Source organism: Sphingomonas sp. SUN039 (assembly GCF_024758725.1).
GTDB lineage: Bacteria > Pseudomonadota > Alphaproteobacteria > Sphingomonadales > Sphingomonadaceae > Sphingomonas_O.
The window spans coordinates 1,202,134-1,431,764 of the sequence record NZ_CP096972.1 but is presented as its reverse complement, the minus strand read 5'-3'; the positions used below and the strand labels follow the sequence as shown (position 1 = coordinate 1,431,764).

Annotated in this window: 217 protein-coding genes, 2 other RNA genes and 1 pseudogene (2 of these 220 only partly in view); 139 read left to right on the top strand and 81 right to left on the bottom strand. The window is 62.6% G+C overall.

Features of this window, described 5'->3' with window-relative positions:
- A protein-coding gene (locus M0209_RS06955) for a threonine/serine dehydratase (RefSeq protein WP_258887559.1) crosses the window boundary here: on the top strand, positions 1-18 show its end. The gene continues 942 nt to the left of window position 1, outside the view; only the last 18 of its 960 coding nucleotides appear in the window; its start codon lies beyond the left edge, outside the window; the stop codon is at positions 16-18.
- On the top strand, positions 15-173 hold the full coding sequence (locus M0209_RS06950) for a hypothetical protein (RefSeq protein ID WP_258887558.1): 159 nt from the start codon (positions 15-17) through the stop codon (positions 171-173). Before M0209_RS06955 ends, M0209_RS06950 begins: the two co-directional genes overlap by 4 nt.
- Here the strand turns inward: M0209_RS06950 and glpK are convergent.
- Positions 170-1,630, bottom strand: coding sequence for a glycerol kinase GlpK (gene glpK / locus M0209_RS06945; RefSeq protein WP_258887557.1), 1,461 nt, complete (start codon positions 1,628-1,630; stop codon positions 170-172). The two genes, M0209_RS06950 and glpK, sit on opposite strands and share 4 nt — an antisense overlap.
- On the bottom strand, positions 1,627-2,772 hold the full coding sequence (glpD, locus tag M0209_RS06940; RefSeq protein WP_258887556.1) for a glycerol-3-phosphate dehydrogenase: 1,146 nt from the start codon (positions 2,770-2,772) through the stop codon (positions 1,627-1,629). The genes glpK and glpD overlap by 4 nt, the downstream gene beginning before the upstream one ends.
- A gap of 147 nt (positions 2,773-2,919) precedes the next feature.
- On the opposite strand from glpD, the gene rnr reads away from it, so the two are divergent.
- Positions 2,920-5,112 carry a ribonuclease R gene (rnr, locus tag M0209_RS06935; protein ID WP_258887555.1) on the top strand — a complete coding sequence of 731 codons (2,193 nt, stop codon included), beginning with the start codon at positions 2,920-2,922 and terminating at the stop codon, positions 5,110-5,112.
- Here the strand turns inward: rnr and M0209_RS06930 are convergent.
- Positions 5,109-6,266 carry a trans-acting enoyl reductase family protein gene (locus M0209_RS06930; RefSeq protein WP_258887554.1) on the bottom strand — a complete coding sequence of 386 codons (1,158 nt, stop codon included), beginning with the start codon at positions 6,264-6,266 and terminating at the stop codon, positions 5,109-5,111. The genes rnr and M0209_RS06930 overlap by 4 nt on opposite strands.
- Before the next feature lie 164 nt (positions 6,267-6,430).
- Here M0209_RS06930 and M0209_RS06925 point away from each other — a divergent pair, with 164 nt between their 5' ends.
- The gene (locus M0209_RS06925) at positions 6,431-6,781 is read left to right on the top strand and encodes a tetratricopeptide repeat protein (protein WP_258887553.1); all 351 of its coding nucleotides are present in this window, start codon (positions 6,431-6,433) and stop codon (positions 6,779-6,781) included.
- Positions 6,782-6,784: 3 nt separating this feature from the next.
- On the opposite strand, the gene dcd is transcribed toward M0209_RS06925, so the two are convergent.
- Genes dcd through M0209_RS06910 form a run of 3 tightly spaced genes read right to left on the bottom strand, consistent with a single transcriptional unit; the run spans position 6,785 to position 8,260 of the window.
- Positions 6,785-7,339 (bottom strand): dCTP deaminase, encoded by a 555-nt coding sequence (gene dcd / locus M0209_RS06920; RefSeq protein ID WP_258887552.1) that lies wholly within the window; start codon positions 7,337-7,339, stop codon positions 6,785-6,787.
- Between the two features lie 10 nt (positions 7,340-7,349).
- Positions 7,350-7,769, bottom strand: a complete 420-nt coding sequence (locus tag M0209_RS06915; RefSeq protein ID WP_408988186.1) for a cytidine deaminase — start codon at positions 7,767-7,769, stop codon at positions 7,350-7,352.
- Positions 7,766-8,260, bottom strand: coding sequence for a UPF0262 family protein (locus M0209_RS06910; protein WP_258887550.1), 495 nt, complete (start codon positions 8,258-8,260; stop codon positions 7,766-7,768). Before M0209_RS06910 ends, M0209_RS06915 begins: the two co-directional genes overlap by 4 nt.
- Positions 8,261-8,388: 128 nt before the next feature.
- Here M0209_RS06910 and M0209_RS06905 point away from each other — a divergent pair, with 128 nt between their 5' ends.
- Complete coding sequence (locus M0209_RS06905) at positions 8,389-9,876, top strand: replicative DNA helicase (RefSeq protein ID WP_258887549.1); 1,488 nt, start codon at positions 8,389-8,391, stop codon at positions 9,874-9,876.
- A gap of 32 nt (positions 9,877-9,908) precedes the next feature.
- Here M0209_RS06905 and M0209_RS06900 read toward each other — a convergent pair whose 3' ends face one another.
- Both M0209_RS06900 and M0209_RS06895 read right to left on the bottom strand, forming a co-directional pair.
- Entirely contained in the window at positions 9,909-10,370 is a 462-nt protein-coding gene (locus M0209_RS06900; protein WP_258887548.1) for a hypothetical protein, read from the bottom strand.
- A gap of 8 nt (positions 10,371-10,378) precedes the next feature.
- The gene (locus M0209_RS06895; RefSeq protein WP_258887547.1) at positions 10,379-11,035 is read right to left on the bottom strand and encodes an alpha/beta hydrolase; all 657 of its coding nucleotides are present in this window, start codon (positions 11,033-11,035) and stop codon (positions 10,379-10,381) included.
- A 129-nt stretch (positions 11,036-11,164) separates the two neighbouring features.
- Here M0209_RS06895 and M0209_RS06890 point away from each other — a divergent pair, with 129 nt between their 5' ends.
- The 6 genes from M0209_RS06890 (at position 11,165) to M0209_RS06865 (ending at position 15,799) form a co-directional block, all read left to right on the top strand.
- On the top strand, positions 11,165-12,241 hold the full coding sequence (locus tag M0209_RS06890; protein WP_258889587.1) for a cysteine desulfurase family protein: 1,077 nt from the start codon (positions 11,165-11,167) through the stop codon (positions 12,239-12,241).
- On the top strand, positions 12,238-13,320 hold the full coding sequence (locus M0209_RS06885) for a cysteine desulfurase family protein (RefSeq protein ID WP_258887546.1): 1,083 nt from the start codon (positions 12,238-12,240) through the stop codon (positions 13,318-13,320). The genes M0209_RS06890 and M0209_RS06885 overlap by 4 nt, the downstream gene beginning before the upstream one ends.
- Positions 13,317-13,652, top strand: coding sequence for a 2Fe-2S iron-sulfur cluster-binding protein (locus M0209_RS06880; RefSeq protein WP_258887545.1), 336 nt, complete (start codon positions 13,317-13,319; stop codon positions 13,650-13,652). The genes M0209_RS06885 and M0209_RS06880 overlap by 4 nt, the downstream gene beginning before the upstream one ends.
- Before the next feature lie 30 nt (positions 13,653-13,682).
- Positions 13,683-13,777: signal recognition particle sRNA small type (gene ffs / locus M0209_RS06875), an RNA gene on the top strand.
- 118 nt (positions 13,778-13,895) lie between these two features.
- Complete coding sequence (locus tag M0209_RS06870) at positions 13,896-15,479, top strand: DNA polymerase III subunit gamma/tau (protein WP_258887544.1); 1,584 nt, start codon at positions 13,896-13,898, stop codon at positions 15,477-15,479.
- Entirely contained in the window at positions 15,476-15,799 is a 324-nt protein-coding gene (locus M0209_RS06865; protein WP_258887543.1) for a YbaB/EbfC family nucleoid-associated protein, read from the top strand. Before M0209_RS06870 ends, M0209_RS06865 begins: the two co-directional genes overlap by 4 nt.
- Here M0209_RS06865 and mtgA read toward each other — a convergent pair.
- A complete protein-coding gene (gene mtgA, locus M0209_RS06860; RefSeq protein ID WP_258887542.1) occupies positions 15,792-16,496 on the bottom strand; it encodes a monofunctional biosynthetic peptidoglycan transglycosylase in 705 nt (234 codons plus the stop codon). The two genes, M0209_RS06865 and mtgA, sit on opposite strands and share 8 nt — an antisense overlap.
- A 53-nt stretch (positions 16,497-16,549) precedes the next feature.
- On the opposite strand from mtgA, the gene M0209_RS06855 reads away from it, so the two are divergent.
- Positions 16,550-17,335, top strand: a complete 786-nt coding sequence (locus M0209_RS06855; protein ID WP_258887541.1) for a transporter — start codon at positions 16,550-16,552, stop codon at positions 17,333-17,335.
- Positions 17,336-17,350: 15 nt separating this feature from the next.
- Here M0209_RS06855 and rpoH read toward each other — a convergent pair whose 3' ends face one another.
- Both rpoH and M0209_RS06845 read right to left on the bottom strand, forming a co-directional pair.
- Complete coding sequence (gene rpoH, locus M0209_RS06850; protein ID WP_258887540.1) at positions 17,351-18,256, bottom strand: RNA polymerase sigma factor RpoH; 906 nt, start codon at positions 18,254-18,256, stop codon at positions 17,351-17,353.
- A gap of 54 nt (positions 18,257-18,310) precedes the next feature.
- Positions 18,311-19,255, bottom strand: coding sequence for an RluA family pseudouridine synthase (locus M0209_RS06845; RefSeq protein WP_258887539.1), 945 nt, complete (start codon positions 19,253-19,255; stop codon positions 18,311-18,313).
- Between the two features lie 12 nt (positions 19,256-19,267).
- Between M0209_RS06845 and M0209_RS06840 the strand changes: the two genes are divergently transcribed.
- From M0209_RS06840 to M0209_RS06785, 12 genes are all read left to right on the top strand, one after another.
- Positions 19,268-20,140, top strand: coding sequence for a DUF5071 domain-containing protein (locus tag M0209_RS06840; RefSeq protein ID WP_258887538.1), 873 nt, complete (start codon positions 19,268-19,270; stop codon positions 20,138-20,140).
- A gap of 69 nt (positions 20,141-20,209) precedes the next feature.
- Positions 20,210-20,854 (top strand): histidine phosphotransferase family protein, encoded by a 645-nt coding sequence (locus tag M0209_RS06835; protein ID WP_258887537.1) that lies wholly within the window; start codon positions 20,210-20,212, stop codon positions 20,852-20,854.
- Between the two features lie 67 nt (positions 20,855-20,921).
- Positions 20,922-23,195: a chemotaxis protein CheA gene (locus M0209_RS06830; RefSeq protein ID WP_258887536.1), complete on the top strand. Its 2,274-nt coding sequence runs from the start codon at positions 20,922-20,924 to the stop codon at positions 23,193-23,195.
- Positions 23,192-23,620: a chemotaxis protein CheW gene (locus M0209_RS06825; protein ID WP_258887535.1), complete on the top strand. Its 429-nt coding sequence runs from the start codon at positions 23,192-23,194 to the stop codon at positions 23,618-23,620. Before M0209_RS06830 ends, M0209_RS06825 begins: the two co-directional genes overlap by 4 nt.
- Positions 23,621-23,682: 62 nt before the next feature.
- The gene (locus tag M0209_RS06820; protein ID WP_258887534.1) at positions 23,683-24,051 is read left to right on the top strand and encodes a response regulator; all 369 of its coding nucleotides are present in this window, start codon (positions 23,683-23,685) and stop codon (positions 24,049-24,051) included.
- A gap of 4 nt (positions 24,052-24,055) precedes the next feature.
- A complete protein-coding gene (locus tag M0209_RS06815; protein WP_258887533.1) occupies positions 24,056-25,123 on the top strand; it encodes a chemotaxis protein CheB in 1,068 nt (355 codons plus the stop codon).
- Entirely contained in the window at positions 25,120-25,977 is an 858-nt protein-coding gene (locus M0209_RS06810; RefSeq protein ID WP_258887532.1) for a protein-glutamate O-methyltransferase CheR, read from the top strand. The genes M0209_RS06815 and M0209_RS06810 overlap by 4 nt, the downstream gene beginning before the upstream one ends.
- Positions 25,978-25,986: 9 nt before the next feature.
- Positions 25,987-26,874 carry a DMT family transporter gene (locus M0209_RS06805; RefSeq protein ID WP_258887531.1) on the top strand — a complete coding sequence of 296 codons (888 nt, stop codon included), beginning with the start codon at positions 25,987-25,989 and terminating at the stop codon, positions 26,872-26,874.
- Positions 26,874-27,569, top strand: a complete 696-nt coding sequence (locus tag M0209_RS06800; RefSeq protein ID WP_258889586.1) for an N-acetylmuramoyl-L-alanine amidase — start codon at positions 26,874-26,876, stop codon at positions 27,567-27,569. The genes M0209_RS06805 and M0209_RS06800 overlap by 1 nt, the downstream gene beginning before the upstream one ends.
- Positions 27,570-27,581: 12 nt before the next feature.
- An RNA gene (gene rnpB, locus M0209_RS06795) (RNase P RNA component class A) lies at positions 27,582-27,954 on the top strand.
- A 28-nt stretch (positions 27,955-27,982) separates the two neighbouring features.
- Complete coding sequence (locus tag M0209_RS06790) at positions 27,983-28,528, top strand: J domain-containing protein (protein WP_258887530.1); 546 nt, start codon at positions 27,983-27,985, stop codon at positions 28,526-28,528.
- Entirely contained in the window at positions 28,525-28,797 is a 273-nt protein-coding gene (locus M0209_RS06785) for a (2Fe-2S) ferredoxin domain-containing protein (protein WP_258887529.1), read from the top strand. Before M0209_RS06790 ends, M0209_RS06785 begins: the two co-directional genes overlap by 4 nt.
- On the opposite strand, the gene M0209_RS06780 is transcribed toward M0209_RS06785, so the two are convergent.
- The 10 genes from M0209_RS06780 to M0209_RS06735 form a co-directional block, all read right to left on the bottom strand.
- Positions 28,774-29,097 carry a hypothetical protein gene (locus M0209_RS06780; RefSeq protein WP_258887528.1) on the bottom strand — a complete coding sequence of 108 codons (324 nt, stop codon included), beginning with the start codon at positions 29,095-29,097 and terminating at the stop codon, positions 28,774-28,776. The two genes, M0209_RS06785 and M0209_RS06780, sit on opposite strands and share 24 nt — an antisense overlap.
- Entirely contained in the window at positions 29,094-29,516 is a 423-nt protein-coding gene (locus M0209_RS06775) for a SufE family protein (protein ID WP_258887527.1), read from the bottom strand. Before M0209_RS06775 ends, M0209_RS06780 begins: the two co-directional genes overlap by 4 nt.
- 133 nt (positions 29,517-29,649) lie before the next feature.
- Positions 29,650-29,892 carry a hypothetical protein gene (locus M0209_RS06770; RefSeq protein ID WP_408988185.1) on the bottom strand — a complete coding sequence of 81 codons (243 nt, stop codon included), beginning with the start codon at positions 29,890-29,892 and terminating at the stop codon, positions 29,650-29,652.
- Between the two features lie 14 nt (positions 29,893-29,906).
- Entirely contained in the window at positions 29,907-30,152 is a 246-nt protein-coding gene (locus M0209_RS06765; protein WP_258887526.1) for a hypothetical protein, read from the bottom strand.
- 27 nt (positions 30,153-30,179) lie between these two features.
- Positions 30,180-30,428 (bottom strand): hypothetical protein, encoded by a 249-nt coding sequence (locus M0209_RS06760; RefSeq protein ID WP_258887525.1) that lies wholly within the window; start codon positions 30,426-30,428, stop codon positions 30,180-30,182.
- 26 nt (positions 30,429-30,454) lie between these two features.
- Positions 30,455-30,745 (bottom strand): hypothetical protein, encoded by a 291-nt coding sequence (locus M0209_RS06755; RefSeq protein WP_258887524.1) that lies wholly within the window; start codon positions 30,743-30,745, stop codon positions 30,455-30,457.
- A gap of 27 nt (positions 30,746-30,772) precedes the next feature.
- Positions 30,773-31,150, bottom strand: coding sequence for an envelope stress response membrane protein PspC (gene pspC / locus M0209_RS06750; RefSeq protein WP_258887523.1), 378 nt, complete (start codon positions 31,148-31,150; stop codon positions 30,773-30,775).
- 22 nt (positions 31,151-31,172) lie between these two features.
- Positions 31,173-31,397 carry an envelope stress response membrane protein PspB gene (pspB, locus tag M0209_RS06745; protein ID WP_258887522.1) on the bottom strand — a complete coding sequence of 75 codons (225 nt, stop codon included), beginning with the start codon at positions 31,395-31,397 and terminating at the stop codon, positions 31,173-31,175.
- A gap of 1 nt (position 31,398) precedes the next feature.
- Complete coding sequence (gene pspA / locus M0209_RS06740; protein ID WP_258887521.1) at positions 31,399-32,067, bottom strand: phage shock protein PspA; 669 nt, start codon at positions 32,065-32,067, stop codon at positions 31,399-31,401.
- Between the two features lie 85 nt (positions 32,068-32,152).
- Positions 32,153-32,608, bottom strand: coding sequence for an energy transducer TonB (locus tag M0209_RS06735; RefSeq protein ID WP_258887520.1), 456 nt, complete (start codon positions 32,606-32,608; stop codon positions 32,153-32,155).
- Between the two features lie 166 nt (positions 32,609-32,774).
- Here M0209_RS06735 and pspF point away from each other — a divergent pair, with 166 nt between their 5' ends.
- Positions 32,775-33,827, top strand: coding sequence for a phage shock protein operon transcriptional activator (gene pspF / locus M0209_RS06730; RefSeq protein ID WP_258887519.1), 1,053 nt, complete (start codon positions 32,775-32,777; stop codon positions 33,825-33,827).
- Between the two features lie 64 nt (positions 33,828-33,891).
- The gene (locus M0209_RS06725; protein ID WP_258887518.1) at positions 33,892-34,512 is read left to right on the top strand and encodes a superoxide dismutase; all 621 of its coding nucleotides are present in this window, start codon (positions 33,892-33,894) and stop codon (positions 34,510-34,512) included.
- Here M0209_RS06725 and ispZ read toward each other — a convergent pair whose 3' ends face one another.
- The 5 genes from ispZ to M0209_RS06700 are packed head-to-tail and all read right to left on the bottom strand — an operon-like array spanning position 34,513 to position 39,671.
- Positions 34,513-35,100 (bottom strand): septation protein IspZ, encoded by a 588-nt coding sequence (ispZ, locus tag M0209_RS06720; RefSeq protein WP_258887517.1) that lies wholly within the window; start codon positions 35,098-35,100, stop codon positions 34,513-34,515. It abuts the gene before it with no gap.
- Positions 35,097-36,023: a signal recognition particle-docking protein FtsY gene (gene ftsY, locus M0209_RS06715; protein ID WP_258887516.1), complete on the bottom strand. Its 927-nt coding sequence runs from the start codon at positions 36,021-36,023 to the stop codon at positions 35,097-35,099. Before ftsY ends, ispZ begins: the two co-directional genes overlap by 4 nt.
- Positions 36,020-37,168 carry a MiaB/RimO family radical SAM methylthiotransferase gene (locus tag M0209_RS06710; RefSeq protein WP_258887515.1) on the bottom strand — a complete coding sequence of 383 codons (1,149 nt, stop codon included), beginning with the start codon at positions 37,166-37,168 and terminating at the stop codon, positions 36,020-36,022. The genes ftsY and M0209_RS06710 overlap by 4 nt, the downstream gene beginning before the upstream one ends.
- Complete coding sequence (gene dapF / locus M0209_RS06705; protein WP_258887514.1) at positions 37,165-37,971, bottom strand: diaminopimelate epimerase; 807 nt, start codon at positions 37,969-37,971, stop codon at positions 37,165-37,167. Before dapF ends, M0209_RS06710 begins: the two co-directional genes overlap by 4 nt.
- Before the next feature lie 38 nt (positions 37,972-38,009).
- Positions 38,010-39,671, bottom strand: a complete 1,662-nt coding sequence (locus tag M0209_RS06700; protein WP_258887513.1) for a bifunctional diguanylate cyclase/phosphodiesterase — start codon at positions 39,669-39,671, stop codon at positions 38,010-38,012.
- A 234-nt stretch (positions 39,672-39,905) separates the two neighbouring features.
- On the opposite strand from M0209_RS06700, the gene ffh reads away from it, so the two are divergent.
- From ffh to M0209_RS06625, 15 genes are all read left to right on the top strand, one after another.
- Positions 39,906-41,315 (top strand): signal recognition particle protein, encoded by a 1,410-nt coding sequence (gene ffh / locus M0209_RS06695; RefSeq protein ID WP_258887512.1) that lies wholly within the window; start codon positions 39,906-39,908, stop codon positions 41,313-41,315.
- Between the two features lie 39 nt (positions 41,316-41,354).
- Positions 41,355-41,951, top strand: coding sequence for a 30S ribosomal protein S16 (rpsP, locus tag M0209_RS06690; RefSeq protein ID WP_258887511.1), 597 nt, complete (start codon positions 41,355-41,357; stop codon positions 41,949-41,951).
- A gap of 3 nt (positions 41,952-41,954) precedes the next feature.
- The gene (rimM, locus tag M0209_RS06685; protein WP_258887510.1) at positions 41,955-42,416 is read left to right on the top strand and encodes a ribosome maturation factor RimM; all 462 of its coding nucleotides are present in this window, start codon (positions 41,955-41,957) and stop codon (positions 42,414-42,416) included.
- A gap of 30 nt (positions 42,417-42,446) precedes the next feature.
- Positions 42,447-42,737, top strand: coding sequence for an AbrB/MazE/SpoVT family DNA-binding domain-containing protein (locus M0209_RS06680; RefSeq protein WP_258887509.1), 291 nt, complete (start codon positions 42,447-42,449; stop codon positions 42,735-42,737).
- Complete coding sequence (locus M0209_RS06675; protein WP_258887508.1) at positions 42,734-43,114, top strand: type II toxin-antitoxin system VapC family toxin; 381 nt, start codon at positions 42,734-42,736, stop codon at positions 43,112-43,114. Before M0209_RS06680 ends, M0209_RS06675 begins: the two co-directional genes overlap by 4 nt.
- 8 nt (positions 43,115-43,122) lie before the next feature.
- Positions 43,123-43,398 (top strand): hypothetical protein, encoded by a 276-nt coding sequence (locus M0209_RS06670; RefSeq protein WP_258887507.1) that lies wholly within the window; start codon positions 43,123-43,125, stop codon positions 43,396-43,398.
- Positions 43,395-44,135, top strand: coding sequence for a tRNA (guanosine(37)-N1)-methyltransferase TrmD (gene trmD / locus M0209_RS06665; protein WP_258887506.1), 741 nt, complete (start codon positions 43,395-43,397; stop codon positions 44,133-44,135). Before M0209_RS06670 ends, trmD begins: the two co-directional genes overlap by 4 nt.
- A 7-nt stretch (positions 44,136-44,142) precedes the next feature.
- The gene (gene rplS, locus M0209_RS06660) at positions 44,143-44,520 is read left to right on the top strand and encodes a 50S ribosomal protein L19 (protein ID WP_258887505.1); all 378 of its coding nucleotides are present in this window, start codon (positions 44,143-44,145) and stop codon (positions 44,518-44,520) included.
- Between the two features lie 142 nt (positions 44,521-44,662).
- A complete protein-coding gene (locus tag M0209_RS06655) occupies positions 44,663-46,885 on the top strand; it encodes a S9 family peptidase (protein WP_258887504.1) in 2,223 nt (740 codons plus the stop codon).
- Positions 46,886-46,889: 4 nt separating this feature from the next.
- Positions 46,890-48,239 (top strand): putative 2OG-Fe(II) oxygenase, encoded by a 1,350-nt coding sequence (locus M0209_RS06650; RefSeq protein ID WP_258887503.1) that lies wholly within the window; start codon positions 46,890-46,892, stop codon positions 48,237-48,239.
- Between the two features lie 26 nt (positions 48,240-48,265).
- Positions 48,266-49,606, top strand: a complete 1,341-nt coding sequence (locus tag M0209_RS06645) for a DUF418 domain-containing protein (RefSeq protein WP_258887502.1) — start codon at positions 48,266-48,268, stop codon at positions 49,604-49,606.
- A gap of 61 nt (positions 49,607-49,667) precedes the next feature.
- Positions 49,668-50,696 carry an aspartate-semialdehyde dehydrogenase gene (locus M0209_RS06640; protein WP_258887501.1) on the top strand — a complete coding sequence of 343 codons (1,029 nt, stop codon included), beginning with the start codon at positions 49,668-49,670 and terminating at the stop codon, positions 50,694-50,696.
- Positions 50,693-51,124 (top strand): GFA family protein, encoded by a 432-nt coding sequence (locus M0209_RS06635; RefSeq protein WP_258887500.1) that lies wholly within the window; start codon positions 50,693-50,695, stop codon positions 51,122-51,124. The genes M0209_RS06640 and M0209_RS06635 overlap by 4 nt, the downstream gene beginning before the upstream one ends.
- Complete coding sequence (locus M0209_RS06630) at positions 51,121-51,564, top strand: GFA family protein (RefSeq protein ID WP_258887499.1); 444 nt, start codon at positions 51,121-51,123, stop codon at positions 51,562-51,564. The genes M0209_RS06635 and M0209_RS06630 overlap by 4 nt, the downstream gene beginning before the upstream one ends.
- Positions 51,565-51,850: 286 nt before the next feature.
- Positions 51,851-53,116 carry a site-specific integrase gene (locus M0209_RS06625; protein WP_258887498.1) on the top strand — a complete coding sequence of 422 codons (1,266 nt, stop codon included), beginning with the start codon at positions 51,851-51,853 and terminating at the stop codon, positions 53,114-53,116.
- 475 nt (positions 53,117-53,591) lie between these two features.
- Here the strand turns inward: M0209_RS06625 and M0209_RS06620 are convergent, their stop codons facing one another.
- The 3 genes from M0209_RS06620 to M0209_RS06610 all read right to left on the bottom strand — a co-directional run bounded on the left by M0209_RS06620 (position 53,592) and on the right by M0209_RS06610 (position 55,903).
- Positions 53,592-53,918 (bottom strand): helix-turn-helix domain-containing protein, encoded by a 327-nt coding sequence (locus M0209_RS06620; RefSeq protein ID WP_258887497.1) that lies wholly within the window; start codon positions 53,916-53,918, stop codon positions 53,592-53,594.
- A gap of 101 nt (positions 53,919-54,019) precedes the next feature.
- On the bottom strand, positions 54,020-55,180 hold the full coding sequence (locus M0209_RS06615; RefSeq protein WP_258887496.1) for a hypothetical protein: 1,161 nt from the start codon (positions 55,178-55,180) through the stop codon (positions 54,020-54,022).
- Between the two features lie 237 nt (positions 55,181-55,417).
- Positions 55,418-55,903 carry a helix-turn-helix transcriptional regulator gene (locus M0209_RS06610; protein WP_258887495.1) on the bottom strand — a complete coding sequence of 162 codons (486 nt, stop codon included), beginning with the start codon at positions 55,901-55,903 and terminating at the stop codon, positions 55,418-55,420.
- Between the two features lie 756 nt (positions 55,904-56,659).
- Between M0209_RS06610 and M0209_RS06605 the strand changes: the two genes are divergently transcribed.
- The 24 genes from M0209_RS06605 to M0209_RS06490 all read left to right on the top strand — a co-directional run bounded on the left by M0209_RS06605 (position 56,660) and on the right by M0209_RS06490 (position 79,607).
- Positions 56,660-56,974 carry a hypothetical protein gene (locus M0209_RS06605; RefSeq protein WP_408988228.1) on the top strand — a complete coding sequence of 105 codons (315 nt, stop codon included), beginning with the start codon at positions 56,660-56,662 and terminating at the stop codon, positions 56,972-56,974.
- Between the two features lie 56 nt (positions 56,975-57,030).
- Positions 57,031-57,318: a type IV conjugative transfer system protein TraL gene (gene traL, locus M0209_RS06600; protein WP_258887493.1), complete on the top strand. Its 288-nt coding sequence runs from the start codon at positions 57,031-57,033 to the stop codon at positions 57,316-57,318.
- Positions 57,319-57,322: 4 nt separating this feature from the next.
- On the top strand, positions 57,323-57,898 hold the full coding sequence (locus M0209_RS06595) for a type IV conjugative transfer system protein TraE (RefSeq protein WP_258887492.1): 576 nt from the start codon (positions 57,323-57,325) through the stop codon (positions 57,896-57,898).
- Positions 57,895-58,701, top strand: coding sequence for a type-F conjugative transfer system secretin TraK (locus tag M0209_RS06590; protein WP_258887491.1), 807 nt, complete (start codon positions 57,895-57,897; stop codon positions 58,699-58,701). The genes M0209_RS06595 and M0209_RS06590 overlap by 4 nt, the downstream gene beginning before the upstream one ends.
- The gene (locus M0209_RS06585; RefSeq protein ID WP_258887490.1) at positions 58,698-60,044 is read left to right on the top strand and encodes a TraB/VirB10 family protein; all 1,347 of its coding nucleotides are present in this window, start codon (positions 58,698-58,700) and stop codon (positions 60,042-60,044) included. The genes M0209_RS06590 and M0209_RS06585 overlap by 4 nt, the downstream gene beginning before the upstream one ends.
- A gap of 13 nt (positions 60,045-60,057) precedes the next feature.
- Positions 60,058-60,930, top strand: coding sequence for a DsbC family protein (locus M0209_RS06580; RefSeq protein WP_258887489.1), 873 nt, complete (start codon positions 60,058-60,060; stop codon positions 60,928-60,930).
- On the top strand, positions 60,927-62,003 hold the full coding sequence (locus M0209_RS06575) for a conjugal transfer protein (protein WP_258887488.1): 1,077 nt from the start codon (positions 60,927-60,929) through the stop codon (positions 62,001-62,003). The genes M0209_RS06580 and M0209_RS06575 overlap by 4 nt, the downstream gene beginning before the upstream one ends.
- On the top strand, positions 62,000-64,579 hold the full coding sequence (traC, locus tag M0209_RS06570) for a type IV secretion system protein TraC (RefSeq protein WP_258887487.1): 2,580 nt from the start codon (positions 62,000-62,002) through the stop codon (positions 64,577-64,579). The genes M0209_RS06575 and traC overlap by 4 nt, the downstream gene beginning before the upstream one ends.
- The gene (locus tag M0209_RS06565) at positions 64,579-64,944 is read left to right on the top strand and encodes a hypothetical protein (protein WP_258887486.1); all 366 of its coding nucleotides are present in this window, start codon (positions 64,579-64,581) and stop codon (positions 64,942-64,944) included. The genes traC and M0209_RS06565 overlap by 1 nt, the downstream gene beginning before the upstream one ends.
- Before the next feature lie 67 nt (positions 64,945-65,011).
- Positions 65,012-65,545, top strand: coding sequence for a type-F conjugative transfer system protein TrbI (locus M0209_RS06560; protein WP_258887485.1), 534 nt, complete (start codon positions 65,012-65,014; stop codon positions 65,543-65,545).
- Complete coding sequence (locus M0209_RS06555) at positions 65,542-66,081, top strand: S26 family signal peptidase (RefSeq protein WP_258887484.1); 540 nt, start codon at positions 65,542-65,544, stop codon at positions 66,079-66,081. The genes M0209_RS06560 and M0209_RS06555 overlap by 4 nt, the downstream gene beginning before the upstream one ends.
- The gene (gene traW, locus M0209_RS06550; RefSeq protein WP_258887483.1) at positions 66,039-66,713 is read left to right on the top strand and encodes a type-F conjugative transfer system protein TraW; all 675 of its coding nucleotides are present in this window, start codon (positions 66,039-66,041) and stop codon (positions 66,711-66,713) included. Before M0209_RS06555 ends, traW begins: the two co-directional genes overlap by 43 nt.
- Entirely contained in the window at positions 66,710-66,934 is a 225-nt protein-coding gene (locus M0209_RS06545; protein ID WP_258887482.1) for a hypothetical protein, read from the top strand. Before traW ends, M0209_RS06545 begins: the two co-directional genes overlap by 4 nt.
- Before the next feature lie 41 nt (positions 66,935-66,975).
- A complete protein-coding gene (locus M0209_RS06540) occupies positions 66,976-67,230 on the top strand; it encodes a hypothetical protein (RefSeq protein WP_258887481.1) in 255 nt (84 codons plus the stop codon).
- A gap of 20 nt (positions 67,231-67,250) precedes the next feature.
- Positions 67,251-68,270 carry a conjugal transfer pilus assembly protein TraU gene (gene traU, locus M0209_RS06535; RefSeq protein WP_258889584.1) on the top strand — a complete coding sequence of 340 codons (1,020 nt, stop codon included), beginning with the start codon at positions 67,251-67,253 and terminating at the stop codon, positions 68,268-68,270.
- Complete coding sequence (gene trbC / locus M0209_RS06530) at positions 68,267-69,013, top strand: type-F conjugative transfer system pilin assembly protein TrbC (protein WP_258887480.1); 747 nt, start codon at positions 68,267-68,269, stop codon at positions 69,011-69,013. Before traU ends, trbC begins: the two co-directional genes overlap by 4 nt.
- A complete protein-coding gene (locus tag M0209_RS06525) occupies positions 69,013-70,881 on the top strand; it encodes a conjugal transfer protein TraN (RefSeq protein ID WP_258889583.1) in 1,869 nt (622 codons plus the stop codon). The genes trbC and M0209_RS06525 overlap by 1 nt, the downstream gene beginning before the upstream one ends.
- Positions 70,881-71,255 carry a hypothetical protein gene (locus tag M0209_RS06520; RefSeq protein WP_258887479.1) on the top strand — a complete coding sequence of 125 codons (375 nt, stop codon included), beginning with the start codon at positions 70,881-70,883 and terminating at the stop codon, positions 71,253-71,255. Before M0209_RS06525 ends, M0209_RS06520 begins: the two co-directional genes overlap by 1 nt.
- A gap of 115 nt (positions 71,256-71,370) precedes the next feature.
- Entirely contained in the window at positions 71,371-72,129 is a 759-nt protein-coding gene (locus tag M0209_RS06515; RefSeq protein WP_258889582.1) for a conjugal transfer protein TraF, read from the top strand.
- Positions 72,129-73,595 (top strand): conjugal transfer protein TraH, encoded by a 1,467-nt coding sequence (locus tag M0209_RS06510; protein ID WP_258887478.1) that lies wholly within the window; start codon positions 72,129-72,131, stop codon positions 73,593-73,595. Before M0209_RS06515 ends, M0209_RS06510 begins: the two co-directional genes overlap by 1 nt.
- Positions 73,596-73,632: 37 nt before the next feature.
- Positions 73,633-76,830, top strand: a complete 3,198-nt coding sequence (locus tag M0209_RS06505) for a conjugal transfer protein TraG N-terminal domain-containing protein (RefSeq protein WP_258887477.1) — start codon at positions 73,633-73,635, stop codon at positions 76,828-76,830.
- Between the two features lie 28 nt (positions 76,831-76,858).
- Positions 76,859-77,947 carry a lytic transglycosylase domain-containing protein gene (locus M0209_RS06500; RefSeq protein WP_258887476.1) on the top strand — a complete coding sequence of 363 codons (1,089 nt, stop codon included), beginning with the start codon at positions 76,859-76,861 and terminating at the stop codon, positions 77,945-77,947.
- Positions 77,948-78,019: 72 nt separating this feature from the next.
- Positions 78,020-78,232 (top strand): DUF5818 domain-containing protein, encoded by a 213-nt coding sequence (locus tag M0209_RS06495; protein WP_258887475.1) that lies wholly within the window; start codon positions 78,020-78,022, stop codon positions 78,230-78,232.
- A gap of 64 nt (positions 78,233-78,296) precedes the next feature.
- On the top strand, positions 78,297-79,607 hold the full coding sequence (locus M0209_RS06490; RefSeq protein WP_258887474.1) for a hypothetical protein: 1,311 nt from the start codon (positions 78,297-78,299) through the stop codon (positions 79,605-79,607).
- A gap of 445 nt (positions 79,608-80,052) precedes the next feature.
- Here M0209_RS06490 and M0209_RS06485 read toward each other — a convergent pair whose 3' ends face one another.
- The 6 genes and pseudogenes from M0209_RS06485 to M0209_RS06460 all read right to left on the bottom strand — a co-directional run bounded on the left by M0209_RS06485 (position 80,053) and on the right by M0209_RS06460 (position 86,583).
- Positions 80,053-80,748: a FadR/GntR family transcriptional regulator gene (locus M0209_RS06485; RefSeq protein ID WP_258887473.1), complete on the bottom strand. Its 696-nt coding sequence runs from the start codon at positions 80,746-80,748 to the stop codon at positions 80,053-80,055.
- A gap of 23 nt (positions 80,749-80,771) precedes the next feature.
- A complete protein-coding gene (locus M0209_RS06480; RefSeq protein WP_258887472.1) occupies positions 80,772-81,698 on the bottom strand; it encodes a Gfo/Idh/MocA family protein in 927 nt (308 codons plus the stop codon).
- The gene (araD1, locus tag M0209_RS06475) at positions 81,695-82,675 is read right to left on the bottom strand and encodes an AraD1 family protein (protein WP_309547052.1); all 981 of its coding nucleotides are present in this window, start codon (positions 82,673-82,675) and stop codon (positions 81,695-81,697) included. The genes M0209_RS06480 and araD1 overlap by 4 nt, the downstream gene beginning before the upstream one ends.
- The gene (locus M0209_RS06470) at positions 82,672-84,213 is read right to left on the bottom strand and encodes an aldehyde dehydrogenase (NADP(+)) (protein ID WP_258887471.1); all 1,542 of its coding nucleotides are present in this window, start codon (positions 84,211-84,213) and stop codon (positions 82,672-82,674) included. The genes araD1 and M0209_RS06470 overlap by 4 nt, the downstream gene beginning before the upstream one ends.
- Positions 84,214-84,228: 15 nt before the next feature.
- Positions 84,229-86,010, bottom strand: coding sequence for an IlvD/Edd family dehydratase (locus tag M0209_RS06465; RefSeq protein ID WP_258887470.1), 1,782 nt, complete (start codon positions 86,008-86,010; stop codon positions 84,229-84,231).
- A pseudogene (locus M0209_RS06460) lies at positions 86,010-86,583 on the bottom strand (hypothetical protein). The gene M0209_RS06465 and the pseudogene M0209_RS06460 overlap by 1 nt, the downstream one beginning before the upstream one ends.
- An 84-nt stretch (positions 86,584-86,667) precedes the next feature.
- Between M0209_RS06460 and M0209_RS06455 the strand changes: the two are divergent.
- Genes M0209_RS06455 through xylA form a run of 6 tightly spaced genes read left to right on the top strand, consistent with a single transcriptional unit; the run spans position 86,668 to position 93,270 of the window.
- Positions 86,668-88,047, top strand: a complete 1,380-nt coding sequence (locus M0209_RS06455) for a sugar MFS transporter (RefSeq protein ID WP_258887469.1) — start codon at positions 86,668-86,670, stop codon at positions 88,045-88,047.
- 21 nt (positions 88,048-88,068) lie between these two features.
- Complete coding sequence (locus tag M0209_RS06450) at positions 88,069-88,941, top strand: SMP-30/gluconolactonase/LRE family protein (protein ID WP_258887468.1); 873 nt, start codon at positions 88,069-88,071, stop codon at positions 88,939-88,941.
- Positions 88,938-89,840 (top strand): 2-dehydro-3-deoxygalactonokinase, encoded by a 903-nt coding sequence (locus M0209_RS06445; protein WP_258887467.1) that lies wholly within the window; start codon positions 88,938-88,940, stop codon positions 89,838-89,840. The genes M0209_RS06450 and M0209_RS06445 overlap by 4 nt, the downstream gene beginning before the upstream one ends.
- Entirely contained in the window at positions 89,827-90,489 is a 663-nt protein-coding gene (locus M0209_RS06440; RefSeq protein WP_258887466.1) for a 2-dehydro-3-deoxy-6-phosphogalactonate aldolase, read from the top strand. The genes M0209_RS06445 and M0209_RS06440 overlap by 14 nt, the downstream gene beginning before the upstream one ends.
- Before the next feature lie 7 nt (positions 90,490-90,496).
- Positions 90,497-91,954 (top strand): xylulokinase, encoded by a 1,458-nt coding sequence (xylB, locus tag M0209_RS06435; RefSeq protein WP_258887465.1) that lies wholly within the window; start codon positions 90,497-90,499, stop codon positions 91,952-91,954.
- Positions 91,954-93,270 (top strand): xylose isomerase, encoded by a 1,317-nt coding sequence (xylA, locus tag M0209_RS06430; protein WP_258887464.1) that lies wholly within the window; start codon positions 91,954-91,956, stop codon positions 93,268-93,270. The genes xylB and xylA overlap by 1 nt, the downstream gene beginning before the upstream one ends.
- Positions 93,271-93,646: 376 nt before the next feature.
- Here xylA and M0209_RS06425 read toward each other — a convergent pair whose 3' ends face one another.
- A complete protein-coding gene (locus tag M0209_RS06425; protein ID WP_258887463.1) occupies positions 93,647-94,792 on the bottom strand; it encodes an aldose epimerase family protein in 1,146 nt (381 codons plus the stop codon).
- Between the two features lie 53 nt (positions 94,793-94,845).
- Positions 94,846-96,099, bottom strand: coding sequence for a glycoside hydrolase family 1 protein (locus M0209_RS06420; RefSeq protein WP_258887462.1), 1,254 nt, complete (start codon positions 96,097-96,099; stop codon positions 94,846-94,848).
- A 283-nt stretch (positions 96,100-96,382) separates the two neighbouring features.
- On the opposite strand from M0209_RS06420, the gene M0209_RS06415 reads away from it, so the two are divergent.
- Together M0209_RS06415 and M0209_RS06410 are read left to right on the top strand one after the other, a co-directional pair.
- The gene (locus M0209_RS06415; RefSeq protein ID WP_258887461.1) at positions 96,383-97,510 is read left to right on the top strand and encodes a VOC family protein; all 1,128 of its coding nucleotides are present in this window, start codon (positions 96,383-96,385) and stop codon (positions 97,508-97,510) included.
- A gap of 19 nt (positions 97,511-97,529) precedes the next feature.
- Positions 97,530-98,843 carry a hypothetical protein gene (locus tag M0209_RS06410; protein ID WP_258887460.1) on the top strand — a complete coding sequence of 438 codons (1,314 nt, stop codon included), beginning with the start codon at positions 97,530-97,532 and terminating at the stop codon, positions 98,841-98,843.
- Positions 98,844-98,932: 89 nt separating this feature from the next.
- Here the strand turns inward: M0209_RS06410 and M0209_RS06405 are convergent, their stop codons facing one another.
- Complete coding sequence (locus tag M0209_RS06405; protein WP_258887459.1) at positions 98,933-101,257, bottom strand: TonB-dependent receptor; 2,325 nt, start codon at positions 101,255-101,257, stop codon at positions 98,933-98,935.
- Positions 101,258-101,402: 145 nt separating this feature from the next.
- Here M0209_RS06405 and M0209_RS06400 point away from each other — a divergent pair, with 145 nt between their 5' ends.
- The 4 genes from M0209_RS06400 to M0209_RS06385 all read left to right on the top strand — a co-directional run bounded on the left by M0209_RS06400 (position 101,403) and on the right by M0209_RS06385 (position 106,735).
- Positions 101,403-102,938 carry an amidohydrolase family protein gene (locus M0209_RS06400; RefSeq protein WP_258887458.1) on the top strand — a complete coding sequence of 512 codons (1,536 nt, stop codon included), beginning with the start codon at positions 101,403-101,405 and terminating at the stop codon, positions 102,936-102,938.
- A 95-nt stretch (positions 102,939-103,033) separates the two neighbouring features.
- On the top strand, positions 103,034-104,659 hold the full coding sequence (locus tag M0209_RS06395; RefSeq protein WP_258887457.1) for an FAD-dependent monooxygenase: 1,626 nt from the start codon (positions 103,034-103,036) through the stop codon (positions 104,657-104,659).
- A 2-nt stretch (positions 104,660-104,661) separates the two neighbouring features.
- Complete coding sequence (locus tag M0209_RS06390) at positions 104,662-105,993, top strand: MFS transporter (RefSeq protein WP_258887456.1); 1,332 nt, start codon at positions 104,662-104,664, stop codon at positions 105,991-105,993.
- Between the two features lie 37 nt (positions 105,994-106,030).
- Complete coding sequence (locus M0209_RS06385) at positions 106,031-106,735, top strand: GntR family transcriptional regulator (RefSeq protein ID WP_258887455.1); 705 nt, start codon at positions 106,031-106,033, stop codon at positions 106,733-106,735.
- A 28-nt stretch (positions 106,736-106,763) separates the two neighbouring features.
- On the opposite strand, the gene M0209_RS06380 is transcribed toward M0209_RS06385, so the two are convergent.
- Together M0209_RS06380 and M0209_RS06375 are read right to left on the bottom strand one after the other, a co-directional pair.
- Positions 106,764-108,290 carry an AMP-binding protein gene (locus tag M0209_RS06380; protein ID WP_258887454.1) on the bottom strand — a complete coding sequence of 509 codons (1,527 nt, stop codon included), beginning with the start codon at positions 108,288-108,290 and terminating at the stop codon, positions 106,764-106,766.
- A 19-nt stretch (positions 108,291-108,309) separates the two neighbouring features.
- Complete coding sequence (locus tag M0209_RS06375; RefSeq protein ID WP_258887453.1) at positions 108,310-109,059, bottom strand: fumarylacetoacetate hydrolase family protein; 750 nt, start codon at positions 109,057-109,059, stop codon at positions 108,310-108,312.
- Between the two features lie 489 nt (positions 109,060-109,548).
- Here M0209_RS06375 and M0209_RS06370 point away from each other — a divergent pair, with 489 nt between their 5' ends.
- The 5 genes from M0209_RS06370 (at position 109,549) to M0209_RS06350 (ending at position 119,718) form a co-directional block, all read left to right on the top strand.
- Complete coding sequence (locus tag M0209_RS06370; RefSeq protein WP_258887452.1) at positions 109,549-109,773, top strand: hypothetical protein; 225 nt, start codon at positions 109,549-109,551, stop codon at positions 109,771-109,773.
- Between the two features lie 152 nt (positions 109,774-109,925).
- Positions 109,926-110,696, top strand: coding sequence for a DUF805 domain-containing protein (locus M0209_RS06365; RefSeq protein WP_258887451.1), 771 nt, complete (start codon positions 109,926-109,928; stop codon positions 110,694-110,696).
- Entirely contained in the window at positions 110,696-112,024 is a 1,329-nt protein-coding gene (locus M0209_RS06360; RefSeq protein ID WP_258887450.1) for a hypothetical protein, read from the top strand. The genes M0209_RS06365 and M0209_RS06360 overlap by 1 nt, the downstream gene beginning before the upstream one ends.
- Before the next feature lie 23 nt (positions 112,025-112,047).
- Positions 112,048-115,455 (top strand): ATP-binding protein, encoded by a 3,408-nt coding sequence (locus M0209_RS06355; RefSeq protein WP_258887449.1) that lies wholly within the window; start codon positions 112,048-112,050, stop codon positions 115,453-115,455.
- Between the two features lie 6 nt (positions 115,456-115,461).
- A complete protein-coding gene (locus tag M0209_RS06350; RefSeq protein ID WP_258887448.1) occupies positions 115,462-119,718 on the top strand; it encodes a hypothetical protein in 4,257 nt (1,418 codons plus the stop codon).
- A 412-nt stretch (positions 119,719-120,130) separates the two neighbouring features.
- Here M0209_RS06350 and M0209_RS06345 read toward each other — a convergent pair whose 3' ends face one another.
- Together M0209_RS06345 and M0209_RS06340 are read right to left on the bottom strand one after the other, a co-directional pair.
- The gene (locus tag M0209_RS06345) at positions 120,131-121,504 is read right to left on the bottom strand and encodes an ATP-binding protein (RefSeq protein ID WP_258887447.1); all 1,374 of its coding nucleotides are present in this window, start codon (positions 121,502-121,504) and stop codon (positions 120,131-120,133) included.
- A complete protein-coding gene (locus M0209_RS06340) occupies positions 121,491-122,168 on the bottom strand; it encodes a response regulator transcription factor (RefSeq protein WP_258887446.1) in 678 nt (225 codons plus the stop codon). The genes M0209_RS06345 and M0209_RS06340 overlap by 14 nt, the downstream gene beginning before the upstream one ends.
- A 167-nt stretch (positions 122,169-122,335) precedes the next feature.
- Here M0209_RS06340 and M0209_RS06335 point away from each other — a divergent pair, with 167 nt between their 5' ends.
- Positions 122,336-122,653, top strand: coding sequence for a PepSY domain-containing protein (locus M0209_RS06335; protein ID WP_258887445.1), 318 nt, complete (start codon positions 122,336-122,338; stop codon positions 122,651-122,653).
- 116 nt (positions 122,654-122,769) lie between these two features.
- Positions 122,770-123,495 carry a hypothetical protein gene (locus M0209_RS06330; RefSeq protein ID WP_258887444.1) on the top strand — a complete coding sequence of 242 codons (726 nt, stop codon included), beginning with the start codon at positions 122,770-122,772 and terminating at the stop codon, positions 123,493-123,495.
- Between the two features lie 108 nt (positions 123,496-123,603).
- Here M0209_RS06330 and M0209_RS06325 read toward each other — a convergent pair whose 3' ends face one another.
- Positions 123,604-124,803, bottom strand: coding sequence for a metallophosphoesterase (locus tag M0209_RS06325; protein ID WP_258887443.1), 1,200 nt, complete (start codon positions 124,801-124,803; stop codon positions 123,604-123,606).
- 164 nt (positions 124,804-124,967) lie between these two features.
- Positions 124,968-127,253, bottom strand: coding sequence for a TonB-dependent receptor (locus M0209_RS06320; RefSeq protein ID WP_258887442.1), 2,286 nt, complete (start codon positions 127,251-127,253; stop codon positions 124,968-124,970).
- Between the two features lie 308 nt (positions 127,254-127,561).
- Here M0209_RS06320 and M0209_RS06315 point away from each other — a divergent pair, with 308 nt between their 5' ends.
- From M0209_RS06315 to M0209_RS06290, 6 genes are all read left to right on the top strand, one after another.
- Positions 127,562-128,896, top strand: a complete 1,335-nt coding sequence (locus M0209_RS06315; protein WP_258887441.1) for a TolC family protein — start codon at positions 127,562-127,564, stop codon at positions 128,894-128,896.
- A complete protein-coding gene (locus M0209_RS06310; RefSeq protein ID WP_258887440.1) occupies positions 128,893-129,873 on the top strand; it encodes a hypothetical protein in 981 nt (326 codons plus the stop codon). Before M0209_RS06315 ends, M0209_RS06310 begins: the two co-directional genes overlap by 4 nt.
- A gap of 7 nt (positions 129,874-129,880) precedes the next feature.
- Positions 129,881-132,961: an efflux RND transporter permease subunit gene (locus tag M0209_RS06305; protein ID WP_258887439.1), complete on the top strand. Its 3,081-nt coding sequence runs from the start codon at positions 129,881-129,883 to the stop codon at positions 132,959-132,961.
- A gap of 4 nt (positions 132,962-132,965) precedes the next feature.
- Entirely contained in the window at positions 132,966-133,637 is a 672-nt protein-coding gene (locus tag M0209_RS06300; RefSeq protein WP_258887438.1) for a response regulator transcription factor, read from the top strand.
- On the top strand, positions 133,618-134,976 hold the full coding sequence (locus M0209_RS06295; protein WP_258887437.1) for a HAMP domain-containing sensor histidine kinase: 1,359 nt from the start codon (positions 133,618-133,620) through the stop codon (positions 134,974-134,976). Before M0209_RS06300 ends, M0209_RS06295 begins: the two co-directional genes overlap by 20 nt.
- A 62-nt stretch (positions 134,977-135,038) precedes the next feature.
- On the top strand, positions 135,039-136,160 hold the full coding sequence (locus tag M0209_RS06290) for an MFS transporter (RefSeq protein WP_258887436.1): 1,122 nt from the start codon (positions 135,039-135,041) through the stop codon (positions 136,158-136,160).
- Between the two features lie 23 nt (positions 136,161-136,183).
- Here the strand turns inward: M0209_RS06290 and M0209_RS06285 are convergent, their stop codons facing one another.
- From M0209_RS06285 to M0209_RS06255, 7 genes are all read right to left on the bottom strand, one after another.
- Positions 136,184-136,573, bottom strand: coding sequence for a hypothetical protein (locus M0209_RS06285; protein ID WP_258887435.1), 390 nt, complete (start codon positions 136,571-136,573; stop codon positions 136,184-136,186).
- Positions 136,574-136,654: 81 nt separating this feature from the next.
- Complete coding sequence (locus tag M0209_RS06280) at positions 136,655-137,698, bottom strand: YncE family protein (RefSeq protein WP_258887434.1); 1,044 nt, start codon at positions 137,696-137,698, stop codon at positions 136,655-136,657.
- Positions 137,699-138,210: 512 nt separating this feature from the next.
- A complete protein-coding gene (locus M0209_RS06275; protein WP_258887433.1) occupies positions 138,211-139,875 on the bottom strand; it encodes an MFS transporter in 1,665 nt (554 codons plus the stop codon).
- 76 nt (positions 139,876-139,951) lie between these two features.
- On the bottom strand, positions 139,952-140,890 hold the full coding sequence (locus tag M0209_RS06270) for a S1/P1 nuclease (RefSeq protein ID WP_258887432.1): 939 nt from the start codon (positions 140,888-140,890) through the stop codon (positions 139,952-139,954).
- Positions 140,891-141,033: 143 nt separating this feature from the next.
- Positions 141,034-141,615, bottom strand: a complete 582-nt coding sequence (locus M0209_RS06265) for an SOS response-associated peptidase (RefSeq protein ID WP_258887431.1) — start codon at positions 141,613-141,615, stop codon at positions 141,034-141,036.
- 33 nt (positions 141,616-141,648) lie between these two features.
- Positions 141,649-141,978: a hypothetical protein gene (locus tag M0209_RS06260; protein ID WP_258887430.1), complete on the bottom strand. Its 330-nt coding sequence runs from the start codon at positions 141,976-141,978 to the stop codon at positions 141,649-141,651.
- Positions 141,979-141,986: 8 nt separating this feature from the next.
- Positions 141,987-142,223 (bottom strand): hypothetical protein, encoded by a 237-nt coding sequence (locus M0209_RS06255; RefSeq protein WP_258887429.1) that lies wholly within the window; start codon positions 142,221-142,223, stop codon positions 141,987-141,989.
- A gap of 140 nt (positions 142,224-142,363) precedes the next feature.
- On the opposite strand from M0209_RS06255, the gene M0209_RS06250 reads away from it, so the two are divergent.
- Complete coding sequence (locus tag M0209_RS06250; RefSeq protein ID WP_258887428.1) at positions 142,364-142,552, top strand: hypothetical protein; 189 nt, start codon at positions 142,364-142,366, stop codon at positions 142,550-142,552.
- Positions 142,553-142,590: 38 nt separating this feature from the next.
- Here the strand turns inward: M0209_RS06250 and M0209_RS06245 are convergent, their stop codons facing one another.
- Both M0209_RS06245 and M0209_RS06240 read right to left on the bottom strand, forming a co-directional pair.
- The gene (locus M0209_RS06245) at positions 142,591-142,794 is read right to left on the bottom strand and encodes a DUF5818 domain-containing protein (protein WP_258887427.1); all 204 of its coding nucleotides are present in this window, start codon (positions 142,792-142,794) and stop codon (positions 142,591-142,593) included.
- Between the two features lie 64 nt (positions 142,795-142,858).
- Positions 142,859-143,056 (bottom strand): DUF6961 family protein, encoded by a 198-nt coding sequence (locus M0209_RS06240; RefSeq protein WP_258887426.1) that lies wholly within the window; start codon positions 143,054-143,056, stop codon positions 142,859-142,861.
- A 359-nt stretch (positions 143,057-143,415) separates the two neighbouring features.
- Between M0209_RS06240 and M0209_RS06235 the strand changes: the two genes are divergently transcribed.
- The 19 genes from M0209_RS06235 (at position 143,416) to M0209_RS06145 (ending at position 167,133) form a co-directional block, all read left to right on the top strand.
- Positions 143,416-144,264, top strand: coding sequence for a toprim domain-containing protein (locus tag M0209_RS06235; protein ID WP_258887425.1), 849 nt, complete (start codon positions 143,416-143,418; stop codon positions 144,262-144,264).
- 76 nt (positions 144,265-144,340) lie between these two features.
- On the top strand, positions 144,341-148,561 hold the full coding sequence (locus tag M0209_RS06230; RefSeq protein ID WP_258887424.1) for a strawberry notch family protein: 4,221 nt from the start codon (positions 144,341-144,343) through the stop codon (positions 148,559-148,561).
- A 176-nt stretch (positions 148,562-148,737) separates the two neighbouring features.
- Positions 148,738-150,828 carry a ParB/RepB/Spo0J family partition protein gene (locus M0209_RS06225; RefSeq protein ID WP_258887423.1) on the top strand — a complete coding sequence of 697 codons (2,091 nt, stop codon included), beginning with the start codon at positions 148,738-148,740 and terminating at the stop codon, positions 150,826-150,828.
- Between the two features lie 76 nt (positions 150,829-150,904).
- Positions 150,905-151,834, top strand: coding sequence for an ArdC family protein (locus M0209_RS06220; protein ID WP_258887422.1), 930 nt, complete (start codon positions 150,905-150,907; stop codon positions 151,832-151,834).
- Positions 151,835-151,947: 113 nt separating this feature from the next.
- The gene (locus M0209_RS06215) at positions 151,948-152,697 is read left to right on the top strand and encodes a hypothetical protein (protein WP_258887421.1); all 750 of its coding nucleotides are present in this window, start codon (positions 151,948-151,950) and stop codon (positions 152,695-152,697) included.
- Positions 152,630-153,241 (top strand): DUF6927 domain-containing protein, encoded by a 612-nt coding sequence (locus tag M0209_RS06210; RefSeq protein WP_258887420.1) that lies wholly within the window; start codon positions 152,630-152,632, stop codon positions 153,239-153,241. Before M0209_RS06215 ends, M0209_RS06210 begins: the two co-directional genes overlap by 68 nt.
- Positions 153,242-153,263: 22 nt before the next feature.
- Positions 153,264-153,473, top strand: a complete 210-nt coding sequence (locus tag M0209_RS06205; RefSeq protein WP_258887419.1) for a hypothetical protein — start codon at positions 153,264-153,266, stop codon at positions 153,471-153,473.
- A 374-nt stretch (positions 153,474-153,847) separates the two neighbouring features.
- Complete coding sequence (locus tag M0209_RS06200; RefSeq protein WP_258887418.1) at positions 153,848-154,201, top strand: antitoxin Xre-like helix-turn-helix domain-containing protein; 354 nt, start codon at positions 153,848-153,850, stop codon at positions 154,199-154,201.
- Between the two features lie 10 nt (positions 154,202-154,211).
- Complete coding sequence (locus M0209_RS06195; protein ID WP_258887417.1) at positions 154,212-154,895, top strand: RES family NAD+ phosphorylase; 684 nt, start codon at positions 154,212-154,214, stop codon at positions 154,893-154,895.
- Positions 154,896-154,975: 80 nt separating this feature from the next.
- The gene (locus M0209_RS06190) at positions 154,976-155,296 is read left to right on the top strand and encodes a hypothetical protein (RefSeq protein ID WP_258887416.1); all 321 of its coding nucleotides are present in this window, start codon (positions 154,976-154,978) and stop codon (positions 155,294-155,296) included.
- Between the two features lie 113 nt (positions 155,297-155,409).
- Positions 155,410-156,003 (top strand): hypothetical protein, encoded by a 594-nt coding sequence (locus tag M0209_RS06185; RefSeq protein WP_258887415.1) that lies wholly within the window; start codon positions 155,410-155,412, stop codon positions 156,001-156,003.
- An 855-nt stretch (positions 156,004-156,858) separates the two neighbouring features.
- Positions 156,859-157,836, top strand: a complete 978-nt coding sequence (locus tag M0209_RS06180; RefSeq protein WP_258887414.1) for a DUF2493 domain-containing protein — start codon at positions 156,859-156,861, stop codon at positions 157,834-157,836.
- A gap of 571 nt (positions 157,837-158,407) precedes the next feature.
- Positions 158,408-158,932: a DUF736 domain-containing protein gene (locus M0209_RS06175; RefSeq protein ID WP_258887413.1), complete on the top strand. Its 525-nt coding sequence runs from the start codon at positions 158,408-158,410 to the stop codon at positions 158,930-158,932.
- Positions 158,933-159,023: 91 nt separating this feature from the next.
- On the top strand, positions 159,024-159,593 hold the full coding sequence (locus M0209_RS06170; RefSeq protein WP_258887412.1) for a hypothetical protein: 570 nt from the start codon (positions 159,024-159,026) through the stop codon (positions 159,591-159,593).
- 330 nt (positions 159,594-159,923) lie between these two features.
- The gene (locus M0209_RS06165; protein ID WP_258887411.1) at positions 159,924-160,145 is read left to right on the top strand and encodes a hypothetical protein; all 222 of its coding nucleotides are present in this window, start codon (positions 159,924-159,926) and stop codon (positions 160,143-160,145) included.
- Between the two features lie 534 nt (positions 160,146-160,679).
- Positions 160,680-160,970, top strand: a complete 291-nt coding sequence (locus M0209_RS06160; protein WP_258887410.1) for a ribbon-helix-helix domain-containing protein — start codon at positions 160,680-160,682, stop codon at positions 160,968-160,970.
- Positions 160,957-163,284, top strand: coding sequence for a type IV secretion system DNA-binding domain-containing protein (locus tag M0209_RS06155; RefSeq protein WP_258887409.1), 2,328 nt, complete (start codon positions 160,957-160,959; stop codon positions 163,282-163,284). The genes M0209_RS06160 and M0209_RS06155 overlap by 14 nt, the downstream gene beginning before the upstream one ends.
- 45 nt (positions 163,285-163,329) lie before the next feature.
- Complete coding sequence (mobF, locus tag M0209_RS06150; protein WP_408988184.1) at positions 163,330-166,731, top strand: MobF family relaxase; 3,402 nt, start codon at positions 163,330-163,332, stop codon at positions 166,729-166,731.
- 192 nt (positions 166,732-166,923) lie between these two features.
- Positions 166,924-167,133 carry a hypothetical protein gene (locus M0209_RS06145; protein WP_258887407.1) on the top strand — a complete coding sequence of 70 codons (210 nt, stop codon included), beginning with the start codon at positions 166,924-166,926 and terminating at the stop codon, positions 167,131-167,133.
- A gap of 101 nt (positions 167,134-167,234) precedes the next feature.
- Here the strand turns inward: M0209_RS06145 and M0209_RS06140 are convergent, their stop codons facing one another.
- Genes M0209_RS06140 through M0209_RS06125 form a run of 4 tightly spaced genes read right to left on the bottom strand, consistent with a single transcriptional unit; the run spans position 167,235 to position 172,922 of the window.
- The gene (locus M0209_RS06140) at positions 167,235-169,196 is read right to left on the bottom strand and encodes an NAD(P)/FAD-dependent oxidoreductase (RefSeq protein ID WP_258887406.1); all 1,962 of its coding nucleotides are present in this window, start codon (positions 169,194-169,196) and stop codon (positions 167,235-167,237) included.
- Between the two features lie 27 nt (positions 169,197-169,223).
- Positions 169,224-169,961 carry an SDR family NAD(P)-dependent oxidoreductase gene (locus tag M0209_RS06135; RefSeq protein WP_258887405.1) on the bottom strand — a complete coding sequence of 246 codons (738 nt, stop codon included), beginning with the start codon at positions 169,959-169,961 and terminating at the stop codon, positions 169,224-169,226.
- A 2-nt stretch (positions 169,962-169,963) separates the two neighbouring features.
- On the bottom strand, positions 169,964-171,436 hold the full coding sequence (locus tag M0209_RS06130; RefSeq protein WP_258887404.1) for an NAD(P)/FAD-dependent oxidoreductase: 1,473 nt from the start codon (positions 171,434-171,436) through the stop codon (positions 169,964-169,966).
- A gap of 1 nt (position 171,437) precedes the next feature.
- Positions 171,438-172,922, bottom strand: a complete 1,485-nt coding sequence (locus tag M0209_RS06125) for an aldehyde dehydrogenase (protein ID WP_258887403.1) — start codon at positions 172,920-172,922, stop codon at positions 171,438-171,440.
- Between the two features lie 159 nt (positions 172,923-173,081).
- Here M0209_RS06125 and M0209_RS06120 point away from each other — a divergent pair, with 159 nt between their 5' ends.
- Entirely contained in the window at positions 173,082-174,887 is a 1,806-nt protein-coding gene (locus tag M0209_RS06120; protein WP_258887402.1) for an acyclic terpene utilization AtuA family protein, read from the top strand.
- Between the two features lie 150 nt (positions 174,888-175,037).
- Positions 175,038-175,301: a hypothetical protein gene (locus M0209_RS06115; protein ID WP_258887401.1), complete on the top strand. Its 264-nt coding sequence runs from the start codon at positions 175,038-175,040 to the stop codon at positions 175,299-175,301.
- A gap of 81 nt (positions 175,302-175,382) precedes the next feature.
- Here the strand turns inward: M0209_RS06115 and M0209_RS06110 are convergent, their stop codons facing one another.
- On the bottom strand, positions 175,383-175,835 hold the full coding sequence (locus M0209_RS06110) for a MarR family winged helix-turn-helix transcriptional regulator (protein ID WP_258887400.1): 453 nt from the start codon (positions 175,833-175,835) through the stop codon (positions 175,383-175,385).
- Positions 175,836-176,078: 243 nt separating this feature from the next.
- Between M0209_RS06110 and M0209_RS06105 the strand changes: the two genes are divergently transcribed.
- The 3 genes from M0209_RS06105 to M0209_RS06095 all read left to right on the top strand — a co-directional run bounded on the left by M0209_RS06105 (position 176,079) and on the right by M0209_RS06095 (position 178,442).
- Positions 176,079-177,620 (top strand): DHA2 family efflux MFS transporter permease subunit, encoded by a 1,542-nt coding sequence (locus tag M0209_RS06105; protein ID WP_258887399.1) that lies wholly within the window; start codon positions 176,079-176,081, stop codon positions 177,618-177,620.
- Positions 177,621-177,641: 21 nt separating this feature from the next.
- Positions 177,642-177,839: a hypothetical protein gene (locus M0209_RS06100; protein ID WP_258887398.1), complete on the top strand. Its 198-nt coding sequence runs from the start codon at positions 177,642-177,644 to the stop codon at positions 177,837-177,839.
- A gap of 378 nt (positions 177,840-178,217) precedes the next feature.
- The gene (locus M0209_RS06095; RefSeq protein WP_258887397.1) at positions 178,218-178,442 is read left to right on the top strand and encodes a hypothetical protein; all 225 of its coding nucleotides are present in this window, start codon (positions 178,218-178,220) and stop codon (positions 178,440-178,442) included.
- Between the two features lie 3 nt (positions 178,443-178,445).
- On the opposite strand, the gene M0209_RS06090 is transcribed toward M0209_RS06095, so the two are convergent.
- The 5 genes from M0209_RS06090 to M0209_RS06070 all read right to left on the bottom strand — a co-directional run bounded on the left by M0209_RS06090 (position 178,446) and on the right by M0209_RS06070 (position 184,551).
- Complete coding sequence (locus M0209_RS06090; protein ID WP_258887396.1) at positions 178,446-179,192, bottom strand: TetR/AcrR family transcriptional regulator; 747 nt, start codon at positions 179,190-179,192, stop codon at positions 178,446-178,448.
- A 109-nt stretch (positions 179,193-179,301) separates the two neighbouring features.
- Entirely contained in the window at positions 179,302-179,853 is a 552-nt protein-coding gene (locus M0209_RS06085) for a nuclear transport factor 2 family protein (RefSeq protein WP_258887395.1), read from the bottom strand.
- Between the two features lie 14 nt (positions 179,854-179,867).
- Positions 179,868-182,525 carry a glycoside hydrolase family 3 C-terminal domain-containing protein gene (locus M0209_RS06080; RefSeq protein ID WP_258887394.1) on the bottom strand — a complete coding sequence of 886 codons (2,658 nt, stop codon included), beginning with the start codon at positions 182,523-182,525 and terminating at the stop codon, positions 179,868-179,870.
- A 13-nt stretch (positions 182,526-182,538) separates the two neighbouring features.
- Positions 182,539-183,357 carry a glycoside hydrolase family 3 C-terminal domain-containing protein gene (locus M0209_RS06075; protein WP_258889580.1) on the bottom strand — a complete coding sequence of 273 codons (819 nt, stop codon included), beginning with the start codon at positions 183,355-183,357 and terminating at the stop codon, positions 182,539-182,541.
- Between the two features lie 102 nt (positions 183,358-183,459).
- A complete protein-coding gene (locus M0209_RS06070; RefSeq protein ID WP_258889579.1) occupies positions 183,460-184,551 on the bottom strand; it encodes an aldose epimerase family protein in 1,092 nt (363 codons plus the stop codon).
- A 234-nt stretch (positions 184,552-184,785) separates the two neighbouring features.
- Between M0209_RS06070 and M0209_RS06065 the strand changes: the two genes are divergently transcribed.
- A complete protein-coding gene (locus M0209_RS06065; RefSeq protein WP_258887393.1) occupies positions 184,786-186,420 on the top strand; it encodes an alpha-N-arabinofuranosidase in 1,635 nt (544 codons plus the stop codon).
- Positions 186,421-186,423: 3 nt separating this feature from the next.
- Here the strand turns inward: M0209_RS06065 and M0209_RS06060 are convergent, their stop codons facing one another.
- Positions 186,424-187,593 carry an epoxide hydrolase family protein gene (locus M0209_RS06060; protein WP_258887392.1) on the bottom strand — a complete coding sequence of 390 codons (1,170 nt, stop codon included), beginning with the start codon at positions 187,591-187,593 and terminating at the stop codon, positions 186,424-186,426.
- Between the two features lie 323 nt (positions 187,594-187,916).
- Between M0209_RS06060 and M0209_RS06055 the strand changes: the two genes are divergently transcribed.
- Both M0209_RS06055 and M0209_RS06050 read left to right on the top strand, forming a co-directional pair.
- Positions 187,917-189,428, top strand: coding sequence for a CoA-acylating methylmalonate-semialdehyde dehydrogenase (locus M0209_RS06055; RefSeq protein ID WP_258887391.1), 1,512 nt, complete (start codon positions 187,917-187,919; stop codon positions 189,426-189,428).
- 38 nt (positions 189,429-189,466) lie between these two features.
- Positions 189,467-189,697 (top strand): biotin/lipoyl-containing protein, encoded by a 231-nt coding sequence (locus M0209_RS06050; protein ID WP_188445217.1) that lies wholly within the window; start codon positions 189,467-189,469, stop codon positions 189,695-189,697.
- Here the strand turns inward: M0209_RS06050 and cofC are convergent.
- The 5 genes from cofC to cofH are packed head-to-tail and all read right to left on the bottom strand — an operon-like array spanning position 189,685 to position 194,907.
- Positions 189,685-190,248, bottom strand: coding sequence for a 2-phospho-L-lactate guanylyltransferase (gene cofC, locus M0209_RS06045; protein WP_258887390.1), 564 nt, complete (start codon positions 190,246-190,248; stop codon positions 189,685-189,687). The genes M0209_RS06050 and cofC overlap by 13 nt on opposite strands.
- Positions 190,248-191,171, bottom strand: a complete 924-nt coding sequence (cofD, locus tag M0209_RS06040; protein ID WP_258887389.1) for a 2-phospho-L-lactate transferase — start codon at positions 191,169-191,171, stop codon at positions 190,248-190,250. The genes cofC and cofD overlap by 1 nt, the downstream gene beginning before the upstream one ends.
- Positions 191,168-191,926, bottom strand: coding sequence for a coenzyme F420-0:L-glutamate ligase (gene cofE, locus M0209_RS06035; RefSeq protein WP_258887388.1), 759 nt, complete (start codon positions 191,924-191,926; stop codon positions 191,168-191,170). The genes cofD and cofE overlap by 4 nt, the downstream gene beginning before the upstream one ends.
- Positions 191,927-191,935: 9 nt before the next feature.
- Positions 191,936-192,589 carry an NADPH-dependent F420 reductase gene (npdG, locus tag M0209_RS06030; RefSeq protein ID WP_258887387.1) on the bottom strand — a complete coding sequence of 218 codons (654 nt, stop codon included), beginning with the start codon at positions 192,587-192,589 and terminating at the stop codon, positions 191,936-191,938.
- Positions 192,586-194,907, bottom strand: coding sequence for a 5-amino-6-(D-ribitylamino)uracil--L-tyrosine 4-hydroxyphenyl transferase CofH (gene cofH / locus M0209_RS06025; protein ID WP_258887386.1), 2,322 nt, complete (start codon positions 194,905-194,907; stop codon positions 192,586-192,588). The genes npdG and cofH overlap by 4 nt, the downstream gene beginning before the upstream one ends.
- Positions 194,908-195,068: 161 nt before the next feature.
- Here cofH and M0209_RS06020 point away from each other — a divergent pair, with 161 nt between their 5' ends.
- The 6 genes from M0209_RS06020 to M0209_RS05995 are packed head-to-tail and all read left to right on the top strand — an operon-like array spanning position 195,069 to position 199,923.
- Positions 195,069-195,860, top strand: coding sequence for an SDR family NAD(P)-dependent oxidoreductase (locus M0209_RS06020; RefSeq protein ID WP_258887385.1), 792 nt, complete (start codon positions 195,069-195,071; stop codon positions 195,858-195,860).
- Positions 195,857-196,342 (top strand): nuclear transport factor 2 family protein, encoded by a 486-nt coding sequence (locus M0209_RS06015; protein WP_258887384.1) that lies wholly within the window; start codon positions 195,857-195,859, stop codon positions 196,340-196,342. The genes M0209_RS06020 and M0209_RS06015 overlap by 4 nt, the downstream gene beginning before the upstream one ends.
- Before the next feature lie 30 nt (positions 196,343-196,372).
- On the top strand, positions 196,373-197,284 hold the full coding sequence (locus M0209_RS06010) for a TIGR03619 family F420-dependent LLM class oxidoreductase (protein ID WP_258887383.1): 912 nt from the start codon (positions 196,373-196,375) through the stop codon (positions 197,282-197,284).
- A gap of 9 nt (positions 197,285-197,293) precedes the next feature.
- Complete coding sequence (locus M0209_RS06005; RefSeq protein ID WP_258887382.1) at positions 197,294-197,755, top strand: nuclear transport factor 2 family protein; 462 nt, start codon at positions 197,294-197,296, stop codon at positions 197,753-197,755.
- 32 nt (positions 197,756-197,787) lie between these two features.
- Positions 197,788-198,225 (top strand): nuclear transport factor 2 family protein, encoded by a 438-nt coding sequence (locus M0209_RS06000; protein ID WP_258887381.1) that lies wholly within the window; start codon positions 197,788-197,790, stop codon positions 198,223-198,225.
- A 27-nt stretch (positions 198,226-198,252) separates the two neighbouring features.
- Complete coding sequence (locus M0209_RS05995; protein WP_258887380.1) at positions 198,253-199,923, top strand: FAD-dependent oxidoreductase; 1,671 nt, start codon at positions 198,253-198,255, stop codon at positions 199,921-199,923.
- Here M0209_RS05995 and M0209_RS05990 read toward each other — a convergent pair.
- Together M0209_RS05990 and M0209_RS05985 are read right to left on the bottom strand one after the other, a co-directional pair.
- Positions 199,920-200,723, bottom strand: coding sequence for an enoyl-CoA hydratase/isomerase family protein (locus M0209_RS05990; RefSeq protein ID WP_258887379.1), 804 nt, complete (start codon positions 200,721-200,723; stop codon positions 199,920-199,922). The genes M0209_RS05995 and M0209_RS05990 overlap by 4 nt on opposite strands.
- 30 nt (positions 200,724-200,753) lie before the next feature.
- Entirely contained in the window at positions 200,754-202,961 is a 2,208-nt protein-coding gene (locus M0209_RS05985) for an acyl-CoA dehydrogenase (RefSeq protein WP_258887378.1), read from the bottom strand.
- A gap of 292 nt (positions 202,962-203,253) precedes the next feature.
- Here M0209_RS05985 and M0209_RS05980 point away from each other — a divergent pair, with 292 nt between their 5' ends.
- The 6 genes from M0209_RS05980 to M0209_RS05955 are packed head-to-tail and all read left to right on the top strand — an operon-like array spanning position 203,254 to position 208,132.
- Entirely contained in the window at positions 203,254-204,033 is a 780-nt protein-coding gene (locus M0209_RS05980; RefSeq protein WP_258887377.1) for an SDR family NAD(P)-dependent oxidoreductase, read from the top strand.
- 25 nt (positions 204,034-204,058) lie between these two features.
- On the top strand, positions 204,059-205,147 hold the full coding sequence (locus tag M0209_RS05975) for a Zn-dependent alcohol dehydrogenase (RefSeq protein WP_258887376.1): 1,089 nt from the start codon (positions 204,059-204,061) through the stop codon (positions 205,145-205,147).
- Positions 205,148-205,158: 11 nt separating this feature from the next.
- Positions 205,159-205,587: a DUF3237 domain-containing protein gene (locus tag M0209_RS05970; RefSeq protein WP_258887375.1), complete on the top strand. Its 429-nt coding sequence runs from the start codon at positions 205,159-205,161 to the stop codon at positions 205,585-205,587.
- A 12-nt stretch (positions 205,588-205,599) separates the two neighbouring features.
- The gene (locus M0209_RS05965; RefSeq protein WP_258887374.1) at positions 205,600-206,694 is read left to right on the top strand and encodes a hypothetical protein; all 1,095 of its coding nucleotides are present in this window, start codon (positions 205,600-205,602) and stop codon (positions 206,692-206,694) included.
- Positions 206,694-207,701, top strand: a complete 1,008-nt coding sequence (locus M0209_RS05960; RefSeq protein ID WP_258887373.1) for a phosphotransferase family protein — start codon at positions 206,694-206,696, stop codon at positions 207,699-207,701. The genes M0209_RS05965 and M0209_RS05960 overlap by 1 nt, the downstream gene beginning before the upstream one ends.
- Positions 207,698-208,132 carry a hypothetical protein gene (locus M0209_RS05955; protein ID WP_258887372.1) on the top strand — a complete coding sequence of 145 codons (435 nt, stop codon included), beginning with the start codon at positions 207,698-207,700 and terminating at the stop codon, positions 208,130-208,132. Before M0209_RS05960 ends, M0209_RS05955 begins: the two co-directional genes overlap by 4 nt.
- Before the next feature lie 204 nt (positions 208,133-208,336).
- On the opposite strand, the gene M0209_RS05950 is transcribed toward M0209_RS05955, so the two are convergent.
- Entirely contained in the window at positions 208,337-209,875 is a 1,539-nt protein-coding gene (locus tag M0209_RS05950; protein ID WP_258887371.1) for an acyl-CoA synthetase, read from the bottom strand.
- 182 nt (positions 209,876-210,057) lie between these two features.
- Here M0209_RS05950 and M0209_RS05945 point away from each other — a divergent pair, with 182 nt between their 5' ends.
- The 8 genes from M0209_RS05945 (at position 210,058) to M0209_RS05910 (ending at position 219,292) form a co-directional block, all read left to right on the top strand.
- Entirely contained in the window at positions 210,058-210,819 is a 762-nt protein-coding gene (locus M0209_RS05945) for an enoyl-CoA hydratase-related protein (RefSeq protein WP_258887370.1), read from the top strand.
- 101 nt (positions 210,820-210,920) lie between these two features.
- The gene (locus M0209_RS05940) at positions 210,921-211,367 is read left to right on the top strand and encodes a hypothetical protein (RefSeq protein WP_258887369.1); all 447 of its coding nucleotides are present in this window, start codon (positions 210,921-210,923) and stop codon (positions 211,365-211,367) included.
- Positions 211,367-212,788 (top strand): sialidase family protein, encoded by a 1,422-nt coding sequence (locus M0209_RS05935; RefSeq protein WP_258887368.1) that lies wholly within the window; start codon positions 211,367-211,369, stop codon positions 212,786-212,788. The genes M0209_RS05940 and M0209_RS05935 overlap by 1 nt, the downstream gene beginning before the upstream one ends.
- A complete protein-coding gene (locus tag M0209_RS05930; RefSeq protein ID WP_258887367.1) occupies positions 212,789-214,201 on the top strand; it encodes a sialidase family protein in 1,413 nt (470 codons plus the stop codon).
- Positions 214,202-214,296: 95 nt separating this feature from the next.
- Entirely contained in the window at positions 214,297-216,903 is a 2,607-nt protein-coding gene (locus tag M0209_RS05925; protein ID WP_258887366.1) for a TonB-dependent receptor, read from the top strand.
- Positions 216,904-217,059: 156 nt separating this feature from the next.
- Complete coding sequence (locus tag M0209_RS05920) at positions 217,060-217,752, top strand: TetR/AcrR family transcriptional regulator (RefSeq protein ID WP_258887365.1); 693 nt, start codon at positions 217,060-217,062, stop codon at positions 217,750-217,752.
- A gap of 137 nt (positions 217,753-217,889) precedes the next feature.
- The gene (locus M0209_RS05915; protein WP_258887364.1) at positions 217,890-218,189 is read left to right on the top strand and encodes a hypothetical protein; all 300 of its coding nucleotides are present in this window, start codon (positions 217,890-217,892) and stop codon (positions 218,187-218,189) included.
- 173 nt (positions 218,190-218,362) lie between these two features.
- The gene (locus tag M0209_RS05910) at positions 218,363-219,292 is read left to right on the top strand and encodes a glutathione S-transferase family protein (protein ID WP_258887363.1); all 930 of its coding nucleotides are present in this window, start codon (positions 218,363-218,365) and stop codon (positions 219,290-219,292) included.
- A gap of 6 nt (positions 219,293-219,298) precedes the next feature.
- Here the strand turns inward: M0209_RS05910 and M0209_RS05905 are convergent, their stop codons facing one another.
- Positions 219,299-220,546 (bottom strand): cytochrome P450, encoded by a 1,248-nt coding sequence (locus M0209_RS05905; RefSeq protein WP_258887362.1) that lies wholly within the window; start codon positions 220,544-220,546, stop codon positions 219,299-219,301.
- 114 nt (positions 220,547-220,660) lie between these two features.
- Here M0209_RS05905 and M0209_RS05900 point away from each other — a divergent pair, with 114 nt between their 5' ends.
- Positions 220,661-221,425: a hypothetical protein gene (locus tag M0209_RS05900; protein ID WP_258887361.1), complete on the top strand. Its 765-nt coding sequence runs from the start codon at positions 220,661-220,663 to the stop codon at positions 221,423-221,425.
- A gap of 5 nt (positions 221,426-221,430) precedes the next feature.
- On the opposite strand, the gene M0209_RS05895 is transcribed toward M0209_RS05900, so the two are convergent.
- From M0209_RS05895 to M0209_RS05860, 8 genes are all read right to left on the bottom strand, one after another.
- Positions 221,431-222,741 carry an MFS transporter gene (locus M0209_RS05895; RefSeq protein WP_258887360.1) on the bottom strand — a complete coding sequence of 437 codons (1,311 nt, stop codon included), beginning with the start codon at positions 222,739-222,741 and terminating at the stop codon, positions 221,431-221,433.
- Between the two features lie 32 nt (positions 222,742-222,773).
- Positions 222,774-223,631, bottom strand: coding sequence for an enoyl-CoA hydratase (locus tag M0209_RS05890; RefSeq protein ID WP_258887359.1), 858 nt, complete (start codon positions 223,629-223,631; stop codon positions 222,774-222,776).
- A complete protein-coding gene (locus tag M0209_RS05885; protein ID WP_258887358.1) occupies positions 223,628-225,295 on the bottom strand; it encodes an AMP-binding protein in 1,668 nt (555 codons plus the stop codon). Before M0209_RS05885 ends, M0209_RS05890 begins: the two co-directional genes overlap by 4 nt.
- Entirely contained in the window at positions 225,292-225,987 is a 696-nt protein-coding gene (locus M0209_RS05880; RefSeq protein ID WP_258887357.1) for a hypothetical protein, read from the bottom strand. The genes M0209_RS05885 and M0209_RS05880 overlap by 4 nt, the downstream gene beginning before the upstream one ends.
- A 2-nt stretch (positions 225,988-225,989) precedes the next feature.
- Positions 225,990-227,066: a Gfo/Idh/MocA family protein gene (locus tag M0209_RS05875; protein WP_258887356.1), complete on the bottom strand. Its 1,077-nt coding sequence runs from the start codon at positions 227,064-227,066 to the stop codon at positions 225,990-225,992.
- Positions 227,067-227,068: 2 nt separating this feature from the next.
- On the bottom strand, positions 227,069-228,247 hold the full coding sequence (locus tag M0209_RS05870) for an acyl-CoA dehydrogenase family protein (protein WP_258887355.1): 1,179 nt from the start codon (positions 228,245-228,247) through the stop codon (positions 227,069-227,071).
- 1 nt (position 228,248) lies between these two features.
- Positions 228,249-229,220: an acyl-CoA dehydrogenase family protein gene (locus tag M0209_RS05865; RefSeq protein ID WP_258887354.1), complete on the bottom strand. Its 972-nt coding sequence runs from the start codon at positions 229,218-229,220 to the stop codon at positions 228,249-228,251.
- Positions 229,221-229,375: 155 nt separating this feature from the next.
- A protein-coding gene (locus M0209_RS05860; RefSeq protein ID WP_258889578.1) for an SMP-30/gluconolactonase/LRE family protein crosses the window boundary here: on the bottom strand, positions 229,376-229,631 show its end. The gene runs 620 nt beyond the window's last position; 256 of the gene's 876 nt are visible here — the last part of the coding sequence; its start codon lies off the right edge, out of view; it ends in the stop codon at positions 229,376-229,378.

The following is a 229,631-nucleotide window of genomic DNA, read 5'->3' as shown; positions in this document are numbered from 1 at the left end:
TTGGGTCGCGGGCAATGACCGGCCTCGTTCCGGGCCTTTTGATGCTGGCGGTGTTCGCGTTGGTCGCAGGCGGCATTTACCTGATTCGCAAGGGCCGGGATCGCAAGCGCGGCATGCTGATGCTCGTTGCAGCCGCCGTTTTCCTCGGCAATGTGTTGATCCTGACACTTTAGCTTGCCAGCGCCTGTTGCAGGACGCGGTGCCATCGATCGAGTCGTGCCTGCTGGTTGGTCCCTTGTGGCGTCCAGCGCGATGCCGCCTGCCACCGCGCCCCGAACGCAGCAGCGTCGGCGAACAGGCCAGCCCCGACCCCGGCAAGAGCTGCCGCGCCAAGCGCCGTGGTCTCGTGGCTCGCAGGCATTTCGACGGGCGTGTCGAGAATGTCGGACAGGAATTGCGCGAACCAGGCGTTCTGCGCCATCCCGCCATCGATGCGGAGCGCGGCGGGTTTGCTGGCACCGTCCGCTGCCATCGCATCGGTCAGGTCGCGGGTCTGGAACGCAATGCTTTCCAAGGTCGCCCCGACCAGATCGGCAGCGGTGGTATCGAGCGTCAGCCCGTGCACCGACCCGCGTACGTCCGCCCGCCAGTGCGGCGCGCCAAGTCCGACAAAGGCAGGGATGACGGTTACGCCGTGGTCTTCCTTCGCGGCGCAGGCTAGCGTTTCAGTCTCCTGCGCGCTGTCAACAAGGCACAGCTTGTCGCGCAGCCATTTGACGGCGGCTCCGGCGACGAAAATCGACCCTTCCAGTGCATAGGCGCGATCTTGGCCGACCTCGTAAGCGGGCGTTGTCAGCAGCCGGTGGGTCGAGGCGAGTGCTTGCGCGCCGGTGTTCATCAGCATGAAGCAGCCGGTGCCATAGGTCGATTTGACCATGCCGGGGCTGAAACAGGCTTGCCCGATCAGCGCGGCCTGCTGATCGCCTGCCATGCCGAGAATGGGGATGCTCCGCCCGAACAGCGCGGGGTCGGTGTCGCCAAAATGATGGGCGTTGGGGTGAACTTCTGGAAGCAGGTTTTCCGGAATGTCGAACAGTCGCAGCAACTCGGCGTCCCACCGCCGCCGATGGATGTCGTACAGCATCGTGCGACCCGCATTGGTCCAGTCGGTTGCGTGAACGCGGCCCCCGGTCAACCGCCACAAAAGGAAACTGTCGATGGTCCCCGCCGCAAGCTCACCCTTGGCCGCACGGTCGCGCGCGGCGGGAACAGCGTCGAGCAGCCATTTCAGCTTGGTCGCCGAGAAATAGGGGTCGAGCAGCAACCCCGTCTTCGCTTGAACGCTGGACTCGATTCCGTCTGCCTTCATCGCGTCGCACAGGTCTGCCGTGCGGCGATCCTGCCAGACGATGGCATTATGGATCGGCTTCCCCGTCGCGCGGTCCCAGACAACGATTGTCTCGCGCTGGTTGGTAATGCCAATGGCTTCCACCGGACCCGACATCGCCTCGCGCGTCACCGCCAGCGTGGTGGCCCAGATCGTCTCGGCGTCGTGTTCGACCCAGCCGGGCTGTGGATAAATCTGGGAAAAATCTTGTTGGGCGGTCTGTAACGGAACGCCGTCGCCCGAAAAACGGATCGCGCGCGACGAGGTGGTGCCCTGATCGATAGCAAGCAACTGGCGCTTCATGGCGCAAATCCTTCAGGCGCGGGGTGAAGTGGTCGGTCGCGCGTTTTGGTCGAAGGATAGCCGAGCTTGCCCAGCACGTCTTCTCCCAGACGCCGCGCAGTCGTGATCTTGCCGCCGAATACGCTCAGCAGCGGCGGACCGCTTTCGTCAAGTTCGAGGACATATTCGCGCGTCACTGCCTTCGCCTCGCTCGCACCGTCGTCGTAGAGCGGACGGACGCCGGACCAGGTGCCGGTGACGTCGCCGGGCGTGATCGACCGGGTGAAGTAGCGGTCCACCGCCGCGCACAGATAGGCGATTTCGTCGGTGTCGGCGGGCGTCGCTTCGGGGCTTTCCACGGCGATGTCGGTTGTGCCGATCGCGGTTTCGCCATGCCAGGGAAACGCGAAGACGATGCGCTTGTCGGGCTGTTGCAGCATATAGGCGTGGTCGCCCTCGTACAGGCGCGGCACGGTGATATGGCTGCCCTTGACCAGCCGGACATGCGCCCGGGTGTTGATGCCCAGCCGACCGAGCATTTCGCCCACCCACGGACCCGCTGCATTGACCATGATCCGCGACACGACCTCACGCCCTCCGGTCAGCACCGCGCGCCAGACGTCGCCATCCCGTCGTGCGGACACGAGTTCGGTTTGCGTCGCAATCTCCGCCCCGTTGGCGACCGCGTCTGCGGCAATCGCGCGCGTCAGGGCCGCATCGTCGGTCGCAGCGTCGAAATAGACGAAGCCCGCACCCTTGCGTCTGAGCGGGGCTTGATAGGCGGCGTCGTCGGCGCGCAGCCCGCGCGAATGCGGCACACTGATCCGTCCCCCGAGCCGGTCGTAGATCGCCAGGCCCAGCCGCACCATCCACCACGGGCGGACCGCATTTTCATGCGGCAGAACGGTCGCCAGAGGGCGGATCAGTTCGGGCGCGAGGCGCAGCAGCCGCTCGCGTTCCTGCAACGCCTCGCGTACCAGCTTGAACTCGTAATATTCGAGGTAGCGCAGGCCCCCGTGGATCAGCTTCGTCGATGCCGATGAGGTGTGTGCCGCCAGATCGTCCTTTTCGACGAGCAAAACCGACAAGCCATTAAGCGCGGCCTCGCGGGCAATCGAGGCACCGTTGATGCCGCCACCGATGATAAGCAGGTCGTATGTCATGCGTTCTGATAGCGTTGTCATTTAGCTCCGTCATGCTGAACTTGTTTCAGCATCCACTCTTCCGCAAGTATGGCTGTTGCAGCGGAGGGGTGGACCCTGAAACAAGTTCAGGGTGACGGCGCTCTGGTTGATGCGTATCGCCTCCAAATGTCCAAACGCCTGCCTGTCGGCCTCCCCACCCGCGACCAGATCCTCGATTTCATCACGACGTCGGACGTGCCAACGGGAAAGCGCGAGATCGCCAAGGCGTTCGGGCTGCACGGCGCAGACAAGATTGTGCTGAAAACCCTGTTGAAGGACATGGCCGACGAAGGCCTGATCGACAGCGCGCCGGGCAGGGCGTTTCACAAAATGGGCGGGGTGCCGAAGGTTACGGTCATGCGCGTCGTCGATATCGACGGCGACACCGTCATCGCCACGCCTGAGAACTGGCAGGCCGAAGGTGTGACCGCGCCGCGCCTGCGCGTCATCGAGCGCGGCAAGCGGAGCGCGATGGGCGTCGGCGACCGTTTCCTCGGGCGGACCGAAGAACGTGGGGCAGGGCATGTCGTCCACCCGATGAAAAAGCTGGCGCGCGGCGAGGAAATGCTGCTCGGCGTGGTGCGGCGCGAGGGCGACCGGCATTATCTGACGCCCGTGGACAAGCGCGAACGCCGCGACACGCTGATCGCCGATCTGGGCGACGCGCAGGATGGCGACCTCGTACTCGCCGAGAAGTCGGGCCGCCCGCCGCGAATCGTCGCGCGGGTGACGCAGGTTCTGGGCGATCCGTTCGCCCCGCGCGCGTTCAGCCTGATCGCGATCCACAAACACGGCATTCCCGACCGGTTCAACGACGAGACGATCACCGAGGCGCACAAGGTGGCAAAAACGCCGCTCGGTGACCGGGAAGACCTTCGCCACCTGCCGATCGTCGCCATCGACCCCGCCGATGCGCGCGATCATGACGATGCGGTCTGGGCTGCGCCGAACGATGATGGCGGTTTCGATGCCATTGTCGCGATTGCCGATGTGTCGTTCTATGTCCGCCCCGGCTCCGACCTCGACCGCGAGGCGAAGAAGCGCGGGAACAGCGTCTATTTCCCCGACCGCGTGGTGCCGATGCTGCCCGAGGAACTGTCCGTGAACATCTGCTCATTGAAAGAAGGGCAGGACCGCGCGGCACTCGCCTGCCACATGAAGATCGATGCGAAGGGCCGCGTGAGCGACTGGCGGTTCACCCGGGCAGTGATCCGCGTGGCAGCGAATATTGCCTATGAGGACGCGCAGGCGGCCATCGACGGCGGCTCGGCGCCCGATCATTTGAAGCATCTCTGGGCCGCCTGGGCGCTGCTCGCCAAAGCCCGCGATGCCCGCGAACCGCTGGCGCTCGACCTGCCGGAACGTCGCGTCGTACTCGACGAGGCAGGTCGCATCATGAGCGTCGCCGTCCGTGAACGGCTCGACGCGCACCGGCTGATCGAGGATTTCATGATCGCGGCCAATGTCGCGGCAGCGAAGGCGCTTGAGGCCAAGAAATCGCCGGTCATGTACCGCGTCCACGAAGTGCCGGGCCGCGAGAAGCTGGTTGCGCTCAAGGATTATCTCAAAACCTTCGGCGTCGAATTCGCGCTGGGGCAGGTCATCACGCCCGCGACCTTCAATCGCCTGATCGCGCTGACCGGCGACCCCGAGCACAAGATGCAGGTGATGGAGCAAATCCTCCGCACCCAAACGCAGGCATATTACGGTCCGGCGAACGCGGGACATTTCGGGCTTTCACTCGGCAGCTACGCTCATTTCACCTCACCGATCCGCCGCTATGCCGACCTGATCGTCCACCGCGCGCTGGTGCGGTCGTTCGGGCTGGGAGAGGGAGGTCTGACCGAGGACGAGGCAAGCCGCATGTCGGTGTTGGGCGAGGCAATCAGCCAGGCCGAACGCCGCGCGATGGAAGCAGAGCGCGAGACCATCGACCGCTATGTCGCCGCGTTCCTGTCGACCCGGGTCGGGGAAGTGTTGGAGACGCGGATTACGGGTGTGGCGAGCTTTGGGTTCTTTGCCACGGTCGAAGGAATCGGCGGCGACGGGCTGGTGCCAGTGTCCACCTTAGGTGACGACTATTACCGCTTCGACGAAGGCGCGCGGACGCTTACTGGCGATGCGACCGGCACCGTCTATGCGGCAGGGAAGACGATGCAGCTGAGGCTAGCCGAAGCGAGCCCGATCAGTGGGGCACTACGGTTCGAACTGCTCGAGGGCGGCTCGAATGGTGGCGCGCGTCCCCAACGGCCCCGGAGCAACACGATGGGGCGGCGCGGGCGACCGGGGAATATCCGCCATCAGGGGCGGCGGCGTTAATCCTCGCGCTCGAACGTGAGCCCCGCATGTTCGACTAACCGCTCGATCAGCGTACGGCCCATGATCGCACTCGGTGTCCAGAATCCGCCTGCCGCCTCAGTTTCGCTTAACAGCATCGCCGCCTCGGCAATCATCTTGCTGGTCGACCCATAGCCGGGATCGCGATCACCCTTGACCACGGCTTTGCGCGTCTTGCCGTCTGGCCCTTCCGCGATGAATACGATCTCGTAGAACCCGTTGTCGCGCTCTTCCTTGGACGGACCCTCGCCGGGTTTCGGACCCTTCGAATCGCTCATCGGGTTCATCTTCGCGATGCCCTCGGCCATCGCTTTTCCCGCATCGCCGATGGTCGTGAACAGCATCTCGTCGTACTTGAAATCCTCGCCATAGGAATGGCCGAGCAGCGCGTTGGTGCGGTGGACGTTCTTGGTGTTGATCGGCGCCATGATGAACGGTGCGGCCCACATGCCGGTGGCCTTGTCGTACTCGGGGATCAGCCCCATCGGCTGCGACGGCCCCTCGAATCCCGGCGTCAGCGCGAACGGGTTTTTGAGCAGGCCGACGACCGAGAGGTCCTTGGCCGCAGCGGCCATCGTGGCCTTCATGCTGGCAGCAGTCCCGCCCGAAAAAGTGCCCTGCATCTTGCGGACACGGCCCTTGATGCGCGGGGCGGGCCCACCGGCTTCGGCGGTCACGATATCCTGCAGGTACAGCACGCCCAGATCGAACGGGATCGAATCGAATCCGCAGCTGAACACGATCTTCGCGCCGCTCGCTTTTGCCATCTCGGCATGGGCGTCGATCATGTGGCGCATCCAGGCGGGCTCGCCGCACAGGTCGACATAGCCGGTGCCCGCCTTGGCGCATGCCGCGACCAGCTCGTTTCCATAGAGCTGATACGGCCCGACGGTCGTCAGCACGACCTCGGTCCGCGCGCACATTGCGGCGAGCGAGGCGTCGTCCGACGCATCGGCGACGATCAGCGGCGTGTCGGCAGGTGCGCCGATCAGGTCGCGCACCTCGGCCAGCTTGTCGGCGCTCCGCCCCGCCATCGCCCAGCGTTTCCCGCGCGCGTTGCCGATCAGATATTCGGCAACCAGCCGTCCGGTGAAGCCCGTCGCGCCATAGACGGCGATGTCGAAATCCTTGGTCATAGCTGCGTCCCTCTCGTTTGTTTCGACCGTCGATGCCCTGCCGCCACCGGTGCCGCAAGGGGCACGCCAAAGGCACTCCGTCGAACGTGCACATTATTCACTTCACAAAACTGAAACTTTGGTGTCATTTAAGTGTAACGAACAAAAACAGATGGGATGGCCCGATGATCAAATACCTCGTTAGCCCCTTGCTTGTCGCGGCGTCGCTGCCATTTGCGGCAGTGGCGGCTCCTGTGGATAACTATTCGGCAAAACCGATTTCTTCCGCGAAATATGACGTTGCGCGCGCCAATCTCGAACAGGTCGTGCGTGAGGATGCGCTCGACGAAGGCGCATTGCTCAACCTTGCGCTGATTGCCCGCCAACAGGGGCGTATGACCGAAGCGACAAGGCTCTATCGCCGCGTTCTGGCCAACGAAGATGCAGTTGTCGGTACGATGGACGGTCGTCCGCGTTCTGCCCATGTGCTTGCCCGCGAAGGCCTCGGCAAAATCGTCACGATTGCCGCACGCTGACTTTTACAATCTGGGCAGCGTGACCCCGCGCTGCCCCATATATTTGCCCGCGCGGTCGGCATAGCTGACCTCGCACGGCTCGTTCCCTTTGAGGAACAGGAACTGGCACGCGCCTTCGTTTGCATAAATGCGCGCGGGCAGTGGCGTCGTGTTCGAGAATTCGAGGGTGACATGCCCCTCCCAGCCGGGTTCGAGCGGCGTCACATTCACGATGATCCCGCAGCGTGCATAGGTCGATTTGCCGAGGCAGATGACGAGCACGTCGCGCGGGACGCGGAAGTATTCGACCGTCCGCGCCAGCGCAAAGCTGTTCGGGGGGATAATGCAACAGTCGGTCTTGCGGTCGACAAAGCTGTTGGCGTCGAAATCCTTGGGATCAACGATCGTCGAGTTGACGTTGGTGAAAATCTTGAACTCGTCGGCGACGCGTGCGTCATAGCCATAGCTGCTGAGGCCGTAGGAAATGCACCCGTCACGCCGCTGCGCCTCGACGAACGGCTCGATCATGCCGTTGGTTTCGGCCTGTTCGCGGATCCAGCGGTCGGATTGGACGGACACTCTATTCCCCTCAGATCAGATCGGCTGGACCGAATGCATAAGGCAGCAGGTCGGACAGCTTGTGCGTCTCGTGCCGCTTGCCATCGCCCGACGCGCAATGGATTGTCAGGTCGCATTTCCCCAGCTGCGCGGCCTCGTTCAGCACTTGGCGACAACGTCCGCATGGCCGCACCGGCTCTGCTCCGGTGCCACCGATCACCGCGACCTCGACGACCTCCGCCAGCAGCTCCTCGTTGGCGATTTTGGCAATTGCGACCGTTTCCGCGCACAGCGACAGGCCGTAGCTCGCATTCTCGACATTGGCCCCGGTCACGATCCGCCCGTCGGTTAATCGGATCGCCGCGCCGACATAAAAGTTCGAATAGGGCGCATAGGCGCGGGTTGCGGCCTCGCGGGCGGCTTCGATCAGGGCTTGGGTCGCGTTCATCATCCCTTGATATGCAGCACGCAGATTAGCGTGAATAGCCGTCGCGCGGTATCGAAATCGAGATCGACCTTGCCCTCCAGTGCGGTCTTGAGCAGCTCGGCGGCGTCGTTGTGGACGCCGCGGCGCGCCATATCGATCGTTTCGATCTGTTGCGGCGTCGATTGCTTGACCGCCTGGAAATAGCTGTCGCAGATGGCAAAATAATCGCGGATCGGGCGGCGGAAACGGCCCATGCCAAGGATATGGGTCTCCAGCTGCGTCCCGTCCTCGCGCGCGATGTCGATGGCCAGCCGCCCCTCCTGCACGCTCAGCCCGACGCGAAACGGCCCCGTGTGCCCCTCGGCAAGTGGCCGCACCGGTGCGAAATAATTGCCCTCGAGCAGGTCGAAGATGGCGATGCGCCGTTCCTGCTCGATATCGGCATTGCGCCACACGATCGTCGCCTCGTCGAGCGTGATGTGCGAAATCCGGCGCTCGTCGTCAAAGTCGTGCATGGCAATATCGGCTTTGTGCGATTGCCGCCCGGTTGCCAAGAACTATCCCCAACGGCATCCCCAGCTGAATTGTTACCGATGATCGCAAAGCCATTGTCGCGCGCGCGCTTCGCGCCGATGGTGCGTCCATGGCCGAACCGCTCAGACTGATTCCCGCAGCCGCCGACGCTGCCCGCGAACTGCCCCATAATATCGAGGCGGAGGCCGCCCTTCTCGGCGCGCTGATGATCGACAACCGGCTGGTCGGCGACGTCCAGATGCTGCTGCGGCCCGACCATTTCTTCGAGGATATCCACGGGCGGGTGTTCACCGCGATCCTCAATATGGCCGACAAGAACATGGTGGCGAACCCCGTCACCTTGCGCCCGATGTTCGATGCCGACGAGGCGATGAAGGAGTTGGGCGGCGCCGGTTATCTCGCCAAGTTGACGGGGAGCGGCGCGGCGCTGATCGGCGCGAAGGACTTTGCGCGCCAGATTTACGACCTTGCCCTGCTACGCGAGTTGGTCTGCGTCGGGCGCGACATGGTGCAGGGGGCGCTCGACACGTCCGAGGCCATCGACCCCAAGGGGCAGATCGAAGCGGCAGAAATGTCGCTCTACAAAGTCGCCGAATCGGGCGGCGAGACCGGCGGGACGAAGACGTTCAAGCAGGCGACGCAGCTCGCCATGGAAATGGCCGAAAAGGCGCAGAACTCGGGCGGGGCGCTGTCGGGGATCACGACGGGGCTCGAGTCGCTCAACGCGCGCACCGGCGGCTTGCACAAAAGCGATCTTGTCATCCTTGCCGGACGTCCCGGCATGGGCAAGACCGCGCTTGCCACCAACATTGCCTTCAACACCGCGCGTCGCTGGGTGCGTGAGGAGGAGGAAGGCGTCGAAGACAAGAAGCGGGCGGGGGCGCGGGTCGCGTTTTTCAGTCTCGAAATGTCCGCCGACCAGCTGGCGACGCGTATCCTGTCCGAACAGGCGGGCATCAGTTCCGAAAACCTCCGCATGGGCAAGATCACAACGAGCGAGTTCCGCAATCTCGCGCGCGCCGCGTCGGACCTGCAGTCGCTGCCGCTGTTCATCGACGACACGCCTGCGCTGACTATTGCGGCGCTGCGGACGCGCGCGCGGCGGTTGAAGCGCCAGCACAAGATCGGCTTTATCGTCGTCGATTATCTGCAACTGTTGCAAGGCTCCGGCAATGGACGCGACGGCAACCGCGTCCAGGAAATCTCCGAGATTTCACGCGGGTTGAAGACGCTCGCGAAAGAACTCGACCTGCCGGTGGTCGCACTGTCGCAGCTTAGCCGCGCGGTCGAACAGCGCGAAGATAAAAAGCCGCAACTGAGCGATCTGCGCGAATCGGGCTCCATTGAGCAGGACGCCGACATCGTGCTGTTCGTGTACCGCGAGGAATATTATGTCGCCGCGCAGGAACCACGCGACCCCGACGATCCCAAGATGGAGGAATGGCGCGCGCATATGGAACGCGTGTTCGGCCTCGCCGAAGTCGTCATCGCCAAACAGCGCCACGGCGCGACCGGAAAGGTGAAGCTGAGGTTCGAGGCGAACATCACCCGGTTCAGCGATCTCGCCGAAGAGGGCTATTACGCTGACAACCATTGATCTGGGCCGCTATTCGCACAGCCCCGAAAAACTCAGCGGTCCGGCAGATTGTCGAAGGTACGCCGCAGTTCCTTGAGCGTTTCGGCCGTGATCCGCAGCGCTTCAGGGTCGAATTCCGACATCAACTCGGTCACATCGGGGGCAACAGTGCTCAGAAAGGATTCGTGACGCGCCACGCCGGCGGCCATCACAAAGACGCAGCGGTCGCCATCGACCCAGTCGATCTCGACCAGTTTCAGCCGAGCGAGCGCTTCCACGGTCTCTGTCATCGAGGGCACATCGACCTGAAAACACCAGGCGAGGGTCGAGAGCTTTTCGCTGCTCTTCTTCTGGCGGACGAGGTAATTGATGACCCCGAAGGCGCGTGCATCGAGATCGCCCGCCGCCGGATTGAACCGCTCGCGGGTCAGATGCTCGAGGATCGCAATATCGGTAAACAGGTTGAGCAGCATCGCGCGCGTCGCCGGATCGTCGCTGTCGAGGGCCCCCGCCACGTCCACCCCTACCGGATCGGCGAATTCGGCGCGAGGCGCATGTCGAGGTAGTTATCGACCGAGGACATCAGCTCGACGCCTTCCTTTTCGAAGAAATGGTTCGCGCCACGGATCTCGTCGTGATGAATGGTGATGTGCTTTTGCGTCCGCAGCTTGTCGACCAGCTTTTGCGTGGCATTCGGCGTTGCGACCTCGTCGCCCGTCCCCTGGATGATGATGCCCGACGAAGGGCAGGGCGCGAGGAAAGTGAAGTCGTACATGTTGGCGGGTGGCGCGATTGAGATGAACCCCTTGATCTCGGGGCGGCGCATCAGCAGCTGCATGCCGATCCACGCGCCGAAGCTGAAACCCGCGATCCAGGTCGTCTGGGCCTCGGGATGGACCTGCTGCACCCAGTCGAGCGCCGATGCCGCGTCGGACAATTCGCCGACGCCATTGTCGAACACGCCCTGCGACTTGCCGACGCCGCGGAAGTTGAAGCGCAGGGTAGCAAAACCGCGCCGCACGAATGTTTGGTAGAGCGCTTGCACGATGCGATTGTTCATCGTGCCGCCCGCCTGGGGGTGGGGGTGCAAGATCATCGCAACGGGCGCGCGCGCGCGCGGGCCGGGCGCAAAACGCCCTTCGAGACGGCCTTCGGGTCCGGGGATAATTACTTCGGGCATTCAGGTCTCGATTGTGTTGGCCGCGCGACCCGGCGTTCGGATAGTGCGACGAGTGTTTGCGAAAGCTGGCGCGCTATATAGGGGGCAGCGTAACAATCGCAACGGCGCAGCCACGCGCCCGTGGAGACCGTGTTGGCCGACCGCCTGTATCTCGACCATGCCGCGACGACGCCGGTGCTTTCCGTGGCGCGCGCTGCCGTGGCACAGGGCATGGAGATATGGGCCAACCCGTCGTCGCCGCACGGGCCGGGGCGGGCGGCGCGGGCTGCACTGGAGGAGGCGCGCGCTCGGGTGAAGGCAGCGCTCGGTTGGACCGGCGAAGTCATCTTCACGAGCGGCGCGAGTGAGGCCATCGGGATTGCGATGGGCCGGACGCAGAATGACGTGTTGCTTGTCGGTGCGACCGAGCACGACGCTGTCCAGCGCGCCGCAGAGCGGGTCGTGGTGCTGCCGGTGGGTCCCGACGGTTTGGTCGCCGCGCATGTCCTGACGGGGCGTCTCGGCGCGCTCGGCGCGGGATTGCCGCTGGTCGTCGTTCAGAGTGCCAACAGCGAAACCGGCGTTCTGCAACCGCTCGACGAACTAGCGCCGGCTGTCCGCAAGGCGGGCGGGTTGCTGTTCGTCGATGCGTCGCAGACGGTGGGCAAGCTGGCGCTACCCCATGCCGACCTGATCGCGGTGTCGGCGCACAAGTTCGGCGGGCCGCCGGGGATCGGGGCGCTGCTCGTCCGCGACTTCGCGATGCTGAATGCCAGCGGTGGGCAGGAGCGTGGCTATCGCGGCGGCACCGAAAATCTGCCGGGCGCGCTGGGCATGGCGGCGGCGCTGGAGGCACCGCGCGGCTGGATCGACCGCGCCGCCGATCTGCGCGCGCATCTCGACGGGGCTATCGAGGCGGCGGGCGGGCAGGTTATCGCGCGAACCTCGCATCGGATCGCTACGATTGCGTCCTACCGGATGCCGGGTGTCGCCTCGGCGGTGCAGCTGATCCAGTTCGATCTGGCCGGGATCGCGGTGTCGGCGGGCAGTGCCTGTTCGTCGGGCAGTCTGAAGCCCAGCCATGTCCTGACCGCCATGGGCTGGAGCGAGGCCGACGCCGCCGAGGTTGTGCGGGTGAGCTTCGGTCCCGATACCACCCGCGCCGATGTGTATCGCTTCGTCGAAGTCTGGCGGCGCATCGCTGCCGATGCAAAGGCACGGGCGTGATCTATCTCGACTATCAGGCAACCACGCCGCTCGCGCCCGAAGCGCGCGAGGCGATGCTGCCCTGGCTGACGGCGGCAGGATCGGCCAATCCGCATTCGGCGCATGTTTCGGGGCGTGCTGCCAAGGCAGCGGTTGAACTCGCGCGCGAACAGGTCGCGGCGTTGCTGCCGAAGGGCGGCCAGGTATATTTCACCAGCGGGGCGACCGAGGCGCTGAACTGGGCGCTGATCGGCGGCAGCGCACAACGGATCGCGGCGAGCGCGACCGAACATGCCGCGGTACTCGACACAGCGACGTGGTTGGACCGACGGGGCCATGACGTCACTTTGTTGCCGGTCGATAGCGACGGGCTGATCCGTCCCGATGCCGTTCCCGGCAGTCTCGATCTGCTCGCCGTCATGCTGGTCAACAACGAGATCGGCACAGTGCAGCCGGTGGCCGAACTGGCGGCGCGGGCAGGCGACGCGCTGGTGCTGTGCGACGCCGTGCAGGGGTTCGGGCGCATCGCCATTCCCGACGGCTGCGATCTGATCGCGATCAGCGCACACAAGATTCACGGTCCCAAGGGGATCGGCGCATTGTGGGTGCGCGACGGCGTCAAGCTCGAACCGTTGCTGCACGGTGGCGGGCAGGAGGGTGGCTTGCGCTCCGGCACCTTGTCTCCGGCGCTGTGCGCCGGGTTCGGGGCGGCAGCGGCGCTTGCCAGGGCACGGATGGCGGAAGATGCCGCGCACATCGAACGGCTGTGGACGGCGGCGACCGCGTGCCTGGGTACGGACTGGCAGATCAACGGCAGCGTGACCGCGCGCTATCACGGCAACCTCAACATTCGCCGCGATGGTCTCGACGCCGTGCGGCTGATCTCGGGCTTGCGCGACATCGCTTTCTCCGCTGGATCGGCCTGTGCCAGCGGCTCGGGCCGCCCCAGCCATGTGCTCAAAGCCATCGGCTTGACGGATGCCGAGGCACGGTCGAGCATCCGGCTCGGCTTTGGACGCTACACGTCCGAGGCGGAACTGACCGGGGCCATCGACCGGATCGTCGCGGCGGCTGATTCTCAAGCGAGGCTGGCCGCATGATCCGCGTCCGCTTCGTCAGCGCCGACGGCACGCGAACTACCGAGGCTGAGGCACCGCCCGGTATGACCCTGCTCGACCTCGCCCAGAATAAGGACCAGCCGCTCGAGGGGACGTGCGAAGGGCAGATGGCGTGTTCGACGTGCCACGTCATCGTCGATGCTGCCGATTTCGCGAGACTCCCGCGTGCGAGCGACGATGAAGAGGACATGCTCGATCTGGCGGCGGGCGTGAGCCGCACCAGCCGCCTCGCGTGTCAAATCATCCTCGACGACGGCCTCGACGGCCTGACCGTCCGCATGCCAGGTGAAAGCCGCAACATGCAGGGTCGTTGAAAAGTTGACGCGACTGCGCCATATGCCGCTCCGGAAGTCGGGCGGACGGTGCTCTCGCCAACCTGGTCAGGTCCGGAAGGAAGCAGCCACAACGAATTCGTGCCGGGTCGTCCGGCTTCCACCGCGCCGTCGCGGCACGACTTGGCGGAGCCAAGTCGCCCAGCGACAAGCGCGGCCAGCGAAACGAAGTTTCGACTGACGAAGCGGCTTTGCCGCTTCGCAATCCGCCGCTAAGCCCATGGCGTGACCACTCCCGCCCCCTACCGCGTCCTTGCCCGCAAATACCGCCCGCAGCGCTTCTCCGAACTCATCGGGCAGGAACCGATGGTCCGTACCCTCGGCAACGCGATCAAGCGCGACCGGCTGGCGCACGCGTTCCTGATGACCGGTGTGCGCGGGGTCGGCAAAACCTCGACCGCGCGCCTGATTGCCAAGGCGCTCAACTGCATCGGGCCAGACGGGCAGGGTGGGCCGACGATCGATCCCTGTGGTGTGTGTGAACCGTGCGTTGCCATCGCCGATGGGCGATACATCGACGTAATAGAAATGGACGCGGCATCGAACACCAAGGTCGAGCAGATGCGCGATCTCCTAGACAATGTGCCTTATGCTGCGGTGAGCGCTCGCTACAAAATCTACATCATCGACGAAGTTCACATGCTGTCGAACAGCTCCTTCAACGCTCTGTTGAAAACGCTCGAAGAGCCGCCGGCGCACGTAAAATTTCTCTTTGCGACGACCGAAGTCCAAAAAGTTCCCCTCACTGTCCTCTCTCGTTGCCAGCGATTCGACCTTAAGCGCATTTCGGCGGAGATGCTTGCAAACCATTTTGCGGGCATCGCCAAAGCCGAATCAGTCGATATTGAGGCTCAGGCTCTCGTTATGATTGCGCGCGCTGCCGAAGGGTCGGTGCGCGACGGCCTGTCCATCCTCGACCAGGCGATTGCCCATGCCGATCTGGAGGCGAGCGACGGCAATGCCGGACAGGTTACGGCAGCAGCTGTGCGTGACATGCTCGGCCTGTCGGATCGCAACGCCCTGCGCGATCTGTTCGACTTGCTGTTGCGCGGCGAGGCTCCGGCGGCGCTGGCAAAACTCTCCGAACAGGTCGATCTTGGCGTCGATCCCACGGGCGTCCTGCGCGGGCTGCTCGAGATCGTGCACGGCGTGACCCTGGTAAAAGCAGGTGCCGCCCCCGATGCCGCGCAATCGGCGGAGGAGCGCGCCGCTGCCGACCGCTGGGCCGACGGCATGTCGTTCGCGACGCTCCACCGGCTATGGCAGTTGCTGCTCAAGGGGCATGACGAAGTCGCGCGCGCCAGCGATCCGCATCAAGCCGCCGACATGGCGCTGCTGCGCGTCATCCACGCCAGCCAGATGCCCGACCCGGCGGGCCTCCTCAAACGCATCGAGGCAGGCGGCGTTGCCGCACCGCTCGCGACAGCTGCTCCGGCAGCACCGAGCGGTCCGGCGACCTATCAGGCGCTCGTCGAACTGGTCGAAGCGTCGGGCAAACGCGTGCTCGCGCACCGGTTGCAGGAAGAAACCAGCGTAGCGCGCTGGGCCCCGCCCGAAATCGGACTTCACCTGCGTCGACCGTTCGAATTGCGCGAACTGGCAGCGGCATTTCGCGAGGTGACCGGCACCGACTGGATCGTTACCAGCGAGGAGGCCGCGTCGGCACCGAGCTTGCGCGAGCAGGAGGTTGCCGCAGAAAACAGTGCGCGCGATGCCGTGCTGGCCGATCCGGTCGTTGCCGCCGCACTGGCCGCTTTTCCAAGTGCCGAATTGTTGGAAATTTCTGAACAACGGAGTGCAATACGATGAATTCGCTCGACGATATCCTGAAGATGGCGCAAAATGTTCAGACCCAGATGGCCGAAGCGCAGGCGAATCTCGACAACATCGAGGTCGAAGGAGCGGCTGGCGGCGGGCTCGTGAGAATCAGGGCGAGCGCCAAGGGTCGGATCATCGCAGTTAGCATCGACGACTCGCTGATCGTACCTGCCGACAAGCAGATGCTCGAGGATCTGGTCGCCGCCGCGTTCAACGATGCGCGCGCGAAGGCCGATGCCGTGGCCGGGCAGGAAATGGGCAAGATGACGCAGGGCATCCCCCTGCCGCCGGGATTCAAGCTGCCTATCTAAGGCAGCTATCCAGCCCGTCGTTCCGCACTACGCCGATCCGCGCGGCGATGCTGTTGCCATAACGCCGCGTAAACCCGCGCGGGATCGTCGCTTCGCGCTTCTTGGGCAGCGGCAACACGGCGGCCATCCGCGCGGCCTCCGTGGTGCTCATCCGGCTGGCATCATGGCCGAAATAGCGTTTCGATCCTTCATTGACGCCGTAGGTTGCGATACCGGTTTCGGCGATGTTGAGATAGACTTCCATGATCCGGCGCTTGCCCCAGATCGTTTCGATCAACACCGTGAACCACGCTTCCAGCCCTTTGCGGACGTAACCGCCGCCCTGCCACAGAAAGGCATTCTTCGCGGTCTGCTGGCTGATCGTCGAGCCGCCACGGATGACGCCTTTTCCCCGGGCATTGCGTTTGATCGCGGCTTCGATGGCCGCTCGGTCGAAGCCGTTGTGCGTACAGAATTTGGCATCCTCTGCTGCAATCGCCGCGCGCGCCATGTTGCGGTCTATTTGCGACAGCGGCATCCAGTCCTTGGTCACGCTACGCCCGCCGAGCACATCGCCCATCATCGTGAAGGTGATCGGCGGCGGCAAAAAGCGGTAGATCGCGACCCACAGGATCGAGCCGAGCACGAAATACAGCGCCGCCCGCCAGACGAAACGCCAAATCCGGGCGGGGAGGGAGCGCGAAGCCAAGGCAGCCATGCGCGGGGCGTTACCGGCTTGCCCGATTTCCCGCAATCGGCTCTAGTTGCGTCATGCGTTACCGGATTCTCCTGCCTGCCTTCATGGCTGTCGCCGCGCCCGCCCTTGGTGAAGAGCGCTATTTCTGTGCGTCGCGGCCCGGCCTCAACACGCCGCCATGTATCGTCGAGCGCGGGCATCCGGTGCTGGAACTCGGGCTGGTCGACTGGACACTGTCCCGGCAACCCGGTTCGCGCACCGACACCATCGCGTCGGGGCAGGCCGTGCTGCGTGTTGCGCTGGGGGAGAGTACCGAGGTGCAGGTCGGCTGGACCGCTTTCGGCACTGTCCGCACGGCTGACCGGGTCGCGCGCACCGTCCAGCATGACAGCGGCACCGGCGATGTTACGCTGGCGCTGCGGCAAAGCCTCGGCAAGGCGAACGGGCCCATAGCCATTCAGCCCTATATCACCTTGCCGACCGGTGGCACCGCAATCGGGGCAGGCGACTGGGGCGCGGGGGTGCTGCTCCCCATCGGTGTCCCGCTGGGGCATGGCATCCAGCTGGCCGTGACGCCGCAGGTCGCGGCCGCGGTAAACAGCAGTCGCTCGGGACGGCATTTTGCCTATGGCGCAGCCGCGGGTCTCTCCACGTCGCTGGCCGAAGGGTTGAGCGGCGCAGTCGAAGTTTCGGCCACGCGCGACGAAGACCCGGGCGGTGCCAAGACCAAGGCCCTGGCGTCGACCTCGCTGGCATGGATGGCAGGAAAGAACACACAACTCGACATCGGCACCGTGGCGGGGCTGAACAGCGACAGCCCCGATATCGAGGTCTATTTCGGCATCACGCGGCGGTTTTAGCCCAGCGCCAGTCCCTTAAGCGAGCGCCAGCGTGCCGTTGCCCTGCGCGATTTTCATCATCGCCTTTTGCAGCTTGTCGAACGCGCGGACCTCGATCTGGCGCACCCGCTCACGCGACACGCCGTAAACTTGGCTCAATTCCTCGAGCGTTTTCGGTTCCTCGGCCAGACGGCGCTCGGTCAGGATGTGCTTCTCGCGCTCGTTGAGCTCTTCCATCGCCTCGATCAGCATCGCGTGACGGTGGACGCGCTCCTGCGAGTCGGCGACTTCCTCGTCCTGCAACGGCGCGGTGCTGGGCAGCGTGTCCTGCCATTGTCCCTCGCCGTCTTCGTTGAAGCTGACGTTCAGGCTGGTATCGCCGCCCATCGCCATGCGGCGGTTCATGCTAACGACTTCGTCTTCGGTGACGCCCAGATCGGTCGCGATCTTCGTCACGTCTTCCGGCTTCAGATCGCCGTCTTCGAACGCGTTGATCCGCGCCTTCATCCGCCGCAGGTTGAAAAACAACTTCTTCTGGTTCGCCGTCGTCCCGATTTTGACGAGACTCCACGTCCGCAGGATGAACTCCTGGATCGACGCGCGGATCCACCACATCGCATAGGTCGCCAGACGGAAACCGCGATCCGGCTCGAATTTCTTCACGCCCTGCATCAGGCCAATATTCCCCTCGGAAATCAGCTCGTTGACCGGCAAACCATAGCCGCGATAGCCCATCGCGATTTTCGCAACGAGGCGCAGATGGCTGGTCACCAGACGTGCCGCCGCCTCCGGATCGCCATGCTCCGAAAAGCGTTTGGCGAGCATATATTCCTCTTCGGGCGTCAGCAGCGGAAATTTGCGGATTTCCGACAGATAGCGGTTGAGCCCCGCCTCGGTGCCGAGCGAAGGAATGGTCGCGGGAAGATTGCTGTCACCAGCCATGACGTAAGGTAACTCCCTGCCGCCCGGTGGATGCCGGTACGGGAATGCAACGATCTATACACGAAGTGCGGTGAACAGTGCCTGCATATCGTGCGGTAATTTGCTTTCGAACGCCATAGGCGCGCTTGTGACGGGGTGAATGAAGCCGAGGTGCGCGGCATGTAGTGCCTGACGCGTGAAATCCAACTGTCGCAGAACGTCGCGGTGTTCGGGTCGGTTCCGTCCATAGACCGGATCGCCAAGCAACGGATGCCCGATCGACGCCATATGCACGCGCACCTGATGCGTGCGCCCGGTCTCGAGGCGGCATTCGACCATCGCGGCGCGGCGCAGCGGCTCGACCAGTGTGAAATGGGTGACGGCGCGCTTGCCGCGCGGCTGGATGGCGATTTTCTTGCGGTCGTGCGGGCTGCGCGCGAGCGGGGCATCGACGGTCCCCTCGCGCTGGGGCAGGCCTGCAACGATGGCGGCGTAGCGGCGGTCGATACTGTGTTTGGCGAACTGTGCCGACAGCCCCTCGTGCGCCGGATCGGTTTTGGCGACGACCAGCAAGCCGGACGTGTCCTTGTCGATACGGTGGACGATGCCGGGGCGCGCGACGCCGCCGATGCCCGACAGCCGTCCGGCGCAATGGTGAAGCAGGGCGTTCACGAGCGTCCCGTCGAGGTTCCCCGCTGCCGGATGGACGACCAGACCCGCAGGCTTGTCGACGATGAGCAGATGATCGTCTTCGAACACGATATCGAGTGCGATATCCTGCGCCGCGTTTTTCATGGCAGTCGGTAACGGGATGTCGATCTCGAACGGGGCGTCAGCCTGCACTTTCATCGCTGGATCGCGCGACAGGGCCGTGCCGCTGCGGACATGCCCGGATGAAATAAGTGCCTTCAGCCGTTCGCGCGACACCGTCGGCACCGACAGCGCCAACGCCCGGTCGAGCCGCATCCCTGCGAACTCATCGGCAATCACGACCGAAATTGTGGAAACCCCCGCGTTCATTCGACTAGAGAGATGGAAATGGCGCTCCAAATTGCAAGACATGTGCTGGAAGGACTGCGCGAACAATCGTTGTTGGCGTACCCATTGGAGGCGTGTGGGCTGCTGTTCGGCGATGAGAGACTTATCTCCGGTTTCGAGACGACCGCCAATGTCGCTCTCGATCCCGACAAGGGTTTCGAGATCGATCCGAAGGCGCTGTTCGTGGCAATTCGGGCGGAGCGGGCAGGTGGCCCGCAATTGATCGGCTACTGGCACTCGCATCCGAACGGCCGTGTTGAGCCGTCACAGCGAGACCTCGACGCTGCTCGGGACGACGGAAAAATTTGGGTCATCGTAGCGGGTGACGACATCGCTGCTTGGCAGGCTCACATATCCGACCTGATCGACACGCCTGAACACGGCGTCGCCGAGGCGGATGGCGAATGGATTCCCGCCATCAACCAAGTTTCGAATGGCAAGACTATTAAGGACTTCTGGCATCTGCCGCTGGACACAGGGGAAATCCGTCATTTGATTCCCCGGGACAAGTGCGACGAGGATATCGTTCCTCTGATTGCCAAGGCGGGCTATCCGGGCATCGTACCGATACTCGATGAATTAATGTCTTGGACGGCCGACCCGAATTGGCCGGTCGCGCCGCCTATGATCGATTATCTGGCGACGATCGGTGCGCCTATGGTCGAGCCGATCCGTCGCGTGCTTCGGGGCGATGATGACGGTCACAAGTTTGTCTGCCTGCGAGGGATGGTGCGGTTACTCCCGCCTGCCGCGCTGACGCTCCTAAAAGACGACATTGCCGCACTTGCCCGAATTCCAGCGCAGGGTGATAGGGAAACGAGCGTTAATAATGAGGCACGAGCCATCCTGGACAGTATGGATGCTTAAGGTGCGAAGCAGGTTGCACGACGCCGTGACGTCAGCCAAAGCGCGCGCGAGTTCAGGAGTTTGCGGATTATGACGATTGCGCCGGTCGATTTCGCCAGCCTGCTGTGTTCGCGGCTGTGTCATGACCTGCTGAGCCCGGTCGGTGCGCTTAACAACGGGCTCGAACTGCTCGCCGACGAAACCGACCCCGACATGCGTGCCCGATGCCTCGAACTGCTCGGCGAAAGCGCGCGGGCATCGGCGAACAAGCTTAAATTCTTCCGCCTCGCGTTCGGGGCCGCCGGTGGTTTCGGCGATGCTGTGGATGCGCGCGAAGCCAAAGCCGCAATCGAGGGCCTGTTCGGCGGCGACGGGCGGATCGAGATCAACTGGCTGGTCGAGGAAGCGACACTGTCGAAAACCGCGATCAAGGTGCTGCTCAACATCGTCCTCATCGCGGGCGATGCGCTGGTACGCGGCGGGCGGCTCGACATCGGGGTCGAGGTCGTGGGCGGTCGGACCGAGATTGCGGTGCGCTCGGAAGGGCCGCGCCTCGTGCTCGATCCGGAACTTCGTACAGCCTTGACCGGCGAAACCGCCGATGACGCGCTGACCCCGCGTGCGGCGGCGGCGTGGCTCGTCCACCGGCTCGCGGTCGATAGCGGTGGCGCGGCAATCGTGTCGCCCGCCGATGCCGGGTTCCTGCTGTTCGGAGCCACGCTCGGCGGCGCCTGAGCGCCCTCCTAAGCGGTTGTTAACCAGCACGTCATAGACCGGTCCGATGCAACAGGGCGCGGGCGCAATGGACGATCTGACGGGAGAGTTCGTGGCGGAAACGCGCGAAACTCTCGAACGCATCGGCGACGCGCTGCTCTCGTGGGAAACCCATCCTGCGGATAGTGCACGCCTCGACGAGATTTTCCGCTTCGTTCACACGGTCAAGGGAAGCTGCGGCTTCATCGCTCTGCCGCGCATCGAGGCGCTGGCTCATGCTGCGGAAACCGAACTTGCCGATGTGCGGGCGGGAGGACGGCAGGCGGATGCCGCGCTGGTTGGGGCGATGCTGGCGGTCATCGACCGGATCGCGGTTCTGGTCGCTGCACTCGAAAGGCCGGGAGGGGCAGTGCCCGAAATATCGAGCGATACCGCACTGATAGCGGCGCTCGATCGCAATGCCGTTGCTCCCACCGTCATCGGGGTAGAAGCGCCCGGTGCCGCCCCGCAGCGCAATGTCCGCATTGCGGTATCGCTGCTCGAGGCACTGATGACCCAGGTTTCCGACCTGGTGCTCGTCCGCAACGAACTCGCCCGCACTGTGCGCCTGTCGGACGACCCGGCGCTGGCCAGCGGGTTCGAGCGGCTCGCCGGGATCGTCACCGATCTGCGCGACAGTGTGACCCGCACTCGGATGCAGCCCATCGACCGGCTCTTCGCCACCTTGCCGCGCCTCGTGCGCGACACCGCGAAGGAATGTGGCAAGCTGGTGACACTCGAGCTCAGCGGCCAGGATGTCGAGATCGACCGCGAAATGGTCGAAGCCATCCGCGATCCGCTGGTCCATATCGTCCGCAACGCGATCGACCATGGCATCGAGACGCCCGAGGGGCGCGTTGCCGCCGGCAAACCCGCCACCAGCGTGGTGCGGATCGCGGCGCTGCAATCGGGCAATCAGGTCAGCATCGAGATTTCGGACGATGGACGCGGGATCGATACGGGCGTCCTTGTCCAGCGTGCCGTCGCTGCCAGAAAAATCGATGCGGCACGGGCAGCCGTGCTCGATCCTGCTGCGGCAACGCAGCTCATTTTCGAGGCGGGCCTGTCGACCGCCGAAAAGGTCACAACGATTTCGGGGCGCGGTGTCGGCATGGATGTCGTCCGCGCCAATGTCGAACGGCTCGGTGGCAGTGTCGCGCTCGTCAACCGGCCCGGACTCGGTTTGACGGTGACGCTTCGCGCGCCGCTGACGCTCAGTATCGTCAATGCGCTGGTGGTGCGGGCAGGGGGACAGGGTTTTGCCGTCCCGCGTGGGGCGGTCGAGGAAGTCGTGGCGCTCGGGCGCGACAACGCCCGGATCGAAGCGGTCGGCCGCGGCCATATCGCGGTGATCCGGGGCGTGGCGCATCCGGCCTATATCCTTGCCGACCTGCTCGGACTGCGGGCGCAGGACTCGCGGCTGGCGATGATCGTCGCGACGCCGTCTGGCGGGCGTTATGTACTCGCGGTCGAGGCCGTGCTCGACCATGAAGAACTGGTGGTCCGCCCGATGGCACCGCAACTGGTTTCGCAAGGGATGTTCGCGGGCCAAAGCCTTGGCGACGACGGTCGGCCGGTTATCGTGCTCGATCCGGTCGGCATTGCCGGTGCAATCGGTCTTGCGCGCGACACCCGTGCGGTCGAGCCCGCAGCGACGGTCGTCACCGCCAGACCTGCTTCAGTGGTCGTCGCAACCGCGCTCGACGGTCGGCGTGTCGCCGTGCGGAGCTTGCTGGTCGAGCGCCTGGTCGAAACATCGCGTGCCGACTGGGTCGAGGCAGGCGGGTGGTGGTTCGCAATCGTCGAGGGGCGGCATCTTCCCAGTTGCTGGTCGGGTGACATGCCCGACAACGCATCGATTTTGGCGATGCTGCTGTTCGATGGGCAGCGTCGTGTCGTCCTGCCGGTCGCCACCGTTCACGACCTCGCGCCGCTGGTCGAAATGGCCGTTGTCGATGCCAAGGGGGTCGAGGCGCTGCTCAATATCGGCGATCTCCCGGTGGAGTTGCTCGACGCGCTCAGCCTGTTCGAGCGCGCAACCGACATCGCAGCGAAGCGGCCTGTGGCGGCAATTCTGCTCGACCGGACACCCTGGTCGCAGGCGATACTTGCACCGCTGGTAGCGGCTGCGGGGTACGAAGTTCACTTCGGCGCCGCCGATGCACCCGAGCTGGTCATCCATCTCGACGGCGACGATGTCCCGTCAAATGCGGCGCTCCGCATCCCGCTGGAACGGCAAGCCGAGGGCGGCGTCGCCATCGATCGCTACGACGGCCCCGCACTTCGTACGCTTATTGGCGCCACACGCCGGAAATCGGCATGAGCGGCTTGTTCGTCCTCGCCTGGATCGGGGCGCAACAGGTTGCGTTCGAGGCAACGAGCGTCGAGGCCGTCGTCGATATCCCGCTGGTCGTGCCGGTGCCGCTTGCCGCGTCGCATGTCGTGGGGCTGGCCTCGATCCGTAGTCAGGTCATCACGGTGATCGACTGCAGTGCGGCCACCGGCGGGCCGTTTGCGTCGCCGACGGGGCGTGCCGTGCTGACCGGAATCGACGGCCATCGTTACGCCATGCGAGTCGACCGGGTCGACGATGTCGTCGCGGGCTCGGTGAGTGCCGATGCCGGTGTCCCGCTGGGTCCGTTGTGGGGCGATATTGCCACTGGCGTGATCGAAGTCGGCGATAGTTTTGCCATCGTCGTCGATCCGGCGAAGCTCGTTGCGGTCGTGCCTGCGGCGATTGCGGCATAACGATTAACGGCTCGCTCATACCTGCAAACTAACGTCCGTTCCAAGAACTGCAGGGGTCGCACATGTCGAAAACGTGTCTGGTTGTGGATGATTCGAAGGTCATCCGCAAAGTTGCGCGCCACATACTGGAAACGCTCGACTTTTCGGTCGAGGAGGCCGGCGACGGGCAGGAAGCGCTCGATGCGGTGGCGCGGTCGGTTCCCGATGTCGTCCTGCTCGACTGGAATATGCCGGTGATGAGCGGCATCGAATTCTTGCGCGCGCTGGGCGAACGCAACGTCCAGCCGCGGCCGAAGGTCGTGTTCTGCACCACCGAAAACGGCACCGCCCATATCCGCGCCGCGCTCGACGCCGGGGCGGACGAATATGTCATGAAACCTTTCGACCGCGACACACTCGCGAGCAAGCTCCAGTTCGCCGGGGTCGCCTGACCCCGTGGCAAGTGCCGTTGCTACCCGGATCGACCCAGTTGCCGGACAACACCGTCCGATCTCCGTTCTGATTGTCGATGATTCGGCAGTCGCACGGGCCGCCCTGTCGCAGATGGTCGATTGCGGCGGATCGCTCCAACTCGCCGGGGCGGTCGACGGGGCCGGACGGGCAATTGCCTGGCTGCGCGACAACCGTGCCGATGTCGTGCTGCTCGATCTCGAAATGCCGGGCTGGAACGGCCTTGCCGCGCTGCCGGACCTGTTGGCTGCCGGGCGGGGGGCGAAGGTTCTGGTGGTTTCCTCGACCGCGCGCGCCGGGGCAGAGGCGACCTTGCGTGCGCTTGCGGCCGGCGCGGCCGATACGCTCGCCAAACCGGCGATGGGCCAGCTCAACCAGTCGTTCCAGGCGGTCCTGATCGACCGGATCGAACGCCTCGGTCGCGCGTCGCGCCATGGCGGCGAGGTTGCCCGTTTCACGTTACGTCCCGAACCCGCGACGCCGGTTGCCCTGCTCGGCATCGGGGCATCGACCGGCGGGCTCAGTGCGCTTGCCGCATTCTTCGCCGGACTTCCCGCAAGCTTCGGCGCGCCGATCGTGGTCACGCAGCATTTGCCGCCGAGCTTCATGCCCTATTTCGCCGACCAGCTGGCGGCGATGGCCGGGCGCTTCGCCCATGTCGCAACCGAGGGGCGGATCGCCGAACCCGGTGAAATTCTCGTTGCGCCGGGACACGCGCACCTTCTGGTCCGTCGGCAGGGGACACATTTCGTGGCGAGCCTCAGCGACGCGCCGGTTCCGACGCGCTGCTGTCCCTCGGTCGATCCGATGCTGGTATCGCTCGGCGAAGCAGCGGGGCCGGATGCTGCCGCCGTCGTGCTGACGGGCATGGGCCGCGACGGCAGCGCGGGTGCGGCCCGCCTCGTCGATGTGGGTGGATCGGTTATGGTCCAGGACAGTGCAAGCAGCGCCGTCTGGGGCATGCCGGGATCGATCGCGACGCAAGGGCTGGCCTGTGTTGCCGCACCACCCGCGCGGCTGGCTGCACATCTCGCGCGGCGGGGGTCCAAATGACTGCGCCCGAAACCACGAGCGCGGCAACGCGGATCTTGTCGGCCCTGCTCGAAGCGCGCACCGGCCAGATCCTGTCGCCTGCGCGGAGTTGGCGGATCGAGGCATCGCTGAAGCCTATCCTGCGCGAACTGGGGATGCCGACACTCGATCCGCTTGTCGCGCAATTGTCGTCTGGGCGCGATCCCGCGCTCGCGAGCCGCGTGGTCGAGGCCTTGCTCAACAACGAAACCTCGTTCTTCCGCGACGCAACGGCGTTCGACCAGCTCGACCGCGACGCGCTCGAGTTGCTCCGCCTCAACCGCACGGCTTCGCGTCGCCTGCGGATCTGGTCGGCGGCATGTTCGACGGGACAGGAGGCTTATTCGCTGGCGATGCTGCTCCGCGACGGGGGACCGCGCTGGGCAGGCTGGACGTTCGACATCCTTGCAACCGATGCGTCTGCCGCTGCCGTCGCCCGCGCGCGGACCGGCCGCTACAGCCGGTTCGAAATCCAGCGCGGCCTTCCGGTTCGCACGATGCTGCGCTGGTTTCGCGAGGACGGCGAAGACTGGGTCGCCGATGGCCTGCTCGCGCGCGATATCCGCTTTGCCACACATGATATCCGCCAGCCCGCACCCGGCCGCTTCGACCTGATCCTGTGCCGCAATGTGCTCATGTATTTCGTAGTGCCGCTGCGGACGCAGGTGCTCGACCATATGGCCGACGCGCTCGACCCTGGTGGCGTGCTGATGCTCGGCGCGGGTGAGACCGTGATCGGCCAGACCGAACGCTTTGCCTCGCATCCCGACATGCGCGGGCTTTATGTCGCCGCGCATGAGGTTTCGCGGTCGCCATTGCGCGTCGCAACCCGCTAAGCGGGGCCAGTGTCATCTCCCAGCCGATTCGGGCCGCGCGACATCGCCGTCGCGCTGGCGATCAACCTCGTCTGGGGGCTGAACATCGTTGCCATCAAGATGTCGGTCGATCTGGTGCCGCCGTTCACTGCGGCCTTGCTGCGCCAGTCGCTGGTACTCATCGTCTGCCTGCCGTGGCTTCGCATCGTGCCGGGGCGGATGCGCGATCTGCTCGCCCTGTCCGTCGTCATCGGCGGCGCGTTCTTCGCCATCGTCAACCTGTCGCTGGTGGTCACCGAAAATGTCGGCGCGCTGGCGATTGCGGGGCAATTGGGCGCGCCGTTCTCGCTGATCCTTGCCATCATATTTCTGGGAGAGCGTATCGGTATCGTCCGCGTGGCGGGCATGGCGCTCGCGATGGGCGGTTGCCTGCTGCTGGTGTTCGATCCTGCGGCGGCGAAGGAGGTGCCCGGACTGCTGTTGACCGTGCTGGCCTCGCTGATGTGGGCGACCGGTTCGCTGCTCCAGCGTCGCCTCGTCGGTGTGGACATCCCGACGATGTATGCGTGGATCGGCCTTGGCGGCACGATCATCCTCGCGCCGCTCGCGCTGTTTTTCGAAGCGCCGGTGATGACGGGTGCCGTTCTGGTACCGCCCGTCGCGTTCGTGTGGATTGCCTTTTCCGCGCTCGGCTCGACGCTGATCGGATCGGGCGGCATGGCGTGGCTGCTCCAGCGCCATCCGGTCACGACGGTCATCCCTGTGACACTCGGCGCGCCGGTTATCGGCGTGGTTGCCTCCAGCATCGTATTTGGCAATCCGCTCACGCCGGTTATGGTGCTGGGCGGAACGATAGCGCTGGCGGGTGTCGCCATCGTGACGACGCGCAGCGCACGCGCGAGGGAGGAGCAGGCGTGATCGACCGCATCATCGAGACGCCCTCGCCCAATTTCGACGAGCGCAAACGCCCTGTCAGCATCATCGTTTTGCATTACACTGGCATGCAGAGCGCCGACCTCGCGATCCGCCAATTGACGATCCCCGAGTCAAAGGTATCGTCGCATTATGTCGTCGCCGAGGACGGGCAAATCCTGCGGCTGGTGGCCGAGGACAAGCGTGCCTGGCACGCCGGCCGGTCGCACTGGCGCGAAGTGACCGACGACGTGAATTCGGCGAGCGTCGGCATCGAAATCGTCAACCCCGGACACGAATGGGGGTATCGCCCGTTTCCCGAAGCGCAGATCGAGTCGGTGATCGAGCTCGTCGCCGATATCAAGAGCCGCCACAGCATCACGCGCGGCAATGTCGTCGGCCATTCGGATGTTGCCCCCGCGCGCAAGCAGGACCCCGGCGAGCTGTTCCCCTGGGCGCGGCTGGCGAAGGTCCGCCTCGCCTTGCCGCGCCCGACCAGGAATCTGATCGATCCCAACTGGACCGATGCGGGGTTCCTGCTCGCGCTCGAGCGATTCGGTTACGACGTCAGCGACAGGCTGGCCGCCGTCGTCGCGTTCCAGCGCAGGTTCCGGCCCGAATTGCTCGACGGCACCATCGACGGCGAGTGCCGAGCGATCTTGCTCGCCCTCCTGCTTCCCAAACCGCAGGGCGACGAGTAAGGCGCACATGTGCCAGAGGGTCGGGCGACCGCGGGCGGCTTGCCGCGCGAGGAAAGTCCGGGCTCCACAGAGTGAAGGTGCCGGGTAACGCCCGGCGGTCGCGGCGCAAGCCGGGGCAAGGGACAGTGCCACAGAAAACAGACCGCCGCACTTCGGCGCGGCAAGGGCGAAACGGTGCGGCAAGAGCGCACCGCGGCCTTGGCAACAAGGCTGGCAGGGCAAACCCCACCTGGAGCAAGATCGAATAGGGACGGCATATGGACCTGCTCGGTTCCGTCGTCCGGGTTGATTGCTGGAGGCTGTCGGCAACGGCAGTCCTAGAGGAATGGTCGCACAGCGCGGGCAACCGCGTGGACAGAACCCGGCTTACAGACCCTCTGGCGCATTACGCCCCCAGTCCCTAGATGCGCCCCATGCCGCGCCGCACAACACGTTCGCTCGACTGGGGCTTTCCGCGCTGGCGCGAGTACGGGTCGGAAACGGCGGCAACGACCGTGCGGCTCTGCGACCGGCACGGCTGCGAGGCGAAGGGCGACAAGCCCGCGCCCAAGGCGCCGAACAGCAAGGACCGCTGGTATTTCTGCGAGACGCACGCCGCCGAGTACAATCGCAACTGGGACTATTTTCAGGGGCTTACCCCCGAAGAAGCCGCTGCGCGCGAAGCACAGGAGCAGGCCGAAGCGGGGGGCTGGAAGACCAGCGCCTACCAGCAATGGGCGGGGCCGGGCGATGGCACGCGCAGCAACGACGAGATGCGCGCGCTGAACGTGCTGGGGGTGGCGAGCGATGCGTCTTTCGAAGACATCCGCATCGCGTGGCGTGGCCTCGCCAAGGCCAACCACCCCGATCTGAAGCCCGGCGATGCCGATGCCGCCGCGCGTTTTCGCGAGATCCAGGCCGCTTGGGACGTGCTGAGGTCTGCGGAGGAGCGGCGCGAAGCAGTCAAGACAGCAACATGATCCGGCTGGCCCGCGCAAAACCGGTTGCGATCGTTATGGCGTGCGAGAAGTGCTTCAAGCGGACGCATGCCAAAGACAAGCTCACCAAGCCGCTGAAGCGCGCGCTCAAGCCGCACCGGATCAAGCTGGTCAAGACCCGCTGCCTCGGCGTCTGTCCAAGAGATGCCGTCACCCTGCACGATTCGCGCAAGCCACGCGAATGGGCGATCGTTGCCCATGGCACGCCTGCCGACGAGGTGGCCGCGCTATTCCTCGAGACTGTCGGGTAAAGGCGCTTTCCCGGAAATCGCGCGGGCCAGTTTTGCCGCCGCGTCGAATGTTTTTTGCCCGTCGAGTTCGATCGTGTTGTCCACGAACCGCGCGGGCGCTGGTTTGCCGTCGAGCGCGATTTTTGCCGTCGGCCCCAGCCGCTTGACCCGCGCTGCCGCGGCCGGTGTGAGTGTCAGCATCACCACGGGCGCGCCGGTGCCGCCCGCGATCGCGCGTCCGTCGAGGAAATCGGCTGGCTTGAGCGGCTTGCCCGCCACGCTGATCTGCGCGGCGATAAACAGGATCAGCGCGGCATTCATGACGGCGGCGATACCAGATGCCGCTCTGCGGTCGACTTGATCAGCGCGATCATGTTCGGAATGCCCTGCGTCCGGTTCGAGCTCAGTTGGCGCGACAGGTCGAACGGGGCGAGTTCGGCGGCAATGTCGGTCGCGACGATCTCGGTCGCGGTCCGGTCCTGAACAGTGGTCAGGACCAGCGCGATGATCCCCTTGGTGATCGCGGCATTGGAGTCGGCGAGGAAATGGAGCTTGTCCCCATCCCGCATCGGATAAACCCACACGCTGGCCGAACATCCCCGCACCAAAGTGCTGTCGGTCTTGAGTGCATCGGGCATCGCCTGAAGATCGCGGCCCAGATCGATCAGCAGGCGATATCGGTCGTCGGCGTCGAGGAAGTCGTATTCGTCGCGAATATCGGAGAGAGCGGGCAGGGACATGCCGATCGCTATACAGACCCTCTCCACTTTGTGGAGAGGGTGGCGAAGCAAAGCGCAGCCGGGAGAGGCATGTTGTGGAGGCGGCGTGCCTCTCCCGATGCTTCGCATCGCACTCTCCGCGAAGCGAAGAGGGTTAGATATCCACTCCCGCCGCGATCGCCTCCAACCGCCGCACGCGCTCTTTCAGGTCGGCAACATCGATGCGCTGGCCGACCGTCGGGCCCGAGACGGGCATTGCTCCCTCGACCCGTGCGCCGATCTCGGCACGTTTCAGATCGATCCAGGCGGTAAAGCCCTTGAGGCCGATCAGGCCGAGCACGGTGCTGGCGATCAGCGCGGTCATTCCCATGCCGAAATACAGCGTCAGACTGTCCATGACCATTGCTCCTGTCACCGCAGCTTCTCGATCTCGCGATCGAGCAGGCGTGCGCCATTTTCGTCGGTGGCCAGCCGTTCGAGCACCGCAATACGCTCCTTCAGCTGGACGATTTCCTCCTTCAACCGGCCCGCCTCAGCATCCGAGCGTGTCGGAATTGTGCGTCCCATACGGTCGGTGGAAAAGCCGTATCGTGCCTTGATAATGCTCCCGATCATCGCGATGGCGATGATCAGCACAACCATTTCAAACGGATTCATCGAATGCACTCCCCAGTGGAATTGGCGTCAATTTAGCGGCGTGTCGCGCAGCGCCTCGATCTCGTCGGACAGATTGACCCCCTTGTCGGTGGCGATCCGTTCGAGCACGCGCATGCGCTCCTCGAGCCGCTCGGTATGCGCGGCGTATTGCGCGGTCTTTTCCGCGGTCATCATCGACTGTTGTTCGAGCTGCCGTTCCTTGAGGCGAAGCCACATCTTGAACGGGGCGATGCCGATGGCCGCGAGCGGAATGAGAACCCATATCCAGTGTTGCATGGTCGTTGTCCCTTGATGTCAGCTGCTCAGCGCAGGCTATCGATTTCTTCGGCAAGCCGCGCGGGCTTGTCGGTGGCAATGCGTTCGAGAACCGCGATCCGTTCCTGCAAGCGATCGACCTGGCCGGTCAGACGCTCGCTCTCGGACGACAGCAGCTCGATCTTGCGGTCGGCTTGCGGGTCGGACTTGGCGACCGATCCGCCCCATTCGCCCTCGACCGGGTAGCCGTGCCGAGCCCTGATCCAGCTCGTCGCGATCCAGCCGAAGGTGCTGATCGCCACCAGCGCGATAATGAACTCGGGTGCTCCGTGCTCCATTGTCATCACTCCCCCTTTGCCGACACCCTAGCGCAAGCTGTCGATCTCGTCGGCGAGCGACGAGTTGCGGCTGGTGTAATAGGTTTCGACATCGGCAAGCCGACGGTCGAGATCGCGGAACTTGGCGCGGACATCACGGGTCGAGCGCGACGGCGACTGGCGCACGCCTTGCCAGAATTTGGCGTCATCGGCGTCGTCGTAGAGGCCGACCGGCTTGGCCGGGGCCATCCACGCGATGATCAGATAGGCGACCAGCAGCGCGCCCGATCCGAACACGGTGCCGAGCACTGTGACGACGCGAACGACTGTCAGGTCGATGCCGGTGTAGTCGGCGATCCCCGAACACACGCCCAGCCATTTGGCGTTCTGTTTGTCGAGGTAGAAGGATGTACGACGTGCGGTCATTGCAGGTCTCCTAAGCGGCGGTTCAGCCGTTTTTCCAATTGGGGTTATCAGCGGTCATGATGCGCTCGATCGTGACCACGCGGTCTTCCAGGCGGCGGGCGGTATCGTGCAGATCGTCGAGCAGGTTTTCGTCATCGACGGTGAGCGTTTTCGCCTGCTTCCATTTGGAGACGTAGTGGAGAATGACCCACGGCATCCCGATGAACAGCATCCCGACGATGACGATGGGGAGAAGGACGTCTTCCATCTTACTTCGCCTTTCCTGCGGCCTTTGCCTTCAGCGCTTCGAGCGCGGCATCGACTTTTTCCGATGATTTCAGCTCGTCGATTTCCTCGTCGAGCGTTTTGGTGGCACCCATCGCCAGCGCCTCGGCGCGGCCCTCGGCCAGGTCGGCACGCTTTTCGAGCACTTCGAAGCGCGAGAAGGCGTCCTGCGCGCGCTCGCCCGAATAGGCTTCGCGGACGCGGATGCTCTGATGCGCGGTTTCCATCCGCGTCGCGATCGCCGACTGGCGACTGCGGGCATCGCGCAGCTTCGACTGGAGCTTGGCGATATCTCCCTCCGACGCTTTCAGCGCATCGTCGAGTATGGCGAGTTCGGCCTGCATCCTTTCGATCAGGTCGGTCGCCTTCTGCCTTTCGACCAGCGCGGCCTTGGCGAGATCCTCTCGGTCCTTCGACAGCGCGAGCTCGGCCTTTTCTTCCCAGTTCGCTTCGAGCGACTGGAGCTTGCCGATATGGCGGCGCATTTCCTTCTGGTCGGCAATGGTGCGCGCGGCGGTCGCGCGGACCTCGACCAACGTCTCCTCCATTTCGAGGATGATCATGCGGATCATCTTCGCCGGGTCTTCGGCCTTGTCGAGCAAGTCGGCGAAGTTGGCGGCGACGATGTCGCGGGTTCGGGAGAAGATACCCATGGAAACGGCCTTTCTGTATGCGACTTATTATCTAGCGTGAAACATGTGCCGGGACGAGCAGGGGTTTGCCCGTCCCGGCCCCGGATCAGCCGACGGGGCTGGCGGGATTCTGTGCGAGCGCTTCGCCCTTGGCGTTGACGTAGCGGTTGACGAGCGCGACCGACTGGGCCTCGCCGGGCTTGGCGACGTTGCCGTACTTCATCACAACGGCGACCGTGCGGGCCGCGCCCTTGGGAAAGACGACCGATTTTGCCGTCAGCAGTGCGTCGTCATCCAGCAGCTTGTGGCCGCTCGAACCGGCGACGTCGGCGCTTAGCACCTTGCCGTCGGCGTCGATCCGGACCGCGATGGTCGCAACCCCCGACAGATCGGCGGGGGCATAGGCCTCGGTCTTCAGCTGCGCTTCGACGTTGCGCACGAAATCGCTTTTGGGGGAGGCTTGCGCCGCCTGCGGGGCCGCGAAGATCAGCGCGGTGCCGAGCATCGACGCCGCAACGGCAGTTGCCGTGGTGCGAAAGCTGGGGGCGGTAGCGGTGTACATCGGGTAAACTCCTGAAACCTGTTGCTGTCGCCGTCGGGGTTGGCGGGGACATGAACCGTTTTGCAGAATGCGTGCCAATTTAAGGAATGGCGGAAATCCGGCATTCTTGATCGAGTTCGCAAAATCATCCTTGCCAATGTTCGGTAATTTTCACTAACTCTGCGGAATGGACAGGGGCAATCAAGTCGTTGGCGAGTCATTCGCCTTTCTCGATTCGATCGAGCGTGCCAGTCGCGCCGCCGGGTTGAACCGCCCCGTGCTGGTCATCGGCGAGCGGGGGACGGGCAAGGAGCTGGTTGCCGAACGTCTCCACCGCCTCAGCCCACGCTGGGCGGCCCCGCTGATCACGATGAACTGCGCCGCGCTCGCGGAGACGCTGATCGAAGCCGAACTGTTCGGGCACGAGGCGGGTGCTTTCACCGGCGCGACCAAGGCGCGTGAGGGGCGTTTCGAGGAGGCCGACGGGGGCACATTGTTCCTCGACGAACTCGCGACGCTTTCGGCGGGCGCGCAAGAACGGCTGCTGCGCGCGGTCGAATATGGCGAGGTCACCCGGATCGGCTCGAACAAGCCACTGCGCGTCGACGTGCGCATCGTTGCCGCGACCAACGAGCATTTGCCGTCGCTGGTCGATAAGGGCCGGTTCCGTGCCGACCTGCTCGACCGCTTGGCATTCGAGGTCGTCACCTTGCCGCCGTTGCGCGCGCGGACGGGTGATGTGCCGGTGCTGACCGACCATTTCGGGCGACGCATGGCGGCCGAACTCGACTGGCGCAAATGGCCGGGCTTTTCGACCGGGGCGATGGAAGTGCTCGAACGTTACGACTGGCCGGGCAATGTACGCGAACTCCGCAACACCGTCGAACGCGCCGTCTATCGCTGGGAGGACGAGAACAAGGCGATCGACGAGATCGATTTCGACCCGTTCGACTCGCCGTGGATGCCCAAAGCGGTGTCGGGGGCAGCAGCCGCGCCGGTCGTCTCTGGGGCGCTCGTGCCAATGAGCGCGACCGCGATTGCGCGCAGCGTTGCCGATGTCCGTGATTTCCGGGCTGCGGTGGCCGAATACGAACGCGATATCCTGGCCGAGGCATTGAAGCGCTGCCGGTACAATCAGCGTGCGGCAGCGAAAGCGGTGGCGCTCAGCTACGATCAGCTGCGCCACGCGATGAAGCGCCACGGGCTGTTCGAGATAGCGGACAACGAAAATGCGGGTTGAGCGATGCGACCGAACGCCGTTACGCGCGTTCTAGGGCCGAACTATACTCGAGGAGTGTCCAGTCATGCCGTTCGTGCTGCCCCCGCTGCCCTATGCCCGCGACGCACTCGCCCCGCACATGTCGGGCGAAACGCTCGATTTCCACCATGGCAAGCACCACAAGGCCTATGTCGACAAGACCAACGAGATCGTCGCGGCCAAGGGCTTGGGCGGTATGTCGCTGGTCGAGCTGATCAAGAACCACACGGCACCGGGCGACAAGCAGTTGTTCAACCAAGCGGCACAGCTGTGGAACCACAGTTTCTTCTGGCAATGCCTGTCGCCCAAGAAGCAAGTGCCGAGCGGCAAGCTCGCCGACCTGATCGTGCGCGATTTCGGCTCGACCGAGGCTTTGCTCAAGAAGATCGCGGCAGAGGGCGTCGCGCATTTCGGCAGCGGCTGGGCGTGGCTGGTGCTCGATAGCGGCAAGCTGAAGGTCGCGTCCTACCACGACGCCGACACGCCCATCGCGCACAATGTCGCGCCGCTGTTCACCCTCGATGTGTGGGAGCACGCCTACTACATTGACTATCGCAACGCCCGGCCCAAGTTTGCCGAAACCGTGCTGGCGAACATCGTGAACTGGGATTTCGTCGCGCAGAATCTCGACGGTAAGGGCGCGGGCAGGGCAGACCAGAAGGGGTGATCAGCTTGCGGGCGGCACCTCTGCCTCGCCGCCCAGCCCGTTCTTCATCATATAGGGTACATGCGCGATCCCGAACGCCATCGAGAGCGGGATCAGCGCCCAGACCTTGACCGAAAGCCACGTGTCGAAGCTCAGTTGCCGCACCAGAATTTCGTTGAGCACGGCCATCGCAAAAAAGAACAGTCCCCAGTTGCGCGACAGGACGAGCCATGCGCGTTGGTGGAGCCCCTCGAAGCCCGCTTCGAGCACATATTTGAGCAGCGGTTTGCCCAGCATCGCGCCGCCCAGCAGCAGCACGCCTAGTCCCGCATAGATGATCGTCGGTTTTTTCTGGATAAAACTGGGATCGTGGAACCAGATGGTCAGCGCGCCGAAGCCGATAATCAGGATCGCCGAAATCCACAGCATTGGCGCAATCCGACCGAGCTTCCATTTCGATACAACCAGCGCGACGATCATTGCCGCCATGAACACGCCCGTACCCGCGAACACACCCCAGATTTTATATCCGATAAAAAACGCGATCAGCGGCCCGTAATCGAGCAACAACCCCAGATTTCCCGCACTCTTGGGCTTCACGTCGCTCACGCCTTCACTCCCGCAATCGCATTCGCCAGTTCCTGCGCGTCGAACGGGCGCAGGTCGTCGATGGTTTCGCCGACGCCGACCGCATGGATCGGCAGGCCGTATTTCTCCGCCGCCGCCACGAGCACACCGCCGCGCGCGGTCCCGTCGAGCTTGGTCATCACCAGGCCCGTCACACCCGCGACATTCCTGAACACCTCGATCTGGTTGAGCGCGTTCTGGCCCGTCGTCGCGTCGAGCACGAGCACGACATTATGCGGCGCGGCGGGATTGAGCCGCCCCAGCACGCGGCGGACCTTGGCGAGCTCGTCCATCAGCTCGGTCTTGTTCTGGAGCCGCCCCGCGGTATCGACGATCAGCACGTCGATGCCCGTCGCTGTCGCCTGTTTGACCGCGTCGAACACCACGCCTGCCGCGTCGCCGCCCTCGGGGCCGCTGACGATGGGAACGCCGAGCCGCTCGGCCCACACCTTCAACTGGCCGATGGCGGCAGCGCGGAACGTATCGCCTGCGACGAGCATCACGCCATAGTCCTGCTCGAGGAGATTATGCGCCAGCTTGGCAATGGTCGTGGTCTTCCCCGAGCCGTTGACGCCGATGACGAGGATCACTTGCGGGCGCGGGAAGGCGTCGATCACGAGCGGCCTGGCAACCGGTGCCAGCACTGCCGCCACTTCGCTTGCGATCACCGCGCGGAGCCCCGGCTCGTCGATCCCGCGTTCGAAATTCCGGGCGGCAATGGCGGCGCGCACCCGCGCGGCGGTGGGTGAACCGAGATCGGCAGCGATCAGCGCATCTTCGACCGAGTCCAGCGTGGACTCGCCGAGCTGACCGATCCCGATCAGCGTCGTGACGCTCTCGGTGACCTTTTCCGACGTGCGGCGCAGTCCCGAGAACAGGCGTTTGGCCCAGCTGGTCTCGCTCATGCGGGGTCTCCGGTCAGGGTCGCGCCATCGCTGGCCGTAATGCGGACGGGCACGATGCTGCCCGGTGCCACCGCCGCCGACGCATCGACTGTGGCAAAGTTCGGAGCATGTCCGCGCTGCCCGCTACGCTCGACAAGCACTGTCTGCGTCGTGCCGACCAGTGTCGCCAGCCATGCGGCACGACGCCCCGCACTCGCTTCGCGCAGTTCGGCGGCGCGGGTCCTGGCTATGCTCGTCGCGACCGGCGGCATCAGCGCGGCGGGCGTGCCCGCGCGCGGCGAATAGGGGAAGATATGGCCGAACACGATGTCGCATTCATCGATGATCGCGCGGCTGCTGGCGTGCATCGCGTCGGTCTCGGTCGGGAATCCGGCGATCAGGTCGGCACCGACGGCAACGCCGGGTCGCGCCGCCTTCAGCCGTTCGACCAGAGCAATCGCCTGTTCGCGCGTGTGCCGCCGCTTCATCCGTTTCAGGATCATCGGATCGCCCGACTGGAGCGACAGATGGACGTGCGGCATGATCCGTGGCTCATGCACGATCAGGTCGAACAGCGCGCCATCGACCTCTGCGGGATCGAGCGACGACAACCGCAGCCGGGGCAGGGCAGGCACTTCGCGCAAGATCGCGGCGACGAGCCCCGCAAGCGACGGGCGATAGCTGGTCAGGTCCACCCCGGTCAGGATGACTTCGCGCTGGCCGCGCTCGACCGCGCGCGCAATCGTTTCGACGACGACACCAGCATCGAACGACCGGCTCGCACCGCGGGCGATCGTCGTGACGCAGAACGTGCAGTTATGGTCGCAGCCATTCTGAACCTCGACAAAGGCGCGGGCGTGGCCCTCGTCGCTGACGGCTGGGACGTCGCCGCGCGGTCTTTCCTTGGCGATGACGCGCGACACCTCGGGCATGGCTTCGAATGCCGCGCGGTCGGTCACCGCCGCGCAGCCCGTGACGGTGATCGGCACCCCGGGTCGCGCCCGGGCACTGCGCCGCACAGCCTGTCGGGCCTGCCGCACCGCTTCGCCGGTAACTGCGCAGCTGTTGATGACGACTTGCGGGTCGCCGCCGGTCAGCCGCGCACGGATCGCCGCACCTTCGGCGATATTCAGGCGACAGCCGAAATCGAGCACTTCGACACTCATGCGCCGAACCGGCTCCAGTCCGCCTCGCCGGTGAACACATGCGTGGCGGGGCCGGTCATCCGGATTGGCTCGCCGTCGCGCCAGTCGATGGTCAGCGTGCCGCCCGTCATCGCGACCTCGACCGGGCCGGTCGCCTTGCGCGAACGGATCGCGGCGACGGCCGTCGCACAGGCGCCGGTCCCGCAGGCCAGCGTCAATCCGGCACCACGTTCCCAAGTCCGCAACTGGATATGTCCCGCATCGACCATTTGCGCGATGTTCACATTAATTCGCTGAGGAAACAGCGCGTCGGTTTCGATCTGCGGGCCCAGCCGTTCGACATCGACCGCATCGAGGTCTTCCACGAAAAATACGACGTGCGGATTGCCAACATTGACGGCCATCGGGGATTCGAGCTGTTCCCAGCCGACCGGCATGGCGGCGGTGTCCATCGCGTAGGCCAGCGGAATGTCCTGCCAGCCGAAACGCGGTGCACCGATCTCGACAGTCGCTCCGCTATCGTCGGGCGCGATTTGGACGTTCCCGCCTTTGGTCGCCAGCGTCGCCTTGCCGATCAACACCGCGAGCGCGCGCATCGCATTGCCGCACGCTTCGACTTCGCTGCCGTCGTGGTTCCAGATCCGCATCGTCGCATCGGCGCTGTCCGATGGCTCGACCATGATCAACTGATCGCACCCGATGCCCGTGCACCGGTCGGCAATCGCGCGCGCGCGCGATACCGTCATCGCAACGGCGTCCACGCGTGCGTCGATCACGACAAAGTCGTTGCCCAGTCCATGCATCTTGTGAAAGCGGCCAGTCATGACCGCGCGCATCTAGGGAGCCGACGGCTCCAAGTCCATCACGCCGAGCGGCGCAGCGGTTCGTACGCCACCCCGCCGCCGTCGATTTCGGCAACGATCGGCGCTTCCACGACAACCGGCGTCACGCGTGCATTCGGCAGCAGGTTGCGCTCGGCCAGCAAGGTGCGCGTGGCTGCAACCGGCATCGGCTTGCCGTAATACCAGCCCTGTCCCTTGTGACAGCCGAGCTGACGCAGGCGTTCCTCGATGGCGGCGTCCTCGATCCCCTCGGCGGTAACCGGCAGGTTCAGGCTGTCGCCGAGCTTGGCAATCGCATTGACGATGGCCGCGCTGTCGGGGTTGTCGAGGATCGAGGTAACAAAGCTCTTGTCGATCTTGATCCTGTCGAACGGCAGCGCCCGCAAATGCGCCAGCGACGAATAGCCCGTGCCGAAATCGTCGAGCGCCAGTTTGATCCCCTGGTTCTTGAGGCTGCCGACAATCGACTGGGCAAGCGCCAGGTTCTCAAACAACGAACTTTCGGTGATCTCGACTTCGAGCCGCGTCGCCGGAAAACCGGTTTCGGTGAGCAGCTTGACGATTTTCTGGGCAAGCCAAGGATCTTTCAACTGGATCGGCGAGATGTTGACCGACAAGGTCAGGCTTGTGTCCCAGTTGCGCGCCTCGACGAAGGCCTGCCGCATCACTGCCATCGACAGGTCGGCGATCATGCCGGTTTCCTCGGCAATCGGGATGAAGATTTCGGGCGAGACGAGCCCGCGGGTCGGATGTTCCCAGCGGGCCAGCATTTCGAAACCGTGCAGTCGCCCTGTTGTCAGGTCGATCTGTTGTTCGTAGAACGGCACGAATTGCCCTAGCGGAATACCACGCCGCATTCCGTCTTCCAGCTCGTTGCGGGCATGCAGTTCGCGCTCCATCGAGGCATCGAACCAGCTGTGGCGGTTCCGGCCCTGATGCTTGGCGGCATACATGGCGATATCGGCACGCCGCATTAGTGAATCGACGTCGTTGCAGTCGCTTTCCGAACGCGCAATGCCGCACGACACCGAGATATGGACATGGACGCCATCGACATCGAACGGCTGCGACAGGCGCGAGACCACCGCCTGCGAAACGCGCTCGACAACATCGGGATGGCTATGGTCGAACGCAAAGATGCAGGCGAATTCATCGCCGCCCAGCCGTGCAGTGAGCGCTGACGGCGGCATGATCGTGGCGATTTCCGCCGCCACCGACCTGAGCAAAGAGTCGCCCACGGCGTGGCCATGGACATCGTTGACGTTCTTGAAATGGTCGAGGTCGAGCATCAGCAGCGCGACGGCCTTCTGGCGGCGGAAGGCGCGGGTAATCAGCGCACTGCCGTGTTCGGTCAGCGCGCGCCGGTTGTAGAACCCGGTCAGCGGATCGCGGATCGCCAGCGATTGGGCACGCTGTTCGGCGGCTGCGCGCTCGTCGACCTCGTTCGACAGGTCGCGGTAACGCCGCCAGCCGAACAGGATGAGGGCGATGTTGAGCAGCAGCGCAATGGTCAGCGTGCGGTCGGCACCACCACCGACGCCGGACAGCATCGCGATCGTGCTGGACAAGAGCTGCCCACCGGTTCCGACGAACATGACGGTAGCAGCCAGGACGATGCCGCCGGTGACGATATCGTTGCGCGCGTTGGCTGTGCGCGCGCGCCCCTGTATGATTTCGCCCACCGGTAGCTCCCGTATTCCCACTTGCCCTTCGCCCTAGCGTTGGAGCGTGAAGAAGCTGTAAATGTCGGCTGTCTGCACCCTAGTTGACCCTGACACCGACTGCGCCTAGGGGCGTCGCTGCATCGACTTGCGATGCCGATGTACACTGCGGTGTGCGCCAGCCGACGAGGTTTCGTCCGCTGGCGTTTTTTGCTTGTGCGGGACTGCCTGTTTTGGATCGGGAGTGAAGGCCACTTGTTCGACACGCTGAGCGACCGCCTCGGGAGCGTCTTCGACCGGTTGAAGGGCAGGGGTGCCCTGACCGAGGCGGACGTGCGCGCGGCGATGCGCGAGGTGCGCGTCGCGCTGCTCGAGGCCGATGTCGCGCTGCCCGTCGTGCGCTCGTTCGTCGACAGCATCACCGACAAGGCGGTCGGCCAGAACGTTCTGCGCTCGATCACGCCCGGCCAACAGGTCGTCAAGATCGTCAACGATGCGCTGACCGAAATGCTGGGGTCGGACGCGTCGGACCTTGCGCTCGACGTCACGCCGCCCGCGATTATCATGATGGTTGGGCTCCAGGGCTCGGGTAAAACGACGACCTCGGCCAAGATTGCCAAGCGGCTGACGGAGAAGGACCGCAAGAAGGTTCTGATGGCGTCGCTCGATGTCAACCGGCCCGCTGCGCAGGAACAGCTCGCCGTGCTCGGCACCCAGACCGGTGTCGCAACGCTTCCCATCGTCGCGGGCCAACAGCCGGTCGATATCGCCCGGCGCGCGCTCACGGCGGCCAAACTTCAGGGCTATGACGTCCTGATCCTCGACACCGCCGGTCGCCTCCATGTCGATCAGGCGCTGATGGACGAGATGAAGGCGGTGTCCCAGGTCGCATCTCCGACCGAGATGCTGCTCGTCGTCGACAGCTTGACCGGCCAGGACGCGGTCAACGTCGCCAAGAGCTTCACAGATCAGGTTCCACTGACCGGGGTGGTGCTGACCCGCATGGACGGCGATGCACGCGGCGGCGCGGCGCTGTCGATGCGTGCAGTGACCGGCAAGCCGATCAAGTTCGTCGGTACCGGCGAAAAGCTCGACGGGCTTGAGTTGTTCCACCCGAGCCGCGTCGCGGGCCGAATCCTGGGCATGGGCGACGTCGTTTCGCTGGTCGAACGCGCCGCGCAGACCATCGAGGTCGAGGACGCCGAAAGGCTCGCGGCCAAGATGTCCAAGGGTCAGTTCGACATGAACGACCTGCAGATGCAGTTGAAGCAGATGCAAAACATGGGCGGGCTCGGCGCGCTCGCAGGCATGATTCCGGGCTTGAAGAAGGCCCAGACGGCGATGGCGTCGGCACCCGGCTCGGACAAGATGCTGGTTCACATGGACGCAATCATCGGGTCGATGACGCCGAAGGAACGCGCCAAGCCCGAACTGCTTCAGGCCAAGCGTAAAATTCGCATCGCCAAAGGGGCAGGGTTGACCGTTCAAGAGGTCAACAAGCTGTTGAAGATGCATCAGGAAATGGCCGGAGCCATGAAAAAGCTCAAGAAAATGGGCGGCATGAAGGCGTTGATGGGCATGATGGGTGGCGGTGGTGGTCCCGGCGGCATGGGCGGCCTCGGTGGTCTGCTCGGCGGCGGTATGCCTCCCGGTTTCAAAAAATAGTTTCACGATAACAATCAGATCAACGAAGGAAGTAAGACAATGGCAGTTTCAATTCGTCTCTCGCGCGGTGGCTCCAAGAAGCGCCCGTATTACCGCATCGTCGTTGCCGACGCGCGCAGCCCCCGCGACGGCAATTTCATCGAGCGTCTCGGCAGCTACAACCCGCTGCTCGCCAAGGACGACGCCAACCGCGTCGTGCTGAACGTCGAGCGCGCCAAGCATTGGCTGGGCGTCGGGGCGCAGCCGACCGACCGCGTCGCGCGCTTCCTCGATGCGGCGGGCGTCCGCGAGCGTGCCGCGCGCAACAACCCGAACAAGGGCAAGCCCGGCGAAAAAGCCACCGATCGTCTGGAAGAGCAGCAGAAGAAGGCGGCGGAAGCCGCCGAGGCTGCTGCTGCCGCAGCTGCTGCTCCCGCACCCGAAGTCGTTGAAGAGCCGGTGGCCGAAGAAGCGCCTGCTGCTGAAGTAGCCGCTGAGGAAGCCCCTGCCGAACAGGCACAGGCCGAAGAAGCTCCTGCCGAAGCAGTCGCTGAAGAAGCACCGGTCGAACAGGCTCAGGCTGAGGAAGCGCCCGCCGCCGAACAGGCCGACGCTGCGCCCGATGCCGTCGAAGAAGAAAAGACGGCCGAGGCTTAAGTCTTGGACCCGCGCCGCCCCGTCACGCTCGCCGCAATCGCCGGCGCGCATGGTGTGGGCGGCGAGGTGAAGCTGAAGCTCTTCACCGACGATCTGTCGGGGTACATGAGCTTCAACGACGGCGCGCTGACGCTGAAGTCGCTGCGCGGCAATATCGCGCGCTTCGCCGAAATCCCCGATCGCACCGCTGCCGAACGCCTGCGAGGGACAGCGCTGACCGTCCCGCGCGACACGCTACCGCCATTGGGCGAGGGCGAATACTACCACGCCGACCTGATCGGGCTTCCGGCTGTGTCCACGGACGGCGCAGACCTCGGTCATGTCGTTGCAGTCGAAAACTTCGGCGCAGGCGACGTGATCGAGATCGAGCGCCCCGACAAAAAACGCTTCATGGTCCCGATGCGCCCAGATGCGGTGCCCGAATGGGGCGAGCGGGTGGTGATTGACAGTGCCTTTATCGGTTAGTATATACGCGATGTGTATACGGAGCCAATGATGAGCGACGAATATCAAAGCACGACATTCAAGTCAGGCAATTCCGTCGCCCTGCGCCTGCCGAAGGGGCTCGGCGTTCCCGAGGGAACTCAAGTCCGCATGGTTCAGGAGGCACCGATGTCGTTCAGGGTCGAACCAATCGTCGCGCCGCGCAAGAAGATCGACATCAGCGGCTTCGCGGGCAAAGCGCCGGGTATTAGGCTGGCACCGCGCGAGGATTTCGAGGAGCGTCCCAGCACGATCCTGCGACGCGCCGAAGAGGCGGCAGCGAAGGCGCGTGACGGCGCGTGATCCGCTATCTGATCGACGCGAATTGCGCGGTATACGCGATGGATGTCGGCTATGGCGGCCTCAAGGCGCGCATCGCCGATTGCGATGCCGGTGAAATGGCGATCTCCGTGATCAGTTTCGCGGAGATCGCTTATGGTACGCATGTCGGCAAACCGCCCGCTCCCGAAGTGCTGGAAGCATTCGTGCGCGCGATTCCGCTTCTCGCATTCGACGAGGCAGCCGCCCGGGAGTATGCCCGTCTCCCGTTCAAGCGCGCCCGGTTCGACCGGTTGCTGGCGGCGCACGCGCTCAGCATCGGAGCGGTGGTGATTACCAACAACGAAGCCGACTTCGCCGACGTGTCGGGGTTGAAGGTCGAGAATTGGACGGTCGCGTGATCGTACCGATGGCGTTGCTTGCGATTCCGGTGGGCATGATCGTTGCCGGACTGGCGTGGCTGCTCCAACGAGACATTCCGACGGTTGTGCGATCAGCCACTTCAATGGGCTTCGGCCTGTTACTGCCCGCCATTTTTGCCGTCGCGTTTGCTTTGGATGCGCGCACCGAGCACCGTTCCGATGAGGTGTGGGAGATTTTGGCGCTATACGGATGTGTTGCACTGGCATCGTGTTTGGGTGCGGTGGCGCTTACGTCGGCCTTGTCGGCCCTGCGTTCACGATGACCTTCGCCGCACGCATCCTGACCCTCTATCCTGAGATGTTCCCCGGCCCGCTCGGCACATCGTTAGCGGGGCGCGCGCTCGCCGAGGGGAAATGGTCCTGCAGCCCAATCCAAATCCGAGACTTTGCCGCCGATAAACACAAGTCGGTCGATGATACCCCTGCGGGTGGCGGGGCAGGGATGGTGATGCGGGCGGATGTACTGGCTGCTGCTGTCGATCACGCCATCGCGGCCCAGCCCACAGCTCCCATCCTTGCCATGACCCCGCGCGGCAAGCCGCTCACACAAGCCCGCATCCGCCACCTCGCCAGCGGCCCCGGCGTGACAATCCTGTGTGGTCGTTTCGAGGGCATTGACGAACGCTTGTTCGACGCTCGCCCGCAGATCGAACAGGTCTCTATCGGCGACTTCATCCTGTCGGGCGGGGAGGTCGCGGCGCTCGTGCTGCTCGACGCTTGCATCCGGTTGCTTCCCGGCGTAATGGGCGCGCCCTTGAGCGGGGATGACGAGAGCTTCGAAGCGGGGCTTCTCGAATATCCGCACTATACCCGACCCGCTGAGTGGGAAGGGCGCACGATCCCGGAAGTGTTGCGATCGGGGGATCATGCGAAAATCGCAGCGTGGCGGCAACGCACCGCAGAAGACGATACACGGTTACGCAGACCGGATCTTTGGGAGCGTCATATCGGCGCTCGGGTCCAGCCTGCCTCTGACGCGCGACGAAAGAATAAGGATTAAATGGGGCATGAACCTCATCCAGACGATCGAAGCCGAAAACATCGCGAAGCACACTGCCAAGCGTGCCATCCCTGAATTCCGTCCCGGCGACACGCTGAAGGTCGGCGTCCGCGTCGTCGAAGGCGAGCGCACCCGCGTCCAGAACTACGAAGGCGTGTGCATCGCGCGTTCGAACAAGGGCATGGGATCGAACTTCACAGTTCGCAAGATCAGCTTCGGCGAAGGCGTCGAGCGCGTCTTCCCTCTCTATTCGCCCAACATCGACAGCATCGAGATCGTCCGCAAGGGCGCCGTGCGTCGTGCCAAGCTCTATTACCTGCGCGGCCGCCGCGGCAAATCGGCGCGTATCGCCGAACGTCGCGACACGCGGGGCGACAACGCTTAAATTGCGCCCAAACAGCATTCTTCCAATTCCCCGATTGCCGTCACCCTGAACTTGTTTCAGGGTCCACCGGACCGCGCGATAGCAGTCGCGCGTCGAGGTGGATGCTGAAACAAGTTCAGCATGACGGAATGTGGGATTGGTAATGCTGAAATGGGTCTTCGCGCTCGCGGTTGTCGTATCGGTTCCCGCCTTGGCTGACGAACCCGCCCCGCAGAAGCTGACGCTCGAACGCGTCTTTGCGTCGCCCAACCTCGGCGGCGCGGCACCCCGCGCGCTGAAACTATCGCCTGACGGCAAACTCCTGACCTCGTTGCGCGCGCGCACCGACGACCGCGAGCGGTTCGACCTGTGGGCGGTCGATACCGACACCAACGAAGCGCGGATGCTCGTCGATTCGACCAAATTCGGCGGCGGCGAATTGTCCGAAGCCGAAAAAATGCAGCGCGAACGCGCGCGGATCGGCGGCACGCGCGGGATCGTCGCCTATGACTGGGCGGCGGACGGCAAGTCGCTGCTGGTGCCGCTCGACGGCGATATCTATCTCGCCGGTCTCGACGGCAGCACTCGTCGCCTGACCAATACCCCGCAAGGCGAACTCGACGCGACGATTAGTCCGAAGGGCGGTTTCGTCTCGTTCGTCCGCGACCAGAATGTCTTCGTCGTCGATCTGGCGACCGGGAACGAACGCCGCCTGACCCGCGACGGTGGTGGTACACTGAGTTGGGGTCTTGCTGAATTCGTCGCGCAGGAGGAAATGGACCGCACCAAGGGCGCATGGTGGTCTCCCGACGATGCCCGCATTGCGGTAGCGCGCGTCGACGAGAGCGGCGTCGCCGTTATCAGCCGCGCCGCCATCGGGGCCAACGGGACGAAAATCTACGACCAGCGCTATCCGCGTGCCGGTGCCGCCAACGCCAAGGTCCAGCTGTTCGTGATGCGGAACGACGGCACCGGCCTCGCCCGTGTCGATCTCGGCGACAATGACGATATCTATCTCGCGCGTGTCGATTGGGCGGCGGACGGCAAGACGCTCTATGTCCAGCGCCAGACCCGCGACCAGAAGACGCTCGACCTGCTCCGCGTCGATCCGGCGACGGGTGCTTCCACCGTTGTGTTTACCGAGCGGGCGAAAACATGGCTCAACCTGCACGACAATTTCCGCGCGCTGAAGGACGGCAGCATCCTGTGGTCGTCGGAGCGCGACGGGTCCAGCCATCTCTACCGTTTCGCTACGGGGAAATGGACGCAGCTGACCAAGGGCGCATGGAACGCCCGCAATATTATTTCGGTGGATGAGGCCAAAGGGCGCATCGTTTTCGCTGGCAACCGCGAAACCCCGCTCGAAAACCAGCTCTACGCCGTCCCGCTCGCGGGCGGCCCCGTCACCCAGCTGAGCGAGAACGGCTATTGGACCTGCGCCCGCAGCGGGTCGCGGGCCGAATCGTGCAGCGCCAGCGGCGACCGCATGATTGTCACCCGCTCGAGCCAGTCGCAGCCCGAACAGGCCTATCTGGCCGACATGGACGGCAAGCGCCTGTCGTGGATCGACGAGAACAAGGTGGCGGACGGCCACCCCTATGCGCCCTATCTCCCGGCGCATGTCGCCGCGACTTTCGGGACGATCAAGGCGGCGGACGGGTCGGTCCTCCACACCAAATTGCTCAAGCCCGCCGTTGCCGACGGGGCGAAGGCGCCCGTGATGGTCATCGTCTATGGCGGACCTGGCGCAGGGCGGCAGGTGACCAACAGCTGGGCCAGCCCCATCGAACAATATCTGGTGCAGCAGGGCTGGGCGGTGTTCTCGGTCGATGGACGCGGGACGCCGGACCGGGGCAAGGCGTTCGAGGACCAGATCTACCGTGCGATGTCGTCGGTCGAGGTGAAGGACCAGCTCGCCGGCGTCGAGTGGCTCAGGAGCCAGCCCTGGGTCGATCCCAAGCGCATTGCCGTCTACGGCTGGTCCTATGGCGGCTATATGACCCTGCGCCTGCTCGAAAGCGCACCGGGCACATTTGCAGCAGGTGTTTCGGGCGCGCCGGTGACCAGATGGGAACTCTACGACACCCACTATACCGAGCGCTACATGGGCATGCCGCAGGACCCGGGCGGTGCCTATGCCAAGGCCGATCCGCTGACCTATAGCGACAAGATCGCCGATCCGCTGCTACTCATCCACGGCATGGCCGATGACAATGTCGTGTTCGAAAATTCGACAGCGCTGATGGCCAAGTTGCAGGCGGCGGGGAAGCCGTTCGAGACGATGGTCTATCCCGGCCAGACGCACCGCGTCGCGGGGCCGGGGGTGAGCGTCCATCTGTGGCGGACGATCCTGAACTTCCTCGACCGCACCACCGCCCCGAAGTGACGCCATGACGGCGCCGGACAGCGCGGCGATCTCGGCGCAACGCCGCCTCGTTGTCGCCAATCCCCGCGATGTGATTGCCCTGCACAACCTCGGGGTCGAACTCCGCAGGGCCGACCGGCTCGAAGAGGCGCTGGCGACGATGGAGCGCGCGCTGGCGCTCGGGGCGGTCGCGCCCGAGACGGCCACAGTCCACGCCCATCTCCTGGCTGATTTCGGACGCTTCGACGAAGCGGTCGCGGCCTATCGGCGCGTGCTCGACACCCATCCGGGCCATATCGACGCGCACGAGACGCTGGCGAGGTTGCTGCCACAGATCGGGCAACGCGCCGCGGCGTTCGATGCCTATGCCGATGCCCTTGCCCGGGCACCGCACATGGGCGCGCTGTGGATGTCGGCGCTGGCGGCAGCCAAGGATTTGCGCGACGGCGACCGGCTGCTCGACTGGGTCGCGGCAGCGGAAGCGCGGTTCGGGTCGGAGCCGTTTCTCGGCCTGCTCGCCGCGCAGGCCCATTCCTGGCGCGGCGAAGACGGCGCGGCGCTGGCGCGGCTTCTGCCCGTCATTGCCGCCGATCCGGACAATGCAGGCGCACAGGCGACGCTGGCGCAGCTCGCCATCCGCACTGGCGATCTGGCGACAGCCGAGGCAGCAGCACTGGCAGCGACGCGCATTGCGCCTGACGAGCAGACCGGCTGGTCGCTGCTGACCGTCATCTGGCGGCTGACCGGCGACGCTCGCGAGGCCTGGCTGGCAGACTATGACCGCCTCGTCATGGAAATCGACCTCGACGGAATCGATCTTGCAGCCACCGCTGCAGTGCTGGGCGGCCTGCACCGCACGGCGGAGCATCCCGCCGAACAATCGCTGCGCGGGGGCACCCAGACGCGCGGCATTCTGTTCGACAAGGCCGACCCGGCGATCCGCGCGCTCAGGGACAGCATTTCGCGCGGCATCGGCGGGGCGCTCGCTGGGCTATCCGACGATGCCGCGCACCCTTTCCTGCGCCGCAAGCGACCGCATTTCGCTTTTGCGGGATCATGGTCGGTACGGTTACGGAGCGAGGGGCACCATATCGGCCATATCCATCCGGCAGGCTGGCTGAGTTCGGCGGCTTATATCGACTTGCCGTCCGAAGTGGTCGCCAGCGAACAGGAAGGCGCGCTGGCGTTCGGCGTGCCCGAAACGCTGCTCGGCCTCGATCTCGCACAGCGCCGCATCATCGCCCCGCGTCCGGGCAAACTCGTGCTGTTTCCGTCCTATTTCTGGCACGGGACATTGCCTTTTACCAGCACAGCACCCCGCCTGACCGTCGCGTTCGACGCGCTGCCGGTGGACAAATCGAGCGCGCAGCAATAGCGAATTGTAAACCCGGGGGACACATGATGACCGACACCAGCCTCGCGCCCGTCGCGCGCCGCGACCGCATCGACGTTCTCGACATGCTGCGCGGGATCGCGATCCTCGGTATTTTTTACATGAACATCCCCTTCATGGGGAACAGTGGGTCGATGCAGGAAAACGACATCCGGTCGATCGGGTGGTCGGGCGCTGACCAGACGGTGTGGAGCATCATTTCGATTGTCGCAGAAGGCACGCAGCGCGGCTTGCTCGAAATGCTGTTCGGCGCAGGGATGATGGTATTGGCTGCGCGGGCGATGGAACCGGATGGTCCTGTGGCAGTCGCCGATCTTTATCTCCGGCGCAATATTTGGCTGCTGGCGTTCGGGCTGTTCGACGTGTTTGTGCTCGGCTGGGTCGGCGACATCCTGCACACCTATGCGATTGCGGCATTGTTCCTGTTTCCGTTCCGGACGTTGAAGCCGCGCACACTGGTGGCGCTCGGCCTCGTCTACCCGCTTGCGCTTGCGGCGGCGTCCGTCGGCGAATACGTGTCGCGCGGCGACCTGATCGCCAAGGTCGAAGCGATCCACGTCAAACGGGCTGCCAAGCAGCCGCTGACTGCCGAGAACACCAAGACGCTCGCCGAGTGGCAAAAGAAGCTCGACCGGTTCAAGGTCGATGCCGAGGAAAAGAAGGATATCGACGCCGAAGCCCAAGCGCATAAACCGGGCACCAGTGTGTTCGACTATATCGGGGCTGCGAGCGGGTTCTGGTTGAAGCTGTTAAGCGAATTTACCCAGTTCTTCTGGATTGTCGAAGCCTTTGCCACGATGCTGATCGGGATCGCCCTGTGGAAATGGCGGATCATCCAGGGCGGGCGGACGGCGCGGTTCTACCTCGTGATGATGCTTGCCGCTTACGGGTTCGGATTTACGGCGCGTGCTATCGGCGTGGCGGAGATTACGACGTTCAGCCCGATTCCCAAGACCATCTGGATGACCGGCGAGTTCGCCCGGCTCGCAGTGACTCTCGGCCATGTCGCGCTGATCAATCTTGCGGTGAAATCCGCGATCGGGGCGGGCCTGTTCGCGCCGTTCAAAGCCGCCGGCCGCATGGCGTTCTCGCTGTACTTCATGCAGCAGATCATCGGGCTATGGATATTGTTTGCGCCCTGGGGCTTCGGCCTGTGGGGCAGATACGGCCATGCCGAACTTGCGGGAATCGCGACTTTGGTGATCCTCGGCCAGCTGATATTCGCCAATATCTGGATGCGCTTCTTCGTCGCGGGGCCGCTCGAATGGCTGTGGCGCTCGCTCGCCTATGTCGAATGGCAGCCGTTCCTGGCGGCGCACCGACGCGGGGCGCTGCCTGACCCAGCCTGAACTGGACTTTTTACCGGTTGCGGCTATGTGCGCCCGCTCAATCGAACGAGTGGAGTGCATCATGGGTTACCGGGTCGTGGTCGCAGGGGCGACAGGCAATGTCGGGCGCGAGATGCTCAACATTCTCGCCGAGCGCCAATTCCCGATCGACGAGATCGCGGCGGTTGCCTCGTCGCGCAGCCAGGGCACCGAAGTCGAGCTGGGCGATACCGGTAAGATGCTCAAGGTCCAAAACATCGAACATTTCGATCCCAAGGGCTGGGACATCGCGCTGTTCGCCATCGGCTCGGAGGGGACGAAGATTCACGCGCCACGCTTTGCCGCGGCGAGTTGCACGGTCATCGACAATTCGTCGCTCTACCGCATGGACCCAGACGTCCCGTTGATCGTGCCCGAGGTGAACCCCGAGGCAATCTCGGGCTACACGCGCCGCAACATCATTGCGAACCCGAACTGTTCGACCGCGCAGCTCGTCGTCGCGCTCAAGCCGCTGCACGATTACGCCAAGATTCTGCGCGTCGTCGTCGCCACCTACCAGTCGGTGTCGGGCGCGGGCAAAGAGGGCATGGACGAGCTGTTCGAGCAATCGCGCAACATCTTCGTCGGCGACAGCGCCGAGGCGAAGAAGTTCACCAAGCAGATCGCGTTCAACGTGATTCCGCACATCGACAGCTTCCTCGACGATGGATCGACCAAGGAAGAGTGGAAGATGATGGTCGAGACCAAGAAGATCCTCGACACCAAGATCAAGCTGACCGCGACTTGCGTCCGCGTGCCGGTGTTCGTCGGCCATTCCGAAGCCGTGAACATCGAGTTCGAACGCGAGATTTCGGCGAAAAAGGCACAGAGCCTGCTCCGCGAAGCCCCCGGCATCATGCTCGTCGACAAGCGCGAGGACGGCGGCTACGTCACGCCCGTCGAATGCGTCGGCGATTACGCGACCTATGTCAGCCGCGTACGTGAAGACCAGACCGTCGAGAACGGGCTGAGCCTGTGGTGCGTCAGCGACAACCTCCGCAAGGGCGCCGCGCTCAACGCGGTGCAGATCGCCGAATTGCTCGGGCGGCGGGTGCTTAAGAAAGCGGCATGATCGAGGGCGGCTGCCGTTGTGGCGCAGTGCGCTACACGATCGCGCTCGACGCGTTGCCACCCGTGTACGCTTGCCACTGCCATATCTGCCAACGCGTTTCGGGCAGCGCTTTCAGCGTTCAAGCGTTGGTCGGCGAGGAACTGCTCACGGTCACCGGCCCTATAATCGTGCGCGAGATCGTTACCGAGGACCGCACATCGAGCCAGCGGTTTTGCGGCGAATGCCTGGCACGGGTCTACAACACCAACTCACGGCGTCCCAGCATTGCCGTCGTCCGTGCAGGGACAATTGATCGGTCGGAGGAGCTAAGCTGCATGGCGCATATCTTCACAGCGTATCGGCAGGGCTGGGTCGAAATACCTGATACGGTGCCGTCGTGGCCGGAAGTGCCGCCGCTGGCAGAGTTTGTTGCGGCACTGAACCGGTGAGCACGTCGCGTTCCGGCGGCTGCCAGTGTGGGCGCATCCGTTACACCGCCGAAATCGCTTCACCCGATGCCTATCTCTGCCATTGCCGGATGTGCCAGCGCGCGACGGGCGGAGTGTCGATTGCGTTCGTCAATCTGCCCAAGGCGGCACGGACATGGGAAGCCGAGCCCGACTGGTATCACTCTTCACCGATTGCGCGGCGACCGTTCTGTTCGGCGTGCGGCACGCCGCTCGGGTTCGAGTTTGTCGATGGCGAGAATTGCGACCTCACCGTCGGCAGCTTCGACGATGCGGCGTATTTCGTGCCAGTCAGCCAGTTCGGGATCGAGAGTCGGCACGATGCTTGGTCGAATACTCTCGATCTGCCGGGCAAGCGCTGCGACGAGCATGAGGCGCTGGTCGAGCGTTGGGCGAAAGTCGGGATGACAGTGCCGGAGTAGCGTACCGGCTCGCGCTTCGCGCTCACGGCAGCTTGCGCTGCCGTCACCACGGTCCAAAATCGTCCCCCGGACGATTTTGGACCGTGGTGACCCCTACGGGAATCGAACCCGTGTTTCAGCCGTGAGAGGGCGTTAAAACGGGGTTTTTTGAATATTTTGAGCCAGCCTCAAACGCGTGCAAATGCCCACTTTACAGTGGGTTACTGATTTCTTCGTCCATAGCTGTCCCCCCTTGTTCTCCAATGGATATTAGATAAGTATTGGGTAAGTTTGGGAGACGGGGAAAATGGCGCGGACGGTACAGGATGCGAGGTTGGCAAAACGCGAGCAACGGTTGCGTCTTGAGGCTCGCTCAAAGCCCTATTGGATGACTTTGAATGAGGGCGAGCACCTAGGGTATTATCGAGGTAACCGTGTCGGCAAATGGCTAGCACGCTTTCGCCGTGCCGGATCGACCGGAAATTATCAGCAAGTCACAATCGGTGAGGCGGACGATACGATTGATGCTGATGGCGCGGTCATCTTGAACTTCAAGCAAGCACAGGATCGGGCGCGCGATTGGTTTGTGGGGCTGGAGCGCAACGGCGGTCGTCGCGCAAGCACGTATACCGTCTCCGATGCACTCGACGATTATCTTTTGGGCTTTCGAGGGCGCGACCTCGCCAACACACGTCGCCGGATTGAAGCCATCATCCGGCCTCAAATGGGCACACACGAGGTTGCAAAACTAACGACGAAGGCAATCAGCGACTGGCTCGCGGCGCTCGCCTCGTCGCCCGCGCGGTTGCGAACCGCCAAGGGTGCCTCGCAGAATATTCGAGTGACGGCCGATACGGACGAAGCGCGGCGGCGGCGGCGTTCCAGCGCCAACCGCGTTCTCACGATCCTAAAAGCGGCGTTGAATGCTGCATATCGCGACGGAAGCGTTCCAGCCGACGATGCTTGGCGGCGGGTGAAGCCGTTTGCGAAAGCCGACGCATCGAAGCTGCGTTACCTTTCTGACGCGGAATCACGACGGATTGTGAACGCGACGGACATCTCGTTCCGCCCTCTGGTGCAGGCAGCGTTGCTGACTGGCGCGCGATATGCCGAACTCGCGGGACTGGAGGCGCGTGACTTCGACCGCCAATCGCAGACTGTCTGGCTTCGTGAAACGAAAGCGGGCGTAGCCCGCGCCGTCTATTTGGAAGGCGAGGGCGTTTTATTGTTTGAACAGGCGACGGCCGGCAAAGCGGCAAACGATCTCATATTCCCGCGAGCGGACGGGAAGCGATGGGGGCCGTCTCAGCAAACGCGCCCGCTCGCAGCGGCTTGCCTTGCAGCGAAACTAGAACCCACTGGCTTCCATGACCTCCGCCGAACCTATGGTGCAAGACTCGCACTGCGTGGTGTACCGATGGCAGTTATTGCAGAGGCACTCGGACATGCCGATGAACGCATCACGCGTCGACACTACGCACATTTGAGCAAGTCCTATGTCGGCGAAACGATTCGTGGAGCCGTCGCTGGACTAGGCATTATCGAACAGAGTAACATTGCCGCTATTGCTTAGCCTCGGACACTGGCGGTCATTTTCGTGATTTGTCGGCAGCCAGTAGCCAGTAGCGTAGGGTGTGCCATGAAATGGTCCTCGCAAAGGCTCGTTTTGTGCGCTTCTGACTCAGCTGAATTTGGACGTTTTGGAAGTCGAAACGCGCGGATTTCCTAGCCTTTCCGGCGCTTGAAGGCTATGAAATTCCCGCTGATAATGCCGCGACCTGCCGCATCATTTCCCGCTCCGGCGACCACATAGCCATTTTTTTTGGTCCAATTGCGCGACAGTGTCGGCGCCTAGGCATCCGCGCAACTCGCTCAGATCGAACAGCTGGTACCGCTCGGCAGAATGGGTCGTGGGCCGTTGCTCGTCATTCGCCCAATCCAACACCATTTTTGATTTGCTGTATGGGAATTAATAAAAGCCCTCGGGCCGAGCGATGCTCTTCGATCTAGCCAACCGGTCACGCTGTGCTTCAACCGACGGCGAGATCCTACAGGCCATTTTCCGGCGATGTTTCGAGTCGGTCGGTCATGCCGAGCAGCGTCTCCATGCTTGCAAAGAGCACCACGCGACGGGCCCCGATTTTTTGCCAGGCGAGTTTCTCGGATTTCATGAGATTGTAGACAGTGCTGCGCTTGATCCCAAGGTACGCACACGCGACCTTGATTGGCACAGCTAAGGGTTTTGGTGAAACGTCGGCAGCCGGGCTGTACGTCCGGGATTGCCGCTTCGGCGATTCCGGGGCGGGGCGGTTTATCGGAAGCTTGGTCGGCTCGGCAAGCGCGCGTGGCTGCGGCCGATCGAAATCGAGCTGCATCTGAAATAAGTGGGGGCCTGTGCCGGGCCGTTTGGCCGTTCGTCGTTGCGCGCGCATTGCACCTCTTTCAGTCCTGGGTCGGACGTCCCGATCGAACAATGCTAAGTTCCGTCCCCATCCTTATCTACAGAAGTGCTCGAATTACCCGGCTGCTTGGGCTTAAGCGCAATGGGTAAAGCGAGAAATGCGCCGAAAGGCGGAGGTGCTGAAGGAATTTTCATGCCTTCTCTCAGCCACGCAGGCGGATATTTGATGTGCTGCCGAAGCCAAGGCGCGCCTTTCGCGTTCCGGCGCTTGCCCGCTGAGCCGAATTCGCGATCGAGAGCTTCTTCGGCATGGTCCAAGGCATTTTGTAGCGAAAGTGTCGGGTTCTCGATCAGAAATACCAGGGCATGCTCGAGGCCGGCGCGCACCTTGCGAGGTTCGGCTTCTTCAGCCGGTAGCGCGAGGGCCTGGACGCGCGCCGCCGTCTCGTCCGCAGTGACGCCAAGCGATCTTACCCAATCATAATCGTACAATTGTCTAACGTTGGACTTTGCATGGCTCGGGAGGGGATCGCCGGGCAGATTTGCAGTCCGTTCAGGTGAAATGGCACCATCGCCAGCTGCATTCTTATCGGCAGTTTCCGGCACGATCATGCAGGGCATCGTTGCCCGTTCGCGCGGCGCTCGGATCGATCGGCTTTTGGCATGCTTTGCCGCCGCGCGGGTGCCTGGCGAGGTTTGAACCATGAAAACAGAAACCGAATGACGCGGCGTGGCATTGTGTCGGGTGCGCACCAGTTTTCGTATGTGCTCATCGTGCGAGCATAGAAGCGCGCTAAAGGCATTTGTCAGCAGCTCAGCGACTGACTCAGTTCCAATTGACGCTGTAATGTCGCCGGATCGCATCTGGCGGAATGTCGAGGCCAGGACGGGTGGCGGGGCCAATCGCCTGTTCAGCCACTGGTGGCCGGTACGGCTATGTGGAAAGCGCACCCAAATAAAGTTTACAAGCAGGATGGCTGCTGTCGCACTGATGACGCCCAACCAGCCAATTGGATGACGCGGGAAAAAGTACAGCGACGTTGTTGCGAACACAGCTACGACGAAGGCGAACCATGAAAAAAGCAAGGCAGCGAAGTAAAGTCTCTGCGCAAAAGACGTCAGCACCAGAAGGTGGTGTTCGAATTCGTCAAGCTGGCCGTAAGCGCGTGCAAAATGGCGAATTGCATCCTGAAGCGGTATCCAGACCCCTGTCGTGGAAGGCTCGCTGGCGTTCAAGGCAATGACGTCCTTGTGACCTTTGTCGCATATCTCCGCAGGATGAATGCCTCTCTGGCAGGGAGAGCCGTGTGCTGGAAACTCACCGTCGATGGAGCTCGGTCGACCGAACGGCTGGACAAGTGCGGATGTCGACGATCAGGGGTGGACGATCTACGCGCCGTCCTTCGATCCGCCAAGCCTCTGTCGACCAGTCGAATTTTACGGCCGATCCCACGGGCCATGCGCTGAAAGACGTTAGGCCCGGCCACCGTTAACGGCCAGTCGGTCGCGGCGCTCGGCGACTTCGCGATCGTTTTGCACGATGGCGGTCGTCAACTGGCTGCTGAGATGCTTGATCGCCGCCGCTGGCAGCTTGGCGACGATGGCGCCGGTCCGCTCGCGATCGAGATCGGGAATAAAGACCTGGACCAGATCGCTGACGAGAATGACATTGGGATCGTCGTAACGTCGCCAGTCGCCGAGCTCGATCACGGCGATATAGGCTCTGCCGCGGTCGATACCCAATGCGAAGAAGAGCGACTGGATATGCTCCTCGGTCAAAATGCGCGACCCGTTGAAGAGGCGGTAAAGAAAGCTGCGCGTCAAACCCACCGAGCGTGCCAGATCGCGGCTCGGTATACGCTTGTCGCGTTGCACTGCGCGAATAAGCGGTACGAACGCGTGATTGCGGACAAGCTTGCCCGCAAAGGGATTGTGACCTTCGAACAGCTCGGTGTGCATGTCCCCGCCCCCACTGAAGTTCAGCAGAAGGTTAAATTAGTTTAAAACAAGTTGGCAAGAGCCGCGATCTACTCGGCTCAATGAACAAATAGCGCGGGTGGCATGAAAGATGTGCTCCACAATTGTAACACGCCGCCCGACATGCCTCCGCGACGCTTCGCGCCGCCCGCGCACCCATTCCGTCCCCGCCGGAGAGCGCGACCGGAAAGTGAGCGAATGCCAAGAGCGATCACAATCGCCGATTTATTCATAACTATCATGATGTTACGGATCGCGTGTCTCTGCGTACGACTTGGTGGGGAGTAGTGTGAGGCGCGGAACGAGCGGTTGTTAGGGTATTGTAGTCGTACGTCATATGATTGCACGTCTCACATCATAACGAGCCTGGTGGGGGACCATAGGCGCGTGAGATTTCAATATCTTCGAGGTTTTGGAGCTTGCTGTAAATTCTCTTTCCTTACGGGAAAGCGCGGTCGAATTGACATGATTCGACTCGTTTGTCCGATTTTGGCCAAATATGTCGCCAGTCTGGCGACAGTCTGTTGCCGGATTGGCACATAGTTGAGCCAATATTGGCACTGCCAGTCGCCCGACTGTCACAGCTTTCGGACAATGAGCCTCTCTTTCATGAAAAATGGGTCTGTATGGCCGATATTTTCGGGAACATACTTGGTGATTTCGTCCGTTCGCTGAACCTTTGTCGATGACGCCAGCGAGGCGTTGTCAACGAAGGATGTTCCGATGGAAACATTTGCAATGCCGCGCAAAGGAACGGCGTCGGTCGGCGCGCTGCTTAAAGTAGTCGCGCTCGTCGGGGTCGCGACCCTGGTGGGAACCGAGGCGGCACAGGCTGGTGCCGATACAACCTTCAATACCGCGCTGACCGCGTTCACCGGATTTCTCGAAGGGTCGGGCGGCAAGATCATCACGCTTATGAGCCTTGCCGGCGGGATCGTCGGGCTGGCGTCGGGTCGGTTCAGTCTCGGGCAAGTCGCAATCCCGGTCGGCGTCGGCGTGGGTGCCGGCACCGGGGTGCCGATCGTCACCGCTGCCGTCACGGCAACGATCTGAGTGTCGTCCGCACGCCGGACAACGGGTGCGCGGATGCAATCGAGGGTGGTGGGCGCATGACCGACAAATACGTAATCCCAGCAAGGCTCGACGATCCCGAGCTCATCGGGCTTTGGACGCTCGACGAGTTTATCGCGATGGTCGTGCCATTTGCCTGGGGCATTTTGTCGCAACACATCGTCATTGGAATTCTTCTGGCGTTTGGCGGTTGGTGGGGCCTCAGGAAAGCAAAAGCAGGCCGTGCTTCATCGTGGTTGCTCCATCTTGCCTACTGGCATCTGCCGGGCGGCTTCGTGGGCCTTCGCGCCACACCACCCTCTTTTCTGCGCGTGATGGCGGGGTAAGGCGATGGAACTCTCCTATTCGCATTCGCAGAACCAGCGTGTCCTTAAGCAGCGCAACATGCTGGTCGTCACCAGCCTGGCGCTTGCCGGGCTGGCCGCAGTGCTCGGCGTCGCGGCATCGTCGCGCGACCGCGAAGTGGTGCTACAGCCTGTCCTGCACACGCCGCTGACCCTTTCGAGCGCGGGTGTCAGCCGCGAATACCTCGAAGCAGTCACACGCGATGCCGCCGTACTGACGCTCAACCGGACCCCCCAAAGTCTCGACTATTGGATGAAGTCGGTGCTCGAGATGGTGCATCCGAGCGCTTATGGCCAGGTCAAGGCCGATCTCATGAAGATCGTCGACGACCAGCGCGGCTCGTCGATTGCCCAGTTCTTCACGGTCGAATCGATGAAAGTCGATCCCGAGGCACTGACGTCCGAGGTTACCGGCGTCCTGCATACCATGGTCGGCCGTCAGGAAGTGTCGGCGACCCCCAAAACCTTTCATTATGGCTGGGTTTATAACGGCCTCAGTTTGAAGCTGGTCCAGTTCGGCATGGTCGAAAAGGTCGATCCCAAAAAGGCGGTGGCATCATGAATGCGTTGCTGTGCGGCTGCGGGCTCGCCTGCGGCACCATCCTGTGCTCGCGTCCCTTCGATCTCGGCGGCCGCTACGTCGGCGCAGGGTTGATGGCGCTGTCGCTGCTCGCCCTGGCGACGCCGGCCTTTGCCGATCAGACGGTGATGGCGTCGGATAATGCGCGCGTCGATTGCATCGCCTCGTCGCGCGATCTGACGCGGATCAGCCTGGTTGGTGACGAAATCGCCAGCGTGTCGAAGCTTCAGACGGGTAATCCGAACGAGGATTTTGCGGTCGTCAACGAGCCAGTGCGCGGAGACATCTATGTCTCGGTGCCCGAGGGCTTTGCGCCCAAAACCCTGTCGTTCTTCGCGACATCGAAAAAGGGCTATGTCTATAAATTCGCGTGCCGCCTGGCGGGCGCCGAAGCGCAGCAGGTGTTCGTCGCCAATCCGGCGATTGCGGGCGACAAGCCCGACGAAACCCGCATTGCAGCCGTGCCCGATCCCCAGGAACAGGCGGTCCGCCTGGTCCAAGCGATGTACACCTCGACCATTCCCGACGGCTACCGGATGCGCCAGCCTGTGCTCGCCGCCGTCCACGTCGGCGCGCTCAAGGTCCAGATGATCGCCGAATACCGGAGCGCGACGCTCATCGGCAAGGTGATCCGCATCGAGAACACAGGCAAAGCGGCGGTCGCCATTACCGAAAAGGTGGTCGCCCCCTCGAATGCGGTGGCGATCACGATCGCCGAGCCGACCCTCGCGCCTGGCGCTGCAACCACCGCTTACATCGTCCTGCCTGCGGGAGCGAGCCAATGACCCTCATCGACCGGCTCCGCAAACCCAGACCAGAGGCCGCAACGGCAGTCGGCGATGATGCCAGTGTCTCGCCGATTGGGGAAGCAATGTCCGGGAACGAGAGCGTACGCCGCAAGCAACAGCTGCTTCTGGGCGGCGTTGCCGGGGCCGCCCTGCTTGGCGCGAGCTTCTGGATATTCAGTGGCGGCACGACACCCGACAGTCCTGCAGCAGCGAATGGCAAGGAGATCAAGGTCGCGACCGGGGATCTCGTCAATCGCAATATGAGCGAGCAGGAGTGGATGGCGCGCTCGGAGAACCGTTTCGCATCGACCGACAATCGCCTTCGCGCCGTCGATGGTCAGGCCGCTCAGCTTGCAGCGATGCAAAAGGAAATGGACGCGCTGCGCGGCGCAAACAGCGCCATGTCGACCGATGGCCAGCGCGTGCTGTCGGCCTATCAGACCGAGAACGAGGGGCTGAAGTCGCAGCTCGCCGCCGCGCAGAATGCACCGCCTGTGCAAGTCCCAGGGCCGACGGCGCTCTACGGACCCGGATCGCCTGCGCTTTATCAGACGGCGGGGGGTACCGGCGGGGGTGCGGTCGGCGCGGCAGGGCCGTCACCATTGCCGCGCGAGGTCAAGACGGTCTCCTTCGCTACAAGCGGGCAAGGTGGGGGCAATGCGACACGCGCCGAGCGCGGCACCACGGTATTTTCGGACTCGCCCGACTATCTCCCCGCGAACAGCTTTGCGACCGCGCGCGTCATCGTCGGTGTCGATGCGAGCGCGGGCGTATCGTCGCAGACCGATCCCTTGCCCGTTGTCCTGCGTATCACCGGACCTGCACGATCGGTCGCCGACAATGGTCGGGTGCTGACCACGCGGATCCAGGGGTGCCTGATCAATGGGGCGGCGCGCGGCGACCTGTCATCCGAAAAAGTCTATGTGAAATTGCAGCGCATGACCTGCGCGCAGCCAGGCGGTCGTTATGCCGTCAGCGAGGTCAAGGGTTTCATCGCCTTTGCCGGCAAGTCGGGCGTGCGCGGGCGCGTCGTCAGTCGCGAAGGCGGCCTGATCACCCAGGCATTTCTGGCCGGGCTCGCCGGTGGGTTCGGCCGCGGCTTCTCCGCAAACACGCAAAGCCTGCTTCAGGGCACCAACGTCAGCGTCAACGGCAAGCGCCAGCAGCTCGGCGCCGGCGACATCCTTCAGGGCGGCCTCGGCGAAGGCGTGTCCACCGCCGCCGATACGGTCAGCAAATATCTGATTGAGCGCGCCGAACAATATCAGCCGGTCATCGAGATGCCGACCGGCATCGATGTCGAAATCGTGTTTCTGGACGGCGCTTTCGTCCGCAATTGAAGGAGGCAGATCGATGTTCGGACTCCAAAAGGCGACCTGGGCGGCGGCGCTGCTCTGCGGCGCCACGGGCTATGCAGTAGCAGCGAGCGCGACATCCGATGCCGCTGTCACGGCAGCGCTCAAGGCGCGGCTGCCCAAGACCGAGGTTGCCAAGGTCGACTGCAAGGCAATGCGCGGGTTATGCGAAGTCACCGCGGGCAAGTCGGTTTTCTACGTCGATCCAACCGCCCGCTATCTGATCGTCGGCCATGTCTTCGACATGCAGACGCGTCAGGACCTGACCTCGGCGCGGTTGCTCGAAATCAACCCCGAAGCGCTTTTGGGCGGCGCGTCGCAGCGGACCGAGACTGCCGACGAAGGTGACAGCCAAGCACTGGCTTCGGCACAAGCCGGACGACCGGTCGCGCGCGATTATCCCATGCCCAAAGCGAATGAGGCAACGCCCGGCTCGGGGGTCGCAGCGGCCGAGCCATCGGTTTCGCTGGCATCGCTGCCCGCGTCAGGCGCGATCCAATGGGGCAACGGCGGCCCCAGGGTCACGATCTTTACCGATTTTCGCTGCGGCTATTGCCGTGCGCTGACCAACACGCTCGAGACGATGAACGTCACCGTTGTCGAGCGACCGATCTCCGTGCTCGGCACGCGGGCGCTGACCGACCGCGTCTACTGCGCCAAGGACCGTGTCCGCGCGCTTCATGCCGCTTATGCGGGCGACGTCCCGCCCGAGGCGAAGTGTGACACGTCGGGTCTGGATGCAAACGAGAAGTTCGCGCGCGCGAACGGCTTTTCGGGAACGCCGGTAATCGTCCGCTCGGATGGCGCGGTCCTGCACGGCTTCCGCCCGAAGGACTTCCTGATCGCCTGGCTCAAGGGCGCGAAATCATGAGCGACCTACTTTCACGCGGCGAAATGGCCTCGCTTAATCGCGCGCTCGCCAAACGAACGGGCGGGCGGGTCAGGGTCGGACCAAAGCCCATGACCGTCGCCCAGGGTATCGCCGTCTGGAATGGTTCGGGCGCGTTCGTCAGCGACATCGCGAGCAATCGGGTTTCTAGCCGGTCGGACCTCACGCAAATACTGGGAACCGGCACGACGCTCGCCGTTGCCGCGTCGCTCGCGGGCTGTGCGACGTTCGGCGGCAATGTCAAAGGCAGTTTTGCGTGTCGCGCGCCCGACGGCATTTGCGCGCCAACTTCGACGATCGACGATGCCGCGCTTGCGATGATCGGCGGCGAGGCGAGCGCACAGCCCGCCGGGGCATATAAGGCGCCCGCGGCACAGCCGCGCCCGATTCCAACGGCAGTCGAACCTGTCCGGTCGGGCGAGAAGGTGCTTCGGATCGTTTTCCCGGCGCATATCGATGGAGCAGGGCGTTTCCGGGAAACGGCCGCAATCCATGCCGTCGTCGAGCGCGGGGAATGGATGGCGGGGTCGCTTCGGGTCACTCCCGTCCGGATGTCGGCAGCATTACCCACGAGCGCAATCTCGGATCATCCCGCGCAGGCCGCGCCGCCGATGCGGAGTTTGGGCGAACTGGCCGCAGCCGCACCCGAAGTCCGTTTTCCCGATCCCGTTGCCGACATCGACGTGCAGAATGCGGCTGAGTCGACTTCGGCATCGGCGGATCCGGACACGCCAGTTCCGGCGCTCGCCGCCAAGCCCGTCGCGCGGCGACCCGAAAAGGCGATCACGGGCAGATCCGGAACGCGCGTGTCGGCAACGCTGGCACCGGCGCCGCAAGGCGCAGTGACTGCGGCAGCACCGATCCGCTATTCATTGCCGCCCAAAACGACGGTCGATCCGATGGAAGCGATCAAGCTCCAGGTCGCCGATCGCCTCCGGACCGCGACGCCGTTTGCCAAGCAGACGCCGCCAGCATCGCCATCGGCACCAAGTTTACAAGCCGCAAAGCCGGTCAACGGCCCCGCAGCCTTCCCGGTTTCGGAGGTCAATCCGTGAGGCCGCTGTCCGGCCTTTTCGACGCGCTGGTCGGGGATAGCGTGCGGGCCGAGCAAGCGCGGCCCGATCCGACGATCCCGATGCTCGCGCACTGGCTGCCGTATCGCAGTTTTGATGCGAAGACGCATATCTTCCATAATGCAGGCGCCCGCGAGGTCGCGCTCGAACTGGCACCGATGGTGGGGGCCGACGAGCGGTCTGCCGACATCATCGCGCAATGCCTGTCCGAGGGCGTGCCTGCAGGTGCCTGCGTCCAGATCATCAATTTTGCGTCGTCGCGGATCGGCACCAAGCTCTCCGACTGGTTCGTGCCGCGTTATTCGGCCGAAGGCGTCTACGAGCGCATGGCCAAGCACCGCACCGACTATCTGTCGAACGGCGTCTGGCAGTCGCTGTCGAGCGACGCGCCGTTTCACTTGCGGCACTTCCGGCTGATCGTCTCCGTCGGGCTGCCAGACCGGGTCAAAGCAAGCGACGAGGAACTCGTGGCGATTGCCGATTCGATCGTTTCGGCGTTCCGCGCGATCGATGTTCCCGCGCGTCTCATCGATCCCGTTAATCTGCTCGCGCTGATCGATGACATCACGTCGCCGACGACGGCGGCGGGCGACGATCCAATCTCCTACAACGCCTTCGATCCGATCGCCGACCAGGCCGTGCGCCGCGACGTGGAGCTGCGCCATTATCCCGATCGCGTCGAGCTTCGGACCGAGCGCCTGCGCGCGACCGGCGTCGACAAGGACGGTGTTCCCGAGATCGGCGAGATGTATCCCGATGTGTTCGACGTGCGCTCCTATGCCGTCAGGAACCTCCCCCCGCGCTGGGCGCCCTGGGACTGTGCGCGGCTGATCGGCGATTTGTTCACCGACAAGCTGCGGCTGCCCTGTCCGGTCGCAACGACGTTATGCCTCGTCTATCCCGATGCCACGGCCGCCTCGAACAAGGCGTCCTACAAATTCATGCGGACCTCGAGTCTGGCCGATACGCGCTCCGCGCGCTTCCTGCCGCAGTTGAAGGACCAGAGCCGCGAATGGGAGCATGTTCAGGACGAACTGCGCCAAGGCAACAAGCTCGTGCGCGCCTTCTACGGCGTGACCGCGTTCAGCCCGAAGGGCCGTACCGAAGCAAACGAACGTGTCCTCAAGTCGATGTACAAGGCGTGCGGATGGGATCTGCAATCCGAGAAATACATGCAGATGGTGGGCTTTCTGGCCTGCCTGCCCATGACGCTTGCGAGCGGATTGGCGCGCGACCTTGAGCGCATGAAGCGGATGCGCACGATGCTCACCACGACCGCCGCCAATTTGGCTCCCTTTCAAGGCGAGTATAAGGGCAGCAACAACCCGCATCTGTTGCTCGTCGGGCGGCGCGGCGAGCCGTTTTTCTGGTCGCCGTTCGAAAATACCGCGGGCAATCATAATGTCGCGGTGTTCGGCAAATCCGGCTCGGGCAAGTCGGTCTGCCTGCAGGAACTTTGCGCCGCACTTGTCGGCGCCGGGTCGAACGTCATCGTCATCGACGACGGGCGCAGCTTCGAGCATTCGTGCAAGCTACAGGGCGGGGCGTTCGTCGAGTTCACCCTGTCGTCGGGCTTTTGCATCAATCCCTTTTCGATGATCGACGAAGACGCTGCTTCCGATGACGAAGACTACAAGCTCGATTGTCTGTCGATGCTCAAAGCCATGGTCAGCCAGATGGCGCGCCATATCGACCGGTTGAACGATACCGAGCGCGGGTTGATCGATGGGGTGGTCAACGCTGTCTGGAACGAAAGGGGCAGGGGCGGGTCGGTCGACGACGTGATTGCGCGCTTGCAAGCGAATGGCGACGGACTGTCGCGCAGTCTGGCGGTGTCGATGTTGCCGTTCGGCTCGAGCGGCACCTACGGCAAATTCTTTATCGGCGAGGCGACCTTCAAACTCGACGCCGACCTGACCGTGTTCGAGCTATCGGACCTGTCGAGCCGCGAGGAATTACGTTCGGTCGTGCTCACCGCAATCATGTTCATGTCATCGCAGAGCATGCGCAAACTGGACCGCGCCCGGCGCAAAGCGCTGATCATGGACGAAGCCTGGCAGATGCTGCGCGGCGGCGCGATGGCCGAGTTCGTCGAAACCTATGCGCGCACCTGTCGCAAATACGGGGCGTCGCTGGTTACCGCGACGCAAAGTCTGAACGACTATTACAAGTCCGAAGGATCGGTGGCCGCGCTCGAGAACAGCGACTGGTTTGTCATCCTCCAGCAAAAGCCCGAATCGATTTCCGATTTCATGAAGCACGATCGCTTCGAGATGTCGGCCTCGACCGAAGCGTTGATGCGAAGCTTGAAGCGCAACGGCGTCGAATATTCCGACCTGATGATCAAGGGGCCGGAGACTTTGGCGATCGGGCGGCTCGTGCTCGATCCCTATTCGGCAACGATCTATTCGTCGTCGCCGCGCGTTTTCGCCGAGATCGAGACGCTCGTTGCGCAGGGGTTGCCCATGGAGGCCGCCATCGAGCGTATCGCCTATCCGCAAGACCCTTCGCAATGGAGCGTGATCGACGAGCCCGTACGCGCGGCGGCGGCCGCGTGATGGCGACGGCTGCGCCTTTGCAGCGCGTCAAGCGGTCGTGCCCGGTCGTATTGGGCGACCTGCTGTATGTATCGCTGGCGTTCCTCGGGTGGTTGGCGACGACGTTGCTTGCCGCCGCAGGATGTTTCGTCGTCCTGTTCGCGCTGGCGGGCAACGGCAGCGTGGGCGGCTTCTTCGCGCAGGTCGAACGTCTTGCCTGGCATTACCTTGCCGCCGATGGTCCGCGACGTGCAGCCTTCGATGGTCAGCTATTCGTCATCGTTCTGATCATTCTGTTTGCCACCGGTTTTTTCCGCCGCGCGTCGCTGATCTCGATCTTCAAGACGGGAGGGGTCGATGGGTCACGACACGCCGATCACAGCTAAGCGCCCCGTCGAGTCTGTCGAGCAAGCGGCGTCGTCACGGTCCCGGGAAGCAGTGCCGCAGACCGCTGTGTCAGCGCCCAGTCGCGCGGCGATGCCGCCCCAGCGACGGTTCGCGGGATTCTCCTATGGGCAGCTTGCGCTCGGCACGCTGCTCGTCTTTGCGGCGATCTGGGGGATGTGGGCGACATCGCGCATTTTCGCCCTCGACGACCGTCGCGTCGTCTCGGTCCGGCTTGCGTCAATCGTCAACGATTTTGTGACCGTCGAGGCAAAATCGGGAACGCCACCCGAGCAACTCGCGCCGCGAACCCGGGCTTTCATGACGGCGCTCGATACCGTGCTCAAAAAGCGCGCCGCATCGGGAGAGGTCGTTCTCGTCGGCGAAGCGGTCGTGGCATCTTCGGTGCCCGACGTCACCGCCGACGTCGTTGCCGATTTGGGCAGGTTTGTGAAGATGCCGACAGCTGGCGAAGTGCTCCCTGTGATGCCGGCGCCGATATCGCCGCGTGCAGCGCCGGCGCCCAGGGAGTCGGCGTTCGATTCCGCTGTAGCACCCGACGCGACCGTCAGGCCGTCGGCGGACACAGGGGCGCAGCAATGACCGGTGCATCCGTGTCCCCGCCGAAGCCCGTCCCGCAGCACGCCACGTTGCCACGGTGGCGGACGCTTGCTGCGCTCGGCATCGCGGGATGGGCCTATGTCGCCATTCGCGACTGGTCCGCCAACCATGTCTTCATGATCAACGCGACAGACTCGCTGCCGAACTGGGCGTTCTTGGTCGAAAGGCATGTCATGCCGACGCGCGGCCAATATGTATTTTTCCGCGTGCCAGCCACGCCGCTGATCCGCGCGCATTTCGGCGACGATCCCCAGCCCTTCGGCAAACTGGTCTATGGCGTGTCGGGCGACCTCGTCGCGCGCGCGGGGAACATTGTCGCCGTCAACGGCGCGCCGGTGGCCGTCCTGAAGCCCGTTTCGAAGCGCGGCGAACCGCTCACCCCGGGGCCACTCGGGCGTGTGCCGGACAACTGCTATTTCGTGGCGACACCGCACAAGGACGGGTTCGACAGCCGCTACGCCGATATCGGGTGGGTATGTGCCCGCCAGATTGTCGGCACCGGAGTTCCGGTGCTGTGAGGACGCAGATCAGCTTGCTTTTGGGTTGCGTCGGCTTCGCTGCCGTCTGCCCGCCAGCAGTGGCGAGGGACTATGGCCAGGTCGGCGCGGTATTTCCGGTAATTGAGCCCGATCTGCTGCGCGTTATCGAGGCCAGGCTGAAGTCGATGCAGGCGTCGGGGCAGATCGATGTCATGAACCAGCGACTTGCCGATCGCACCCGAACCAAGGTCAATCGCCCCGATCCGGTGGCAGGGATCGACCCTGCGATCCGCTCACGCAGCTGGCTTTACGATCCGTCGATCATCATCGATCACGATATTCGCGACCATAAGGGCCAGCTGATTGCGGCGGCCGGCACGCGCGTCAATCCGCTCGACTATGTCGTGATCAAGACACCGCTGGTGTTCATCGATGGCGACGACGCCGCGCAGCTTGCCTGGGCGATGCAACGCTTCAGCAACAGTGCCAAGCTCATTCTGGTGAGGGGTGCGCCGCTCGAGCTCATGACCAAGCGTCAGCGCCGCTTCTATTTCGACCAGTCAGGCACGCTCACAACCAAGTTCGGGATCAGTCATGTCCCCGCCGTCGTCGAACAGGCGGGCCGCGTCATGCGTGTCACCGAAATGCCGGTGGGAGCTAAAAAATCATGAGCAATGAGCGTCGCCAGCGGCTGACTTCGATCGCCGCAATTCTTGCGGTCGTCCTCGCGCATGGCAGTATCATCGCCGGTCTCGCCTGGATCGGTGAATGGCGCGTCTGGCGCTTCACCACCAACTTTATCGTCCAGCTCGATGCAGCGCTCGTCATCTGTTGCGTAATCGGGTCATCGGCCAGAGCGATCGTCGCACGCCGCAGGATACCGGTCGAATGAGCCGGATCGGGAGACACCTTGAGCGCGTTTTCGGACCGCCGATGGCTGCACCCGAGACGGCGTCGCTGCGCCGCTTGCGCATAGCGGTCATCGCGCTGGCGGCAACGACCGCGATCGGCATCGTCGCGATCGGTCCGATCATTTCGTTCGTCGGGCGCGCAGTTGCTGGCGGATCGCTCGCCGCATTGATCGCCTCATACCTGATGGCTGGCGCGGTTTACGTCGTTCGCAAAGCGCAAACCGATGACCGCTGGAGTCCCGATCGCGGGTTCGATGGCGAAGGGGAGGCGGCATGAGGTGCGCATCATCGCTCATGATGCGATGGCGGGCATTGTTCGCCGCATTGCCGTTCGCTCTGCTGTGCGCGAGTACCCCGGCGCAAGCGGGGGGCGTGCCAGGATCGTGCACCGGCAAGTTCGTCAATCCGATCACCGACGTCTGTTGGGGGTGCCTGTTTCCGTTATCGGTCGGCAAACTGCCGATCTGGCCGAGCGCGCGCCCCGATACCGACAATAATCCGGCGCTGCCGATATGTCTGTGCGGCGATCCGGTGCCGCGCATCGGCGTTGCAGTCGGCTTTTGGGAACCGGTCCGCCTCGTCGATGTGAGCGTGAAGCCCTGGTGCTTCCCCAATCTCGGCGGGATTTCGATCAAGCCCGGCTTCGACATCGGGCGTGGCACCTACACGACGACCAACCAGATCGGCGGAGCAGGGCAGAACGCCGCCAAATACAACGTCCACTGGTATATCTACCCGCTGCTCTACTGGATGGAGATCGTCGCCGACTTTCTCTGCCTCGAGCAGTCGAGCTTCGACATTGCCTATGTCACCGAGATCGACCCGCTCTGGCAGGACGATACGCTGACGATGCTCATCAATCCGGAAGCCGCGGTGTTCGCCAATCCGGTCGCGACGCTCGCCTGTGCCGCCGATTGCGTGGCCGCGACCGTCAAGCGCCCGGTCGATGCCTTGTTCTGGTGCGCGGGCTGCCAGGGCTCGATGTATCCGATGAACGGCAATATCGGCCATCATCTGAACCCCATCCAGTCGTCGCGCCTCGCCGCATCGCGCATGGCCTACAAGATGCACCGCGAGCTGCTCGCCTGGGGCACAATGGGCGCCCAAGGCCTTTGCAAAAAATACCCGATGCCGATCCTCAAGAAGCAGCAATACCGCTTCCAGATGGTGAACCCGTCACCGATGGTCAAAGGCAAGTTCGCCTGCTCGATGATCGGCGTCTCCGACCTCAAACCCGGCGTCGGTCGGGTCTGGCCGGTCGTCGGCGAAGACTTCGGGTATCTCGTCTGGCGCAAACGCAATTGTTGCGCGCTATGAACCGGAAATCGACGCTTCTCATCGGCGGCGCCGTCGGCCTGTTCTGCACCGCGGCCGTGTTGGCCCAGACCGGCGCCAACCCACTCGCAGGTCTCGACGTCCAGGCGATCCAAAGGCGCGCCGATGCGACGGCTGCCGACGCGCAAGCCTTTGTCGACGAGATCAAGCGCCGCACGGATGCCGTGGCGGGGGATGCGCGCGAAACGGCGGCAACGGGTCAGGGGAACCATCGGCGCTACGTCGATGCGGCAGGCAAAGCGCCGGGGGCCTCCGAGCTCGACCGGATGATGGCCGATGTCACCGGCAAGGCGCAAACCGGCGACGCACCGCAGTTCATCGTTTTCGTCTCGCTGTCGATGCCGCCTGAGAGCCTCAAACCGCTTATTCGCGATGTCAGCAAAGCCGGCGGTACCATTGTCTTTCAAGGATTCCCCGGCAATTCGATCAAGGCGTTCCAACAGGGCATCGCGCGGGTCGTCGACCAGGGTCAGGAGGCCAAGTCGATCGGCATCGACCCTCGTCTGTTCCGGGCGTTCAACGTGACGACGGTGCCGGCGTTCGTCGTTGTCACGTCCGATTTCGACCTGTGCGACGGGTTCGACTGCAAGACCGCGACGCCGCCGCACGATCGGCTCGCAGGCAATGTCACGGTGCCCTATGCGCTCGAAAGTTTTGCGGAAGGCGGCGGACCTGGCGCCAGGATTGCGGCAACGGCGCTCAAGCATCTCGGTTCGGGTGGGTGATGCGCCGCGCATTGAGCCTCGGCCTGCTGCTTGCGCTTGCGTCGCCCGCGATCCCCGTAATGGCGCAGATGCAGGGTGTACGCGACGACGCCAGAGTTTTCGGCACCGCCGCAACGACGGCAGCGCAAGGCACCGCTGAAACCGAACAGACAGCGATCGACAATCTGCCGGGTTATCAGGGCGCGAACGCGCCCGAGCGAAGCTATGAAAACAATCCCGGCGCGCTGGAAGCCGCGCGGATTGGTGCGGCGCGGACCAATCCCGGAGCCATCCTCGTCATCGACGGCAATGCGATCCGTCCCGTCGTGCCCGCCGCCCAGGTCGACGAGACCGTCGCGCGCGGCGAGATCATCAACCAGGATCCCGCGACCTATGCGCGCGGTGTCGATCCACAGGGGACGACGGGGCAGTGCGTCGAGTTGCCGCCGTCGACGAGTTCGGCAGGGACGTTCGAGGCGACCTGCAATTCGGGGTCGAAAATCGTCGACGAGGTGCGCAGCTGTGCACCCGCGCTCGTGCCGACGACGGTCGACCAGACTTTTTACGACTATTGGGTGTCCGACGATCGTTTCGGACCCAACGGCGTGCCGGTGATGTCAGGGTTCGCGGCGATGATCCAGTCAGGACAATGCGTCGCGCTTCCTGAATATCTGCCGGTGTGCGATACCCAGATTGTCTATGGTGCCGGCGGCAGCGACCCGCAGGCCTATCTGCAGTTTTGTCGACCGCGGGTGGTCGGGAACGCGCAACGCTACACGTGCTCGAACCAGGTACCGACACCGTTCGGCACCAATCAACCGTTCCCGGCGGTCGCCACAGGCCAGCTGTATTTCGCGACGCAAACACGCAGCACGACGACCGTGGCGCGCGACGATGGCGTCTGTTCGGCCCTGTCGACCGATCCCGATTGCAGCTTAACTGGGCCGGAAGTCTGCACCGATTCCAGCCCGCAGACGCGCGACATGGGCGGAACGCTGATCACGCAGCCCTGCTGGGCGTGGAAGCGCGACTATCAGTGCAAGACGATCACCCGCGGCAACGACTGCACCGACCTCGACAACAACCCTGCCTGTCGGTTCGACCGCACCGAATGCCTCGACGACCCGAGAGCAGGCGCGTGCAAGGTCGAAGAGCGCATTTACACGTGTCCGATTCCGGCCAGCGCGACTGATCCCAAGCAGTTCGTGTGCGGCGGCGATGTCTATTGCATCGGTGGCGATTGCGAGGCGGTGACGCGCGAGGCGTCGGACGAATTCAAGGATGCCGTGGTCGGGATGGAATCGCTCGCGCAGGCGAACCGCGAGTTCAGCGACATCGACTTCAAGCTGTTCAAGGGCACCGCGATGAGCTGCCACAAGCCGATCTTCGGACTGGTCAATTGCTGCGCCGGCAAGACATCGGGACTGATTCCGGTGGCGACAGGCTTTGCCGCGCTCGCCGCAGGGCCCGCTGCGATCGCGGGGCTGGCAACGCCCTTTCTGACGCTGTTCCTGTGCGGGCCGAAGGAAATGGAGCTCGACGTCCGCGACCGTATGGGTCTGTGTCACACGCTTGGCTCGTGGTGCTCGGAATCGTTTCTCGGCATCTGCACGACCAAGCGCCGCAGTTCGTGCTGCTTCCTGTCGAAGCTGACGCGCATCCTGCAGGAGCAGGGACGCGACCAGCTGCGCAAAAGCTGGGGAACGCCCAAGACTCCTGACTGCGCGGGCTTCACCATCGATGAATTTGCGGCGCTCGACCTGTCCAAGATGGATTTCACCGAGGTCTACAAGGAATTCATGGACGCGGCGAAGGTACCCAACGAGGCCGCTGCCATGACCGATATCCAGGCCAGGATCCGTGCCTATTATGCGCGCAGGGGGCCGTAATGGAACCGAGGAGCGTCACGGCCATCGATGCCCTGGCACCGATTCCCGAGATCTCGGTCGTCGAGCTGGCGGTCGTCATTTGCTTTACCCGTCGTCCGGGGAGCGACGTCGCATCGGTCGTCGCGGAGATTGGCCGCTGGTTCAACATCAGCCTTGTCGAAAGCGACATATCGAATGCGCTGCGACGGTTGATCCACCGCGAGTGGCTGACGACCGATGGCATCGCGCTCCACGCCACCGAAGCGGCGCGCGACAAAGCCGAGCTCGCGGCGCGCGGGATCGTCCAGCTCATCTACCGCGATCGCTATTTTTTTGACGTCGGAAAGCTCCTCGACGTCACGCTCATAAGAGAGGACCGTCCCGATGCTGAATAGATCTCGCCAGCTTGCGCTTGTCGTCATCATGGCGTCGATGCCGTTATCCGCGCCCTTGTCCGCGCAAGAAGCCGCCGACCCGTCATCGATCGCCCTGACGACCGAGGTTGCCACGATGGCCCCGCCTGTGTCGCATGAGCGCGGGTGGGATGAGGACGAAAGGCAGGGGGGCGATCTTTATTGCCGTCGCAAACTCGGTACTTGGTTCTATTGCGACAAGCCGAAGGCCAGACCGCGAGAAACGTTGCCGCAAGCAGCACCGCGACAAACGGCAGATGCGCAGCTGAAGGCGATCGGGCATCAGCTCGACGAGCTGAAGGCGCGCGCGATCCTTGAGCCGACCGAAGCCAATGTGCTCGCCTATGTGCGCTTCCAGCGCGCGCAGCTCGACCGGTCGTCGACCTTTGCCGATGTCTGGCAACGCGCGCTCTGGCAGAACCCCGACGTCGATTACACGCTGCAGCGTCCGGTCTCGACGGTTGGAAAGCGCGCGTGGCTCGACAATCGCTCGGCCGCCCGCACTGCGGCGATGGCGCATCTGGCACAGCGCTATGGCGTGTTTTATTTCTATGCGCAGAGCTGTGCTGCCTGCGACATCCAGTCGCCGATCCTGAAGTCGGTCGCCGACAGCAACCGTCTGTCGGTGGTTGCGGTCTCGATGGACGGCGGCCCCAGTCGAACCTTCCCCAATTATGTGGTCGACAGCGGCCAGCGCGAACGCATGGGACTTGTCGGCAAGGCCACGCCCGCGCTTGTGCTGTTCGACACGCTGACCCGGCGACCGATCCCAATCGGAACCGGGCTGATGGCCGCCGACGAAATCATCGACCGGATTTTCGTGCTCACCAACACAAAGCCCGGGAGTGATTTCTGATGGCCGATTTACGCAGCACCCCGCGGCGTATCTTTGCCCGAATAGCGGCAACGCTTGGCCTTGTGGCGGCTTTCAACGCGAGCATTCTGACCCCAGCCCATGCCAATGTCGGGCAGGACATGCAGGCCTATTTCGACGATGCTGGGGGCCGCGCCAATGCCACCGGGCCCTCTGCGTTCCAGGGCCAGTCGGCGGGATATTATTCGGGGGGCAATATCTGGACGCGCTTCCCGCAGAAGTCGATCCAGCCCTTCAACCTACAGCTGCCGCACGCGCGCGCCGGCTGCGGCGGTATCGACCTGTTCGCGGGCAGCTTTTCCTTCATCAATACCGCCGAGCTGGTCGCGATGCTGAAAGCCACCGCGAACAATGCGATCGGCTTTGCCTTCCAGCTCGCGATCGAAGCGATCAGTCCGCAGATATCGGGCGTCATCAAGGACATGAGCCAGAAGCTCCAGCAGATCAACCAGATGAACATTTCGAGCTGCGAGACTGCGCAGGGGCTGGTCGGCGGGTTGTGGCCGAAGATGGAGACGACGCGCTCGACGATCTGCGAAGCGGTCGGCAACAGCCAGGGACTGTTCTCCGACTGGGCTGCGAGCCGTCAGGGCTGCAACAATGGCGACAAGCGCGACCAGACGATCGCGGCCAACACCAATCCCGAAATGAAGGACCAGCTGATCGGCGAACCGCACAATTTTACCTGGGATATTCTGAACAAGAGCCCGCAATTTCAGGGATACGACCAGCAGTTCAAGGAAATGGTCATGACGATCATCGGAACGGTGGTCACCAAGCCCTCGCCCGACAAGACCAAGGGTACGATCATCCAGAAGTTCGGACCCGGCGACGATTCGATCGTCGAAGCCTTGCTCGACGGTACCCAGTACCAGGGCGTCAAGGTCGATATTCTGAAGTGTAACGATGCCGAATGCCTCGACGTCGGGACGCAGCGCCTGTTTATCGATACCAATCAGGCGATCCGACCGCGGGTACGGGCCATGCTGCTCGACATGGTGCTGCATATCCAGGCCGATACAGCGATCACCGATGCCGAAAAGACGTTGCTCAACGTCGCGAGCCTGCCGCTGTACAAGATCCTTGCCGTGCAGGTGGCGTCGCGTTCGAGCATTGTGGGCACCGGCGAGGTCGACACGCTCGCCGAGTTGACCGCGATCGATCTCCTGCAGTCGATCATGAACGATGTGCTCGGCAAGTTCGACATGGCCAAGGTAAGCCTCGTCAAGGCTGACGAGAACAGCGCGGCGGCCTGGGCGGCGCAGGTCCAGGGGGTCCGCGCCAAATTCGCGCAGCGCGAAATCCGCAATGCCCAGCGCGTCGAAGTCACGATGCGCGTCATCGATCGCACGGTACAGCTCGAATCGACGCTCCAGAACAGCATGTCGCCGGGCATGTCGGCGGCGCTCAATTTCTCGCGCGGGCTGAACGCGCAGGGGCTCCAGTAATGGGGCGCCAGTAGGGTAAAGCGGGAAGGGGCGGACAATGCTCGAACTCTTCACGATCGGCGGCGGCGAATACATCGTCAACGTGATGAACGCGGTCGCGGCATGGACCGGTGGCGGCGGATACAAATCGCTGATCCGCGTCGTGCTGGTGATGGGACTTATTTACACGCTGCTGATCGTCGCGTTCAATCTCGACTGGCGGGCGTGGATGAACTGGTTCCTCCAATCGACGCTGATCTATCTGTGCCTGATGGTGCCGACGGTGACGGTCAAGGTCACCGACCGTGTCAATGCAGGTCTCGCGCCGTCGGTTGTTGCCAATGTGCCACTGGGGCTCGGGCTAATCGCGAGCTTCACGAGCCAGGTCGGCGACTATCTGACGCGCGAGGCCGAGACGGTGTTCGTGATGCCCGCGCAGCTGCAATATTCGTCGAATGGGATGATCTATGGATCGCGCCTCATGGAAGAGACCCGGCAAATCCGGATCAACGATCCCGAATTTGCCGCCAACATCAACGAGCACATGAAGCGCTGCGTGTTCTACGACGTCATGATGGGCTTCAAGTCGATGGACTCGCTCGCGCGGTCGCCCGATCTCTGGGCGGATATCGGCCCGGGAAGCCCGGCGCGGTTCCAGACGTTTCTGACCCGCAACGGCAACGGCCCCGGGGCGACGACGGCAACGGCGGTCATCTCATGCCGTGACGCCTATGCTGCGCTGACACCTCAGTGGCAGCAGTTTCTGACCGGCTTCAACCTGCCCTGGGCGAAGCACCTCTATCCCAATTACGCAAATGCGGTCGCACAGGCCAAGCTCGCTGCGGACCTTCCGGTAACTTATCAGGCGTTCACCGGCAATGCGGCCAACGCGTTCGCGATCATGCGCCAGAGCCTGGCGATCAACGCGTTCATGCAGGCGCGCGACGATATGTCGGGCGGGACGGGGGCTTCGTCGATCGACAGCTTTGCCGCCACGAGAGCCGACCTGCAGACGCGCAATACCTACTCGGCGATCGCACAGGGTGCGATGAAATGGGTGCCGATCCTGAACATCGTATTGACTGTCGTCTTTTACGCGATGTTCCCGGTGCTGTTTCCGCTCTTCCTGATACCCCGCACCGGCGTCGGAGCGCTGAAAGGCTATGCGACAGGGTTTTTCTATCTGGCAGCCTGGGGACCGCTTTACGTCGTCCTTCACATGATCCTGCTGAGCAAGGGGCTGTCGTCGGGTAACGCCATCGCCGCGGGTGGGATGTCGCTCGGCAGTTTTGCCGGGATCGGCGCGATCAACGACGAGACCGCAACGCTCGCCGGTTACATGATCGCGACGGTGCCGTTTCTTGCCGCAGGCATGGCCCGCGGCGCGATGGCTATTGCAGGGCAGGCGACGAGTTTTCTTGCCCCCAGCCAGAACGCCGCCGAGGCGGCTGCGCTTGAGGCGACGACGGGCAACTATGCCTATGGCAACGCCAGCCTCGCCAACGCCACGGTCAACACGCAGAGCCGCGACCAGTGGAACGCGCAGCCCAATTTTGCGAGCGGTGCGCCTGCCTTCTCGTTCAGGCAGCCCAATGGCACGATTTCGACGCTCAATGCCGATGGCTCGGTCGTCACCAACCAGCAGCCGGCGATTTCGAGTTTCGAATGGAAGCCGAGTTTCACCAAAGGCAATTTGGGCGAACTGCGCGAGACGGTCGGCCAATTCCAGAACCAGTCGACGCAGGCTCGTGAGCATGCCAGCGAGGCCTGGTCGGCGGCGAACACGCTTGGCAGTCAAATTTTCAAGACCGTCCAAGCTTCGCGGGGCAGCGAGACGACGACGGGAAGGCAGCTGCAGGATTCGATCACCGAGTCGCAGAATCTTACGCGCAGCTGGTCCGATCGCCTCGTCAATGACTATGGGTTTGATCGCCGGTCCGCCGACGAACTCGCTCGGTATTCTTATCTCCAGGGCTCTGCCGATTTGGGCGTTGGCGTGCCGATCCCCGGCATCACTGCTGGCATAAATGCCAGCGTCTTGAGCCAAGAATCGCGTAACAGATTGTCAGGCGCCAGCGTCAACGAGCGCATCTCAAAAGGTTTGGATTTCCTCAATTCGGAAAGCACGAGCGACAACGCGATACGCTCGCGCGAGAGCTTCTTCCGCGCCGCATCGACGAGCGGCAACTCAGAGCTAGAAGGGCTAACCCGCCGTCGTGATGCGAGCGTCACCCAGGCCGAGACCTTCACCCGCGAAGCCGGTCGTCTCGAAGAGGTCGGGAAGCGCTATGACCGCCAGATCAGCGACATCGAATCCGGCGGCTTTCAGACAAGCCGCGATTACAGCCAGAACTGGCAGAGCTTTGTCGCAAGCGAAATGGCGCGGAACCCCAGCTTGCGCGATTCCGGCTATGCGACCTGGATGCGAGATGTCGATCTCGACGGCGGTCGGCCGATCGGTCCACAGCGCGATGCCCGCGATGTCCTCGAAAACCGCTTCCGGCGCTCGTTCGTCGATGACATGCGCCGAGAGCTTGGCCCGATCGATCCCCTTGCCTCAAGCGGTATCGCTGCCCCTTCGGTTGCCAATGCTGCCGATGTGCAGGCGTGGGGCCACCGACAAGTCGGCGACGTCAACGGATCTGGCCCCGACGTCATTGTCCTTCGGGATTCGCGCGATACGAGTTTAAGCGCATTGGTGGGTGATCGGATCAGCGGTGCCAACGATCGCATGGATGGTCGTCAGCGCGACACGAATTTAAGCAACGGTTACATCCACCGGCAAGGCGATGCGCTGTCGGGGGATGTCGGCGCGGCGCAGGATTTGCCGCTCGGGCGCACTATGCCATTCGTCGCTCCCATACTCGACCGGATGAACGCCACCCACTTCGATGCCACCAACTATATTCGCGCAAACGGCGTAGGGGTGAAGCCCGGTGTGACTGTTACGAGCCTCGACAAGCATATGCAGATGCCGATTGCTTCGGTCGCGACGGAAAGCCGCGCGCTGGGGCTGACCGCTCCCACGATCACTTCAGGCACCGATGGGCACCATATGGATGGTTCGCTTCACCCTGACGGCGACGCCCTCGATTTTCGCGGTAACAATCTGACGATTACGCAGGGTCGCGCACTTCAGGACCGCGTCCGCAACGCGCTGGGTCGGGATTACGACGTGAAGTTCGAGACGTTCCGCGATCCGAGCCGCAATCATTTGCACATCGAATACGATCCGAAACCAACGGGCCTCAGATGAACGTCACTGAATCAAAAGGTTTATCGCGATGATCACCCCGAAAATGCCAACAATAACGCCTGACCAGATGAGATCGCTCCGGCTTGTTGGTGAACGCTTAGTAACAGCATGGTACCGCTTCCAAGCCAAGCTGTTCGGATTGCCTGGGTTGCCAGGGTCCTGCATGGGGTTGAGGCTCATTTCAAATCTCCATCTTTCTTCTAACAGAAATGGAGCGGAGCAGCAATTCAGCCGACTAAACTGGTTCAGACTTCCGGCAGGAATTTTGGCAGCCCTAGTTCTGACGACGCAAGCGTCCGCGGTCGACGCGCGCGCACATCGCACTGTCGTATTGATCGATTTCTTGCGACCAGCGGTAGGCGCTGTTCCGACGGAAAACACCGAAGCGATGTTGAGCCCTAAACTCAGCGACGTTGCGCGCGCAATGGCCAGCGAGTTCACCGGCGCTGCGCTTGATGATGCGAACGAAACTGCTCGATTATCGATGCCAACGTCGTTCGCAGTTAGCGGCGCAGCTGCCCTTCGAAACCCATTCACGCTTTATTCTCTGCCATTTGATCGCACGCTGACCGCCGCGTCCGCTGGCGGGGTCGGCGATTGTGTCATGCCTATGTATCGGCCCAGCCTCGCATTCGGCCGCGCCGCTGAAGAACGCCGGCGCATATTGTTCCCACTCGTCCATCGCGCCGCGTGCGAGGCTGGGCTGCCTGTCGGGCTCTTCGACGCACTGATTATGAAGGAGAGCCGCTACCAATCCGCTGTAACTTCCCCAAAGGGAGCGTTTGGCCTTGCCCAGTTAATGCCGGGGACGGCGCTGCAACTTGGCGTCGATCGCTATACCCTCTTAGAAAACCTGCGCGGCGGGGCACGTTACCTCAAGCAGCATGTCGACCGGTTCGGTCGCTACGATCTAGCGCTTGCGGCCTATAATGCGGGGCCAGAGCGCGTCGAGCGACGCTGGCGGGTGCCCGCGATTGCCGAGACACAGGATTATGTCCGCACGATTATTGGGAATTGGACGGGCGCGCCGATGACGGTTGCACCTGGCTCGCCGCAGTCGATTTTGTTTCGCCACGCGCAGTTGGTGTTTGCGCCAGCCCGGGCCACAAATTTTTGAGGCGTTACAAGTCTTTCCGCTGCTCTAAGGTGGGCGCGAGGCCCAAGTCGGGGTCGAGTCCTCGGAGCACCCATGCCTGCAACCGGCGAAACCGAACTCACTGGGCGATTGAAGGCGGGTCGGCACGGCTTCTTTCTCGAAGACGCCAATGGGGTCCGATGGGCGCTGAAAATCGACCGCAGCGCGCGCGACTTTCTCGGCCAGCAAATCACGGTGATCGGACACAGATCGGCAAAACTAGTCGATGTGCACCAATATACAGCAACAGCGCCGGATACCCTCTAACTTCGCGCGCTCGAATAATGGTCGACGCCGAAATCGGCATCGATGCGGCGGTAGGGCCAAGCGCATGTGGCTGATTGATCGCCACGGCGATGGCTTGGAACAAACGCGGATCGAGATTCCAGGCGCGCTCAGCCAAACGCTTCGACTCTGGTACGACGGCAGCGGAACCGATGCCGACGAGGAGGCGTCGATCATTCTCGTGCAGCAAGCCCGCCGAAGTCGCAAGTGGATAGCCTGCAGCTGCCAGGGCCAAGGCGAAAAGCCCCCGTTGATGTCGCCGGCGTTCCTTGCGATTGCCGATACCTATTATCTTCGAAGATTGACGGGGCGCGGGAGGGCTCGCCATCGCACCGACTGTCCGTATTTCAGGGAGCAAGCACCGCCCCGCATCCGCGAGCGTCTTACATCCGCGACGCATCGCAGCCCCACCGACGGCTATTTCGAAGTCTTGAAGCCGATCCCCGAGCATCTGGCACAAGCCCCGAACTCGACCGCGCCTGACGATCGCACGCGGGGCGCCAGCGTTCCCCGTCTCGCTCGTCTGATCTGGGAATTGCTCGATGCCGCAAAGCGCAATGTCATTTTGCCGATTGCATCGACGGAACAGAAGTCGCGGTCGATCACGGGCGAGTTTGCAGCCATTCGCGCTGCGTCAAAGCGGATTTTCGTGGCGCCCGGTATCGCGCTCTCTGACGTTCTGTACACGCATGCCGATGCTTTTCTCAAAGGGCATGTCTTCGGCCATCTGAAATTTCTCGAGCGTCACTGGCCTGGCGGTCACGCGCCCCAAGCCTTTCTGATCCTTTATACTCAGTCGGTACGGGGGAATACACTCCATTTGGCCGACGGTCGGACGATGACGACGACAAGTCGTGTGCTAAGCCCGTCAACGCGCGCCCGCGCAATACATGGCCCGTTCCTCACGCTTGTCGTCGTCGGCAAACATCCAGATGACCAACGGTACAATGCCATCGGTGCGTATGCCCAGCCAATCCATAGCGGCATGCGGTTTCTGCCGGTAAAATCAGATGACGATCGCATTCTGATCAAAGCACTCGACGCCGCCCGCTGGCGTCTGCATCTGCGCGGCCTTAACGTTCGGGTCGTGTTCCCGCTCTTCGATGCCCCGATTGCGAACGAATTCATCCGGCCAGACTTCGTAATCGACACGTTCGATCGACTCACCGGAGAACTGCAGACCCTCGTCATCGACGAAGCTCATGCCGCTGATGGCTCGGTCTCCGATGCAAGTTTACGCCGCCGTGAACTGCTGGAGATGATCGGGACTGTCGTTTCTCGAACCCCTAATTTCGCTGAAAACATCGATGAGATTCTGAACATTGCTTTGTTTCCAGGCGGGGGCGATGGGAATTGAGCGAGCGCGGAGGGTTGCGGTGCGATTGGAAGCTGTTGAACCCTGAGCTTAGCAGACGAAATGGGCTAGAAGTTGGACCTTGCCGACAGTCCGGCTTTTGACGCCACGCTTGGGCGGCCGCCGTCCGTTCAAATTATGATACCAGGTCCGCTTGGTGTCCAATCTCGGTCGTTAAGCGGCCCGATCCCCATTCCCGAAAGCGCTCGTCCGTTCATGACCGAATTGAAGATTTGCTGAACGGCCGGAACCGGGCTTGATTATCGTTCCAGACTTTTGCGAACGCTATGCGGTGTTGGCAGACGCGAACAGCTGCGTCGGCACGACGTCTCGCCTGTTGACGGGCAGTGCCGGCCTATTGCCGACAGGCAGTCGAGCGTAAGGGGTCGCGAAGCCGCCGGCCCCTAATACTTTGATTAATAGCAGGACGCGACCAGACCTGAGACCTTCAGGGCAAGGTAGCTACAGTGTCTTCGAACGCCAGGCGCAACAACTCGTCCATCTCGCCGTGCGCCCGATCGGCGTCGGATGCCTCGATGGCCGCGAAAACGGCCAGATGCTCGGGCAAGGGATCGCGCGGCAACAGCTGATGCCGCTGCTTGTAGCGCGTCGTCCAGTCGACGGCGGCGCCAACCGAACTTGCAAGCGATGCCAGCGCCGGATTGTGAGTCGCCTCGAGGATGGAGCGGTGAAATTGTTGGTCGGCGGTTCGCCCGTCTTCCGTTGACAGGCCGTAGCGTTCCATTGCTGCCAGCGATTGCCGCATGGCCTCGACCTGTTCCTCCGTACGGCGTCGCGCAGCGAGCGAGGCTGCGGCAGGCTCGATGATCCCGCGCAGCTCGAAAAGGCCGCGGACGAAGTTTACATCCGGCTCGCCTGAAAACGTCCAGGCAAGCACATCGGGATCAAGCAGGTTCCAGCGGGCGCGGGGTGTCACATGCGTTCCCGCTCGCGGGCGGCTTTCGAGCAATCCCTTGGCGACGAGGATGCGGATGGCTTCGCGATAAGGGGTGCGCGAGACGCCGAGCGCAAGCGATTGCTCGATCTCTCCTTCGAAACTGTCGCCCGGCCGGTATCGTCCGCTCAGGATGGCAGTGCCAAGCGAGCGGGCGATCGCCTGATGAATACGCTCAGCCTTGCCCAATCCTGAACCCCTGATCAGTACGTCTAGTCGAGAAACGGGTCGGTGGCCATCGACCGGCCCCGAAGAAACGCGTCGGCCACAATCTGCAGCGGTGCAAGATCGACATCGCTCTCGCAGGTTCGGATAAGGTCGACGAATCGGCGATAGAGGCCGGGATATTCGGCCTCCCGACCGATGTCTTGAGCGACGCCGTCGATCGTCGCCTCATTGCCGCCATTCGAGAGCACAAGGGTTCCGGCGGCTCTGTCGATGGCGATATCCCACGTCTGCGGGCCGGTCTGGCGAAAGTCGAACTCGGCCGCAATCGGTACGCCACCGGCCGTTTCCATGCTCAACCGCGCGGCAATGGGCGCTTGCCGGTTGCTTGGCGTTTCGAGCTCGGCATCGATCAGGCGCACCGGCACGCCGATGATTTCGGTCAGGATCGACAGTGCGTTGATGCCGGGGTCGAACACGCCGAACCCGCCGGGTTCCCAGATCCAGTCCTGTCCCGGATGCCAGTGGCGAACGTCCTCTTTCCAGTCGATTGTGACTCGTTCGAGGGCGTGGGCCGCGACCCATGCCTTGGCGGTGGGTACGGCGGCGGCATAACGCGAATGCCAGCTGGCAAAGAGTGTCTTACCACGTTGGGAAGCTAGCGCGACCAGTGCCTGCGCCTCCGACACCGTCGCACCAGGGGGCTTTTCGAGGAAGACATGCTTGCCTGCGGCAAGCGCTGTCCGCGCCGCATCGTAACGCGCTTGCGGCGGCTGACACAGCACCACCGCGTCGAGGTCGGGTTCGCCGCCGAGCATCGCGGCGAGATCAGGGTAGTTGTTCACGTCCTCTGCGGTCGCGTTGCGACTGGCGACGGCGACCAGATCGATGCCTTCGGTGGCGGCAATGGCGGGGAGATGCTGGTCGCGAGCAATCTTGCCCAGCCCGACCAGTCCGAGGCGAATGTTCGTCATAACGCGCGAACTTCTACCGGCGCGCAGGCGGCTTCGCGCACCAGGAGGTTACGCACCGGCAGCCGGAAGGCGTCCGCCTCGATCTCGAAAATGTCGCCGTCCTGCGTGGTCACGCCGTCGCTGAACGAAAGGGTGGCCGTGCCGAAGAAATGGACATGCACATCGCCCGGGCGGCAGAAATGCGCGCATTTGAAATGATGATGTTCGAGGTTGGCGATGCTGTGCGACATATTGGCCTCGCCCGACAGGAATGCCTTTTCCCACAGTACCTTGCCGTCGCGCAGGATCCGGCTGGTGCCGCGCACGCTGTCGGGCAGATCGCCGAGCAGCAGTTCTGGACCGAGCGCTGCCTGCCGCAGCTTCGAGTGCGCAAGCCACAGATAATTGGTCCGTTCGACGACATGGTCCGAGAACTCATTGCCGAGGACGAAGCCGAGCCGGACCGGGCGACCATCCGGGTCGATCAGATAGACCCCCGCAATCTCGGGCTCCTCGCTCCCGTCTTCGGCAAAGCCGGGGGCAGTGAGCGGCGCACCCGGCGCGACGAGGATATCGCCGTCGCCCTTGTAGAACCACTCAGGCTGGACACCGATCGCACCGGAATCGGGCTTGCCGCCCTCCATCCCCATCAGGAACATCCGCATCGAATCTGTCAGTGTCTCGCCCGCCGCCGCCGCGCGGTGCATCTTGTCGCGGCCCTCGGCGGAGCCAAGATGCGTGAGGCCGGTCCCCGACACGAGCAGGTGCGCCGGGTCGGCATGGTCGATGGGACACAAAAGCGTGACAGTGGTCAGATCGATCGCGTCATTGGCGCGCTGCTGCGCGAGCTCACGCAGCCCGACGCCCGACGACAACGCTTGCAGCGCCAGCTCGCGCGTCGAAGACACACCTTCGAGCCGCCACGCCTTGCCAGCTTCATCGAGCGCGGCAACGCCCCGCGTGCCGCCTTGCTCAAACTGTAACAGCGACCGCATCATGCCGCTTCCCGTACGCCATTGACCCGGCGCGGGAGGCGTAAAGGGTTCGCCGCCTGCAGCGCGGGCGGCAACAGTACATCTGGCATGTCCTGAAAACAGACCGGGCGCAGGAACCGGATCATCGCCAGCGTGCCGACCGACGTCGTGCGACCGTCGGACGTTGCCGGATAGGGGCCACCGTGGACCATGGCGTGGGTAACCTCGACGCCGGTCGGCCAGCCGTTCGCCAGCACGCGACCCACCTTGGCTTGCAGCAGCGCAAGGATCGGCGCGGCGTCCGCGACATCCTCGGCGTCGAGCTGCAGCGTCGCCGTCAGCTGGCCTTCGAGATCGGCAATCACTTGAGCCACCTCGTCCAGATCGGTGCATCGAACGACCAGCGACGACACGCCGAACACTTCATGGCCGAGCGAGCGATCCGCAATGAATTGCGCTGCCGTCGTTTCGAACAATGCACCGGCACCCACCCGCTTTGCCGCCGCGTTACTGTCTAGCGCAGCCACGCCTGCCGTAAACGCAGCATGTATGCCGGGGGTCAGCATCACCGGGGGCGGTGCCGCAGCAAGTGCCGCCGAGGCCGTCGCGATAAAGCGGTCCAGGGCAGGGCCGTCGAGCGCGATCACCAAGCCCGGATTGGTGCAGAACTGACCGGCACCCATGGTCAGCGATCCTACAAACGCCGTGCCCAGCGCTTCGGCGCGCGCGGCAAGCGCGGCGGGCATCAGGACCACGGGATTGATGCTGCTCATTTCCGCATAGACGGGGATGGGTTCGGGCCGTCGGCGCGCAATTTCGACCAGGGCGAGGCCGCCGCCGCGGGAGCCCGTGAAGCCGACAGCCTTGATGCGCGGATCGGCGACAAGGGCGCCGCCGAGCGCATTGCTGCTGCCGGGCAAATAGGAGAATACGCCCTCAGGCAGGCCGCACGACTGGACAGCCGACCGGATCGCTCGCGAGACGAGTTCGCCTGTGCCGGGATGGGCCGGATGCCCTTTGACGACCACCGGGCAGCCCGCCGCAAACGCGGCCGCCGTGTCGCCGCCCGCGACTGAAAAGGCGAGCGGGAAGTTCGACGCGCCGAATACCGCGACCGGCCCCAGCGGCAGGTTCATCCGGCGCAAGTCGGCGCGTGGCGGCGTGCGGTCGGGCAGCGCAGTATCGATCACTGCGTCCAGCCATCCGCCTTCGCGCACCTCGGCAGCAAACATCCGCAACTGGCCGGTCGTGCGGCCACGCTCGCCCTCGAGCCGCGCACGAGGCAGGCCCGTTTCCATCATCGCCGTTTCGATCAGGACATCGCCGATCGCTTCGATCGCGATAGCCACGGTCTCGATGAAGGCAGCGCGGGTATCGGGTGCGAGTGCCCCGAACGCACCAGAGGCTTCTTCGGCCAGCGCGCAAGCCTCGGCCACGTCGGTTTCGTTCGCCTCGGCAAAAGGCTGCGGAAGTTCAGCCCCGCTTGCAGCCTCGACCGCGTGAAATACGGCGTCGCGCCGCACATCGCGCGTACCGATCAGAATTGAGCCGTCGACTGTCACGCTTATACTCCGAAATCAGTGGTTGTCGCGCGGAAGGCCGCGGGTCTGGGCAATGCGCTGAAAATCTTCGGCGCCTTCGAGGATCGCCCCGGTTTCCATCTGGCCGACAACCTCGCGCTGGATGGCCTGCCACGGAGTTTGCGATACCGGATAGGGATAGCCGCCCTTTGCCTCGAGCGTCGCTCGGCGCGCCGTCAGTTCGGCGTTGTCGACCAGCACATCGACCGTGCCGCGCTTCAGGTCGATTCGTACCCTGTCGCCCGACACCAGTAGCGCCAAGCCGCCGCCCGCTGCCGCTTCGGGTGAGGCGTTGAGGATCGAGGGACTCCCCGACGTGCCCGATTGCCGCCCGTCGCCCAGACACGGCAGCGCGGCCACGCCCTCGCGCAGCAGATAGGCGGGCGCGCGCATATTCACGACTTCGGCAGCCCCCGGATATCCGACGGGTCCCGCCCCGCGCATGACGAGCAACGTCGTCGCATCGATGGCCAGCGCCGGATCGTCGATGCGCGCATGGTAATCCTCCGGCCCGTCGAACACGATGACCGGTCCCTCGAACGCATCGGGATCGGCGGGGTTCGACAGGTAACGTGCGCGGAATTCGGGTGAGATCACGCTGGTCTTCATCACGGCGCTGTCGAACAAATTGCCCGACAGAACGAGGAACCCGGCGTCAGCCAGAATCGGCGTCGCGAAGGGCCGGATGACCTTCTCGTCTTCGATGGCAACGCCCCGGCAGTTGTCGCCGATAGTGCGTCCGTTAGCGGTCATCGCCTCTTCGCGGATCAGCCCCGCTTCGATCAGCTGGTTCGTGACCGCCGGCACGCCGCCCGCACGGTAATAATCCTCGCCGAGATATTCGCCGGCCGGTTGCAGGTTGACCAGCAACGGTACTTTATGGCCGTGGTCCTGCCAGTCGCGCAGCGCCAACTCGACACCCGTGTGCCGCGCGATCGCCGCCAGATGAATGGGCGCGTTGGTCGATCCGCCGATTGCCGAATTGACGACGATGGCATTCAGGAATGAGTCGCGCGTCATGATGTCCGACGGTTTCAGGTCTTCCTCGACCATCTCGACGATGCGCAGGCCCGTGCGATACGCATTTTCCTGCCGGTCGCGATAGGGCGCGGGAATGGCAGCCGAGCCAGGGAGCGACATGCCCAGCACTTCGCACAGCGAATTCATCGTCGTCGCCGTGCCCATGGTGTTGCAATAACCCGTCGAAGGTGCCGACGACGCCACCAGCTTGATGAAGCCCGCATCGTCGATTTCGCCGCGGCTGAGCATTTCGCGCGCCTTCCACACGATAGTGCCGCTGCCAGTCCGTTCGCCCTTATGCCACCCATTGAGCATCGGCCCGACCGACAGGGCAATGGCGGGCAGGTTCACCGTTGCGGCGGCCATCAGGCACGCGGGCGTCGTCTTGTCGCAACCGATGGTCAGGACCACCCCGTCGAGCGGATAGCCGTAAAGCACCTCGACCAAGCCGAGATAGGCTAGGTTGCGGTCGAGCCCGGCCGTCGGGCGTTTGCCCGTTTCCTGGATCGGATGGACAGGAAACTCGATGGGTATGCCGCCTTGTTCGCGGATGCCGTCGCGCACACGCTCGGCAAGCACGAGGTGGTGGCGATTGCACGGGCTGAGGTCAGACCCCGTCTGGGCAATGCCGATGATCGGGCGGCCCGAGCGCAACTCGTCGAGGCTGAGCCCGAAGTTCAGATAGCGCTCTAGATACAGCGCCGTCATGTCGGTATTCGCCGGGTTGTCGAACCAGGCAGCGGAGCGGCGTTTCGGCATTATTTACTCACTGACAGGCGATAGATCATCGCGTGACGATAGGGTTTGCCGGGATCTACTCTTGCCGACCGCTGTACCATCGATAAAGTTGCGCGCGTAAAGCTGCACGCCCGGCTCGGTTGTCAGCACTTCGAGAACCCGGCCAGAGGCCGGGTCTTCGAGTCGTGCGGCGAGCATCGGCGTGGCGGCCTGCCCTTTGTCGAGCACGAAATTATGGTCGTAGCCGTGCCCGATAAATCGGGCATTAGCGATCCGGTTGGCGGCACAGCCGACGGTGACGCCGAAATAGGTGTGCTTGGACTCGTAATCGGCGGGTGTTTCCTGGCCCAAAACGACATCGGCTTTCCGCCCCTGCCGGTCGGGCGCGACCAGAGATTGCAGCGTCGCCCCGTATTTCAGAGTGCGCGCCGGAAGTCCTTTGGCGTTGCTGAGCGTGTTCACCTCAATGGCGGTACCGGCCTTAAGCTTGCCAGCCGAGGCTCGCGCCGAGGTTGCCGCCAGCAAAGACCCTGTGTGGGCGAGCGCAAGGCAAAGCGCCAATACCATCGACCGGGATTTTTGCGAACCTGCCATCTTCTGCTCCCCTCCTCCTTGACCACCAATCCTTGGCGTTATACTCATACAAATACAATAAGTTTCGGGTGAGGAAAGATCGGAATGGCAAGCGCGGCGGGGGATTTCGGAGGGAAAGGGTCATCGAAACTGGCGACCGCGCTCGTTTTCGTGACCGCGTTGTTCTTCATCTGGGCGTTCGTCACGAACCTAATCGACCCGCTCGTGAAGAGCATGAAGGTCATCTACACGCTCACCGATTTCGAGACGCAGCTGAATCAGTTCGCGTTCTTCATCGCCTATGGTGTGATGTCGATTCCCGCGGCCTGGTATCTGTCGCGGCGGGGCTACGCCAATTCGATCGTCCTCGGCCTGATCGGCGTGGTCGCGGGGTGCCTGATCGCCTGGTCGACCAGCTTTTCGCACAGTTTCGTCACCGTCCTGATCGGCCTGTTCGTTGCCGCATCCGGGATCACGCTGTTGCAGGTCGCGGCCAACCCTTTGATTGCCTCGATGGGCGACCAGAAGAGTTCGCACTTCCGTCTCAATCTCAGCCAGGCGTTCAACTCGCTGGGTGCCTATGTCGGCGGGATTTTCGGCGCGACCTATCTGCTCAAAGGCGACTTGTTCGAAAAGGACGTCGTGCTGACCGATGCGCTGAAGACCGAGGGCCTGTCGTTCGTAACCGAAGTCTATTTCCTCATCGCCGTCGCGCTTGCGGTATTCATCGGCGCGGTATTTCTGGTCCGCAAGACGATAGCGGACCACGCTCCGGCCATTCCCGATAAGGTCGAATCGCCCTTGTCCGCGCTAAAGTCGCGCTGGGCCAATCTCGGCGCGGTTGCGATCTTCCTTTATGTCGGGGCGGAGGTCTGCGTCATTTCGGGCATGATTTTCTTCCTCGAACAGCCTCAAATCCTCGATATTCCCTCACAGATCGCCGGCTATGTCGCGCCTGTTTTCATGTTGCTCGCTATGGTTGGGCGTTTTGGGGGCAGCGTGCTGCTTCGCCGCATTCCTGCCACCGCCATGCTGGCGATAGTTGCTGCAGGCGCTTCGATCCTGTGCATCATCGTGATGGCAACCTATGCCACAGCGGCGACGCCACTGGGCGGGAGTGTGACGCTGCCGGGCGGGCATGTCTCTCCGCTGACGATGGGCTTCGTTCCCGCGCTCGCGGCGATTTTTCTCGGCCTGTTCAACTCGATCATGTTTCCCACGATCTTCACGTTGACGCTCGAGCGGTCGAGCGCACCTGCCTCGGCGACATCGGGCCTTATGTGCATGGCAATCTGTGGCGGCGGCTTCATCTCTATCCTGTACGGGGCAGTGATTGACATGTTCGCCGACAGCGTGCCGGTCGGTGCCCGGTCGCTGGCGTTCGTCGTGCCGCTTGCCTGCTACATCTACGTTCTGTGGTTCGCACGCGCGGCGCGCCATGCTCCGACGCACGCGATCGAAGAAGGCTTAAGTGGTGGTCATTAGTGCTGTGGCGACTGGACGCGCATGAGCATCGAGTTGCGTCTCGTCTGGCCGCTTGGCGCACTGCTTGGCGAAGGCCCGGCCTGGCACGCCGAACAGGCTGCACTGAAATTCGTCGATATAAAAGGCGGTCGCCTCCATCACCATGAGCCGGTGTCGGGAAGCCAGCAAACGATCGAATTGGGCGGACAGCCAAGTTTCGTTGTTCCGGCCAGCGACGGATCGCTGTTGATTGGATCCGGCAACCGCATCCTGTCTGTCGAGCGTAACGGCACGTCTCGTACCATAGTCGCCGAAATCCCCATGCCAGCGCATAACCGAACCAACGACGCGACCGTCGACGAGAAGGGCCGGTTGTGGTTCGGCACAATGGACGACGAGGAGCGCCAGCCGACTGGCGCGCTCTGGTGCCTCGATCGCGGCCGGTTGCATCGGCTCGGTGGCGAGGCTGTCGTGACCAACGGCCCTGCGATTACCCGTGACGGCCGCACGCTCTATCATGTCGATTCGGGCAACCGCACGATCTGGCGCTATACCATCGGGGACGGGCCGAGCATTGCAAGCGGGGAGGTCTTCCTGCAGCTGACCGAGGCCGACGGCCATCCCGATGGCGTGGTGCTCGACAGCGAAGATTGTCTGTGGGTCGCGCTCTGGGACGGCTGGGGCGTGCGCCGCTATGCGCCGACCGGCACGTTGCTCACGACGGTCGCGCTGCCGTGCGCACGCGTAACCAAGATCGCCTTTGGCGGCGCGGACTATAAAACTGCCTATGTTACGACGGCGCGTGTCGGCCTGGATGCGGCAGCATCGGCGGCGCAGCCACTGGCCGGCGGACTATTCGCCTTTGAAGCCCCGGTGGCGGGCAATGCGCTCCCGACAGCAAGGCTTTCGCCATGACGTGGCGGGCGATCGGGGACTGGGGGACCAGCCATCTTCGCCTCTACCGTGTGCAGGAAGCTCGCGTCACCGAACGACGTGATGGCCCGGGCATCGGCGCGCTGCCGGGCACGCCCGCCGAAGCGCTGCGCGAGGCCCTTGCCCCATGGGTGGTGAATGGCTCCCCAGTCGCCATTACGCTATGCGGCATGGCGGGCGCGCGGAACGGGTTGCACGAAACTCCCTACATCGACTGTCCAGCAGGGGCGGATGACTGGGCAAGGGCGATCCATGCGTTCGAGTTCGACGGCGCCGCGCTGCGTATCGCGCCAGGTATGGCCTGCACCAGTGGCGAAAGCGGTCCTGATGTCATGCGCGGCGAAGAGACGCAGATTTTCGGGGCGCTGGCGATCGATCCCGGCATGCGCGACTGCAACATTCGCTTCGTGCTACCGGGCACGCACAGCAAATGGGTGCGGATTGAACAAGGGAAGATTGTCGATTTCCGGACATGCCTGTCAGGCGAATTATTCGCCCTGCTTCGCGGTTCCTCGACGCTCCTGAATTTGGGCAGTCCCGAAACGCCTGCCGACGAGCCACTAGGTTTTGCCGACGGCATCGACCGGGCGGCGAGCGGCGCGGGTCTTGTCGGTTCCTTGTTCGAAGCGCGCGCGCTGCAACTGCGCGGCGGCCGGTCAGCGAGTTGGGCGCTCGGGTTTCTGTCGGGGCTTGTGATCGGCAACGAAATCGCCGACCTGCGTGACGCCGATGGTCTGCCGAACGCTGTAATCCTGATCGGTGCCGCCGATCTGACCGCGCGCTACAAGCAAGCCCTTCGTCGTTTCGGCGTCGCGGCACGGGCCATGGACGGCGACGCATGTGCAAGGCTCGGACTGGAGTTGCTCGATGCGCACCATTGACGAGGTACTGGCAAGCGGTGCGCCACCGATCGTGGCAATCTTGCGCGGCCTGAAACCCGCTGAGGCCATATCAATTACCGATGCTTTGGTAACCGCGGGCATCCGGCTGATTGAGGTACCTCTCAACTCGCCCGATCCGTTCGCCAGCATCGCCGCGATGCAGGCCGCCTTCGGGGACCGGGCGCTAATCGGGGCGGGAACCGTGATCGACCTGGCCTCGGTAGATCGCCTCGTCACAACCGGTGCGAAGTTGATGGTGACCCCGAACACCAACCCGGAGGTCATTGCTCATGGTATTTCGGCCGGGCTGGAGGTCATGCCGGGTTTCTTGACGGCCAGCGAGGCCTTCGCCGCCATCGGCGCGGGTGCGCGACACCTCAAACTGTTCCCGGCGTCCGCGATGTCGCCCGCCTATCTCAAAGCGCTGCGTGAGGTTATCGACCGCCGGATCGGACTCTGGGCTGTAGGCGGTACGGATTCCACGGACCTCGCGGCTTGGCTGTCGGCTGGGGCCGAAGGGCTGGGCGTTGGGGGCGCCGTTTATCGACCGGGTGACGACGCGGACGCGGTTGCCGCGAAGGTAGCAGGTCTCGTGATGGCATGGTCAGCGGCCGCACAACCTCGACCCAGATCCCAACAGAAGGCGTAGTGGAATCATGTATCTGGGTATCGATGTCGGAACGTCGTGCGTTAAAGCGGTGCTTGTCGATGACGATGACGCGGTTGTCGATCAGGCGAGTGCGACTCTCGCAATTTCTCGCCTTCATCCCTTGTGGTCCGAACAGCACCCTGCTGACTGGTGGGCCGCGACCAATCGCGCTGTCGCCAGCCTCGACCCCAATTTGCGGGCGCAGGTGAAAAGCGTCGGCCTTGCCGGGCAGATGCATGGCGCCACACTGCTCGACAAAAACATGCAGGCGCTGCGCCCGGCGATCCTCTGGAACGACGGACGCAGTGGCGCCGAATGCGCGGATCTCGAAGCCAGCGTCGCTGATCTGGGCCAGATTACCGGCAACCGCGCGATGCCCGGCTTCACCGCACCCAAACTCCAATGGGTGCGCACGCACGAGCCCGAAGTTTTTGCGGCCACCAAAACGGTGCTGCTGCCCAAGGACTATGTCCGTCTGCGGATGACCGGCGACACTGCGTCGGACATGTCGGACAGCGCTGGCACCTTGTGGCTCGACGTCGCGGCGCGCGACTGGTCGGATACGATGCTTACTGCAACCGGGCTCGACCGGTCGCATATGCCGACCCTGTTCGAGGGTACTGCCGTCACCGGCCAGCTCCGCGCCGAGCTTGCCGAAGCCTGGGGCATGACCCGCGTGCCGGTGGTAGCGGGCGGCGGCGACAATGCGGCAGGCGCGATCGGAGTCGGCGTCGTGCGCCCCGGCGATGCGTTTTTGTCGCTCGGCACTTCGGGCGTGCTGTTTCTCGCCAACGACGGCTACCGCCCCAATCCGGCGGGCGGTGTCCACAGTTTCTGCCACGCGCTGCCCAATCGCTGGCACCAGATGTCGGTCATCCTGAGCGCGGCAAGCTGCGTCGACTGGGCCGCGCGGCTGTGCGGTGTCGAGAATGCCGGCAGCCTGTTCGCGCTGGTCGAGGCGCGCGGCATGCCGACGACGACCGAGATGTTCCTGCCCTATTTGTCGGGCGAGCGCACCCCGCACAACGACCCCGATGCCAAGGGCGTTATGTTCGGCCTGACGCATGAAACGGACGCTGCGGCGCTCGGCCAGGCTGTGCTCGAGGGCGTCGCCTTTGCCTTTCGCGACGGCCTCGACGCGCTGCTCGACAGCGGTGCCACGCTCGACACGATCACGGTCATCGGCGGCGGCGCACGCTCCGCCTATTGGGGCAAGATCCTCGCGTCGGCGCTGGGCCGCCCGCTTATCTATCGTGACGGCGGCGAAGTCGGCCCCGCGTTCGGCGCAGCGCGCCTCGCCCGCCTCGGTCTGGGTACCGACGCGATCGAAGACGTCTGCACCCCGCCGCCGATCATCGACATCGTCGAACCCGACGAACGTCTGACGGACCGCTTTGCGGCGCGGCGACCCGCCTTCCGCCACCTTTATTCGACACTCAAATCCAGCTTCACGGAGACAGCATAATGCCCGCCAGTTATTTCGCCGATATCGCGCCGATCCAATACGAGGGACCCGAAGCGACCAGCCAGCTCGCCTATCGTTATTACGACAAGTCGCGTGTCGTCATGGGCAAGACCATGGAAGAGCACCTCCGCATGGCGGTATGCTATTGGCATACATTCTGCTGGGACGGCTTCGACGTGTTCGGCGCGGGCACGTTCAACCGCCCGTGGCACGGCGGCGCGCTCGACCAGGCGGCGGCCGACCACAAGATGGACGAAGCCTTCGAGTTCTTCACCCGCCTCGGCCTGCCCTATTTCTGCTTCCACGACGTCGATGCGATGGCACAGGCCCACACAATTCAGGAGCACGTCGCCAATTTTGCCGTCACCGTCGACAATCTCGAAAAGAAGATGGCCGAGACCGGCATCAAGCTGCTTTGGGGCACCGCGAACCTGTTCAGTCACCCACGCTACATGGCGGGCGGCGCGACCAACCCCGATCCCGAAGTCGTACGCTTTGCCGCGACGCAGGTGCGCCATTGCCTCGACGCGACGAACCGTCTGGGCGGCGAAAACTATGTGCTGTGGGGCGGTCGCGAGGGCTATGACACCATTCTCAACACCGACATCCGCCATGAAAAGGAGCAGCTCGGCCGCTTCCTCAAGATGGTCGTCGAACACAAGCACAAGATCGGCTTCAAGGGCACGATCCTGATCGAACCCAAGCCGCATGAGCCGACCAAGCACCAGTACGACTTCGACGTCGACACCATCTATGGCTTCCTGCTGCACCACGGCCTCGAGAAAGAGGTCAAGGTCAACATCGAGGCAAACCACGCGACCCTGTCGGGCCACAGCTTCGAACACGAGATCGCGAGCGCGGTCGGCCTCGGCATTATGGGGTCGATCGACATGAACCGTGGCGATCCGCAGAACGGCTGGGACACCGACCAGTTTCCCAATGATGTCCGCGAAATCACGACGGCGCTCTACTACATCCTGCAGGGCGGCGGTCTCGGCACCGGCGGCAACAATTTCGATTCGAAGGTGCGTCGCCAGAGCATCGACCCGGTCGATCTGTTCTACGGCCATGTCGGCGCGGTGGACGTCCTCGCACGCGGGTTGCTCAACGCGGCAGCTCTGATCGAAGCCGGCGAACTCTCGGGCTTTGTCGCGGACCGCTATGCAGGCTGGAAATCGGGTGTCGGCAAGGCGATCCTCGATGGCTCGACCAGCCTCGAGGCACTCTCCGATGCGGCTGTCGCCGATGGCGTCAGTCCGAAACCGAAGTCGGGCCGTCAGGAATATCTCGAAAACATCATCACCCGCTACACCTGAGGAAGGCGCGATGCGTTTGAGCCATGTCGTCTCAACACTTGTCTTTGCCGCATCGGGAGCGGGAGTTGGCGCGCAGGCACCGGTCGCGCGGGGTGAGCGGATCGGCCTCGAACTCTGCGGGATCGTTGCGGCGGGGAAAGCCGATGCGACGGTCAACTCTAGGGATATCGGCGGGGCGCTCTGGTTGACAGCTTTGGACGCGCGTAGTTGCTCGGCGGCTATCGCCAACATTGCGGTCGTTCGGAAGGGTCACACAACCTCTTGGCAGCTGCCGTTCATTCACATCCACGATTGCCACGCGCTACGAACAGAATGCGGCTGGTTGCTGGTTGGCAGGATTCGGCGAGGCGGGTGGCCTCAGCGGACGTTCGACGGATCAGCGCAGGGTAGTCAGACGGTAGGTTATGGAGTTGTGGTAGGTCTGACCAGGTTCGAGCCGGGCGTTTGGATATCCAATCTGATTGGGAGAATCGGGGAATATCTGTGGTTCCAACACGATGGCATCACCTTCGCGGTAGACCTTCTTTGCTTTGCCGCTGGTCGTACCATCGAGGAAGTTGCCCGAATAAAACTGTAGCCCCGGCTGGTTCGACCACAACTCAAAGCCACGCCCTGAGGTCGGGTCGTAAACTTTGGCCATCAGGTGCTGCTCGGGCGTAACTTTCCGTCCAATCACCCAGTTGTGGTCGTAGCCACGTGCCCAGCCGATCTGCTTTTCACGCACGTCGCGGACTCGGTCGCCCACAGCGCGAGGGGTACGGAAATCGAAGGGGGTGCCTGCAACGGACCTAGCCTCTCCGTAAGGGATCGCCCCGTCGTCGGTGGGCAAATAAGTGTTGGCCGGGATTGTGACGATTAAACCCATTGCGCCATTCGAAGAACCTTCACCGGACAGATTCCAATAAGCATGGTTGGTAATGTTGGCGATCGTCGTATGGTCGGTAGTTGCTGTATAGTCGATCGTCAGATTGTTGCGCTCGTCGAGCGAATAGGTTGCATTGACAGTCATCGTTCCAGGGTAGCCCTGGTCATCGTTCGGACTGACGTAGCGCAGCGTTACCAATGAGACTGGGCCGCTCTTCACGGATACGACGTCCCATAAAACCTTGTCGAAGCCGATGGTGCCGCCGTGCAGTGCATTCTTGCCGTTGTTGATCGGGGTCTGAAAGGATTGCCCGTCTAGGCTGAAGCGGCCTGCGGCGAGGCGATTGGCGAACCTGCCGACAGTCGCGCCAAAATATTGCGGCTTAGAGAGATAGTCGCCGATATTGTCATAGCCCAGTGCAACGTCGGCTTTCCTGCCTTTTCGATCCGGCATCACCAATGACTGCAAACTTGCGCCGTAAGCGATGACGTTGGCAGACACGCCGCGCAAATTGGTAAGCGTTACCGCCACCACGACGCGACCATCCAGAAGTTTTCCAAATATCGATTTTCGCGCCTCGCCCGCGGAAGCAGGTGCGGCAGCAAGCGACAGGCAGATGACCACAAGCGGGAAAAGCGCCTTCAGTAACATCTTCATCCTCTTTTCCTTTGTTATTTCTGTCCCAGGCGCAGCCATGCAAAAGGATTGCCCTACAGCGCGTTGCGGCGGGCAATGGCGCCGAGATGGAATGCACTTGGCTTTGGGGTCCGAACGAAAGTAGTTCGGTCGACCGCAACGAGTCCAAATTTCGGGCGGTAGCCATACAGCCACTCGTAGTTGTCCAGCAGCGACCAGTGTAGATAGCCGCGGACGTCAATTCCATCATTCAGGCAGTCGCGAAGCGCACGAAGCGCGCTGTCGATATAAACGATGCGCCGCGCGTCATCCTCCGTGCCGACGCCGTTCTCAGTGATAAAGATGGGTTTGCGGACTTTGGACGCTGCGTAGCGAACCACAGGCCCCAGCGCCTGAGGATAGAATTCGTAACCCATCTGCGTGCGCTCCGCGCCTAGCGGCGGCGGCAGCTCGCCTTGCGGCCCGACTTGTCCGCGAGTGTAGACCTGGATTCCTAGGAAGTCAGACTTGTCGGCTACTTCCAGCCAGCCGTCGTAACAGGCCCGGCGGCGCGCGTTAAGCAACTCGGCAGGCGCCTGATCATCCTGCATCGCCAAAGTCACACCGATCGGCAGATTCGGACACTCTGCTTTGGCAGCGCGCATTGCTTCGAAATGCGCCTGCTTCAGGACCGGTTGCATTTTCGTCTCGTCCCCCAGCAGATAGCTCACGAAGCGGTCCGAGCCCGACGCCTTTGCCGCCGCCGCAACCATCGGGTCGATGGTTGGAAGTTCGGCGCGCAGATCTTTACGCCAAAAGACCGTGTTGATGAGGTTGGGCTCGTTGAACGTTGCCGCGGTGTGTATGAAATGCCCCAAGTGGCGTGTGACTTTCTCCACGAACCGGGCGAAGAACTGCGGTGCGTCGCGCTCCTCGAAGCCGCCACGTGCAGCAAACCAGCGTGGGACAGTAAAGTGGCTGAAGGTGACGAACGGTGCGAGACCATGACTGCGGACTGCCTCGAGCACGCGGGCGTAATGGTCGAGTTCGGCAATGGAAAAATTCCCTGGCTCTGGCTCAATCCGGGACCATTCGAGACTAAAACGGAGGCAGTTCAAGCCGAGCTGAGCGGTTAGCGCAGCGTCGTCGGCGTAACGGTGATAAAAGTCGCAGGCGTCGCCGACCGGTTCGGCAAAGACCGTAGGTTTCACGGATTCCAGCACCCAATAGTCGGAGTTGACGTCGTTTCCCTCCACTTGATGACCAGCCATGGACGCGCCCCACAGGAACCCCTTGGGAAATGCGCGGTGCGGAACAGCAGCACTGGTCGGCAAGGGGACGGCCATCATCGCTGCCGCGAGAGGCATCCCGATTAGCGTTCGGCGGTCCAGTTCAGCGTTATTGGCAAACGGGCGAGGGGTGCCCTTCGTGCCCGCATCCGATCCTTGCAATTCTCGACTCCGGTTAAGACCGCGCGCTGATGCACGTCGGGCCCAATGTCCCGCCGACTACTTATCACCGACAACCATCTGGTCCAAGAATAATATATTTTTTATCATAAAATGTTGCAAGATTGACATTCGGTGTCTTCTGCGGCCACGATCAGACGTTGCGGAGAGGATGGAGACGACAATGCTTGAGATCAGTTTAGATCAGGCGGAAGCGTCGGTGCTCGACCCCCGCATGCGCCCAAGCAGCAATCCACTGGTCAAGGTGTGGGATATCGCCAGTGTAGAATTCGGCCGCCCAGATTTGGACAAGGCATTGTCCTTCCTCAACGATTTTGGTTTAACCCTTGATTGTCGTGATGCGGACACTGCTTTCTTGAGCGGTTTGTCTGGCTACGGGCCTTGTTACATCCTTCGCCGAACGGACACGCCCTGCTTTCGCGGGATTGGACTGGTCGTTCGCACGCTGGAAGAACTCGACCGCGTAGCGACGCTACCGGGCGCCTCAGCCGTGGAGCAGGCTTGCGGTTGGGGCGAAGGCAAACAAGTGCGGCTGACTGATCCTGCCGGTTTCCCGGTGCGGGTGGTGCAGGGCCCTCGGCATGAGACTCCCGCTCCTCGTCATTCGCTTGTCCAGAACCTCGAACTCCCGAGAAGTCGGGTGAACGCCATGCAACGCCCTCCGCTTGGTGCAGCTACCGTGCTGCGCCTCGGTCATGCGGTGCTGTCTGTCGTCGACTTCTTTAGGTGCGTCCGCTGGTACATGGACAATTTCGGGTTGTTGCCGACCGACGTGCAGACAATTGGCGACAGCGATCCGGCATTGGTCTTCATGCGCTGCGACCGAGGGGATACGCCAGCGGATCACCACACGGTGGTGCTGGTTCAGAATGTCGCCAACCAATACAGCCACAGTGCTTTTGAATGCATGGATCTCGACGACATTGCGATGGGCCAAGAGCACCTGTTGTCCAACGGCTGGAAGCACGCCTGGGGCGTGGGTCGGCATCTCCTTGGCAGCCAGATTTTTGACTATTGGCGCGATCCTTGGGGGGACAAGATCGAGCATTTTGCAGACAGCGATATGTTCACTGCGAACCACCCAGCAGACGTAACGCCGTTGACGACGGGGGGACTGTACCAATGGGGTCCGCCAGTGCCTTCCGACTTTGAAGCGCCGAAGCTAACGCCCGCTTTCCTTTGGAAGGCGATCCGCAACGTACGCCGCAGCGACGAGATGACCTTCACGCGCGCAAAGAAGCTGCTCAAGGCGATAGGTGACAAGCCGCGGCCTTGGGTAGGCAAGCACTGACCATCAGAAGGAGGCGCGCATGATACGGAGGGATATCCTCAAGGCACTAGCCCTCGCCGTACCGCTGTCCTTGCCGCTCGGGCCAGCCTTAGCCACTGAAGCCGTCGCGCCGGTTTCTCCGGTCGCCGGACGATGGCCGATCGACAAGGTAAAGGCGTGGTACGCCCAATTGCCGTGGCTGGTCGGCGCGAACTATCTGCCTTCGAACAAAATCAACACGATCGACATGTGGCAGGCGTCGACTTGGGATCCCCGCACGATCGGGCGCGAGCTCAAACTGGCGCAGTCGATCGGATATAATACCATGCGCGTGTTCCTCCATCCGTTGGTTTGGGAAGACGACGAGCAGGGGCTTTACCGTCGCATGGACCGCTTCCTTGCGATGGCCAAGCAATGCGGAATCCGACCGTCGTTCGTTTTATTCGACGACTGCCATTATCCCTATGCAAAATTGGGTCCTCAGCCCCTGCCGGTGCCCGCGTTTCACAATTCCGCCTGGGTCAATGCGCCGGCCCGAGAGCTTGCAGAGCGATACGCACGTGGTGAGGCGTCGGCGCAAGAAGTGGCGGCGCTCAAAAGATACGTCCAGCGAACCATCGGGCGCTTTGCTAACGACCGGCGCGTGCTTTATTGGGAGCTTTATAACGAGCCGGGGCGCGGCAATGGGGAATATGACGCTTCCGGCAAGCTGATCCTTGCTCAAATTGGCGATCGGTCGAAGCAATTGGTCCACGACTCTTGGGTTTGGGCGCGCGCGGTCAACCCATCGCAGCCAATTACGTCTACCAGCCTCGGCGGCATCGGAGAGACAAACTCTGCGATTAACGCCGCTAATAGCGATATCTACTCGATCCACGTCTACGACGCTTTTACAGAGGTGCAAAAGGCGGTTGAGTCTTGGTCAGCGGAGGGAAGGCCGGTCCTTGTGACCGAGTGGCTGAACCGGTCGACACTCGCCGATATCCCCAAAGACATGCTGTCGCTGTTCAGTGACGCCGAATGGCACAGGCGCTTCGATGGAACCAACATTCCCAAATATGTGCTGCCCTATTTGAAGACACAGAATGTCGGCGCGATAAATTGGGGTTTCGTAACCGGAAAATCTGAAACCAACTGGCATTGGTCGAGCCGCTACGTGAACGGCAAGATCCGTAACCTTGCGGCAGAACGCAAAGCAGGGAATGTGATCCTTCCCGGCGACCCGCTTCCGGAGCCAAAGCTATGGTTTCACGATCTCTTTGGGACGAACCACGCGCCGCATGACCAGGCAGAAATTGAGGTCTTCAAATCTCTGACCGCAGCGCCGCGCTCTTGGCCCGCAGGCACTTTTTAGGCAAACTTCAGGATTATCGCCGTTTGGCAAAAAAAGGGGACGCTGACGACACGAATGCCGCCAGCGCCCCATTCCCCCTTTTACGTTGGTCAGAAGCGGAAGGTACCTGCCAGCCCAATCGTCCGTACCGAGTCGGGCCCAAATGACGACTCGAATGTCGCGTTGTTGACCGTTGCGTCGATCGGATCGGCTGCGATGAAGAGAGGGTACTTCTTGTTCGTGCAGTTCTTGCAGAATACCGAGAACTGCATGCCTTCGACCTTTAGGCCGACGCTTGCGCCGAAGATGTCCAGTGGTCCAACAGCCGAACCTGGAGCTGCGTTAATGTTATAGTTGATGGACGAGCGATGATACCAGTTGCCGTCGATGAACGCAGATGCACCACCGCCGATATCCGTTTCATACCTGGCCTGGAAAGTAGACGTAAATTGCGGCGTCGTAGGGGTCTTGAAGCCAGAGGCGTCGAATGAGCCCGTGGTGGAGCAGCCCGTTGTCGGCTGCCCCGGATAACATTGGGCGCCCGGGAATGAGTCGAACTTGGAGTCAATGTAAGACGCATTTGCGTTGATCGTCAGTCCACGAAATGGGTTTGCGATAATGGTTAGCTCGCCACCTTGGCTAGTGAGAGCCGCAGCATTTTGGATGACAAACGCTGTGACAGCCGCGTTGAACGACTGGGTCTGGAAGTTCTTGAACTTGCTATGGAACAGCGCAACGTTGACGATCAGACGACGGTCCAAAAAGCTCGACTTGAGGCCCGCCTCGAAGGTACTCGAAGTCTCCGGCTGCACGATAAGGTTCGCGGTAACCGTGGCGCCGGCATCGTTCGCGCCGGGTCCCTTATAGCCGCGGCCATAGGTGGCATAGGCCATGATGTTCGGCGTCGCCTGGTATTGTGCCCCCACCTTGTAGCTGAAGTCGGTATTGGCGGATGACTGGTCGAACGTCGCACGGACGCTCAGCGAGCGGAAGTAATTGTTCTGCCCCTGCGATTGCACGATGTGGAGTTCGTCGCGGGTTACGCGCCCGCCGGCAATCAGCTGCAGCCCGTCGGTGAGCTCGTAGGTCAACTGCCCAAATGCCGCATAGCTCTTGTTGTCGAGCACGTAATTGATGTCGCGCCCGATAAAAAACAGGTTGCGCGTCGTGCAGCCGGGCGTGACGAGGCCAACACCGACGCAGAATGGGGCATTTGGCTGTGCGACCGCTGGCACGTTGAAATTGCCAGACGTGAGCAGGCCCCGAACGCTCTGCGCATCGAAATAATACAGGCCAACCTGGCCGCCAAGCCGCTTGCCGTTCGGTAGGGTCAGGCGAAGTTCATTCGAGAACTGGGTGTAGTTGGTATCCACCAGGTTTGTATCCAGAATATTGGCAGACGTCTGGTCGATATCGAAACGGGTGGTGTCCTTGAAACGCTTCCACGCGGCAATATTGCTGATGTTCCAGCCCTCCCCGAGATCGTAGCTGAGCGTCCCCTGTAAGCCGACGTTCAGGCGGTCCCGGTAATAGGCACCCGTACCGGACACCAGAAAGTTATCGGCGGCCGCGGTGATCCCATCCGTGACCAGAACGGGCCGGATGAGCGACCCTGCCGCCGGACCTACCGAGGTGAAAGCGTTCGTTGAATTGCCGCCATGCGATTCCGCATATTCGCCGATAACATAGAGCGAAAGACGGTCGGAGAGGTCGCTCAGCAACTTACCGCGCACGCCATATTGACGCTGGTTTTCATCTTGCCGCTGGGAACTGATCTTCGTCAGCGTCGTCACCGGCTCCGCGTACGAATAGAAGCCGTTGACCCGCAGGGCGGTCGACTTGCCGAGCGGCACATTGATCGTCTCACGCGCGATGACATATCGGGCGCTGCCGGGCGCGCCGGGTTTGTCCCGCGATCCACCTTCGACATTGAAAATGTTTTCGGTACGGCCAAGCTCGGGCTTAGCTGTGACGATGTTCATGAGGCCGGCGGAGGAGTTCCGTCCGAACAGCAGGCCCTGCGGGCCGTTCAGCACCTCGACGCGCTGAACATCGTTGAACAGATTGACTGCCAAGCCGGGCTGGCCAAGATTGACCTCATCAATGGCGACAGCAACACTGGAATCGACAGAACTCGAATTTGCCAGCGTGCCCACGCCGCGGATCGAGTAATTTCCGAGAAGCCCAACCTGCAAGCTGGGCGCGACCAGGGGGAGCTGGTCGAGGCCATTTATGTTGCGTGCGCTGAGCGTATCTGCGGTCACTGCATTTACGGACAGAGGCACCTTCTGGAGACTCTCGCTGCGGCGTTGCGCTGTGACGACGATGTCGCCCACGCCGGCGGTATCGCCACTGGTCTGCGTATCAGCAGTCTGAGCAAATGCCGACGTCGCAAGAAGCAACATTGAGGTGCTCGCAGCCAACTTGATTTTCATGGAACCTCTCATGTCTTCCCCTTCTCGTGCGCCTCTTGCCGGGCGCATTTAGCCTGCTGCCATTAGCGTCGCCGAAGTGCGCTCTTGCCATATTAGTTTTTCGAGCACAATATATATTTTAATACGATATATATGAGGAGGGCTAGTGTTCAGATCCCGCAAGACGCGTGTCCTGCTGCTGGTTGGCGTGATCTGCCTGATCGCGATCATGACCGCGCTTGTCTGGCCATCCACGCCCCAGCGCCCGGTCACGAAAATGCTCATCGCCGGACGTCTTCGCATTGACGGCGTGATAGTCGTTGACCCTCGTGATGGCACTCTTCATCCCGAGATGACGGTCGAAATGACGGCAGGCCGGATCACGCGTGTGGCGAAAGCAGACACGCTTTCAATCGATCCGAAGGTTCAGCGCATTGACGGTCGCGGGAAGTTTATCGTCCCGGGCTTCAACGATATGCATCACCATTCGGTCGATGCCGATGATCCGTCCGGCGACCTGGCGCTGATGCTCGCCGAAGGTGTCACAGGTTTTCGGCAGATGTCCGGGTCGGACTCGCTGCTGCAGGAACGGCGCGAGAACCGATTGCCACTGACGCGCCTAGCCCCGCAATTGCTTGCTATGCCCGGGGCGGTTCTCACTCCGTTTAATGCCGGATCACCCGAGGCCGCACGGGCAGAAGTGAACAAACAGAAGGCGGAGGGCGCGGACTTCATCAAAATCGGGCTCGTCCCACCCGATGTTTTCTGGGCCGCGCTTGCGGAGGCAAAGAAGGTCGGCCTGCCCGCCGTCGGGCACCTGCAGGTCGGGGTCGATCCGGTACGTGCTTCACGCGAAGGCTTCCGCTCCATTGAGCACCTGGGACCCGGCGCACCGATCTGGATCGCCTGTTCCAAGAACAGAGAAGCACTGTTTGCCGAAGCGGCAGCCCATCCTGCGATCAAGGCACCTCCCTTTCATATCCCGTTTCTAGAGGCGATCGTGGCCTGGCGTTTCAGGACGATCGGGGTGAATCCCGCAGCCTTCGCCAGTCCTGACGACATCGCCCGGCTCCAGCGCGCTTTAGATTCATATGACGCGAGCCGTTGTCGCGCGCTCGCCGAGCAGTTCCGCAGAAACAATAGCTGGCAAGTCCCCACCCTGGTCAGGCTTCGCACGCAGCAGCTTGCCGACGATCCCGCCTATCAGGTCGATCCGTCTCTGCGGTACATGCCGCAGGAGAACATTGATCGTTGGCGCGGGGTTTTGGAACGCTTCAAGGGTCTGCCCGCCCCAATGCTCGCCACCCTTCGTTCGGCCTACGCGCGTAATCTGGCGTTGACGAAGCTCTTTTCGGACGCAGGTGTGCCGATGATGGCGGGGACCGATTTCGGGGGGCTGGCGTCCCCTGGCATGACGCTGCAGCTGGAATTTGTCGAGCTCGCACGCGCAGGCATCTCGCCACTTAAGGTGCTGCAGATGACAACTACCAACCCCGCCATTTTCCTCGGTCGTACCAAGTCGATGGGACTGGTGGCGGACGGATATGATGCCGACCTTGTTCTGCTCGATGCCAATCCGCTCGACAGCGTAGGCAATCTCCGAAGCATCGCCGGGGTTGTGCGCGCCGGATATTACTACTCGGCGGCTGATCTCAACATTTTGCGCGACCGGATTGCGCGTAGACGCGGCACCCTGAAGTGATCGGGCATTCGCGGCCATGCGACGCGCTTGATGTTTATATATTTTGAGTTTGAAAAAAGCTGGAGAGCGCACATCGTGCGACGAAGGAGAGGTAATTGCCGCACGAAACTAAAGCTGAGTTAAAGGTCCTCATCGTGGGCGCCGGGCCTGTCGGTCTGTCGCTTGCTATCGAGTTGGGCAGCAGGGGCATTCCTGTTGTCGTTATCGAACGAGAGGTGCGTGGCGGGGCTGCGCCACGCGCAAAGACGACGAATGTGCGCACGCGATCGCTACTTCGTCGCTGGGGGCTTGCCGATCGGCTTGCTCAAGCCTCTCCCTTCGGCATCGACTTCCCCAACGACATGCGCTTCGTGACCAGCCTTGTTGGGTATCCGCTGGCCACTTTCGAGGACGCTTTCAACGCTGCGCCGACGCGCAACACCGCATATCCCGAGCACGCCCAGTGGATCCCGCAATATACGCTGGAACGCATACTGAGAGAGCATGCGCAGACCCTGCCGAGTGTCGAGTTGTGCATGGGTCAAACCTTCAAAGGTGCCGAACAAGGGGCTGACGATGTCATCGTCACAATCGAGGACGAAGCAGGAACTCCTTACGCGCTGCGCGCCGAGTATCTCGTGGGTGCGGACGGGAGTCGCAGCGTCGTCCGTGACGCCATCGGCGCAAAGATGGTCGGGCGATACGCTCTTTCACGACACTATAACATCATCTTTCGTGCGCCGGGAATGGCCGATGCGCATCGGCAGCCGCCAGCTGTGGTTTACTGGCAGCTTGGACCTCGCGGATTCAGTGCGATCGGGCCGATGGATGTCGACGACGTGTGGTTCTTCGCGCTCGGCTCGGTTGAAGAGGGGGTGCAACTCAGCGACGACCAGGCAGCGGCATTGATCCGCGACCACACGGGCATCGACCTGCCTTATAAGATCCTCAGCAAGGATTATTGGGCGGGGAGCGAGCTGATGGCTGATCGTTACCGTGATCGCCGGATTTTCCTGGCGGGCGACGCCTGTCACCTCCATCCCCCGTTCGGCGGCTATGGCATGAACATGGGCGTCGGCGACGCGGTAGACCTTGGCTGGAAGCTCGCCGCTAACATCGAAGGATGGGGCGGCGAGACTCTGCTGGCCAGTTATGAAGCAGAGCGGCGACCGGTGCACCGAACGGTGATCGACGAGGCGCTGGCCAATTATCAGATCGCGCTCCAACCGAACATGTTTGCCGCTATCGAGGACAATAGCGACACCGGCGCCTCGATCCGTCAGAAAGTCGGTGCCGGAATTCAGGCATCGAAAGGCCGCGAATTCCATACGCTTGGGACCGTACTCGGCCTTTGCTACGAATATTCGCCCGTGATCGTGCGTGAAGCCGGACCGGCGCCCGCGCATGATAATTCCAACTACGTGCCGAGCGCCTATCCAGGGTGCCTCGCGCCGCACGCCTGGCTTGACGACGGGCGCTCGCTCTACGATCTCTTCGGTTCGGGACTCACGCTGCTTGCCTCCGAGGATGTGCCCAAGGTAGAAATCGCCACCGCCGTTACTGATGCCCAAAACGCGGGCGTGCCGCTGGAAGTCGTCCAACCCAAGGGTGTTCCGGTCACGGCCCTCTATCAGTCCAAGATGGCGCTGATCAGGCCGGACCAGACCGTCGCATGGCGCGGTGATGTCTGGATCAACGTCTTCGACCGTGTGCTCGGACGGGAGCTTGACGCGGTCCTGTGACGATGCCCGAGGCAACTTCTCTCCAACGGGTGTTCGATGCGTCGCCGATGTCGCCGACGCAGATTCGTGTTGTCGTGCTTACCGCAGTGCTCTCAGCGCTCGATGGCTATGATGTGCTGTCGGTAACCTTTGCCGCTCCCGCAATCTTGAAGCAGTGGGATTTGGGACTGGATGCGCTCGGGGTGGTGCTGTCTGCGGGCCTGTTCGGCATGGCTGCGGGATCGTTCTTGCTCGGACCGCTCGCTGACAAGACGGGGCGGCGATTGCTTGTCTTGATCAGTCTCGCCTTGATGGCTGTGGGCATGTTGATGGCCGCGCTAGCCACTTCCGTCCCGTGGTTAGCCTTTTGGCGCGTCGTTACAGGCCTCGGCATCGGCACGTGCGTAACGGTTATCAATCCGCTCGCAGCCGAGTTTTCCAATGCGAGACGTCGGTCACTCGCGATCGCCTTGATGGCAATGGGCTACCCCATTGGCGGTGTTCTGGGCGGCGTGTTGTCTGCCGTACTCCTCCGCTCGATGGGCTGGGAGTCAATTTTCATCGTCGGCTTCGTCGTCGCCGTCCTTCTCATTCCGGTCGCATTGCTGATCCTGCCGGAATCGCCAATGTTTCTCGCTCAACGACAGCCGTCGAACGCTCTCGATCGCCTCAATTCGGTGCTGGATCGCTGCAAAAAGCCGCGCTGCATCGCATTGCCGCCACGCGCGCTGCGATCGACGATCGGGTATAGGGCATTGTTTACGGCGGACCGCCTCACAACGACTGTAGCGCTCGCGGTCGCCAATGTTCTTTATGCCGCCGCTGCGTATTACGTCCTAAGCTGGCTCCCGCAAATGGTCGCTGACGCGGGTTTCAATCCATCTGATGGCAGCATAGCATCTGCGACGGCCAGCGTCGTCGGCGTTATCGGCGGCATAGCGCTTGGTTGGCTGGCGGCTCGTTATTCCGCACTCATGTTGACGGTCGGTTGCACCGTCGGGCTTGCTAGTGCGCTTCTGGTCTTCGGCATGGTTCCGGCAAATTGGGGAGCACTGCTCGGCGCGGCAGCGGTGCTTGGCTTGTTCCTCTATGCAGGCGTTTCCGGTTTCTACTTCACGCTCGCGCAGTCTTTCGATTCATCGGTTCGTGCAACCGGCGTTGGCTTCGTCATGGGCTGGGGTCGCGTCGCGAGTGCCGTTGCGCCCTTGCTCGCTGGGTGGCTCTTCGCGACGGGTGCAGAACGCGGAACAGTGTCGGTCATATTCGCTGCAAGCTCGCTGATGGCCGGACTGGTGCTGACCCTAACGTTCCGGAAGGGGCCCGGGCTTGGCACCTCTGGTCTAGCCTCCTCATGACTCATATGGCAGACCAATCAAGAAAAGAGGGATCAACTTGATCGACGTACACCAGATCGATCGGATCGACGACCAGCCGAAAAGTCAGGCTAGCTGGGTCTACACGACCGTGCGCGGAGACATCATCGCCGGGCGCCACTCGCCGGGCCAGAAGCTGAAGATACAGGAACTGGCATCAGAGCTGAAGGTCAGCCCGGGCGCTGTTCGTGAAGCGCTCTCCAGGCTCGTGCCAGAGCAACTTGTCGTTTCGCGAGACCAACGCGGGTTTGTCGTAGCGCCGCTTTCGATCAACGATCTCGAAGATTTGACCGATGTAAGATGCGAGATCGAGACGATCGCATTGCGGCGGTCAGTCGAGAGGGGTGATGTCGCATGGGAGGCAAATCTTGTTGCGGCGGCCCATCGTTTGACCGTCACGCCGTCGCCCGCGACGCCTCAAGAGACGGGCGCCGCTGATTGGCTGAAAATCCATGCTGCCTTTCATGCATCACTGGTGAGCGGCTGCGAGAGTCCCCGCCTGATCGCCCTCCACAACCAGTTGTACGAGCAGTCCGAGCGGTATCGCATTCTTTCCTCATATGTCGGACCGCGTCGCAACGTGCCGGGCGAACATCAACGGATCGTAAAGCTCGCACTCGCGCGAGACGCCGATGGTCTTATCGAAGCCGCTGTCGGCCATATTCGCCAAACAACCGATCTCATCGTCAGAGCGGCGCTCGAGCAGAAGATTATCGGGAAGTAATCGACCCGCACTTAACGTGCCAGGTTGTCTACCCTTCTCGGCGGAGCTTTTCTCGCAGCAAGGCTTTTGAAACCTTGTTGAGCGTCGATCGCGGAAAGTCGTCCACCAGGCGGATATCTACGGGACGCTTGAAGCTTGCGAGCGAAAGCGCGCAAGCAGCACTGATCCTTCCCACGAGGTTCTCTGAGAACTCAGAAGCGATCACAAACGCTATCGGCACTTCGTCGAGCATGGGATGAGGCTTGCCAGCGACCGCGACTTCGCGGACGCCTGGCACGCCAGCGATCACGCGTTCGATTTCCGACGCGGCGACATTCTCTCCGCCAACCTTGAGCATGTCCTTGGCGCGCTCGACGAAGAACATCGTGCCGTCGGTGCCTAACCTCACGCGGTCGCCTGTGATGAAGAGCCCATCGGACGTGAACGCGGCAAGCGTGGCCTCGGGATCGTCGACATATTCGACAAACAACGACAAGCCGCGGCGTCCGCGAACGTAAAGGTTGCCTGCTTCCCCCGGGGCGACTGGCTGCATTGTCTCGTCGAGCACCAGAATTTCGTAGCAGGGCGAGGCGAAGCCCATTCCCATTGGACTGGGCGGATACGTCGGAGATCCGACGATTCCGTGTGTCACGGTCTCGGTCATTCCCCACCACGTCACGGTCTTGACGCCAAATCGCTCTTCGACCGCAGGAAGCAGTACGGCCGCGCCGAAAAATTTGAAGCTATGCTTCTCCGGGATTGGCCGATCCAGCAATGCCATCGTGCAGAACGGCACGACCGATGTCCAGGTGCAGGCGTTGCGAACCGCTACGTCCCAGAACCGTGACACTGAAAAACGCGGTTGAAGGACAACGCTTGCGCCAGCCCATAACGACGCAAGTACGGAGTAGACCTGTGCATTGGTATGGAAGAGCGGCAGAAAGACGAGGTGAACGTCGTCCGGTAACAGCGCCTCATGCATTGCCGACACGCGCGCGCCCCACAGCGCGTTGGCGTGCGACCAGAGCACAGCTTTGGGACGCGCCGTGGTTCCCGAAGTGTACTGGATACCAAATGGAGCCAGTGGGTCGTGAGGGCGCTCGGGCAGCGATGCGGGATCACCGGAAATGGCAAGCCCGCCGCCCGGAATTACAACCTCGGTCCAGGCATCCGGTGGCAACGCCTTAGCTACTGCGTCGTAAAATCCGGGTTCGGTGAAGGCCGCCACGGCGTGCGAATGTTCGGCGAAATAAGCAATGTCGTCCGGCGTGCTTCGCGTGTTTGTCGTAACAGCAACCGCTCCAGCATAGGCGCAGCCCAGCCAAAGCGTCAGAAATTCGGGACAATTATCGAGATGTATCAGGACGCGATCGCCGGGCCGAATTCCACGTTCGACCAGGCCCGCCGCCGCCGTCCGGACGAGATCGCAAAACTCTCTATAGGTCCAGTGAGCGGTGTCCCCGTCGAATGGTTCCCAAACGAGGAACGGAGCATGTTTGCGCCGGGTGGCTTGTCGGTCGATCAGGGTCCTGAGATCCTGCCCCTCGAATCCAGAAAGCGACAACGGTGCGGTCACGAACTTCCGCCTCTCGCAGTCAACGTAATTGGCAAATGTTCGTTAGTGTTCCGAGCGTCTCGATCTCGGATCGCACGATCTCGCCCGGCTGCAAAAATTTGCGAGGATCCATTGCGGCACCGATACCACCTGGCGTGCCGGTAAATATCAGGTCGCCTGGTTCAAGCGTCATCGCATGCGAAAGATGCGCAATCTGGTCCCATATATCGAACACCAGATGCCGCGTGTTTGAGTTCTGCCGAAGTTCGTCACCCACCCAGGCGCGGATGTTCAGGGCGTGAGGATCGCGCACTTCATCGGCAGTTGTGATCCATGGACCGAACGGCGCATGTGTATCGAAGGACTTTCCCAACGACCATTGCTGCGTGCGGTGCTGCCACATGCGCTCGGTGACATCGTTGCCAACGCAATAGCCGAACACGGCGGCAGCGGCATCCTCACGAGCAATATCACGGCCACCCTTGCCGATCACGGCGACCAGCTCGACCTCATAGTCCACGAACGAAGGTTCACTCGGAATCTCGATTGGATCGCCGGGGCCATTCACTGAGGTCACGGCCTTGGTGAACCATACCTGGTCCTTCGGCGGCTCCATGTTCGATTCTGCGATGTGGTCGGCATAGTTCAGCCCGATGGCGAAGATCTTACCTGGCCGCGCGATCGGCGCATGAAGTTGGACCGACTCTAACGGGATGCGCTCGGGATTCGACGCCAACAGCGATTCCAGCCCACTCCGAACGCGCGGCCAGTCAGCAATGAGGGTCGTCAAATTGGCGAAGCCGGAACAGGAGGCGTCGAGCGCAATTATCCTTCCGTCGGCGTATATTCCCAGCTGTGGCTTTCCGCCTGCCGACGAGAACCTCAATAGCTTCACTGCAGCTTCCTCTCCGACATGCGCCTCGCGCCGCTGGAAATATGTATATTTTCTGCAAGGTCAAATATATTATTGCGAAAAGGCTAAACGGGTCGGATTAGGGTCGAGCAACATTGGCACTCGTAAAAGCTGCATTGTGCTCTGCGGCGAGAACGGCGTACCGGTGAACTGGTCGGCTGGTTAGCTGATGACGCTCGCTCCAACCAGTCACGAGAATTGGTCCAATGCCGGCGACCGGTGCCGCCAAACGTTGCCGACACTCGGCTAGGCCAAATCGCGCCCCTATTGCTGCCATTTATTCACGTCCGACATGGGCGTTGGTCAAACCTGCCCTTGGCCGAAAACAGACAGACAGGGTTGCGATCGGCTAAGGGGTAAGCCGACATGGAGTTCGAGTTCACCGATCCAAACTTTACGCTCGGGTTGCGTTTCGAGGCAGAGGATCGGTTGCCGAGAGGCATGCTCGTCGCTGCCTGGCCTTGCTCTAAAGTCGGGATTGTTACGGATGCGCAAAATGGGGCCGGAGGCGTGCAGGAAGTCGCCGAGTTTGACATCTTTATCCGATTGGGCCGATCGCACAGGATATTTAAAACCGCCTTTCTCGCCTGACTAATTCATCGTCCAATTGTGTCGGCAACCATAAGCGAAACACGAAAAGGGAAGGTAACTTATACGGTCCCCCTCCAAATGCTTGACTCGATTCAGTGCGCGATTACCCTGGATCGGGTCGCGCGGGCGCGGACGGGCGGAGGCTTGAAAGCATGAGCGAGACGGACGGCACAATGGAATGCCCGACCTGTCACATGACAGTGCCGATCGCGGCGCGCTGCGAAATTTGCGGATCGCCGCTGCCACCGCCGCCGACCCCGCCGCCGCCGGTCGAACCCGAGCCCGCGCCCGAACCGGAACACCCGCCAGAACCCGAAGAGCCTGAGCCGATCGTTCCGCCCGAGGATGTCGAGATATTGGTCGATCCGCCGGTCGTGCCCGACGGCCCGGATATCAACGAGCCCGATGTCACCGACCATCCCGACGAGCCCGTCTCGCCTCCGGTCGATCATCCCGAAGTCCCTGACGTCGATCCCGATCCGACGCCACCGCCTCCGCCGCCTCCGCCTCCTCCCGAGCGAGACAAGCTGCAGGCGACTACCAGCCCGGCGATGCTGATCGCCAAGCGGCTGTTCACCGACTTCAATTTCTCGGGCCGCATGACGCGCGGCGATTTCTGGAAGATGTACGCCGCGCGCTTCGGCGTCGGCGTCGTCGGCCTCGTGCTGATGGGCTCCGACGAAGGCGTGCAATATGGCGAAACCGCCGGGCCGTTCGCGCTGCTGGTGTTTCTCGCGCTGTGCGTCGTCGGGGTGAGCGGCGTGGCCGAGGGCACGCGGCGGCTGCACGACACGGGGCAGCCTGGGGTCTGGAACCTGTTGCTGCTGACCTTCGTCGGCGCGGTGCCCTGGCTGATCCTCTGTGCGCAGGACGGCAACCGCGACACCAATCGCTACGGCCCGGTGCCGGTCGACGAGCTCTGATGGCCGACGCGCCGTCGATCGACCCCGCGCAGAAATGGGCGACGCTGCGCAAGATCGATCCGGAATGCTGGGAACAGGTCGGCACCGGTGGACAGGGGTCGCCGATCTGGGAACTCAAGCCCGACTGGTTGCGTGTGATGTTCAAGGGTGCGTTCGTCAACGTCCGCGCTGTCGCGCCGCCGGGGCTGCAACCTCTGCAGGCAGTAAGCTTCGCCCATCGCGACGGCACCTACGACCTGCGCATCTATTCGCGCCTGCGCGCTGGCAAATTTTGCGACACGAGCTGGCAGTTCGGGGCGCCGCCGGGGGCCGAGCTTCCGCCGCATATCGGCCATCTCGGCCGCCGCAGGCTCGAGGTTCCGCTGGTCGGGGCGGAGGGCTTCACCGCGCCGGTCAACGTGATCTGGTTGGTCGATCCCGCCCTGCCGCAGGGTGTCCATATCCGCTATTTCTGCCCGGCGATCGACGAGACCATCGACATCGACGCCGTGACGCTCGACCTGGGTTATGTAGAGAACGCCATGGAAAAGAGCATGAAGGTGTATCCGTGGCAGAAATACGCCTTCTGGCTGCGCGAACTCAAATCGATCGACCGGCACGCCTTTTCGCGCATTCCGGGCAAGATACGCAGCTGGCTGCAGAGCCAGGACGGGCAACGCTTCTCCGCCCAGACGAATGAGCAGGAGATCGGCCATCTGATCCAGCAGGGCATGCTGCCGCCCTGGCTCGCCTGGCTGATGCCGCAAGAGGTGCCGCAGGTCATGAAGTCGCTGCGTGACGCGCAGAACGTCGCGCGCCGTCCCGAGGTCATCCAGCAATTTGCCATGCAGCTGCAGATGCCCGGGTTCAATCCGGTGCCCAAGCTGATCACTGCGGTCGACGCGAACCGGCTCGACCCCGCCGATCTCCAAGTGTTCATGACCATCGGCGCGCTGCGCGAAATCCATGGCTATGCCGAAGTCGCGCAGGCCGAACTCATCAAGCGCCGCCCCGACCTGCTCGCCGCAAGGCAAAGCCCGAACGGCAACAAGATTCTCGCTGCCGATCCCGATATTATGGCAATCAACAGCGACCCACGCGTCCAGGCCGAACAGCAGGAAATGCTGGCGGTGCAGTTCAGGCAACAGGGCCAATTCGGGCCGACCATGGCCGAGATCACCTCGGCGATGCAGATCATCACCAACATCCAGCAACAGCAGATCGCCGGGCAATTGTTCGGGGCCGGGTTGTGGACAATGATGCTGGGGATGGATGCGCCGAACCAGTATCTGACTGCCGCGCTGGCCAATGGGCCACCGTGGAAACTCTACAAACCATATTGCTGCTGAGCAAACGAGGGAAGCGCGCGACGATGGACCCGATGCAGCCCGAACCGCTGATCACCGACGATCTGACGCCATTCTTCGGTGCGGTGCCGCAAGGATCGAGCCTGCTGCATTATGCGATCAGCGGGTTCGAGGTGCCATCGCTCCCTGCGCTCGCGCCGGAAAGCGGGACGATGCGCAATGAGGTGACGGCGGCGGTGCTCTACCGTTTCCGCGCCTATATTGCCGAACTGCACCAGGCCGGACGCAACCGATCGATCGCGCTGCAATTCTCGTCCGACCCCGACGCTTCGCGCTTCAACGCGCGGGTGCGCTGCCACATGCTGATGCGCAGCGCCCATTCGGACCCGGAGACGGCGAAGCGCGAAGCCCGGGACTTCGCGGCACAGGCGATGCAAACCTTCCCGCAAGAGGGCATGTTCTCGTACGGCAGCCCGCGCTGGATGAACAAGCGGGCGCTGCAACTCGCCCTTTTCCAACTGCTCGACCCTGAAGAGGATAAGAACGGCAAACCTATCCCCGTCGCCCAGGACGAACGACCGATCAAGGTCGTCGAAATCCGAAAATGGGAACAAGCACTCACCAGCTTCAGCCAGCCATCGATGCACTACGTGCCGCACCGTTACTGGGCGGACAATCGCCGCGACCCTTGGCTGTCGATCGTCGAGACGCTGGCCAAGACGGCCGTACCCACGGCAGTCCGGATCGAATTGCAGCCAGTCCAGCTTGCCGAAGGACAGGGGCGCGAGTTCGTCGCGCTGGCGGGCCGCTGGTTCTCGATCATCGCCGAAGACCTGACCCGCAAGGCGAGTCAGGGCGACAAGGAACCCAACAAGGACGGCATCGTCACCGAGGAGATGATGCGTGCCGATCTGGTGGCGACCGCATCGTCGGATGCGGCAGCGGTGTCGTATATCCATCGCGGTCGCCACATCTACGAACGGCTGACCAGCTATTCCGATTCGGTGTTCGTCATGCGCGTTACGCTAGCCGCGCGCGAAGCCGTCCCTGAAGCGCTGATCGGATCGGTGCGCTCGGCGCTCGCCAACCCGCCGCCCGACGATCCCGACGGCGCGCTCGGCTGGGTCCGTCCGCGCATTGTGCGGCCCGGCCACGACGAGATGGAGGACGCGGTCGAGAGCCTGCGCTGGATGACCCAGTCGCGCTGGGCGCGGGGCGAACCGAACGCCGCCAGCGCCTACAAGATCGACCTGTCGGGCGTGGTAACCCCGGACGAGGCGGTCAGCCTGTTCCATCTGCCGATCTACGACCGGCCGGGTCAGACCTCGGCGCTCAGTACTGCCGAAGCGCCGTTCGTGATCCCGCCCGACAGCCTCGACGCCGGGCGATTTAAACAGAAACCGAAGGTCGATGAAAATGGCAAGCGGCGCCGGGCTGAAAAGAAGGACCTGATCAAGGTCGGCTACCTCTACCAGCGCGAAAACCTGCTCGGGGAAGACAAGGGCGACGGGGCCTTGCCTTTCATGGTGTCGCTCGGCGACCTGTTGAAACCGTCGCTGCTGGTCGGCGCGCCGGGCAGTGGCAAAACCAATCTTGCCTTCTCGCTGCTCCTCCAGCTGTGGCGCGACCACGACGTGCCGTTCCTCGTCCTCGATCCGTCGACAGGCCAGGAATTTCGCATGTTGATGGGCAACGAGAAGCTCGAGAACGACCTGGTCGTTTATACCGTCGGCGACCTCGACGAATGCCCGTTGCAGTTCAATCCCTTTTCGGTGCCGCCCGGCGTCACCGTGCGCAACCATACCACCCGCATCCTCGCCGCATTTCGTGCCGCGTTCCAGATGTTCGACCCCGTGCCTGCGATCTACGAGGGCGCACTCGAACGCATCTACACTGATCCGCGCTATCTCGACGGCCAGACGCCGATGCGGATGGACCAGAAGGGCGGCCCCGACACCGCCGCGCCGACGCTCGCGGCCTTCGCCGCCGCGATCCGCGACGAGGTCAACGAGAAAGCGGTGAGCCTGTACGAGGGATCGAAGGAATCGATCGGCGTCATTCGCGGCGCGAGCACGATCCGCGTCAATGCGATCGGCAAGAAGATCGGCCACATCATCAACGTGAAGGGCAATAACGGCGCGTTCATCCAGCAGATGCTGAAGCGGCCAGTAGTGATCGAGCTGGGTGGCCTCGGCGACGGATCGAACATCGCGCTGGTCATGGCCTTCTTCCTGACCCAGCTCGCCGGCCATATCGAGGAGGCGTTCCGCAAGGACACCAAGCGCATCCACATCATGTTCATCGAGGAGGCGCACCGCCTGCTCGGCGCTGGCGAGGGCAACGGGGTCGAGAGTAAGAGCGCCGAGGATTTGAACACGATGCTCGCCGAGGTTCGCAAGTTCGGGCAGGGCATCCTCGTCATGGACCAGCGCCCGTCGAGCCTGGTAGGCGGCGTCCTCGACAATTCATATGTCAAGATCCTGACGCGCCTGTCGGATCGCCAGGGGTTCGACCGGCTGGCGAGCGAGCTGAACCTCAACGAGGCGCAGCAACGCTATGCGCGCACGCGGCTGAAGACCGGCGATGCGATCATGATCGATCGCGATGCGGGCCAGCCGGTGCTGATGCGGTCGGAGGACGCCAAGAGCGGCCTCGAACCGCCCGAACCCGAGAACGAAGCGGCGGCGGCGAAGCAGCAGGCGGACCTCGTCGCGAAGATGCAGGCCAATGCGAAGAGCGCCAAGCTGGAGCCGCCCCTGCACGTGCCCTATGTCGAACCCGGCGCTTCGGACGGCAAGACGGGCACGGCCGATCTCCCTGCTGCCGAATGGCTGGCGGGCGAGGCAAAGGCGGCGTTCGAAAAGCTGCTGAACGCCAATTTCGTCAAGTCCGGGGTCTGGCATGCGATGAATACTGCGCTCGGAGAGGGCGCAGGGGTCGATGCCGCGATCGACGCGCTGGGACCGGCGCTCGAGGGCGAGAGCGCCGCGTTCGATGCGGCGGTCGGCGACCTGTGGGAAAAATTGAAATGGGGTCTGGTCGGTCGCCTTGCCGAAGAACGATACAAGGGGCCGCTCGAAACCGAAACGCGCGACCGGCGCGGCGAGGCCGCAGGCCCGCCGCGCGGTACGTCGAACGCAGCCGCCGACCCGACGGGACCGTTTGCAGGACTCGCCGCCACCCTCGCCACCGACCTTGCGACGCTCGAAGACCGCAGCTTCGCCAACCAGAGCGTCTGGTGGAGCGTCAAGGACCGGCTGTGGCGCACGCCGCCCGACCGCAAGGCAGCGGGCGACGCCGCCGACAGCGTGATGACCGCAGAGCGTGCGGGGTTCGACGCGCTGACCGCCGAGATGTGGCGGCGCTTCGTCGTCGCGGTGGTCGCCCGCATCGAGGACGATCCGGTCAGCGACGAGAAAAAGGCGCAGCTGGACCAACGTGCCGTCGATTATGCAGCAATGAAGGCGGAGTAGGCGGGGATGCCGAACGAGGACATGCCCGAACCGACGTTCGTCGAAGCCACGCCGATGCCGGCACCCGTCATGCCGGCGGCGGAAGCGCCAGCGGCACCCGTCGTCGCCGAGCCGTCGATGCTGCCGCCCCTGCCCGAAACGGGGCCGCAACCCGAAAACAGCGAGCCGCCAGCGGTTTTTGCCGATCCACCGCCGCGCGCCGATCTGTCGACGAACAGCGGCAGCGCGATGTCCGAGCTGTCGCAACGACCGGAAACCGACCTCGCCCAGCCTTCATTCGAAGCCGACCTGGCGCATGACGACGATCTCCGGCGCGCCGAGCCGGAGCAACGCGAGCCGGAACAGCCCCGTCCCGAACCGCGTTCGGAAGACGACGATGGCGGCATGATTCGCGATTACGGCAAGGGTCCGATCGAAGCGATCGACGAGAACCAGGCGCTGCCGGGCTATGAGGGGTTCGCCAACGGCACGTCCGATTACAACGCGATGATGAAGGCGCAGCGCGATTCTGCGATGGAAAATTCGGTGCTGACCGGGGGTGGTAGCGACGGCGGGATGGAAGGTTCGCAAGACGTTTCGCCCGATGCAGCGACCGGGCCTGTCGATACCGTCGATCCGTTGTCCGAACCCGATCAAGCGAACGCGAGCGATGCGGCTTCGGCGACCGCGCTTTCGTCCGGTGGCGACGGTCTCGAAACGGCGTCGCAGCCCAATGTCGTCGAGCTGGGATCGGTCGCGGGGACCGAAGCTCCGGGTGACAGCGGGATCGAAAATCCGTCCGGCTTGGAGGCCGGTGAAACCGGCGATACGTCGTCGATCGACCAAACAGCCGTCACCGGCCCGGACCTCGAACCGGTCGAAACGCCCTCCGCTCCCGAAGGCGCGCTGACCGAAGGCGACGGCGAGCCTGTGGCCCCAACCACGCCCGAGACCGGCCTGAACATGGATGCGGGCGAAGATTTGCCGAGCGCGCCCGAAAGTACCGGGGAGGTTGCGTCGTCGCCCGAACGCGCGCCCGAGACTGGTGCGGAGACCGACCAACCCCTTGTCGAGACGCCTGTACAGGACAATGCCGACGCCGCGCTGACGCCGACTGTCGCCGAGCCCTCTGCCGGGGTCGACGACGGCGAAACGCCGCCCGTCGCGACCGAGCCGGTATCCCAATCGACGGATGACCCGGCACCGACGGTCGAAACCCCGACCGAGATCGACGAGCCGGTCGCACCCGTGCCGGACAACACGCAGACGACCGAGACTGACGCCGGATCGACGAACGAGGCTGAGGTCCAAACGCCGACCGCGCCGACAACCGAACCGGCAGGATCGAACGAAACCGAGGTGCCGTCCACCGAGGAGCTGGAGGGAGCGGGCGTATCTGAACTCGAGAGCAATGCGGAGGCCGCGCCATCGCCGCCGGGCACCGAGCCCGAAGAAACGGCCCCGGTCGTCCCAGCGTCCGAAGAGATGACGGGCAACGAGGAGGAGCCGACCGGCTCGACAGCCGAAGGCGAGGAAGCGGCACCCGTCTTGCCCGACACTGAGGAGACCACCGAACCGGAAGTCGTGCCCACCGAGAGCGAAGGACAAACCAAAGAATCTGTGACGCCGTCCGATCCCGACCTTTTGGAGGAGGCGCTCGAAACCAAGGCTGCGCCTGTCCAAGCCGAGGGCGAGGCGGAGGAACCTGTCGCACCGTCAGACCCGGAAGCGACCGAAGGCACCGAACACGCGGAAGCGACGCCGGTCGTGTCGCCCACCGAAACGGACGGGACCGAGGAGACCGAGAAGACGGTTCGCAAAGCTGACGCCGAGGCCGAGGAAAACCTGGACGACAACGCGGCCGCGACGACTGAGGGCGAGGACGGCAATACGGTCAAGACGGTGCCGCCCGGTGAAGGGGTGGAGACCGAAACGGAAGCCGAAACCGAAACCGAACCGACTCAGGATCACGAGTCCGACGCGGAAACCGAAACCGCGAACGAAGCCGGGACGAAGACGGGCTTCGAGGTCGATCCCGAAACGACGAACGAGCCTGAAGAGACGACGGACTCTGAAGCTGACACCGAGGCCAACCCCAACAACGAGGTCGATCCCGAAACGACGAACGAGCCTGAAGAGGCGACGGACTCTGAAGCCGACACCGAGGCCAACCCCAACAACGAGGTTGATCCCGAGACGACGAACGAGCCTGAAGCGACGACTGATACCGACGCCGAGACCGAAAAGGACGCCGAAGTCGATTCCGAAGCGACGGTCGAAAACGAGCAGACGACCGAAAAGACTCCGGACGCCGAACCGGACGGCGAGGCCGATCCCGAAGAGACCGACAGCGACGGCGATGGCACGCCCGACAAGGACGAGCTGGAGGAGGTTGCCGAAGAGACCCAGGCTGTAGGCGACGCCGCCGCCCAGACGCGCACCGAAGAACTCGAAGAGAAGACTGCCGAGCTCGACGACAAGCTCGAGGACATCGACGACGAAACGCGCAAGGAGTTGAAGGAAGACCTGAAAAAACAGACCGATGCCATCGACGAGGCGCAGCAGGAGCAGCTCAACGAAGCCGCCGAAAACATCCGGACCGAAGCCGAGAAACAGGCCGACCTCGACGATCAGGCCGAAAAGGACCGCGTCGACAAGGAAACCCGCGACAAGGCAGATCAGGCCGTCGCGGAAGCCAAGGCCGAAGCCGACACCAAGGCCGCCAAGCTCGAAGAGGATACCGCCGCCGAGGTCAAGAAAGCGGACGAGAAAGCCGAGACCGACCGCGACGATGCCGAAAAGGAGCAGGAAAAGCAGCGGCTCGAAGAGCTGCGCCTCGCCAAGGAAAAAGAACAGGAAGAGCTACAAAAGCTCCAAACCGAGCAGGCTGCACGACAGCAGGAGCAAATCAACAGCGAAGCGAAACGCGCGCAGGCTGCCGCTGTCCAGACTGAACAGCAGTCTGCCGCAGCCGAGGCCGAAACCGCGCGTCAGCAAGACGTGGCGGCCGCCCGAAAGGCCGAGATCGATGTACAGAATGAGCAACGTGCCGACGATGCCATTCGAGAAGCGCTCAACAATGCGAACAAGACCATCGCCCGAGACGCCGCCGAAGCGATCGCCTCGGACGCGCGTGCCGATTCGGAAACCGTGTCCGACGATCTCGCCAGGCTTGCGGCGGTCGGCGGTGCGGCAGCCTTGGCGGGCCGTGCAAAAGAAGGTTCGACACGGGCCCAGGCGGCGCGATTTCAAAGCGCCGAACAGGTCGCCCCAGCGACGGACGGCGCGCAGGGGGAGCAGGCCTCCGCCCGGAATGCAACCGCGACTATCGCCCGCCCAGCGTCCGATACGAGCGCCGGAGGCAATGGCAGCGCAGCCTCAGGTGCTGCCAACGCCCAAGCGAGCAGCACGCTCTACGTCCATCCCGACAAGGACCGCTTCGAGTCGATGGACCGGGGCGACGCGATCGGCATCGTGATCGGTGACAATGCCGACGGACTTCAGATGGGCCATTCGGTTCCGATCCAGTCAGGGGACGAAGGATCGGTAAAAAATGCCGACGACGAACCGAAACCCTCCGCGGACGGGGCGAATGCACGGCCCCCGCGCCGGCCGCGCGATCCCGACCGCGTCGCTGCCCCGGCCGGGCCCGATCGGCCCGACGCTCATCTCGTTCGCGAGGGGCCGCCGACGTATGCGCAGGAGAAGATCGCAGATCGCATCGCCTCGCTGAAAGGAACCTCGATCGATGCCAATCTCGATTTCTTGCTGCAATTCTCCAAGCGGCGGAACGGGACGACCGATGGTAGGCTGGAAGAGCAATTCGCGAACCTTGCGATTCAGCATGGCACCGATCTGATCGGAGCGCCCATGCAGAATCTCTCGAACAATGGACCGGATTATTTCGCTGTCCTCGAGGATACGATCATCGTCGGGGAGTTCAAATCCACGCGCAACGAGGTCAGCAAGGCGCGACCGCCCTATAAGACCGACCCTCGCGCCTTTCTCGAAGACCGGATGCCGGGGGGCAAGCACGATATCGCGAAGCGCGAGACGAGTCCCGAGATGCTCGCCAAGCAAGCGGAGCTCGCTAGGCTGTTGAACGAGACGAAGATCGGACCGAACGGCGAAGTAACTTGGAAATACAAGGTCGAAGGCCTGCACGTGCGGGTCGGACTCAAGGATCGCAGCCTCGGCGGCAAGGGCGGTTACCAGATCAAATTCGAGGACTGGGCGGCGCGGTATACGCCGTCACGGACCAAGAATTCCTACCACGTCAATTGAGGTGCAGATTGCAACGGTCTCAGAAACCGAAGGGCTGTGCGGGTATCGCGCGCGCTGACGCGGCCCGAAAAGGCCGAAAGCGGACTAAGGGCGTCACCAAGAGGCGCAGTTCTTAACAGGCTTTGCGAGCGCGCCTTGCAGCCGCAGATCGTACCTTTGGCACGCGATGTCAGGCGGGACGGATACCTGTTCTTTGGGGGGAAGTTGCAAACCTTGGACGACCGACGAGTTTGCGGAGCGTCGGTGTTACGTCCCTTTTCGCCAACTTTCCGGTCATTCCCATCCAAAATTCTGCTCTTAAAACTTGTCGTTCATTCAGGAGGCCATTTATGGAAAAGCGGCTGTCCGGTCTGTGCCCAATTTCCGTTTGTTCTCGACAATCGAACCCACGAAATTTTGGAAACGTCCGACATCAATGATGGTCGGTTGTCGACCAATGGAGTTTGACCTGCAATCCCGGATCAACATTGCCGAGTTCCAAACCCGCTCCGTGAAGGTCAGCAATTGCAGCGACAAGCGCCAATCCCAGTCCGGCTCCGGTGTCAGTACGGCTGGTGTTGAGGCGATAGAAGCGCTTCAGAACATTGTCTCGCTCTGCGGCGGGTATGCCGGGTCCATTGTCGCTAACCTCTGCAACAATCGTGTCGTGTTCGGCATGAAGGGCTAAGGTGATCGCCGCATTCGCTGGTGTGTGCGTCAGCGCATTTTCGATCAAGTTGGTGAACATCTGCGCGAGCAAGTCTGCATCGCCATCGACCAGGATTCCGGGATTGATCGCGCCGGTGATCGTCTTGCCGCCGTCTTCGGCGACCGGTTGATAGGCCAGCAAAACCCGCTCCATGATTTCGCTCAGATCGACCGGCTTGAACCGCGCGCGTCCGGCACCCGCTTCGATCGTGCCGATGCGAAGGAGCGCAACGAAGATGGTCATGATTCCGTCGATTTGCGTCAGCGCCTCTTCGATGACGTGCCGTGGCACGGTAACACCCTCGTCGGTGATAGCGCTTTCGAGATGCTGCCGAAGTCGCGTTATCGGCGTGCGCAGATCGTGGGCGATATCGGTCGAGACCTGCCGCACCCCCGTCATCAGCTCTTCGATACGGTCGAGCATACGGTTGAGATTCGCCGACAGCCGGTCGAACTCACCGTCCATGCCGATGACTGGCACTCGCTCATCGAGCCTGCCGCCCATGATCGTGTTGATCGACGTGTTGAGCCGTTCGAGCCGCTGCGTGAAAATCGCTGCAATCACATAGCCAGCGATAAGCGCGAGGAACGTGATCCCGATCCCGCTCCACAGCGCGACAGTATCTAGCCATTCGCGCAATTCCTGGACTTCGTAGATGTCCGACCCGACAACGAGCCGTCCGCCACCGGGCAGGGCTAGACCATAGGTTTTCATCGGTGCAGGCTCGTCAGCCGGATCGCCCCCGGTCGCGGGTTCGGCGATGCTAATCGTATCCCATCCGATCCTGTCGGCGGATGGGGGCAGGTCGCCAGCAAGGTGCTGGCCTGCCTTGTCGGTCAGAAGATATCGAAACGCGCGTTGATGCGATGCGTCGCGGTCGCGGATCGCGCTGGCAACGCCACTAGCGCCGGACCGGCGCGCGATTGCGGCAAGTCTGCCAGCCTCTGTGGTCAACGTGTCAGATGTGACTTGCTGGGCATAGGACGCCACTGACGTTTCGACCGCAACGACCAGCAAGATCGAACCGACCGCGAAGATCGCCGCGAATAGGAGCGCGAGCCGGAACGGCCCGCTGCGGATGGTCCTAAACACCGGCACCGAGGCGGTAACCCGAGCCGCGCAGCGTTTGGATCAATTCGGTCCCGAATCCGCGATCAACCTTGGCGCGCAAGCGGCTCATATGGCTTTCAATCACGTTGGTCTGCGGGTCGAAGTGAAAGGACCAGACATTTTCAAGCAGCATCGTCCGCGTGACGACCTGCCCTTCATGGCGCATAAGATATTCGAGCAGCTTGAACTCCTGCGCCTGAAGCTCGATCCGCTGCCCCGCGCGCGCGACCGTCCGCTTGATCAGATCCATTTCGAGATCCGCGACGCATAGCTTTGTGGTGGTCTCAGAAATGGGTGGCCGTCGCCCGAGGGCTGCCACGCGCGCGAGCAGCTCGGTCATTGCGAACGGCTTTACCAGATAGTCGTCGCCACCGGCTTCAAGTCCCTCTACGCGGTCTTCGACGCCGCCCATTGCCGTCAGGAACAACGCGGGCGTGGTCACGCCGCTGATCCGGAGCGCCTTGACGACACTGAGGCCATCAACGCCCGGCACCATCCGATCAACGATCAGGACGCCATAAGCAGCACCGGTTGCGTGGAAAATGGCATCGCGCCCTTCCGCACACGCGTCAACAACATGCCCGGCGGCTTCGAGGCTGCGCTGGATATGCGCACGGGTCGTAGCATCATCTTCGAGGAGCAATATCTTCAAGTAGAATATCCGACTAAACCAAAGCGGACCACCAAGGTTATGTGCCGTTAGACGCGAGCAGTGTGCGGATTACAAATAACCAATAGCCAATGTTCGGCTCACCTTCAGTGCAGGGTCAGGGGCGTAGAAGCGACGACGAGGCTCTTTCCCCTCCTGGAGTAAATCAGATGAAATATGTTGCATCCGCAATTCTCGCGCTGTCGCTGGCTGGTGCCGGAGCGGTGGCACTTGCCGCCCCCACGCATGGTTATGTGGGCCAATCGCTTGCCCCCAAAGCGAAAGTGACGATGGCTCAGGCGCGGGCGATTGCGCTGAAGGCCCATCCGGGTCAGGTCACCGATGCTGAACTTGAGAATGAAGGCGGTGGCAGTGGCCTGCGCTATTCGTTCGACATCAAGAGCGGCGGCAAGACTTTCGAAGTCGGCATCGATGCTGCCAACGGCGCGGTCCTCGAAAACAAGGCGGAAGGTCCGCACCCCGATTGATCGTGCAATTGTAGGAATGTCGGGGCACGGATCAGTCCGTGTCCCGACAATCGTATGTGAAAGGGAATGGCTTGACCGCTTCGAACAACCCAGGAGTCGCCGAAACGCTCGCCAAAGTGCCGCAGGTCACGCTTCTGTTCTGGATCATCAAGATCGCAGCGACAACGCTTGGCGAGACTGGCGGTGACACCGTGTCGATGTCGATGGGTCTCGGCTATCTCGTCGGAACCATCATGTTCGTTGCAGCACTGATCGTGCTCGTCATCCTTCAGATCAAGGCCAACCGGTTCCATCCAGCACTCTATTGGGCGACGATTATCGCTTCGACGACGGCAGGAACGACGCTCGCCGACTTTGCCGACCGCTCGCTCGGTATCGGATACGCAGGTGGCTCGTTACTTTTGGCTGCTGGTCTCGCGGTGTCGCTGCTTGCATGGCGTGCGACGCTCGGGACGATCTCGGTACAGAGCGTGGCGACGCCCAAAGTCGAAATCTTCTATTGGGTAACAATCACGTTTTCACAGACCCTAGGCACGGCATTGGGCGATTGGGTCGCTGACCAGCCGGGTGTTGGCTATCTCGGCGGTGCGGTCGTGTTCGCCATTCCGTTGCTCATCCTCGCCGCGCTTTATTTTTGGACGAAGGTATCGCGCGTCGCCCTGTTCTGGTCGGCGTTCATTCTCACCCGGCCACTGGGCGCCACGGTCGGCGATTTTCTCGACAAGCCGATCGACAAAGGAGGACTTGACTTAAGCCGCCCGCTGGCAACGCTTGTGCTGGCGGTGTTCATCGCGGGATGCCTGATCCTTTTCAGACAGCGGGCTAGCCAACAAGCGCATTAATAGGAACAAAAATGGGGCATTTAAGGCGATCCTAAAGTCCCTTTTGACAGGCCGCGCCATAAGCCTTTAGGCCACGCTTTGCCCGCTGTGGGGTTCGAACGCTTGCCGTTAGTCCTGTTTGAGGCAGCGCGAACGCCTTCCTACCAGGATGCAGCGGTTCACTTTGCAACCATCGATGTTCCATACCGTTGCTTTCCAACGCCTCGGTCCACGCCGTTCTAGCGTCATGTAGCCAAAACCGTCGGTCCACGATGCGAAGGCGTCGGGTGCGACGCCGGACGCGGGCGTATACCCGTTCGGCAGCCGCTCGGGCAGCGGCACAACGTCTTCGAGCGTGCCCGAAAACCCGCTTATGAATTGGGTGGGATAGCGCGACGGAAAGCTGATTTGCTCCCAAAGATGGACATGGCCGGAAAGAATTGCGTCGATGCTTTCGGGCAAAATGTTCGGGTCCTTGATGGCGAAGACCGATTGCGTGCCGACGGTTGCCGCGCGCAGGACGATTTGGCCTTCCTTTCTGGTCGCTGCAACGCCGAGGATCGGTTTGTGCGTCGCTACCAGGTTGAACGTCCCACCGTCGGCAAGGCTGCGCATTTGCTCTTGAACTGCGGTGTATTGCGCGAAGCGCGGCTCTGAGGGATCGATGGCCTTGTCCGGCGATGTTGCAAGGTCGGCAACGATCACGCGCGCCCCGCCGCCGATGGGCACTGCATAGACGGTCGCAGCATCGCCCGTCCCATCATCTTCAGGTCGGTTGCAGTCGCGGTTCGGCGAGATTGGCCTCGGATCGATGAAGCGCCACCAGCCCTGGCCAGCACGAGGGCAATTCTCGTGATTGCCGCGCACGACGACCCAAGGCGCGGCGGCGAGAAGCGGTGCCCCCGGCGTGAACAGGTCGGCGTTCCAAGCGTCCCATCCATAGCCCCAGGGTGACCCTTCGCAGTCGCGATTGCCCTGCGGACACGGATTCTCACGGTAGTGATAGTCACCGACGTGAATGACGAGCTGCGGTTTCCACTTTGCGGCCCGCGCGGCGATGCGCGCGAAAGGGTATGCGGCGGGATCGTTGCAAGCCTGATAAGCATCGTCAGCAGCCTTCAGGCGGCAGCCGGTGTCGCCGATAACGACGATTCGACGAATGTTGCGGCTGACCGCGGGGAGATGTTGCCCACTGATCGAAGCCGTGCGCGCCCCAACTGGTAAAACCGCATCGCACGTCAGCACCGGAAATTTCGATGGCTTCGAATTTTCAGGTGTGGATGCCGTAGGGCGCTGCGGGACCGTCTCAGACGGTGCACGCACTGCCATCGGAAAAGACCGTCCATCGATGATGATGTCGGGACAGCGGTCTGCGCGGGTGATGGCCCGCGCCGTTGCCTGACCGTTCTCGCCGAGAACGACAAAGGCAGCCTCGGGCGTGGCCAGCGCGGGGACCGGCGCAAAAAGCAGCGCCAGTCCCGCGCGCATGTGCATCAGAACTTCACCGTCACTTCGCCGGTGATCTGCCGTCCAGGTTGGAAGAAATACTGCGTGCCCGACACGTTGATGACTCGCTGCGAGTCGAACAGGTCACTGACCTTGATACCGGCGCGGACGAAGCCGAAGTCATAGCTCGCCGATACGATTGCCGTATTATATGGCGCAATGCGGAACCGATTGGCGACACCCGTCACCGGCGTCAGTTCGATGGGCGTCGTGCCGAGGCCCGAGTTCGAGATGTACTGTGGGCCGGTATATTTATCGATCAGCGAGAAGCGGATCGGACCGTGCTTGTAGAGAAGACCCGCAGCCGCCGTACTCTTGGGTGCCTTGTCGATTTGAAGGCGAGTGTCTTTGGCAATCGCTTCGTTAAGCGAGCCGTTGGCGAACACCGCGAAGCCGTTGCCGAACGCGAATGTCGCTTGTCCCTCGATACCCCGATAGAGCGCGCCGCCGATGTTGGTGAAGATAACGCCTTCGCCGGGGATCGGCGAGGTGGAACTGATGAACTTGTTGTTGAAGTCGATCGAATAGGCGTCGAAATCGAGGCTTAGCTTTGACCCATGATAAACGATGCCCGCCTGATAGTTGGTCGAACTCTGCGGATCGACCACTGACAGGTCAGGGCGCGCAACGTAGAGCTGGCTGAGAGGCGGCGCGAGAAAACCCTTGGCGAACTGGCCGTAGATCGCGAGGTTTGAGGTTATCTGATAATTCGCCGTCAGGAACGGCAAGGTCGCCGTGTAGGTTTTGCTTATCCGTTGGGCATAGCGCGTGGTCTGGTTGTAAAGCGCATCAATCTTGCGGTTGAAATCGACGTGCTTGATGCCGGGGGTGATCGTCAGCCCGTCGAATGGTCGCAATTCGAGTTCTGCAAACTCTTCGGTGTGATTGAGCGATGAATTCTGGTCGAACCGGATATAGCCCTGAGTAATTGCACCGGGGTTCAGCCCAGTCGCGGGCGCAACCTGCTGCGAATTACGATAATTGAAGCGGTTCGAAATCAGATCGATTTCGGTCTGCTGGCGGTAGGTATGGCTCCATTCGAGCCATGCGCCAACGGTCAGCGCGCCGAACCCGAAGTCCACCTTCACCTTGGCGATGTCACCATAGACGCGATAGGCGTTGGATTTGGTGTATCCGGGAATCCCGAAAACGAACGCGCCGGTCGGCGAGAATTTGACGCGGTTGGTGGTGGTCACACCGGTCGGTACTGCGACACCAGGCACCTGTCCCGCCAGTAGTCCGGGCTGCGTCGCGTCGAGGCCCGACAACGTTTCGTTGTCGTATTTGTAGGTGTAGGCGCTGTTGGTGAATTCGCTGTTCGGCGCGATCTTGGCGTCGAGGCGCGCGATGTAAAAGTCGGTCGTCTTGACCGTACTGTTGTAGCCAAAATAATTCTGCGAATTCGTGTCGTTCGACAGCGCGTAACGCTTTCCGAAAGCAAGCACCTGCGCCGCGCTCGCGCCGTCGTTGTCCGACTGGTTGAACACGTTGCGATTGGCCGTCGCTATGAAGCTCAGCGTCACATCGCTGCTGATCGGTACCACGGCTTTAGCATAAAGGTTGAGCTGCTTGTATTTCTCGAATGACAGTGCGCCGTCCGAATTCACATATTGCGCGCTGACAACGAATTTGGTCCCGCCGAGTGCGTCGATGGCACCCGACTGAAGCACGGCCTGCCCGTTATAGGTGTTGAATGTGCCGTATCCGCCGACCAGCTCGACCCCCAGTTCGTCTCGCGGCGCGCGGCTGAACAGGTTGATATTGCCGCCGAACGTCGCTTGCCCCAGCTGGCTGGCATTGCCCGGACCGCGATCGACGACCAGCGTCTCGATCGTGTTCGACGGCCAGAAGGTGTTCGAATGGTGCGTCGGATCGTTCTGATCGCCGAACGGCACACCATCATAGGTAATATTATACTCGCCGTCCTGGAACCCGCGAATCTGCGCTTTCGATTCGGACAGCCCGACCCCGTTGGTCCCGCCGAAGTTCGAAACCGACGGCGCGATCAGTGCGATCTGGTTGAAATCGGCCGTCGTCGAAATCGAATCCTGGATGAACGATCGCGAGACGATCGATTGTGGCTGCGTAGTGGCGAGCGAAGCTGTCACGGGCGCGATTTCGTTCGGCTTGGTTGCGGTGACGACGATCGTCGAACCCTCGGCGATCTTGTCCTCTTCCGCGCTGCTAGGTGCTGGAGCATCGGCGGCATGAGCAGCGGCCGTATTGGCGATGAAGGCAACGCCTACCAAAAGGCGCGTCAGAGTCGTTCGCATAGGTCCCCCTTCGGACAGCGAGCGGCAGTTCGACGCTCGGCGTTCCGGTAGGAGCGCTGCGTGACAGTTCGGATGAAGTTTTGTGACGCAAACGGGACGATTTTAAGAAGCTTTTGCGCCCACATTTGCGGGAACCGAGATTTTCAAGCGGAATCAGCGCCGACGAATGTGGATATAATCAGATGGCACCTAATGTTGGGAATTCCCAATGTGCCAGGACAGGCGTTACCCCTAAGTCGGCAGCTATGGTCCTGTGCAAAGCCAGATTCGGTCTCACTGTCCTTGCGATGTTGGGAGCTTCTGGCTGTGTGCGCTATGAAAAACGTCCGGTTTCGCCGAGTGCCATTGCTGCGGCACAGGCAGTTCGCGTGTTCGACCCGGCCAAGATTGCCAGTCGCCTAGCGACGTTAACACCAGCTCAGCACCTCGATCCCGGACGATGGGACCGGCTCGCGTTGTTTGCTGCATTGCTCGACAACAACGCAGACATCGCGGCTTCTCGCGCCGCCGTCGCTCGCGCGACCGCCGAGGAACGCGCGGCGCATGCGTCTCCGGGTCCGACGTTGACGCTCACGAGCGAATACGCGGGTGCTGCGCCCGAAGCGTCGCCGTGGCTGTTCGGTGGTGTCGTCGATGTTCCGCTCGACGTCGGTGGACGGCGGGCCGCGCGGATCGACAGCGCCGGACTCAAGATCGCAGTTGCGCGCTACGATTATCTGGAGATGATCTGGACGGCGCGGCAGGCCCTGCGAACCGCACTTGTCGATCGCGCAATCGCGGTGCGTCAGGCCGAAGCGGGAACCCAGCTGACGGCGCTGCGCGAGCGTCATTTCGCCGCCGTCGCACGGCGGGTTGTGGCAGGAGAAACGACGCGCGCCGATCTCGAACGCATCCGCGCCGACCTCAGCGATGCGCGTCGGCGTGCTGCCGATGCGGCAGCGCGGGTCATCGCCGAAACCCGCGCGATTGCAGCGTTGACGGGCGTCCCCGTGTCGGAGCTGTCCGAAGGTAAAGTCAAATGGGACGACTTTGACGCACCGGCATTGTCGGTGTCCGATCCAGCCGCCCGGCGGTCTGCCCTTGTCGCGCGTGCCGACATTCTCCGTGTTGTCGTCGCCTATGACCAGAGCGAAGCCGATTTGCGTGGCGAAGTTGCACGGCAATACCCGGCAATCAGTGTCGGGCCGGGGTTCACCTGGGAGCGTGGCCTCGTCAAGCTGCCGTTCTCGCTCGGTTTTGTCTTGCCGCCGCTCGACCTCAATCGCCGCGCGATTTTCGCCGCTGAAGGAAGGCGAGCCGAAGCAGGTCGCTTGCTCGAAGCGGCCGTTGCCAATGCCTCTGCCGCGATTGATGCCGCCGAAACCGAAGCTCGCGCCGCGCGCGAAGCGCTCGCTGCGATCCGACGCAGCGAATTGCCCGCCGCGCGCGCATTGGCAGCACAGGCCGAGCGCGAACTGAGAGCGGGCGCAATCGACCGCACTGATTGGGCCGCCTCGCAAAGCGGCGTGCTGATTGCGCGCCTTGCCGAACTCGATGCGCTCGCCCGCGTTCATGCCGCCGATACGGCGCTGGAGCTTGCCTTGCGTCGGCCGCTTTCCGGGCCGGAACTCAACATCGTCGGAAGCCCGGAGGCATTGCAATGAAGGGACTGGCACCATTTGCCTGGACCGCACTGGGCGCGGGACTATGCGCGGCGGCCGTATTTGCCCTCGCACCCGAACGTTCTTCGCTCGATCTCGACGATAAATCGACCTCTGTGCCTCCTGCCACCGTCCAGCCGCTTACACTCGACGAGAAAGCCAAGGCACGTGCCAGCGTTCGCGTTGTCACGCTTGCGGCGACGCAGGCAAGTGCCGAGGTTACGGGCTTTGCGCGGGGGCTCGATGTTGGCACGCTGGCCGTGATCGATGCCGAGGCAAAGGCGGCCGACGCGACGGCAGCAGCCTCGCGTGCCGAGGCCGGACGACTGGCAACACTGGCGTCGCAGGATCAGAGTGCCTCACGTCGCTCGGTCGAGGCCGCGCGCGCGCAGTCGCAAGCAGACGATGCGCGCGCCCAGCTTGCGCGTCGCCGCGTGGGGCTTGAGTTCGGACCTGGACTGGCGCGGCTAGGGAGCGGCGGCATCTCGGCGCTGGTCAGCGAGATCGCAAATGGACGTGCCGCGCTCGTCCGGATCGATATCGCAAATATCGTGCTCAAGCCCGGCAGTTCGGTGCGGATCGGCGATGGCGCGAATTCGGCGGGCGTGCGCGTGCTTGGTGCGGCAGCCACTGCCGACGCCAAGCTTCAAAGTGCTGGCGTGCTTGCGATTGTCCGCGGCAACGCGGCGGACGGATTGCTCGCCGGGCGCATCCTGCCCGCCTTCGCCGACACAGGGTCGAGCCGGACGGGCGTCACGGTGCCGCGCGACGCCATCGTGCGGTATCAGGGTGGCTTGTGGGTCTTCGTCGAGAAGCCCGACAAGAGTTTTGCAAGGGTCGAACTCGTCGATGCGCGCGCCGTCGACGATGGTTGGTTCGTGCCGGGTGGCCTGACGCCTGGAACGCGGATTGCGGTCTCGGGTGCGGGGTCGCTGATGGCAATCGAAAAGGGCGGTGAACCCGCCGACGAAGACGAATGACGCAGCCATGCTAAGGACCATCGTTCGCTTCTGCCTGCTACATCCTTGGCTCGTCCTCGGCATCGCGGCGATCGTCATGGCGTTCGGGATCGCGACCGTCGATCGGACGCAATACGACGTCTTTCCCGAGTTCGTGCCCGCGCAGGCGACGATCCAGACCGAGGCACCGGGCCTGGTTGCCGAGCAGGTCGAAGCGCTCGTCACACGTCCACTCGAAGACGCGATCAATGGCGCGAATGGCGTGGCGTCGGTGCGATCCGAGTCCGCGCAAGGTCTGTCGGTCATCAACATAGCGTTTCGCGACGGGAGCGACCCTTATCGCGCACGGCAAGTGATTGCCGAGTCGATCAGCGAAGCGGCAGCCAAGCTGCCGACAATTGCTAATACGCCACGGCTGAGCCCATTGACGTCCTCGACAATGGACTTGCTCAAAGTCGGGTTCGTCAGCGACCGGCTCGACCCCGCAGCGTTGCGTGACCTAATCCAGTGGACAGTGCGACCACGTTTGCTGGCGACGCCGGGCGTGGCCCATGCAATCGTCTTTGGCGGCGCGCTTTACCGGATCGAAGTCCGCGTCAAACCAACATCGCTTATCGCTAGCGGCGCGTCGATGAGCGATGTTGGAAATGCAGTATCTGCGCTTTCGGGCATACGCGGCGGTGGCTTTGCCGAGACCGCGAACCAGCGCATCCTCGTTCAGCCCGTTGCGGGGCGCGTTACTGTCGATACTGTGGCCGCTGCACCAGTCGTCACCGGTAACGGCGTTGCGCTGACCGTGGGTGCCTTGGCCGATGTCGTCGAAGCACCAAGCCCAAAATTCGGTGACGCACTTATCATGGGGCGTTCTGGCGTGCTCGTCGCAATGGCCAGCCAATATGGTGCAAATACGCTCGATGCGACACGGGCAGTCGAAGCAACGCTCGCGGATTTGCGCCCAACGCTCGAAGCGCAAGGTGTGACGATGTATCCCTCGCTACACCGTCCTGCCAATTTCATCGAGGCCGCGCTGCACGGCATCGGTGTCGATCTGTTGATCGGCGCAGTTATGATCGCGCTGGTCCTGCTGGTCTTCCTGCGTAATGTCCGCATCGCGCTGATCGCGTTTCTGTCGATTCCCCTATCATTGCTGACGGCATTGATCGTGCTCGACCGACTCGGTCTGACGATCAACACGATGACGCTGGGCGGTTTGGCGGTCGCGCTGGGCGTCGTGGTGGATGATGCCATTGTCGACATCGAGAACATCGTGCGGCGTCTGCGCGAGGATGCGGGCGCGGACCGGATCGCGATTATCGAGGCCGCTGCCGTCGAAGTACGCGCGCCGGTCGTCTATGCGACTTACGTTCTCGCCTTCACCATTGCACCGATTTTGTTCCTGACAGGTTTGCAGGGCGCGTTCTTCGCGCCGCTTGCACTCTCCTTTCTGCTTGCGGTCCTGGCGTCGCTCGCGGTGGCGATGACGGTGACGCCCGCATTGGCGTCGCTCCTGCTTGCGCGGATTGGGCCAGTGGAAGAGTCGACGCTGCTCGATCGCATCAAGTTGAGACATTCGCGCCTGCTCGTGCCATTGTTCGAGCGTCCGCGCGAAGTCGTCGGGGCCTCGGTGCTGGTGGCCATCGTCGGCGTGGCCGCTTTCGCATCGTTCGGGTCCGAACTCTTGCCTGCATTTCGCGAGGGTCATTACGTCCTCAAAGTCAACGGGCCAAGCGGCGCGTCGATCGGGTGGATGCGCGACGTGGGGACGAAGATTTCGCGCGACCTGCTTGCGGTACCGCAGATTGCAACGGTCGAACAGCAGATCGGCCGCGCTGAGGCGGGCGAAGACACGTTCGGCCCGAATCGCAGCGAGATGCATGTCGAGCTGAAGCCGCTACACGGCGCGAGCGAAGCTGTTGTGGTCGATCGCATTCGCGCCATCCTCGCCGATTATCCTGCGATCAACAGTGAAATCCTAAGTTCGCTCGGCGACCGCATCGCGGAGTCGCTATCGGGCGAGACCGCAGCGGTCGCGATCAACATCTATGGTGCCGATCTCGATGTGCTCGATCGCAGCGCGGCGCAGATCGCTTCCGTGCTCGCCAAAGTGCCGGGAGCCGCCGATGTGCAAGTGAAGTCGCCACCCGGAACGCCGGTGCTGTCCATCGCACTCGACAGTGCACGGATGGGACTGCGCGGCGTGTCGCCAACCGATGCCTATGATGCGATAGAGGCGACGTTTCAGGGTCGGGTCGTCGCGCAAGCCCCCGCTGCCGACCGCGTTACCGATATTGCGCTGACTCTGCCGCCCGAATTACGCCGAGACCCTGAAAGCGTTGGCGATGTGCTCGTCCGCGCCGCCGACGGTGGAAGCGTCCGGTTGAGCGATATCGCCACTATCCGCCTGACCGAAGGGCGCGCGCAGGTTTTGCGCGAAGGCGGGCAGCGACGTCAGGTCGTGACTGCCAATCCCACCCGCGCTGACATTGCCGGATTTGTCGCGGATGCCCGAAGCACGATCAAAAAAGGCGTCAAATTGCCGCCGGGCGTGTCAGTCGCGTTCGGCGGCGTCGCAGAGGGGCAAAAAGCGGCAAGCCGGCAGATCGCGCTTAATGTCGCGGTGGCAAGCGTCGCCATCGTTGCACTGCTTGTGCTAGCTTTCGGCGGGGGGCGCGCAGCAACGCTGATCCTTGCGGGCACGCCGTTTGCCCTCGCCGGTGGCGTCATCGCGGTAGCGTTCACCGGCGGTGTGCTGTCACTCGGTGCCCTTGTCGGATTTGTGACGTTATTCGGCGTTGCGGCGCGAAACGCCATCCTACTTGTATCGCATGTCGATCACCTGGTTGCAGCCGAAGCTGCGCCCTGGGGCCCCGCAACCGTCCTGCGTGCGGCACGCGAGCGGGTTACGCCCATCCTGATAACTGCTCTTGTCACTGCACTCGGGCTCGCACCGCTCGCGCTCGAAGCGGGGCAAGCCGGGCGCGAGGTTCAGGGGCCGATGGCCATCGTTATCCTCGGCGGCCTCGTCACGTCGACGGTCATGAGCCTGATCCTGTTGCCCGCGCTCATCCTGCGCTATCGCAGAAGCGCTGTGACGGCACTGGGAGACTGAGGGTTTGCGCATCCTGCTGATCGAAGACAGCGCGACGGTCGCGAGCCAGATTTGCGAGGGACTTGGTTTGCGTGGACACGATGTTGTTGCTGTTGGCGATGGGGCTGCGGGCTTCGAGCGAGCGCGAGCAACAGAATGGGATGCGCTGATCGTCGACCGGATGCTGCCGTCGATGGACGGACTTTTGCTCGTAAAGACGCTGCGCTCGGAAGGCGTTCGGACGCCAGCACTATTCCTGACCGCGCTGGGCCTGGTCGAAGACAGGGTCGAAGGTTTTGAAGCGGGCGGCGACGATTATCTCGTCAAGCCGTTTGCGATGGCCGAACTTGTGGCGCGTGTCGAAGCCCTCGGACGGCGTGAAAGCCGCCTCTTCTCGGCGTCTCAATCGTTGGCCGACCTCACGATTGACCGGCTGGCGCGGACCGTGACGCGCGGAGATCGTATTATCTCGCTCCAGGCCCGCGAATATGAGCTGCTGGATGCGCTGCTGACGGAAACACCCAATGTCGTCACGCGGACGATGTTGCTCGAACGCGTGTGGAAAATCCGCTTCGATCCCGGCACCAATCTGATCGAAAGCCATATCAGCCGGTTGCGTTCAAAAATTGACGTCGAGGGCACCGCGCCGATCATCCACACTATTCGCGGCGAGGGCTATGCGGCGCGGCTGGGCTGACTCCTTATGGCGATCGACCAGTTTTCGCCTCGCCGTCATTCAGGCCGGATTCCTGCTTCTTGCAGTCGCTGGCGCGAGCGTTGCCATGTTCGTGATTACGCGTGGGGTCGCCGAGCGCGAATTGCGATCGCGGATCACGCTCGAAAGTAGCGCCGTCATTAGCGAACTGACCGGCGAAGGCATCGGTGGCGCAGCGGCTGCGGTTCGCTGGCGTGCTTTGCGTCCGGGGGCACTGGAATATCTGTTGACGGATTCGGCCGGTCGCCGACTTGCCGGCGATTTGCCAGACACGAACGACATCGGCTGGCATCGTCTGTCGATCCGCAATCACGGTGAAAATTCCGAGCTGCTTGTCTACTCCGTTTCGGTTCCGGGCGGCGCAAGGCTGACCGTAGGCGACGACCTTGCACCGGCGCGCGATCTTGCCGATGCACTGCTACGCTCGCTTCTGTTCTGGGGCGGATTGGCGTTATTGCTTGGATTAGGCCTTGGCGTCTGGGCAACACGTCATTCGCTGGCGCGCATGGACGCGCTCGGCCGCACACTCGAAGATGTCAGTGCAGGAGACCTTTTGGCGCGGGTGCCGACCCACACAGGACGTGGCGATGACCTCGACGTTGTGGGGATCCGCGTCAACGCCATGCTCGATCGCATCGCACTGCTGGTTCAGGCGCAGCGTCGTGTGTCGGCAGATGTCGCGCATGAATTGCGAAGTCCGCTGACGCTCCTGCGGCAGCGCATCGGGCAAGCGGCTTCGGCGCGGACAGCAAGCGATCGGACAGTTGCACTAGAGGCTGCCGATGCAGCGATCGACGATGCCCTGCGGCTGTTCGAGGCCATGCTGCGGTTGTCGGAGATCGAAGCCGGAAGCGCGCGCCAGCGCTTTGCCATGGTTGACCTTGGCGAACGGGTCGAACTGATCACCGATGCTTACCGAGCGGACATCGAAGCTGCGGGACGCACGCTGGAGACTTCTTTTGCGTCTGGAGCAATCGTGACTGGCGACGCCGATCTGCTTGGCCTCGCCGTTTCAAACCTGCTCGAAAATGCGATCAAGCATACGCCACCCGGTGCGAAGGTCGTCGTGCGCGTAAGTATAGATCACGGGACCTGTATCCTTACTTTCGAGGATCGTGGCTCGGGCATGGCGGAAGAAGAGTTTGCCCGTGTCGTCGAACCCTTCGCGCGCCTTGACGCAGCGCGATCGACGAGCGGGGCCGGGCTGGGACTCGCGATCGTTGCAGCCGTCATGCGCCTCCACGACGCGACGTTCGAGCGCATCGACAGCGCGAGCGGTCTGCACCTAGTCTGCCGGTTTCTGCAACGGGAAACACAGTGAGCAATCAACCCAATGCAGTCTCTCGTATTCCCCGCACTGTTTGGGCGCTTGGCTTCGTCAGCATGTTCATGGATATTTCGTCGGAGATCATCCACGCGCTGCTTCCGCTGTTTCTGACGGCGACGCTCGGCGTCAGCGTGGCAATGGTCGGGCTGATCGATGGCATTGCCGAGTCAACGGCATCGATCACCAAGATATTCTCGGGTTATGTATCGGACCGGATCGGGAAGCGTAAACCACTGATCCTGATCGGCTACGGGTTGGGAGCGCTTTCGAAACCGCTGTTTGCGCTCGCCGGGACGGCTCCCGTCGTGCTTGGGGCGCGGTTCGCCGACAGGATCGGCAAGGGGTTGCGCGGTGCGCCCCGCGACGCGCTGGTCGCCGACGTCACACCGCAAGAAATTCGGGGACGCGCTTTTGGATTGCGCCAGTCTCTCGATACTATCGGCGCGTTCGCAGGTCCATTGATTGCGATCGGGTTGATGGCATTATTTTCCGACGACATGCGAATGGTTTTCTGGGTTGCGATCATTCCGGCGCTACTCGCTGTCGCGCTGGTACTGTTCGGGGTGGAGGATACGACGCCGACAACAAAAGGGGCCGAGGTTCGCATTCCGATCCGAATAGCCGATATCCAGCGCCTGCCGCGCGCCTTCTGGGTTCTGGTCGTCATTGGCGCGGTGTTTTCACTGGCGCGGTTTAGCGAGGCGTTTCTGATCCTTAAAGCCAATGCAGAGGGGCTGCCGCTTGCCTTGGCTCCGCTTGTTCTCGTCGCCATGAATCTCGTTTACGCCATAGGTGCCTATCCGCTCGGCATTGTGTCGGATCGGGTGTCGTCGCGAAGCCTGCTCGCATGGGGTCTGTGCTGCCTGATCGGTGCCGATCTTGCGCTTGCGATGCTGCCGGGCATTGGAGGAGCGTTTGTCGGCATTCTGCTTTGGGGACTGCATATGGCTTTGACCCAAGGACTGTTTGCCAAGCTCGTTGCCGACCGCGCACCTCCAGAGCTGCGCGGATCGGCCTATGGCGTTTTCAATCTGGCAAGCGGCCTCGCCTTGCTGGCAGCAAGTGTCATCGCCGGACTGCTGTGGGACTCGGTCGGACCGAGCGCCACGTTCGTCGTCGGGGCGGCATTTGCGGCACTAGCTTTGCTTGGGATCCTCGGTGTGGTCCGACACGAGTAACGACAATAGGTGCTTGGCAAGCGTCAGGGTCGTTGGCCGGTGACAGGCTCAATGGTGATTTCTTTGATCGCAGAAGGATCGGTCACCGGCAGGAATGCCTTGAAATAGGCGAGACGGAATCGACGGTTCATGAACTCGCCCCAATGCGTGTCGGTCGTCGCGACGACGCGACTGGAGCCGTCGCGTCCAACAATATGAAGGTATCCGGGCACGACCCCTGCGTAACTATTGGGACGACGCACATCGCCACCGACGATGAAGCCGCCCGCCTTGGCGTGAGCGCTCGCTTGCACGATAGCGATGTCGGTGTTCGAGGCGAGATGGACGGGGACGCGGTATTCGGGACCGCTGGCACACCCCTGGCAGAGCGAAAAGGTCAGCAATAAAGCCGTAGAAAGATGGATCGTCGTCATCTCTGAAGCTCTATACATCTTTCAATCGCAGAAGGGACAATTTGAATGCTCAAGCACCTATAACAAAATCAACTCGTCGCCTCAGAGCGATTGAGACGGGGCTACGACGAGCACCTTGAAGCTGCCGGGAACCATCGGCGGACGCCTGGCACCGTTCGCGGGCAGATATTGCGCCGATGGCAAATATAGCCGACCGGTCGAGGGGTCGAGCGCAACTGTCCTCGCCCCTTTTGCCGTCACAACGAGTCCGACAACCGCGGGCTTCGCGCCAAGGCGAACGATTGAAAGTGTACCGTCGCCGCCTGAAGGCACAAACGCGAGATGGCGTCGCGCATCATAGACAGCGCCATCGGGACCAGTGCCGACTTTGAGACTGGCAACCAAACGACCATTAGGCGCGGAGACGATGGCGACACCGTTGGCGCAAGCCGAAACGATCTGTTTGGTATCGGCAGCGTAAGCGATGCCCGTAGGCTCATCGCAGCCCTTCAACGGGAAGCGCGCTATGACCTTCCGCGCAAGAGTATCCAAAACGACAACTTCGTTCTTGTCTTCGACATTGACGTAAAGCCGACCCTTCCCGTCCGCTGTACCAAGTTCGAGCGAGCCACCAACCGCAATTGTCGCAACGACTTTCGCCGAACTCGGATCGATCACGCTGATGTCTCCGGAACCTGGCGTCATCACCCAAGCCGTCTTCGTTGCGGGATCCCACGCCACCGCATCGGGCTTGGTTCCGACGGGCAGCGTGGCGATCACTTCACCCGTAAGGCCGTTGAACAACGTCGCGGTGTTGGCACCGCCATTTGTGGAAATGACGGTCGACGTTCCGGGGATCGACATCGCATCATGTCCGCGATTGCTCACAGCCACGTCGGGCGAGACTTTGCCGGACTTCAGATCGATTGCCATCACGCCGTTGCTGCGCGCGACGTAAAGGCGCTCAGTCGCCGGATCGACGCTCAACAAATCCCAGCCGCCATCCGGTCCGGCGATTTTTTCCACGACCCTGTAAGAGATAGACTGCAGGTCTTTTGCGAAAACTGGCGCCGAAGCAAACAGAATCAAACCGACGATGGAAAGTGATTTGCGCATCGGAAGGTGAGGCCTGACTGTTTTGGACATGGCTGTCATTCGACCTTTCGTGCTTTGGCCGCAACCCGAATAATCAGTTATCGTCGATGTGTTGACTATGCCCCAGATCTGGAATTGTGAGGATATCCCCAGTTCAACGAATGGCCGCTGGCGGTGATGGTCATTGGAGAAATCAACGCCCGCGTGCAGGCGCTAAATAGAAGAAGGTACACGTGCTGTACGAACGTCGGCTTGCCACGCTCGCGACCGCAAAACCGGACAGTCCGGACTGTCCAACTTAGCTGACCTCCCGACGGTTGTGAACGGACGACCGGTTCCGGGATCGTGAATCAGGCCACTGATCAGCCGGGATTGGGCCCGACGCAGACGCACCTACAACGGAGTAATGACTGGCTGCTTTCAGGTGACCAGTTCTCGGACTTCGACGTCCGCAATGTTGCGCATGCAGCGCCGCTGCTTCCGACTGTCAAGCTGCCCTAGCCATCGGCCTGTCAACGTAACGACCGAGGCGCGAAATTATACCCGGACTGGGCAGTTGGCCTTTATGCAGACCGAATGGGATCGGTCAGCGGTTCGACCTCCTCAAAATCGGGGCGGTGGATCAACGAGCCGGTTTGCCGCTCGATCATGCGGTGAGCGACGATTGGTACTCCGGCGCGCTGCAGGGTGTGGATCGCATCAATATTTGCGGCGTCGGCCTGGGTCCGACGTTCGTTATGGCGGACATAATCATTCCATGTCGCGACGTGATAGCGCTCGACCCAGAGATCGCTGATCTGGAGATCACGCAACAGCGTCCAGTGGCGCGCCCCATCGCGTAGCCGGATGCGTCGTCGCTCGTTCATATGGGCAAGAAACCCGCTGATGTCGTCCGTCGCGATCCGGTACTCAAGGGTGACAACGATCGGTCCGCTGCGGGGTTCGATCGGAACGGCAACGGTCGGCTCGATCCAGCGCTGCAGCGGGTCCAGATTGAGGTCGGTTGCGCGCGGCAGCGGCACGATACGCCCCACGAGAATACCGGCGAGCAGCACGATCGATGCGGTCATGAGCGCGACCGGGATTCCGTAAGCAGCCGCGATCTCGCCGAACACCCAACTGCCGATTGCCATGAAGCCGAACGCGACCATCTGGTAGAGCGCGAGCGCGCGCCCGACGACCCAACGCGGCGATGCCATCTGGACGGTCACGTTGAAGGTCGAGAGTGCCGTGACCCAGCCACCGCCAGCCACCAGGATTGCGACAAAGCTGACCGCCGTGACATGGCTCAAGCCGGTGACCAGCGTCCCGGCGGCTAACGCAATGATCGCAGCACAGACCATCGCTTCGGTCGTCATCAGTCGGCGCAGCCGCGCGCCGTTCAGCGCACCAAGCACGGCGCCGATGCCGAAGGCGCCCGACAAAAGGCCGAAAACAAGCGCGCCGCCGCCAAGCATGTTGCGCGCAACAAGGGGCATCAGCGCCGATATGGCACTGGCCCCGAAGCCGAACATGCCGGCGCGGACGAGAACCTTCAGAATGTCCGGCGACATGGCGACATATCTCAGCCCTGCGCCCATCGCGACGCCGAGCGGCTCGGGCGGCAGCGCACTGGTGCGGGCTGGTGGCGACCAGCGCAGCAGCACGAAGATCAGGCCCAGATAGCTGACAGCATTGAGCAGGAACGCCGTCGCCGCGCCGGCGACGGCGACGATGACGCCGCCCAGCGCAGGACCGACGCTGCGCGCGATGTTGAAGCCCATGCTGTTGAGTGCCACCGCGCCCGGCAGTGCCGCGCGCGGCACCATGTCACCGACCGAAGCTTGCCAGGCCGGCCCGTTAAAGGCGGTGCCGACTCCGATGAGGAACGTAAAGATGAGAAGCAGCCAAGGCGTCAGCGCGCCCGACCACGCGCAGACCGACAGGCCGACAGACACCAGCAGCATGAAGGCTTGCGCGGCGAGCATCACGCGGCGGCGGTCGAAATTGTCGGCAATTGCCCCGGCGAACAGCGACAACAGCATGATCGGCAGCGTCGTCGAAGCCGAGACGAGCGCGACAAAGGTCGGCGTGGGGGCAAGGGTCGTCATCATCCAGGACGCACCGACCGACTGGATGAGGCCACCGAAATTGGAGGCGAGGCTGGCTAGCCAGATCGCACGGAAGATCGGGATACCGAGCGGCGCAAGCGCGCCCTGGTCGTCTGTCACGGGGGTCGATGCGGCCATGGGCTTCAATCCGTGAAGAGACGCATTCAGGTCAAGCGACTTAGGCGCCTACATGCCCTGCAGTATGATAGCGGTCCTATTTTAACGCCTGACTGATCATCCACGCCAAGCGAACACCGGCAACCTCGAGCTGCCGATGGACTTTGCCGGCGGCTTTTGTGCGGTAACCTTCATCGAGGACAATGCAGGTCTCCTGTTTCGTCGTGCCATCTCGCGCGCGGATCGAACAGCTCCGGGTCGCCGTCGGCAAGGCATAGGTCACGTCGTGCGCAATTTTGTAGCTCTGCAGCGCCCAGTCGCGCGCATTTCCCTTTCGCCACGATGCGAGTTTGCCCGGCGTGATGTCGCCGATCAACGCGGCCGATATCGTCTCGGGCGAACTCCCCAGCCGATTGACTGTGGCCGTGTCCCAAAAGCTGTGAAGGTTCGAGCCATTGGTCGAGGTGCCGGTTACAACAAGGACAAGATTGCCGCCCTGATCTTTCTGCCGTTCGGCGGCGTGCAGCGGTTGATGAACGTCCCCGACGAAATGAAGCATAAAGTTAAGGGCCAAGGCGCGCTCCGCGTCGGGCCTCGCCTTGTCTGCGAGAACGGCACGAAACTCTTCGATCTTCTGCACAACGCACTCTTGGGCGTTGCCCTGGCTTGGGTTGGCGCCGGGCCGCAAAGGCACGTCGCCAAAGCAGGCCGAAGCGAAGTCCGGGTTGTCGAACTCAAGGTCAACAAAGTGCCAGTTGCGCGTCAGCGTATAGCGAATTTTGGTCGTGTTGCGATCACTGTCACGATACGCATCGCCCCATGTGGCCCGATCGCGCATCGTTGCGGGCAGGTCGGGGTCGATCGGCAGCGACAAAAGGCGCTTCACTTCGGCCCGTTCTGCCGTCGACAGAAAATGCTCGGCGATCAAACCAATGGTCTGGTGACCCTCGTTGCCCCAGGCCTTCGCGGTATTTGGGGTGAAGAGGGCGACCGCGAGAGCACTCAGCGTCAGGCAGTACCTGCTTTTTGCGATCACAAACGCCTCCTGGGTTCAGCTTTTCGGTCCGTCGCTCTCGCGAGCATATCACCCAGATTTTTCATGACCATGACGTGGGCGCTTGTTTTGAACCATCAGCGCCTGGGCTTTCAAGACTGACAGACGCGTTGAGTCATCGCCTACTAACTGACCGTCATCAATTGCGAAGGGTAGGGCGTTGCCAAGGCGCAAGCCTGGGCGAATTCGCCCGACAGCCACCCCGCGTAATCGTCCTCGTGCAGAATGACCGGCATGGCTTTGGGATGGATCGGGGCGACGATCGGATTGGGCTCGCAGGTCAGGAACGCAAACGCCGGATCCCCCTCGGTCGGCCGCCAGACGCCCGCAAACGCAAAAACCGGGCGCGACGGGATCGCGAACCAGCGCTTGATCTTGCTCCCGGCTTCGCCTTCCCATTCGCAGAACTTGGTTACGGGCACGAGGCAGCGCCGGTCGGGACGGCCCAGCGTGGTGCGCCAGAACGGGCTGGCGAGATTTCTGACATTGGTAACGGGGGCGCGGGCCGCTGCGGGCGGCGGAAATCCCCATCGCATCATTTCGACGACGCGACCCTCGCCCGTGTCGCGCACCACAGGGGCGAGGGATTTCGGGTAGAGATCCTTGTCGCCCGTAAAGTCGAACGCCGGTTCCCGGGCTTCGAATGCCCGCGCAATTTCAGCGCCCGTGACTTTCGAGGTGTAGAGATTGCACATGCGGCGCAGCATGACAGGCGTTGCCGCATTTGTCAGCCAGTCCGGTCAGGACCGGTAGCGCGACACGATTTTCTTCCAAGCGCGCTCTTCGGGCATCGGCAGCGGCTCGCCGGTCGGCGCCTCTCGGGTCAGCTCGAGTTCGGGATTCTTGATCTTTTTCGGGGCCACCATCGCGCAGCGCGAACACCAAAAGCGTGAGGGCACGAGCTTGAGCGCATCGTCCCAGCGCCGCCGCTCGAACAGCCACCACAGCCCATGTGGCTGGAAGATCCGGATATGGCGGCAGCGCCGACAGGTGAGCTTGATGTTGCGGCGATGCAGCGCACACTCGACGACATGGCGTATAGCGGGATAATCGGGCCAGTTCTCGGCCATAACGCACGCTATGGCGCGGGGACAGAAAGCTCGAAGAGCGGCAAAACACAGGCGCTTTCCTGATCCGGGGCGGCATTCAGCGAGCTGTGACGAAGCCGTTCGGCAAGGCGGCTCGTCAACGCACCAATGGCGACCGCGCGCTCACCCGCATCGGTGGCGCCAAGCTGAGCAATGCGATGCGCGGGCGTCGTGCAGAGGGCTGCATCGATATCTGCGGCGAGTTCCTGTTCATCGATTCGGATCATGCGGATAGAGAGAACATAAAAGGAACATAGCGTCAATCTTTGTCGATGCCGATGCGGCGTCTCGCAAATCGCTTTACGGTCTCGACGTGCCGCCAGAAGCGGCGCACTCTGTGACCGGCCAACCAATATGGGAGAGCAACATGATCCGCAATTTCCTGATCGCTGCATCGGTACTGACACTGGCAGCTTCGCCGGTGTATGCCGCGCCCTGCAAGGACGCGAAGGGCAAATTCATCAAATGCCCGACGGCCCCCGCCAAGCCGGTCCGCTGCAAGGCTGCCAATGGCAAATTCGCCAAGTGTGGCACACCGGGCGCCAAGCCCGTCTAAGGTGCCGGTTGCCCGCGCGCGGCGTGCGCGGGCAGTCGCTACCGGTCGATCGCACTCTCGATCTTTCGGACATCGAGCAGGTCGAAGCCGCCGCGTATACCCTCGACGGTGACGCGCCGACCGAGCAGTGCCTTGGGGCTGCGGGTCAAATCAAGCGCCCAGACCCCGCCGCCATCGACGTGCAACTCATAGCCGCGCCGCGCCATCATCAGCAGGCCGGTCGCGCGATGAAGCGTCCCCATCGGCATGCTTACAGCGGGCCCGCGTTCGTCTGAAGCACTGCCCGGGCGGTTCGTCCCCAAAAGTTCAATTCAGCGGTTCCCTGGTTATCATCGCCCCGAGGCGCTCGATACGATCGGCAATCGCGTGCCATATGGCCGCGCCCCTGAGATCGCCGACATCGGACAAATCGGCCGTCCGCTTGTTCGCATGCGCCCGCGCCGCATCGCCGTGCTGCTGCACGAGGAGATTGGCGCACGCCCAGAGTTCGCGGTCTTCGATCATGCCGTCGGCCGAATAATGTCGGGACCGGGCGCAGAATGCAATCGAGCGCGACGCCGGTCCCGCACGACTTGGTTTCGCCTCGACCATGGTAGGGGCGTCTTTCGGGCGCAGCGGACCGCGCGCACCGGCATTTATCCCCGCGGTCGCGCCCCCTCGCAGGTACGCCGGTCACGGCCGCACGGTGCTTTTGGCGCCGGGACGCGCGCTGCTGCGTCGAATGTCCGGCAAGATCGATGAGGCGCGCCAGGCCCTCGCGCCGACGGCTCGTGCGACCCGCGCGTCGGTACAGGCGCGGCCCTGCGCGCGCGCGGCGCCGATAAAGAGAAGAGGAAGGGGGACGGCGATCAGGGAGACTTTCCATGCGCCTCACCGCTTACCGTCCGACCGCCGAACTCGTCCGCCTGGTCGATGCGCTCGGGGGCAGTTGGTCGGGCTATCGCGCACTTTGCCGCTGTCCGGCCCATGCCGACAAGACGCCGAGCCTGTCGGTGCGCCAGGGTGATCGCAATATTCTCGTTCACTGTTTTGCCGGGTGCGACAGCATCGACGTCTTGCGTGAGATGGCGCGCATTGCGCGCCTGCCGTCGGCGTACGCCGTCGATCGCCGCGATCATGAGGACCGTCCGAACGCCAATGTCCGCCGCTTGTGGGATGAAGGCGTCGACGTCTCGGGCACGCTTGCCGCCCGCTATCTCGAGCGGCGTGCCATCGAAAATCGTTTTGCGGCGCTGCGCTTTCACCCGCGCTGTCCCAAAGGGAAAAAACCCAACACGGTATTTGCGCCAGCCCTTATGGTGGCCGCCACGACCGACGCCGAGCTGCTCGCGATCCAGCGCATCTTTCTGGCTTTCGATGGGACCGCCCTCGAGAAATTGATGATCGGTCGTCCCGGTGCCGCCAGCTGGCGCGGGCTCGCGCCCGTCGATGGCCGCCTGGCGATCGCCGAGGGTTTCGAAACCGCCGCGCGTTTCACCATGCGGACCGGGATCCCGTGCTGGGCATCGCTCGGCGCGGCGCGTTTGCCGCTGATCGCGCTCCCGGCCGAGCTTACCGAACTCGTGATTGCCGAGGACGACGACGCCGAGGGTCGCGCCGCGGGCAAGCGCGCCTGGCATGCCTATGCCCGTCCGGGCCTTGCCATCCGGCGCATGCCCCCGCCGCGCCGTGCCGGTGCCCTGGGCGACAATGATTGGGCAAGGCTCGACTGAAGCCCGGGAGAGAAAAGGGGATGCTGGGGAGCGGGCAGGCGATGGACGTCCTGCGCCTGACAAAAGGCTTTTTCGTATGATCGACCTCTTCGAAACCGCTGCCCTGGCCGATATCCAGGCTGGCGACCTCATTCTGGCGCATCTGGCCGACAAGGGGTCGATCGACAGACCGGCGCTCAATGCGGTGATGTGCGACGCCTTTGGCGGCGGCAATGCCGACGGCCGCTGGACCCAGCGCGACAGTTTCGAGCTCCTCGAACATGGCGTGGCCCGCCACCTCGTCGCCAATGTGAGCCCGGTCGTCGGCGTCGACGATGTCCGGCGCGCGATCGCCTTCGCCCGCTGCCTCCCGACCCAGACCGTGCGCAGCGAAGACCAGCTCGAGTGGCAACAATTCTCGACGCCGGTCGATATCGCCGCGCTGGTCGCGCTGCTCGCACAGGCAAACCCCGACGATGTCGTGCTCGAGCCGAGCGCCGGCAATGGTCTGCTCGTTGCGCAGTTGCCTGCCGTCGCCGCGCTGCAGCTCAACGAACTGGCGCATGAGCGCCGCCGCCGTCTTCCCCATGTTTTCCCGAGCGCCACCCTTACCGGTCACGACGGCGCGATGCTGGCCTCGACAATGGCACGCGCGGCGCGTCCGTCGCTGATCCTGATGAACCCGCCCTTTTCGCGATCGCTGGGTCTTGGTGCCGACGCGCTTGCAGCGGTCCGTCACCTCCAGGCCGCGCTCGGTCGGCTGCGCCGCGGCGGCCGGCTCGTGGCGATCATGCCCGACTGGTTCAAACCTTCGGCCAAGCTGCACGACGTCTATGCCGCCGTGCTTAAGGGAACCAGCGTGCGCAACTGCCTCATTCTGCACGGCTGCTATGGCAAGCACGGAACCGGCATCGATGTACGGGTCTACGTCATCGACAAGCTCGAAGGCCTGAGCGAAACCGCCACGCTCTGCCGGTCGTCGCTCGACGCCGTGCTCGATGGCGTCACGCTCCACGCGCGTCCGGCATGCGCCGACGAACCGGCATCGCCACGACCGGCCGTCCGGACCAGCGGCATCGGCCTGTTCCGGGCAGTGAAATCGACCCCGGCCCCGGTCGCGCCGAGCTTTCGCGCTGCGGTTGCCAACAATGTTTTACCGGTCGCCTATACTGCGCTCGATGAGCCCGCGCCGACCGGCACACAGGCCGGGGATTATCTTCCCTATCGTCCGAGCCGGGTCATCTTCGACAGTGCCGGCGATCATCCGACGCCGCTGGTCGAATCCGTGGCGATGGGATCGATCGCGGCCCCGATCCCGCACTATGTACCGTCGCTGCCCGAGCGTTGCGTCAGTGCGCGGCTGTTGTCGGCCGCCCAGCTCGAAACCGTCGTTTATGCCGGCGATGCCTGGACCCGCCAGCTGCCCGGCAGCTTCGTGCCCGACAAGGAAGGCGTCGGTCTCGACATTGCCGATGACGGACGCCGCTACCGCGAAGGCTATTTTCTGGGCGACGGGACCGGGGCGGGCAAAGGTCGCCAGATTGCCGCCTGCATCCTCGACCAATGGCTTAAAGGTCGCCGTCGCGCGATCTGGGTGTCGAAAAACGAAGCGTTGCTCGACGATGCCCGGCGCGACTGGACGGCGATCGGCGGGCTTGCCGGCAATGTCCAGTCGCTTTCGAGCTGGAAGATCGACGCACCGATCACGCTCGATCAAGGTGTGCTGTTCGTGTCCTATCCGACGCTGCGCTCGCAGCGTCAGGATTGCAGCCGCTTGCAGCAACTGCTCGACTGGGCAGGCCCCGCCTTCGACGGTGTGATCGCCTTCGACGAAGCGCATGAAATGGGCGGCGTCGCTGGTGGGCAGGGTGCGCTCGGCAAGACCAAGGGCTCGCTCCAGGGCATTGCCGGCGTGCTGCTCCAGAACCATTTGCCAGACGCGCGCGTTCTTTACGCTTCGGCAACCGGTGCCTCGGACATCAACAATCTGGCCTATGCGGTGCGCCTGGGTCTTTGGGGCCCCTCGACGGCCTTTGCCACGCGCGAGGCGTTCATCATGTCGATCCGCGCCGGCGGGATCGCGGCGATGGAACTGGTCGCGCGCGATCTTAAAGCGACCGGGCGCTATGCGGCGCGCGCGCTCAGCTTTGCCGGCGTCGAATATCACATCCTGCGCCACGATCTGACGCCTGAGCAGATCGCGATCTACAATATTTATGCCGATGCCTGGGCGATCATCCATCGCAACATGGAATCCGCGCTCGAAATCACCAACGTGGTCGATGCGCTCGAGAACAAGACGCTCAACAGCGGCGCCAAGGCGGCGGCGCGGTCGCGTTTCGAGTCGACCAAGCAGCGCTTCTTCGGGCAGGTGCTCCTGTCGATGAAGCTGCCGACGGTGCTGCGCAGCGCCGAGGCCCATCTCGCCGAAGATAAATCGGTGGTGATGCAGCTTGTCACCACCGCAGAATCGGTGCTCGACCGGCGTCTCGGGACGATGACACCCGAGGAACGCGCCGACCTCGATGTCGATCTCAGCCCCCGTGAAGCGGTCATCGACTATCTCGCCCGGGCCTTTCCGGTGCGCCAGATGGAGATGTACGTCGATGACACCGGCGAAGCGCATTCGCGGCCGATGTCCGACGAGGCCGGAAACCCCGTGCACAACCCCGATGCCGAGGCCCGGCGCGATGCGCTGATCGAACACATCTGCGGCCTACCGCCGATCAAACCCGCGCTCGATGCGGTGATCGGCCATTTCGGGCCCGAGGCCGTCGCCGAAGTGACGGGCCGGACGCGACGCATCGTGGAGGGGCCGGGTGGCCAACAGCGGCTTGAGAGCCGCTCGGCACGGGCAGGGCAAGCCGATGCCGCTGCCTTCATGCGCGGCGACAAGCGCGTCCTCGTCTTCTCCGATGCGGGCGGCACCGGGCGGTCCTATCATGCGAGTTTCGATGTGCTCAACCGGCAGCAGCGCGTCCATCTGCTGCTCGAGCCGGGCTGGCGCGCCGATCGCGCGATCCAGGGGCTGGGGCGCACGCATCGCACGCATCAGGCGTCTGCCCCGTTGTTCCGTCCCGTCACGACCAACTGCAAGGGCGAGCTGCGTTTCACCTCGACGATCGCGCGCCGGCTGGACAGTCTGGGCGCGCTGACGCGCGGCCAGCGCCAGACCGGCGGGCAGAATCTGTTCGACCCGGCGGACAATCTTGAAAGCGACTATGCCAAGGCGGCGCTCGTAAGCTGGTTTCACCTGTTGAACGCAGGCAAGCTGACCTCGACGACGATGGCGCATTTCATGGAGGTGAGCGGTCTCGAGCTGCTCGACAGCGACGGCGTCCTGAAGGAGGATCTGCCGCCGATCCAGCGCTGGCTCAACCGGTTGCTGGCGCTCCGCATAGACCTCCAGAACACGATCTTCGACGAGTTCCTGGGACTCGTCGAACGCCGTATTGCGGCGGCGCGCGACGCGGGGACGCTCGACATCGGAGTCGAGACCATTCTCGTCGATCGCGCGACCGTCCTCGAGGATCGGTTGCTGCGCACCGACAGCGCCAGCGGCGCGACGACGCATTTGCTGACGATCGAGATTGCGCGCAAACGATTGGCGATCGGGCTGGCGCGTATCCAGGCAGTCGCCGCGGGCGAGGCCGAAGCCGAATATCTGTGCAATACCAAGTCGGGGCGCATCGCGCTCAAGCTGCCCGCCCGCTCGTTCGTCGACGAGGAAGGGGCTTTCCTGAAGCGCGTCGCGCTGCAGCGGCCGACACGCTGCGAACATATGCTGGCGAGCGACCTTGCCGAGAGCGCCTGGGAATCCATCGACGTCGCGCGTTTCGACCGGCTCTGGGCCGAGGAAGTCGATGCAGCTCTGGCGGCGCTCGACACCGAGACGATCCAGCTGGCGACCGGCCTTCTCCTGCCGATCTGGTCGGCGCTGCCTTCGGATCATCTGACCGTCAATCGCATTGCCGACAATGATGGGCGTAGCTGGCTCGGCCGCCTTGTCTTCGACGCCGATGTCGTGAAACTCTTCACCAAGCTCGGGATCGAACAGGCCGACAACCTGCCCGCCGACAAGATCGCGGCGGCGGCCCTGCGCGGCGAACCGGTGTCGCTCGTCCGCCCGTTCGAGATGACGCTGGCACGGCGGCGGGTGAATGGCGAACTGCGGCTCGAACTCAGCGGCGCGCCCGCCGACCGTGTGCCCTGGCTCAAGTCCCTCGGGTGTTTCACCGAAATCATCCAGTACCGGACGCGCGTGTTCGTGCCGCGCGAGACAGCCGAGGTCGTGATCGCCGCCGTTGTTGCAACCTGAGCGACAGATGGATCCGCCAGATCGCGCCAAACTGATTGCGCCAGATTGATTGCGCCGGACTGATCGCAACGGGCGGATCGGACCAGACCGATCGGGCCGGGGCTCCTGAGAAAGGGAAGGGGAAGCGGGGCGGGGCGATCCGGTGCTTGTTCCGGATCGCCATCAGGAGAACTCCCGTGTTCACAACCGTTCCACTCTCCAAGCTCCGCCTGAGCGGCGCGAATGTCCGCAAGACCGGACCCCGCAGCATCGAACAACTTGCAGCCACCATCGAGGCTCATGGTGTTCTGCAAAATCTCGTCGTCACGCCGCTCAAGAAGCCGCGCGGCCATTTCGAAGTGTTTGCCGGCGGTCGTCGCTTCCAGGCGCTGACGTTGCTCGCCGAGCAGGGCAAGATCGACAAGGATTTTCCGGTTCCGGCCCGCGAGAAGACCGCAACCGACGCTGAGAAGACCGAGCTGTCGCTCGTCGAGAATTTCGAACGCATGGCAATGACGCCGGCCGATGAATGCCGCGCCTTCCAGGACTTCATCGCCAAGGGCGACGATCTCGACGCGGTCGCCACGCGTTTTGGTGTCACCCGGCGGTTCGTCGAAGGCCGTCTCCGGCTTGCCAATCTCGCCGACCCCATCTTCGCCGCATTGCGCGAGGGCACGCTGACGCTCGACAAGGCCAAGGCTTTTGCCTCGACGGACAATATCGAAAAGCAGCTGCGCGTGTTCGAGACCTATGGGACGCAAGGCTATTACAGCGCCGACACGATCAAGCGCGCGATCCAGCATGAGACGATGCGCGCCACCGACGCGATCGCACTCCTCGTCGGCGAGGAGGCGTATGTCGCCGCCGGGGGCCATGTCACCCGCGACCTCTACGAAACCGATGGCGACCGCTGGACAAATCCCGAGATCGCCGAACGCCTCGCCGCCGAGAAGATGACGGCCGAAGCGACGCGTATCGGTGCGGAAACCGGCCTTGCCTGGATCCGGCCCATCGCCACGACCAACACCTATAACGAGGCCGCATCGCTCTACCGCGTGTCTGTCCCGCAGCGCGATCCGACCGAGGCCGAATCCGCAGCCATGGCGGCGATCGAAGCGCGCCTCGACGAAATCGAAACCGCGATGGATGAGGACGGCCAGGACGACGGCCATTATGAGGCGCTCGAGGCCGAATGCGAGGCGCTTCGTCTCCGCTACCAGACGCTCGACGATCGCCCCGCCGCGCTCGATGACGCGCTGAAGAGCAAGATCGGCGCATTCCTGCTCCTCACGCCGAGCGGGGCGCTCGTCCTCGACACCAGCTATTACAGCGAAGCGCCGATCGGCGAACCCGGCGAGACCGGACCGGTCACCACCGCCGGGGGACGGATCAAATCGCCGCCTGCGGTCGATGCGACGGTGCCGGGCGGCAAGCCGCTCAGCGCGAAGCTGTCGGATTCGCTTGCGGTCCAGCGGCGCGACGTCCTTGCTGCCGCGATCCTCGCCCAGCCCGCGCTCGCGCTCGACTATGCGCTGTTCGCAATCGTCGATCCGCGCCACGCAGCTTACGGGTCGACGATCGCCAGGCGTCGCCCCGACGATCCGGTTCCAGCGCGCGACGTGCCGCCAAGTCGGGCGCGCGATTATCTCGGCGAGGTGCAGAGCGAGCTCGACAGCGGATGGACCGAACACGCGCGCGAGGTCGACCGGTTCGACGCATTTCGCGCGCTCGACGACGATGCCAAGGCTGCATGGCTGGCGATGGCGGTGGCGACGTCGCTCGAGGCCAAGTGCAGCTTCGGTCATCGTACCAACCCCTTGCAGGCAAGGCTGGCCGAATTGCTCGAAATCGACGTCGCCGCCTGGTGGCGGCCGACCTCGGAGAACTTCTTCGACAAGGTGAGCAAGTCGACGCTGCTCGCCATTCTCGCCGACGTCGGCGGACCCGCGCTCGCTGGGCGCTATATGCAGTCGAAGAAGGGCGAAATCTCCGGATCGTGCCAGACGCTGTTTGCCGGTCATGCCGTCAGCGAACCCGAAATCAGGGAGACGGCGCTCGCCTGGCTGCCCCGGGCGATGCAGTTCGGTACCGGCTCGGGCGCGCCGATCGTCGAGGGTGTCGATGACGCCGCCAAAGACACCGTCGAACGCGGGGGCAGCGTCGATGGAAGCGGCATCGATGACGCTGGGGATGGCGGAGGCGAAGCCATCGATGAAGGCGATGCCGTCGTCGCCGACGATGCCGAGGCCGGGGACGTTTCTGTCGCCGAGGATATCGTTGCCGCCTGACGACGCCTCCTCCTCCTGAAACCTGTGCAGCCGGGAGCCCCGCGCTTCCGGCTGCGCTTTTGCACGCGAGGCCCTCATGCGCCCGAAACCACGCCAACGCGATATCGCGGCTGAAATCACCGCGCTCATCATTGCCCGCATCGAGGCCGGAACCCTGCCCTGGCGACGGCCCTGGACATCGGGCAGCGGCGGTCGCCCGCTGCGCCATTGCGGGACCCCCTACACGGGGATCAATACGCTCTATCTCTGGGCCGTCGCCGATGCGCTCGGCTACAAGAGTCCGACCTGGATGACCTACAAACAGGCATCCGAACTGGGCGGCCAAGTTCGACGGCATGAAAAGGGCTCGATCAGCGTCTATTATTCGTCGTTCACCCGGGACGACAGCGCATCCGACGCAGCCCCTGGCGATACCAGGACGATCCGCTTCCTGCGCGCTTACACCGTCTTCAACGTCGACCAGATCGATGGGCTGCCGGCCCGTTTTTATCCCGGCGACGCGCCGCCGCCGGCGCTGACTGCGTCGGCACGGCAAGCCGCCATCGACGCGTTCTTTGCGAACATTCCCGCCAGAGTGAGCTATGGCGGCAGCGAGGCCTATTACGACCGCATCGCAGACAGCATCAACATTCCGAACCCCGACAGCTTCGTGTCTGCCGATCATCTTGCCAGCACGCTCGCGCACGAACATGTCCATTGGAGCGGCCATGCCGACCGGCTCGCCCGGACTTTCGGCAAGAAGTTCGGTGACGATGCTTACGCCCGCGAGGAACTGGTTGCCGAACTCGGCAGCGGCCTGATCTGCGCCGATCTCGGGCTCCCGAACGACCTCCACGACAGTCACGCCAATTATATCGGCCATTGGTTGCGCGTGCTTCGCGCCAACAAGGCGGCGATCATCCAGGCCGCATCGAAGGCCGAACAGGCCTATCAATTCCTCAAGGCTTTCGGCGAGGCCGGCTCGGCCACAGAAGCGACAGATCACAAGGCAGGTGCCGAGGCCTGACAGGCGTCGACCGGCTCCCGACCACGAGTTCGCGGCGCGCTGCGCGTCACGGCGACCGGGCAAGAAAGCGAAGAGGGAAGCGAAGGGCGAACAGCAGGGGAGGGCGCGCCGCCATGACGTACGATATCGACTTTCGCTTCCGGCTCGCGCTCAATCCCGAAGGCCTGACCACCATGCGGACAACGCTGAGCGCGATCGGCGATGCCATCGAGGATGCGCGCAACGCGGGGAACGATCCCGAAAGCGATCCAGCGGTCAGACTTCTGGCGCGACACCTTGGCCGGATCGCATCCGTCCGCGCTGGCGATGACCGGTGCGCCGACGATACAAAGCTTCGGCACGACTGCCTGACCCGGATCGACGCCCTCGCTGGCCAGCCGTCAATCGTCGTGCTCGCCCGCCGCAGCATTGCGCCCGATGCCGCCGCGCGCCGCATTTTCTGCCGCGAGGCGGAAGCGCAGCTGGGCGCGCTCGCCGCCGCGTTTGGTGAACGCGCCGCAGCAGAATTGAGGCGCGGCCCGGACAGCCTCGGCAGGACCGATATCGTGCTCGTGACGCCGACGCTGTCGGTCCGCGTGACGACAGACCTGCCGCGCCCCGGTGCCGAGGTCGCGTATCGGCGCAATGACGGTGCAAACGACGGGGCAAACGCGCGCAGCCGGACCGCCGATATCGCCGTGTTGCTCGATCCCGTCCAATTCGCGCGCCGCATCCGCCGCGAACTCCACATCGCAGACGACCGCCAACCGTCACCCGTCTGCCCCACGAAAGGACCCGACCATGGGCTGGCTGACGATGACCCGCGAACATATGGGCAGCACGACAACCCCGAAAGCCTATCTCGATGCCGCGTTCACCCATGAACGCGCGCAGGACGATGGATCGACGCGGGGTCTTCGCGTGCTGCGATCCGCCTATGTCGACCGGGTCTATTATGCCGCAGTCCAGAGCTTTGTGCATCGTGACGGTACCGAGGCGACCGAACCCGTCTTCGCCATCGTCTGTCTCACGCGCTGGACACCGAACGCGCGCGACGGCCATGTCTTCGGCTATAAGGACATGAGCGAGCATGCGGGACCGTGCGAAACCGGGTGTCCCGAAGCGATCCTCGCGATGCTCGGACCGACGTCGAGCGACTATGCGCGCGCGTGGCGGCAGCGCTGCCGCGCCACGATCGGACGCCGCAAGCGCGCCATCAGCGACGGCGACCGGATCAAGTTCGCGGCACCGATGCGCTTCACCGACGGCCATGAGGGCGACGAGTTCACCGTGCGCCGCGTCGGCCGCCGGCTGACATTGATCGCCCCGCATGGCGGCCATTATCGCGTTACCCGGCTGCGTGATCGCGACTGGTCGATCATTCCGCAAACCCGAGTCCATGCCCCGGTGTTCGGTGCACGGGACTGATCCGATTGGAAGGAGACCCGCCATGTCCGCGCCCCCGCTCGTTCCGCGCTCGACGCGCCGCGCCGATCTGTGCAGCGGCGAACATGCCCGGCGTGTCGCCGCCCGCCTGTTCGAGACCGGCCACGAAGACATTTCGATCGTCCGGACAAGCAATCCGTTGCAACCGCTTCGCGTATTGCGCTCTGCCGATGTCCTCGACCGTTCGGCCGAAATCGTCGTTGTCACCAGTTGACGTGCCGATGGCCGCCGCACCCGGAACCTTTGGGCGATCGGTTCCTCCCACGCGTGCGCCTCAGCCGGCGCCGGCCCGGCGCATCAGGCCACATCAGGTTGAAATCTGTTGCATTGAGCAGCCGGGCTGCGGTCCTGACGGATCACCGACTGCCCGGGGATGTCCCCGCACCGAGGCCGAAAACACTTGGCCCCAGATTGTGTCGGCACGTCGCGCGCTTCATATCCTACGACGGGCCAATCCTTGACATCGCATCATGTGAGGCACATATTCGCATCAGGAGACGCGCTATGGTCCATGCTGTTCAACACGAGCGCCTGCCGGTCAAGCCGGTCGGATTGCAAAACTTTGCTGTCGAAGAAGACCGGCAGCGCTTGACCGCTGCCGCGGTCAAGGCGGTGTTGCGCCTTGTGGCTGCATGGGACGGCAGCAACGCCGAAGGCGCTGCCTTGCTGGGGGTCTCCGAAAGCACCTGGGACCGGATGAAAGCCGGCAAATGGGACGGTGTGCTCGGTCAGGACCAATTGACGCGCGCGTCTGCTTTGATCGGCGTCTTCAAGGGCCTGCATTTGCTGTTTGCCGACGACATGGCTGATCGCTGGCCCAAACTTCCCAATCGCGGCCCGGTCTTCGATCGCCTGACGCCGGTCCAGGCGATGATCGAAGGCGGAATCCCGCGCATGCTCGAAACGCGGCAATATATCGACGCCCTGCGTGGCGGGCTCTGACGACGCTTTCATGGACGGCGTTCCGCTGGTGCGGGACGCGTTCCCCCGAACCGTGCGCCTCGTCGCCAGCGCGCGGTTGCGCGCAGCCGTCTTGACGCCGCTCGCCGACGACGAAGACGAGCTTGCGCTTCTCGCCGAAATCGAAGGCGCAACCAGCGGCCGCCTGATCGCCGAGGAACGGGGCTACGCTGGCTTGACCGCCGAAGAACTCGTGCATGGCGTCCCGCACGCAAAGTTCATCAACGCCAGCTTCGCTTACGCCAAACCGCGCGCGCCGATGCGTTTCAACCCGGCCGCGCGCGGTGCCTGGTATGCCGCCCTTGCGGTGGAAACCTGTCTCGTTGAAGTCGGCTATCATTTGAGCAATGCACTGGCAGACGCGGGCGATTACACTGCCGTCGTTGATTATGGCGAAATGCTGGCGAGCATGGCCGGGGTGTTCGTCGACCTTCGCGGGTTACCCGATCATCCGAGCCTCGATCCGGATCCGGCCATCGGCTATCCCCGGGGCAACGCTCTTGCGGCGACGGCTCGGGCAGGTGGTCACAACGGACTCATCTACCCCTCGGTTCGCCATGCCGGCGGGACGTGCATCGCCGCGCTCTGGCCCAATGTCGTGCAATCGGTCGTGCAAGCCGATATGTATCGCCTGACATGGTCGGGCACGTCCGCTTATCGCGTGGAGAAGCTTTGACTGGCCGGACCCTGCGCCAGGCTCGTCAGGCACGCGTCGTCGATGCCCCGTGCCGGCACGGCCTTGATCTGGAGAGCAGAATGAGTCGTCACACGCTCGAACCCCGGCCCGACCAGCCGCGCGGCACGCGCATCACGGTCGGCTGGGATCGCCCGCTTGCGACGTTTTTCGCCCAGGTCCTGGTGACCGAGGCCGATGGCGAGGACGATGTCATCTTTTGGCAAGGGACGGCGCCCGGCGAATTGGCGACCGCAGCCGCGGCGCTCGCGCTGCTTGCGCCCTGTGCTGTCGTGCCCGAAGGCCTGGCGGCGACGCTCGAGACCGATCGCCTCAAGTCGCTCGGCACCGCCAATGGCCCCGCGCAGCAGCGTGCACGACTGACGCTCAGGCACCGCGACTAAAGCGAAGGGGAAGGGACGACTACGGGGGGTCGGGCCGACGAGACGCGCCCATGGCCGTTGTACGGCCCGATTGTGCCCGAACGCCTGCAAACCTCATTCCCGGGAGGCTTCCGATGTCGAATTCCTATGTTGCCACCGCGTTTGTCGTCACCACGACCAAGGCCGAGGCGCATCTTGCCCGCCTGTGCTTTACGGCGAGCGAGTTGCTCGGCGACGGGAACGAGACCAGCGCCCATGCCAGCGCGATCCTGCACGATCCGCTGTTCGCCGTGACGTATCCGCCGCTGCCGACCCACGCTGACGACCCATGGTCGGGCTTCAAGACCGTGTTCGAAGACGAAGACTATTTCGGGCTGGGCTGCACGATCGAGGTCGAACCGCGTGAAAATGGCAGCGTCGACCTCTGGATTGCGGGTCATCAGATCCAGGTCGAAACGGTCGCGCGTGTGCTCCAGCGCAGTTGCCCAAGCGCGCTGCCGCTCGCGTTCGAATGGGCGTGCTATTCGGACCGGCTGCGACGCGACGCATTCGGCGGCGGCTATGCTATCGTCGCGGCGGACCATATCCAGCTGGTAACCACGGCCGACCTGATCGGACGCGCTCTTGCCGGACTTAATGGCATCGCCGATGAACATGATCAGGCCATTCGCTATGCTCGCTCTCACGAAGCCGACAAGGGCCGCGATCAACGCACCGACGTCGCCTGATCGCGGCGCGGTTTTTTCGAGGGTCAGTGTTTTTGTCCCAACGCGACCGGGCGCGGTTACGGCAACGGTGACAAGGATGGTCGCCGGGAAGATCGTCGGGACCGGTCGTGTCCTGATATCGAGGCACGCCGACCCGGCACTCCAATCGGCATCCCAATCGGCACCAGCGATCGTCGCCTGGACGGCCAACACACCCAGGTCGCACGTCGATGAAATTCGGTTCTTGTGCGGCAGGGAAGAAGGCACTCGATGATCGGCGCGGCAGGCCCGAGCAGGTCTTGGGGGGCGCATCCCGCGCGGGTGCGCGGGACCGGGCTCTATTCCGCTGGGTGCTGACGAAGCGTCAGCCCCAGCTCCACGGAGCCAGGCTATGCCTGTCTCCGCCCTGCGGGTGACGATCCCTTGCGCGCGGGGTGGATGATCGAGCGCGTGGCGCGGGATCGGCGTGGCAGCAGGAACCCGTGCGCGTCGTAGAGGGGATTCGGCCAGGCGCCGAACGCCCTTGGACGACGGCGCCGGTCGATCACGAACCACCGGTTGTTCGGCCTGTGGCGCGCGGCGATCTGTTCCGGCACCGCTGCCGGGATCTCCGCTGCCCGGCCTCACTCTTTTCTCTCTCTATGAATTCCGATGATGGAATGCGGCGCGCGTGGCCGTCAAGGACCGGCGGTACCCCCAATTTTGCGGGGCCCGGGGTCGCTGGCGCGCCCCGATCCGTCCCCCCAAAATCGGCTCCCCCACCGTCCGCTGGCGCGGCAGCTTCCCGCTGGTCGCTGTCCTGTGACCGCCACGGCGCCGCATTCCCCCGGAGCGACCTCATCGCGGTGATGAGCATTTTCACATCTGGAGGTTTCAATGACCCGTTTCACCAACTTCGCCGACATGGCCCGCCACTTCTCGGACAGCGACAATCGCGACAGCGGTTACGACACCGCGTTCGACGGCCAGAATGAAATGGCCAAATTGTCGATTGTCGACGCACCGCAAGCGCTCGACATGCCCGACCCGCAAATGGTGCGCTGCGCCGTCGAGATGATGATGGGGACATTATTCGATGTGTTCCGCGACACCAGGATGGAAAGCTATGCCGCCGATCTTGCCTGGGGCTTTGTCAACTCGTTCCACGTCGTTGCCAGGCGCATCGAAGGCCGCGAGGACGATGCCGCCAAAGATTTGGGCGAACTCGCGCGATGCTTCGATCCTTCGGAAATCTACGCAACCGAACTCGAGGACAAGCAGCTCCTGGCTCAGACGCTGTTCGATGCCCGGCAGGCGATGGAATGCATGCGCGATCACGCGGCCGATGTGTTCCGTGTCGAAACCGGGCGGCCATTCTCGGCAACCAAGGGCAGCCGCACGTCGTCGAGCCTGACCGCAAGCCAGATCGAAGCTCGCGATTTTCTTGCGGCACGCGCGCGCACGTGTCGCGAAGCCTATGCCCCCGAAGGTCCGGTGGTGGCGTTTTCGGGCGGCAACGTCTGGCACGACCATGAACTGCTCTGGAACCGCCTCGACAGCATCAAAACCCGTGTCCCCGAGATGGTCCTGGCGACCACGGCCCAGGTCAAGGGCTGCGATGCCATTGCCGCAGCATGGGCAGCCGCGCGCGGCGTCAAGCTGGTCCAGTTCCGGCTCGACCGCGCGCACGGCAACCGTGCCGGCTTCGTGCGCAACGACAAGATCGTCGGGCTGCGCCCCGTCGAAGCTATCGTCTGCGAAGGCTCGGGACTTCAAGCCAATTTCGCGCAGAAACTGCGTCAGGCGGGAACGCCGCTCCACATCATTCGGGCCTCGGATCAGGTCCGGGACCTGGGTCGGCAGCAGGCCGCCTGACCAGCCTGCACGGGAGGCCGGACGCAAGTCCGGTCTCTCTTTTTTTCGATGCCGCCCGGGCGCGCCTGACGGGGTCCCGCCGGGACCGCCGCTGCGGCGCGCGGACGCCTGGTCGGCGTCCCGGGCACCGCCGTACCGGCGGTGGTCAAGGGACGCGCGTGATGTCGCACTCTTTGGGTCTGCTGGCGCAGCCCTTTCAGGGTGCGATTTTCTTGTTCTGGCGCGCGGGGCGCTCCGGCCGGTGCGCGGGCGCGGTGTCGTCGGCAGCTGCGGCACCACGACATCGCTGCGCTCAGCCGGATGCCTTGCTGCCCCGACGCCGCGCTTCGTCCGCGTCACCGTCTCGGGGCACCGTCTGTTGATGCGCGCGCGGGCGCGCGGCGCAGTCACGCGCGACGACGGTGCGGCTCACGCCAACTCGGGAAGTGCCGGATCTGGCCCGCCGGCCGCAAGCGCCCGGCGACACAGAGCGTGCTCACGCACGCCGCTCGGCCGAAAGGGCCGAGGAGGGGAGGGGACTGGAAAGTTATGGCTTCGGGAGGTTCCCGAAAGTCGTTTCAGGAGAATGATCATGAGCAGCAACATCGGCAGTATCACGCTTCGTTCGAGCGGCACTTATGTCGGTCGCATCGAAACCCTCCAGGTCGCGATGACCATCGCGCTTCGGCCCGTCGTCTCGCCAAATCCCAAAGCGCCCAAGTTCGACGTCATGGCGCTGAATGCTGTCGCCAAAGTGTGGGTCAAGGTCGGCGCGCTGTTTGCGCTGACGTCGAATTCGACCGGCGAGGAATTCCTCAATGGTCGCATCGACGATCCGAGCCTGTCCGAACCGATCCAGGTCTCGGCCTTCCGGCAGGAAGACGGCAGCTACAACATCGTCTGGCAGCGCCAGCAGCGCCGTGCGGCGCTGCCCGCCGCGACCGGTGCCAGCGACGACATGCCGCCGCTGCCGCTGGACGAGGGGGGACCTGCAAACGGGGCGACCGGCGGCGAAGTCGGCGGCGGGCACACCGACGGCCTCGGCAGTTCGACGGCGCCCGACGCCCCCGAGAACACGGGCAAGGGCCGCAGCAAGCGCGAGCTTGTCGACGCCTGACCGACGACCCGTGGCGGGGCGGCAGCCGCGACCTCCATGGTCGCGGCTGGCGCCCTTTTTGCGCTGTACTTTACGGGGAAAGGATTTGGCCATGATCATCAGCTTCACCGTCGCCGACGACCGCGTCGGCGCACGTCCCTGCGCCCTGGTTTCGGCGCGCCAGCTCGCGGCGTTCCGCAGCTTTGCGGCCGTCGAAGGCGAACGCTCGGGCATCGCCGTGATCGATCGCGCCGCACAGGACCCTGCCGTCGATGATTTCGAGGCACGCGTCTGTCCCTTTGCGCTTGCCGTGCTCGCTGCCGTTTTCGAGCATGACGAAACCGCGATCGGCGTGATCGAGCAGGCGCAGTTTCGGGGTCGTCTTGTCCGCTTCGGCCGCGACAAGGAAGAGAACCACATCTATCTCTGGGTGTCATCGACCCCCGATGACGCGATCCGGCTGAAGGTTTCTAAAGCCAGCGCCTATGCGATCCTGCGGGCGCTCGGCGTCGCGCAGGAACCCGTGGGTGAAATCCGCGCCGACGAACTGCGCGACCGGCTTAGCGATCCCGCAACGCGCCGCCGCTTTGCCGACAATCATGTCGATCATTACCGGGCGCATCTCAACGTGCTTGCCGCGATGGACGAGCCCGATGCCGATGCACGCGTCGTGTGGGCCTGAGCCTCGCGGCGAGCGGGCGTCGGGCATTCTGGCTTATCCTGGCGTTCGGATTCTGGGCCGGCTCGCCTGCGGCCTTGCCGGGCGGGCAGGAAAGAACATTTTCTCTAACAATAGTCCAAGGGTGTCATGCGTCCGGAAGGTCCGTCAAGGATCGGCCCGGCGCATCGATTTTTTGCGATCGAGCGGTGGTGCCGAGATCGCCAGCTCCGGCGTACGCAAAAAATAGACACGCCGGACCGCCCGCCGTGCGGCGCCTTTGGCGTCCCTGACCGACCTCCCGAACGCATGACTGCCAAGCATCCGTCAATTGACGACAATCAGGAGGCTCTCATGGCAACACCCTCACGCATCGCAATCATGGATACCGGCCATTATCTCGCCGCTGTCGCATCCGCCGAACGTCGCGCCCTGCACAGCTATTTCGACCAGCACGTGATCGAGGAAGACGGGCGCTACATCAGCATCGACGAAGGCGATTACGACGCGCTGCCGATGCGGCTCATCGACAAGGTGGTCTATACCGCACATGGCGCGATGAGCGACGAATATTGATCGCGGCACGCAGCGGTCTCGGGGGGCTTCGGCTCCCCTTTTTTTGTGTGAAGAGCTTGTGGCCACGCGGGGCATCGAGCCCCGCGTGGCCATATTCGGTTGTCATCCGGCCGTAGCGCAGCGAACACAGGATCGCCTGCGAGATGTCATGATCAATCGACCTGTGTCGCATGCCGGATTTGATGCGCGTTTCAGCGCGTCAGGTCGGTCAGGGAAACCCGACTCAGCGCGATTGGAAAATCCCCAAACCGACGATGGAGCAGGTCGAAATAGGGGAATTGAAGTGCACACCTAATGCACCTGCGGCGCGTTTTTCCGGTGTTGTTTCAATAGGTTGTCGAGGTGGTTTGGGCGGTCGCGCTGACCGTCGCGGCGGTCTGGCGTCATTTGCGGCAGTAATTCAAGGACTTGCCGAGGTGGTCGAAGGTGGACTGCCTAGCGACCCAGACTCCCAGATTGACACGCGGCGCTCAAGCATTTAATTTCAGATGGCTTTTCTGAGGTTCCGCCAATCCCGCGTCCACCGGGGTTGGCATGAGAAACGACTACGTCAAAACGAGCATATTGATTCCCGGCGACATGAACCGGGAACTCGATCGTGTAGCGGACGCAACTGCCGTTCCCAAAGCAACGCTTATTCGTCAGGCGATCCAGGCGTTCGTAGATCAGGACGGGCTTGCCGTTAACCTCCGCAGGGTCGCCGCTGCGACCGAATTCTGCCAGGTCGCGCTCGACCATATCATCGCCGTTTCGGCGCCGGAAAGACGCACAGAGCTCGCTGCCGCCGCCAAGGCACAAATGGACCAATTCCATGTCGCGCGGTGAGCTGCGCTTCGACCGGTCGGCCATTACCGTCGAGCACGCGACAGCCCGCGGTCGTGTGCTTCGCAATACCGGCAATTTCACGCGCGGATCGCAGCTGATCGGCCATCAGGTCTTCATGTTCGTGGCGGGTGCCAAAGTGCCGTTCCTGATCTGGTTCGCCATCTTCGTCGCGATTTACTGGATCATGCTCTCGGCAGTCATGGGCGAAAGCGAAATTCAGCTTTGCGCCTGGAAGCTTTATGCCGCTGTCTGGGGTTGGCTCGACTTCAATCCGCTCAAGCCCATGAACCTCAAAATGCCAGACGGTTTTTACCGGATGACGGCTATGGGCTATATCCCGCATCTGCCTGCGGTAAAATTGGCGTGGGCCAAAGCAGCCCATTCGTTACTCGGCGCGTTCTTCGCTTCGGTCCTGGTCGCCATGCCGCTCGTCTGGGGATTCATCAAGACCGCCAACACGCGCGGTTCGTCCATTCTCCAGGAGCGCCACGAGCGTGGTGCAATGCTCGTCGATCGCGATATCCTGACCGACGACATCCTTGCTCATAATGCCCATGAATTCGAAAAGTCGGCAGCGCGATTGTTCCCGGGCCTGACCACGCAGGAGGTGCTCAAACTCGACCTGGCGACACGCAAGGAAAAGGGACTTCACCATCCCTATTCGGTTGGCGGCGTCCCCTATCCCTATGGCCTCGAACAGAGCCACTCGATCATTGTCGGAACCACCGGTTCGGGCAAGACAACGCAACTCCTCGATCTCGTCCAACAGATGCGCGCGCGCCAGGACAGTGCCGTTATCTTCGACCTTACCGGCGCATTCGTCGAAGCGTTTTTCGACGCCGATCGCGACATCATTCTCAATCCCAATGATGCGCGGTGCCCGAGCTGGTCGATCTTCGCCGACTGCAAAACGCAGACAGAATTCACAGCTGCCGCCCAGGCGCTGGTTCCGAGCGACGGTGCCAATGCCGACCCGTTCTGGGCGATGGCGGCGCGTACGCTCTTCATCGAAATGTGCATGAAGCTGATAGCGAGCGGGCAGGGCACCAACCAGGCGCTGTCGGACTATCTGATGACCGCCGATCTGAAAAACGTCCACCGCATCCTGCGCGACACCATCGCCGACCCGATCACCGCCCCCGAAGCAGCGCGGATGGCAGAGTCGATCAGAGCTGTGTTCAACACCAACGCACAGGCGCTGCGCTTCCTTCCCGAAGACGGGCCGCAGTTCTCGATCGGCGACTGGATACGGCGCAAGGAAAAGCCCGGCAGTATCTTGTTCATCACGGCCCGCCATGTCGACATGGCAATGAACAAGGCGCTGCTGACGCTCTGGATGGATCTCGCGATCAACACGTTGATGACGCTGCCACGGACACGCGAACTGCGCACCTGGTTCATCTTCGACGAGCTCGGTGCGCTTCACCGACTGCCTGCGATCGAAAACGGCTTGCAGACGGCGCGCGGTTTCGGCGGAGCGATGGTGCTTGGTCTCCATTCCTTCGCCAAGCTGACAGCAATCTACGGTCGTGAGGGTGCCGAGAATTTGACCAGTCTCGCGCGCACCAAACTCATCCTGGCAACCGCCGACCGAAAGACTGCCGAAGCTTGCGCCGAATTCATCGGCAACCGCGAGGTACGGCAAATGGATGAAGCCTATTCCTACGGCTACAACAACCTGCGTGACGCCTCGACGCTGACACCGCGCAAGCAGGTCGAGCCACTGGTAATTGCCGACGACATCACCAATTTGCCCGCGCTGCACGGCTTCGTTAAATTCCCAGACGGCTTTCCGGCGGCACGGATCAAACTGAACATCAAACACTATCCGTCGCGCGCTCAAGGTTTCGAGCCGCGACGCATCGAGCCGGTTCAACGTCCACCTTGGTCGACACCCCAGCCACCGCCTCCTGGCACCCACGAGGGCGGCCGCGATGTTGCCGCCGAAGGTGTAAGGACGCCCGAAGAAGTGGCCACGTCCACGCGCCAAAAGCTCGCGATGCGCCAGGCCTTGGGGATCATCCCGGGCATGAAGGCCGACGCCAAAGACGCGTCGAAAGCCAACGCTGACGATGCCGCAAGCATCGACGCGTCAACAATCTCGACAAATACCGAGCTGGCGCGGCTCGACCAGAAGATCGAGCCGCAGGGCGGGGCAGGGGCTGGCGAAGGCCGGATCGTCGTCACTGGATCGCTCGACAAGCTTCCGGGACTCGACACAGCGCCTGTCGATCAGAGCCTGCGCGAACTCGGCCAGGACTTGGGCGACGACTCCGGCCCGTCACCTGATGGCGGAATGGAAATGGAATTATGACGGCGCGAACTTCTACTATTCTATCGCCGCAAACAGTCTTCTGACATGCTGTCCGTGGCCTCCGTTCGCAGCGCTACGGGTTCCGCCAATTATTTTGCGGCCGACAATTATTATACCCTCGAAGAAGCGGAAAATGTCGGCGAGTGGTTCGGCGTGGGTGCGGTCCTGCTCGGTCTCGCAGATAAAGCGAACGATGGCGTTGCATCCGATGAGCCGCTCGCTTTGTCTGATGCGGATGAATTGTCCCCTGACGCACTCGGGTCGGATGGCGACCGATTGCCTGTCGATGGCGATCCGCTGGTCGAAGACGAAACAGCGGAAGCGGGTGTCGACGCACAACCGGACACCCGTGATGCACGAGATGCGCGTTCCGATTTGCCCGGCCAAGCGGAAGACTTCGACGGACTTGGGTTGGATTTCGAAGAAGCAGTCGATGCCGTGTCGGCGAGCGAGGGCCATGACGCGCCACCGCTCGAGCACGTAGGCGTCGATCTCGACACCGTCAGCTTTGCAACTGTCGACCAGAGCGGCCATATCGTGACCGACGACGGCACCCGATTGTCCTCGAACCCCACGCCGAACGAACCGCCGTCCTTCAACAATCCCGGCGGCAAGGTCGATCGTGACACGTTCAAGGCGATTCTGAACGGAAAGCTGGGCGATGGCAGGCAGGTCGGGGACACGGCCAAGCGTCAGCTCGGGATGGACCTGACATTCTCGATGTCGAAGTCGGCGTCGATCGTCGCCCTTATCGGCGGCGACCGGCGCGTGCTTGCCGCCCACCGCGACGCCGTGAAGGGTGCGATCGCGTTTGCCGAAGCCAATTTTGCCGAAGCTCGTGTGAAGCAAGACGGGAAGGCCATTCCGGTACGTACCGGCAATCTGGTGACCGCGATGTTCGAGCACGACACAAGCCGCGCGCTCGATCCGCAAAGCCACATCCATGTTGTCATCGCCAGCCTGACACGAACACCCGACGGTCAATGGCGGGCGCTTCACAATCGTGAACTCTGGCAACACAAGACCGTGATCAGTTCAGTCTATGCCGCGCTGTTTCGCAACAAAGTCGAGGAGCTCGGGTATCGCACCGAAGCGGTCGGCAAACACGGCGCCTTCGAAATCACGGGTGTGCCATCTGCGGTTCGCGCCGAATTCAGCCAGCGTCGCCAGGCGATCCTCGCCAAACAAGACGAGATCGGGTCGACCAGCTTCGAAGCGCGGAATAAAATCACCGTCAATACGCGCGACGCAAAACGCGGCGCTGGCGACCGCACGCAGCTGCACGCCGACTGGCAGCATCGTACCGATGCGCTCGGATTCGACGCGAAGGCATTTGTTCGCGACGCAACCGAACGGAGCCGCGCACCCGCGACGCTGTTCGAGCGGGGGATCATCGCGGTGCGTCGTGCCGTCGCCGACGCAAAGTCGATCATCACGAATTTGGAGAGGCCACATGATCCGCTGGTCGGGAATGCAGTCATAGGCAACACGATGACGGCCGCCACCGTACGGACCCAATTGGCGGTCGCTTCGGCAATCCGGATCCTCTCGCAGCGCGAGGCCGCATTCGAGGTGCATCATGTCACCAAGACAGCTCTCGACCTTGGACTGAAGGGCGTCGACCACCATTCCGTCGCCAAGCGCGTAACCGAGCTGATCGTCCAAGGTCATGTCGTGCCTGGTGCCAGCACGCGCAGGGACGGCGTAGTTACGATGCTTACAACCCGAGAGGCACTGGCGACCGAAATTGGGATCCTACGCGAGATTGAAGCGGGTAAGAGCGCGGTCGCGCCACTGCTGCGTCCCGACCGCGCCGTCGGAATCATCGGCCGCGCCGCCGGTGACCAAGAACTCAATGCCGGACAGATGGCTGCCGCCGTCTCGATCCTCTCGTCGAACGACCGTGTCGTCGCGGTGCAGGGTATTGCCGGTGCCGGCAAATCGACGATGCTGGGTGCGGTCGCCAGGGTGCTCGCCTTCGAAAACAAGCCTGCCGAGGGGCTCGCCTTTCAAAATAAGATGGTTGCCGATCTGAGCGACGGGACGGGCTTGGCGAGCCGCACCGTCGCGTCGTTCGTCATGCGCTACGAAAAGCATCTCGGCACACCGCACGGCAAAGGGTTCGACGCCGCGAAAGCCGAACTCCGGGGCAGCTACCGGATACTTGACGAGGCATCGATGGTATCGAACGACCAGATGTTGAAGCTCATTCGCATTGCCAATCTGATGGACATTGAGAAGCTCGTTCTCGTTGGCGATCGTCAGCAGTTGCTGAGTATCGACGCCGGCAAGTCCTTTGCGCTCGTTCAGGCAGGAGGTGTCGAGACCGCCCGGATGAACGAGAATCTCCGGCAGCGCACGCCCGAGCTCCGCGCAATCGCGGCCCTGACCAACGACGGCCGCACCGGCGATGCCATCAAGCTGCTCGGCAGCAATGTCGTTGAAAGCGACGACCGCGTCGCCGAAGCAGCGGAGCGCTGGATGAACCTGCTGCGGGTAGACCGCGAGGCCACCATGCTGTTCACGAGCGGTCGCGAGACGCGTACAAATCTCAATCGCGCGATCCAGGCGGGCCTGCGAAGCGAAGGCGAACTGAAACATGGCGGCCTCGTCCTGACAGTCCTCGAGCGCGTCAATGGCACCAGCGAAGAGATGCGCTATTCGCAGACCTATATCGTTGGTCTGCAGCTCGAGGTCCGCCGCAAGATCGACAATGTCGGGCTCGACCGCGGCACCTATCAGGTCACTCAAGTTTTCAAGAACGGTAAAGTCGGCGTTCTGCGGGGCGGCAAACCGCGACGCTTCGACCCGCAGAAGCTACCGGTCGATGACAAGAACGACCGGCTGAGCCTGGCAACCCCGAAAATAATCACCATCCACGAGGGGGATCGCATCCGCTGGACCGAAAACGACAAGAAGCGCGGCCTCCTGAACAGCGCGACGGCGAAGGTGCTAGGTATCGATAACCGTGGCGTTACTTTCGAACGGCCCGACAAAACGGTCATCCGGCTCAGCCACGGCGATCCGATGCTCGCCCGACTCGACCTTGCCTATACGCTTAACATGCACATGGCGCAGGGTATCACCACCGACCGGGCGATCATCGTCATGGGGTCCGAGGAGCGCTACCTCACCAACCAGCGCCTGTTCAACGTGGCGGTGACGCGTGTCCGTGACGGTGTCACGGTGGTTACCGACGATCGTGACAAGCTCGCGCGCCAGCTCGACCGGACCACGGGCGACAAATATTCGGCGCTTGAGACCGTCGGGGCGTTGCGCGTCGATCGCCAGCAGCCGGGCGCGGCGAAATTCGATCCCGGACAGGTCGTCGATTTGGCTCGCGCGGCCCAGGCGGGCCGCACATGTGCGCCCAGCTCCGCAAATTCGACCGATCTCGGCCTGCCGTCGATACCGGTACCGTCGAAAGAAAAGACACTCGATCTATGATGACGACGGGATCGATCTCCCTGCGCGCGCGTGCGCGACGCGACAGCACGATTGGCACAGCGTCAGACAGCATGGGTGACTTTCGGGCCATGGCGGCAGTGCAGTCCATGCGCTCCGGACCGCATTTGCTGAACTCCCGGCCCGAGTCCGTAAATCGCAGTCAACCCACCAAACCACAGCGGAGAACTACTGATGAGCAACTGGAGTTTTCGGTCGATCGGGTCTTTCACGAGCGAAGCCGACGTCGATCACTGGGCGCGAGAAAACCGGGTCAGTCCCCGCGATGTGAAGACGCGGAAGGGCCGCGATGGTCGAGTCGATGCCGAGGTCCGTGAGAGTGCCTATGACGATTCCTCGAATGACGTGTTCGGCGGTTTTGACCGCAAGAGCGGTTTCCGTTGATCTTCGTCTACATTGTGAGCTTTGGCGCCCCATTCTGTCGCAGCTTAATTGTCGGTATTTGACATTTCGTGCCTCGGGGCGAACCGTCTGCTCTTGTCTCCTCAGCTGACTACGAGATCCTCGCCGAAATAAGGTCGCAGACCGGCATCGGTTTCGGCAGGGGGAGGTCCTGCAGGATCGTTCAGCCAGCGCCACATTCGGCGAATGTCGAGCGGTCCGTTGACGCAGGACCGGCCGCCGTGCTGGTAATAATTGTGCGCGCGCGGGTCCATGTAGATCATCTTGCGTTCCATCTCGCCGAGGATGGCAGCGAAGCGCCAATACCCGTCATCGCTAACCTCGACGCTGTGCTGGCCCTTTTCGATCAAGCCCTGAATGCAGCGTAGCGAGAATTGCGCCACCAGTTCGAGCAGATCGACGACGGTAAAGCCGCCGAAATTGTTCGAATTTGGTCCGTAGCACATGAACAGGTTCGGGAAGCCAGCAACCATCGCACCGAGATAGGCGCGCGGGCCGTCCTTGGCCCAGACCTCTTCGATGCGAACGCCGTCGCGACCCCGCACTTCCATCGGCCAGAGATAGTCGTTCGCCCTGAAGCCCGTTGCGAACGCGATGATGTCGACTTCGTGTTCGACGCCGCCGGACACGATACCCTTGGGCGTAATTCGTTCGATCGGATCGGAAACCAGCGTGACATTGTCGCGCATCAGGGCGTCATACACACTGTAATCGGAATCGACCCGGATCGGGCGCGACGCCATCGGCGGAAAACTCGGGATCATTTTTTTGAGCAAATCGGGCCGCGACCCCAGTTTGCGGGTGGCGAAACCGATGCACATGTCGCGCGTGGCCTTGTTCACCGCGCTCAACGCGTGCGGATCGACAAAATCGGGATCGATCGTCGTGCCGAGCCTTGCCACTTCAGGACTCATCAAAGCACCGACGCGGAAGCGCACGTAATTGCTGTAAAAAGGAAAGTTGCGATCCAGCCATACGGCCTGGGGCGGCAGCTTCTTGAGGTAAATCTCGTCTTCAAGGCACCAGTTGGGCTGGCGCTGAAAGAGATAGGTGTGCGCGGCGGTTTCGGCGATCACCGGCGTCGTCTGGTAACCCGAAGCACCGCTGCCAATCACGGCAACGCGCTTGTCCTTCACGTCCACGCCTTCGGGCCAGGCTGCCATGTGAAACGCGTCGCCCGCGAAACTGTCCATGCCGTCGATGACGGGCAGTTGCGGACGTGACAGGAACCCGACGCAAGAGATAACGGCGTTGAACTCAGCCGTGTCTGCGCCCGACGGTCCCTGCGATTTCAGCGTCCATTTTGCGGCAGCATCGTCCCAAAGCATGGCAGTGACTTCGGTATTGAACAGGATGTTGCCGCGAATGCCGAAAGTGTCGGCCACCCATTTGAAATACCGCAGATTGTGGTCACGCGGCGAATAGCTGTACTCGTAGGGGTAATCGTAGCTGAAAAGGTGCGTGTACCCCCGGCTCGAGGTATCTACCCGCGCGCCGGGGTAACGATTCTCGTACCAGGAGCCACCGACTTCGGGATTTTTCTCGAAGACGACGAAGGGGATGCCAGCCTGCTTCAGCTGCACCGCGACATTCAGCCCCGAGATGCCGGTGCCGATGACCGCAACCCTGAAGTTGTCGATGCCCTTCGGCCGGGTGCCACCGGTCCAGTGCACACCGCGCGCCCAGCGGTCGAACGCTGCTTCTTGCTGCCAGATGTGCAGCTCGGCTTCGGGAATTTCGTGTCCGGCGGTGAGCGACAGGCTCTGGCGCAGGCGATCTGTCGGGCCGAGGTCGATCCTCCCCGCGCCGCTGTCCCGGTAGTGCTTCAGGAACGCCGCGCCCTTGGCTTTAAGCAGATCGGCGTCGGCATCGTTCGCCATTTCCTTGCCGACGCCGAATTTCGCGGACGGCCCCGGCGGCATGGTCATCACGTCGGCATCGCCGGTCAGCTGATAGAGCAAGCCACGCAACACCATCGGCGAGGCGTAGTGCATCGCGTCGTCGATTTCAGCGTCGCTTGCCAATAGCAGTTCGTCGTTAGGCATGGCGCACAGGCTCCTGCGTTTGGGCGCTCAACGCCAAGAAAATCCGCCGTCGACTGGGAGTTCGGTGCCAGTGGTGAACCCCGAGTCATCGCACGAAAAGAACAGCGCGGCGCGAGCGACATCTTCGGCTGAGCCCAGCCGCCTGAGCGCCACCCGCGCAGCGGCGCGATCGCTGTGCTCCGCGTTCTCCCAGAGGTAGCGGGTCATTTCGGTCTTGATCACGCCGGGGCAGATCGAATTGGCGCGGATTTTTGGGCCGAGGTCGAAGCCCAGGCATTTGGTAAACATCGCGAGACCCGCCTTGCTCGCGGAATAGCCGGTGGTGCCCGACATCGGTATGAGCGCGCTGATCGACGCAATGTTGACGATCGTGGCGTGCGCGGCGGCGGTCAGGAACGGCAAAGCGGCGTGCACCACATTGAACGGCCCGGTCAGATTGATCGCGATCATCCGGTCCCAGCTTTCGGGCGCAAGTTCACCAAACGGCTTGATGTCGAGGATGCCGGCGGCATTGACGACCCCGTCAATCCCGCCCAGCGCCGCACCCGCGCTGGCCACCGTCGCGGTCACAGCCGCCCGGTCCGCCACGTCGCAGACGAAGCCGACTGCGCCGTGTGCGGCTGCCGCATAATGCACACCGTCCGAATTCAGATCGAGCAAGGCGAGCGCCGCGCCTTCGGCGGCGAACAAGTCCGCAATTGCCCGGCCCATGCCGCTCGCCGCACCCGTCACCAATACCCGGCGACCTTCGAGTTTTCCCGCCACTGTCATTGTCCCTGCATCAACGCATAGTCTTCCAGTTTCGGCCTTTTCATGACTTCCTGGAAATAGGCATAGCTCCACGGCCAGACCTGCGGCACACCCTGCTTGTCGAGATACCAGCTGCGACAGCCCGAGGCGAACACGGTGCGTTTGGCCGCCTCGGTGCGGCGCACTTCATATTCGTCGAGCGCGCTCATCGTCGGCGCTACGGCGTCGCAGGTTCCCGCGCGCAGCAGATCGACGAGCTGATCGATGTACGCCCATTGCGCTTCGGCGATGTCGATCAGGGTGAAATTGCCGACCGGCCCGGTTGGCCCGTTGAGCAAGAAGAAGTTCGGAAATTCAGGTACCGTGACGGCGTAGTAAGCGCGCGGATGCTCTGACCAGAACGCGTCTAAACTCTTGCCCCCGAAACCCTCGACGACCATCGGACGGACAAACTGATCGACGCGGAATCCGGTCGCGAGCGCGATAACGTCGAGTTCGTAGAAACTGCCGTCCTTCATCCGGATGCCACTTGGCTCGACGCGCTCGATGGCCCCGACGACGACTTCGACATTGGGCTTTTGTACGGCGTCATAGTAATGCGCCGAGAATACCATCCGCTTGCACGCGGCGCGGTAATCTGGACGCAGTTTTTCGCGTAATTTAGGATCGCTGATACTTTCGCGAAGATTGCGTTCGACGATGCTCTGGATTTCCGCGAGTTCGGGCGACTCAAGGTCGATGATCGCGGCCGTAAAACGCGCGCGGCGGGCGCTGGCTTCAGGGCCGTTGCGGACCTCCTCGATCTTGGCGGGATCGTCGCGGAACACTTGTTTGTCGGCCTCACTATATTTGAGATCGGGGCACGGCATGATCCATTGGGGCGAGCGTTGGAAGTGAACCAGTCTGCCCGCCACCTTCGACAGCGCGCTGACAATCTGGACGCCGGTCGAGCCATTGCCGATCACGCCGACACGCTTGTCCTCCAGCGGAACCGAATGATCCCAGCGCGCGCTGTGAAAACAAGGTCCGGCGAAGTCTTCGAGTCCCGGGATGTCAGGCATTGCCGGGTGATGCAGCACGCCCGTCGCCGCGACGATCACATCGGCGACATCCTCGCACCCTTCGGTGGTCGTTATGCGCCAGCGGCCGTCAACGAAGCGGCAGGAGGAGATCTCCGTATTGAAAGCGATCTGCGATTTCAGGTCGTAGCGCCCGGCAATTTGCTCGAAATAGGCCCGGATCTCGGCCCCGGGAGCGTAAAAGGCGCTCCATTCCGGGTTTGTCGCGAACGAATAAGTGTAGCTGTGTGCCGGGGTGTCGCAGGCCAGACCTGGATAGCTGTTTTCGCGCCATGTGCCGCCGACGCTGTCACCCTTTTCGTAAATGGTGAAGTCGGTGTCGCCGCGCTCTTTTAGCCGGATACCGGCGAGCATCCCCGCCATCCCCGCGCCGATAATGACGAACCGCAAAGGCCTTTTGTCGGCTTGCATGCTATTGCGAGGTCTTTGGCGCGGTTTCGAAGATCATCGTCTTGGCCTCGAGATAGGGGTGCAGCCCCTCGACCCCGCCCTCGCGGCCGAGCCCCGATTGCTTGAAGCCACCGAACGCAATGCCGAAGTCGGTCCTAAAACCGTTGTGGCCGACGGTGCCTGCGCGCAACTGGCGCCCTACGGCATAAGCACGGTCGGGGTCGTCGGTGAAGACGCTGCTGTTCAATCCATAGATACTGTCGTTGGCAATTTCGATCGCCTGCGCTTCGCTTGCGGCTGGAATGACGCTTAGCACGGGTCCGAAAATTTCTTCGCGGGCAATCGTCGAGTTGTTGTCGACACCTGCAAACACGGTCGGCTCGATGAAAAAGCCCCGGTTGAGGTGGGCAGGACGTCCACCGCCGGTGGCGAGGCGTGCGCCTTCGGCTCTGCCCTGGGCAATCAGCGTCTCAACCCGGTCGCGTTGCCGTTCCATTGCAAGCGGTCCCATCTGGCTGGTCGCATCGAAGGGATCGCCGACTTTGATCGCATCGAATGCAGCCGCAAGGGCGTCCACGAAATCGTCATGCCGTTTATCGCTGACAATGATACGGGTGAGCGACGCACAAACTTGCCCGGTCATCACGGGTGCCGAGCGCGCGATTGCGGCCGCTGCCTTGCCGACATCATAATCGTCGAGAATGATTGCAGGCGATTTGCCGCCCAGCTCCAGGGTAACGCGTGCAATGCGGTCGCCGCAAATTGCCGCGATCTTGCGCCCTGCGGCGGTCGATCCGGTAAAGCTGACTTTGTCGACGCGCGGGTCACGCACAAGCAGCTCGGACACTTGGCGTTCGGCGGTCAATACATTGACCACACCCGCCGGTAGCCCCACTTCCTCGCAGATTTCAGCCATGAAATAGGGCGAGGACGGCGCTTCGGGCGACGCCTTGATGATGATCGTGCAGCCTGCGACCAGCGCGGCAGCGACTTTATACGCCATCAGAGCATGCGGGGCGTTCCACGGAATGATTGCCGCGACCACGCCGACCGGCTCGCGCACCAGGAGCGCAGGCAACCCCATCGACGACGTGTGTTTCTCTTCCCACACAAAGGTTTCGCCCAGCACCGCATAGTCGCGAAAGATGCCAGCAACGCTTTTCGCGGAGTGGACCGACATCGACCGCAACACCCCCGATTCAAGCGCCCAGCTATCGGCGAGCGCATCGCCGCGCCTTTCCCATGCATCAGCGATCTTGCCCAGCCACACCGCACGTTCGGTGGGTGACAGACGCGGCCACGGCCCGGTGTCGAACGCCGCGCGCGCAGCGGCTACGGCACGGTCGATGTCGGGTGCCTGCGCTTCGGCCACGGTCAGGAACGCTTCTTCGGTCGTGCTGTCCACGACGTCGAACGTCGATGCGGACGAAGGCTCGACCCAAGCCCCGCCGGTAAACAACTGAAGCGGATGACGGACATGGCTGGGCCGCGGGGCCGAAATTGTCATTGGCGTTTATTCTCCCCCGTTCGGGCGTCGAGCGCGACAGCGCGTGGCTTGCGTTCGCTTATGTCATGCTGCGCCGATATAATGCAACGAACGAAACGCATTGCGAACTCCACGCTTTGTTTTACTACGTCGCGGCAGATCAAAGTTGGGGGTTCGAGCGTGGGTGACATCGTACGGATCGGTGCGGCAACCGCGTTTTTCAACGACAGCCGGATGGGCATTGCCCAGTTGCTGGCGAAGGCTCCAGTGCTCGACTACATCATCTTCGACTTTCTCGCTGAATCGGTGATGGGCGGGCTCGGGCGTGGCATGACCAATGGGACGGGGCAGGGCTTTGCTGCCGATTTTGTTGATGGATATATCCTGCCGCATCTCCAGACCCTGCTCGACCGACGGATCCGCATCGTCGCCAATGCTGGTGGGCTCAATCCATCGGCCTGCGCCGCTGCCCTGCGGCGAGGCGCGGCAGCAGCAGGGCTGAACGTCCGTGTTGGGGTCGTAGAGGGCGACAATCTGACTGCCGAAAGTTCAGTGCTCATCGGTCCCAATACGCGCGACATGTTCGACGGCTCATCGGTTCTCGAAAAGGTCGAAGGCGCCGATCACGTCAACAGCCTGGTCGCCTACACCGGCGCTTTCCCGATTGCGGCCGCGCTCACTGCCGGGGCCGATATCGTCATCACCGGTCGCGCGGTCGACAGTGCGATGGCGCTTGGCCCGTTGATCCATGAATTCGGTTGGGGTGCAGACGATTTCGACCTGCTCGCCGCTGGAACGCTCGCCGGCCATTTGCTTGAATGCTCGGCGCAGGTCACGGGCGGCACTTTCACCGACTGGCGCGATGTGCCCGACTGGGCGGGGATCGGGATGCCAATCGGCGAGTGTCGTGCGGACGGCGGGCTCGTCATCACCAAGGCCGAGGGTACAGGCGGGCTGGTTTCGGTCGGCACAGTTTCGGAACAACTGCTCTACGAAGTCAGCGATCCCGGGCGCTATATCGTTGCTGACGTTGTCTGCGACTTCACGAATGTGCGTTTGACGCAGATGGGGCCGGATCGTGTTCAACTGACGGGGGTTCGGGGTCGGGGTCGAACCGCGACGTACAAGGCGAGCCTTACTTATGATGCCGGTTGGCGCGCGACCGCGCTAGTCCCGATCATTGGGCTCGAGTCCGGTGCCAAGGCGCGCCGACTTGGCGAGGAAATGTTGGCCCGCACGAGCGCAGTTCTTCGGCAAAGCCAGCTGCCACCGTTTACGCAGACACGCTGCGACATCATCGGCGGCGAAGGTGCTGGCCCGACCACGGCCATTTGTCGCTTGGTCGCCGATCATCCCAATCAGGCAGGCGCGCAGTTGCTGATCCTGGAACAGAGTTCGGGCATCAGTCACATGTCGGTCGGGACCAGCCTGACTCTCGCCGCCTCGCTTCGCCCGGTACAGCGGATCGCCGGGTTTCTTCTCCCGAAATCGGCGGTCTCGCTTTCGGTGACCGTAAACGGTGCGCCTGTGCCGTTCGTGTCGTCGACGGACGCAAAGACGCAGAACGTCGACGCCGTCGCGCCGGCCATGCCCGCTTCACCGGACGATGCCGATCCGAGACAGACCGTGCCCTTGATCCGCCTTGCCTGGGCGCGGAGTGGCGACAAGGGCAACCTGTTCAACGTTGCGGTGATTGCCCGCAATGCGGACTATCTGCCCTATATCGCCGCCGTACTGACTCCGAAGAGAGTCGGCGAACATTATGGGCGATTGCTAAGCGGCGGCCGCACTCTGCCTGTCGATCTTTACAGCGCGCCCGGGCTGTCGGCGCTGAACTTTGTGGTTGGAGACTCGATGGATGGCGGCGTTTTGGCTTCCACGACGCTCGATCCCGTTGCGAAGGGCATGGCCCAATTGCTGCTCGACTTTCCGGTTCCCGTCAGCCGTGCCCTGCACATGCAGCTGGAAGGGTCGCGTTTCGCCTGAACTGATTATGAGGCCCCGCAGTGCGCCCCGTGCAACGCCGGCTGCGAAAATTGCACTTGACGTTTTCAACCACTAATACTAAATGAGGTTAGTAATTGGCGCAGCGCAGCATAAACTGTGTGCCCAACAGCTTCACAGGAGTGAATTATCATGAAGAAGATCGTTTTCCTTGGTGTGCTCGCTGCCCTCGTCAGCGCGCCGCTCGCCGCCCAGACAGGTGCCATCGTTGCCGGCAAGCCGCTCTATGCAAATGACGGCAAGCGCATCGGCATCGTCTACCGCGTGACCAGCGACGGCACCGCCCAGCTCATTCTCAACGGCAAGCTGGTGTCAATCCCCGCCACGTCGATCACCGCCGCCAACGGCAAGTTCCAGACCAGCCTGACGAAGAAAGATCTCGCCAGCGCGAGCTGAACCGGGTTCTTCAAAGTGTTCACAAAGGGGGTGCTCCGATCCGGCGCAGCCCCTTTTTGTTTGCGGCGGATTAGCGCGGCCTCAGCCCTTAGCCTCGACCAAATTGCCATGCACTTTGTCAAGCAGTACGGCGAGCTTGCCGATTTCGTCAGGCGAGAAGTCGGCGAACGCGCGTGTCTCGATCGACTTTCCGACTTCCGCCAGCACCGTCAGCATCGGTTCGGCGGCGGGGGCCAGATAGACCTGCCATGCGCGCTTATCCTTTGCATCCTGCCGTCGCTCGAGCAACCCGTCGCCGCACAGCCGCTCGATCAGTCGGCCAGCCGCGGCCTCGGTCACTTCCAGCCGCTCGGCAATCGTGCGTTGCGACGCACCGGGGCGCGAGGCGACAAGCGCAATCAGGGTCCACTGCGACCGTGTAATGCCGTGCGGGGTGACGCTGGTGTCAAAACTGTTGAACATCACGCGCGCGATTACAGTTAGCTTCAGCGATATCTCGCGCTTCAGATTGCCGGGTTCTCCGCTGAATTCCACCACGGACAAGCGCCTTAGGTCCGTTTGCCACCGACGATACGAATCGTGCTTCGCGATCTGAACGTGGCGCTGAATAATTGGGCTTCAGACATTTGTCGTCCCCGTACGGTGCCGCGATTTGGCCCCTGAATTTTGTATGACATAAACATGAATTCTGCACCACTGCGCTCGCCTGGCTCGGGGACGGGCGCAGAATCAATGCAATGCTCGACTTTCATAAATAAAATTCCTACCGCCGTCGTTATGGACGCAAAGACTGCCGATGTCGCGACATTGCCGAGCCGACACACCGGTCTGCTGATGGTCGCCGTGATGGGCGTATCGATTTGCCAGTTTCTCGACCTGACCATCGCCAACGTGGCGCTGCCACACATGCGGACGAGCCTCGATGCGTCGCCGGAATCGATCAGCTGGGTTCTGACCAGTTTCATCATCGCGGGTGTGCTCGTTCTGCCGCTGACAGGCTGGCTGTCGGATCGCCTCGGGTCGCGCAACCTGTTCGTCGGGGCGACCGCCATGTTCATTTTGTCATCGATGCTGTGCGGCACGGCAACATCGCTGACGCAGATGGTCATTTACCGGTCGTTGCAGGGAATGGCATCGGCATTCATCGGACCAATGTCGCAAACGATATTGTTCGATATCAACCGACCAAGCAAACAGGCCCAGGCGATGTCGATATGGGGCATGGTCGTGATGATCGGGCCGATCAGCGGTCCGTTTCTTGGCGGCTTTCTGACCGAATCGCTCAACTGGCGATGGGTGTTTTTTATCAATCTCCCCATCGGGATTCCGGCGTTGATCCTGTTGTGGTGGCTGCTGCCATCGCGTCCGATCCTTCAGCGCAGGCTGGATATATTCGGGGCGGTCGTGCTGGGGCTCGGTCTGTGCGCGCTGCAGCTGCTGCTCGACCGTGGTCAGCATAATGACTGGTTCGAATCGCGCGAGACGGTTTTCGAACTCCTCTTCGCGCTAAGCGCCTTCTGGGTCTTCTTCGTCCATTCATGGACTTTACGGCACCCACTGTTCGAGCCGACGCTGTTCCGCGATCCCAATTTCCTGATGGGGGTGGCCTTCATGGTCGTACTCGGCGTGACGAATGTGGCGCTGTCATCGGTGCTGCCGACGATGCTTCAGACGGTTTACGGCTACAATGTGATGGACACCGGTCTGTTGATGGCACCGCGCGGTTTTGGCGTGTTCGTGACCATGCTGATCAGCAACCGACTGCTACGCGGCATGGACACGCGCCTGCAGATGAGCATCGGTTATGCCATGGCGGCGCTCTCACTGTGGATGATGACGCGCTGGTCGCTGGAAATGGGGTCGGGCCAGATCGTATTGTCGGGCTTTGTGCAAGGACTTGGACTTGGGTTCGTGTTCGTCCCGATTAACCTCATCGCCTTTGCGACGCTGGCGCCGGCATTCCGCACCGACGGCACAACTTTGATGACACTGTTTCGCAATCTCGGGAGCAGTTTCGGGATTTCGGCGATCGTGACAATGCTCGCGCGCAACATTCAGACCAGCCATGCTGACATTGCAGCGAGCGTGACATCGTTCAATCTGCCGTTCGATCCCGCGTCGATTGCGGCGCAACTGGGAGGTACCGGCGCGGCCGCGCTGGCTATCCTCGACGGGGAAGTGAACCGACAAGCGGCGATGATCGCCTATCTCGACAATTTCTACATCCTTTTCTGGCTGCTCCTTTGCATCGTGCCGCTCCCCTTTGTGCTGAAGAAGCCCAAACCCGTCACGGGCCAACTGCTGGTTCACGCTGACTAACATGCCAAGGAGTTTCCCAGGATGAGAACCGGCGAAGACCCGCGTGCGCCGCTCCGTCGTCGCACCCATGATGCCAATGCCGAGCTCTTTGCGCTCGCCGATGCGCTTGTCACCGTCAATGCCGATGCAGCGGAGGCTGTCCGGCGCGCTCGCGCCGCCCTGTTCGAGGCTTGGACGATTCTTTGCGAACACCAGGCCGACGACGAGGATGATCATTAGGGATGGATGACTAGGATAGCCTCGCACCAATCGTCGCAGCGCCATCGTGATCGCTTTCCCCTGACTTAGGACAACGCGTCGTTCTGACCGCTCATCGTCGTACCGCACCGCAATCCGATAGGCTCGGCGCCCGTTCATCGAGATGGCGACATCATCCTGGAAAGGGTGGGGCATTTTCGACTATGGCATCCTGCACCATGGGAGCGATCGTCTGTCAGCACTTTCACTGACTCCGTTGTTCCGGAATATGTCGTCTGGCTTCCCTTCACGAACGGCTCGTTCAAGCCCACGGTCATGATGGGCCCGATCACAGGCAGGGTAGCGGACAGCCAGCGATGGCGATCAACAGACCGTGCGCCCGCTTGACAGGCTTGCGCGATGGTCGAACCGCAGTTGGGCGAAGCGTCTTCCCTTGCAGGGCACGCGTTCGGTGCGGCTGACGGCATGACCTTGGTTTCGCTAATGACAATGCACTTCTTTGTGACGCGCGGCTTGTCAGACGATCCCAGCACATTCGCCGGTTTTCAGACCATCGGTTTGTGTCTGGCGCTCCAGGCCGCCGAGGATGGGACAGATTCCGCCTTTGTTGTGCCCCTCAATTAAGTGCTATTCGGTCTTGATCTTAGCTTTGCGCGTTTCGCCACGCTTGGCCACGACCGCGCCAAAACGCCCGAGGATGAACAGATTTACCCGCTCGTCGACGTCGGCTTCGGTCGGGGGCTCGGCGTTCCAGTTGGTGTAAGTCATGATCGGGTGCGCGCCGAGCATCAGATCGGCGAAAAGTTCGGCCGAACGGGCGTGGTCCCCTGCTGGAATGAGGTCGGCTGCCTCCATCGACTGGAAAAGTTTTTCGAAGTCACGGCGAAAGCGGGCGAAGATCGAGGTGCCGACCGATTTCATGAAGTCGGGGAAGCGTTTGCTCTCTGCAATCATCAGACGCATCAGCCCGATCGAGCGATCACGGTAGGTTACCTCATAGGAATAATGTCCGGCACGCCGTAGCACCGAGAACAGCGTATCGTCGGGCTGGAGCGTCGGCGGGTCCACCATCGCTTCGGCGTCACGCGCAAAGATGACTTCGCGAAAAATGGCCTCTTTGTCGCCGAAGTGCTCGTACAGCGTCCGGGTCGCGACCCCGGCCTCGCGCGCAATATCGACCAGCGACGTCGCCGCAAACCCGTGCCCCACGAACAATTCGGTCGCGACCTGAATGACGCGCAGCTTGCGCTTCTCGAGTTCGGCCGCCGTCGGCCGACCGGCTTGATTACCGATCTTGCGCTTGGGCTTCGATCCTGCGCCTGCGCGGCGCGATCCCATCGTCGACTTCACTGAACGCCCCGTTGCCAATTCCATACCCGACTGCCTCTAATGCGCCCGCTGTTATCGAACCAGTTACCGATAGCGAACTTTGTAATCAATTGCAGAACTGTAATTGCATTTTTGTCGCGATGATCGAGCGCGACTAAGGTGTGGCGGGCCGACGGGGGACGACCGGGCGATGGTAGCTGAGGTCCGTCCGGTCGCGCGTCGCAGGGAGGAGGGGGCCGGGCTCGATCGTCCCTGCACGGATGGCCGCATCCCCAGGAAGTTCCATCAACGCAAAGTTCTTTTCGATCACGGTCACGCGGTTGGCGAATTTCCAGATCCCGTCGCGACGCTGGAAATGATCGATATAGCGGCCCATCGACAACAGATGCGGCAGCTCGATATTGGCACCGATGAAAGTGTAATAGGTTTCGCCATAGGCGTTATCGCCGTCGATCTCGCAACTGTGGTTAGAGACGCCGTGGTGCTGGACGATGCTGGTCGCGCTCGCTCCCGCAAACGTCGTGTCGATGAAGAAATCGGGACCGCCGACATAGGCATGGTGATCGTCGATGGCATCGTCCCAGTAGCACGACCGGACCAAGTCGCGGTCGAGCCGGTCGATGCCGCGTGCATAGCGGAGAACGAGCGCCCAGATTTCCTGACGGTCGATCAGGTCGCGCAGCTTGGTCTCCAAGGCCTTGTCCAAGATGGTCTCCTCGTTCAATTGGCCAACACCGACGGTGCTTTGACGGCAAACGTCCCGGATTGTCCGGGCAGCCCATCACCCGGCTGGCTGCCGCCGACATGGATCATGTAGCGCCCGGCTAGGACCTGGATTTTCCCTTCAGGCGACACTGTGCTGAGATCACGCTGCGAAAGTTCGAATGTCACGCGGCGTTTCTCGCCCGGAGCGAGACTAAGCCGCTGGAAGCCGCGCAACGCAATCTTCGGCGAACCCGGAGCACTGGGAAAAGTAAGATAGACCTGCACCACTTCGTCGCCTGCGCGAGCGCCGGTGTTGGTTACCTGGGACTCGACGACAACACCGTCAGACATGCTGCTCCCTCGCGGTTTGACGCTGATCGGCCCGTAAGAAAAGTGAGTGTAGCTAAGACCATACCCGAACGGATAGACCGGTTTGCCTTCGAAATAGCGATAGGTCCGTCCCTTCATGGCATAATCTTCGAACGCGGGCAGTTGCGACACGTCCTTGTAGAAAGTCACCGGCAGGCGCCCGGCCGGATTGGCGAGACCTGCAACGACCCGGCCGACCGCCACACCGCCTGCTTCGCCGGGGTACCAAGCCTGCACGATCGCGTTGGCATTGGTCTTCGCCCAGTCGAGGTCGATTGCGCTGCCGCTCATATTGACAACGATCAGCGGCTTGCCGGTTCCCTTTGCGGCTAGCAGCAGCTTCAATTGGTCTTCGGGCAGATCGAGCGACGTGCGGTCGCCGCCATTGAAGCCGGGCAGTTTGATTGAGGATTCCTCGCTTTCGAGCGTCGAATTGATGCCGACTACCGCAATGATCGCATCGGCCCCCTTGGCCGCTGCAACAAGGTCGGCGTCGGGCTGACTGGAAATGCGCTGCCAGTCCAGTTCGCCGAAATGTAGCGCGGGCACCTGCATTGCAGCGGTGAACGGATAGCGTTTGCCAGCTTCCATTTCGACCGTCTCGAAAACGGGCATGACCGATGGATTGAACCCGTTTTGGATCTTGACCTCGGGTCTGTCACCGAATTTGAACGATCCGGTAATTGTCCGCACGCCGACACGATAAGTGCCTGAAACCTCGGGAACCAGATAACCGCTGGCCACGACTCTCCCGCCATCGGGTAGCAGCGGCTGGGTGAAAACCTCATAGTTGATGAGCGGCTCGACGCGCGTTGTCGACGGTATATCGGCCGGCGTCGCCGCCATCGCGCGCATAAATTTGTCCATCAGCGACGTCGGTGCAGGCTTGCCGTCGGGCTTGAATGGATAATAGCGCACCGTGACACCGGGCTGCCCGTCTTCGGTCTGCAATGCCGATGTCGGGACGACGTCGCCGTCGCTCAGCGACGCGCCCGCCGGGGCGTAAGTGAACTGGACGCCGGGCATCGCCGCCTTGAGTCCGTCGAGAACAGAGGGCAGGTCTGCAGTTTCGCGCATGGTGTAGTTACCCCGCATAACCCGCCGCGAATTCGCCAGCGGACCGACCACCGCGACCTTGAGCACACGGCTGCCGAGCGGCAATACGCCGTCGTTCTTGAGCAGCACCATCGTCTGTTCGGCGACGGCCAGCGCGAGGGCGCGGTGTTCCGGCGAATTGATCGTCGATGGCGCGGGTGCGGACGCTGGTATTCGGTCAAGCAGGCCAAGTCTGATACGGGCAGCAAGCCCGCGGACCACGGCTTTATCGAGTTCCGCCGTCGTCAGCTTGCCGCTCTTTACAGCATTGACGTAATTAAGCGACTGGCCGAAGGAATTGCGGTCAAACAAGCTTTCGGTCGCGCATTCGACGTCCATCCCCGCCCGGACTGCCAACGTCGATCCAGCAACGCCATCGGAGGCATATTTGTGCGCCGAGAAAATGTCGCGCACTGCACCGCAATCCGACACGACGACGCCCTTGAACCCCCATGCCTGGCGGAGCGTGTCCCGCATGAGAAAGGTGTTGGCGCAGGCGGGCTGGCCGTTGATCGCGCTATAGGCGCACATCACCGAGCCTGCGCGTCCCTCGACCACGGCGGCGCGAAACGCAGGCAGATAGGTGTCGCGCATGTCGTGCAATGAGATCGTGACATTGGCAGTGTGGCGCGTCGACTCTGGCCCACTGTGAACGGCGAAATGCTTCGGCGTAGCAATGATGGCGGGCGCGTCGGGATTGGGACCCTGCAGCCCGGTCACATAAGCGACTCCCATCTGCGCGGTCAGGAACGGATCCTCGCCATAGGTTTCCTGGCCACGCCCCCAGCGCGGATCGCGGAAGATGTTGATGTTCGGCGACCAGTAGGTGCGGCCCGCGCCGAGCGCGAGAGGTGTGCCTGCGGCTGTCATCGCGGTACTGGCCTCGACACCTTCGACGGCAATCGCGCGCGCGACCTGCTTCAGCAGCGGGGCGTTGAACGACGCCGCAAGGCCGATCGGTTCGGGAAAGTTGGTCGCATGCGGCAGGAAGGCAAAGCCGTGAAGCGCTTCGCTCCACCATTGATAGTCGGGCAGGTCAAGCCGCGGGATCGCAGGCGATGAATTGATCAGCTGGCTCGCTTTTTCCTCGAGCGTCATCTTGGCGACAATCGCCTCGGCGCGTTGTTCGGGCGAAGGTGCCGACTGTGCGAACGCAGGTGTTGCCGCGCTTGTGAGCAGGCCAGCGACGAGAGGCAAAGCTATCTTCATATCTATTCTCCGATCATTTTACCGCACGGGTTTTCCCGCCGACGTTGAATGTGATGTGGTCATCGGCCAACGAGTTGTTGCCGATCCACAGGTCGAACACGTCAGGATCGATTACCTGACCACGCTCGGCCGTATTCCAAGAGCGGATATTCGATTCGTCGAGCGTGACGCTTAGCGTGCGACTTTCGCCGGCGTTGAGCGAGACGCGCTGAAACCCTTGCAGCAGCCGCACCGGTCGAGATGCCCGACCTGCCCGCTGGTGAACGTAGAGCTGCACCACCTCGTCACCCGCCCGCGCCCCGGTGTTGGTAAGCGTTGCCGCGACGATGATCTTGCCACCGGGTGTGAGCTCCGGCTTGTCGAGTGTTGGAGGAGCAATCGTGAAACTGGTGTAGCTGAGACCCAAGCCGAACGGGAATGGGGGCGTCGAAGGCGCATCGAAATAACGCCTACGCTGACCTTCCGGGCTGTGGCTGAGGTTAAGCGCGTAATAGATCGGCACTTGTCCGACGCTTCGCGGCCAGGTGACGGGCGTCTTTCCGCCACGGTTGACGTCGCCGAACAGCGCGCGGGCCACTGCGATGCCCCCGCGCGAGCCGGGATACCAAGCTTCGAGAATGGCGGGGACTTTCTCAAAAACACCGGTCAAATCGAGCGGACGTTCGTTCATATGCGCGACCACGACCGGCTTGCCGGTCGCGAGGACAGCATCGAGCAACTTACGCTGGTCGCCGGGCAGCGTAAGGTCGGCGCGTGAGGGCTGTTCCGACCTCATGTCGATTGTCTCGCCTAGCGTCAGGATCACGACGTCGGACCGGGCGGCGCGGGCGATTTACCGACAGCTGACGTCGCAACGAGCGTCGTAATACCGAGCGCCGCTCCGATTAGACAGGTCGCCTTTGCCATCGCCTGGTCTTTCAACAGGAGTGCTTGGTTATTTCGCTACCGACAGCCGGTAGATCATCACATGCCGATACGGCTTGCCCGGATCAACGCGGGCCGAGCCGAAATTCGGCTGGTTCGGCGCGTCGGGAAATTTCTGCGGCTCAAGCGCAATGCCGTCGCCCATACGGTAAAGATGGCCCCGTTTGCCGACGACAGTACCGTCGAGGAAGTTCCCCGAGTAGAACTGAAGCCCGGGTTCGGTCGATAGGACTTCGAGGGCGCGGCCCGAGGCGGGGTCTTCGAGCCGTGCCATCAACTTGGGCAGCGCCGTCGCCCCCTGATCGATCACAAAATTATGGTCGTACCCGCGCCCGATGCCGATCTGAGCATCGGTGCCGTCGCGCAGGCCTTCGGCTACAATGCGCCCTTTGGTGAAATCGAAGACGGTCCCGGCAACCGCGCGCAACTCGCCGGTTGGGATCAGCGTGTTGTCGACCGGGGTGTAAGCCGTGGCTGGTATGGTCAGCCGGTTGGCCATGGCTCCCTGCGTCGCGCCTTCGCCCGCCATATTGAACAATGCATGGTTCGTCATGTTGAGGATCGTCGGCCTGGTCGTGATCGCGGCGAACGATATCGTGAGCGAGCCTCGATCGTCGAGCGCATAGGTTACGGTTGCGACAACTTCGCCCGGATAGCCGGCCGCACCGTCAGGACTGGTCAGTGTCATCACGACCGATGCCGTCGGGCCACTAGACACCGACTGGATCGTCCAGACCGACCGGTCGAACCCGTTGCCACCGCCATGAAGGGAATTTGACCCGTTGTTGAGCGGCAGCTGATAGCTTTTTCCGTCGAGCGTGAAGCGACCCTTGGCAATGCGGTTGGCGTAGCGACCAACGGTCACCCCGAAGTAATTTTGCTTGTCCTCATAGCCGGCGAGATCGTCGTGGCCGAGCACGATATCGGCGGGAAGGCCGTGACGGTCGGGTGCGATCAAAGACTGGAGTGTCGCGCCATAAGTCAAGATCCGCGCTGCAACGCCCACAGCGTTTTTGAGCACGACCGCTTCGACGGGCGTGCCATTGCGCAATTTTCCCGCAGAAATACGGTCCGCAGTTGCAGCAGTCGCTGTGCCGGTCATCGCCATTAATGCTACCCCTCCGATGATCGCCTGAATCAGCTGCACGGCATCCTCGCTTCTTGTTTCGGTGTTGACAGTGCGAAGGCGTAAACTCATACAAAAATCAGGTCAAATGATTCAAGCAATGTTCATTGCAATAGCACCGCTTGGGACGGTTCGAACGCACCAAGTTTAGTAGGGACAGGAGGCTGTATGTTCGGCAAATCGATGCGGTGGGCAGCGATATCATTCGCTATGGCAAGTTCGGCGATGGCGCACGCCCAGACGACGCCTTCGGTAGCCCCGGTAGCGCCCGACACGTTGACCGTTCACGCCGACCAGCATGGCGCGGTCATCAACCGCGACATTTTCGGCCAGTTCGCCGAACATCTCGGCCGGGGCATTTATGGCGGCGTCTGGGTCGGCAAGGAATCGAAAATTCCCAACGTCCGCGGTATCCGCAGCGATGTCGTGAACGCGCTCCGGGCGATCAAGGTGCCGGTGGTCCGCTGGCCGGGAGGCTGTTTCGCCGATGAATATCATTGGCGCAACGGCATCGGCCCCGCGAACAAGCGCGTGACCACGGTCAACACCAATTGGGCCAACGCCGTCGAGCCGAACACGTTCGGCACCGATGAGTTCATGGATTTCGCGGCGCAGATCGGCTCGGAGGCCTATCTTTCGGTAAACGTCGGATCAGGCACTGTGGAGGAGGCCAACGACTGGCTCGAATATATGACCGCAATGGCACCGGCCACGCGCGCGTTGGAACGCACTGCCAATGGTCACAAGGCACCCTATAAGGTGAAATACTTGGGCCTCGGCAACGAGATGTGGGGATGCGGGGGCCCCTATACTGCCGAAGAATATGTCACCAAGATGAAGCCTTTCGCGCATTTCGTTCACAACCAGAATCCAGAGCAAGCTCCGCCGAAAATCGACTTCGCGGCGATTGCCAAGGATTTGATGTCGGGCAAGCCGATGGACGGGTTGCCGCGCAATCCCAATGGCATGTTGCGGATTGCTGCCGGCCCCAACAGTGCCGACCCATCCTATACCGAAGTCATCATGAAGGCGTGGAAATCGAAAAGCCCGATCTATTGGGACATCGATGGCATTTCGCTACACCAATATACTTGGGGCTCGATGCCGTTCAACGAACCCGCGACCGGTTTCGGCGAGCAGAATTATGCGATGGTGCTCAAGCAAACCATGGCGATGGAACGAACCATTGCGCTGCATTCGGCGACGATGGACAAATACGATCCCAAAAAACATGTGGCTCTCGTCGTCGACGAATGGGGAGTCTGGCTGAAGCCGACTACTGGAACTGAACCGCTGTTTCTCCAGCAACAGCAATCGCTGCGTGACGGCATTGCGGCGGCGATGAACCTCAACATCTTCGCCCGCCACGCCGACCGCGTGCGGATGACCAACATTGCCCAGATGGTGAACGTACTGCAGGCGATGATCCAGACCGACGGCAGCAAAATGGTGCTGACGCCGACCTATCACATCTATAAAATGTATGTCCCCTTCCAGGACGCGACGCTGCTGCCGGTCAGTTACAATACAGGGGAATACAAGCTCGGCACCATCACCCTACCGCAAGTGGATGCGATTGCGGCCAGGGGAAGGGATGGGAAGATCTGGCTGTCGCTGGTCAACCTCGACCCCAACAACGCGGTCGATTTCGCGGGTGGGGTGCAGGGCTTGTCGGCTACAACTGCCGTCGGAGAGGTGCTGACCGCCGAGCGTGTCGATACGGTCAACAGCTTCGACAAGCCCGCGGCCGTTGCGCCCAGGCCGGTCAGCTTCAAGGCCTCGACCGGCAGCCTCGTCCTGAAACTTCCGCCAAGGTCGGTTACGGTCGTCCGGCTGGAGCCCTGAAGTCTATTTGCGCAGCGGACGAAAGAAGGCCCGCAGATCGTCGATCAGTACCCCGGGTGCTTCCATCGGCGCAAAGTGACCGCCCGTGTCGATGACGTTCCAGCGCTTGAGATTGTAATAGCGTTCTGCCCATTTGCGCGGCTGCAGCCAGATATCGCCTTGAAACTGCAGAATACCGGTCGGCGCCTCGACGACGGGGACACGATCATGAACGAAGGCGGGGATGAAATTCTCGGGCCGACCTTCATAATAATGCCGCGCCGAGCTCTCATAAGTTTCGGTGAGCCAATAGATCATGGCGGCCGTAATCAGATCGTCCTTGCTGAACACTGTTTCGACATCGCCGGCGCAATCACTCCATGCCCGGCGCTTGTCGATCAGCCAGGCGGCAAGCCCGACAGGGGAGTCGTTCATTGCAAACGAGATGGTTTGCGGCCGTGTCCGCTGTATCTGCATATAGGCGGATCCTTGGGCGAAAAATGCGGCGTGTTTCTCGCGCCAGCCGGCCTCTGCAGGAGCATAATCTTCGGGCGCGGGGTAGGGGGCTTTGAGCGCTGCCAACAGATGCAGGTGCGCGCCGATCACCCGCTGCGGATATTTATGCCCGAGCATGGCGGACACGAACGCGCCGATATCGCCGCCCTGCGTCGCGAACCGTTCATGGCCGAGGCGCGTCATCAGTTTGGCCCACAGGTCAGCGGTCGGCGCAAAATAGATACCGGGCTTTTCGAGCGGGCTGGAAAAGCCAAAGCCAGGGAGCGACGGCGCGATGACGTCGAAGGCGTCTGCCGGATCGCCGCCGTGCGCGGCGGGATCGGACAGCGGGCCGATGATCCTTCGCATGTCCCAGAATGTCCACGGCCAGCCATGATTGACAATCAGCGGTATGGGGTTCGGACCCTTGCCCTTCACTTGGATGAAATGGATCGGAACGTCGTCGATCGTCGTGCGAAATTGCGGGAAGGCGTTCATCGCCCGTTCCTGCGCGCGCCAATCGTAGCCGTTCAGCCAATAGTCGGTGAGCTCTTGCATGTACGCAAGGTTGGCCCCGGCCTGCCAGTTTCGGTTGTCGCCGATCTCCTGGGGCCAGCGCGTCCGCTGCAAGCGGTCGCGAAGGTCATCAAGCGCTTCCTGGGCTATATCGATGACAAAGGGCTCGATGGCCTCGTTCATATAAATCGTCCTCCCCTGAAAAGCGGTCGGGTTGCCCAGCAGCAATCGCCTGCCGATGTTTCGACGGCTTCGTCGGCGCGCGAGCATCCGTGTTGGCACGGGGTCCAGCGAGGCGCCAGAGGCTGACGGAGAAGTTACCGGACCTTACACGTCTTCCAAAGTCCGCCTTGTCGAACAAGTCTTGCCTTAATGCACATACCTATTGCCATTCTTTGGAAGCGCCGTATTGACCTGCGAGACGGGATGCATCGCACGCGAGCCTGAATGCTGGAACGGGTTGCCGGACACGGCGCGCACGGTGCTCGAACTTTGAAGGACCCTCGATGCGCGTAATCGACCATTTCATCAGCGGCCGCGCAGGCTTGCCTGCGGCGCGTTTCGGGGATGTTTTCGACCCCAATAGTGGGGCGGTACAAGCGCGGGTTGAGCTAGGCGATGCGGCGGTTCTGGATGGAGCCGTGCAGGCCGCGTTAAAGGCACAGCCCGGCTGGGCGGCGACCAATCCCCAACGGCGCGCGCGCGTCATGTTCAACTTCAAGGCGCTGGTCGAGGCTCGGATCGACGAACTGGCGCATTTACTGTCGTCCGAGCACGGGAAGGTTATTGCCGACAGCAAGGGCGATATCCAGCGTGGGCTGGAAGTCATCGAGTTCTGCTGTGGCATTCCGCACGTCCTGAAGGGCGAATACACCCAGGGTGCAGGCCCTGGCATCGACGTCTATTCGATGCGCCAGCCGATCGGGATCGGGGCAGGGATCACGCCGTTCAACTTCCCCGGCATGATCCCGTTGTGGATGTGCGGGCCCGCGATCGCGACCGGCAATGCTTTCATCATAAAGCCCAGCGAACGCGACCCCAGCCTGCCCAATGTGCTTGCCGAACTTTTTCTCGAAGCAGGCTTGCCGGCGGGCATTTGCCAAGTCGTCCACGGCGACAAGGAAATGGTCGACGCAATCCTCGATCATCCGGCAATCGGCGCCGTCAGCTTCGTCGGATCGTCCGAGATCGCGCACTATGTTTACCGGCGCGGCGTGGCGGCGGGCAAACGCGTACAGGCGATGGGCGGGGCCAAGAACCATGGCATTGTCATGCCCGATGCCGATCTCGACCAAGTGGTGCACGATCTCTCGGGCGCAGCCTTCGGATCAGCGGGTGAGCGCTGCATGGCGCTGCCCGTTGTGGTGCCGGTGGGTGAAAAGACCGCAATCGCGCTGCGCGAAAAGCTGATCCCGGCCATGGCGGCGCTCCGCGTCGGCGTATCGACAGACGCGGACGCGCATTATGGCCCGGTCGTGACGGCGGCACACAAGGCCAGAATCGAAAGCTGGATCCAGACCGGCGTCGATGAGGGTGCCGAGCTCGTGGTCGACGGGCGTGGCTTCACACTGCAGGGGCATGAGGCAGGGTTCTTCATCGGCCCCACTTTGTTCGACCACGTCACCACCGAGATGGAGGCGTATAAGGAAGAGATTTTCGGGCCCGTGCTTCAGATGGTGCGTGCGCCCGACTTCGAGACCGCGCTCCGCCTGCCGAGCGAGCATCAGTATGGCAACGGCGTCGCGATTTTTACACGCAACGGACATGCCGCACGCGAGTTTGCCGCGCGGGTCAATGTCGGCATGGTCGGCATCAACGTGCCAATCCCGGTGCCGGTCGCCTATCACAGTTTCGGTGGATGGAAGCGTAGCGCATTTGGTGACACCAACCAGCATGGCATGGAGGGCGTGAAGTTCTGGACCAAGGTCAAGACCGTCACCCAGCGCTGGCCTGACGGCGGCGCCAATGACCTCGCGGGCGACGGGGCCAACAGCTTCGTCATCCCGACGATGGGCTGAACATTCTCATTATTATTCGCACAAGAAAGGCAAATTAGATGGCAACCGAGATCATCCTCGCCAAGATCGGCTTTTCGATGACGGAGGGGCAGATTGCCGAGTGGATGGCCGCTGACGGCGACCATGTGACCGAGGGTCAGCCGCTCTATGCGCTCGAGGCCGACAAATCGACCAACGAGGTCGAGGCACCGGCAACCGGGATTCTCCGGATCGAAGCCGAAGCGGGCGAGACCTACGAAGTCGGTACTGTCATTGGCTACATCGAGTAGACTTCAGCTTCGATGAGCGCTGCGAGGTCGCCGGGCGTGTCGATATCGCGCGCTAGGCCCGGACGGTCGAGGCAGATGAGCTGACCTGCGGCAGCGTGTGCCTTCCTGCTACCAGGGCCGAACTGGAAGGTAAACGGGCGCTCGTCGGCGATCGCAAGCGCATTGGTGCCCGTGCCATGCGTGTCGGTCGCCATTGCGGCCCCCGCCTGGGTCGCGGCGTCGAGTAGCGCCTGCACATCCAAGTTCGACACATAGGGCAAGTCGCCGTGGACGACGACGATCGCTCCTTTGCCGTGCGACGCCCGCCAGGTGGCAAGAGCGTCGTTAAGCGAGGCTTCGCCGTCGTCCGCCCAATCGCCGTCCCACCAAGGGGGGCGGTACGTGGTCAAGAGAACGATGCGTCCCACCTGCGGCACACTGCGCAGCACGCCGAGGACATGGCGGACCATGGACTCGACCAGATCGGTGCGCGCGCCGACCGGCAAAACGCCACCAAGACGCGACTTGACCGCATCGGTTTGCTTCAAGGGCACGACTGCCGTCCAGCGCATCAACTTCCCAGCCGTGTGGCGAGATCGAGGGCAGCCTTGGCCACCCGGCTGCGGTCGCCTTCGTCGTGCATCAGCGTGTCGATTACCGCGACGGCAAGCCCAGTTGGCCTGTCGTCGCCGTCGTGGATGACCATGCCATCGATCAACCCGGCATAATGTGCGGCAATCGACGCATTTGTGGCCGCGATGCCCAATTCGGCCATAAGCTTGGCGGTCGGCCCCTTGACCGCCTTACCTTGAACCAGCGGTGAAATCGCAACGACAGGCACCGTTCGGTCGTGCAAAGCCTTGCGGATTGCCGGGACCGCAAGGATCGGGTCGATGCTCAACCACGGGTTCGACGGTGCAATTACGATCGCGCGCGCATCTGCAAGTGCACCGACAACATCTGTCGAAGCTTCGGCCAGATTGGCACCCACATAATGGATTGCATGCACAATTGGCCTGCACTGGCATGCGACGAAATAGTCTTGAAACGATAGCGCGCCTTGGTCGGTATCGAGCCAAGTCGCGACGGTCGCGTCGCTCATCGGCAGAACCGCAAGGTCGAGCGACCAGGCCGCTGCAAATTGTGCGGTGATCGCCGTCAAAGTCTGCCCCGATCTCAGCGCCTCGCTTCGCATTACATGCAACGCAAGGTCGCCGTCGCCGAGGTTGAACCAGCCAGGGCCACCAAGTCCGCGCAATGCGTCCATGAAGTTCCAGCTTTCGCCCTCGCGCCCCCAGCCAAGGGTGCGATTGGCCTGACCCGACAACAGATACAGCAGCGAGTCGATGTCGGGCGATACGGTGAGTCCCAGATGGACGAAATCATCGCCGGTATTTACAATCGCAGACAAGGTTCCGGCTGGAAGCGTCCGATAAAGGCCATCGACCAGTTTTGCGCCGCCAACGCCCCCAGTCAGAACGACAACCCCTGTCACCGGAACAGATCCTCTGTCTGGGGACGGAGCAGCGATGCACTGGTTTGGGCTGTGCCATGGTCAACCCAGCCGCGCACAACAGTCACGGGTATCCCCTCGCTCCCTTCGCCCATGACCAACCCCGCGCCTGCGGCAATAGCGTCGGCCACGGCAATCTGCGTCATTTGCAATTCCCGCCCGTCACGGTCGGCCTTGCCGCGTTCGTCGAACAGTGCGGCCATTCCCGCGACGCCGATGGCGACGTTGATGGTCCCCATGCGCCAAGGGCGCCCGAAACTGTCGCTGATAATGACCGCAACATCTAAGCCGAGATGTTCGAGGAGGTGCGCCCGAATGACGGCGGCGCTGGCGTCGGGGTCTTCAGGCAGCAGCAACACCTTGGCTGCGTCGGCCTGACCGATGTTCGAAGCGTCGATCCCGGCATTGGCCATGATATGTCCCAGCCGGTGCCGTGTGATGAGGACATGCGGTGCCGCGCGGACTATATCGGTCGATTCGCGCAAGACGAGTTCGACCAGTGCAGCTTCCTTGTTTGTTTGCTGCGCGAGCGTGACCGCCCGGGCCGATGGTGTGACATCGGCGAGCGCGACGAACCGGTTCTCGGCCTTCGATACGATTTTTTGGGTCACGACCAAGACGTCGCCATTGGCGAGCGCGGGACTTGCCCCCGCGCGCAGCCGCTTCGCCAGAAGTGCGGGCAAATCGTCCCCCGGACGGATTTCCGGCAGCCCGTCGACGGGCAATAACGCAAGCATCCCGATTCCTCAGCTGATAGGCACCAGCTTACCCGTAATCGCAATCCCCGCGCCATCGACTTGGTAGGTTTTGTTGATGAAAATCAGTAGCGAAGTCATCGCCTCCGCCGCCGCCGAATTGACCAACGCGCCCGCGTGGACGCCACGCAGGCCGATGGCATCAGCCAGTGCAACCACTTCGGCACGCGCGTCCTTCTCGTCGCCAAAAACAAGGATGTCGCAATCGATGGCGATGTCCTGCGCCAATTTGTGCGCGGCGACATTGTGGAACGCCGACGTCATGCGCACGCCGTCGCCGAGCGCGGCAGCGGCAAGTGCGGCGGCCGAACCCTCGGGCGGGAGCTGAACGCGCATCACTTTAGGGGGCACCAGAGGTACAGTCGTGTCGACAACGATCTTGCCCGCGACGTGCGGCTTGATCTCGGCATAGGTCGCGGTCTGCGCCGAGAAAGGCACGGCCACGATGACGATCTCGCCCGCAGCCGCCGCTTCAGCGTTGCTCGCCCCGGTCATGCCATGGCCGAGCGCCGTCGCCTTAGTCTGGGCATTTTCTGCCAACCGCGAGCCGAGAGTGATCGCATAACCGGCGCGTGCCAACCGCCAACCGATGGCGCTCCCCAGATTTCCGGTGCCGCCGATGATCGCGATTGTGGGGAGGCTCATGTCTGACTTTCCAGGATGCGGTTGGGAGCGGCAGGATTGCCGTATGTCGTTGTTCGCTGCACCGCCAGACGTCCGATCCGCGCCGCGAGGGCGCGCAGGGCGGCAACGTCATTGTGCTGGCCGTTCTGGCCACCTGCGGCCCGTGTAATCGATTCGTCCATCAGAGTCCCGCCGAGGTCGTTGGCACCTGACTGAAGGATCGCCTCGACGCCGGCATTGCCAAGTTTGACCCAGCTCGCCTGGATATTGGGAATGTTGCCATCGAGCGCGATCCGCGCAATCGCATGCATAAGCTGCGTCTCGCGCCACGTCGGCCCCGACCGCGCCCGACCCTTGCGCCACATCGGGGCCTCCATGTGAACAAAGGGCAGGGGAACGAATTCGGTGAAACCGCCCGTCTCCGCCTGCAAGTCGCGCACGGCAACGAGGTGCGCGGCCCAGTCAGCATAGGTATCGACATGGCCGAACATTATGGTCGCCGTCGAACGCAGGCCGATGCCATGTGCGGCGCGCATGACGTCGAGCCACTGTGGGGTCGTCAATTTGTCGGGACAGATGATCGCCCGGACACGGTCGGTGAGGATTTCGGCAGCTGTTCCCGGAAGCGTCGCGAGGCCCGCCTCCTTGAGCATCATGAGATAGTCACCCAGCGGCAGCCCCAGCGTCGTCGCGCCGTGATGGATTTCGAGCGGCGAGAAGGCGTGGATGTGCATAACAGGCACCGCCTGCTTTACCGCGCGGATGATCCCAAGATAGGTGTTGCCGTCGAACGCTGGATGGATGCCGCCTTGCAAGCAGACTTCGGTGGCGCCGCGTTCATGCGCCTCGGTCGCGCGGCGCGCGATTTCGTCGAGGTCGATGCGATAAGCGGGGCCGCGCTCCGAACGCATACTGCCCTTCGAAAAGGCGCAGAAGCCGCAATGGTATAGGCAGATGTTCGTATAGTTGATGTTGCGGTTGACGACATACGTCACGCGGTCGCCGACACGTGCGCGACGGAGTTCGTCAGCCAGCGCTACGATCCGCGTGCGGTCGCGCCCCTCGGCGGCGAACAGATCCGCGATCAGCGCGGTGTCGAGGGTCGCCCCGCGCTCGGCTTGGTTGAGCGCGGCATCGACGTGCGGGTCAGTCCCGGTGACGATCATTGGCGGCGCGGCAGGCGGGACCTTGCCGGTGCCGGCATGCCAGTCATCCTCCCGCACCAGCCCGCGCCCATCGACGGCACGGTGCACAGCGGACTGGAGTGCGGGATCGACCCAGATTTCGGCGTTGCGCGCATACGCGGGGCCGACTGTCAGGCGCTGCCGTAACACGCGTCCCGCGGCCAGCGTCTCGGCCTCAAGTGCGACAAGGTTCGGCCAGGGGCGTTCGGGATTGACGTGATCGGGCGTGACCGGCGACACGCCGCCCCAATCGTTAGCGCCCGCGCGGATCAGGTCGGCGAGTGCACCGGGTTGCAAATTGGGCGGTGCTTGGATGGACATGTCGGGACCGAGCAACAGTCGCGCCGCTGCGATGGTCCAAAGGTGCTCCTCAAGCGAAGGTTCGGGCGCATCGTGCATCTGCGTATCGGGTTTGGCGCAGAAGTTCTGGACAATGACTTCCTGAACGTGGCCGTAGCGCCTGTGGAGGTCGCGAATGGCGAGCAGCGTATCGATCCGCTCATCGCGGGTTTCGCCGATGCCGATGAGCACGCCGGTGGTGAACGGGACTTTGGCCTCGCCGGCAAGCCGGAGCGTTTCGAGCCGTGCGGCAGGGAATTTGTCGGGTGAACCGAAATGGGGCTGGCCCGGTTCGCACAGCCGTTGTGATATCGACTCGAGCATCAGTCCCATCGACGGCGCGAGTGGGCGGAGCTTCGCAAAGTCCGCGCCGGTCAGAAGGCCGGGATTGAAATGGGGTAACAGACTGGTTGTCTCGAGAACCCGGCATGCCGCTGCCGCAAGATAGTGAAGAGTGCTGGCATAACCGTGCCGATCGAGCCATTCACGGGCGATGCGAAACCGTGCCTCAGGCCGGTCGCCAAGCGTGAACAGAGCTTCTCGGCATCCTGCTGCCTCCCCTTGGCGGGCAAGTGCCTCGACCTCGTCGAGCGACAGATAAGGTGACTTCAACTCCGACGGACGGCGGGCAAAGGTGCAATAGTGGCAAACATCGCGGCACAGCTTGGTCAACGGAATAAAGACCTTGCGCGAATAGGTTACAACAGGCCCATGCCCCGCGAGCGTCAGCGCTTCCGCCGCGCCAAGCATCTCGGCGAGCGGACTTGTCAGGACCGCGCGCTCGGCGGCGGACAGCGTGTTGCCGAAAATGAACATCAGTCATGTCATTAAGTTGCAGCCGGGGGGCGGTCAAGCGAGCGAGAGCGATTGCGCCCGGCACTTGATTCAGCTAGCGGCGGTGGAATAGAATGCACATTGCGCGTAGCATTGTGACAGCGTGCGGGCCAGCGAAGCCCGACCCGCAAGGAAGGATGGCCATGAGTTCGACCAATGGGCGGCTTGCCGGCAAGGTTGCTATCATTACCGGCGCGAGCACCGGCTGCGGTCCGGTAATGGCCAAGCTGTTCGTCGCGCAGGGCGCGCGGGTGGTGTTGTCGGCTCGGCGCGAGGATCTGGTCATCGAAGCGGCAAACGCCGCTGGCGAGGGGGCGATCGGCATGCGCTGCGACGTGACCCGCGAGACCGATATTGCAGCGATGGTCGATCGCGCGATGACCGAATTCGGGCAGGTCGATATCCTGCTTAACAATGCCGCCGCGCCGGGCCAGGACAAATGGGTCTGGGAGCAAACGCTTGAAAATTTCAATGCAACCATCGCGGTCGACTTGACGGCGGCGATGCTGTGCACCCGCGAAGTTCTCAACCGCTCGATGCTCGCGCGCAAGACCGGCTCGATCATCAATTTCTCGTCGACGGCGGCCTGGCCGGGAATGCCGCGCAAGTCGCATTATGTGTCGGCCAAAGCCGCCTTACGGGCGCTCACCAAGACCGTGGCGCTCGAAGTGGGCCCACAGGGTATCCGCTGCAACTGCCTCGTGCCTGGCGGAATCGAAACCGACCTGTGGATCAACTACGGCAAGCGCATGGCGGCCGAACAGGGTGTCAGTTTCGAGGACTGGAAAGCAAAGGCGCTTGAGAGCGTGGCTTTGCGGACGATTTCGACCCCGCTCGACATCGCCTATCTCGCGTTGTTCCTCGCCAGCGACGAAGCCCGTACGATAACCGGCCAGTCGATCAATTGCGACGCCGGCGGGTATATGGTCGGATGACGGGGCACAGCATCGACCAACGGCTTCAGGCGCTCGAGGATCGCGAAGCGATCCGTCAGGTTGTGTGCGGCTATGGCTACGCGGTCGACGGGCTCAATGCCGAGGCCGTCGGGTCCTTTTACGTCGACGAAGGCATCTATGCCGTCGGCGATATCGGCCGGATCGAAGGCCGCGCGACGATCGAAGCGATTACGCGCGATCCCGGGCATCTGGCCTATGTCGCGGCGGGCTGCGCGCATATTTCGACGGCGCCGTACGTTGTGCTGGACGGAGACCATGCCGTGGCTACCTGTCACACCATGGTCAACATGCACGGCGAGAACGGCTTCTTCATCGGGCGGCTGAGCGCATCGCGGATCGAACTCGCACGCCAGACCGATGGGCGCTGGAAGATCGTGTTTCGCCAGAACTGGATGCTCGATGGCAATCCGGCAGGCTCGCAGCTGCTGGGCCGGCTCAACGAAGGCCCCACTACAGGCTAGTCCATTCAAACAAGACGCCGGAGATGACAAATGAAGTTCACGATGGATATACCGACCGGCAACATCACGCCCGGCGAGTTCCAGACCGGCGCGGCAGTGTCCGAAATGGCGCATGCCATGGACGTGGCCGGGATCGATGCCTGTTATCTGACCGATCATCCCGCCCCCGATGCGACCTGGCTGCACGCGAACGGCCATGACGCGCTCGATCCGTTCGGTACGTTCGCGTTTATCGCGGCCAAGACCGAGCGGCTGATGCTCCACACCAATATCGTCGTCATGGCCTACCGCAATCCATTCCTCACGGCCAAGGCAGCCGCGACGATTCAAGTGTTGTCCGGCGGACGACTGATCTTGGGCACGGGCGCGGGGTATCAGAAGGGGGAGTTCGACGCCCTGGGAGTCGATTTCCACAAGCGCGGAAAGTTGTTCGACGAGGCACTCGATACGATCCGCATGGCCTGGGCTGGCGGCGTCGTGGTCAAGGAGGGGATCAACTTCAACGCGGTCGGCAACGAACCGCGGCCCATCCCGTCGCCACAGCCCCCGATCTGGATCGGCGGGGGCAGCCCGGCGGCTATAAAGCGCGCCGCACTGCGCGGTGACGGCTGGTCTCCGTTCTTTGCGGCACCGACGATGACGGCGGCCAATCAGGAATCGGGTATTCAGACGATCGAACAGCTCGGCGAAGCGATCAAGCAAATCGAGACTTTGCGCGCAGAGGCCGGACGGACCGGATCGTTCGATGTGGCAATCGGTGCCAAGGCCAGCATCAAGGCGCTGAACGCCGAAACGGCGGAACGCTATATCGCGGCGGTCAATGACCTGACGGCGGTCGGGGTGACCTGGACGATGGTCGACGTTCCGCATTCGAGCCGCCAGCACTTCGTCGAAAGCGTCGACTGGTTCGGTCGCGAAGTCTGCGCGAAGTTGAAAGGCTGACGCTGATCGATGGACGCGCTGACGGGCCTCGACAAGTTAACCGCGCTTGAGGAGATCGGCCTCCTCAAGGCTCGGCGCGACCGTGCCGCGGATACCAAGGACTGGGCGCTGTACGAGTCGCTGCATGCGCCCGATCATGTCTCGGAAAACGGGGACTATGGCCGGTGGACGACGGCGAAGGAAATGGTCGCCAATGTCGCCAAGAGCATGGAGCATCTGACTACCATGCACCATTCGCATACGCCCGAAATCGCTTTCGAGACGCCGACAAGCGCCACAGGTATTTGGGCGATGGAAGGCATGTCGTTCTGGAAACAGGACGGGCATGATCACTGGTTTCAGGCCTTCGGCCATTATTTTGAGCGCTATGAGAAACGTGGCGGACTCTGGCTGTTCACGCGCCGGTCGCTGAAATATTATTTTACCCGGAAATCGCCGGGCGCCGTTTTCCCACCCAAAATCGTCAATTGACGGATGACGAACCGGAGAGACCTATGCACGGCATGAGCGACATCGAATATCTTCTCGCGCTGGAGGAGATCAGGCTGCTCAAAGCGCGGCGCGACCGGGCGGTCGATACCAAGGACTGGGCACTGTACCGCTCACTCCATGTCGATCATCACGTGTCGCACAATGATGGATACGAGCGCTGGGAATCGGCCGATGTCATGATCGAAAATGTCTCCCGGCTTCTCGATGAGACCAAGACTTCTGTGCATCACTCCCACACGCCCGACATCACCTTTCAGTCCGCCACGACGGCCAAAAGCATATGGGGCATGGAGGATTTGATCTTCGACACGGCCAGCGGCGAACTGCTGATCCACGGCTTCGGCTTTTACCACGAGACCTACGAAAAGGCCGACGGAAAATGGCTGTTCAACAGCCGCCAGCTCAAGCGCACCTTGGTGCGTGAGAAGCCCGAAACCAGACAAGCCTGAGCTGCCGCAAGGCGAGAGGATTTTCCCATGAGCAATTTCGACGAGACCTTTGATTTCGTAGTGGTCGGCAGCGGTGGCGGGTCGATGTGCGCCGCGCTTGTGCTGCGCCAGGCTGGAAAGTCGGTCCTGATCCTGGAAAAGACGTCCCTGATCGGCGGCACGACGGCGCGGTCGGGCGGGGTGATGTGGATTCCCAACAACCGCTTCATGAAACGCGACGGGGTCGAGGACAGTTTCGAAAAGGCGATGCAGTATCTCGACAATGCCGTCGGCGATCACAACGACACACCCGGTGCTACGCGCGCCCGACGCGCAGCATATGTCGAAAAAGGTGCCGAGATGGTCGATTTCCTCGTCGATCAGGGAATCAAGCTCGACCGTGTCTCGTACTGGCCGGATTATTATGACGAGCTTCCCGGCGGATCCGAACAGGGCCGGACGGTTGTCGCTCAATTGTTCAACGTCAAGGAACTGGGCGAATGGGCCAAGAAATTGCGCCCCAATTTTCTGTCGATGCAGGCCTCGCTCGATGACATGCTGAAGCTGCGGTACGTCACCAAATCAGGTGAAGCGCGCAAGGCTGCCGCCAAGCTTGTCGGGCGCACGATCTGGGCAAAATTGACCGGCAAGCACTATGTCACTGCAGGTGCGGCGCTCCAGGGCCGGATGTTGCAGGCAGCGATCAAAGCCGGCGCGGAGATTCGAAACAATGCGCCCGTAACCGCCCTGATCGAGGATGATGGACGGGTTACGGGTGTCGTCGCCGATAAGGACGGACTGCCCTGGCGCGTTGGTGCAAAGACCGGGGTTCTGATCAATGCCGGCGGGTTCTCGCACAATCAGGCGATGCGCGACGAGTATCAACCCGGGACCCAAAGCGACTGGTCGATGACAGCCGAGGGTGACACCGGCGAGATGATCCAGGAAATGATGGGCCATGGCGCGGCGATCGCCCAGATGGACCAGTTTGTCGGCAACCAGATCACGCTGCCGCCCGGTCATGAGAAGCACTGGATGAAGGCGGTGGTGCAGGGCACGACTGCCGCACCGCATGCCATTCTCGTCGACCAGACCGGCGAGCGCTTCATGAACGAGAGCGGATCGTACATGGCCTATTGCCAAGGCATCATCGACCGCAACAAGATCGCGCCGGCCATCCCGAGTTATGCGATCATGGACGCACAGTTCATGAAAAAATACATGCTGGGGAGCACGATGCCGGGCAAGAAGCCCAAGGAATGGACCGATAGCGGTTACCTGAAACAGGGGGCTACGATCGAAGAACTTGCAATGCAGCTCAATATCCCGCCGACGGCGTTGCGAGCGACAGTCGAGCGTTTCAATGGCTTTTGCGAAAAGAACGTCGATGAAGACTTTCATCGCGGTGAGCGCGCCTATGACAAGTGGCTGGGTGATGCCTATCACCCCAAGAACGCCTCGCTCGGCGCGATCGAGCAGGGACCGTTCTACGCCGTTGAGGTGTTGCCGGGTGACGTTGGCACCTATGGCGGCGTGGTCACCGACGCCCACGCCCGCGTGCTGCGCCACGATGGCACGCCGATCGACGGCCTTTATGCGACCGGGATTTCCACGGCGTCGGTGTTCGGCGGGCACTATGCAGGTGCCGGAGCGAGCGTCGGGCCGTCGTTCGTCTGGGGCTATGTCGCGGCAAAACACGCGGTGACGAAGGCTGCCTAACCCTTGCTGCCGATCCCCGCGACATGGGCGCGCAGGATCGACTGGTAGTCTGGGTTGAGCATCAGCGCGCTGTTCGCCATACGCTCGACCGCGGCGGCCTGATCCGCGCCGAGATCGGCCGCGAGTTCGATTGCAATTTTGGCGGCACCCATTTGTTCGCCGTGCTGGTCGGCAAGGTGGCGGCAAAACGCCATCACCTCTTCGTCGAAACCGGCATCGGGAAAGACCTTGTGAACAAGGCCCATGTTCCATGCCTCGCGTGCGTCAGCAGGCATATTCGCCATGATCAGCAAGCGCGCCCAGTGCGGCCCGACGATGCGCGTCAAGCGGCTGACTCCGTTGGTCGCCGGCAGGACGCCGAATTTCCCTTCCGGGAACGCATAGCGCGCGCTTTCGGCGGCCAGCCGGAAATCGCACGACAATGACATCTCGAGACTGCCGCCGACGCATGTCCCCTGATGCGCGACGACAAACGGCTTTTCGATATGCTCGATCTCGTCCCAGATACGGCGCATGTCGGTCGGCAGGCGGCGGTGCATCTCGCGGATGCCCGACGCGGTGTCCGGTGGAAGCGTGCCGTGCGCCTCGGGATCCTTGAGATCGGCGCCCGAGGAGAAATAGCGCCCCGTCGAGCGGATCAGCATGACCTTGTAGCCGGGAGTGTCGCGGAACTGTGCGACCGTTTCACCGAGCGTCCTCATCAACTGCACGCTCATTGCGTTCAGCTTGTCGGGACGGTTGAAGGTCGCGATCAGGATGGCCCCTTCGTCGCTGACCAGCATATGCGGTGCGTCACTCATCGTCGTTGGTTCCCCAATTTGCTTCCAGCGTCAGGCGCGGGTGCGGGGCAGGTTCAGTGCCCGCTCAGCGACGACGCTACGATGGACCTCGCTGGTGCCGCCGTAAATAGTGGTGCCCTGCGCGTGGCGGTACGACAGGTTGATGTACGCCGCCGGACCCGTCGTCTCGGTCAACGATTCCGGCGCGCACAGATCGAGCAGATCGGCCGAATCGTGCAGGAACGCCTCGGACGAGAACAGCTTGCCCATGGATCCCTGGCCCTGGTGCGGCTTGGCCTCGACCGCCGCCCACATGGCACGCCAGCCGAGCATTTCTGTGATCAGGTTGTGCCCGACGACCCGCGCGAGCCGCGTCGCGACCTTGTCGTCTTCGATCATGGCGACGCCGCGACGTATGGTGTCGCGGCAGAAGGTTTCGGCTTCGCGCAGCATGTGCCACTGGGTCTTGTCCCAAGACGCCCCGTGTTCCATGCCGAGTGCCTGCGACATCACGCGCGCGCCATCGTTCACCCCGCCTAGCCGCCAGCTGTCGGGAATGCGGACGCCATCATAAAAGGTGATGTTCGTGCGCTCGTCCTGAAACGTATACACCGGCTGGATTTCGACGCCTTCGGCCTTTAGCGGCACGATGAACATGGTCAGGCCGCGATGCTTGGCAGAATCAGGGTCGGTCCGCGCGAGCATCAGCACATAATCGGCCATGTTTGCGCCCGAGGTGAACATTTTTTGGCCGTCGATCCGCCAGCCATTACCGTCAGGGGTGGCGCGCGTCTTGGCAGCGAACACATCCGACCCCGACGCCGGCTCGCTGAAACCGAGGCTGCAGATACAGTCGCCTGCGATAATGCGGCTGAGCACTTCGTCCTTCAGCTCGTCGCTGCCGAACATGCGGATCATCGTGCCGACAAGTCCCGTCACACCGACTGCATGCGTTGTCCAGCCGTGCTTTTCCCACGCAGCATAAGCAGCATGCGAGGCATAGGCATTGGCGTCACGGCCACCATATTCTTGCGGCCATGACGGCAAGTGCAAGCCTGCTTCTGCAATCTTCTTGTGGAATTCGGGGACGTGGCCATCGAACGAATAATGCGCGCGGGCGCGGAGTTCGGGGGTCAAATTCGCCTCGAAGAAGGCATCGACCTCGGCAGCCAGCGCACGGGCCTCGTCACCGAAATCGAACTCCACTGAGACATCGCCGGCCTGGGGCAGGGCGGCCGTTTCGCCGTGATACAAGCGGCGGCCGGCCTCTTCGAGCAGCTGCACCGGGTCCCCCAAGATCAACGGCAACGCTTTGGCACGCAAATTATATAGATGGATGTCATAGTCAGTCGACAGGCCATAGCCGCCGAAAGTGTGCAGTGCCTGCGCTACGGCCCGTCCCGCCGTGCGCGCATTCCACCAAAGCGCAAGCGATACCTCGGCGCCGGCGCGATCGACGCTGTCGGCGATGTCGCGGATCGCGCGCCAGACAAGGAATTTTCCGCCGTCGGTGTCGGCCTTGAGATCGCCCAGCGGATGCGATATTCCCTGGAATGTCCCGATCAGCTGGCCGAACTGGACGCGTTCTGACGCATAGGCCGAGGCCAGCCGCAAGGCTTCCCCAGACAATCCGGCAAGCGTCGCGGCGATGAGCAGCTTCCACTCCTCGACGCCCGCATTGAAGGCGTGAAGCGCGCCGGAGTCGTCGGAAAGCAAGGTCCGGGCCGGCGCGTCGAGCGCGATACGCGCCATCGGCGTGCTCGCCAGATTGGGACGCATCTGTTTCTCTTCCGCTGTCGGAACCACCAGATAAAGCGCCGTGCCATCGCGCGTGATGACGGTGTCGGCAACCGCACCTCCCGCGACCCATTGTGCCGGCGTGTCGGCAGCATCGTGCAAGGCAATCGTCACGACGGCATCGCCGACGATCAGCTTGCCGAGCAGCGTGGCGCCCGCATCACCGCAAGCCGCCAGAATGCGGGCAGCGACCATTGTTTCGGCGACCGGTCCGGACGCCAGACTGCGTCCGGCTTCTTCCATGACCAGCACTGCGTCGAAAAGACCGAGTCCCGATCCGCCCTGCGCCTCGGGCACGCGAATGCCGAATCCGCCCATTTCGGCAAAGCTGCGCCAGAGTTCGGGGTCGAAACCGGATGGCATTGCCGCACGCACGCGCGCCATGCTGCTGTTTTCTTCGAAGAAGCGTGCGAAAGTTTCGGCGATCATTGCCTGATCGTCGGACGGTTCGAAATTCATCATCCAGCTCCTGACCGCAGCCCCTGATGGACCGCCCGATCGTTCCGATCGATTAGGCAAGGCACCCCTGGGGATGCAAGCCTTCCCGTTCATAACACATCGCTACACGTGCATTACATTTTTCGATGGAAGTTCCCAATCAGAATTTCGCTTGGTTTCTCGTCGGCAACAATGCACATGGCAAAGATCATTCGTAGTGTCCGGGAGGACTGCCTTAAGCTGCCCGCGGAGAGGAACAGACCGTGCTTAGTCGTGAATTCTCGGGGCCTGTTGCGACGAAGATGGAGCTTTTCGCATGAAACTAGACGACACCATCGCTGCTGTTGTGACCGGCGGCGCATCCGGTCTGGGACTGGCGACGGTCAAGGCGCTGCGCGCCCGAGGGACGCGCGTCGCGATCTTCGACATGAATGCTGACGCAGGCAAACAGGCAGCGGTCGAGACCGGTGCGCTCTTTTGCCAGGCGGACATCCTGTCGGACGAAAGCCTTGACAGCGCCTTCGCCAAGGCACGCGTTGCGCACGGTCAGGAGCGCGTCCTTGTCGCCTGCGCCGGGGGCGGCAATGCCCTGAGCACGATTCGAAAAGACCGGGAAACCGGCGAGTTCTCGATTTTTCCGACCGCCGAATTTGCGCGCGTTGTCGCGTTGAACGCGGTCGGGACGTTCGCCACCCTTACCCGTTTTGCTGCGGGTGCCGCAACGATGGATGCCGTCGACGGCGAGCGCGGCGCGATCGTCTGCACCGCCTCGGTTGCGGCACAAGACGGCCAAATGGGTCAGGCGGCTTATGCCGCAGGCAAGGCAGCGATCAGCGGGATGACCCTGCCGATCGCGCGCGACCTCGGGCGTTTCGGGATCCGCATCAACACAATCCTTCCCGGCGTTTTCAGCACGCCGCTGATGAACCGGGCACCGCAGGAAATGCGGGACAAGCTGACCGCCATGACCGCCTTTCCGCATCGGTTTGGCGAGCCGGAAGAGTTTGCCAGCCTTGCGCTGGAACTGTGTACCAATGCCTATATCAATGCACAGTCGTTCCGGCTCGATGCCGGCATCCGCTTCGCAGGTAAATAGATAATTGAGACCGGAGATAGATTCGATGAAAGCGGCAATTCTCCGTGCGAACAATGCGCCGATGCAGATCGAAGACGTGGTCGTCGCGGACCCAGGCCCGCGCGAAGTGCTTGTCCGCATGGCAGCGGCGGGGGTGTGTCATAGCGATCTGCATATCGCCGTGGGCGATTTGCCGCATCCGCTGCCGGCGATCCTGGGGCATGAAGCCGCGGGGATTGTCGAAAGGGTTGGCGCGCAGGTGACCGCCGTACGCCCGGGCGATCATGTCATCATCAGCCTGACCTTCCCGTGCGGCCACTGCGACCAGTGCGATGGCGGACATGGCAATCGCTGCGCCAACCCGGATGCGATGCGCGGAGCGGGGCAGTCCCCGCGCTTGTCCATCGGAAGCGAGGCCATCGGCCAGTTCATGAACATGGGCGCGTTCGCCGAACACATCCTGGTGCACGAAAGCGGCTGTGTCTCCATTCGCAAGGACATGCCGCTCGATCGCGCCTGCCTCATCAGTTGCGGCGTCGCGACCGGCTTTGGCGCGGTCGTGCGGAGTGCGGGTGTGCGGCCGGGCGAAAGCATTGCAGTGATTGGCTGCGGCGGCGTGGGGCTCGCTGCGATCAACGGTGCCGCAGTGGCAGGGGCGGGGCGTATTATCGCCATCGACCGCCTCCCCATAAAGCTCGCGATGGCGCAGCAGTTCGGCGCGACCGATGTCATCGATGCGTCGACCAACGGCGTCGTCGATGCGGTTATGGCGCTCACGGGAGGCAAAGGTGTCGATCACGCCATCGAGGCGATCGGCCGCAAAGAGACCATCGAAGACGCGTTCAACATGCTCGCCAAGGGCGGCGTTGCGACCGTGCTCGGCGCGGGCAAGCGCGACACGATGGTCACCATCCCGGCGCTGGCGCTGCTCCGTGAGAAACGGTTGCAAGGCTCGATGATGGGGGGCGTCCGCACCGCCATCGACATTCCGCGCTATGTCGACCTTTACATGGCGGGAAAGTTGAAGCTCGACGAACTGATCTCGCGCCGACGACCGCTAAGCGAAATCAACGAAGCGTTCGACGATCTCCGCAAGGGCGAAGTTGCACGGACCGTGATCGTATTTGACAATTAAGGGAAACGACGATGATCGAACTCATTCCGCTGTGCACCGTCGCTATCGACCTCGCGCCGTCGATTGCTATCGGCATCGGCCCGGCCGGGGAACGGAGCGTGGGCGAGATACGCGGCGTCACTGTAACCGGCGAGCGCCTGAACGCGGCACTGACCGGTGTGGCGGCAGCTGACTGGCTGGTTCGCACCGGCGCTATCGGCGTCATCGATGCGCGCATGACACTCAAGACATCGGATGACGCGCTGATCTATGTGCAATATGGCGGCCGTCTCGATCTCTCCGACATGAAGGCAGGGATCACGGCCTATGTCGCGCCGGTGTTCGAGACCGGCGACGAACGCTATGCGTGGCTCAACCGGATTCAGGCGGTGGGCAAAGGCAAGCTCGCCATCGGTGCGGAGGGCGCAACGCTGCATTATGAATTCTATGAAGTTCGCTGATCGGATCCGCTTATGCTGACCAAGGCCGACGACTATCCGATCCATCAGACACCCGAACCGATCGCCTATGCGGGATCGGATCGCAATTTCTACGACCGTTATTTCTTCAACGGTTATTCGGCGGATGGGCACCTCTATTTCGCGGCCGCGCTGGGGGTGTATCCGCACCTCAACATCATGGACGCGGCGTTCGGCGTGCGCATCGGCGACATTCAATACAACATCCGCGCGTCGCGGCATCTGAACATGGAAAGGATGGATACGCAGGTCGGTCCGATCCGGGTCGAAGTGCTCGAGCCCCTCCAACGTCTGCGCGTTGTCGTCGACGACAACGAGCACGGTATCACGGCCGACATCATCTTCGAAGGACGGACACCTCCCGTCGAAGAACCGCGGGTCACGCGCCGCAACGGGCCGCGTATGGTGATGGATTTCACGCGCCTCACGCAACTGGGCCGCTATTCGGGTTGGGTCCACGCTGGTGGCCAAGATGTGCACTTCGACGGTCGTCAGGTTCAAGGCGTGCGCGACCGGTCATGGGGCGTGCGCGCGATTGGCGCGCGCGATCCGCAGGAAGCGGTGCCTGCACAGGTGCCGCAATTTCACTGGTTCTGGGTGCCCGCCCAATTCGAGGATCGCGGTGTGCTGTTTCTTATCAACGAAGATGCCGAAGGCTTGGCATGGCACAAATCGGCAGTCATCGTGCATGATAGTGGCCGCATCGACCACATCGACACCGCGACGATCGAGGTCGCCTATCAGCCCGGCACGCGCTGGCCGGTGAGCGGCACGATCACGATGGGCGATGGCACGCGGATCGACCTGAAGCCCGGCCCCAAATTCTTCATGACCGGCATTGGCTATCTCGACCCCGAATGGTCGCATGGCCTCAACAAGGGGCCGCTGGCCATTGGCTACGACGAGATCGTCGCCAACGACATTAACGAGTTCAAGCCACCGTATATCTATGTGCAGGCCGTTACGCGGGCGACGCTTACGACGAGCGATGGCCGGGTGCAGCACGGCCTTGGCAGCTTCGAATCGCTCAGCATGGGGCCGCATCGTCGCCTCGGCTTCACTGGTTTTTGCGATGGAACTGCGCGCTGATGGACGCGCGGATCGTCGCGTATCTGGCGCACCGGATGCCCGATGCCAGCGACATCGCGGTCGATGAGGTCCACCAAATTCACGGTGGCAGCAGCCAGGAGACATTTCGCCTGCGCGCGCGGTGGTCGGTGGGCGCCGTAACCGTCGACCGTAAGCTGATCCTGCGGCGCGCGCCGAATGCGGGGCTGGTTGTCGGCGAACACGACCTAGAATACGAGGTTTATCGTGCATTGGCTGGCAGCGATGTGCCGGTGCCAGCGGTGCATTTTCTCGAGCTCGATCCTGTCTGGCTCGACCGCCCCTTCTTCATCATGGATCTGTGCGACGGCAAGCCGGGTCACCCTTATGCGCCGGGCGATCCCTATGACGGGCTTGGCGATCTCGTGGCCCGCGCATTCTGGCATCATCTCGGCATACTCGCGTCCATCGACCACCGCGCCGTAGGGTTGCAGCGCCTCCGCAACGGCGAGGCCGAGACTGGCTTCTGGTCGATCGAGCTCGACCGGTGGGAACATATCATCGCCGCAGCTGAAACGCTCGTCCAGCCTGCGCTGAGTGGTGCGATCCGGTGGTTGCGGCGCAACCCGCCACCGGCCCCGACCAAGCCCGCCATCGTCCACGGCGATTATCGCTCGGGCAATTTTCTGTTCACCGAGGACGGGCGGATCAGCGGCATCCTCGACTGGGAGATGTGCCATATCGGCGATCCTATGGAGGACATCGCCTGGGCGATAGACCCGTTCTGGCCGATGACTCGGCATTTGCCGCTTAGCGACGGGCTGGCAATCTGGGAAACGGCGAGTGGCATGCGCGCGGATCGCGACGCGCTGGAGTGGTGGCGGCTGTTTTCGGCGGTTAAGGCGTCGGCGATCTGGACAACCGCAGAAGCCAGCTTCGCCTCGGGCGAAAGCAAGGAGATGGTAATTGCCATGTCGGCGCTGCGCGCGGGTCATTTCCATCGCAAGCACCTACTGACGCTGATGCGCGAACGCGGAGCGATGGCATGATCCTCACCGTTGAGACTGCGTTGCGCGGCGTGGCCGATATTCTGCGGACGCGGATCGCCCCCGCCATCGACGACAAATTTGCCGGCGAGACAGCGCGACTTGCCGAATTGTTGCTGACGCTCAACGCCGGATGGGTCAATGACGCGGTAGCGATCCGCGTGGCTGAGCATATCCGGGTCCGCGCAATGTTTGCCGATGCGCAGGCGTTGATTGGCGACGCCGGTCTTGCTCTGCGCATTGCCGAGGCCGCGAGGTCGCGCGACCCGGGGCTGAAGATCAGCGAACTCGACGCGGAGAGTAGCCGACTCCGGACACTGCTCGCCGAGCTGCACGCTCATGTCGACGAGATTGACAGCGACGCTGGGCGCGATTTCGGCAAGCGCATCTGGCGCGCGCTAGCCGACTTCGAAACCGCCCGCGCGCCGCACTAGGGGAGGGGGTTGAGTTAGAAGCTGAATGCCCTTCGATTTTACAGCGAGCTTAAAAAGCCCCCGTTGCGCCGTATTTGGCAGGATGTTCGTTTTCGTTCGCTGCGGCGTAAAGGAGGTAGCAGCGTCGTCGTACGCCCAAGAGCCGAACCCGGCATTCGGCAGCGGCGACGCGGTGCAGAGCACCTGCCCGGATTGGTTCTTCGATCACGCTTCCGCCCAATATCGCGCCCGCAGTTCCTTTTTATAAAGCTTACCCGTCTCAGCACGGGGCAAGGCCGGCAAAAAGTCGATGCTGCGGGGGCATTTGACGTCCGCCAGTTGTGCGCGGGTCCAGGCCATGAGTTCGTCGGCAAAGGCAGCCCCCGCGAGACTCCAGTCGGCGGGCTGGACGACAGCTTTTACTTCCTCGCCGAAATCGGGATGCGGTACGCCAAAGACGGCGACATCGGCGACACCGGGGTGGCCGATCAGCAAATTCTCGACCTCTTGTGGGTAGATGTTTACCCCGCCCGAGATGATCATGAAATCCTTGCGATCCGACAGGAACAGAAAACCTTCGTCATCGACATGTCCGACATCGCCCATCGTCGACCAGTCAGGGTGGCGGGGGTTGTGCGAAGCGGCCGTCTTGTCGGGTGAATTGTGATAGCTGAACGACTTGCCGCCGCTGAAGTAAATCGTACCGACCTCACCGACCGGCAGTTCGTTGCCGTCGTCATCGCAGATGTGGATCGTGCCGACGATGGCCCGGCCAACAGAGCCTGGTTTCCGGAGCCATTCCGCGCTTGAAATCACGACATGGCCGTTGCCTTCGGATCCGGCGTAGAATTCCTCGATGATCGGTCCAAGCCAGTCAATCATCGCACGCTTGACCGGCACGGGGCAGGGCGCGGCAGCATGGACGACGGTTTTAAGCGATGACAAGTCGTAGCGAGCACGCACTTCGGCGGGCAGCTTGAGCAGCCGGATGAACATTGTCGGTACCATCATGACGGCGGTGACCTGCCATCGCTCGACCGCTTCGAGGAAAAGCTCGGGGTCGAATTTCGGCATGAGTACGACGGTTCCGCCCAGCGATTGGACCGAGGTCGTGAAGCCCATCGGCGCGCTGTGGTACAGCGGGGCAGGGGAGAGATAGACAGTATCCGCGCCGAGCCGGTAAAGCCCACCGAATAGCTGCGCGGCAGCGCTGGGCTGAACCGGCGACCCGTTGGCGAGCGGGAAGCGGATCCCCTTGGGCTGCCCGGTCGTTCCCGACGAATATACCATCCGCCCGCCGATGGACTCGTCCGAAATCGGGCCGTCGGGTTGCGCGGCACACAAGGCGGTCCAATCGGGCAATGCGTCGATGGGGTCGATGGCAACGATTTGTTCGAGGCCGACAATGCGTCGCCGCGTCGAAACGAGCTCGCGCGCGGTTTCGGCCATTGCAGCTGTGATCAACAGCAGCTTAGCGCCCGAGTCGGTGACGATATAGGCGATCTCGCTGGCCTTGAGTCGCGTCGATAAGGGCACGAGCGTCAGCCCCGACCGTTGCGTCGCCCAGTAAACTTCGAGAAATTCGGCCCGGTTTTCGCAGGCCATAGCGACCGTATCGCCCCGAACGAGACCGAGAGCGCGCAACGCATGTGCCGCGCGATTGGCGCGGCGCTCGAGCGCGCGATAGGTTACTCTTTCGCCCGACGTCGACAGGACCAGCGCGGTAGCTTCGGACATCGTGTCGGCATGGAGTCGCGGGTGCATGGGTGGTCGTTCCTGCGCTGTGCCGGTTGCAAGTCGGCAGCTTAGCGATCCCGGCACGCGATGAAAACAACGCAATGCACTGCTTGCCTTTCAATTGTTGCAGATGCGACCATGGCAACATAACCGGAAGCTTAAAGGGGGAATTTTCGATGTCCGAGCCAATGTCAGCGCCAGATCCCATCTTGTTCGAACTTGTCGCGCCGCACATTGCGCTCGTCACGCTAAACCGTCCTGAAAAGCGCAACGCCATCGATCCGGCAACCTCGATGGCAATGGAAGCGATCGTGCGCAGGATCGAGGGCGAGGCGGATATCAGGGTCGTTATTCTCACCTCGGGCGATGATCGTGTGTTTTGCGCAGGCGCCGACTTGTCAGCCATTGCCGCCGGAAAAGCGCTCGGGATCGATACCGCGAACGGTGGCTTTGCCGGATTCGTTTATGCCCAGCGCACCAAACCTTGGATCGCTGCCGTCGAAGGCATGGCGCTGGCGGGCGGATGTGAGATCTGCCTCGCTTGCGACATGATCGTTGCGTCCGAGAATGCACGTTTTGGCCTTCCCGAAGTGAAGCGCGGGCTGATGGCAGGCGCGGGTGGGCTTCATCGGCTGCCTGCCGCCTTGCCACTCAATATCGCCAAGGAGATCGTTCTGGTTGGCGAGCCTTTCGACGCGGCGCTTGCCTATCGCTACGGGCTGGTCAACCGTCTCGTGCCGCCCGGTGAGGCGCTGACGACGGCCAAGGCGCTTGCGGAGACCATCGCGGCGAATGCGCCGCTCGCGGTCCAATACTCACTCTCCGCAATCCGCGCGAGTGCGGGCCAGTCCGATGGCGGGTCCCGTGCGGTGGTCGCCGAACGTTTTGCGACGCTCCGCCGAAGCGAGGATTACGCCGAAGGACCGAGGGCGTTTGTCGAAAAGCGCGCACCCGTCTGGACGGGACGCTGACTAAACATATTCCAATTGACATATCTTTGCCGGACGCAATATCGTGGCGATAAGGTGCAGGTCGGCACCGACAGGGGGGGGGGCGGATGCGGAAACCGAGCATGTTGGCAGTCGCAACCTCGGTCTTCATGGCCGGGATCATTAACGCGCTGATCTACACAATGGGCTTCGTCGTGCTCGTCGCGATCCAGTTCCTGACGCAAGGGCCGGGCGGCGGGAGCTTTACCAGCGCGATCACCGCCTTCATCATCACACTGATTTTCACGTTGCTACTGTCGAGCATCATCACCTTCGTTCTGGCATTTCCGATCGCGCTCGTCTGTCGGTGGTTCAATCTGACAGGTAATCTCGCTTTTATGATTGCACCTGCAGTCGGCGCAGGATTCGCATGTGCCCTTGCGTCGGTGCTCGACGTCGCGGTGTCGACCTATGTTGCCATCGTTGCGTTTGCGTACATATCGGCGGCGATCATGTGGATGGCACTGGGACGATCGGCACCCGTGCCGTCGAATGCCGAACTGAAGTCCGCTCATTCCGTTTCAACCTGATGCCGGACGCTGCCCAACGGCGCGGCGGCGCGCCAGTCATGCTCGGGCTCGCGGGTATTGCGGCGTTGCTTGCGGCGTTCGTCGTCCCGGCAGTGCTCCAAAACAAGCCAGACTGGCCCGTGTTCTCGCCGCTCGAAACCGGATGCCATGCCGACCGTCGCACCGTGCGTCATTCGGGTGGCGCGGTGACCGGCAGCGGCATATACGAACCCTGTCTGGCCGATACCTCCATGGCGTCAGGAGAGCCCGGCCTCGCGATCACGCGCGACGGTACCCTGCTGCGCTCGGTCGTGACGGGTCCGGCGGGCATCGCCGTATCGTCGGATGACGGTGCCAGCTGGACCCGCCGACCGTTGCCTCCCGGTACGCGCGACGGAATTCCTGACGGCTATCTCGATCCGGTAACCGACCGCTTTTTCTACAGCGCCCTTGGCGATACCCCTGTTTTTGCCAGCGATGACAAGGGCATAACCTGGCATAAGGGAACGTTTGACTCGTCCGAACGATATGACTGGAACCGCGTGTTTTCGGGCGTTCCCGTCTTGCCGAGGACGTCCGGATATCCGACCAACATCTATTATTGCAATATGACCCAGCCCGGCGGGTTTGTGACCGGCGCGCGCTGCTTCAAGTCGGTCGATGGCGGTCGTAACTTTAAGGCCACAGGAACCGATCCGTTCAAGCAAGGCGATTGCAGAGACGTCACCCAGCCAAAGGGTTCGGGAACCGGTCGTGGCATCGTCGACCCGCGCGACGGGACGATCTATCTTCCGGTGCACTTCTGCGGATATGTCGAAGTCGCGATATCGCGCGATGAAGGAAAAAGCTGGACTCATCGGCCCGTCGCACGGCTGGAATCGGCCAAGGGCGTTCTGATGGCACTGGCGTCTCCGGCCTGGCGCAAGCAGATAATGAGCGGGCGGCCCAATGCTGTGCCGGCAGAAATGGCCGAGTCGCAGTTCAGCGATGCATTGGCGATCGACGGCGCAGGTCGGCTCTACCTCGTGTGGAACGATGAAGCCTATCTGCCGGTGCTGTCGTGGTCGGGCAACAAGGGGCTGAACTGGAGTCAGCCTGTCCGGCTCAATCCGCCCGGCGTTGTGCAATCGGTCCTGACGGCGGTGACGGTGACGCCTGAGGGAAAGCTGGGCGTCTCCTATTACGGAAGCACCGACCGGCAGAGCTGGACCGGCTATCTCGCGGTCAGCGACGATCCGACAGCATCGCGCCCGACATTCGAAACCGCCTCCGTTACCCGTGCTGGCCGACCGCTGATGCCCGAAGCCTGCTGCTGGGCGAGCGGACCGCAGGAATACACGATCGCGCGCTGGGCGCCCGATGGCTCGCTGTGGGGGGCGTTCGTCGCAACCGTGCCGAAGGGGAACGCACGGGGCGTGCTCGGTCGCTTGGTTCGCCGATAGATGTCGATCCGCGATCCGAAGATGTTACGTCTGGTGCGGATCGCGACGGCGGCAATGGCCACTCTGGTCATCGGCATCGTTGCGATCAGGCTGGCCCCCGGGCCGGTCAAGCCGCCCGAACCGAAACGCCCGCCTTATTGCGCGGCGATGGTCCGCCAGAGCGTTACGGGCGACGCGCCCGCAGCGAAGACAGACGCGCGGGGCTGTCGCTACGACACGGGCATTTACGACCAGTCGCCTTCTATTCAGGTCACGCGGGCGGGCGTGCTGTTTATCGGGCGCAACGCGGCGGGCGTATTGCGTTCGACCGACCACGGCCGCAATTGGCAAGCAATTACGCCGCCGCCGCATGCCAATGGCGACAGCCATGCCAAGGGTGTGCACGGTTATGTCCATATCGATCCAGTGACCGACCGTGTCTGGTACGTCACAAGTAACAGCGCCGGATCCTGCGGGTTCATGAAGGGCGGCGCGGTTGTGTCGTGGACCGACGATCTTGGCGCGACCTGGCACGGCAGCACGACCGGCTGTGGCACCTATGACTGGGGCCGACTGGTGACCGGTCATGATCCGGCGGGCGCGCAAGGACGGTCGGTTTACTTCTTAGGCGTTGCGCCCAGGCTGGTCGGCGGGTTGCGTCCTGTCTTCCGGTCGCGCGACGGTGGCGGGACATGGACGAAGCTGGCTAACCCGGCATCGGTCACGACCGAGTCGGGGGCAGGCGTCTCTGCCCCCGACGGCACGCTTTATTTCGATTATCCCGAGTTCATCGGCTTCGATCCGGCGCGAACGACAAACGCGACTTATCCGTTCATCCCCGGCAATCTCTGCCGCGCAATGATCGCGGTAAGCGAGAATTTCGGCGAGACTTGGCGTCAACAGCCAATTCCCAATTCGCGCGCCTGTACCTCTATGACCGGGCAGCAGCGCGTCGCGGTCGATGCGGATGGCACGGTCTACGCTGTCTGGAACGACGACCGCGACAGTCAAGCCTATCTCGTCGTCTCGCATGACAAGGCCAGAACATGGTCTGCACCGGTTCGGGTCATGCCGACGGGCGCCAAATTCAACAACAACAACGTCAATATCGTTGCCGGCGCGCCAGGGCATATCGTGATCAGCTCGACGAATACCACGGCGCGCGCCAATCCCCGTCGCTGGATCGTGTCGGGTTACGGTGTCTGGCACTCCTATCTGTCGGAGTCCTTCAACGGCGCCAGTCCAACCCCGCAATTTCGTTCGGTCGATCTCGACAGTGCGGACGATCCGACACTGGCCGAAGGGGAATCGCCGTCGGAGGCCGAGGCGTATCTTGGCATGTCGCCGACTGGCGAGGCTTGGGCAACATTCTCGCGCCATGGCGGTCGGCTTGGCAGGGGATCGCGCATTGCCGCGGCGCACGTCGTGCATTGAATGGTCGCTGAAGCGGACCGGCCAGAATTTATTGCAATTGACACATTGCATTCATTTGGAATAAATCTGCCGGCACGCTGCGAGGCGTTGGACGGATGAGCAGGGGCAAGAACTTCGCTCGCCACACGCTGCCACGACGTGTGGCAAATAGGGGAGTGATTATGCGCCGGATTGAATTCAAAAGGTCGCTTGGTCTGGGTGTCGCGCTTGCCGGGATTTGGATTCCGCAAGCTCAGGCCCAGGCGCAGTCAACCAAACCTGACGCCGCCGAGACAGTCAGTACGAACGACATCATCGTCACCGCGCGGCGCAAGGAGGAAACACTTCAGGACGTGCCGATGACGGTAACCGCCGTCACTGACCAGAAGCTGAAGGATTTGAACCTGTTCAACGGTTCCGATTTGACGGCGGTGGTTCCGGGCCTGACTTTTTCGGCACGCACACCCGGGACAACCCCAGTGCTCGCGCTTCGTGGCGCGGCGAGAGGCGAGGCTGGCGGCCGCCTCGATCCCACCGTTCAGACCTATCTGAACGAAGCGCCCGTCAGCGACGTCATGGTCTATCAGGCACTTTACGATATCGGTCAGGTCGAAGTGCTGCGCGGGCCGCAGGGCACGTTGCGCGGGCGTCCGTCGTCGTCGGGCGCCATCACCTTTACCACCAAACGGCCCGACCTTTCGCGGATCACCGGTTATGTGTCGCTGGCGGCATCCACTCTTAACCAGCTGCGCGGCGAGGGGGCCATCAGCGTCCCTATCGTCGAGGGTAAGCTAGCAGTTCGACTGGCGGGCATTCTCGATCGAAACGAAAATGACGGCATCCGCAGCCTCTTCCTCGGTCGCAAACCCTATCAGGAATTAAACAGCTGGCGCGCGTCGGTCCGGTTCCAGCCCGTCGAAGAGCTGGACATAAATATCCTGTATCAGGACTTTTCGTCCAAACGCGGCACCTTGTATCAGGTTGCGGGGACCGGCTACCGAGGGCCGAGCACCCCCGTCAACCCAGTGGCACAGCGGCTGGCCGCGAATTTTAATGGCCCCGCGATCAGCGCGTTCGACCGGTTGTCGGTGAGCGATTCGATGGCCGTCCGCGAAGAATATCATCAGAACTTGATCGGCCAGGTCAGCCTCGATCTGGGCACACACCGAATTGTCTATGTCGGCGAGTATAACAAGACCCGCAACATCAATTCTGGCGGTACCAACACCGGCCATTTCTATCCGATACCCCAGCCCGATCCCGAGCCGAGGCAACTCGATGGGCGTTCGGAACTGGTCACACAGGAACTCCGCTTTGAGACGACAGGCGCGACATTCTGGGATTATGGTGTCGGTCTTTATTATGAGAGGACCAAGTCGGAAAACATCGTCGACGCACGCGTTTTCTTCCTTGCGGGAACCTATGGCAATCCCCGAGCGCCCAGCCTCAATGCGTTCAATTACAATTACAGCCTGACGCTAAAGGGAGTTTTCCCTGTAAGCTGGGAAAACAAGGCGATTTACGCCAACTCCACCTTCCACATCACACCAAAAACCGACCTTTTTGTTGGCGCGCGCTACGTTGATTACACCCAGAGCAGCGACCAGACCGGTACGCTGACGCAGGGCCTTTCGGCAACCGGGGCGCCGGTGGCGCAATGCGCCTTTATTCCCCAGCAAGGCGCAGGACCGGCGTTTGCCTCAACGTTCATTCCGGGACAATGCGATTTGCCGATCGCGGGACGGACACTCTACACGTCAAACCCGATCGTCGGCAAAGAACATGCGTGGGTGTACAACGCTTCACTGACCCACCGGTTTACCGACGATATTACGGCCTATGCCAGCTTCGGGCACAGCTGGCGCCCGAGCACCAACAATTTGAACCTGCAATCGACCGACCCGCGCATCACGCAGTTCGCGGTAACAAAGTCGGAAACATCGAACAATTTCGAGGCGGGATTGAAGATGTCCTTCCTCGATCGCAAACTATCGGTCAACCTGGCGGGCTTTTATCAGGACTACAAAGGCTTTCTGTTTTCCTCGATCGGAGTGCCCTATATCAACAACACCGGGACGGCGCTGGCCGTTGCCACGGCGACCTCTTTGTCGACGAATGCCGACGGTAAAGTCAAAGGGTTCGACATCGAATTGGCCTACCGGCCGTCACGCCAGTTTTCGATTTCCGGCAATTTGAACTATGCTCGCGGGCGACTGTCAAACGCGCTGGTACCCTGTAACGATTCGAACGGTGATGGTATCGCGGACAGCGGTGTTGCCACCGTTGCGAGCTTCGGCACCGAAGCCGTGCGCTATTGCCGATCGAGCGCGGCGTTGGCCTATCAGTCGGACTGGAATGCCTCGATGCAGGCAGAATATAATGCGCCGGTTTCTAGCTATACCGACGGGTATATCCGGACGCTGGTATCCTACACGCCGAAGAACGACTTTGCACCGGGGCCGAGTGGTTTCAGCACCGAAGGCTATGGCCTGATCAACCTGTTTCTGGGCCTCCGCAGCCATGACGGAAAATGGGACATCGGTGCGTACGCCCGCAACCTGACCAACGTCCAGAAGCTGGTGGCACAAGGCGTGTCGGAAATCGCGACGCCGTCGGAAGCCCAGTCGGCCACTGCTCTCGGCGTGGCGAGCAGCACGGGTTATCGCAGTGTCGCCCTGACTCCGCGCCGCGAATTCGGCGCGACGTTCCGCTTCAACTGGTAAGTCACCCAACGAAAGACGAGACATTGGGTCCGCTGTCGCCGCTGCGACAGCGGACCCAATGTCTTTGTTCATCACTGCGTGCCCCCAGGGCGTTACGGCCTGTCTTCAAATTGGGGCGCGCGCTGTCATAAGGAGCGCCGAAGGAGACGAGCCAAGATGCGCCGCAAAGTAGTAGCTGGTTATGCACGGGGAGACGAGACGCGCGCACGCATATTGACCGTCGCCATAAATCTGTTCGGGACCAAGGGTTTCGATAGCGTCACAACGCGCGACATTGCCGCTGCGGCCCACGTACCTCCGGCATCGCTTCGTTATTATTTCCAGAACAAGCAAGGCCTGTACATCGCCTGTCTCGAACATATCCAAGCGCTCACTTTCAAGCGGATGGAACCCGCCCTTCAGCAGGCTGAATCGAGGCTCGAGGGCGACCGTGTCGATGTCGAACACCTGATCGATAGCTTCTGTGCTCTACAGGAGGCGCTCATCGATACTCTGATGGGCGGTGCAGACGAGGGTGTGGCGGCACTGTTCATGATCCGGCACGACCTTCCGTCCGAAGGCGGGGCCGGCAGCCTCGCAGGAGACGGAACGGCGGCGCGTCGAATGATGGCATGCTTCACAAAAATGATGATGCAGATCAGCGGGAACACGCTCGATGCGCGGTCGGCCCTGATCGTTGCGGGTCTCGCGAACGGACAACTTACCAATCTTTATGTCAGGCGGGCTCGGCTAAGGGACATCGGCTGGGACATGACGCCGGAAAATCTGCTGTGGTTGAAGCGCACGATGCGGATTCACAGCACCGCAATCCTGCACGCCTATGCGGTCGGATCAAGCGCCCCGGCCTAGGGCGTCTGAGCCACTTTGCGCTTGCGATCGACCCGTGCATTGCCTAGGCATCAATCTAGTTCAGTTGGAATAGATTAAGAGGTGCCAAGGTGTTTGGGCAAGAGTTGCGCTGACCCTTGCACGTATGGAGAATCGCCGTGAGGAAGTTCTTGCTTTGGGCAGCGCTTGCGGCTGCTGGCGGCTCGGTCAGCGCCCTCGCTACGCCGCTTGTCCCTTACTCGACCGCAGTGACAAAAATCGGGACGCTGCTGGCTGATCCGGCTGCCAAGGCCGTTATTGCAAGGCGCTTTCCGATGCTCGTCAAATCCCGTGCTGTCGCTTCTGGCATGGCGAACGGCATGACGCTGAAAAATCTAAAGCAGTTCAAGCCGGACGTTTTCACCGACGCGGCCTTGGCGGCGACCGACGCCGATTTTAGCAAGCTGCCGTCAAAATAATCCAAGGTCGATCGGCCGACGCCAGGCCGAGGATCCCGCTCACGCCGACCACTCGAGAGGAATTTCATATGGCCCAAGAAATAGCCACGTCGCTGTCCAGAAGAGACGCCATCGCAACCGTCGGCCTTGGGGCCGCGACAATGTTTGTGGCGAGCGGCGCCGAGGCGGCACAAGTGACCGACAAGGTCACGATCTACCATGTCGAGGGGCGACGGTCGCAGCGCATCATCTGGTTCTGCGAAGAGGCAGGCATCCCCTATGAAGTGATTTACAAACGCGGCGATGTGCTTGGATCGCTCAATGCCCTAAAAAAGATCAATCCCGATATGCCAGTTGCGCCGACCGTGGTCTTCCGCGGCGAGATGCTGGTCGAGTCCGGTGGCATCATGGAGTATCTGATCACCCAGTTTCGGGCCGCTGGCGGCCTGGTGCCTGCCATAACCTCTCCCGATTTCGCCAAATACAAGATGTGGATGCATTTTGCAGAAGGGTCGGCGATGCCCCATCTGAGCAACGATCTGGGTAAGCTGGCGCGAACCGGCGGTACGCTTCAGCCCAATATCCTCGGCCCCGTGAAACTGGTGGGATCGATGGACGTCATCCTGTTCATGGAGAAATTCATTAGCGCGCACCCGTATTTTGGCGGCGCCAACTTTTCCGCGGCCGACATCATGTACGACATCGTCATGACCATCATCGCCAATCTGCAGGTGGACGCTGGGGTTTATCCCAATCTGCTGAAATGGCACGAGCGGGTGAAGGCGCGTGCTGCTTATCAGCGCGCGATGCAGGTGGGCAATCCTGATAATGTCGTGCTAAAAGTCGCAATTCCTAAGGTGGCAGCGGTTGCACCAGCCGCACAGACCGCAGTAGCAGGCCGTTATACCACTGCCGCAACGAAAATCGGGGTCTTGCTCGCAGATCCCGCTGCCAAGGCCGTCATCGACGCACAGCTCCCCGAGTTTACCAAGTCCTCGTCGGTCGCATCGGGGATGGCGAACGGCATGACGCTGAAATCTCTTCAGGGATTCAAACCGGACGTCTTTACCGATGCCGTGCTGGCCGCGCTGGATGCCGCGTTCGCAAAGCTCCCCGTCAAATAGCAGCGCTCAGCGAAAGCGGTAACGGATCGGCAGGCGCTTCACACCACCGACAAAGGTAGATTGAACACGGCGCGGTTCGCCCGCGAGTTCGAGGTGATCGATACGAGTGAGGAATTCGCGCAGGAACGCGGAAAGTTCCATCTTTGCCAGATGCTGGCCGAGGCAGAGATGCGGGCCGGTACCGAAGGCCAGGTGGCGGTTGGGCTTGCGGTCGACGCGGAACACGAACGGATCGTCGAAGATCGCTTCGTCGCGGTTGGCCGAGGGGTAGGACAGGACCACGATATCATCTTTGCGGATCTGCTTGCCGTCGATGATGCAGTCTTCGGTGCAAGTGCGGGTGAAATGCTTGACCGGTGATGTCCAGCGGATGAACTCGTCGATCGCCGTCGGCAGCAACGCAGGATCGGCGCGCAGCTTCCCGAGCTGTTCGGGGTTTTCGAGCAGCGCGAGTAGGCCCCCGGTCAGGCTGTAACTGGTGGTGTCATGGCCTGCGGTGGCTATGATCAGGAAATAGCCAAAGACGTCGCGGTCAGCGAGATAAGCGCCGTCGACCTTCGCATTCGCGATGACGCTGGCGATATCATCGCGCGGCTTGGCGCGGCGGTCGGCGATGATCGGCTGGAAGTATAAGAACATCTCACTCATCGCCTTGAGCGGGTTTGCCTCGGCATCGTTGAATTCAGGATCCTGGCTGGTCAACAATTGTTGGGTAAAGCGCAGCATCAGCGCCTCGTCTTCGGGCGCGACGCCCAGGATGCTCATGATAACGCGCAGCGGATAGCCGAGCGCGATATCGCCCGCAAAATCGCACGTGTCACCCTTGGCAACCATACGACCGACGAACTCGCAAGCTATCGCGTCGATGTCGTCGCGGATGGCGTTCAGCGCTTTCGACATGAAATGCGATTGCGCGATTGCGCGGTAGACGCGATGGTCCTCGCCATCCATGCCCGTCACATTTCGCATACGCTCAGCGGGCGGCTTGTCGCCTGCAAGCGCGCGGCTCTTCTCGATATGGGCTAGCGAGAACAGCGCCTGTCGCGGGGCGCTGATAAAGCGTTTTGGATCGAGTTCGATTGCAGTGATCGTGGCATGGCGCGTCGCCAGCCAGAACGGCGAATGGCCCTCGGCCTTGACATAGGGAAACGGGTCGCTCCGGCGCAGCCGCGCGAGCATCCCGTGCAGCTTGGTGTCGTCGGCAAACAGCGCCGGATCGGTGATGGCCGTTGCGGGAACGTCGTTTTCGATCATATCGAGCTTTCACGAAATGCGCGTCTTGCAATTCATTCTAAAGGCCGCAATGTCAATATTGCCTGCAAGGCCGGTCGAGATAGTATCACCGGACCAGGGCATGGGAGGCTCGCCATGGCGCTACACACGACACTCCACCTCCACAACACGACCGACGGCAATGCCGAGGCCTATGCGCGCTGGTTCGATGGCGCACATGCCGGCGCCCTGATGCATCTGCGCGGGTTCAAGTCGGCGGAGCGGTTCGAAATCGATCCGGTCCAGATGATCCCCGATCAGGCGCAGCCCTGGCATTACATGAGCGTCTATGATTTCGACCTGCCAACACCGGCTATCGATCTGCCCGCGCTTGGGCCGCTGATCGCCGATGCGCGCGATGCGGGGCTGATCGCCGACGATGATACTGAGCGCCTCTACACGTTTCGGCTTTACGGCGACTGGAAGGGCAGCCCGAACTGGCAGCGCGACAAGCCGCTGTCCGGGGTCAGCATCTTGATCGGCAATTATATCGCGGGGCGCTTCGACGAATATGACACCTGGTACGAAAACGTTCACAGCGTCGAGGTCGCCAACGTCCCTGGCCATGTTGCGATGAAGCGCGGCGGCTTGTCAGATGTCCAGGTCGAGCCGCGCCGCTATTGTCCCGGCGATCAGCTGGTAATGACGGCGCAGCAGACTGATGATTTGCCGTTCACCATCGGTGATTTCGTCGCACGGGCGCTGGGCCATTCCCCAAGCGGCATTGCGATGGAGCCACGCTCCTCGGCGGGGTCGCTGGCGCGCACAGTGCATTACTTCCGCAAGATCAGCGGCACCGAATTCTGGCCTGGCGGGATAGCCTACGCCGGCGACCTGTCAGTCTATCCGGGCAAAGGCTGAATCGCTTAGAACGAGACCGCGCCAAGTGCACGGCAATAAGGCTTGCGCGCGAGCGACAGCAGCAGTGCCGAAACCGGCGCAGCGATCGCGATGGTCAGGGCGATCGATTTGCCGAGCGCGGCGTCGTTGCCGAACAAGTGATCGGTAAAGCCTGCTACCAATGTCGGTCCGATGCCAATGCCGATCAAGCTGAGGCAGAACAGGTAGATCGCCGAAACCTGTCCGCGCATCTGGTTGGGGGTGACTTCCTGGAGCGCCGCCACCGCGCCGCCCCAGGGGATGGCGCAGCCGAACAGGAACATGGTGAACAGGAAGAGTGCCAGCGTGGGTGTTCCGGCAAATGTCGCCGCAATTCCCGACGGCATGGCGACCGCGATCGCGATCAGTCCAACGATGATGTTCGCATCGAGCCTGCCGTGCTGGCGCAGACGCGTTGCGATCCAGCCGCCGAGATTGATCCCGCCGACTCCGCCGCCGATCGTGATCAGACCATAGGGCAGGCTGACCTGGCTCGCTGTCCAGCCGAAGTGGCGGATGAAATAGGTTGGAATCCACGCGATCGCGCCGTTCCACATGATCCCACTCACGGCATAGCCGATGATGAGGAGCCCATAGGCGCCCCGCCATGTCGATAGATGCCCGCGGACCTCGCTGAAATTGGGATGCGCCCCGACCTTGAGCCCCGTTCGCCGTGGCTCTCGCACCGTGGCGACCAGTAGGGCCACGAGCAGTCCGGGCAGCCCGACGACAATGAATATCGCCTGCCATGGCTGCAACGTTCCGACCCCAGGCAGATTGAGTGGCGGCATCAGTGCGATCAGCGCTCCGCCCGCCATCGTGGCGATGCCGCCGCCGATATAGGCGGCACTGGTGTACAGGCTCAGCGCTCGCGGCCGTTGATGCGGCGGAAAATAGTCGCTGATCATCGAATAAGCACCGGGCGAGAGCGCCGCCTCGCCCACGCCGACGCCCATGCGCGCCACGAACAGGTGGACGAAATTCTGCGCGACGCCGCACAGCGATGTCATCACGCTCCAGACGGCGATACCGATAGCGATAATCGTGGTGCGCTTTTTGCGGTCGACCATCATCCCGATGGGAATGCCGAGAACCGAGTAGAACAGCGCGAAGGCGAGACCATGGAGCAGGCTCAGCTGAAAATCGCTGATGCCGAGCGTAGCCCGGATCGGCCCGACCATCAGCGTCAGAATCTGGCGGTCGATGAACGAAAATGTGTAGGCAAGGATCAGGACGGCAACGACATACCAGGCGTATGGACCGCTATTGGGTTGGGCCGTCGTGGCTGTCTCTGACATGCGCGCGTTCATCCGTTCCCCCCCGGTCGATTCTACGCGGGCTTCTTCGGCACCGTGGCGAGCGCGGGGGTATTGGTCGGGTCCATGCCCCAGCCGAACAGCCGGAAATTCTGGGTATGGCCGAGGTGATGGAGGTAGAACGCCGCGTCGATCGCGTTCATCTGCCCCTGGATATCGAGCGTCTTGTTGACCGCCTCTTTGGCGAGCTTGAGTGCAAAACTCGGCTTGGTCGCGATCTTTTGGGCCATCGCGAGTGTAAAGTCGGCGAGGTCGTCGAGCTCGACGACATGGTTGACCATGCCCAGCCGGTGCGCTTCGTCGGCTGACCAGCTGTCCGAGGTGAACAGAAATTCCTTGGCTTTACGAGGCCCGAGTTCCCAGGGGTGCCCGAGCCATTCGACGCTTGGCATGCCGAAAGTAGCGACGGGATCGGAAAAGACCGCATTCTTGGAGGCAATGATGATGTCGCAGACCCAGGCAAAGATCAGTGCCCCGGCAATGCACTTGCCCTGCACGGCACAAATCGTCGGCTTGGAAATATTGCGCCAGCGTCGCGCCGATTCGAGATAGCCCTCTTTTTCGGCGGCATACCAGCCGTGCGTTTCGGGCTCATTGAAGCCGCTCCAGCCGCTGACGCGCGGGCTGCGCTCTTGCATGTCGGCCTGGTACATTTCCACTGTCTCGGTGATGTCATGCCCGGCTGAGAAATTGCGCCCGTCGGCGGCCAGGATGATCACCTTGACGCTGTCATCGGCAAGCGCCCGGTCGAACGCATCGTTGACCGCGAATATCATCTTCGGGTTGATCGCATTGTGCTTGTCGGCGCGGGCGAGCACGATGCGTGCGACGCCGGGCGCTGGGTCTTCGTAGCGAACGAGCGTTTCAGTCATGCATTCGGTCCTTGAGAGAGTTCGCGGGCGCGGGTTCGTAAAACGTCCTTTTTGACCTTGCCCGAAGGAACGCGGGGCAGGTCGTCGACGAGCACCAGATGTTCGGGGAATTTCTGGCGGGCAAGCCCCGCGCTGTCGAGGAAAGTCTTGATGCCGGGCAGGTCGATCGCGTGGTCGGGGCGACAGATAATGAAGGCGCAACCCTTTTCGCCCGTCGCTGCACTCGGCATGGCGACAATCGCCACTTCTGCTATAGCCGGATGCGTGCCGAGCACGTCCTCGACTTCCTTCGGGCTGATGTTTTCGCCCGAGCGGATGATGATGTCCTTTTTGCGCCCGGTAATGACAAGGTAGTCGCCGTGGACCACGCGCCCAAGGTCGCCCATCCGGAAGAACCCGTCGTCGTCGAAATTGCCGTCGTTGTCGGCGGGATCGAGATAGCCCGCGAACAACCCCGGACCACGCGCAAGGATTTCGCCTTCTTCCCCCGCAGGCACCGGGGTGTCATCGGCATCGACGAGCCTGACTTCGGCCGGGTAACGGACAAGCCCATCGGTTTCGGCCCCCATGTCGGCCTGCGACCGGTTCTGGATGCCGAGCGTCACGCACGTCATTTCGGTCGATCCATAGGCGCGAAAGAACAGGCAGCCGGGGAACGTGTCGCTGGCTTCGCGGATCAGGCTGGGCGATACTGTCGTGCCGCCGCAAAAGAACAGCCGCAGCGAGGCGAGTGCGTCGGGCCGGTCGCGGGCAAGATCGAGGAATTGCTGCAGGAAGGGTGTCGCGCCGCCGCTGACCGTGCAGCGGTTGTCGACAATGCAGCGGATGCCGTCTTCGGCGTTCCACACATCGATCAGGACGCTCGCGCAACCGCGCACCCAGGGCATGTCGAACGCCCAGAAAGCGCCGGTGATGTGGGTGACGGGCGACGGCATGAACACGGTATCGCCGGGACCGATTCCCCAGGCCTCGCCCATTGCCCGAACCCGGTTATCGAAGCTGTAGTGGGTGTGGAGCACGCCCTTGGGTCGGCCCGTTGTCCCTGAGGTGTACATCGCCATCATCACCGATGCGGGGTCAATGATGGGCAGATCGGCGTCGTCGATTGGCGGGTGCGACAGCGCTGTATGCCAGTCCTGCGTTCCCTTGGTCTGCACGATGTCGCCCCGCACCACGACGACGTCGCGCAGATCGGGCAGGGCGGCGCGAAGCCCCGCGATCGTCGCCACATGGTCGTGCTTGCGGAAAACTTCCGGTACGAAGATCATCTTCGCGCGGCAATTGCCGAGGATGTAGCCAAGCTCGCTTTCTCGATAGATTGGCGGGATCGGGTTGATGATAAGCCCCGACATCCGCGCCGCCAGCGCAATGATCGCAGTCTCGGTCCAGTTGGGCAGTTGCAGAGAGACGACGTCGCCCGGTTTCAGCCCGCGCGTGCGAAAGAAGGCGGCAAGGCGCAGCGCACGGTCCCAAGCCTCGGCGCGGGTCAGCCGCGTCTCGCCTTCGACCAGTAGGACCCGGTCGGGGGCGTCGGCAACCGCCGCTTGCGCCGCATCGACAAGCGTTGCGTCGCGCCAATGTCCTTCGGCGCGGTATCGCGCGATTGCCGCTGCCGATGAGCGGACCGACAGGCCGCTCGGGTCCTTGCGCATGGTCCAGCTCATGCCGGTTCCGTCAGCCTTTCGACATCGGCCTTGGTGGTCCTGGCCCCCAGCGGCCGAAAGACAATGGCCATCCAGCGCGCGGGGTCGGCATAGGGCAGGGCGGCGAGTTTATCAGCCAGCGCGGCCAGTCCCGCCGCCTCGTCATGCAATTCGATCAAAATGCCATGCGGATATTTGCGGCAATTGCCCCTGATCTGTTCATCGGCGAGCGTGAGATATTCGGCTGAAATGACGCCGGGCTGGTCGGCAAGCGTCATAAGGCCGCCCGCAAGCAATGCCTGGGCAAATGCGTCTCCGGCGCCGTCGGCAGCATTATAGAGCCCGAAAATCACGGTCTGGCGCGACCCGCTGTCGGTCGCGATTCGCGCCGCGCTGCGGATCTCGGCACGCCGCCACATCGTCGGCGGCTGAACCGTGTCCATGTTGATCGCCGGGCTGATCGGCATGGTGTCGGTGCCCTTGATTTTTGCGAGCTCGGCGAGCGAAAACGCCGGGTCGTCGAGCTCCCAGATCATCATGTAGTCATGGACACCCGATGGCCATGGCCCTTCGGTCCGGCGAAATCGCTGGCCGGACAGGATGCCGGGCGTCTCGACGCCATGGATAAGATGGTCGCCGCCGTACCAGTGGTTGAATTCGGTTTCCATGCCGGGGGTCGGATTCGAGAGGACGAGCTGAAGCGCGTTGGCCATGGTCAGACAATCTCCAGTGAGATGACCCGGCCCTGATCAGAAGACACATCAATGGCATCAAGAAGGCGGGTCAGTCGTACAGCGCGGTCGAAATCGGGCACCGTCCGCGTGCCGGTCGATATATCGTTTGCAAATCGGGCCCATAGCTCGGCGACATTGGTCGATGGCGTGCGCACGCCGGCCACCACGGGGGCGGGCTGCGGCGCTGCAGGGGGCGACGTCGTCACGGTCAGCTCGGCGACCTGATAACCGCCGGGATGATCGCCGGTAATTTTCACGCTTCCCTTGTCGCCGCGCAGGTCAAACTGGAAGGGCACATCGGTGACCCCGCCAATGATTTCCATCGACGACACACAACCGCTGGCGTGCTGGCCGAAGACGAGCAGATGATCGGCACAGGTGCGGGCCACGCTCTCCTGGGTGCCCATGATCGTCATCGTGTCGGTCAGAATGCTCGCGCGCGCACCGACTTCGGCATAGCTGCCGATGACGGCCTCGATCGCGGCGAGCGTGTGGCCGCCGGCGATCGTGGACAGGGTCGCGCCGTTCGCCTTGTCCTGCAAATAGGCATAGTTGGCGGGCGATGCTGCACCCCATCCGGCAGTGGGGGAGACCACCCGCAACGAAAGCGGCCGCCCGATCACACCCTCACCTAGCAGCGCTGCGGCATGTCGCACCGCCCAGGCATTGGCGCCCTGCAACCCGATGGCGACATGGACACCGGCGGCGCGCGCGGCGTCGGCCATCTCCTGCGTCTCGGCGAGATCGCGACCGAGCGGCCATTCGCAATAAACATGCTTGCCCGCAGCTATGGCGGCCATGACGATGGCGCGGTGCTCGGGCACCTTGACGGTGACGGCAACGATATCGATCTGCGGGTCGTGCGCGAGCGCGTGGGAATCGTCATAGGCGCTGGCCGCCCCGAACAGGGTGGCGGCCTGATCGGCAATTGTCTGGGTCCGCGCCGAAACGGCAGCGATCTCAAGATCGGGGATGGCCCGGATGGCGCGGAGGTGGGCGTCACGCGCCCAGCCGCGTTCGGCGTTTGCGCCGACAATACCGATCCGCAAGCGTGCCATGCCTAGCGCGCCCGGGGTAAATGTAGCACGCGGTCGGCGATGTTCTCGCGCTGGATTTCGTTGGTGCCGCCCGAAATCGAAAAGACCCAGCTCCAAAGATAATCATAGGTCCAGGGATGGGCACTTCGGTCGCCGTCGAACTCGAGGAAATCCCATCCCATCATATCGCCGACCAGCTCGCTCAGCGCCTTGTGTGCGGAGGTGACGAGCAGCTTCATCATCGAACCTTTCGGCCCCGGCTGGCCCGTGCGGTCGGTTTCGGCGATGTCGGCGAGCGTCATCGCGCGGATCGCCAGCGCATCGGCCTTGAGCGCGGCAAGCTTCTGCCGGATGCTGCTGTCGTCGATAGCGAGCGTGCCGTCCTCGAGACGGAGCTTGCCGGCCATATCGGTCGCGCGTCCGACGCGCTCGTAGAGTTCGAGCTGATCGCCGATGAAGCCCAGTCCCCGCTCCAGCGACAAGGTCGCCAATGCCGAGGCCCAACCGCCATCGATTTCGCCAACGACGTTCGACTTGGGAATTCGCACATCGTCGTAAAAGACCATGTTGATGTGCTCGTCGTTGAGCATGGTGCGGATCGGTTTGATGTCGATCCCGGGCGACTTCATGTCGCAGATAATCCAGGTCAGGCCCTTGTGGCGGTGCGACTCGGGATCGGTGCGGACAAGCAGTTCCTGGTAATCGGCGTGCTGCGCGTCGGTCGTCCACATTTTGGCCCCGGACACCACGATGTCATCGCCATCGATCGTACCGCGCGCTTTCAGCGAGGCGAGGTCGGATCCGGCATTCGGTTCCGAAAATCCCTGGCACCACAGCGCGTCGCCGGACAGTATCCTGGGCAAGTGAAACGCCTTTTGCTCTTCGGTGCCGCGCATGATCAGCGTCGGCCCGGCGTGCATCAGCGCGACATAGGTCGTGTTGATGTAATGCGGCGCACGGGCGCGGGCCATTTCCTCATACCAGATGACCTGCTGCAGCCCGGTCAGGCCCAGCCCGCCGTACTCTTTGGGCCAGGCGACGCCTGCCCAGCCATGCTCGTACAGCTTGCGCTGCCAGTCGCGGTCGTATTGCGCCGAGGTATGTCCGTTGGCGGGGCGACGCTTTGTCGGCACATTGGCGGCGAGCCACGCCCGCGCCTGCTGGCGGAAGTCGCGATCGCTCGCGGAATATTGCAGGTCCATGTCAGTCTTCTACCTCGGCGTGGAGCAAACGCCCGAGCACTTCGCGGCGCCCGCCGAACAGACGGGCAAGGACAAGCGCATGTTTCAAATACAAATGCGCGTGATGCTCGTCGGTCACGCCGATGCCGCCGTGCAGCTGGATATTGGTGTCGGCATTGGCCAGCGCCGCCTGGTTGGCGAGATATTTGGCGGCGTCGAGGTGGACGCCGGCGTCGCCACGCCCTTCCTTCATCGCTGTTGCCGCAAACCAGAGCTGCGCGCGTGCCGCTTCGAGCCGCACGGCCATGTCGGCGCAGGGATGGCGCACCGCCTGCCATGACCCGATTTTCTTACCGAAGGTCTCGCGCACCTTGGCATAATCGACGATCTGGTCGAGCGATGCCTCGGCAATCCCCACCAACATCGCTGCCGTTCCGAGCTGACCGAGATTCCATGCACGGTCGCCCGTTTCGGAAGATGCGACTGTCGGCACCCTGTCCGAAACACGTATCGAGGTTGCCGGATCGAGCGAGGCGCGCGGTTCGCTTGCGCTATTTTTAAACGTGTACAGGTCCGAACGATCTCGTCCGAGCTGCAGCATGAATGCAGCATTTTCCGAGCCAAAAATGCGGAGGCCCGTTCCGTCCCCGACCGCCAGCGCGACCCCCACATCGCCGCTGACGATCGAGCTCCGCAGGGCGTTGTCGTCGACAATTGTTGCGGCCAGGCATTGCGCGAGAACATCGACCGGACCGCACTGCCGCCCGACTTCGCGGAAGAACAGCGCGTGTTCGACCGCCGACAGCCCGCTGCCGCCAGCGTGTCCGGGCAGCGCCAGCGCGAACCAGCCCATTGACCCCAGCGAATGGCGCAGATCGGCACTCATATCGGCGCAAGCCGCCCCATGCAGCCGCTCGATCGACATCGCTTCGGCAAGAAACCCTGCCGCCGCCTGTGCGATTTCGAGCTCGTCGCCGTCAGGCGCAAGATACATTGCAGCCCTCCCAACTCTTCGATCGCGCGCCAGGCATCCTCATTGTCTCCGGTGCGTTCATAGCCGTTCTTATCCGGCTGTTAAAAAGAAATGCAACAGGGGAATAGCATTAACTTGCCGAGTCTTCGCGGAAAATATTGCACTCGACGGCGGTTTCATCCGGCGAAATGGGCTTCGGCAACCCCCTTGACGCCGGGGCTGAGCGAAAACAGTCCGCCATTCGCTGCCGATCCCGGCCCGTCGGGGCCGATACGCATCTGCGTCGAAGTGACGAACAGTGTCTCCATGCTGCGGCCCCCGAATGCCGGCTTGGTCGGGTTCGCGCAGGGCAGGGTAATTTCTCGGTCGAGCGCGCCGTCGGGCAAGTAGCGGCGGATGACGCCCCTGGCGACGACGGCCAGCCAGTAGCCC

What these genes read in the sequence shown, in the direction of transcription:
- M0209_RS06950 (WP_258887558.1), top strand. Translation starts at nt 15, where the DNA reads ATGACCGGCCTCGTTCCGGGCCTTTTGATGCTGGCGGTGTTCGCGTTG.
- glpK (WP_258887557.1), bottom strand. Translation starts at nt 1,630, where the DNA reads ATGAAGCGCCAGTTGCTTGCTATCGATCAGGGCACCACCTCGTCGCGC.
- glpD (WP_258887556.1), bottom strand. Translation starts at nt 2,772, where the DNA reads ATGACATACGACCTGCTTATCATCGGTGGCGGCATCAACGGTGCCTCG.
- rnr (WP_258887555.1), top strand. Translation starts at nt 2,920, where the DNA reads ATGTCCAAACGCCTGCCTGTCGGCCTCCCCACCCGCGACCAGATCCTC.
- M0209_RS06930 (WP_258887554.1), bottom strand. Translation starts at nt 6,266, where the DNA reads ATGACCAAGGATTTCGACATCGCCGTCTATGGCGCGACGGGCTTCACC.
- M0209_RS06925 (WP_258887553.1), top strand. Translation starts at nt 6,431, where the DNA reads ATGATCAAATACCTCGTTAGCCCCTTGCTTGTCGCGGCGTCGCTGCCA.
- M0209_RS06915 (WP_408988186.1), bottom strand. Translation starts at nt 7,769, where the DNA reads ATGATGAACGCGACCCAAGCCCTGATCGAAGCCGCCCGCGAGGCCGCA.
- M0209_RS06910 (WP_258887550.1), bottom strand. Translation starts at nt 8,260, where the DNA reads ATGCACGACTTTGACGACGAGCGCCGGATTTCGCACATCACGCTCGAC.
- M0209_RS06905 (WP_258887549.1), top strand. Translation starts at nt 8,389, where the DNA reads ATGGCCGAACCGCTCAGACTGATTCCCGCAGCCGCCGACGCTGCCCGC.
- M0209_RS06895 (WP_258887547.1), bottom strand. Translation starts at nt 11,035, where the DNA reads ATGCCCGAAGTAATTATCCCCGGACCCGAAGGCCGTCTCGAAGGGCGT.
- M0209_RS06880 (WP_258887545.1), top strand. Translation starts at nt 13,317, where the DNA reads ATGATCCGCGTCCGCTTCGTCAGCGCCGACGGCACGCGAACTACCGAG.
- M0209_RS06865 (WP_258887543.1), top strand. Translation starts at nt 15,476, where the DNA reads ATGAATTCGCTCGACGATATCCTGAAGATGGCGCAAAATGTTCAGACC.
- mtgA (WP_258887542.1), bottom strand. Translation starts at nt 16,496, where the DNA reads ATGGCTGCCTTGGCTTCGCGCTCCCTCCCCGCCCGGATTTGGCGTTTC.
- M0209_RS06855 (WP_258887541.1), top strand. Translation starts at nt 16,550, where the DNA reads ATGCGTTACCGGATTCTCCTGCCTGCCTTCATGGCTGTCGCCGCGCCC.
- rpoH (WP_258887540.1), bottom strand. Translation starts at nt 18,256, where the DNA reads ATGGCTGGTGACAGCAATCTTCCCGCGACCATTCCTTCGCTCGGCACC.
- M0209_RS06845 (WP_258887539.1), bottom strand. Translation starts at nt 19,255, where the DNA reads ATGAACGCGGGGGTTTCCACAATTTCGGTCGTGATTGCCGATGAGTTC.
- M0209_RS06840 (WP_258887538.1), top strand. Translation starts at nt 19,268, where the DNA reads ATGGAAATGGCGCTCCAAATTGCAAGACATGTGCTGGAAGGACTGCGC.
- M0209_RS06835 (WP_258887537.1), top strand. Translation starts at nt 20,210, where the DNA reads ATGACGATTGCGCCGGTCGATTTCGCCAGCCTGCTGTGTTCGCGGCTG.
- M0209_RS06830 (WP_258887536.1), top strand. Translation starts at nt 20,922, where the DNA reads ATGGACGATCTGACGGGAGAGTTCGTGGCGGAAACGCGCGAAACTCTC.
- M0209_RS06825 (WP_258887535.1), top strand. Translation starts at nt 23,192, where the DNA reads ATGAGCGGCTTGTTCGTCCTCGCCTGGATCGGGGCGCAACAGGTTGCG.
- M0209_RS06820 (WP_258887534.1), top strand. Translation starts at nt 23,683, where the DNA reads ATGTCGAAAACGTGTCTGGTTGTGGATGATTCGAAGGTCATCCGCAAA.
- M0209_RS06810 (WP_258887532.1), top strand. Translation starts at nt 25,120, where the DNA reads ATGACTGCGCCCGAAACCACGAGCGCGGCAACGCGGATCTTGTCGGCC.
- M0209_RS06790 (WP_258887530.1), top strand. Translation starts at nt 27,983, where the DNA reads ATGCCGCGCCGCACAACACGTTCGCTCGACTGGGGCTTTCCGCGCTGG.
- M0209_RS06785 (WP_258887529.1), top strand. Translation starts at nt 28,525, where the DNA reads ATGATCCGGCTGGCCCGCGCAAAACCGGTTGCGATCGTTATGGCGTGC.
- M0209_RS06780 (WP_258887528.1), bottom strand. Translation starts at nt 29,097, where the DNA reads ATGAATGCCGCGCTGATCCTGTTTATCGCCGCGCAGATCAGCGTGGCG.
- M0209_RS06775 (WP_258887527.1), bottom strand. Translation starts at nt 29,516, where the DNA reads ATGTCCCTGCCCGCTCTCTCCGATATTCGCGACGAATACGACTTCCTC.
- M0209_RS06770 (WP_408988185.1), bottom strand. Translation starts at nt 29,892, where the DNA reads ATGGACAGTCTGACGCTGTATTTCGGCATGGGAATGACCGCGCTGATC.
- M0209_RS06765 (WP_258887526.1), bottom strand. Translation starts at nt 30,152, where the DNA reads ATGAATCCGTTTGAAATGGTTGTGCTGATCATCGCCATCGCGATGATC.
- M0209_RS06760 (WP_258887525.1), bottom strand. Translation starts at nt 30,428, where the DNA reads ATGCAACACTGGATATGGGTTCTCATTCCGCTCGCGGCCATCGGCATC.
- M0209_RS06755 (WP_258887524.1), bottom strand. Translation starts at nt 30,745, where the DNA reads ATGGAGCACGGAGCACCCGAGTTCATTATCGCGCTGGTGGCGATCAGC.
- pspC (WP_258887523.1), bottom strand. Translation starts at nt 31,150, where the DNA reads ATGACCGCACGTCGTACATCCTTCTACCTCGACAAACAGAACGCCAAA.
- pspB (WP_258887522.1), bottom strand. Translation starts at nt 31,397, where the DNA reads ATGGAAGACGTCCTTCTCCCCATCGTCATCGTCGGGATGCTGTTCATC.
- pspA (WP_258887521.1), bottom strand. Translation starts at nt 32,067, where the DNA reads ATGGGTATCTTCTCCCGAACCCGCGACATCGTCGCCGCCAACTTCGCC.
- M0209_RS06735 (WP_258887520.1), bottom strand. Translation starts at nt 32,608, where the DNA reads ATGTACACCGCTACCGCCCCCAGCTTTCGCACCACGGCAACTGCCGTT.
- pspF (WP_258887519.1), top strand. Translation starts at nt 32,775, where the DNA reads ATGGACAGGGGCAATCAAGTCGTTGGCGAGTCATTCGCCTTTCTCGAT.
- M0209_RS06725 (WP_258887518.1), top strand. Translation starts at nt 33,892, where the DNA reads ATGCCGTTCGTGCTGCCCCCGCTGCCCTATGCCCGCGACGCACTCGCC.
- ftsY (WP_258887516.1), bottom strand. Translation starts at nt 36,023, where the DNA reads ATGAGCGAGACCAGCTGGGCCAAACGCCTGTTCTCGGGACTGCGCCGC.
- M0209_RS06710 (WP_258887515.1), bottom strand. Translation starts at nt 37,168, where the DNA reads ATGAGTGTCGAAGTGCTCGATTTCGGCTGTCGCCTGAATATCGCCGAA.
- dapF (WP_258887514.1), bottom strand. Translation starts at nt 37,971, where the DNA reads ATGACTGGCCGCTTTCACAAGATGCATGGACTGGGCAACGACTTTGTC.
- rpsP (WP_258887511.1), top strand. Translation starts at nt 41,355, where the DNA reads ATGGCAGTTTCAATTCGTCTCTCGCGCGGTGGCTCCAAGAAGCGCCCG.
- M0209_RS06680 (WP_258887509.1), top strand. Translation starts at nt 42,447, where the DNA reads ATGAGCGACGAATATCAAAGCACGACATTCAAGTCAGGCAATTCCGTC.
- M0209_RS06670 (WP_258887507.1), top strand. Translation starts at nt 43,123, where the DNA reads ATGGCGTTGCTTGCGATTCCGGTGGGCATGATCGTTGCCGGACTGGCG.
- trmD (WP_258887506.1), top strand. Translation starts at nt 43,395, where the DNA reads ATGACCTTCGCCGCACGCATCCTGACCCTCTATCCTGAGATGTTCCCC.
- rplS (WP_258887505.1), top strand. Translation starts at nt 44,143, where the DNA reads ATGAACCTCATCCAGACGATCGAAGCCGAAAACATCGCGAAGCACACT.
- M0209_RS06655 (WP_258887504.1), top strand. Translation starts at nt 44,663, where the DNA reads ATGCTGAAATGGGTCTTCGCGCTCGCGGTTGTCGTATCGGTTCCCGCC.
- M0209_RS06650 (WP_258887503.1), top strand. Translation starts at nt 46,890, where the DNA reads ATGACGGCGCCGGACAGCGCGGCGATCTCGGCGCAACGCCGCCTCGTT.
- M0209_RS06645 (WP_258887502.1), top strand. Translation starts at nt 48,266, where the DNA reads ATGACCGACACCAGCCTCGCGCCCGTCGCGCGCCGCGACCGCATCGAC.
- M0209_RS06640 (WP_258887501.1), top strand. Translation starts at nt 49,668, where the DNA reads ATGGGTTACCGGGTCGTGGTCGCAGGGGCGACAGGCAATGTCGGGCGC.
- M0209_RS06635 (WP_258887500.1), top strand. Translation starts at nt 50,693, where the DNA reads ATGATCGAGGGCGGCTGCCGTTGTGGCGCAGTGCGCTACACGATCGCG.
- M0209_RS06625 (WP_258887498.1), top strand. Translation starts at nt 51,851, where the DNA reads ATGGCGCGGACGGTACAGGATGCGAGGTTGGCAAAACGCGAGCAACGG.
- M0209_RS06620 (WP_258887497.1), bottom strand. Translation starts at nt 53,918, where the DNA reads ATGCAGCTCGATTTCGATCGGCCGCAGCCACGCGCGCTTGCCGAGCCG.
- M0209_RS06610 (WP_258887495.1), bottom strand. Translation starts at nt 55,903, where the DNA reads ATGCACACCGAGCTGTTCGAAGGTCACAATCCCTTTGCGGGCAAGCTT.
- M0209_RS06605 (WP_408988228.1), top strand. Translation starts at nt 56,660, where the DNA reads ATGCCGCGCAAAGGAACGGCGTCGGTCGGCGCGCTGCTTAAAGTAGTC.
- traL (WP_258887493.1), top strand. Translation starts at nt 57,031, where the DNA reads ATGACCGACAAATACGTAATCCCAGCAAGGCTCGACGATCCCGAGCTC.
- M0209_RS06595 (WP_258887492.1), top strand. Translation starts at nt 57,323, where the DNA reads ATGGAACTCTCCTATTCGCATTCGCAGAACCAGCGTGTCCTTAAGCAG.
- M0209_RS06590 (WP_258887491.1), top strand. Translation starts at nt 57,895, where the DNA reads ATGAATGCGTTGCTGTGCGGCTGCGGGCTCGCCTGCGGCACCATCCTG.
- M0209_RS06585 (WP_258887490.1), top strand. Translation starts at nt 58,698, where the DNA reads ATGACCCTCATCGACCGGCTCCGCAAACCCAGACCAGAGGCCGCAACG.
- M0209_RS06580 (WP_258887489.1), top strand. Translation starts at nt 60,058, where the DNA reads ATGTTCGGACTCCAAAAGGCGACCTGGGCGGCGGCGCTGCTCTGCGGC.
- M0209_RS06575 (WP_258887488.1), top strand. Translation starts at nt 60,927, where the DNA reads ATGAGCGACCTACTTTCACGCGGCGAAATGGCCTCGCTTAATCGCGCG.
- M0209_RS06565 (WP_258887486.1), top strand. Translation starts at nt 64,579, where the DNA reads ATGGCGACGGCTGCGCCTTTGCAGCGCGTCAAGCGGTCGTGCCCGGTC.
- M0209_RS06555 (WP_258887484.1), top strand. Translation starts at nt 65,542, where the DNA reads ATGACCGGTGCATCCGTGTCCCCGCCGAAGCCCGTCCCGCAGCACGCC.
- traW (WP_258887483.1), top strand. Translation starts at nt 66,039, where the DNA reads ATGTGCCCGCCAGATTGTCGGCACCGGAGTTCCGGTGCTGTGAGGACG.
- M0209_RS06545 (WP_258887482.1), top strand. Translation starts at nt 66,710, where the DNA reads ATGAGCAATGAGCGTCGCCAGCGGCTGACTTCGATCGCCGCAATTCTT.
- M0209_RS06540 (WP_258887481.1), top strand. Translation starts at nt 66,976, where the DNA reads ATGGCTGCACCCGAGACGGCGTCGCTGCGCCGCTTGCGCATAGCGGTC.
- traU (WP_258889584.1), top strand. Translation starts at nt 67,251, where the DNA reads ATGCGATGGCGGGCATTGTTCGCCGCATTGCCGTTCGCTCTGCTGTGC.
- trbC (WP_258887480.1), top strand. Translation starts at nt 68,267, where the DNA reads ATGAACCGGAAATCGACGCTTCTCATCGGCGGCGCCGTCGGCCTGTTC.
- M0209_RS06525 (WP_258889583.1), top strand. Translation starts at nt 69,013, where the DNA reads ATGCGCCGCGCATTGAGCCTCGGCCTGCTGCTTGCGCTTGCGTCGCCC.
- M0209_RS06520 (WP_258887479.1), top strand. Translation starts at nt 70,881, where the DNA reads ATGGAACCGAGGAGCGTCACGGCCATCGATGCCCTGGCACCGATTCCC.
- M0209_RS06515 (WP_258889582.1), top strand. Translation starts at nt 71,371, where the DNA reads ATGGCCCCGCCTGTGTCGCATGAGCGCGGGTGGGATGAGGACGAAAGG.
- M0209_RS06510 (WP_258887478.1), top strand. Translation starts at nt 72,129, where the DNA reads ATGGCCGATTTACGCAGCACCCCGCGGCGTATCTTTGCCCGAATAGCG.
- M0209_RS06505 (WP_258887477.1), top strand. Translation starts at nt 73,633, where the DNA reads ATGCTCGAACTCTTCACGATCGGCGGCGGCGAATACATCGTCAACGTG.
- M0209_RS06500 (WP_258887476.1), top strand. Translation starts at nt 76,859, where the DNA reads ATGATCACCCCGAAAATGCCAACAATAACGCCTGACCAGATGAGATCG.
- M0209_RS06495 (WP_258887475.1), top strand. Translation starts at nt 78,020, where the DNA reads ATGCCTGCAACCGGCGAAACCGAACTCACTGGGCGATTGAAGGCGGGT.
- M0209_RS06490 (WP_258887474.1), top strand. Translation starts at nt 78,297, where the DNA reads ATGTGGCTGATTGATCGCCACGGCGATGGCTTGGAACAAACGCGGATC.
- M0209_RS06480 (WP_258887472.1), bottom strand. Translation starts at nt 81,698, where the DNA reads ATGACGAACATTCGCCTCGGACTGGTCGGGCTGGGCAAGATTGCTCGC.
- araD1 (WP_309547052.1), bottom strand. Translation starts at nt 82,675, where the DNA reads ATGATGCGGTCGCTGTTACAGTTTGAGCAAGGCGGCACGCGGGGCGTT.
- M0209_RS06465 (WP_258887470.1), bottom strand. Translation starts at nt 86,010, where the DNA reads ATGCCGAAACGCCGCTCCGCTGCCTGGTTCGACAACCCGGCGAATACC.
- M0209_RS06455 (WP_258887469.1), top strand. Translation starts at nt 86,668, where the DNA reads ATGGCAAGCGCGGCGGGGGATTTCGGAGGGAAAGGGTCATCGAAACTG.
- M0209_RS06450 (WP_258887468.1), top strand. Translation starts at nt 88,069, where the DNA reads ATGAGCATCGAGTTGCGTCTCGTCTGGCCGCTTGGCGCACTGCTTGGC.
- M0209_RS06445 (WP_258887467.1), top strand. Translation starts at nt 88,938, where the DNA reads ATGACGTGGCGGGCGATCGGGGACTGGGGGACCAGCCATCTTCGCCTC.
- M0209_RS06440 (WP_258887466.1), top strand. Translation starts at nt 89,827, where the DNA reads ATGCGCACCATTGACGAGGTACTGGCAAGCGGTGCGCCACCGATCGTG.
- xylB (WP_258887465.1), top strand. Translation starts at nt 90,497, where the DNA reads ATGTATCTGGGTATCGATGTCGGAACGTCGTGCGTTAAAGCGGTGCTT.
- xylA (WP_258887464.1), top strand. Translation starts at nt 91,954, where the DNA reads ATGCCCGCCAGTTATTTCGCCGATATCGCGCCGATCCAATACGAGGGA.
- M0209_RS06425 (WP_258887463.1), bottom strand. Translation starts at nt 94,792, where the DNA reads ATGAAGATGTTACTGAAGGCGCTTTTCCCGCTTGTGGTCATCTGCCTG.
- M0209_RS06420 (WP_258887462.1), bottom strand. Translation starts at nt 96,099, where the DNA reads ATGATGGCCGTCCCCTTGCCGACCAGTGCTGCTGTTCCGCACCGCGCA.
- M0209_RS06415 (WP_258887461.1), top strand. Translation starts at nt 96,383, where the DNA reads ATGCTTGAGATCAGTTTAGATCAGGCGGAAGCGTCGGTGCTCGACCCC.
- M0209_RS06410 (WP_258887460.1), top strand. Translation starts at nt 97,530, where the DNA reads ATGATACGGAGGGATATCCTCAAGGCACTAGCCCTCGCCGTACCGCTG.
- M0209_RS06405 (WP_258887459.1), bottom strand. Translation starts at nt 101,257, where the DNA reads ATGAAAATCAAGTTGGCTGCGAGCACCTCAATGTTGCTTCTTGCGACG.
- M0209_RS06390 (WP_258887456.1), top strand. Translation starts at nt 104,662, where the DNA reads ATGCCCGAGGCAACTTCTCTCCAACGGGTGTTCGATGCGTCGCCGATG.
- M0209_RS06370 (WP_258887452.1), top strand. Translation starts at nt 109,549, where the DNA reads ATGGAGTTCGAGTTCACCGATCCAAACTTTACGCTCGGGTTGCGTTTC.
- M0209_RS06365 (WP_258887451.1), top strand. Translation starts at nt 109,926, where the DNA reads ATGAGCGAGACGGACGGCACAATGGAATGCCCGACCTGTCACATGACA.
- M0209_RS06360 (WP_258887450.1), top strand. Translation starts at nt 110,696, where the DNA reads ATGGCCGACGCGCCGTCGATCGACCCCGCGCAGAAATGGGCGACGCTG.
- M0209_RS06355 (WP_258887449.1), top strand. Translation starts at nt 112,048, where the DNA reads ATGGACCCGATGCAGCCCGAACCGCTGATCACCGACGATCTGACGCCA.
- M0209_RS06350 (WP_258887448.1), top strand. Translation starts at nt 115,462, where the DNA reads ATGCCGAACGAGGACATGCCCGAACCGACGTTCGTCGAAGCCACGCCG.
- M0209_RS06335 (WP_258887445.1), top strand. Translation starts at nt 122,336, where the DNA reads ATGAAATATGTTGCATCCGCAATTCTCGCGCTGTCGCTGGCTGGTGCC.
- M0209_RS06325 (WP_258887443.1), bottom strand. Translation starts at nt 124,803, where the DNA reads ATGGCAGTGCGTGCACCGTCTGAGACGGTCCCGCAGCGCCCTACGGCA.
- M0209_RS06320 (WP_258887442.1), bottom strand. Translation starts at nt 127,253, where the DNA reads ATGCGAACGACTCTGACGCGCCTTTTGGTAGGCGTTGCCTTCATCGCC.
- M0209_RS06310 (WP_258887440.1), top strand. Translation starts at nt 128,893, where the DNA reads ATGAAGGGACTGGCACCATTTGCCTGGACCGCACTGGGCGCGGGACTA.
- M0209_RS06305 (WP_258887439.1), top strand. Translation starts at nt 129,881, where the DNA reads ATGCTAAGGACCATCGTTCGCTTCTGCCTGCTACATCCTTGGCTCGTC.
- M0209_RS06295 (WP_258887437.1), top strand. Translation starts at nt 133,618, where the DNA reads ATGCGGCGCGGCTGGGCTGACTCCTTATGGCGATCGACCAGTTTTCGC.
- M0209_RS06290 (WP_258887436.1), top strand. Translation starts at nt 135,039, where the DNA reads ATGTTCATGGATATTTCGTCGGAGATCATCCACGCGCTGCTTCCGCTG.
- M0209_RS06285 (WP_258887435.1), bottom strand. Translation starts at nt 136,573, where the DNA reads ATGACGACGATCCATCTTTCTACGGCTTTATTGCTGACCTTTTCGCTC.
- M0209_RS06280 (WP_258887434.1), bottom strand. Translation starts at nt 137,698, where the DNA reads ATGTCCAAAACAGTCAGGCCTCACCTTCCGATGCGCAAATCACTTTCC.
- M0209_RS06275 (WP_258887433.1), bottom strand. Translation starts at nt 139,875, where the DNA reads ATGGCCGCATCGACCCCCGTGACAGACGACCAGGGCGCGCTTGCGCCG.
- M0209_RS06265 (WP_258887431.1), bottom strand. Translation starts at nt 141,615, where the DNA reads ATGCTGCGCCGCATGTGCAATCTCTACACCTCGAAAGTCACGGGCGCT.
- M0209_RS06260 (WP_258887430.1), bottom strand. Translation starts at nt 141,978, where the DNA reads ATGGCCGAGAACTGGCCCGATTATCCCGCTATACGCCATGTCGTCGAG.
- M0209_RS06255 (WP_258887429.1), bottom strand. Translation starts at nt 142,223, where the DNA reads ATGATCCGAATCGATGAACAGGAACTCGCCGCAGATATCGATGCAGCC.
- M0209_RS06250 (WP_258887428.1), top strand. Translation starts at nt 142,364, where the DNA reads ATGATCCGCAATTTCCTGATCGCTGCATCGGTACTGACACTGGCAGCT.
- M0209_RS06245 (WP_258887427.1), bottom strand. Translation starts at nt 142,794, where the DNA reads ATGGGGACGCTTCATCGCGCGACCGGCCTGCTGATGATGGCGCGGCGC.
- M0209_RS06240 (WP_258887426.1), bottom strand. Translation starts at nt 143,056, where the DNA reads ATGATCGAAGACCGCGAACTCTGGGCGTGCGCCAATCTCCTCGTGCAG.
- M0209_RS06235 (WP_258887425.1), top strand. Translation starts at nt 143,416, where the DNA reads ATGCGCCTCACCGCTTACCGTCCGACCGCCGAACTCGTCCGCCTGGTC.
- M0209_RS06230 (WP_258887424.1), top strand. Translation starts at nt 144,341, where the DNA reads ATGATCGACCTCTTCGAAACCGCTGCCCTGGCCGATATCCAGGCTGGC.
- M0209_RS06220 (WP_258887422.1), top strand. Translation starts at nt 150,905, where the DNA reads ATGCGCCCGAAACCACGCCAACGCGATATCGCGGCTGAAATCACCGCG.
- M0209_RS06215 (WP_258887421.1), top strand. Translation starts at nt 151,948, where the DNA reads ATGACGTACGATATCGACTTTCGCTTCCGGCTCGCGCTCAATCCCGAA.
- M0209_RS06210 (WP_258887420.1), top strand. Translation starts at nt 152,630, where the DNA reads ATGACCCGCGAACATATGGGCAGCACGACAACCCCGAAAGCCTATCTC.
- M0209_RS06205 (WP_258887419.1), top strand. Translation starts at nt 153,264, where the DNA reads ATGTCCGCGCCCCCGCTCGTTCCGCGCTCGACGCGCCGCGCCGATCTG.
- M0209_RS06195 (WP_258887417.1), top strand. Translation starts at nt 154,212, where the DNA reads ATGGACGGCGTTCCGCTGGTGCGGGACGCGTTCCCCCGAACCGTGCGC.
- M0209_RS06190 (WP_258887416.1), top strand. Translation starts at nt 154,976, where the DNA reads ATGAGTCGTCACACGCTCGAACCCCGGCCCGACCAGCCGCGCGGCACG.
- M0209_RS06185 (WP_258887415.1), top strand. Translation starts at nt 155,410, where the DNA reads ATGTCGAATTCCTATGTTGCCACCGCGTTTGTCGTCACCACGACCAAG.
- M0209_RS06180 (WP_258887414.1), top strand. Translation starts at nt 156,859, where the DNA reads ATGACCCGTTTCACCAACTTCGCCGACATGGCCCGCCACTTCTCGGAC.
- M0209_RS06175 (WP_258887413.1), top strand. Translation starts at nt 158,408, where the DNA reads ATGAGCAGCAACATCGGCAGTATCACGCTTCGTTCGAGCGGCACTTAT.
- M0209_RS06170 (WP_258887412.1), top strand. Translation starts at nt 159,024, where the DNA reads ATGATCATCAGCTTCACCGTCGCCGACGACCGCGTCGGCGCACGTCCC.
- M0209_RS06165 (WP_258887411.1), top strand. Translation starts at nt 159,924, where the DNA reads ATGGCAACACCCTCACGCATCGCAATCATGGATACCGGCCATTATCTC.
- M0209_RS06160 (WP_258887410.1), top strand. Translation starts at nt 160,680, where the DNA reads ATGAGAAACGACTACGTCAAAACGAGCATATTGATTCCCGGCGACATG.
- M0209_RS06155 (WP_258887409.1), top strand. Translation starts at nt 160,957, where the DNA reads ATGTCGCGCGGTGAGCTGCGCTTCGACCGGTCGGCCATTACCGTCGAG.
- mobF (WP_408988184.1), top strand. Translation starts at nt 163,330, where the DNA reads ATGCTGTCCGTGGCCTCCGTTCGCAGCGCTACGGGTTCCGCCAATTAT.
- M0209_RS06145 (WP_258887407.1), top strand. Translation starts at nt 166,924, where the DNA reads ATGAGCAACTGGAGTTTTCGGTCGATCGGGTCTTTCACGAGCGAAGCC.
- M0209_RS06140 (WP_258887406.1), bottom strand. Translation starts at nt 169,196, where the DNA reads ATGCCTAACGACGAACTGCTATTGGCAAGCGACGCTGAAATCGACGAC.
- M0209_RS06130 (WP_258887404.1), bottom strand. Translation starts at nt 171,436, where the DNA reads ATGCAAGCCGACAAAAGGCCTTTGCGGTTCGTCATTATCGGCGCGGGG.
- M0209_RS06125 (WP_258887403.1), bottom strand. Translation starts at nt 172,922, where the DNA reads ATGACAATTTCGGCCCCGCGGCCCAGCCATGTCCGTCATCCGCTTCAG.
- M0209_RS06115 (WP_258887401.1), top strand. Translation starts at nt 175,038, where the DNA reads ATGAAGAAGATCGTTTTCCTTGGTGTGCTCGCTGCCCTCGTCAGCGCG.
- M0209_RS06105 (WP_258887399.1), top strand. Translation starts at nt 176,079, where the DNA reads ATGGACGCAAAGACTGCCGATGTCGCGACATTGCCGAGCCGACACACC.
- M0209_RS06100 (WP_258887398.1), top strand. Translation starts at nt 177,642, where the DNA reads ATGAGAACCGGCGAAGACCCGCGTGCGCCGCTCCGTCGTCGCACCCAT.
- M0209_RS06095 (WP_258887397.1), top strand. Translation starts at nt 178,218, where the DNA reads ATGGTCGAACCGCAGTTGGGCGAAGCGTCTTCCCTTGCAGGGCACGCG.
- M0209_RS06090 (WP_258887396.1), bottom strand. Translation starts at nt 179,192, where the DNA reads ATGGAATTGGCAACGGGGCGTTCAGTGAAGTCGACGATGGGATCGCGC.
- M0209_RS06080 (WP_258887394.1), bottom strand. Translation starts at nt 182,525, where the DNA reads ATGAAGATAGCTTTGCCTCTCGTCGCTGGCCTGCTCACAAGCGCGGCA.
- M0209_RS06070 (WP_258889579.1), bottom strand. Translation starts at nt 184,551, where the DNA reads ATGACCGGCACAGCGACTGCTGCAACTGCGGACCGTATTTCTGCGGGA.
- M0209_RS06065 (WP_258887393.1), top strand. Translation starts at nt 184,786, where the DNA reads ATGGCAAGTTCGGCGATGGCGCACGCCCAGACGACGCCTTCGGTAGCC.
- M0209_RS06060 (WP_258887392.1), bottom strand. Translation starts at nt 187,593, where the DNA reads ATGAACGAGGCCATCGAGCCCTTTGTCATCGATATAGCCCAGGAAGCG.
- M0209_RS06055 (WP_258887391.1), top strand. Translation starts at nt 187,917, where the DNA reads ATGCGCGTAATCGACCATTTCATCAGCGGCCGCGCAGGCTTGCCTGCG.
- M0209_RS06050 (WP_188445217.1), top strand. Translation starts at nt 189,467, where the DNA reads ATGGCAACCGAGATCATCCTCGCCAAGATCGGCTTTTCGATGACGGAG.
- cofC (WP_258887390.1), bottom strand. Translation starts at nt 190,248, where the DNA reads ATGCGCTGGACGGCAGTCGTGCCCTTGAAGCAAACCGATGCGGTCAAG.
- cofE (WP_258887388.1), bottom strand. Translation starts at nt 191,926, where the DNA reads ATGCTTGCGTTATTGCCCGTCGACGGGCTGCCGGAAATCCGTCCGGGG.
- npdG (WP_258887387.1), bottom strand. Translation starts at nt 192,589, where the DNA reads ATGAGCCTCCCCACAATCGCGATCATCGGCGGCACCGGAAATCTGGGG.
- cofH (WP_258887386.1), bottom strand. Translation starts at nt 194,907, where the DNA reads ATGTTCATTTTCGGCAACACGCTGTCCGCCGCCGAGCGCGCGGTCCTG.
- M0209_RS06020 (WP_258887385.1), top strand. Translation starts at nt 195,069, where the DNA reads ATGAGTTCGACCAATGGGCGGCTTGCCGGCAAGGTTGCTATCATTACC.
- M0209_RS06015 (WP_258887384.1), top strand. Translation starts at nt 195,857, where the DNA reads ATGACGGGGCACAGCATCGACCAACGGCTTCAGGCGCTCGAGGATCGC.
- M0209_RS06010 (WP_258887383.1), top strand. Translation starts at nt 196,373, where the DNA reads ATGAAGTTCACGATGGATATACCGACCGGCAACATCACGCCCGGCGAG.
- M0209_RS06005 (WP_258887382.1), top strand. Translation starts at nt 197,294, where the DNA reads ATGGACGCGCTGACGGGCCTCGACAAGTTAACCGCGCTTGAGGAGATC.
- M0209_RS06000 (WP_258887381.1), top strand. Translation starts at nt 197,788, where the DNA reads ATGAGCGACATCGAATATCTTCTCGCGCTGGAGGAGATCAGGCTGCTC.
- M0209_RS05995 (WP_258887380.1), top strand. Translation starts at nt 198,253, where the DNA reads ATGAGCAATTTCGACGAGACCTTTGATTTCGTAGTGGTCGGCAGCGGT.
- M0209_RS05990 (WP_258887379.1), bottom strand. Translation starts at nt 200,723, where the DNA reads ATGAGTGACGCACCGCATATGCTGGTCAGCGACGAAGGGGCCATCCTG.
- M0209_RS05985 (WP_258887378.1), bottom strand. Translation starts at nt 202,961, where the DNA reads ATGATGAATTTCGAACCGTCCGACGATCAGGCAATGATCGCCGAAACT.
- M0209_RS05980 (WP_258887377.1), top strand. Translation starts at nt 203,254, where the DNA reads ATGAAACTAGACGACACCATCGCTGCTGTTGTGACCGGCGGCGCATCC.
- M0209_RS05975 (WP_258887376.1), top strand. Translation starts at nt 204,059, where the DNA reads ATGAAAGCGGCAATTCTCCGTGCGAACAATGCGCCGATGCAGATCGAA.
- M0209_RS05970 (WP_258887375.1), top strand. Translation starts at nt 205,159, where the DNA reads ATGATCGAACTCATTCCGCTGTGCACCGTCGCTATCGACCTCGCGCCG.
- M0209_RS05965 (WP_258887374.1), top strand. Translation starts at nt 205,600, where the DNA reads ATGCTGACCAAGGCCGACGACTATCCGATCCATCAGACACCCGAACCG.
- M0209_RS05960 (WP_258887373.1), top strand. Translation starts at nt 206,694, where the DNA reads ATGGACGCGCGGATCGTCGCGTATCTGGCGCACCGGATGCCCGATGCC.
- M0209_RS05955 (WP_258887372.1), top strand. Translation starts at nt 207,698, where the DNA reads ATGATCCTCACCGTTGAGACTGCGTTGCGCGGCGTGGCCGATATTCTG.
- M0209_RS05950 (WP_258887371.1), bottom strand. Translation starts at nt 209,875, where the DNA reads ATGCACCCGCGACTCCATGCCGACACGATGTCCGAAGCTACCGCGCTG.
- M0209_RS05940 (WP_258887369.1), top strand. Translation starts at nt 210,921, where the DNA reads ATGTTGGCAGTCGCAACCTCGGTCTTCATGGCCGGGATCATTAACGCG.
- M0209_RS05935 (WP_258887368.1), top strand. Translation starts at nt 211,367, where the DNA reads ATGCCGGACGCTGCCCAACGGCGCGGCGGCGCGCCAGTCATGCTCGGG.
- M0209_RS05930 (WP_258887367.1), top strand. Translation starts at nt 212,789, where the DNA reads ATGTCGATCCGCGATCCGAAGATGTTACGTCTGGTGCGGATCGCGACG.
- M0209_RS05925 (WP_258887366.1), top strand. Translation starts at nt 214,297, where the DNA reads ATGAGCAGGGGCAAGAACTTCGCTCGCCACACGCTGCCACGACGTGTG.
- M0209_RS05920 (WP_258887365.1), top strand. Translation starts at nt 217,060, where the DNA reads ATGCGCCGCAAAGTAGTAGCTGGTTATGCACGGGGAGACGAGACGCGC.
- M0209_RS05905 (WP_258887362.1), bottom strand. Translation starts at nt 220,546, where the DNA reads ATGATCGAAAACGACGTTCCCGCAACGGCCATCACCGATCCGGCGCTG.
- M0209_RS05900 (WP_258887361.1), top strand. Translation starts at nt 220,661, where the DNA reads ATGGCGCTACACACGACACTCCACCTCCACAACACGACCGACGGCAAT.
- M0209_RS05895 (WP_258887360.1), bottom strand. Translation starts at nt 222,741, where the DNA reads ATGTCAGAGACAGCCACGACGGCCCAACCCAATAGCGGTCCATACGCC.
- M0209_RS05890 (WP_258887359.1), bottom strand. Translation starts at nt 223,631, where the DNA reads ATGACTGAAACGCTCGTTCGCTACGAAGACCCAGCGCCCGGCGTCGCA.
- M0209_RS05885 (WP_258887358.1), bottom strand. Translation starts at nt 225,295, where the DNA reads ATGAGCTGGACCATGCGCAAGGACCCGAGCGGCCTGTCGGTCCGCTCA.
- M0209_RS05880 (WP_258887357.1), bottom strand. Translation starts at nt 225,987, where the DNA reads ATGGCCAACGCGCTTCAGCTCGTCCTCTCGAATCCGACCCCCGGCATG.
- M0209_RS05875 (WP_258887356.1), bottom strand. Translation starts at nt 227,066, where the DNA reads ATGGCACGCTTGCGGATCGGTATTGTCGGCGCAAACGCCGAACGCGGC.
- M0209_RS05870 (WP_258887355.1), bottom strand. Translation starts at nt 228,247, where the DNA reads ATGGACCTGCAATATTCCGCGAGCGATCGCGACTTCCGCCAGCAGGCG.
- M0209_RS05865 (WP_258887354.1), bottom strand. Translation starts at nt 229,220, where the DNA reads ATGTATCTTGCGCCTGACGGCGACGAGCTCGAAATCGCACAGGCGGCG.